Source organism: Stenotrophomonas sp. KH_029, assembly GCF_057839765.1.
The window spans coordinates 2,120,752-2,351,437 of the sequence record NZ_CM174498.1 but is presented as its reverse complement, the minus strand read 5'-3'; the positions used below and the strand labels follow the sequence as shown (position 1 = coordinate 2,351,437).

Annotated in this window: 177 protein-coding genes and 2 pseudogenes (2 of these 179 running past the window's edge); 100 read left to right on the top strand and 79 right to left on the bottom strand. The window is 67.7% G+C overall.

Annotation, left to right across the window (positions count from 1 at the left end; translation table 11 throughout):
• On the top strand, positions 1-361 hold the 3' portion of the coding sequence (locus AC3ITM_RS10600) for a helix-turn-helix domain-containing protein (RefSeq protein ID WP_228885544.1). It extends 41 nt beyond the left edge of the window; 361 of the gene's 402 nt are visible here — the last part of the coding sequence; its start codon lies beyond the left edge, outside the window; the stop codon is at positions 359-361.
• A gap of 18 nt (positions 362-379) precedes the next feature.
• On the opposite strand, the gene AC3ITM_RS10595 is transcribed toward AC3ITM_RS10600, so the two are convergent.
• Together AC3ITM_RS10595 and AC3ITM_RS10590 are read right to left on the bottom strand one after the other, a co-directional pair.
• On the bottom strand, positions 380-1,723 hold the full coding sequence (locus tag AC3ITM_RS10595; RefSeq protein ID WP_489264853.1) for an Nramp family divalent metal transporter: 1,344 nt from the start codon (positions 1,721-1,723) through the stop codon (positions 380-382).
• 86 nt (positions 1,724-1,809) lie between these two features.
• A complete protein-coding gene (locus AC3ITM_RS10590; protein ID WP_489264851.1) occupies positions 1,810-2,757 on the bottom strand; it encodes a LysR family transcriptional regulator in 948 nt (315 codons plus the stop codon).
• Between the two features lie 164 nt (positions 2,758-2,921).
• On the opposite strand from AC3ITM_RS10590, the gene AC3ITM_RS10585 reads away from it, so the two are divergent.
• On the top strand, positions 2,922-4,046 hold the full coding sequence (locus AC3ITM_RS10585) for an MFS transporter (protein ID WP_489270084.1): 1,125 nt from the start codon (positions 2,922-2,924) through the stop codon (positions 4,044-4,046).
• A gap of 23 nt (positions 4,047-4,069) precedes the next feature.
• Here the strand turns inward: AC3ITM_RS10585 and AC3ITM_RS10580 are convergent, their stop codons facing one another.
• Together AC3ITM_RS10580 and AC3ITM_RS10575 are read right to left on the bottom strand one after the other, a co-directional pair.
• Positions 4,070-4,732, bottom strand: coding sequence for a response regulator (locus AC3ITM_RS10580; RefSeq protein ID WP_489264849.1), 663 nt, complete (start codon positions 4,730-4,732; stop codon positions 4,070-4,072).
• Positions 4,729-7,743, bottom strand: coding sequence for a sensor histidine kinase (locus AC3ITM_RS10575; RefSeq protein WP_489264848.1), 3,015 nt, complete (start codon positions 7,741-7,743; stop codon positions 4,729-4,731). The genes AC3ITM_RS10580 and AC3ITM_RS10575 overlap by 4 nt, the downstream gene beginning before the upstream one ends.
• A 104-nt stretch (positions 7,744-7,847) precedes the next feature.
• Between AC3ITM_RS10575 and AC3ITM_RS10570 the strand changes: the two genes are divergently transcribed.
• The 7 genes from AC3ITM_RS10570 to AC3ITM_RS10540 all read left to right on the top strand — a co-directional run bounded on the left by AC3ITM_RS10570 (position 7,848) and on the right by AC3ITM_RS10540 (position 14,640).
• A complete protein-coding gene (locus AC3ITM_RS10570; protein ID WP_489264846.1) occupies positions 7,848-8,207 on the top strand; it encodes a hypothetical protein in 360 nt (119 codons plus the stop codon).
• Between the two features lie 78 nt (positions 8,208-8,285).
• Positions 8,286-8,672, top strand: coding sequence for a helix-turn-helix transcriptional regulator (locus AC3ITM_RS10565; RefSeq protein WP_228885553.1), 387 nt, complete (start codon positions 8,286-8,288; stop codon positions 8,670-8,672).
• A gap of 26 nt (positions 8,673-8,698) precedes the next feature.
• A complete protein-coding gene (locus tag AC3ITM_RS10560) occupies positions 8,699-9,355 on the top strand; it encodes a hydrolase (protein ID WP_228885555.1) in 657 nt (218 codons plus the stop codon).
• Positions 9,356-9,357: 2 nt separating this feature from the next.
• Positions 9,358-9,777 (top strand): DoxX family membrane protein, encoded by a 420-nt coding sequence (locus AC3ITM_RS10555; protein ID WP_228885556.1) that lies wholly within the window; start codon positions 9,358-9,360, stop codon positions 9,775-9,777.
• Between the two features lie 107 nt (positions 9,778-9,884).
• Complete coding sequence (locus tag AC3ITM_RS10550; protein WP_489270083.1) at positions 9,885-11,729, top strand: amidohydrolase; 1,845 nt, start codon at positions 9,885-9,887, stop codon at positions 11,727-11,729.
• Positions 11,708-13,012 carry an alginate export family protein gene (locus AC3ITM_RS10545; RefSeq protein ID WP_489264843.1) on the top strand — a complete coding sequence of 435 codons (1,305 nt, stop codon included), beginning with the start codon at positions 11,708-11,710 and terminating at the stop codon, positions 13,010-13,012. The genes AC3ITM_RS10550 and AC3ITM_RS10545 overlap by 22 nt, the downstream gene beginning before the upstream one ends.
• A complete protein-coding gene (locus tag AC3ITM_RS10540) occupies positions 13,006-14,640 on the top strand; it encodes an MFS transporter (protein WP_489264841.1) in 1,635 nt (544 codons plus the stop codon). Before AC3ITM_RS10545 ends, AC3ITM_RS10540 begins: the two co-directional genes overlap by 7 nt.
• Positions 14,641-14,694: 54 nt before the next feature.
• Here AC3ITM_RS10540 and AC3ITM_RS10535 read toward each other — a convergent pair whose 3' ends face one another.
• Positions 14,695-15,519 carry an alpha/beta fold hydrolase gene (locus AC3ITM_RS10535; RefSeq protein WP_228885562.1) on the bottom strand — a complete coding sequence of 275 codons (825 nt, stop codon included), beginning with the start codon at positions 15,517-15,519 and terminating at the stop codon, positions 14,695-14,697.
• Positions 15,520-15,696: 177 nt separating this feature from the next.
• Between AC3ITM_RS10535 and AC3ITM_RS10530 the strand changes: the two genes are divergently transcribed.
• From AC3ITM_RS10530 to cml, 6 genes are all read left to right on the top strand, one after another.
• Positions 15,697-16,470, top strand: coding sequence for a hypothetical protein (locus AC3ITM_RS10530; protein ID WP_489264839.1), 774 nt, complete (start codon positions 15,697-15,699; stop codon positions 16,468-16,470).
• A 57-nt stretch (positions 16,471-16,527) separates the two neighbouring features.
• The gene (locus tag AC3ITM_RS10525; RefSeq protein WP_489264837.1) at positions 16,528-17,505 is read left to right on the top strand and encodes a zinc-binding dehydrogenase; all 978 of its coding nucleotides are present in this window, start codon (positions 16,528-16,530) and stop codon (positions 17,503-17,505) included.
• A gap of 83 nt (positions 17,506-17,588) precedes the next feature.
• Positions 17,589-18,005 (top strand): (R)-mandelonitrile lyase, encoded by a 417-nt coding sequence (locus AC3ITM_RS10520; protein ID WP_489264835.1) that lies wholly within the window; start codon positions 17,589-17,591, stop codon positions 18,003-18,005.
• A 77-nt stretch (positions 18,006-18,082) separates the two neighbouring features.
• Entirely contained in the window at positions 18,083-18,748 is a 666-nt protein-coding gene (locus tag AC3ITM_RS10515) for a class I SAM-dependent methyltransferase (protein ID WP_489264834.1), read from the top strand.
• Between the two features lie 58 nt (positions 18,749-18,806).
• Positions 18,807-19,727: a M14 family metallopeptidase gene (locus tag AC3ITM_RS10510; protein ID WP_489264832.1), complete on the top strand. Its 921-nt coding sequence runs from the start codon at positions 18,807-18,809 to the stop codon at positions 19,725-19,727.
• Positions 19,728-19,911: 184 nt separating this feature from the next.
• Positions 19,912-21,126: a CmlA/FloR family chloramphenicol efflux MFS transporter gene (gene cml / locus AC3ITM_RS10505; protein ID WP_489264831.1), complete on the top strand. Its 1,215-nt coding sequence runs from the start codon at positions 19,912-19,914 to the stop codon at positions 21,124-21,126.
• A 53-nt stretch (positions 21,127-21,179) separates the two neighbouring features.
• Here the strand turns inward: cml and AC3ITM_RS10500 are convergent, their stop codons facing one another.
• The 4 genes from AC3ITM_RS10500 to AC3ITM_RS10485 form a co-directional block, all read right to left on the bottom strand.
• Entirely contained in the window at positions 21,180-22,004 is an 825-nt protein-coding gene (locus tag AC3ITM_RS10500; protein WP_489264829.1) for an isocitrate lyase/PEP mutase family protein, read from the bottom strand.
• 110 nt (positions 22,005-22,114) lie between these two features.
• Complete coding sequence (locus AC3ITM_RS10495; RefSeq protein ID WP_489264827.1) at positions 22,115-23,245, bottom strand: MFS transporter; 1,131 nt, start codon at positions 23,243-23,245, stop codon at positions 22,115-22,117.
• A 40-nt stretch (positions 23,246-23,285) separates the two neighbouring features.
• A complete protein-coding gene (locus tag AC3ITM_RS10490; RefSeq protein WP_489264826.1) occupies positions 23,286-24,062 on the bottom strand; it encodes a DeoR/GlpR family DNA-binding transcription regulator in 777 nt (258 codons plus the stop codon).
• Positions 24,063-24,204: 142 nt separating this feature from the next.
• Entirely contained in the window at positions 24,205-25,113 is a 909-nt protein-coding gene (locus AC3ITM_RS10485; protein ID WP_489264825.1) for a LysR family transcriptional regulator, read from the bottom strand.
• 99 nt (positions 25,114-25,212) lie between these two features.
• Between AC3ITM_RS10485 and AC3ITM_RS10480 the strand changes: the two genes are divergently transcribed.
• Together AC3ITM_RS10480 and AC3ITM_RS10475 are read left to right on the top strand one after the other, a co-directional pair.
• Positions 25,213-25,974: an SDR family NAD(P)-dependent oxidoreductase gene (locus AC3ITM_RS10480; protein WP_489264824.1), complete on the top strand. Its 762-nt coding sequence runs from the start codon at positions 25,213-25,215 to the stop codon at positions 25,972-25,974.
• 136 nt (positions 25,975-26,110) lie between these two features.
• On the top strand, positions 26,111-26,416 hold the full coding sequence (locus AC3ITM_RS10475; RefSeq protein ID WP_489270082.1) for a DUF3817 domain-containing protein: 306 nt from the start codon (positions 26,111-26,113) through the stop codon (positions 26,414-26,416).
• A gap of 213 nt (positions 26,417-26,629) precedes the next feature.
• Here the strand turns inward: AC3ITM_RS10475 and AC3ITM_RS10470 are convergent, their stop codons facing one another.
• The 5 genes from AC3ITM_RS10470 to atpC all read right to left on the bottom strand — a co-directional run bounded on the left by AC3ITM_RS10470 (position 26,630) and on the right by atpC (position 31,709).
• Positions 26,630-26,956 carry a thioredoxin family protein gene (locus AC3ITM_RS10470; RefSeq protein ID WP_489264823.1) on the bottom strand — a complete coding sequence of 109 codons (327 nt, stop codon included), beginning with the start codon at positions 26,954-26,956 and terminating at the stop codon, positions 26,630-26,632.
• On the bottom strand, positions 26,928-27,407 hold the full coding sequence (locus tag AC3ITM_RS10465) for a flavodoxin (RefSeq protein WP_489264821.1): 480 nt from the start codon (positions 27,405-27,407) through the stop codon (positions 26,928-26,930). The genes AC3ITM_RS10470 and AC3ITM_RS10465 overlap by 29 nt, the downstream gene beginning before the upstream one ends.
• Positions 27,408-27,411: 4 nt before the next feature.
• Positions 27,412-28,452, bottom strand: coding sequence for a ribonucleotide-diphosphate reductase subunit beta (locus tag AC3ITM_RS10460; protein ID WP_228885578.1), 1,041 nt, complete (start codon positions 28,450-28,452; stop codon positions 27,412-27,414).
• A gap of 87 nt (positions 28,453-28,539) precedes the next feature.
• Positions 28,540-30,960 (bottom strand): ribonucleoside-diphosphate reductase subunit alpha, encoded by a 2,421-nt coding sequence (locus AC3ITM_RS10455; RefSeq protein WP_489264820.1) that lies wholly within the window; start codon positions 30,958-30,960, stop codon positions 28,540-28,542.
• Between the two features lie 287 nt (positions 30,961-31,247).
• Positions 31,248-31,709: an ATP synthase F1 subunit epsilon gene (gene atpC / locus AC3ITM_RS10450; protein ID WP_489264819.1), complete on the bottom strand. Its 462-nt coding sequence runs from the start codon at positions 31,707-31,709 to the stop codon at positions 31,248-31,250.
• Between the two features lie 249 nt (positions 31,710-31,958).
• On the opposite strand from atpC, the gene AC3ITM_RS10445 reads away from it, so the two are divergent.
• Genes AC3ITM_RS10445 through AC3ITM_RS10415 form a run of 7 tightly spaced genes read left to right on the top strand, consistent with a single transcriptional unit; the run spans position 31,959 to position 41,568 of the window.
• On the top strand, positions 31,959-33,158 hold the full coding sequence (locus AC3ITM_RS10445; RefSeq protein ID WP_489270081.1) for an MFS transporter: 1,200 nt from the start codon (positions 31,959-31,961) through the stop codon (positions 33,156-33,158).
• Positions 33,155-34,333 carry an isochorismate synthase gene (locus AC3ITM_RS10440; protein WP_489264818.1) on the top strand — a complete coding sequence of 393 codons (1,179 nt, stop codon included), beginning with the start codon at positions 33,155-33,157 and terminating at the stop codon, positions 34,331-34,333. Before AC3ITM_RS10445 ends, AC3ITM_RS10440 begins: the two co-directional genes overlap by 4 nt.
• A 15-nt stretch (positions 34,334-34,348) precedes the next feature.
• Positions 34,349-35,998, top strand: coding sequence for a (2,3-dihydroxybenzoyl)adenylate synthase (locus tag AC3ITM_RS10435; RefSeq protein WP_489264817.1), 1,650 nt, complete (start codon positions 34,349-34,351; stop codon positions 35,996-35,998).
• Positions 35,998-36,633: an isochorismatase family protein gene (locus tag AC3ITM_RS10430; protein WP_489264816.1), complete on the top strand. Its 636-nt coding sequence runs from the start codon at positions 35,998-36,000 to the stop codon at positions 36,631-36,633. Before AC3ITM_RS10435 ends, AC3ITM_RS10430 begins: the two co-directional genes overlap by 1 nt.
• Positions 36,630-36,881, top strand: coding sequence for a phosphopantetheine-binding protein (locus tag AC3ITM_RS10425; protein ID WP_489264814.1), 252 nt, complete (start codon positions 36,630-36,632; stop codon positions 36,879-36,881). The genes AC3ITM_RS10430 and AC3ITM_RS10425 overlap by 4 nt, the downstream gene beginning before the upstream one ends.
• A gap of 11 nt (positions 36,882-36,892) precedes the next feature.
• Positions 36,893-40,795 carry an amino acid adenylation domain-containing protein gene (locus AC3ITM_RS10420; RefSeq protein WP_489270080.1) on the top strand — a complete coding sequence of 1,301 codons (3,903 nt, stop codon included), beginning with the start codon at positions 36,893-36,895 and terminating at the stop codon, positions 40,793-40,795.
• Complete coding sequence (locus AC3ITM_RS10415; protein WP_489264812.1) at positions 40,792-41,568, top strand: 2,3-dihydro-2,3-dihydroxybenzoate dehydrogenase; 777 nt, start codon at positions 40,792-40,794, stop codon at positions 41,566-41,568. The genes AC3ITM_RS10420 and AC3ITM_RS10415 overlap by 4 nt, the downstream gene beginning before the upstream one ends.
• A gap of 61 nt (positions 41,569-41,629) precedes the next feature.
• On the opposite strand, the gene AC3ITM_RS10410 is transcribed toward AC3ITM_RS10415, so the two are convergent.
• The 11 genes from AC3ITM_RS10410 to AC3ITM_RS10360 form a co-directional block, all read right to left on the bottom strand.
• Entirely contained in the window at positions 41,630-42,679 is a 1,050-nt protein-coding gene (locus tag AC3ITM_RS10410) for an alpha/beta hydrolase (protein WP_489264810.1), read from the bottom strand.
• Between the two features lie 135 nt (positions 42,680-42,814).
• Complete coding sequence (locus tag AC3ITM_RS10405; RefSeq protein ID WP_489264808.1) at positions 42,815-45,184, bottom strand: autotransporter family protein; 2,370 nt, start codon at positions 45,182-45,184, stop codon at positions 42,815-42,817.
• Positions 45,185-45,499: 315 nt separating this feature from the next.
• The gene (locus tag AC3ITM_RS10400; RefSeq protein ID WP_489264806.1) at positions 45,500-46,132 is read right to left on the bottom strand and encodes a response regulator transcription factor; all 633 of its coding nucleotides are present in this window, start codon (positions 46,130-46,132) and stop codon (positions 45,500-45,502) included.
• Entirely contained in the window at positions 46,125-47,183 is a 1,059-nt protein-coding gene (locus tag AC3ITM_RS10395; RefSeq protein ID WP_489264804.1) for a sensor histidine kinase, read from the bottom strand. The genes AC3ITM_RS10400 and AC3ITM_RS10395 overlap by 8 nt, the downstream gene beginning before the upstream one ends.
• A gap of 96 nt (positions 47,184-47,279) precedes the next feature.
• Positions 47,280-48,017 carry an MgtC/SapB family protein gene (locus tag AC3ITM_RS10390; RefSeq protein WP_489264802.1) on the bottom strand — a complete coding sequence of 246 codons (738 nt, stop codon included), beginning with the start codon at positions 48,015-48,017 and terminating at the stop codon, positions 47,280-47,282.
• A 28-nt stretch (positions 48,018-48,045) separates the two neighbouring features.
• The gene (gene mgtA, locus AC3ITM_RS10385) at positions 48,046-50,799 is read right to left on the bottom strand and encodes a magnesium-translocating P-type ATPase (RefSeq protein ID WP_489264800.1); all 2,754 of its coding nucleotides are present in this window, start codon (positions 50,797-50,799) and stop codon (positions 48,046-48,048) included.
• Positions 50,800-50,889: 90 nt separating this feature from the next.
• Positions 50,890-51,189 carry a hypothetical protein gene (locus AC3ITM_RS10380; RefSeq protein WP_489264798.1) on the bottom strand — a complete coding sequence of 100 codons (300 nt, stop codon included), beginning with the start codon at positions 51,187-51,189 and terminating at the stop codon, positions 50,890-50,892.
• Between the two features lie 724 nt (positions 51,190-51,913).
• A complete protein-coding gene (locus AC3ITM_RS10375) occupies positions 51,914-52,570 on the bottom strand; it encodes a DUF2894 domain-containing protein (RefSeq protein ID WP_489264796.1) in 657 nt (218 codons plus the stop codon).
• On the bottom strand, positions 52,560-53,207 hold the full coding sequence (locus tag AC3ITM_RS10370) for an OmpA family protein (protein WP_489264794.1): 648 nt from the start codon (positions 53,205-53,207) through the stop codon (positions 52,560-52,562). Before AC3ITM_RS10370 ends, AC3ITM_RS10375 begins: the two co-directional genes overlap by 11 nt.
• Complete coding sequence (locus AC3ITM_RS10365; protein ID WP_489264792.1) at positions 53,204-55,765, bottom strand: DUF802 domain-containing protein; 2,562 nt, start codon at positions 55,763-55,765, stop codon at positions 53,204-53,206. The genes AC3ITM_RS10370 and AC3ITM_RS10365 overlap by 4 nt, the downstream gene beginning before the upstream one ends.
• 10 nt (positions 55,766-55,775) lie before the next feature.
• Positions 55,776-56,471: a DUF3348 domain-containing protein gene (locus AC3ITM_RS10360; RefSeq protein WP_489264790.1), complete on the bottom strand. Its 696-nt coding sequence runs from the start codon at positions 56,469-56,471 to the stop codon at positions 55,776-55,778.
• Between the two features lie 173 nt (positions 56,472-56,644).
• Here AC3ITM_RS10360 and AC3ITM_RS10355 point away from each other — a divergent pair, with 173 nt between their 5' ends.
• The 3 genes from AC3ITM_RS10355 (at position 56,645) to AC3ITM_RS10345 (ending at position 58,118) form a co-directional block, all read left to right on the top strand.
• Positions 56,645-57,262 (top strand): hypothetical protein, encoded by a 618-nt coding sequence (locus AC3ITM_RS10355; protein ID WP_489264788.1) that lies wholly within the window; start codon positions 56,645-56,647, stop codon positions 57,260-57,262.
• Between the two features lie 94 nt (positions 57,263-57,356).
• Positions 57,357-57,770: a host attachment family protein gene (locus AC3ITM_RS10350; protein WP_489264787.1), complete on the top strand. Its 414-nt coding sequence runs from the start codon at positions 57,357-57,359 to the stop codon at positions 57,768-57,770.
• Positions 57,771-57,791: 21 nt separating this feature from the next.
• The gene (locus tag AC3ITM_RS10345; RefSeq protein WP_489264785.1) at positions 57,792-58,118 is read left to right on the top strand and encodes a thioredoxin family protein; all 327 of its coding nucleotides are present in this window, start codon (positions 57,792-57,794) and stop codon (positions 58,116-58,118) included.
• A gap of 139 nt (positions 58,119-58,257) precedes the next feature.
• On the opposite strand, the gene AC3ITM_RS10340 is transcribed toward AC3ITM_RS10345, so the two are convergent.
• Complete coding sequence (locus AC3ITM_RS10340; protein WP_489264783.1) at positions 58,258-58,923, bottom strand: hypothetical protein; 666 nt, start codon at positions 58,921-58,923, stop codon at positions 58,258-58,260.
• A gap of 4 nt (positions 58,924-58,927) precedes the next feature.
• Complete coding sequence (locus tag AC3ITM_RS10335) at positions 58,928-59,377, bottom strand: hypothetical protein (RefSeq protein ID WP_489264782.1); 450 nt, start codon at positions 59,375-59,377, stop codon at positions 58,928-58,930.
• 125 nt (positions 59,378-59,502) lie between these two features.
• On the opposite strand from AC3ITM_RS10335, the gene AC3ITM_RS10330 reads away from it, so the two are divergent.
• The 4 genes from AC3ITM_RS10330 (at position 59,503) to AC3ITM_RS10315 (ending at position 63,928) form a co-directional block, all read left to right on the top strand.
• On the top strand, positions 59,503-61,845 hold the full coding sequence (locus AC3ITM_RS10330) for a GH92 family glycosyl hydrolase (protein WP_489264780.1): 2,343 nt from the start codon (positions 59,503-59,505) through the stop codon (positions 61,843-61,845).
• A 115-nt stretch (positions 61,846-61,960) separates the two neighbouring features.
• Positions 61,961-62,302 carry a type II toxin-antitoxin system prevent-host-death family antitoxin gene (locus AC3ITM_RS10325; protein WP_489264778.1) on the top strand — a complete coding sequence of 114 codons (342 nt, stop codon included), beginning with the start codon at positions 61,961-61,963 and terminating at the stop codon, positions 62,300-62,302.
• Between the two features lie 3 nt (positions 62,303-62,305).
• Entirely contained in the window at positions 62,306-62,929 is a 624-nt protein-coding gene (locus AC3ITM_RS10320; protein WP_489264776.1) for an ATPase, read from the top strand.
• A gap of 195 nt (positions 62,930-63,124) precedes the next feature.
• Positions 63,125-63,928 (top strand): AraC family transcriptional regulator, encoded by an 804-nt coding sequence (locus AC3ITM_RS10315; RefSeq protein WP_489264774.1) that lies wholly within the window; start codon positions 63,125-63,127, stop codon positions 63,926-63,928.
• Here AC3ITM_RS10315 and AC3ITM_RS10310 read toward each other — a convergent pair.
• Both AC3ITM_RS10310 and AC3ITM_RS10305 read right to left on the bottom strand, forming a co-directional pair.
• On the bottom strand, positions 63,925-65,145 hold the full coding sequence (locus AC3ITM_RS10310) for an MFS transporter (RefSeq protein WP_489264772.1): 1,221 nt from the start codon (positions 65,143-65,145) through the stop codon (positions 63,925-63,927). The two genes, AC3ITM_RS10315 and AC3ITM_RS10310, sit on opposite strands and share 4 nt — an antisense overlap.
• Positions 65,146-65,786: 641 nt before the next feature.
• Entirely contained in the window at positions 65,787-66,455 is a 669-nt protein-coding gene (locus AC3ITM_RS10305) for a response regulator (RefSeq protein ID WP_489264770.1), read from the bottom strand.
• Positions 66,456-67,196: 741 nt separating this feature from the next.
• On the opposite strand from AC3ITM_RS10305, the gene AC3ITM_RS10300 reads away from it, so the two are divergent.
• The 7 genes from AC3ITM_RS10300 (at position 67,197) to AC3ITM_RS10270 (ending at position 72,915) form a co-directional block, all read left to right on the top strand.
• Positions 67,197-67,634 carry a pilin gene (locus AC3ITM_RS10300; protein ID WP_489264768.1) on the top strand — a complete coding sequence of 146 codons (438 nt, stop codon included), beginning with the start codon at positions 67,197-67,199 and terminating at the stop codon, positions 67,632-67,634.
• Positions 67,635-67,773: 139 nt separating this feature from the next.
• Entirely contained in the window at positions 67,774-68,457 is a 684-nt protein-coding gene (locus tag AC3ITM_RS10295) for a hypothetical protein (protein ID WP_489264766.1), read from the top strand.
• Between the two features lie 2 nt (positions 68,458-68,459).
• The gene (locus AC3ITM_RS10290) at positions 68,460-69,005 is read left to right on the top strand and encodes a GTP-binding protein (protein WP_489270079.1); all 546 of its coding nucleotides are present in this window, start codon (positions 68,460-68,462) and stop codon (positions 69,003-69,005) included.
• Positions 68,998-69,456: a roadblock/LC7 domain-containing protein gene (locus tag AC3ITM_RS10285; RefSeq protein ID WP_489264764.1), complete on the top strand. Its 459-nt coding sequence runs from the start codon at positions 68,998-69,000 to the stop codon at positions 69,454-69,456. Before AC3ITM_RS10290 ends, AC3ITM_RS10285 begins: the two co-directional genes overlap by 8 nt.
• A gap of 10 nt (positions 69,457-69,466) precedes the next feature.
• A complete protein-coding gene (locus AC3ITM_RS10280) occupies positions 69,467-69,829 on the top strand; it encodes a hypothetical protein (RefSeq protein ID WP_489264762.1) in 363 nt (120 codons plus the stop codon).
• A 123-nt stretch (positions 69,830-69,952) separates the two neighbouring features.
• Positions 69,953-70,414 carry a pilin gene (locus AC3ITM_RS10275; RefSeq protein ID WP_489264760.1) on the top strand — a complete coding sequence of 154 codons (462 nt, stop codon included), beginning with the start codon at positions 69,953-69,955 and terminating at the stop codon, positions 70,412-70,414.
• Positions 70,415-70,539: 125 nt separating this feature from the next.
• Positions 70,540-72,915 carry an autotransporter family protein gene (locus tag AC3ITM_RS10270; protein ID WP_489264758.1) on the top strand — a complete coding sequence of 792 codons (2,376 nt, stop codon included), beginning with the start codon at positions 70,540-70,542 and terminating at the stop codon, positions 72,913-72,915.
• A 63-nt stretch (positions 72,916-72,978) separates the two neighbouring features.
• Here AC3ITM_RS10270 and AC3ITM_RS10265 read toward each other — a convergent pair whose 3' ends face one another.
• The 3 genes from AC3ITM_RS10265 to AC3ITM_RS10255 form a co-directional block, all read right to left on the bottom strand.
• Positions 72,979-73,644, bottom strand: coding sequence for a response regulator (locus tag AC3ITM_RS10265; RefSeq protein WP_489264756.1), 666 nt, complete (start codon positions 73,642-73,644; stop codon positions 72,979-72,981).
• 491 nt (positions 73,645-74,135) lie between these two features.
• Positions 74,136-74,432: a hypothetical protein gene (locus AC3ITM_RS10260; protein WP_489264754.1), complete on the bottom strand. Its 297-nt coding sequence runs from the start codon at positions 74,430-74,432 to the stop codon at positions 74,136-74,138.
• Positions 74,433-74,485: 53 nt separating this feature from the next.
• Entirely contained in the window at positions 74,486-76,516 is a 2,031-nt protein-coding gene (locus tag AC3ITM_RS10255) for an acyltransferase family protein (protein WP_489264752.1), read from the bottom strand.
• Positions 76,517-76,999: 483 nt separating this feature from the next.
• Here AC3ITM_RS10255 and AC3ITM_RS10250 point away from each other — a divergent pair, with 483 nt between their 5' ends.
• Entirely contained in the window at positions 77,000-77,455 is a 456-nt protein-coding gene (locus AC3ITM_RS10250) for a hypothetical protein (RefSeq protein WP_489264750.1), read from the top strand.
• A gap of 33 nt (positions 77,456-77,488) precedes the next feature.
• Here AC3ITM_RS10250 and AC3ITM_RS10245 read toward each other — a convergent pair whose 3' ends face one another.
• The 4 genes from AC3ITM_RS10245 to AC3ITM_RS10230 form a co-directional block, all read right to left on the bottom strand.
• Positions 77,489-78,541: a fimbrial protein gene (locus AC3ITM_RS10245; RefSeq protein ID WP_489264748.1), complete on the bottom strand. Its 1,053-nt coding sequence runs from the start codon at positions 78,539-78,541 to the stop codon at positions 77,489-77,491.
• A 140-nt stretch (positions 78,542-78,681) separates the two neighbouring features.
• Positions 78,682-81,276, bottom strand: a complete 2,595-nt coding sequence (locus AC3ITM_RS10240; RefSeq protein WP_489264747.1) for a fimbria/pilus outer membrane usher protein — start codon at positions 81,274-81,276, stop codon at positions 78,682-78,684.
• A 92-nt stretch (positions 81,277-81,368) separates the two neighbouring features.
• Entirely contained in the window at positions 81,369-82,136 is a 768-nt protein-coding gene (locus AC3ITM_RS10235; protein ID WP_489264745.1) for a fimbrial biogenesis chaperone, read from the bottom strand.
• A 75-nt stretch (positions 82,137-82,211) separates the two neighbouring features.
• Complete coding sequence (locus tag AC3ITM_RS10230; RefSeq protein WP_489264744.1) at positions 82,212-82,745, bottom strand: fimbrial protein; 534 nt, start codon at positions 82,743-82,745, stop codon at positions 82,212-82,214.
• Between the two features lie 422 nt (positions 82,746-83,167).
• Between AC3ITM_RS10230 and AC3ITM_RS10225 the strand changes: the two genes are divergently transcribed.
• The 13 genes from AC3ITM_RS10225 to AC3ITM_RS10165 all read left to right on the top strand — a co-directional run bounded on the left by AC3ITM_RS10225 (position 83,168) and on the right by AC3ITM_RS10165 (position 109,452).
• The gene (locus AC3ITM_RS10225) at positions 83,168-86,752 is read left to right on the top strand and encodes an ATP-binding protein (protein ID WP_489264743.1); all 3,585 of its coding nucleotides are present in this window, start codon (positions 83,168-83,170) and stop codon (positions 86,750-86,752) included.
• A 393-nt stretch (positions 86,753-87,145) separates the two neighbouring features.
• Positions 87,146-88,027: an EAL domain-containing protein gene (locus AC3ITM_RS10220; protein WP_489264741.1), complete on the top strand. Its 882-nt coding sequence runs from the start codon at positions 87,146-87,148 to the stop codon at positions 88,025-88,027.
• 847 nt (positions 88,028-88,874) lie between these two features.
• Positions 88,875-89,384 carry a CS1 type fimbrial major subunit gene (locus AC3ITM_RS10215; RefSeq protein ID WP_489264739.1) on the top strand — a complete coding sequence of 170 codons (510 nt, stop codon included), beginning with the start codon at positions 88,875-88,877 and terminating at the stop codon, positions 89,382-89,384.
• Between the two features lie 90 nt (positions 89,385-89,474).
• Positions 89,475-92,186 carry a TcfC E-set like domain-containing protein gene (locus tag AC3ITM_RS10210; RefSeq protein ID WP_489264737.1) on the top strand — a complete coding sequence of 904 codons (2,712 nt, stop codon included), beginning with the start codon at positions 89,475-89,477 and terminating at the stop codon, positions 92,184-92,186.
• Positions 92,183-93,322 (top strand): CblD like pilus biogenesis initiator family protein, encoded by a 1,140-nt coding sequence (locus AC3ITM_RS10205; RefSeq protein ID WP_489264736.1) that lies wholly within the window; start codon positions 92,183-92,185, stop codon positions 93,320-93,322. The genes AC3ITM_RS10210 and AC3ITM_RS10205 overlap by 4 nt, the downstream gene beginning before the upstream one ends.
• Before the next feature lie 53 nt (positions 93,323-93,375).
• Positions 93,376-94,092 (top strand): pilus assembly protein, encoded by a 717-nt coding sequence (locus tag AC3ITM_RS10200; protein ID WP_489264734.1) that lies wholly within the window; start codon positions 93,376-93,378, stop codon positions 94,090-94,092.
• Positions 94,093-94,261: 169 nt separating this feature from the next.
• Complete coding sequence (locus AC3ITM_RS10195) at positions 94,262-99,190, top strand: ESPR-type extended signal peptide-containing protein (protein WP_489264732.1); 4,929 nt, start codon at positions 94,262-94,264, stop codon at positions 99,188-99,190.
• Between the two features lie 154 nt (positions 99,191-99,344).
• Entirely contained in the window at positions 99,345-100,013 is a 669-nt protein-coding gene (locus AC3ITM_RS10190) for a DUF4822 domain-containing protein (protein WP_489264730.1), read from the top strand.
• Between the two features lie 43 nt (positions 100,014-100,056).
• Positions 100,057-100,488 carry a hypothetical protein gene (locus AC3ITM_RS10185; RefSeq protein WP_489264728.1) on the top strand — a complete coding sequence of 144 codons (432 nt, stop codon included), beginning with the start codon at positions 100,057-100,059 and terminating at the stop codon, positions 100,486-100,488.
• A gap of 438 nt (positions 100,489-100,926) precedes the next feature.
• Positions 100,927-101,829, top strand: coding sequence for a helix-turn-helix domain-containing protein (locus AC3ITM_RS10180; protein WP_489264726.1), 903 nt, complete (start codon positions 100,927-100,929; stop codon positions 101,827-101,829).
• A gap of 49 nt (positions 101,830-101,878) precedes the next feature.
• The gene (locus AC3ITM_RS10175; protein WP_489264724.1) at positions 101,879-104,665 is read left to right on the top strand and encodes a TonB-dependent receptor plug domain-containing protein; all 2,787 of its coding nucleotides are present in this window, start codon (positions 101,879-101,881) and stop codon (positions 104,663-104,665) included.
• 396 nt (positions 104,666-105,061) lie between these two features.
• Positions 105,062-107,872 carry an autotransporter family protein gene (locus AC3ITM_RS10170; protein WP_489264722.1) on the top strand — a complete coding sequence of 937 codons (2,811 nt, stop codon included), beginning with the start codon at positions 105,062-105,064 and terminating at the stop codon, positions 107,870-107,872.
• A 272-nt stretch (positions 107,873-108,144) separates the two neighbouring features.
• Complete coding sequence (locus AC3ITM_RS10165) at positions 108,145-109,452, top strand: amidase (protein WP_489264720.1); 1,308 nt, start codon at positions 108,145-108,147, stop codon at positions 109,450-109,452.
• A gap of 28 nt (positions 109,453-109,480) precedes the next feature.
• On the opposite strand, the gene AC3ITM_RS10160 is transcribed toward AC3ITM_RS10165, so the two are convergent.
• Positions 109,481-110,665 (bottom strand): multidrug effflux MFS transporter, encoded by a 1,185-nt coding sequence (locus tag AC3ITM_RS10160; protein ID WP_489264718.1) that lies wholly within the window; start codon positions 110,663-110,665, stop codon positions 109,481-109,483.
• 95 nt (positions 110,666-110,760) lie between these two features.
• Here AC3ITM_RS10160 and AC3ITM_RS10155 point away from each other — a divergent pair, with 95 nt between their 5' ends.
• Positions 110,761-111,543: an AraC family transcriptional regulator gene (locus AC3ITM_RS10155; RefSeq protein WP_489264716.1), complete on the top strand. Its 783-nt coding sequence runs from the start codon at positions 110,761-110,763 to the stop codon at positions 111,541-111,543.
• Between the two features lie 181 nt (positions 111,544-111,724).
• Positions 111,725-113,839 (top strand): M48 family metallopeptidase, encoded by a 2,115-nt coding sequence (locus AC3ITM_RS10150; protein WP_489264714.1) that lies wholly within the window; start codon positions 111,725-111,727, stop codon positions 113,837-113,839.
• A gap of 66 nt (positions 113,840-113,905) precedes the next feature.
• On the opposite strand, the gene pip is transcribed toward AC3ITM_RS10150, so the two are convergent.
• Positions 113,906-114,859: a prolyl aminopeptidase gene (gene pip / locus AC3ITM_RS10145; RefSeq protein WP_489264713.1), complete on the bottom strand. Its 954-nt coding sequence runs from the start codon at positions 114,857-114,859 to the stop codon at positions 113,906-113,908.
• A gap of 147 nt (positions 114,860-115,006) precedes the next feature.
• Here pip and AC3ITM_RS10140 point away from each other — a divergent pair, with 147 nt between their 5' ends.
• Both AC3ITM_RS10140 and AC3ITM_RS10135 read left to right on the top strand, forming a co-directional pair.
• Positions 115,007-115,435 (top strand): GFA family protein, encoded by a 429-nt coding sequence (locus tag AC3ITM_RS10140; RefSeq protein WP_489264712.1) that lies wholly within the window; start codon positions 115,007-115,009, stop codon positions 115,433-115,435.
• A gap of 147 nt (positions 115,436-115,582) precedes the next feature.
• The gene (locus tag AC3ITM_RS10135) at positions 115,583-116,044 is read left to right on the top strand and encodes a pilin (RefSeq protein WP_489264710.1); all 462 of its coding nucleotides are present in this window, start codon (positions 115,583-115,585) and stop codon (positions 116,042-116,044) included.
• Positions 116,045-116,108: 64 nt separating this feature from the next.
• Here AC3ITM_RS10135 and AC3ITM_RS10130 read toward each other — a convergent pair whose 3' ends face one another.
• From AC3ITM_RS10130 to AC3ITM_RS10115, 4 genes are all read right to left on the bottom strand, one after another.
• A complete protein-coding gene (locus tag AC3ITM_RS10130) occupies positions 116,109-116,360 on the bottom strand; it encodes a hypothetical protein (protein WP_489264709.1) in 252 nt (83 codons plus the stop codon).
• On the bottom strand, positions 116,360-117,703 hold the full coding sequence (locus AC3ITM_RS10125) for a TFIIB-type zinc ribbon-containing protein (RefSeq protein WP_489264707.1): 1,344 nt from the start codon (positions 117,701-117,703) through the stop codon (positions 116,360-116,362). The genes AC3ITM_RS10130 and AC3ITM_RS10125 overlap by 1 nt, the downstream gene beginning before the upstream one ends.
• A gap of 20 nt (positions 117,704-117,723) precedes the next feature.
• On the bottom strand, positions 117,724-118,872 hold the full coding sequence (locus AC3ITM_RS10120) for an SPFH domain-containing protein (protein WP_489264705.1): 1,149 nt from the start codon (positions 118,870-118,872) through the stop codon (positions 117,724-117,726).
• Between the two features lie 147 nt (positions 118,873-119,019).
• Positions 119,020-120,018, bottom strand: coding sequence for a hypothetical protein (locus tag AC3ITM_RS10115; protein ID WP_489264703.1), 999 nt, complete (start codon positions 120,016-120,018; stop codon positions 119,020-119,022).
• 319 nt (positions 120,019-120,337) lie between these two features.
• Between AC3ITM_RS10115 and AC3ITM_RS10110 the strand changes: the two genes are divergently transcribed.
• The 4 genes from AC3ITM_RS10110 to AC3ITM_RS10095 are packed head-to-tail and all read left to right on the top strand — an operon-like array spanning position 120,338 to position 125,853.
• Positions 120,338-121,072, top strand: coding sequence for an ABC transporter ATP-binding protein (locus AC3ITM_RS10110; protein ID WP_489264702.1), 735 nt, complete (start codon positions 120,338-120,340; stop codon positions 121,070-121,072).
• Complete coding sequence (locus AC3ITM_RS10105; protein WP_489264700.1) at positions 121,069-122,508, top strand: ABC transporter permease; 1,440 nt, start codon at positions 121,069-121,071, stop codon at positions 122,506-122,508. Before AC3ITM_RS10110 ends, AC3ITM_RS10105 begins: the two co-directional genes overlap by 4 nt.
• Complete coding sequence (locus AC3ITM_RS10100; RefSeq protein ID WP_489264698.1) at positions 122,505-123,761, top strand: DUF3526 domain-containing protein; 1,257 nt, start codon at positions 122,505-122,507, stop codon at positions 123,759-123,761. Before AC3ITM_RS10105 ends, AC3ITM_RS10100 begins: the two co-directional genes overlap by 4 nt.
• Positions 123,762-123,807: 46 nt before the next feature.
• On the top strand, positions 123,808-125,853 hold the full coding sequence (locus AC3ITM_RS10095; protein ID WP_489264697.1) for a TonB-dependent receptor: 2,046 nt from the start codon (positions 123,808-123,810) through the stop codon (positions 125,851-125,853).
• Between the two features lie 13 nt (positions 125,854-125,866).
• Here the strand turns inward: AC3ITM_RS10095 and AC3ITM_RS10090 are convergent, their stop codons facing one another.
• Positions 125,867-130,750, bottom strand: a complete 4,884-nt coding sequence (locus AC3ITM_RS10090) for a glycoside hydrolase family 94 protein (RefSeq protein ID WP_489270078.1) — start codon at positions 130,748-130,750, stop codon at positions 125,867-125,869.
• Between the two features lie 425 nt (positions 130,751-131,175).
• A complete protein-coding gene (locus tag AC3ITM_RS10085; protein WP_489264696.1) occupies positions 131,176-134,481 on the bottom strand; it encodes a hypothetical protein in 3,306 nt (1,101 codons plus the stop codon).
• A gap of 512 nt (positions 134,482-134,993) precedes the next feature.
• Between AC3ITM_RS10085 and AC3ITM_RS10080 the strand changes: the two genes are divergently transcribed.
• From AC3ITM_RS10080 to AC3ITM_RS10055, 6 genes are all read left to right on the top strand, one after another.
• The gene (locus AC3ITM_RS10080) at positions 134,994-136,091 is read left to right on the top strand and encodes an alpha/beta fold hydrolase (protein WP_489264695.1); all 1,098 of its coding nucleotides are present in this window, start codon (positions 134,994-134,996) and stop codon (positions 136,089-136,091) included.
• A complete protein-coding gene (locus AC3ITM_RS10075; protein ID WP_489264693.1) occupies positions 136,088-137,710 on the top strand; it encodes an N-acyl-D-amino-acid deacylase family protein in 1,623 nt (540 codons plus the stop codon). The genes AC3ITM_RS10080 and AC3ITM_RS10075 overlap by 4 nt, the downstream gene beginning before the upstream one ends.
• A 37-nt stretch (positions 137,711-137,747) precedes the next feature.
• Positions 137,748-139,187 carry a serine hydrolase domain-containing protein gene (locus AC3ITM_RS10070; protein WP_489264692.1) on the top strand — a complete coding sequence of 480 codons (1,440 nt, stop codon included), beginning with the start codon at positions 137,748-137,750 and terminating at the stop codon, positions 139,185-139,187.
• A gap of 229 nt (positions 139,188-139,416) precedes the next feature.
• Positions 139,417-140,430 (top strand): dipeptide epimerase, encoded by a 1,014-nt coding sequence (locus AC3ITM_RS10065; RefSeq protein ID WP_489264691.1) that lies wholly within the window; start codon positions 139,417-139,419, stop codon positions 140,428-140,430.
• A gap of 199 nt (positions 140,431-140,629) precedes the next feature.
• Positions 140,630-142,888: a TonB-dependent receptor gene (locus AC3ITM_RS10060; protein ID WP_489264689.1), complete on the top strand. Its 2,259-nt coding sequence runs from the start codon at positions 140,630-140,632 to the stop codon at positions 142,886-142,888.
• Positions 142,889-143,032: 144 nt separating this feature from the next.
• On the top strand, positions 143,033-143,968 hold the full coding sequence (locus AC3ITM_RS10055; RefSeq protein WP_489264688.1) for a hypothetical protein: 936 nt from the start codon (positions 143,033-143,035) through the stop codon (positions 143,966-143,968).
• A gap of 191 nt (positions 143,969-144,159) precedes the next feature.
• Here AC3ITM_RS10055 and AC3ITM_RS10050 read toward each other — a convergent pair whose 3' ends face one another.
• Positions 144,160-145,053 (bottom strand): LysR family transcriptional regulator, encoded by an 894-nt coding sequence (locus AC3ITM_RS10050; protein ID WP_489264686.1) that lies wholly within the window; start codon positions 145,051-145,053, stop codon positions 144,160-144,162.
• A 108-nt stretch (positions 145,054-145,161) separates the two neighbouring features.
• Here AC3ITM_RS10050 and AC3ITM_RS10045 point away from each other — a divergent pair, with 108 nt between their 5' ends.
• The 4 genes from AC3ITM_RS10045 to AC3ITM_RS10030 are packed head-to-tail and all read left to right on the top strand — an operon-like array spanning position 145,162 to position 148,687.
• Positions 145,162-146,220 (top strand): alpha/beta hydrolase, encoded by a 1,059-nt coding sequence (locus tag AC3ITM_RS10045; protein WP_489264684.1) that lies wholly within the window; start codon positions 145,162-145,164, stop codon positions 146,218-146,220.
• Positions 146,217-147,428 carry an MFS transporter gene (locus AC3ITM_RS10040; protein WP_489264682.1) on the top strand — a complete coding sequence of 404 codons (1,212 nt, stop codon included), beginning with the start codon at positions 146,217-146,219 and terminating at the stop codon, positions 147,426-147,428. Before AC3ITM_RS10045 ends, AC3ITM_RS10040 begins: the two co-directional genes overlap by 4 nt.
• 8 nt (positions 147,429-147,436) lie before the next feature.
• Positions 147,437-148,261 carry a carboxymuconolactone decarboxylase family protein gene (locus AC3ITM_RS10035; protein WP_489264680.1) on the top strand — a complete coding sequence of 275 codons (825 nt, stop codon included), beginning with the start codon at positions 147,437-147,439 and terminating at the stop codon, positions 148,259-148,261.
• A 48-nt stretch (positions 148,262-148,309) separates the two neighbouring features.
• Positions 148,310-148,687, top strand: a complete 378-nt coding sequence (locus AC3ITM_RS10030; protein ID WP_489264678.1) for a putative quinol monooxygenase — start codon at positions 148,310-148,312, stop codon at positions 148,685-148,687.
• A gap of 59 nt (positions 148,688-148,746) precedes the next feature.
• On the opposite strand, the gene AC3ITM_RS10025 is transcribed toward AC3ITM_RS10030, so the two are convergent.
• Positions 148,747-149,094: a hypothetical protein gene (locus tag AC3ITM_RS10025; protein WP_489264676.1), complete on the bottom strand. Its 348-nt coding sequence runs from the start codon at positions 149,092-149,094 to the stop codon at positions 148,747-148,749.
• 145 nt (positions 149,095-149,239) lie between these two features.
• Between AC3ITM_RS10025 and AC3ITM_RS10020 the strand changes: the two genes are divergently transcribed.
• Positions 149,240-149,764, top strand: coding sequence for a GNAT family N-acetyltransferase (locus tag AC3ITM_RS10020; protein ID WP_489264675.1), 525 nt, complete (start codon positions 149,240-149,242; stop codon positions 149,762-149,764).
• A 24-nt stretch (positions 149,765-149,788) separates the two neighbouring features.
• Here AC3ITM_RS10020 and AC3ITM_RS10015 read toward each other — a convergent pair whose 3' ends face one another.
• A complete protein-coding gene (locus tag AC3ITM_RS10015; protein ID WP_489264673.1) occupies positions 149,789-150,877 on the bottom strand; it encodes a LacI family DNA-binding transcriptional regulator in 1,089 nt (362 codons plus the stop codon).
• A gap of 296 nt (positions 150,878-151,173) precedes the next feature.
• On the opposite strand from AC3ITM_RS10015, the gene AC3ITM_RS10010 reads away from it, so the two are divergent.
• The 7 genes from AC3ITM_RS10010 (at position 151,174) to AC3ITM_RS09980 (ending at position 163,220) form a co-directional block, all read left to right on the top strand.
• Positions 151,174-154,302: a TonB-dependent receptor gene (locus tag AC3ITM_RS10010; RefSeq protein WP_228885640.1), complete on the top strand. Its 3,129-nt coding sequence runs from the start codon at positions 151,174-151,176 to the stop codon at positions 154,300-154,302.
• A 68-nt stretch (positions 154,303-154,370) separates the two neighbouring features.
• Positions 154,371-155,129: a SapC family protein gene (locus AC3ITM_RS10005; protein ID WP_489264672.1), complete on the top strand. Its 759-nt coding sequence runs from the start codon at positions 154,371-154,373 to the stop codon at positions 155,127-155,129.
• A 21-nt stretch (positions 155,130-155,150) separates the two neighbouring features.
• The gene (locus AC3ITM_RS10000; RefSeq protein ID WP_489270077.1) at positions 155,151-156,152 is read left to right on the top strand and encodes a cupin-like domain-containing protein; all 1,002 of its coding nucleotides are present in this window, start codon (positions 155,151-155,153) and stop codon (positions 156,150-156,152) included.
• A 13-nt stretch (positions 156,153-156,165) separates the two neighbouring features.
• Entirely contained in the window at positions 156,166-157,695 is a 1,530-nt protein-coding gene (locus tag AC3ITM_RS09995) for a tryptophan halogenase family protein (RefSeq protein ID WP_489264670.1), read from the top strand.
• Positions 157,696-157,759: 64 nt separating this feature from the next.
• On the top strand, positions 157,760-159,253 hold the full coding sequence (gene xylB, locus AC3ITM_RS09990; protein ID WP_489264669.1) for a xylulokinase: 1,494 nt from the start codon (positions 157,760-157,762) through the stop codon (positions 159,251-159,253).
• Positions 159,254-159,297: 44 nt separating this feature from the next.
• Complete coding sequence (gene xylA, locus AC3ITM_RS09985; RefSeq protein WP_489264667.1) at positions 159,298-160,632, top strand: xylose isomerase; 1,335 nt, start codon at positions 159,298-159,300, stop codon at positions 160,630-160,632.
• Positions 160,633-160,655: 23 nt separating this feature from the next.
• Positions 160,656-163,220, top strand: a complete 2,565-nt coding sequence (locus AC3ITM_RS09980; RefSeq protein WP_489264665.1) for a glycoside hydrolase family 3 protein — start codon at positions 160,656-160,658, stop codon at positions 163,218-163,220.
• 14 nt (positions 163,221-163,234) lie between these two features.
• On the opposite strand, the gene AC3ITM_RS09975 is transcribed toward AC3ITM_RS09980, so the two are convergent.
• Positions 163,235-164,293: a LacI family DNA-binding transcriptional regulator gene (locus tag AC3ITM_RS09975; protein WP_489264663.1), complete on the bottom strand. Its 1,059-nt coding sequence runs from the start codon at positions 164,291-164,293 to the stop codon at positions 163,235-163,237.
• 144 nt (positions 164,294-164,437) lie between these two features.
• On the opposite strand from AC3ITM_RS09975, the gene AC3ITM_RS09970 reads away from it, so the two are divergent.
• The 8 genes and pseudogenes from AC3ITM_RS09970 to AC3ITM_RS09935 all read left to right on the top strand — a co-directional run bounded on the left by AC3ITM_RS09970 (position 164,438) and on the right by AC3ITM_RS09935 (position 177,513).
• A complete protein-coding gene (locus AC3ITM_RS09970) occupies positions 164,438-166,519 on the top strand; it encodes an alpha-glucuronidase family glycosyl hydrolase (protein ID WP_489264661.1) in 2,082 nt (693 codons plus the stop codon).
• Positions 166,516-168,522, top strand: coding sequence for a sialate O-acetylesterase (locus AC3ITM_RS09965; protein WP_489264659.1), 2,007 nt, complete (start codon positions 166,516-166,518; stop codon positions 168,520-168,522). The genes AC3ITM_RS09970 and AC3ITM_RS09965 overlap by 4 nt, the downstream gene beginning before the upstream one ends.
• Complete coding sequence (locus AC3ITM_RS09960; protein ID WP_489264657.1) at positions 168,522-170,213, top strand: glycoside hydrolase family 43 protein; 1,692 nt, start codon at positions 168,522-168,524, stop codon at positions 170,211-170,213. Before AC3ITM_RS09965 ends, AC3ITM_RS09960 begins: the two co-directional genes overlap by 1 nt.
• A 59-nt stretch (positions 170,214-170,272) precedes the next feature.
• Entirely contained in the window at positions 170,273-172,897 is a 2,625-nt protein-coding gene (locus tag AC3ITM_RS09955) for a glycoside hydrolase family 3 protein (RefSeq protein WP_489270076.1), read from the top strand.
• A 10-nt stretch (positions 172,898-172,907) separates the two neighbouring features.
• A pseudogene (locus AC3ITM_RS09950) lies at positions 172,908-174,371 on the top strand (MFS transporter); the annotation flags it as partial.
• The gene (locus AC3ITM_RS09945; RefSeq protein ID WP_489270075.1) at positions 174,354-175,370 is read left to right on the top strand and encodes a glycoside hydrolase family 43 protein; all 1,017 of its coding nucleotides are present in this window, start codon (positions 174,354-174,356) and stop codon (positions 175,368-175,370) included. The pseudogene AC3ITM_RS09950 and the gene AC3ITM_RS09945, both read left to right, overlap by 18 nt.
• Positions 175,360-176,208, top strand: a complete 849-nt coding sequence (locus tag AC3ITM_RS09940) for an aldose 1-epimerase (protein WP_489264655.1) — start codon at positions 175,360-175,362, stop codon at positions 176,206-176,208. The genes AC3ITM_RS09945 and AC3ITM_RS09940 overlap by 11 nt, the downstream gene beginning before the upstream one ends.
• A 117-nt stretch (positions 176,209-176,325) precedes the next feature.
• On the top strand, positions 176,326-177,513 hold the full coding sequence (locus AC3ITM_RS09935) for a serine hydrolase domain-containing protein (RefSeq protein WP_489264653.1): 1,188 nt from the start codon (positions 176,326-176,328) through the stop codon (positions 177,511-177,513).
• A 29-nt stretch (positions 177,514-177,542) separates the two neighbouring features.
• Here the strand turns inward: AC3ITM_RS09935 and AC3ITM_RS09930 are convergent, their stop codons facing one another.
• Both AC3ITM_RS09930 and AC3ITM_RS09925 read right to left on the bottom strand, forming a co-directional pair.
• The gene (locus tag AC3ITM_RS09930; RefSeq protein WP_489264651.1) at positions 177,543-179,201 is read right to left on the bottom strand and encodes a fatty acid--CoA ligase; all 1,659 of its coding nucleotides are present in this window, start codon (positions 179,199-179,201) and stop codon (positions 177,543-177,545) included.
• Between the two features lie 24 nt (positions 179,202-179,225).
• A complete protein-coding gene (locus AC3ITM_RS09925) occupies positions 179,226-181,079 on the bottom strand; it encodes a 3-hydroxybutyrate oligomer hydrolase family protein (RefSeq protein WP_489264650.1) in 1,854 nt (617 codons plus the stop codon).
• Positions 181,080-181,167: 88 nt separating this feature from the next.
• Between AC3ITM_RS09925 and AC3ITM_RS09920 the strand changes: the two genes are divergently transcribed.
• Complete coding sequence (locus AC3ITM_RS09920) at positions 181,168-181,842, top strand: response regulator transcription factor (protein ID WP_228886973.1); 675 nt, start codon at positions 181,168-181,170, stop codon at positions 181,840-181,842.
• Between the two features lie 44 nt (positions 181,843-181,886).
• Here AC3ITM_RS09920 and AC3ITM_RS09915 read toward each other — a convergent pair whose 3' ends face one another.
• The 4 genes from AC3ITM_RS09915 to AC3ITM_RS09900 all read right to left on the bottom strand — a co-directional run bounded on the left by AC3ITM_RS09915 (position 181,887) and on the right by AC3ITM_RS09900 (position 188,835).
• Positions 181,887-185,222 (bottom strand): hybrid sensor histidine kinase/response regulator, encoded by a 3,336-nt coding sequence (locus AC3ITM_RS09915; protein ID WP_489264647.1) that lies wholly within the window; start codon positions 185,220-185,222, stop codon positions 181,887-181,889.
• A 69-nt stretch (positions 185,223-185,291) separates the two neighbouring features.
• Positions 185,292-185,774 (bottom strand): MaoC family dehydratase, encoded by a 483-nt coding sequence (locus AC3ITM_RS09910; RefSeq protein WP_489264646.1) that lies wholly within the window; start codon positions 185,772-185,774, stop codon positions 185,292-185,294.
• Positions 185,771-186,649 (bottom strand): alpha/beta fold hydrolase, encoded by an 879-nt coding sequence (locus AC3ITM_RS09905; protein ID WP_489264645.1) that lies wholly within the window; start codon positions 186,647-186,649, stop codon positions 185,771-185,773. Before AC3ITM_RS09905 ends, AC3ITM_RS09910 begins: the two co-directional genes overlap by 4 nt.
• An 11-nt stretch (positions 186,650-186,660) precedes the next feature.
• A complete protein-coding gene (locus tag AC3ITM_RS09900; RefSeq protein WP_489264644.1) occupies positions 186,661-188,835 on the bottom strand; it encodes a TonB-dependent receptor in 2,175 nt (724 codons plus the stop codon).
• A gap of 180 nt (positions 188,836-189,015) precedes the next feature.
• Here AC3ITM_RS09900 and AC3ITM_RS09895 point away from each other — a divergent pair, with 180 nt between their 5' ends.
• Entirely contained in the window at positions 189,016-190,419 is a 1,404-nt protein-coding gene (locus tag AC3ITM_RS09895; protein WP_489270003.1) for a GntP family permease, read from the top strand.
• An 88-nt stretch (positions 190,420-190,507) separates the two neighbouring features.
• Complete coding sequence (locus AC3ITM_RS09890) at positions 190,508-191,509, top strand: extracellular catalytic domain type 1 short-chain-length polyhydroxyalkanoate depolymerase (RefSeq protein ID WP_489270002.1); 1,002 nt, start codon at positions 190,508-190,510, stop codon at positions 191,507-191,509.
• 367 nt (positions 191,510-191,876) lie between these two features.
• Here AC3ITM_RS09890 and AC3ITM_RS09885 read toward each other — a convergent pair whose 3' ends face one another.
• Both AC3ITM_RS09885 and AC3ITM_RS09880 read right to left on the bottom strand, forming a co-directional pair.
• Positions 191,877-193,055 (bottom strand): HNH endonuclease, encoded by a 1,179-nt coding sequence (locus AC3ITM_RS09885; protein WP_489270001.1) that lies wholly within the window; start codon positions 193,053-193,055, stop codon positions 191,877-191,879.
• Between the two features lie 325 nt (positions 193,056-193,380).
• Positions 193,381-197,187: a hypothetical protein gene (locus AC3ITM_RS09880; protein ID WP_489270000.1), complete on the bottom strand. Its 3,807-nt coding sequence runs from the start codon at positions 197,185-197,187 to the stop codon at positions 193,381-193,383.
• 267 nt (positions 197,188-197,454) lie between these two features.
• Between AC3ITM_RS09880 and AC3ITM_RS09875 the strand changes: the two genes are divergently transcribed.
• A complete protein-coding gene (locus AC3ITM_RS09875; RefSeq protein WP_489269999.1) occupies positions 197,455-197,718 on the top strand; it encodes a DUF3653 domain-containing protein in 264 nt (87 codons plus the stop codon).
• 37 nt (positions 197,719-197,755) lie between these two features.
• Here AC3ITM_RS09875 and AC3ITM_RS09870 read toward each other — a convergent pair whose 3' ends face one another.
• The 11 genes from AC3ITM_RS09870 to AC3ITM_RS09820 all read right to left on the bottom strand — a co-directional run bounded on the left by AC3ITM_RS09870 (position 197,756) and on the right by AC3ITM_RS09820 (position 204,332).
• The gene (locus tag AC3ITM_RS09870) at positions 197,756-198,163 is read right to left on the bottom strand and encodes a DUF4124 domain-containing protein (protein WP_489269998.1); all 408 of its coding nucleotides are present in this window, start codon (positions 198,161-198,163) and stop codon (positions 197,756-197,758) included.
• Positions 198,164-198,210: 47 nt separating this feature from the next.
• Complete coding sequence (locus tag AC3ITM_RS09865; protein ID WP_489269997.1) at positions 198,211-198,834, bottom strand: TraX family protein; 624 nt, start codon at positions 198,832-198,834, stop codon at positions 198,211-198,213.
• On the bottom strand, positions 198,834-200,033 hold the full coding sequence (locus tag AC3ITM_RS09860; protein WP_489269996.1) for a zonular occludens toxin domain-containing protein: 1,200 nt from the start codon (positions 200,031-200,033) through the stop codon (positions 198,834-198,836). The genes AC3ITM_RS09865 and AC3ITM_RS09860 overlap by 1 nt, the downstream gene beginning before the upstream one ends.
• Positions 200,030-200,347, bottom strand: a complete 318-nt coding sequence (locus AC3ITM_RS09855; protein WP_489269995.1) for a DUF2523 family protein — start codon at positions 200,345-200,347, stop codon at positions 200,030-200,032. The genes AC3ITM_RS09860 and AC3ITM_RS09855 overlap by 4 nt, the downstream gene beginning before the upstream one ends.
• Positions 200,344-201,471 carry a hypothetical protein gene (locus tag AC3ITM_RS09850; protein ID WP_489269994.1) on the bottom strand — a complete coding sequence of 376 codons (1,128 nt, stop codon included), beginning with the start codon at positions 201,469-201,471 and terminating at the stop codon, positions 200,344-200,346. Before AC3ITM_RS09850 ends, AC3ITM_RS09855 begins: the two co-directional genes overlap by 4 nt.
• A gap of 533 nt (positions 201,472-202,004) precedes the next feature.
• Positions 202,005-202,244 (bottom strand): hypothetical protein, encoded by a 240-nt coding sequence (locus AC3ITM_RS09845; RefSeq protein WP_489269993.1) that lies wholly within the window; start codon positions 202,242-202,244, stop codon positions 202,005-202,007.
• Positions 202,245-202,487: 243 nt separating this feature from the next.
• Positions 202,488-202,766 carry a single-stranded DNA-binding protein gene (locus tag AC3ITM_RS09840; protein WP_489269992.1) on the bottom strand — a complete coding sequence of 93 codons (279 nt, stop codon included), beginning with the start codon at positions 202,764-202,766 and terminating at the stop codon, positions 202,488-202,490.
• The gene (locus AC3ITM_RS09835; protein WP_489270074.1) at positions 202,763-203,695 is read right to left on the bottom strand and encodes a rolling circle replication-associated protein; all 933 of its coding nucleotides are present in this window, start codon (positions 203,693-203,695) and stop codon (positions 202,763-202,765) included. The genes AC3ITM_RS09840 and AC3ITM_RS09835 overlap by 4 nt, the downstream gene beginning before the upstream one ends.
• A gap of 118 nt (positions 203,696-203,813) precedes the next feature.
• Entirely contained in the window at positions 203,814-204,011 is a 198-nt protein-coding gene (locus AC3ITM_RS09830) for a hypothetical protein (protein ID WP_489269991.1), read from the bottom strand.
• Positions 204,004-204,174 carry a hypothetical protein gene (locus AC3ITM_RS09825; protein WP_489269990.1) on the bottom strand — a complete coding sequence of 57 codons (171 nt, stop codon included), beginning with the start codon at positions 204,172-204,174 and terminating at the stop codon, positions 204,004-204,006. Before AC3ITM_RS09825 ends, AC3ITM_RS09830 begins: the two co-directional genes overlap by 8 nt.
• A complete protein-coding gene (locus AC3ITM_RS09820) occupies positions 204,174-204,332 on the bottom strand; it encodes a hypothetical protein (RefSeq protein WP_489269989.1) in 159 nt (52 codons plus the stop codon). The genes AC3ITM_RS09825 and AC3ITM_RS09820 overlap by 1 nt, the downstream gene beginning before the upstream one ends.
• A gap of 137 nt (positions 204,333-204,469) precedes the next feature.
• Here AC3ITM_RS09820 and AC3ITM_RS09815 point away from each other — a divergent pair, with 137 nt between their 5' ends.
• Positions 204,470-204,826 carry a helix-turn-helix domain-containing protein gene (locus AC3ITM_RS09815; RefSeq protein WP_489269988.1) on the top strand — a complete coding sequence of 119 codons (357 nt, stop codon included), beginning with the start codon at positions 204,470-204,472 and terminating at the stop codon, positions 204,824-204,826.
• An 85-nt stretch (positions 204,827-204,911) separates the two neighbouring features.
• Here AC3ITM_RS09815 and AC3ITM_RS09810 read toward each other — a convergent pair whose 3' ends face one another.
• The 11 genes and pseudogenes from AC3ITM_RS09810 to AC3ITM_RS09760 all read right to left on the bottom strand — a co-directional run bounded on the left by AC3ITM_RS09810 (position 204,912) and on the right by AC3ITM_RS09760 (position 218,378).
• Positions 204,912-205,313: a hypothetical protein gene (locus AC3ITM_RS09810; RefSeq protein WP_489269987.1), complete on the bottom strand. Its 402-nt coding sequence runs from the start codon at positions 205,311-205,313 to the stop codon at positions 204,912-204,914.
• Positions 205,314-205,393: 80 nt separating this feature from the next.
• A complete protein-coding gene (locus AC3ITM_RS09805; protein WP_489269986.1) occupies positions 205,394-205,996 on the bottom strand; it encodes a hypothetical protein in 603 nt (200 codons plus the stop codon).
• A gap of 143 nt (positions 205,997-206,139) precedes the next feature.
• Positions 206,140-206,970, bottom strand: coding sequence for a DUF8832 domain-containing protein (locus AC3ITM_RS09800; RefSeq protein WP_489269985.1), 831 nt, complete (start codon positions 206,968-206,970; stop codon positions 206,140-206,142).
• Between the two features lie 45 nt (positions 206,971-207,015).
• On the bottom strand, positions 207,016-207,222 hold the full coding sequence (locus AC3ITM_RS09795) for a heavy-metal-associated domain-containing protein (RefSeq protein WP_228887011.1): 207 nt from the start codon (positions 207,220-207,222) through the stop codon (positions 207,016-207,018).
• Between the two features lie 199 nt (positions 207,223-207,421).
• Positions 207,422-207,922 carry a Cu(I)-responsive transcriptional regulator gene (cueR, locus tag AC3ITM_RS09790; protein ID WP_489269984.1) on the bottom strand — a complete coding sequence of 167 codons (501 nt, stop codon included), beginning with the start codon at positions 207,920-207,922 and terminating at the stop codon, positions 207,422-207,424.
• A gap of 122 nt (positions 207,923-208,044) precedes the next feature.
• Complete coding sequence (locus AC3ITM_RS09785) at positions 208,045-210,573, bottom strand: heavy metal translocating P-type ATPase (RefSeq protein WP_489269983.1); 2,529 nt, start codon at positions 210,571-210,573, stop codon at positions 208,045-208,047.
• 130 nt (positions 210,574-210,703) lie between these two features.
• Positions 210,704-211,114 (bottom strand): autotransporter outer membrane beta-barrel domain-containing protein, encoded by a 411-nt coding sequence (locus tag AC3ITM_RS09780; RefSeq protein WP_489269982.1) that lies wholly within the window; start codon positions 211,112-211,114, stop codon positions 210,704-210,706.
• Positions 211,115-211,282: 168 nt separating this feature from the next.
• A complete protein-coding gene (locus tag AC3ITM_RS09775) occupies positions 211,283-214,537 on the bottom strand; it encodes an ESPR-type extended signal peptide-containing protein (RefSeq protein WP_489269981.1) in 3,255 nt (1,084 codons plus the stop codon).
• Between the two features lie 220 nt (positions 214,538-214,757).
• Positions 214,758-217,922, bottom strand: a complete 3,165-nt coding sequence (locus AC3ITM_RS09770) for a YadA family autotransporter adhesin (protein ID WP_489270073.1) — start codon at positions 217,920-217,922, stop codon at positions 214,758-214,760.
• Positions 217,923-217,943: 21 nt separating this feature from the next.
• Positions 217,944-218,066: pseudogene (locus AC3ITM_RS09765) on the bottom strand (ESPR domain-containing protein); the annotation flags it as partial.
• 186 nt (positions 218,067-218,252) lie between these two features.
• Positions 218,253-218,378: a hypothetical protein gene (locus tag AC3ITM_RS09760; protein ID WP_489269980.1), complete on the bottom strand. Its 126-nt coding sequence runs from the start codon at positions 218,376-218,378 to the stop codon at positions 218,253-218,255.
• A gap of 328 nt (positions 218,379-218,706) precedes the next feature.
• Between AC3ITM_RS09760 and AC3ITM_RS09755 the strand changes: the two genes are divergently transcribed.
• The 4 genes from AC3ITM_RS09755 (at position 218,707) to AC3ITM_RS09740 (ending at position 226,496) form a co-directional block, all read left to right on the top strand.
• Positions 218,707-221,385, top strand: a complete 2,679-nt coding sequence (locus tag AC3ITM_RS09755) for an ATP-binding protein (RefSeq protein WP_489269979.1) — start codon at positions 218,707-218,709, stop codon at positions 221,383-221,385.
• 89 nt (positions 221,386-221,474) lie between these two features.
• Positions 221,475-224,807, top strand: a complete 3,333-nt coding sequence (locus AC3ITM_RS09750; RefSeq protein ID WP_489269978.1) for a hybrid sensor histidine kinase/response regulator — start codon at positions 221,475-221,477, stop codon at positions 224,805-224,807.
• A gap of 100 nt (positions 224,808-224,907) precedes the next feature.
• Positions 224,908-225,096, top strand: coding sequence for a hypothetical protein (locus tag AC3ITM_RS09745; protein ID WP_489269977.1), 189 nt, complete (start codon positions 224,908-224,910; stop codon positions 225,094-225,096).
• Positions 225,093-226,496: a DUF389 domain-containing protein gene (locus AC3ITM_RS09740; RefSeq protein WP_489269976.1), complete on the top strand. Its 1,404-nt coding sequence runs from the start codon at positions 225,093-225,095 to the stop codon at positions 226,494-226,496. Before AC3ITM_RS09745 ends, AC3ITM_RS09740 begins: the two co-directional genes overlap by 4 nt.
• A 5-nt stretch (positions 226,497-226,501) precedes the next feature.
• Here AC3ITM_RS09740 and AC3ITM_RS09735 read toward each other — a convergent pair whose 3' ends face one another.
• Positions 226,502-227,158 carry a response regulator gene (locus tag AC3ITM_RS09735; RefSeq protein WP_489269975.1) on the bottom strand — a complete coding sequence of 219 codons (657 nt, stop codon included), beginning with the start codon at positions 227,156-227,158 and terminating at the stop codon, positions 226,502-226,504.
• A 137-nt stretch (positions 227,159-227,295) separates the two neighbouring features.
• On the opposite strand from AC3ITM_RS09735, the gene AC3ITM_RS09730 reads away from it, so the two are divergent.
• The 5 genes from AC3ITM_RS09730 to AC3ITM_RS09710 all read left to right on the top strand — a co-directional run.
• Positions 227,296-227,979 carry a response regulator gene (locus AC3ITM_RS09730; protein WP_489269974.1) on the top strand — a complete coding sequence of 228 codons (684 nt, stop codon included), beginning with the start codon at positions 227,296-227,298 and terminating at the stop codon, positions 227,977-227,979.
• A gap of 130 nt (positions 227,980-228,109) precedes the next feature.
• Positions 228,110-228,301 carry a hypothetical protein gene (locus AC3ITM_RS09725; protein ID WP_489269973.1) on the top strand — a complete coding sequence of 64 codons (192 nt, stop codon included), beginning with the start codon at positions 228,110-228,112 and terminating at the stop codon, positions 228,299-228,301.
• Positions 228,302-228,468: 167 nt separating this feature from the next.
• A complete protein-coding gene (locus tag AC3ITM_RS09720; RefSeq protein WP_489269972.1) occupies positions 228,469-229,038 on the top strand; it encodes a fimbrial protein in 570 nt (189 codons plus the stop codon).
• A gap of 68 nt (positions 229,039-229,106) precedes the next feature.
• The gene (locus AC3ITM_RS09715) at positions 229,107-229,856 is read left to right on the top strand and encodes a fimbrial biogenesis chaperone (protein ID WP_489269971.1); all 750 of its coding nucleotides are present in this window, start codon (positions 229,107-229,109) and stop codon (positions 229,854-229,856) included.
• A 71-nt stretch (positions 229,857-229,927) separates the two neighbouring features.
• Positions 229,928-230,686, top strand: partial view of a fimbria/pilus outer membrane usher protein gene (locus AC3ITM_RS09710; protein WP_489269970.1) — the beginning only. Its footprint extends 1,917 nt past the window's final position; only the first 759 of its 2,676 coding nucleotides appear in the window; it begins with the start codon at positions 229,928-229,930; the stop codon falls past the right edge of the window.

Sequence of the window (230,686 nt, the reverse complement as noted above, 5' to 3'; positions counted from 1 at the left end):
GGTGGCCGCCTCGGCGTTGCGCTACTACGAACAGTTGGGCCTGATCGCGCCGATCGGCCGCCATGGCTTGCGCCGGGTGTTTGCCGACAGCGTGCTGGAACGGTTGGCGCTGATCGCGCTGGGGCGTGCGGCGGGGCTGTCGCTGCAGGAGGTCGGGGTGATGCTGGCCGGCGAGGGCGCCGCCGACCTGGACCGTGCGCGGCTGGCCGCGCAGGCCGATGCGCTGGACCGCAGCATCGCGCGGATGACCGCGATGCGCGACGGCCTGCGCCATGCGGCGGCATGCCGGGCGGCCAGCCACCTGCAGTGCAGCCGTTTCCGCGCGTTGATGCGGCTGGCCACGCGCGCCGGACCGGACTGACCTGCGGCGTGCGGCGGGTCAGCCGGCCAGGGTGTCCACCAGCAGCTTCACGTTGAGCACCACGATGATCGCGGCGATCAGCCAGGAGAGGGCGAGCAGCCAGCGCGGGGCGACCAGCGCCCCCATCCTGGCCTTGTCCGACACCAGGCGCACCAGCGGCACCACCGCGAACGGCAACTGCATCGACAGCAGTACCTGGCTCAACACCAGCAGCCGCGCAGTGCCCCGCTCGCCGTAGATCGCGGTGACCACCACCACCGGCACGATGGCGATGCCGCGGGTGATCAGCCGCCGCGCCCACGGCGCGATGCGCAGGCGCAGGAACCCTTCCATCACGATCTGCCCGGCCAGGGTAGCGGTGACCGTGGAGTTGACGCCCGAGGCGAGCAGGGCCACCGCGAACAGGGTGGAGGCCAGCCCCACGCCGAGCATCGGCGCCAGCAGTTCATGGGCCTGTTCGATCTCCTGCACGTCGGTGCGGCCGTGCGCATGGAATACCGCAGCGGCCAGGATCAGGATCGCCGCATTGATGAACAGCGCCAGCATCAGCGCGATGGTGCTGTCGGTCACCGCCCAGCGCAGCGCGCTGCGGCGGCCGGCGTCGGTGCGCGGGTAGGCACGGGTCTGCACGATCGACGAGTGCAGGTAGAGATTGTGCGGCATCACCGTGGCCCCGATGATGCCGATCGCCAGGTACAGCGCGTGCGGGTTGGTGACCACCTCGGCGCGCGGAATGAAGCCGCCCAGCACGGCCATCAGGGGCGGGGCGGCCAGCGCGATCTGGATCGCAAAGCAGGCCAGGATCAGCAACAGCAGCGCGATCACGAACGCTTCCAGTGCGCGGAAGCCGCGGTGCATCAGCAGCAGCACCAGCACCACGTCCACGGCGGTGATGATGGCACCGGCCAGCAGCGGAATGCCGAACAGCAGCTTGAGCGCGATGGCGGTACCGATCACCTCGGCCAGGTCGCAGGCGATGATGGCGATCTCGCACAGCAGCCACAGGCCGAGGTTGACCGGGCGGGAATAGTGATCGCGGCAGGCCTGGGCCAGATCGCGGCCGGTGGCGATGCCCAGCCGTGCCGACAGGCCCTGCAGCACGATCGCCATCAGGTTGGAGAGCAGGATCACCGACAACAGCAGGTAGCCGAACTGTGCGCCGCCGGCGATGTCGGTGGCCCAGTTGCCCGGGTCCATATAGCCGACCGAGACCAGGTAGCCCGGGCCGAGGAAGGCCAGCAGGCGGAACCACCAGTGCCCGCCCGCCGGGACGGCGACGCTGGCGTTCATCTCGCCCAGGCTGGGCGCGTGCGTGCCGGCCTGCGACCAGGCGGCGGGGCGGGAAGTGGGGTCCGGCGTCATGGCTGCAATATAGCAAAAGCTATATTAGTAAGGCTGTGCAATGTGCGCGCTCGCCGGCCCGCCCGCGCAAGGCCGGCGCCGGGTGGTCAGCGCGGTGGCCGCGGCGTCAAGCGCATGCCGTGGGTCTGCGGCAGGCTCAGCTTCATCGCCTCGATGAAGGCGCGCAGCCGCGGCGGCAGGTGCCGGGCGGGCGGGTAGACCAGGTGCACCGGCAGGGCCGGCGCTTCCCAGCCGGGCAACAGGCGCAGCAGGGTGCCGGCCTGCAGGGCCTCGTCGGCCAGCCAGGCCGACACCACCGCCGCGCCCAGCCCGGACAGGGCGGCCTGGCGCACCACGAACAGGTTGTCGGTCAGCAGCCGCGGCTGGATCGGCACCTGCAGGGCCGGGCCACCATCGCCGGGCAGCAGGGTGATGCGCTCGCGGTAGTAGGTGGTCAGGGCGATCCACGGCAGTTGCGGCAGCAGCGCCGGGTCGCGCACGTCGGTGCTGCCGACCAGGCCCGGGGCGGCGATGACGATGCGCGGCACTTCGGCCAGCGGCACCGCCACCAGGTTGGCGGTCTCGATCGCACCGACCCGGATCGCGCAGTCGATGCCGTCGGCGATGAAGTCCGGGGCGCGGTCCTCCAGCATCCACTCCAGCGAGACCTGCGGGTAGCGCGCCAGGAACGCCAGCATCGGCGCCAGCAGCTGGGCCTGGCCGAAGGCATGCGGCACTACCACCCGCAGCCGGCCGCGCGGGACATCCAGCTCGCCGCGCAGGTCGGCCTGGATCGCGTCCCAGTCCTGGACCAGCCCGCGGGCATGGGCGTAGCAGCGTTGGCCATCCTCGGTGAGGGTCATGCGGTGGGTGGACCGTTGCAGCAGGTGCAGGCCGAACAGTTTTTCCAGGGCCTGCAGGCGCCGGCTGACGGTGGGCTGGGTGGTGCCCAGCTGGGCCGCAGCGGCCGACAGGCTGCCGCTTTCGACGATGCGCACGAAGGTGCGCAGCAGGTCGATACGGTCGGCACCGACGGACATCTGGGGGTCGGTCATGCGTGTCTCGTATGAGCTATATGTGGGCCAGCCTACTACACGGCCGCTGCGGCAAGGAGGATGCTGGCGCCACTTTCCCCACTCTGGAATCCCCCATGTCTGCTGTGCATGTTCCGCTGCCGGCCTTGCCGGCGCCGCCGTTGTCGCGCGGCCTGATCGTGGCGATGGCCGCCGGCGCCGGCTTTTCGGTTGCCTCGCTGTATTACAGCCAACCGATGCTGGGGGTGATCGGCCCTGCGCTGGGCGCCGCCCCGGCGGCCACCGGGCTGGTGCCGACCCTGACCCAGCTGGGCTACGCACTGGGCATTGCCTTGCTGGCTCCGCTTGGCGACCGCCTGGACCGGCGGGCGCTGATCCTGGTCAAGGCGGTGATCCTGGCCGCCGCGCTGGGCCTGGCGGCGGTGGCCGGCAGCCTGCCGGGCCTGCTGCTGGCCAGCCTGCTGGTCGGGCTCACCGCCACCCTGGCCCAGGATGTGGTGCCGGCGGCGGCGGCGCTGGCGCGGCCGGACGAACGCGGTGCGGTGGTGGGCAAGGTGATGACCGGGCTGCTGCTGGGCATCCTGCTGTCGCGGGTGGCCAGTGGCGTGGTGGCCGAACTGCTGGGCTGGCGCGCGATGTTCGGTATTGCCGCCGGCTCGGTGCTGCTGATGGCGGTGGCGCTGGCGCGGGCCTTGCCGCGTTTCACCCCGACCACCACGCTGAGCTATCCGGCGCTGCTGGGCTCGCTGCTGTCGTTGTGGCGCCAGCAACCGGCGCTGCGCCGGGCGGTGCTGGCGCAGGGTCTGCTGGCGATCGGTTTCAGTGCGTTCTGGTCGACCCTGGCGCTGATGCTGCACAGCCGTTTCCAGCTGGGCAGCGCGGCGGCCGGGGCGTTCGGCATCGCCGGGGCGGCCGGTGCGCTGGCCGCGCCGCTGGCCGGGCGCTGGGCCGACCGGCTGGGCAGCCCGGCGGTGGCGCGGATCGCGATCACTGTGGCGCTGGCCGGGTTCGCGCTGCTGCTGCTGGACGGTGTGCTGCCGCCGGTGGCGGTGCTGCCGCTGCTGGCGGTCAGCGCGGTGGTGTTCGACTTCGGTTTCCAGTCGGCCCTGGTCGCGCACCAGACCCAGGTCTACGGGCTGGTGCCCGAGGCGCGCAGCCGGTTGAACGCGCTGCTGTTCACCGGCATGTTCCTGGGCATGGCCGCCGGCGGTGCGCTGGGCAGCCTGGCCTTGGCGCGTTGGGGCTGGAGCGGGGTGGCCGGCTTGGCCACGCTGTCGGCGCTGGCCAGCCTGGTAGTGCGGCGGCGCTGAACGGCGCCTCCGCCGCGGTTCGCTCAGGGCCCGGGGTCGGCCTGGCCATCGTCCAGGTTGATGATGCCGCGCTTGAGGGCCTGGGTGACCGCATGGGTGCGGTCGCGCGCGCCGAGTTTTTCCATGATGTTCTTCATGTGCGCCTTGACCGTCTGTTCGGAGATCCGCATCTGCTCGCCGATCGCCTTGTTCGAGCGTCCTGCGGCGACGTGGCCGAGCACTTCGGTTTCGCGCGGGGACAGGCTGTCTTCGATCACGTGGGCGGCGATGCTGGCCGCCAGCGTCGCGGGGATGCCGGCGCGGCGGCCGCCATGCACGGTGCGGATGGTGTCGATCAGTTCGTGCCGGAGCATGTCCTTGAGCAGGTAGCCGCTGGCGCCGGCCTGCAGCGCACGCACTGCGCGCACGTCGCCGCGATAGGTGGTGAGCACGATGATGCGCGCGCGCGGGTCGTGGCGGCGGATCCGGGTGATCGCCTCCACGCCGTCCACCCGTGGCAGCTGCAGGTCCATCAGCACCACATCCGGGCGCAGCGCCAGGTATTGGGCAACGGCCTGCTCGCCATCGGCCGCTTCGCCCACCAGGCGCATGTCGGCCTGCATGCCGAGCAGGGCGGCCAGGCCATCGCGCAGCAGCGGATGGTCATCGACCACGAGCACGCCGATCGGCGCGGAGGACACGGTCATGCGGATTCTCCAGGAAACCCCGGCCAACGCCAGCGGCGGGTGGAACGGCGGTAGATGCGGTGGCGTGGCAGGAACAGTTCCACTTCGGTGCCCAGGCCCGGGCGCGACCACAGGCGCAGGCGCGCGCCCAGCCGTTCGGCGCGTTCGCGCATGCCGACCAGGCCCCAGTGGCCGTCGGGCAGGACCGCCGGCAGGCCGTTGCCATCGTCGCGGATATGCAGGCGCAGGCCGCGCAGGCCGTAGCCGATCTCGATCTCGATCGCGCCGGCGGCGGCGTGCTGCAGGGCGTTCAACACCGCTTCGCGACCGATCAGGTAGACCTCTTCGGCCGCGTCGCGGCGCAGTGGCAAGGGCGCGCCTTCCACGTTCAGTCGCAGCGCCGGGCTGCTGGCATCGCTGGCGCGCTCACCGTAGACCTGCACCAGCGCCGCGCCCAGGTCCTGGTAGCCATCGCGGTCTTCGCGCAGTGCGCCGACCCGCTCGCGTGCTTCGGCCAGGGCATGCTCGGCCTGCTGCATGGCCGCCTCCAGCGCCGCGCGTACCGGTGGCGGGGTGTGGCTGGCCTGGCTGACCGCATGCAGCCGCAGAATCAGCCCCTGGGTGCCCTGCAGCAGGGTGTCGTGCAGCTCGCGTGCGATCCGCTCGCGCTCGGCATGGCGTTCCTGCAGTCGTGCCCGCACCAGTTGGGTCAGGCGGCGGCTGCGCAGGCGCATCGCCAGCAGGATCAGGCCCAGCAGCAGCAACACGCAGGCCGCGTTGAACCACAACGTCTGGTACCACATCGGGGCGATGCGGAAACTGCGCTGGGCCGCGCTGCTGCTCCAGGCCCCGTCCTGGTTGGCGGCCATCACCTCGAAGCGGTAGTTGCCCGGCCCCAGGTTGGTGTAGAACGCGCGGGTCAGGGTGCCGGCGTCCTGCCATCGCTCATCCAGGCCGGACAGCCGGTAACGGTAGCGGGTGCGCTCGGGCCGGGTCAGCGACACGGCCATGTAGTCGATCTGCAGCTGGGTGGTGCCCGCCGGCAGCAGCAGGCCATCGCGCAGCGGTTGCTGCTGCCGGCCATGGGCGATGTTGCCGATCCGTGGCAGCGGCGCGGCGGCACTGCGCTGCGCTGCCTGCGTGTCCAGCCAGGCCAGGCCCTGGTTGGTGGACAGCCACAGCAGGCCGTCGGCGGCCAGTACCGCGCTGGGCACCGGGGTGGTCTGCGCGGCGATGCCGGGCATGCCATCGGCGGTATCGAACAGCCGCAGCTGCACGGGCGTGGCCTGCCGCAGCGCCTGTTCCAGCCCGGCAGCGTCGATCCGGGCCAGGCCGCGGCTGCCGTTCAACCAGTAGCGGCCGGCGCGGTCGCGGACGATCCCGGTGATGCCTTCGAATACGCCGGGGGTATCGGACTGCAGCGCGTGGAAGCGGCCGTCGCTGCCCAGTACCGCCAGGCCGTTTTCGCCGCCCACCCAGAGCCGTGCGCCGATCATGGCCGTGGCCGTCACCGGGCCCACCGCCAACCCGTCGGCGCGCGTGTAGTGCCGCCATTGCTGCTGGCGGCGCAGCCGCACGCTGCCATCGGGATAACCCAGCAGCAGTTCGCCGGCCGGGCCGCCGGCCGCGGTGGTGCAGGCCTGGGCGGGCAGGGCCGGGTCGGTGCGCCAGCGGCCGTGCCGATAGTGCAGCACATCGGCATTGCCGAAGCAGAACCAGGCCTCATCGCGGCCCAGCGGCAGCACCGCACGCAGTTCGCGCGGCGCGGGCAGGCCGGGCGGATCCAGCGCGCGGCGCTGGCCGGCGTCGATCACCGCCAGGGCTTCCCAGTCGGCCAGCCACAGCGGCTGGCTGCTGGCCAATGCGGCCCCGTGCAGTGCCGTCGCGCCGGCCTGCAGCAGGTCGCGGCGCAGCGCCATCGGCTGCAGGTCCTGGCCGTAGGCGAACACCTGGCCGTCGGGTGCCTGGTACAGCGTGCGCAGCGGATCGGCCGGACCGGGCAGCGCCAGCGCGTGTACCGGGTGCTGGCGGAACCGGTTCAGGCCCAGGTTGGTGCCCACCCAGATGTTGCCTTCGCGGTCCTCGGCCACCGGCACCGCGGTGGTGGAGGCCAGGCCCTGGGCGGCATCGAAACGTTCGACCTGCGCCGGCACCCGGTCCAGGTCGACATGGAAGATGCCGCCGTTGCCGACCAGGCTGCCCCACAGGCGGCCATCGCGGGAGAACCGGATGCGTTTGGCCAGCAGGCCCGGCAGGCGCTGCGCCTCGCGTTGGGCGGCCGGCAGCAGGCCGTGCGCGTCGGCCACCGGCATGACCCCGCGCTGGCGGTCGGCCAGCCACAGCCGGCCGTCGGCGCGCAGCGCCAGCGACGAGAACGGCGCCACGGTGAGCGCCAGCGGTTCGAAGCCGGTGGCGCCGGCCGGCAGCCGCCACAGGCGCCCGGCCGCAATCACCCACAACGTGCCGGCCGCGTCGCGCAGCAGCCACTGTGCCGGCACATCGCCGATCCCCATCGCGGCGGTGGGCCGCTGCCAGCGCTGGCCGTCGAACCAGCGCAGCCCGCCGTCGGCCGCCGCCCACAGGCGGCCGCTGCCGTCGCGCTCGATCCGCGGCACCAGCCCGGGCGGCACGCCCTGGGCCTGCGCGTAGTGGGTAAGGCCATGGCGGTCGAGCCGGCTGATGCCGGCGTTGTAGTAGCCGATCCACAGCGTGCCGTCCGGGTCCAACGCCAGGGTGGTCATGTTGGAAGAGGGGAACGTGCTGCCGTTGGGCGGCTCGCGCCGCTCGAACTGGCGGCCGTCGAAACGGTACAAGCCGTTACCGGTGGCCAGCAGCAGGCTGCCGTCGGTGTTCTGGCCGATGTCCCAGACATCCCCCGGCGCACCCTGGCCGACCACCCAGGCGGTGTGTTCATAGGCCGACAGGTTCGCGCCCAGCGCCGGCCAGGCGGCCAGCAACAGCCACCACAACGCCCGGCCGGCCAGGTGGCGGCGCGTGCGTGCAGGGGCGGGGGCGGAACAGGCAGCGGGCATGGCGCATTGTCTCAGGGTTGGGGGCAGCGGCTGCCTACTCTTTCGGGGCAGGCGCCAGGCCCCGATAGTGCGGTAACCATGCGGGCCTGCCCTGGAACGCTGCGATGCAACGACTGTTTGTGATGTTTCCCGACCGCGCGCCCGGCATCGGCCTGGTGCTGCTGCGGCTGACCCTGTGCGCGGCGCTGCTGAGCCTGCTGCCGGCACCGGCAGGGTGGCTGCAACTGCTGCTGCCACTGGCGATCGGCCTGTTGCTGGTCGGGGTGTGGACGCCGCTGGCGGCGCTGCTGCTGGTGTTGCTGCTAGGCGTGCACGCCGCTTCGCACTGGGCCTGGCTGCCGTTGCCGCTGGCGTTGCTGCTGCTGGGGCCGGGCGCCTATTCGCTGGATGCGCATCGTTTCGGGCGGCGCGTGCTGCGCCGGCAACCCGGCGGCGGCCACGGCCGGCACCCCCCGAAAGAGTAGGCGCCGGCCCCGTCGATCGAGGGTAGGGCGCAACGCCCCCGGCGGCGACCATGGCACACCCGGTCGTGGAGCCCGTTGATGGCTGCTTGTTCTCCCCCGACGCCGGCCCTGCCTGCCGCATTGCCGCCGACCCAGGCGGCCGCGCTGCGCCGCGCCCTGGCCTATATCGAGGCCCACCTGCAACAGCCGGTGCTGGTGGAAGAGGTGGCCGCTGCGGCCTGTGTCAGCCGTTTCCACCTGGCACGGTTGTTCCGTGCCGGCACCGGGATGAGCCCGACCGCCTACCTGCGCCATCGCCGCATCGAGCGCGCCCAGCAGCTGCTGCATGCCGGCGGGCTGAAGGTCAGCCAGATCGCCAGCTGCCTGTGCTTCTTCGACCAGAGCCATTTCGTACGCAGCTTCCGCGCCGTCACCGGCTGCACGCCCCGTCATTTTGCCCGGCGCACGCTGCGCCCGGGCGCCTGATCCCCCCTGACCTCCAAGGAACACCCATGACCAAGGCCACCGCCGTTGCCGCCACCTCGCTGCTGTCGCCCACCGACCATGCCCTGGTGCTGATCGACTTCCAGTCGCAGATGGCATTTGCCACCCACACCATCGACATCTCCGCACTGCGCAACAACATGGCGCTGATCGCCAAGGGCGCGGCCGGCTTCAGCGTGCCGGTGGTGCTGACCACGGTGGCCGAAAAATCGTTCTCCGGCCCGATGTTCCCGGAACTGCCGGCGATCTTCCCCGGCCAGGCCGTATTCGACCGCACCTCGATGAACACCTGGGAAGACCAGCCGGTGATCGATGAGATCAACCGCATCGGCAAGCGCCGGCTGGTGCTGGCCGGCCTGTGGACCAGCGTCTGCATCGTCGGCCCGGCGCTGTCGGCGATCGAGCAGGGCTTTGAGGTGTACGTGGTCACCGATGCCTGCGGCGATGTCAGCCTGGAGGCGCACGAGCGCGCGGTGACGCGCATGGTGCAGGCCGGCGCGGTGCCGATCACTGCGGTGCAGTACCTGCTGGAACTGCAGCGCGACTGGGCCCGCAGCCAGACCTATGCGCTGACCACCGGCATCGCCGCCGAGCATGCCGGCGGCTACGGGATCGGCATCCAGTACGCCAAGGCCATGTTCGGCGCGCAGGAAGGCGGTCACTGAGCATGCCCGCCGCCACCGGCCTGGACCTGGCGTTGTTGCTGCTGCGCATGGTGGCCGGCGGTTTCCTGTTGCCGCACGCACTGGGCAAGCTGTTCGGCTGGTTCGGTGGGCCCGGCCTGGCCGGGTTCGCCGCCGAACTGCGCGGTTTTGGTCTACCGGCCGCGGCGCCGGCGCCATTGCTGCTGGCCGCGCTGCAGGTGCTGTCCGGGTTGGCGGTGCTGCTGGGCTGGCAGACCCGCGGCGCGGCGCTGGTTGCCGCGCTGTTCCTGCTGTCCACCGCGCTGCTGGCCTTGCCCAAGGGCTGGTTCTGGATGCGTGGCGGCGCCGAGTATTCCCTGTTCTGGGCGACGGCATTGCTGGCCATCGCCCTGGCCGGCCCCGGCGCGCTGGCGCTGCAGCCGGCCCTGGCCGGCGCGCCATGAGCGCGGCCTCCCACCATCCCGGCCGCCGCGAACTGCTGCGCGGCGCCGCTGCCGGCCTGGCGCTGGCCGCAGGCGGCCGCGCCTTTGCCCTTTCCCCGGAGAAACGCATGTCTACGCTGCTCATCCGCAATGCTCGCATCACCACCCTCGACCCGACCTGCCCACAGGCCGATGCACTGGCGGTGGTGGACGGGCGCATCGCCGCGGTCGGTACCGAAGCGCAGGTGCGCGCCGGCCTGGACGCGCCCACCGTGATCGACGCCGGTGGCCGCCGCGTGGTGCCCGGCCTCAACGACAGCCATACCCATCTGATCCGCGGCGGCCTGAACTACAACCTGGAACTGCGCTGGGACGGGCTGCGCTCGTTGTCCGATGCGATGGCCATGCTCAAGGCCCAGGTCGACAACACCCCGGCACCGCAGTGGGTACGCGTGGTCGGTGGCTTCACCGCCGAGCAGTTCGTGGAAAAGCGCCTGCCCACCCTGGACGAGCTCAACGCGCTGGCCCCGGACACACCGGTGTTCCTGCTGCACCTGTACGACCGCGCGCTGCTCAACCGCGCCGCGCTGCGCGCCTGCGGCTACGATCGCAATACGCCGGACCCGCCCGGCGGGCAGATCGCGCGCGACAGCAAGGGCAATCCCACCGGCCTGCTGCTGGCCAAGCCCAACGCGCTGATCCTATACGCCACCCTGGCCAAGGGGCCGCGCCTGCCGATCGAATACCAGTCCAACTCGACCCGGCATTTCATGCGCGAACTGAACCGGCTGGGCATCACCTCGGTGATCGACGCCGGCGGTGGTTTCCAGAACTATCCGGAGGACTACCAGGTGATCGAGCAGCTGCATCGCGACGGGCAGCTGACCGTACGCATCGCCTACAACCTGTTCACCCAGAACAAGGGCGGGGAAGTGGGCGATTTCCAGCATTGGAGCGAGATCGTCGCCCCGCGCCAAGGCGATGATCTGCTGCGCCACAACGGCGCCGGCGAAATGCTGGTGTTCTCGGCGGCCGATTTCGAGCTGTTCAACGAACCGCGCCCGGAACTGCCGCCGGGCATGGAGCCCGAGCTTGAGCAGGTAGTGCGGTTGCTGGTGGAGAAGCGTTGGCCGTTCCGCATCCACGCCACCTACGACGAAAGCATCGACCGCATCCTGGATGTGTACGAGCAGGTCAACCGCGAGATTCCCTTCGATGGCCTGCACTGGTTCATCGACCACGCCGAAACCATCACCGCGCGCAACATCGACCGCATCGGCGCGCTGGGCGGCGGGCTGGCGATCCAGCACCGCATGGCCTACCAGGGCGAGGCCTTCGTGGCGCGCTATGGCAGCCAGGCGGCGCGGCATACCCCGCCGGTGCGGCGCATGCTGCAGGCCGGTGTGCCGGTGGGCGCCGGTACCGATGCCACCCGGGTGGCCAGCTATAACCCCTGGGTGGCGTTGTCGTGGCTGGTCACCGGCCGCACCGTGGGCGGGCTGGCGCTGTATGGCGAAGAAAACCTGCTGGAGCGCGAAGAGGCGCTGCGCCTGTGGACCCAGGGCAGCGCCTGGTTCTCCGGCGACCAGGAGCGCAAGGGCAGCCTGGCGGTGGGACAGCTGGCCGACTTCTGCGTGCTGTCGTCGGACTTTTTCGCCGTCGACGATGCGGCCATCGCCGATATCACCAGCCTGCTGACCGTGGTCGGCGGCCGGGTGGTGTACGGGCAGGGCGACTTCGCGCCGCTGGCCCCGGCGCTGCCGCCGGCGATGCCGGACTGGTCGCCGGTCAACCGCTTCGGCGGCTACCACGTCGGCGTTGCCGCCACCGGGCTGAGCGCGCACGCGCACCTCCATGGCGCCGGCGATTGCCGCACCCACGGCGCGCACGGCCATGCCGCCGCCCATGCGGTGCCCACCGACGCACCGAACGCATTCTGGGGTGCGCTGGGATGTTCGTGCTTCGCGTTCTGAGCCTGGGGCTGGCCGGCCTGGCCACGGCATCGCCGGCGCTGGCCTGCGAGGCCGACGGCAGCGGTCATTGCCTGACCCTGGCCGATGGCACCGAGCTGCGCAGCGATGCCGCGCTGCGGCTGCGCAGCCTGTATTACGACCCGACCCGCTTTGGCGTACAGGAAGGGCAGCAGGACGGTTACGGCTTGCTGCGTGCACTGGCCTCGGTCAGCGCGCAGCGCGATGGCTGGCAAGGCGTGGCGCAACTGGGCGTGCACGCCGAGCAGGGCCGTCGCGGCGGCCCCGGCGGCACCGACCGCGGCGCGCTGGACCTGCAGCAGGGCTATGTGCGCTGGCAGGGCCGGCGGATCGGCTGGCAGGTGGGCCGGCAGGAGGCCGGCTACGGCAGCTCGCGGCTGCTGTCGGTGCGCGACGGCCCCAATATCCGCCTGGCCTTCGACGGCGTACGCGGGCGCTGGACCGCCCCGCGCTGGCAACTGGACCTGCTCGCGCTGCGGCCGGTGGACAACCGCCCCGGCGCGTTCGACGACCGCAGCGATCGCGGCCAGTACCTGCTCGGCGGCTATGCCACGCGCAAGGGCCGCCGCGCCGGCAATGGGCTGGACCTGTACCTGCTGGGCTATGGCCGCGACGATGCGCGCTTTGCCGGCACCGCTGGCGATGAACGCCGCACCACACTGGGCGCGCGCTGGTTCGCCCGACAAGCGCGCTGGGATGCCAACGTGGAACTGGTCGGGCAGCGCGGCATGCTGTCCAGCGCGTCGGGCGAACTGGCCATCCGCGCCTGGACCCTGGCCAGCGACAGCGGCGTGCGTTGGCCGCAACGGGCCTGGCAGCCGCGCCTGGGCGTGAAACTGGACATCGCCAGTGGCGACCGCGATCCGGCCGATGCCCGCCTGCAGACCTTCAATGCGCTGTACCCCAAGGCGGCCTACTTCAGCGAGGCCAGCCTGCTGGCACCGGCCAACCTGATGGATGTGCAGCCAACCCTCACCCTGACCCCGCATCCGGCGATCACCACCGAAATCGGCTGGCAGCTGGCCTGGAAGCACCGCCGCGCCGATGCGATCTACACCACGCCCGCGCCGCTGGCCGCGCTGCCGGGCAGTGCCGGCACGCCGCGCCGGATCGGTCAGCAGTTCAAGTGGGAAACCACCTGGCGGGCCAGCCCGCAGTGGCAATGGCAGGCGCAGCTGGCCTGGTTCCAGGCCGGCCCGGGCCTGCGTGCGGCCGGCGGCCGCGACACCTTGTTTGCATCGATGGTAGGAGCTTGGCAATGGTAAGCAACAACAACGGCGCCGCCCCCGGCGCATGGTCGCCGCTGAAGATCGGCCTGTTCCGCGCGATGTGGCTGGCCATCCTGGGCAGCAATGTCGGCACCTGGATCAATGACGTCGCCGCCGCCTGGGTGATGGCCGAGCGCACCGGTTCGGCGTTGATGGTGGCGTTGGTGCAGTCGGCCACCACCGTGCCGGTAGTGCTGCTGGCGCTGGTGGCCGGCACCCTGGCAGACATCGTCGACCGCCGCCGCTACCTGCTGTTCACCCAGGGCTGGATGCTGCTGGTGGCGGCCACGCTGGCCACGTTGACCGGACTGTCGATGCTGACCCCGGGGTTGCTGGTCGCCCTGACCTTCGCGATGGGCTGCGGCGCGGCGATGGCGATGCCGGCGCAGGCGGCGATCGTCTCCGAGCTGGTGCCGCGGCCGATGCTGGCCTCGGCGGTGGCGCTGAACTCGATCGGGATCAACATTGCCCGTTCGCTGGGGCCGGCCATCGGCGGCTTGATCGTGGCCCAGCTGGGGCCGGGCTGGGCCTTCGGGCTAAACGCAGTGAGTTTCGCCGCGATGCTGATCGTGCTGAGCCGCTGGCGGCCCGACCCGATGGCCTCGACCCTGCCGCCGGAAGGCTTCGGCGCCGGGCTGCGGGCCGGGCTGCGCTATGCGTTGCGGGCCGGGCGGCTGCAGGCGGTGCTGATCAAATCGGCCGGGTTCTTCTTCTTTGCCAGTGCAGCCACCGCGTTGCTGCCGCTGGTGGTACGCGCGGAGATGCACGGCGGCGCCGGCCTGTACGGCATCCTGCTGGGCTGCATCGGGGTAGGGGCGGTCACCGGCGCACTGGTGCTGCCCACGCTGCGTGCGCGCATGGACCGCGACCTGCTGGTGCTGCTGGCCACGCTGGCCTGCGCACTGAGCCTGTTCGGGCTGGCCTGGTTGCGGCACATGGCGCTGCTGCCGCTGGCGATGCTGGTCAATGGGTTCGCCTGGATCACGGTGCTGTCCTCGCTGCAGATCGCCGCGCAGACCGCGGTACCGGCCTGGGTGCGGGCGCGCGCGCTGTCGCTGTACATCATGGTGTTTTCGCTGGGCATGGCCGCCGGTGGATTGAGCTGGGGCAGCTTCGCCCAGCGCACTTCGATCCCGTTGGCGCTGACGGTGGCGTCGGTGGGCGCGGTGATCGCCGGGCTGCTGGTGTGGCGGGTACGCATTGCCGGCAGCGAGGAGCTTGACCTGCGCCCGGCCGGCTACTGGCCGGCGCCGGAACTGGCGGTGCCGGTGTCGCATGACCGCGGCCCGGTACTGGTGACGGTGGAGTACCGCATCGCCGAGGCCGACCGCGCCGCTTTCCATGCGTTGATGGGCGAACTGGGCCGCACCCGTCGTCGCGACGGTGCGGTGGTATGGGGCGTGGCCGAAGACGTGGCGACGCCGGGCATCCACCTGGAGTATTTCGTGACCAGTTCCTGGCTGGAGCATCTGCGCCAGCATGAGCGGGTGACTGCCGAAGATGGCGAGCACCAACGCAAGGTGCGCGCGCTGCACGACGGCGAGTACGCGCCCAAGGTGCGGCATTTCGTCGGCGGCGCGGGGGCATTGGCGGCATTGAAGCCGGGCCATGAGCATCTGGGGTGATGCCGCCGCAGCGCCGGGTACGGCCCGGCGCTGCGGCGACTGAACCGGCCGCGATCAGGCCTTGGCGAAGGCCAGCAGGTCCTGGTTGAACTGGTCGGCGTGGGTCACGGTCAGGCCGTGCGGCGCGCCGGGGTAGACCTTCAACGTGGCATTGGCCACGATCCTGGCCGACAGCCGGCCGGAGGCATCGATCGGCACTATCTGGTCGTCGTCGCCATGCACCACCAGGGTGGGCACGTCGATCTTCTCCAGGTCGGCGGTGTAATCCACTTCGGAGAACTCGGCGATGCAGTCGTACTGGCCCTTGTGGCCGCCCTGCATGCCCTGCAGCCAGAACGCGTCGCGCATGCCCTGGCTGACCTTGTGGCCGTCACGGTTGGCGCCGAAGAACGGGGTGGTCAGGTCCTGGTAGAACTGCGAGCGGTCGGCGGCCACGCCGGCGCGGATGCCGTCGAACACGCTCATCGGCAGGCCGCCGGGGTTGCTGGCGCTGACCACCATCTGCGGCGGCACCGCGCCCACCAGCACGGCCTTGGCCACGCGCTTGCTGCCATGCCGGCCGATGTAATGGGCGATCTCGCCGCCACCGGTGGAGTGGCCGACCAGGATGGCGTCCTTCAGGTCCAGCGCCTCGATCAGCGAGGCCAGGTCGTCGGCATAGGTATCCATGTCGTTGCCGTCCCAGGTCTGGGTGGAGCGGCCATGGCTGCGGCGGTCGTGGGCGATCACCCGGTAACCGTGCTGGCCCATGAACAGCATCTGCGGGTCCCAGGCATCGCCGCTGAGCGGCCAGCCATGGGCGAACACGACCGGCTGGCCGCGGCCCCAGTCCTTGTAGAAGATGGCGGTGCCATCCTTGACGGTGTGGAAGTTGCTCATCGATGAATCTCCAGTGGGGCGGGTTGGGGGGTGGCGGCCCGGCACGCGGCCGGGCGGCCCAGTACAGCGCGGCGGCGGCCGGCCGGATTGCACCGCTGTGCTGGATTGCCGGCGCCTGTGTCACCGCCTTAACCGCGAACCGCGTATCGTCGGCACTCTTTGGGTTGGAGTGGATGCATGCGTTGGATCGTGTTGTTGGCCGCATTGGCCATGCCGGTGGTGTCGTGGTTGTCGCAGTCCGGTATGTTCGGCCCGACCAACGGTGCCATTTCCGACCGCTATCCGACCCTGCTGGTCGCCGCCGGCTATGCCTTCGCCATCTGGGGGCTGATCTTCCTGTGGGACGTGCTGTTCGGGCTGTGGCAGCTGCGCCGGCGCAAGCCGGACCTGGTCGGCGTGCGTGGCTGGGTGGCGGCGGGCTTTGCGTTGACCGCGCTGTGGATGCCGGTGTTTTCCAACCAGTGGTTCGGGCTGGCGCTGGCGATCATCTGGGCCGCGCTGGGCTGCATGCTGGTGGCCGCCACCCGTGCCGCGCCACCGGAAGCCAGTGGCGGGCAGCGGGCGTGGGCGGCCTATCCGCTGGCCCTGCACGCCGGCTGGCTGTCGATGGCCGCCTTCCTCAACACCGCCCAGGTGATCGTGGCCTACCAGTGGCTGCCGGCCGCCGACATGTTCGGCTGGAGCGTGGCGCTGCTGGCGCTGGCAACGCTGCTGGCGTGGTCGATGAACCAGCGCCTGCGCGGGCATTGGGCCTACCCGGCGGCGGTGGTATGGGCACTGGTCGGCGTGTATGTGAAGCAGTCGGGCTGGCGCCTGCCCGGTGCCGACACGGTGTCGGTGCTGGCGCTGGCCGTGGCCGCGCTGCTGGTATTGCAGACCCTGCTGCTGCGCGCGCGGGCCTGGCGCCATCCCACCGTTGCGGTGGTGGCCGCGCACCGCCATCGGCGTTGATCGGTATCACCGGGCCAGGCCCGACATCCCCCATGACGTGGCAACAGGAGAAGACGCATGCGCGTAGCGATGCATGAGCGATTCGGTGACCCGGCCGTGGTGCTGCACGGCGGCCAACAGCCAACCCCCGCGCCCGGCCCCGGGCAGGTGCGGATCCGCACCGTGCTGGCGCCGATCCACAACCACGATCTGTGGACGGTGCGCGGCCAGTACGGCTACAAGCCGACCCTGCCGGCGATTGGCGGCAGCGAAGGCACCGGGGTGATCGACGCGCTGGGCGAGGGCGTGCAGGACCTGGCGCCGGGCCAGCGGGTCAGTGCCGCGTCGGTGCACGGCACCTGGGCGGAGTACTTCCTCGCGCCGGCGAAGATGGTCATTCCCATTCCCGATGCGATCGACGATGAAACCGCCGCGCAGCTGATCGCGATGCCGCTGAGCGCGTTGATGCTGCTGGAATTCCTGCAGGTGCAGGCGGGCCGGTGGATCGTGCAGAACGCGGCCAATGGCGCGGTCGGCAAGGCGCTGGCGATGCTGGCCGCCGCCCGCGGCGTGCACTGCGTGAACCTGGTACGGCGCGATGCCGGCGTGGCCGAGATGGCCGCGCTGGGGATCAAACACACGGTATCGACGGCGCAATCGGACTGGATGGCGCAGGTGCAGGCACAGGTGGGTAACGGGTCGATCGCCGCGGCGGTGGATTCGGTCGGCGGCCGCGCCAGCAGCGAGTTGATGACCCTGCTTGGCGACGGCGGCACGCTGGTGTCGTTCGGCTCGATGACCGGCGAGCCGATGCAGCTCAATTCCGGCGATGTGATCTTCAAGCAGGCCACGGTGAAGGGCTTCTGGGGCAGCAAGGTCAGCCAGGCGATGGCGGCCGGGGACAAGCGCCGGCTGGTGGGCGAGCTGCTGCAATTGGCCGCGCGCGGTGGCTTGAGCCTGCCGGTGGACGGCGTGTACGGCTTGGACCAGGTCGCCGAGGCGGCCGCGGCCAGCCTGGTACCCGGCCGCAACGGCAAGGTGCTGCTGCGCCCCTGACCGGGGATGCCGGCCGCTGGCCGGCTGTTCCGGATGTTGTCTGGAGCCGGCCAGCGGCCGGCACTACACCCACAAGGACATGCATGGACACCACTGCCCCGATCCGTATCAGCAAGGCCGGCAGCGTCGCGTCGGCCGCAGGCTCGAAGGACTACTTCACCGGCACGGTGCGTATCGATGCGCCGTTCCAGGCCGACGCACCGGCCCGGCTCGGCGGGGCGACGGTGACGTTCGAGCCCGGCGCCCGCACCGCCTGGCACACCCACCCGCTGGGCCAGACCCTGATCGTCACCGCCGGGGTCGGCCATGTGCAGGAGTGGGGCAAACCCGCGCAGGAGATCCGCCCGGGCGACATCGTGTGGATTCCACCCGATGTGAAGCACTGGCATGGCGCGCGCCCGGATGTGGCGATGACGCATATCGCCATCGCCGAGGCCGTGGATGGCTCGCCGGTGACCTGGCTGGAGCCGGTCAGCGAGGCCCAGTACAACGGGCAATAGCGCCGCCCTGGTGGGCGTGTTCCGCGCGTCCCGGTCTAATGTAATATATTTAGTTACATTTGATCGGAAGCCTGCCCATGGACGCCTACGCCGACCCGGACACCGTCGCACGCTATGCCGAAGGCCCGCCGCGACTGGTGCCCGGCTTCGCCGACCTGCTGCGCATGGCCGGCATGCTGCTGGGCGAACGGGTGGGCGAGGATGCCCGGCTGCTGGTGCTGGGCGCCGGCGGGGGACTGGAGATGCGCGCCTTCGCCCGGGCGCATCCGGGCTGGCGTTTCGACGGCGTGGACCCCTCGGCGCAGATGCTGGCGCTGGCGCGCCAGACGCTGGGCACCGACGCGGCGCGCGCGACCTTGCACCACGGCTATGTGGACGTCGCGCCCGACGGTCCGTTCGACGCGGCCGCGTGCCTGCTGACCCTGCATTTCGTCGCACCCGATCAGCGCGTGGATACCCTGCGTGCGCTGCACCGACGGCTGCGCCCGGGCGCACCGCTGGTGGTGGCGCACATGAGCATTGCCGCCGATCAGCGCGAGCGCTGGCTGGACCGCTACGCCGCGTTCGCAGTGTCGTCGGGGATCGCGCCTGCGGCGGCGGCCAAAGGGCGCGCGGCGGTGGCCACGCACCTGCACATCGCTTCGCCGGCGCAGGACGAAGCCTTCCTGCGCGAAGCAGGCTTCGCCACGGTGGAGCCGTTCTACCAGGGCCTGGCGTTCCGCGGCTGGGTGGCCGTGGCCTGAGTGGCGGGGGGGCGATGGTAAAGTGCAGGGCTACTGCACACCGGATCGACTGCACGCCATGAATGACGCCACCTTCTATCCCATCGGTACCGCCGGCCAGCCCTGGGGCACGGCAGAGAAGGCGCAATGGCGTGCCCGCCAGACCCCGAGCCGGCGTTACGCCGATGACGTGCTGCCGGCACTGGAACGCCTGCGCGCCGACTTCGACGTGGAGCAGTACGGCACGCTCGACTACGCGCCGGACCGCTATCCGCTGTTCGCGGTGCGCAGCCGCGACTGGAACCCGGCGTTGCCCAGCGTGCTGGTCACCGGTGGCGTGCATGGTTATGAAACCAGCGGCGTGCAGGGCGCGCTGCAGTTCCTGGCCACCCGTGCCAGGGACTACGCCGGCCGCGCCAACGTGCTGGTGGCGCCGTGCGTGAGCCCGTGGGGGTACGAGCGCGTCCAGCGCTGGAACGCCGATGCAATCGACCCGAACCGTTCGTTCGTGGCCGACAGCCCGGCCGCCGAGTCGGCCGCGCTGATGGCGCTGGTCGCGCCCCTGCGCGGCAGCATCGTGATGCACATCGACCTGCACGAAACCACCGACAGCGACGAAACCGAGTTCCGCCCGGCCTTGGCCGCGCGCGACGGCAAGCCGTTCCAGCCGGGGCTGATCCCCGATGGCTTCTACCTGGTCGACGACAGCGAGAACCCGCAGCCGGCGTTCCAGACCGCGGTCAACGCCGCAGTGGAGCGGGTGACCCACATCGCCCCGGCCGACGACAAGGGCGAGATCATCGGTTCGCCGGTGGTGGCCCCGGGCGTGATCGAGTACCCGCTGAAGAAGCTGGGCCTGTGCGCCAGCGTCAGCGGGGCGACCTACACCACCACCACCGAGGTGTACCCGGACAGCCCGCGTGCCACCCCGCAGCAGTGCAACGACGCCCAGGTGGCGGCGATCTGCGCGGCGATCGATTACGCGTTGGCGCAAGGCTGATCGGCTGGCTAGAATGGCTGGCAACGGCCGTTGTCGCGGCCTTGGACCATTCGAATGGGAAGCGCCAAAACCTCTGACGCGTAAGCCGCAACAACCTTGTCGTTGTTGCGGCGCCGTGCCAGGCTGCATCGCAGCCCTGTAACAGGCATGCGCCGCCAATCCTTGAATTGCGCGGAGTATTCCCATGCCTGACCGTTTTTCTGCCTGGCCGCATCCGCTGCCGGCGGCGCTGCTGCTGATGGCGCCCTTCGACATCCTCGCTTCGCTGGCGATGGACATCTACCTGCCTGTGGTGCCGGCGATGCCGGGCGTCCTGGGCACCTCTCCGACGGTCATCCAGCTCACGTTGAGCCTTTACATGCTGCTGCTGGGCGTGGGCCAATTGGGGTTCGGTCCGTTGGCCGACCGCTGCGGGCGACGACCGGTGCTGATCGGTGGCGCTGCCGTGTTCTGCCTGGCCTCGTTCGGGTTGGCCGCGGCCACGTCCGCGCCACTGTTTGTGATACTGCGTGTGCTGCAGGCGCTGGGTGCGTCGGCGGCACTGGTGGCCACCTTCGCCACGGTGCGCGATGTCTATGCCGACCGCGCCGAAGGCAGCACCATCTACGCGCTGTTCGGCGCCATCCTTGCCTTTGTTCCTGCGCTTGGGCCGATCCTCGGCGCGCTGCTGGCGGCCCGCTGGGGCTGGCGGGCGATTTTCATCGCCTTGGGCGGCATGGCCCTGCTGGCGCTGTGCAATGCGTGGCGCGGTTGGCATGAGACCCGGCCAGCGGCCGTCGCCGGCGCCACGCGACAGCACTTCGGCCCGATGCTGCGCAGCCTGCGGTTCTGGACCTACACGCTGGGTTTCAGTGCGGCGATGGGGACGTTTTTCGTGTTCTTCTCCACCGCGCCGCGGGTGTTGATCGTGCAGGGCGGGCTGGCCCCGTTGGGATTCAGCCTGGCGTTCGCCAGCGTCGCGGTGGTGATGGTGCTGACTACCGGCGTGGCCGGCCGTGCGGTGACGCGTTGGGGCCAGGGCGGATGCCTGGCGCGCGGCATGGCGATGCTGCTGGTCGGCGCGCTGCTGCTGGCGGTTGGCCAGTGCGCGGCTGGCGCATCGTGGACGGGGTTCATCCTGCCGATGTGGGTCGCTGCACTGGGCATCGTGCTGGCCGTGTCGGTCACGGCCAACGGCGCGATGCAGGACTTCGCCGACAGCGCCGGCAGGGCGGTGGCGCTGTATTTCTGCACGCAAAGCCTGCTGGTAGCAGTGATTGGCACGTTCGCGGTGGTGGCATTGGGCGGCGACAGTGCCTGGCCGCTGGTGGGGTATTCCGTGCTGATGGCGGTGGTGACACTGGCTGCGCTGGGCTTGCTGCGGCGACGCGAAGCGGCGCAACCGGCAGACGCTCCCTGAGCCGTGCGCTGGTCACCGGCGCGGTAGCGGTGCTGTCCAGCCATTGAAGGCGCTCAGCGGAACAGCTGGTTCAGCGCCGCCCCCGAGGCCGCATCGGCGAAGCCGTCGAAGCGGCCTTGGTCCCTGAGCCGTTGCGCGGCGCGCATCATGCCGCCCCAGGCGGTGCGCGCCATCGCCCCGCCGACGCTGACCCGGCGCACGCCCATCGCGGCGATATCGGCCAGGGTGAACGGCGACGCGCTGCCGACCAGCAGGTTGACCGGTTTGGGCGCCACTGCGGCGACCACCGTTTCGATCTGCTCGCGGCTGCTGATGCCCGGGGCGTACAGGCAGTCGGCGCCGGCGTCGGCATAGGCGCGCAAGCGGGTGATCGCATCGTCCAGATCGGGGCGGCCGACGAAGAAGTTCTCGGCGCGGCCGACCAGCAGCACGTCCTGGCCGGAGGCATCGATCGCGCGGCGGGCGGCGCGTACGCGTGCCACCGCCTCGTCGAGCGAACGCAGCGGGTGGTCGGGGTCGGCGCTGGCGTCTTCGATGGAGATGCCGGCCACGCCGGTAGCGATGGCGCGCGTGACGCTGCTGCCGACCTCATCGAGCGTGCCGAAGCCGTCGCCGAAATCGGCGTTCACCGGCAGCGGCGTCGCGGCGGCCAGCGCCTGCAGGTGGTCCAGCGTGGCAGCCAGCGACAACTGGCCGTCGGCCATGCCCTGGCTCCAGGCGACCCCGGAACTGGTGCTGGCCAGCGCCGCGAAGCCCAGGCTGTGCAGGTAGCGCGCGCTGCCCACATCCCACGGGTTGGGCAGGACGAAACAACCGGCGTCGTGCAGGGCACGGAAGGCGGCGCGGCGTGGGCGGGGATCGAAGCACGGTGCAGTCATGGCGCAGGCCCGGTGAGCGGTGAGCCGATGGTACCGCTGCAGGCGCAATACCCATGCTGCACGGCGCGGCCGGGGGACGCGCAGCACCGCGCGATCAGAACACGGCCGGCTTACGCACGTACCGCCCGCGCCGACAGTCCCAGCAGCACCAGCGCCACCGCCACTGCGGCGAAGGCCGCCACCAGGCTGCTGGCCTGGGCAACGAAGCCGATCAGTGCCGGCCCGGCCAGGATGCCGGCATAGCCCAGCGTGGTGATCGCCGGAATGGCCAGGCTTTCCGGCATGGCCTTCTGGTTGCCGGCCATCGAGAACAGCGCCGGCACGATGTTGGCGCAGCCCACGCCGACCAGCGCGTAGCCGGTCATGGCCAGCGCCAGGCCCGGGGCGAAGGTGGCCAGGGCGAAGCCAGCGGCGGCGACCAGCCCGCCCAGCAGGATGGCGCGGTGGCGGCCCAGCGCGGCCACCGCGCGGTCGCCGAACAGGCGGGCGACGGTCATCGCGATCGCAAAGGCCATGTAGCCCAGCCCGGCACGCGAGGACGGCACCTGCTGCACCTCGTGCAGGAATACCGCGCTCCAGTCCAGGATGGCGCCTTCGGCGAGGAAGGCGACGAAGCACAGCACGCCGATGCCCAGCACCGCCCCGTGCGGCACCGCGAACACTGGGGCGCCGGCCGGTGCCTTGTCGGTGCGCCAATGCGGCAGCGACACCGCCAGCAGCGCGGCCATCACCGCCGATACCAGCAGGCACACCAGCCACGGCGGCAGGTGCAGGGCCAGCAGCGCGGTCATCGCCGCCGCGCCGACCGCGCCGCCGATGCTGTAGAACGCATGGAAGCCGGACATCATCGGCCGCCCGCTGTCGCGTTCGACGATGACCGCCTGGATGTTCATCACGCAATCGCAGGCGCCCACGCCGGCGCCGAACACGAACAGGGCCAGGCCCAGCGTCCACGGCGTGGGCGCGACCGCCAGCAGCGGCAGGCTGGCCAGCACCATCAGCAGGGTGGCCACCATCACCGCGCGGCAGCCATGGCGGGCGGCGAACACGCCGGCCAGCGGCATGGCCAGCAGCGAGCCGGCGCCCAGGCACAGCAGCACCAGCCCCAGCGTGCCTTCGTCCAGGCCGGTGCGGGCCTTGGCGAACGGCACCAGCGGCGCCCACGCGGCGGTGGCGAAACCGGGCAGGAAGAACGCCGCGCGGGTGGCGCGCTGTTCGGTGCGGGGCGTGGGCAGGGGCATCGCGATTCCGGGCAACGGGGGGAGGGGAAGCGACACCGGATCAGTCGCGGGTGGCGCGCAGGATGGCCACGCCGCGGCGGGCGAAGGCCTCCACCTGCGCCGGCGGCGCATCGGCCTCCAGGACCAGCTGGTCGATCCGGTCCACGCCGCCGATGCGGTGCGCGGCTTGTGCCCCCAGCTTGTCGTTGGTGGCGACCACCACGCAGCGGCTGCTGGCCGCGAGCAGGGCACGCTTGAGCGCGGCCTCTTCGCCATCCACCGCCCAGATCCCGGCATCGGCATCGACCGCGCAGGTGCCGATGAAACACACGTCGGCGCGCAGCGCGCCGATCGCCTCCAGCGCCTGCGCACCCACCGTGGCGCCGACGCGCGCATCCATGCGGCCGCCGATCAGGGTGACCTCGATACCGCTGCGCGCCATCAATGCCAGGGCGATATCCGGGGCATTGGTGACCACGCCGATGCCCTGCCGTTCGGGCAGGCAGGCGGCAATGGCCGAATTGGTGGAACCGGCGTCCAGCAGCACCAGCTCGCCGGGCAGCACCTGGGCGGCGGCGACGCGGGCCAGCGCCAGCTTCTGGTCGCGCTGCAGTGCGTGGCGGCTGGCCAGCGGTGGAAAGTCCGGCGTGGCGCGCAGCGCGCCGCCATAGACCTTGCGGCACAGGCCCTGGCTGGCGAGGTCGCGCAGGTCGCGGCGGATCGAGTCTTCGGACACCCCCAGGTCCAGCGCCAACTGGGCCGATGCTACCCGCCCGTGGTCGCGCAGCAGGCGCAGGATGGTCTGTTGGCGTTGGCCGGGCAGGGCTTCAGGGGTCATGCGGGGCGTCTCCGGGCGGGGTGATCGGCATTGAAAACGTGCAGATTCGTGCAGCATATGGCGTTATTGCGAGCGTGAGTATGCCATAACGTGCATAAATGTGCACATTAGGTGGCGCATTCTTGCACGATTTCCTCAGGGATCACTGCTCCCGCTGCAGCTCCGGCTGGATCAGGGCGGTGACCCAGTCCATGAACGCGGCCACCCGGCGCGGCAGATGGCGGCGCTGCGCGTACAGCAGGGTCACCGGCATGGGTTCGGCCACGCACTGCGGCAGGATCTGGACCAGCTCGCCGGATGCCAGGGCATGGCGCGCGCCCAGCAGCGGCACCTGGATGATGCCCAGCCCGGCCAGCGCCGCCGCGCTGTAGCCCTCGCCACTGTTGACCGTGACCGCCCCGCGCATCGGCAGGCTGCGGTAGCGCTGGCCGTCGTGGTACTCAAAGCCCGGCGAGCGCTGGCCCAGCGTGCCCACGTAATGCACCAGCGCGTGGGACGCCAGGTCGGCCAGGTCCTGCGGCGTCCCCCGGGCGGCCAGGTAGGCCGGGCTGGCGCAGTTGACGATGTGCATCACCCCCAGCGGCCGCGCGACCAGGGTGTTGTCGTCCAGCGGGCCCACCCGCAGCACGCAGTCGAAGCCTTCGCGGACCAGGTCGACGCGGCGGTCGGTGCCGCTCAGTTCGATCTCCAGCCCGGGGTGCCCGTCCAGGAACGCGGGCAGGTGCGGGATCACCAGCTGCCGCGCCAGGCCGCTGGACATGTCCACGCGCAGGCGCCCCTTCAACTGGCTGGTGTCGCGGCGGAACATGCCCTGCAGCTCTTCCAGGTCATCCAGCAGGTCGCGCGCGCGCTGCTGGAACTGGGCACCGTCGGCGCTGAGCTGCACGCGGCGGGTGGTCCGGTGCAGCAGCTGCACGCCCACTTCGGCCTCCAGCCGCTGCACCGCCAGCGACACGCTGGCCTTGGGCAGCCCCAGGCTGTCGGCCGCCCCGGTGAACGAGCCCAGCTCGGCGACGCGCAGGAAGCTGCGCAGTTGATCGATGCGATCCATGGATTGTTCGCCAGGTATGAACAGTCAAATCAGAATCGCGCTGTTTATGTCTCGATGCAATGCCAATACGCTGCCTCCCTACCCACACAGGAGCGCGACATGAACACATCCACCCGAGTCGTTCTGATCACCGGCGGCAGTCGCGGCCTGGGCCGCAACGCTGCGCTGGCACTGGCCGCCGATGGCGCCGACATCGTGCTGACCTACCGCAGCCAGGCCGACGCCGCGCAGCAGGTGGTGGCACAGATCCAGGCGCTGGGCCGGCGGGCGGCCGCGCTGCCGCTGGACGTGGCCGACAGTGGCAGCTTCGCCGCGTTCGCCGCCCAGGTGCGGCAGACGCTGCAGGGCTGGGGTGCCACCGGGCTGCAGGGTCTGCTCAACAATGCCGGCGAAGGGCTGTACGCGCCGATCGCAGAGACCACGCCGGAGCAGTTCGACCATCTGGTCGCGGTGCACCTGAAGGGACCGTACTTCCTGACCCAGGCGCTGCTGCCGCTGATCGCCGATGGCGGCCGCATCCTCAACGTCTCCAGCGGTCTGGCACGCTTCTCGCTGCCGGGCAGTTCGGCCTACGCGATGATGAAGGGCGGCATCGAGGTGTTCACCCGGTACCTGGCCAAGGAACTGGGCGCACGCCGGATCAGTGCGAACACGCTGGCCCCGGGCGCGATCGAGACCGACTTCGGCGGTGGGCGCGTGCGCGATGACGCGCACACCAATGCGATGGTCGCCTCGATCACGGCGCTGGGCCGTGCCGGGCAGGCCGATGACATCGGGCCGGTCGCGGTGGCGTTGTTGTCGCCGCACACCGGCTGGATCAATGCGCAGCGCGTGGAAGCCTCGGGCGGCATGTTCGTCTGAGGACGGTGCAGGCAGGCGCGGGCCGTGATGGCGCGCGCCTGTTTTTGCATGCGAAAGCGTTGCATTCGCAAACAGCGGCTATCATGCAGTTCCTGTCCGTAGCCTGCCGAGCGTTGAGTTGAAAGCTGCCATTGCGATGAGCCCGATGGGCCGTGTGTTCGCCACCGTCGCCTTCATCGAGGCATTGACCTGGGCCGGGCTGTTGGTCGGCATGTATTTCAAGTACCACGCCGCCGAACCGACCGTGATTGGCGTGCGCGTGTTCGGGCCGCTGCACGGGTTCGCCTTCATGGCCTACGTGGTGGTGACCGTATTGGCCGCGCTGCGGCTGCGCTGGCCGTGGTGGGCGGCGGGAGTGGCGCTGATCGCCGCGGTACCGCCGCTGGTGACGCTGCCGTTGGAGTGGTGGTTCAAGCGTCGCGGCCTGTTGTCGGCCCGGTAGGGTCGAAGCTTGCTCGACTGCCGATGACGGTGCCGCGTTCGGTGGCGACATGACCGTTGAACGGGGCTGATTCTGCGGTTGCCGGGCATGACTTCGATACAGATCATGCGTGCAATGGGCGTGGCAGGGTTATCGGCAGTCGTTTGGGAACCGACCCTACCAGTGCGCCATGGTCCTGGACCGGGCAGGCATGGCATTGCCTGCTGCCAGGATTCACGCCTGCTGCGCCAGCATCGCGCCGATCTGCGCAGGCGACTGGAATCCCGCCACCCGCGCGACTTCCTGTCCGTCACGGACCAGCAACAGGGTGGGGGTCTGGCGCAGGCCCTGGCTGCGGAAGAACACTTCGCCGATGGTCTCCAGTTTCACCTTCAGCAATACCACGTCCTCGGTGGCGGGCGCGTCGGCCAGGCTGGCCAGCGACAGGTCCAGCATCCGGCAGCCGGGGCAATCGTCCTTGTGGAAATCCACCAGCACGGTGGCGTGGTCGCGCAGGGCGGCGTGGTAGGCCTCAGGCGTGGCGGCGTGCAGGGTCTGCATGATCAAGGGTCTCGATATGGACCAACACGGTGTCGGCCCAGGAATGGATGGCGAGGGTGTCGGCAGCGCCGTGCGGCATCTGCTCGATTTCCAGCACCGCGTGCGGGGAGCTGAAGTAGCGCGCCAGCCGATGCGCGGCGCCGCAGTAATACTCCAATCCCCATTGGGTCTCCCCGGTGCCGAACACCGCCACGCGCTGCGCAGGCGGCAAGCCGCCGTGGTCGCGCACGGCCGCGACGAAGCGCTTCATCTCGGCCGGGGTGCGTCCGGCATTGTCGGTCCAGCTGCCGAGCAGCAGCAGGTCGTGCGGCCGGGCCAGTGCGTGCGCGGCATCGCCATCGACATCGAACAGGTGCACCTGGTGCCCGTGCCATTGGCAGCGCGCGGCCAGTTGCCGGGCGACATCGCGCGTGTTGCCGCTCAGTGAGGCGTAGGCGACCAGGATCTGCATGGCCTTACAGGTCGTCGAAGCCATTGTCGGCGTTGGTCTTCTTGTAGCTGGCGTTGCGCATCTCGAAGAAGTCGGTCTTGGTTTCGGTGAAGTTGTCGGCGTAGGCCTTGATCCACGGCATCACGTTGACATGGGTGTCGCTGTACAGCTTCTCGATGCCGAGCATGCCGGCCATCTTGTTGGCGCGGTATTTCACATAGCGGATCATCTCGTCCACGTCGATGCCGTCGATGCCATCGAGCACTTCGCCGGTCCAGCGGGTTTCCAGCGCGATGGCGTGCTCGAAGGCATCGTGCACGTAGGCGGTGAGCGCATCGCCCTGCAGGGCCGGGTTCTCGCCGATGATGGCGCGGATCAGTTCGCTGATGAACTTGGTGTGGGCCAGCTCGTCGCGGTTGATGAAGCTGATGATCTTGCCGGTGCCGGTCATGCGGTTCTGGCGGACCAGATTGTAGAAGAACGCAAAGCCCGAATAGAAATTGATGCCTTCCAGGATCGAGGACTGGATCAACGCACGGATCAGCGTTTCGGCGGTCTTCTCGCGCAGGAAGTCGTCGTAGGACTGCATGATGGGCTGGTTGCGGGCCAGGATGGTGGGGTGGGTACGGGCGATTTCGAACACCCGGTTCTGGTCGGCCAGCCCGGCGATGGAGGCCAGCACGTAGCTGTAGCTTTCGTTGTGGATCACCTCCTGCTGGCCGATGATCGCCGCATTGGCGTGCGCGGCCGGGTCGGTGATGTACTCGGCCACGTTGTAGATGAAGCGGGTCTGCGGGGAATCCAGCGTGGCCAGCAGGCCAATGATGGAATCGTAGGCGTTCTTTTCGCGCGCGTTTAGTTCGCCGTAGCCGCGCGCATCGCCCTTCATGTCGACCTCGTCGGGAATCCAGAAGTTGGTCGACAGCTCCTTGTAGGCCCGATAGAAGGACGGGTAGGGGATGTCGTTCCAGTTCAGGATGCCGCTGGTGCGGCCGTTGATGATGCCGGTGGAGCGGTTGGGGTGGCGCGGTTCGAGGATCTTGATGCGTTCCAGGGGGATGGCCATGGGGATGTCCTTGCGAGATTGCATTCAGTGCGTGGTTGCCGGCCAGCGGCCGGCACTACCGGTCGATGGGTTGACGACCAACGGTCGTCAGCTACCGCACCATTCGCATTCGGCGATATCGATATCGTTGGAGCGCACGTAGTAGGTGGTCTTCAGCCCTTCGCGCCAGGCGCTCATGTGCAGCGCCAGCAGGGTGCTGGCGCGGATGGTGCTGGGCACGTAAAGGTTGAAGCTGATCGACTGGTCCACGTGGCGCTGGCGGCGCGCGTTCTGGCGGATGCTGGCGAACTGGTCCAGCCGGTAGGCGCCCTTTTCGTAATACGGATAGGTCTCCAGCGACAGCCCCGGCGCGGCCACCGGGCGGCGGAAGTCCTTCTTCTCTTCGTAGTAGAACGCGGCGTATACCGGGTCGATCGAGGCGCTGGAGCCGGCGATCTGCGCGGTGCTCATGTTCGGTGCCACCGCCAGCAGCCAGCCGTTGCGCAGCCCGTGCACGCCGACCTGTGCGGCCAGTTCCTGCCAGGCCGGGCTGGTGTAGCCGCGGGCGCGGAAGTACTCGCCGTTGTGCCAGTCGCTGCCGAGGAAGGCGCTGTATCGGCCCTTCTCTTCGGCCAGGCGCATGCTGGCCTGGATGGCCAGGTAGTTGATCCGCTCATACAGGGTGTCGGCGTAGTCCTCGGCCTGGGCCGAGTCCCAATGGATGTGCTGCTGGGCCAGCAGGTGGTGCCAGCCGAAGGTGCCCAGCCCGATCGCGCGGTACTTGCGGTTGGTGATGGTGGCCTGCGGGACGGGCAGCTGGTTGAGGTCGATGACGTTGTCGAGCATGCGCACCTGGATCGGCACCAGCCGCTCCAGCACGTCGCTGGAGAGCAGGTCCGGCGCGGCGGTGACGGCCCGGCCCAGGTTGATCGAGGACAGGTTGCACACCACGAAATCGCCGGCCTGGCGCGTGGTGACGATCTGGTCGCCGCTGATCATCTCCTGGATCAGGCGGGTGGGGCTCATGTTCTGCAGGATTTCGGTGCACAGGTTGCTGGAGTACACCGTGCCGGCATGCTTGTTGGGGTTCTTCCGGTTCACTTCGTCGCGGTAGAACATGAAGGGGTTGCCGGTCTCCAACTGGCTGACCATGATCCGCTTGAACAGATCGATGGCCTTGATCGTGCGCCGGCCGATGCGCTCGTCGGCCACCACCTCGGCATAGCGGTCGCGGAAGCTGCCCTGGCCGCGTTGCTCATCGTGGAAGTCCTGCAGGTACCAGCCCTTGATCCGCTTGACCTCGTGCGGATCGAACAGATACCAGTCGCCGCGCCGTTCCACCGTTTCCATGAACAGGTCGGGCAGGCATACCGAGGTGAACACATCATGCGCGCGCAGGCGCTGGTCGCCGTTGTTGAGGCGCAGGTCGAGGAAGGCTTCGATATCGCGGTGCCAGATATCCAGGTACACCGCGATGGCGCCCTTGCGCTGGCCGAGCTGGTCCACGCTGACCGCGGTGTTGTTGAGCTGCTTGATCCAGGGCACCACGCCACCGGAAGAATTGGCCACCCCGCGGATCGGTGCACCGGCCGAACGCACATAGCCCAGGTAGGCGCCCACGCCGCCGCCGTGCTTGGACACCCGCGCCACGTCGGTGTTGGAATCGTAGATGCCCTGCAGGCTGTCCTCGACGGTGTCGATGAAGCACGACGACAGTTGGCCGCCCAGCTTGCCGGCATTGGCCAGGGTCGGGGTGGCCACGGTCATGTACAGGTTGGACAGCGCCCAGTAGGCCTCGCGTACCAGCAGCATGCGCCGGCGCCGGCCATCGGCACCGCTGCGGTGCTCGTCCTGCATCAGGTACAGCGCGATGGTCAGCCAGCGTTCCTGCGGCAGTTCGAACACCGCGCGCGAAGCGTCGGTGGCCAGGTAGCGGGTGGCCAGCAGGTACAGCCCGTTGTAGGCGAACAGGGTGTCGCGCTCGGGCTCGATCATGCGCCCGGCTTCTTCCAGTTCTTCCTTGGAATAGGCCTTGAGGATGTCGATCGAGTACACGTTGCGGTCGGCCAGGCTTTCCTGCAGGCCCACGTAGGAGCCGTACTTGAGGGCGGCGTCGTAGAAGCGGTTCTTGCTGGCGCGCTTGTACAGCCGGCGCAGGTACAGCCGCGCGGCCAGGTGTTCCCAGTCCGGTGCGGTCAGGTCGATGCGCGCCTCGGCTTCGCGGATCAGCAGGTCCACCAGCTCATCGGCGCTGAGCTGCTGGCGGCGGCCGATCAAGGCCAGCACGCTGTGCAGGTAGTCGGCCAGGTCCAGCTGCGGGAACGGGGCATGCACCGCCTGCAGGCTGCGCTGCAGGCGCGCCGGGTCGAACGGCAGGCGCCGGTTGCCGCCTTCCTTGGTGATCCAGGGCGTGGTGTCGGCGTCGCTGCCGGCCGGTTCGGGGGGTGTGGTGGCGTCGGTGACGCGGCTGTCTTCGTTGATCATCGTCGGTCCATGCGGTGCGCAGGTGTCGCGCCGCGATGCAGGCATCGCGACGGCCGGGCGGGCGTCATGGGGCAGGGGGATCATCCCCGGCATTGGCCGGGTGAAGGCCGCGCGTCCAGACGCCGTTCGGGGGGTCATGCCCTGAGGCCGGGAGGGCCTGCAGGGGCGTGACGGGAAAACGGGCCTGGCGGAAGCGGGGAGCCGATGAACACAACATAGTGTGGGTCTGCCTCATCGTCAACATCATATGTTGTGTTGTCGGCGGGGCTGGCGTGACCAAACGCCGCAGTGCTGCGATCGCGCGCGAAGCGGTGGGGCAACGGCGTAGGGGGTTACCGGAACGGCAGCGCGCGCAGCTGCTGGCGCAGCAACAGCGCCAGCTCGGCGTGCACCTTGGCGTTGTCCGGGTCGGTCAGTTCGGTGGCCAACGGCGAATCGGCCGCATCGCGTGCGGCGCGCGCACGGGCAGCATCCAGGTCTTCGCTGCGCAGGGCCAGGTCGGCCAGCACGATCACCTTGCCCGGCTGCACCTCCACATGCCCACCGGAGACGTACACATGCAGCGGCGGGGCGGCATCGAGCGGAAATACCGAGACCATGCCTTCGCGCAACAGCGCCAGCAGCGGGGTGTGCCCGGCCAGCACGCCGAAGCGGCCCTCGCTGCCGGGCAGGCTGATCTCGCGTACCGGGCCGTTCCAGATCTCGCCGACCAGGCTGATGATCTGCGCCGACAGGCCTTGTGCGGCATCGGCGACGATGCCCGGGAGCACGTCAGGAGACGGCAGTGACGCCATTGCGCGGTGCCTGGATCGGGAATGGAAGCCAGCATAGTCGGGTCGATGTAGGGAGCCGTTGATCAACCTCCATCCACGCGCGGAAGGCCGGCCGACATGAACACGGCGGACAGGTCCGCTGATATCGCAAATGCGACCTGTTATCATTTGACTGGATAGCCACGGCGGCCACGCGTCGCCCCAGCCGATCGATTCGACGTACCTGCGCGCCTGCGCGGTGCGCTCTTCCCTGGATTGGCAGTGGTGGTTATGCGTGAGCGTTCGGTAGTACCCGGTTTGCCGGCCCTGGTCCTGGCAGCCCTGACCGGCACCATGGCGATGATGGCCTTCGTGGCGGTGATCGGGCCGGTGGTGCGTCTGCTCGGCCTGGCCGAATGGCATGCCGGCCTGTCGGTGACCGCCGCCGGCGTGCTGTGGATGCTGTCGGCGCGCCGCTGGGGCGCCCTGAGCGACCGGATCGGGCGCAAGCGCGTGCTGCTGATCGCGTTGGCCGCCTATGCAGTGATCTACGTGGCGCTGGCGGTGTTCGTCGACGTGGCGCTGCGCCGGCCCCCGGCGCTGTGGCTGTCGGTGCTGGTGCTGGTGGGAACGCGCGCGCTGGTCGGGTTGTTCTATGCGGCCGTGCCACCCACCGCCGCGGCGCTGGTCGCCGACGGCGCCGCACCGGGCCAGCGTGCCGCTGCGATGGCCAAGCTGGGCACCGCCAACGCGGTGGGCATGGTGATCGGCCCGGCCGCAGCCGGCTGGATCGCTTTCCATGCGCTGTCGCTGACCTTGTATGTGGCCGCGTTGCTGCCGCTGCTGGCCTTGCTGGTGATTGCCTGGCGCCTGCCGGCCAGCGCACCGGCGGCCATGGCCGCTTCCGGCCCGCGCCCGCGGCTGGGCTGGACCGACCCGCGCCTGCGCCTGCCGGTGCTGGCGGTGTTCGCCGCGATGATCTCGGTGACCATCGCCCAGGTCACCGTGGGCTTCTTTGCGATCGACCGGCTGCACCTGTCGCCGGCCGATGGCGCGCGTATGGCCGGGCTGGCGCTGACTGCGGTCGGGGTCGGGCTGATCCTGGCGCAGGTGTTGGTGATGAAACTGGACCGGGTGCCGCCGCGGCGCTGGATTGCGATCGGGGCGTTGCTGGCCGCGCTCGGTTTTGCGTCGGTGGCACTGGTGCAGGCGCCCTGGCAGCTGCTGCTCGCCTATGCGCTGGCCGCGTTCGGGATGGGCTTTGTGTTTCCCTCCTTCCAGGCGCTGGCCGCCGATGCGGTGCAGGCCCATGAGCAGGGCGCGGCGGCAGGCACGGTGGCGTCGGTACAGGGCCTGGGCATGGTGATCGGCCCCATGCTGGGCACGCTGTTGTACCAGTGGTGGCCGAGTGCGCCGTACCTGCTGGTGGGGATGGTGCTGCTGGCGCTGGCGGTGGCGGCACTGCGCCACCGCGCGCAGGGGGCCGCATGAACGACAGCGTACAGCGGCCGGCGCCGGCCGAAGAGGCGCTGTCGGGCAGCCAGGACGCCTCGCTGCCGGTGCAGTTCCTGCTGCGCGCGCCGCTGCGCGCCCTGCAGGCGCAGGGCTGCCGGGGACGCTTGCCACGCGCGGGACTGGCCAGCCTGACCACGCGGGTGGCGGCGTTCTTCGCCACGCCGCGCGCCGGCCTGCCGCTGCTGGTCGGCGCGGTGCCGTTCGATCCGCAGGCCGACGATGCGCTGTACCAGCCCGAGCAGGTAGTGCCCACGGCCACCGCCCGGGTGCCGGCGGTGCCGCGCTTTGCCGGCACGCTCCGCGCCGAGCCCGATGCGGCCGGCTACGCCGACGCGGTGACCCGCGCGCTGGTGGTGCTGCGCGATCCGGCCGCGCCACTGCAGAAAGTGGTGCTGGCGCGCAGCTTGCGCCTGCACAGCGCGCAGCCGATCGCCGCGCACGCCCTGGCGCAGCGGCTGGGCCACGACCCCAGCGTGGCTACCTATCTGGTACCACTGCCGGTGCCGGCCGCCGAACCGCCGGCGTGGCTGGTCGGCGCCACGCCCGAACTGCTGGTGTCGCGCCGCGGCGATCAGGTGCTGTCGCACCCGCTGGCCGGTTCGGCGCGCCGGCAGGCCGATCCGGTCGAGGATGCACGCACCGCGCAGGCGCTGCTGGCCTCGGCCAAGGACCAGGACGAACACCGCCACGTGGTCGAGGCGATCGTGGCCGGGCTGGCACCGTGGTGCGGGCACATCGAGGCCGCGCCGCGCCCGTCGCTGCACGCCACCGCCACCATGTGGCACCTGGGCACGCCGATCCGCGCCACGCTGGACGACCCGGCCACCAGCGTGGCCACCCTGCTGGCCGCGTTGCATCCCACCCCGGCGGTAGGCGGTACGCCGCGCCAGGCCGCGCTGGACACCATCGCCGCGCTCGAGCCGGCACCGCGTGGTTTCTATGCCGGCGCGGTCGGCTGGCTCGATGCCGACGGCGATGGCGACTGGTACGTGGCGATCCGCTGCGCCCGCGTGCAGGGCCGGCAGGTGCAGGTATATGCCGGTGCCGGCATCGTCGCCGGCTCCGAACCGTTGCTGGAGGTGGCCGAGACCGCGGCCAAGTTCGGTGCGCTGTTGAACGCGCTCGGCGTCGACGCCAGCACCCCCGTCTGAATCGTGGAGCCTGTGATGAACGAACCTTCCCGCACCCCGCCACCGCTGCGCCAGACCTGGCCGGCGGCATTGGCTGCGCGTTATCGTGCAGCCGGCTATTGGCGTGGCGAAACCTTCCCCGGCTTCCTGCGCGCGCGTGCGGCGCAGCATGCCGATGACATCGCCGTGGTCGGCGGGCAGGTGCGCCTGAGCTATGCCCAGCTATGGGCGCAGGCCGGGCGGATCGGCGCCGGCCTGCTTGCCGCTGGCTTGATGCCGGGGCAGACGGTGGTGGTGCAGCTGGGCAACGTGCCCGAATTCGTGACGGTGGTATGCGGGCTGTTCCGCGCCGGCCTGGTGCCGGTATTCGCCTTGCCGGCGCACCGCTTGACCGAGGTGGCGCACGTGGCGCGCACCGCGCATGCCAGCGCCTATATCGCCGCCGCCGGGCAGGATGGCTTCGACTACCGCGGCCTGGCGCGTGCGCTGCAGGCACAGCTGCCCGAGCTGGCCAGGGTGCTGATCGTCGGTGACGCGGCCGAGTTCCAGGCGGTGGCCGACCTGGACGGCGAGGTGGCCACGCTGCCGCCGGATCCGGACCCGCAGTCGGTGGCGTTCCTGCAGCTGTCCGGCGGCAGCACCGGCTTGCCCAAGCTGATTCCGCGTACCCACGACGACTACATCTATTCGTTCCGCGCCAGCAACGAGATCTGCGGGATCGGTCGCGACAGCGTGTACCTGGTGGCGCTACCGGCCGCGCACAATTTTCCGATGAGCTCGCCAGGCTTCTTCGGTGCGCTGTACGCCGGCGCGCGGGTGGTGCTCAGCCCCGGCCCCGGGCCGGACAGCGCCTTCCCGCTGATCGCGCGCGAGGCGGTCACCTGCGTGGGCCTGGTGCCGCCGTTGGCGCTGCTGTGGGCGCAGGCCGCGGCCACTACCACGCACGATCTGTCCAGCCTGCAGGTGGTGCAGGTGGGCGGCGCAAAGCTGGTGCCCGAAGCGGCGCGGCGGGTGATCGAGGGGCTGGGTTGCCAGCTGCAGCAGGTATTCGGCATGGCCGAAGGCCTGGTCAACTACACCCGCCTGCACGATCGGCCGGAGTTGGTGATCGGCACCCAGGGCCGCCCGATCTCGCCCGACGACGACGTGCTGGTGGTCGACGACCACGGGAACCCGGTCGCGCCGGGCAGCACCGGCCACCTGCTGACCCGCGGCCCGTACACCATCGGTGCGTACTACAACGACCCGGCCGCCAACGCGCGCGCCTTCACCGAAGACGGCTACTACCGCACCGGCGACATGGTGCAGCAGCTGCCTGGCGGCTACCTGGTGGTGCAGGGCCGTGCCGGCGACCATATCAACCGCGCCGGCGAGAAGATCTCCGCCGAGGAAATCGAAGACCATCTGCTGGCGCACCCGGGCGTGTTCGACGCGGCGGTGGTGTCCCTCCCGGATGCCTACCTCGGCGAGCGCAGCTGTGCCTTCATCATCGCCCAGGGCGAGCCGACCCAGGCCGCCAGCCTCAAGGCCTGGGTGCGCGGCCGCGGCCTGGCCGCGTTCAAAGTGCCGGACCAGATCGTGTTCGTCGACGCCTTCGGCACCACCGCGGTCGGCAAGATCAGCCGCCGCGAACTGCGTGCCCGGCTGCGCGAAGGTTTCATGCAACAGACAGGAGAAACGCGCTGATGGCGCTGCCCCAGATCCCACCCTATCCGCTGCCGACCCAGGCCGAACTGCCCACCGCGCGCGGCGCCTGGCAGCCGCACCCCGAACGCGTCGCGCTGCTGGTGCACGACATGCAGCGCTACTTCCTGGCCGCCTTTACGCCGGAGGCATCGCCGCTGGCCCCGGCCGTGGCCAACATCGCGCGCCTGCTCACGCATTGCCGTGCCCGTGGCATCCCGGTGTTCTACACCGCCCAGCGCGGCAACCAGGACCGGCGCGATCGTGGCCTGCAGGCCGATCTGTGGGGGCCGGGCATGTCCGCCACCGATGAACATGAAGCCATCCTCGCGGCGCTGGCCCCGGTGCAGGGCGATCATGTGCTGGTCAAGCACCGCTACAGCGCGTTCCAGCGCAGCAACCTGGAAACGCTGATGCGCGCCCGTGGCCGCGACCAGCTGCTGGTCACCGGCGTGTACGCGCATATCGGCTGCACCGCCACGGTGGCCGAGGGCTTCCAGCGCGACATCGAGAGCTTCATCGCCGCTGATGCGGTCGCCGATTTCTCGCGCGCCGACCACGACCTGGCCCTGCACTGGATCGCCCGTACCTGCGGCGTGCCGATGACCACCGATCATCTGCTGGAGGCGCTGGCATGAGCGCACTGACCTTGGAACATATGCGCGCCGATGTCGCCGGGATGCTCGGCGAAGCCCCCCAGGACATCGGCGACGATGACAACCTGATGGACCTGGGCCTGGATTCGATGCGCGTGCTCGGCCTGGTGCTGGCCTGGGGCAACACCGGTATCCCGCTGGAATTCAGCCATCTGGCCGAACACGCCACGCTGGGCGGCTGGTGGGCCGTGGTGCAGCGGCTGCAGGCCGAGGCGGCGGCCAGCGCATGAATGCCCGTGCGGTGCCAGGCGCGGCCGAGTCCATCGTCCGCGGGCTGAGCGAGGCCCAGGCGGGCCTGTGGTATGCCCAGCGGTTGGCGCCGGACAACCCCGCGTTCAACACCGCCCACGCCGTCTGGATCGAGGGTGCGCTGGATGTCGCTGCCTTCGCGCATGCCGCCGATCAGGCCGCGCAGGAAGCGGAGGCGCTGGCCCTGCGCATCGTCGAGGACGCGCAGGGCGTGCCCGGGCAATGGGTCGACCGGCAGCACACGCCGACGTTGCAGGTGCTGGATCTGTCCGATCTCCCGGACCCGGCGGCGGCCGCGCGTGAGGCCATGCAGCGCGACCGGCTCAGCCCGGTCGATCCCGCCCGCGATCGCCTCAGTCAACAGCGCCTGTTCCTGCTCGGTCCGGCGCGCAGCGTCTGGTACCTGCGCGTGCACCACCTGGCCACCGATGGCTACGGCATGGGGCTGCTTACCGAGCGCGTCTGCGCGCTGTATGCGGGTAGTCCGCAGCAGGCGGCGGTGGCACCGTTGCTGCCCGTGCTTGAGGAAGACACCCGGTACCGTGACAGCGAGCGCCGCACGCGTGATGCCGCTTACTGGCGCGATGCCATGGCCGACGCGCCGGCTGCTACCGGGCTGCAGGTGGGCGTGGCGCCCGCCGCGCCGGATGCGCTGCGCCACGTGCAGCCGACCGACCCGGCCCTGCGCGAGCGCCTGCACACCGCCGCCACCGCGATCGGCCAGCCCTGGCCGGACCTGCTGACCGCGCTCGGCGCGGAGTACTGCCGCCGGATCAGCGGCGCCGCCGAGGCGGTGATCGGCGTGCCCTACATGGGCCGCCTCGGCAGCGTCTCCGCCCGCGTCCCGGCGATGGTGATGAACGTCCTGCCACTGCGGGTGGCGGCCACGCAGGGCAGCGTGGATGACTATGTACGTGATATCGCGCTGCGCCTGGTGCGCGGCCGGCGCCACGGGCGCTACCGCGGCGAGCAGCTGCGGCGCGACCTCGGCCTGATCGGCGGCCAGCGCCGCCTGCATGGCCCGCTGGTCAATGTGCAGCCGTTCTATCGGCCGTTGCAGCTGGCCGGCGTGACTGTGACGCTCGAGGTCCTGTCCACCGGCCCGGTCGACGACGTGACGCTCGGCTTCCGTGGCGACGGCACGGCCGTGCTCGATCTGGAGATCGAGGCCAATCCCACCCTGTATACCCCCGAGCAGGTGCAGGCCCACGCCGCGCGCCTGCTGCATTTCGTGTCGGCTGCGCTGGAGGCGCAGGCCACCGGTGGCGGGATCGCCTCGGTACCGCTGTGCACGCCCGCCGAAGCGCAGCGCTATCTCTACGACATCAACGCCACGGCCCATCCGGTGCCCGAGGTCACCTTGGCCACGCTGATCGCCGCGCAGATGGCGGCGACGCCGACGGCCACCGCGGTGGTGTTCGGCGTGCAGCAGCTGACCTACGCCGAGCTGGAGCAGCGCAGCCATGCGCTGGCCCTGCAGCTGCAGGCGCAGGGCGTGGGCCGCGAGGCGAGGGTGGTGGTGGCGCTGCCACGCTCGCTGGAGCTGATCATCGCCCTGGTCGCGGTGCTGCGCGTCGGCGGCGCCTACCTGCCGGTGGACCTGGCCCATCCGGACGAGCGCCTGGCCCGGATCCTGCGCTCGGCGCAGCCGGTCTGCGTGCTGGCACTGGCGCAGGATCGCGCGCGGTTCCCGGGCATGCCCGTGCTGGACCCGGCGCAGTGGCAGCGTCACGACGACGGCACCCTGACCACCGTGCCGCAGCCGGACGATGCGGCCTACGTCATCTATACCTCCGGCTCCACCGGCGAGCCCAAGGGCGTGCTGATCGAGCACAGCGCCATCGTCAATCGGCTGGCGTGGATGCGCGAGCACTACGCCATCCAGCCGGACGACCGCATCCTGCAGAAGACCCCGGCCACTTTCGATGTCTCGGTGTGGGAGTTCTTCCTGCCGCTGATCAGCGGTGCCACCCTGGTGGTCGCCCCGCCCGAGGCGCATCGTGATCCGCTGGCGCTGGCCGCGTTGATCGGCGAGCACGCAATCACCACCCTGCATTTCGTGCCGTCGATGCTGGCCGCGTTCCTGGCGGCCCCGGCCGCGCGCGGGCTGCGGCTGCGCCGCGTGTTCACCAGTGGTGAGGCATTGGATGCCACGCTGCGCGACCGCTTCCATGCCACCGTGCAGGCCGAGCTGCACAATTTGTATGGCCCCACCGAAGCTGCCGTCGATGTCAGCTTCTGGCCGGCCGGCCAGGACGACGCCAGCGCGCCGGTGCCGATCGGCTACCCGGTATGGAACACCCGCCTGTACGTGCTCGACGACCGCATGCAGCCGCTGCCGCCCGGTGTCGCCGGCGATCTGTACCTGGGCGGGGTGCAACTGGCACGCGGCTACCTGGGCCGCGACGATCTCACCGCCGAGCGTTTCCTGGCCGATCCCTTCGTTGCCGGCGGCCGGCTGTATCGCACCGGCGACGTGGCGCGCTGGCGCGAGGATGGGGCGGTGGAATATCTCGGCCGCAACGATCACCAGATCAAGCTGCGCGGCCTGCGCATCGAGCTCGGCGAAATCGACGCCGCGCTGCGCTCGGCACCGGGCGTGACCCGTGCCGAGGTACTGCTGCGCGAAGACCGCCCCGGCGAGCCGCGGCTGGTGGCCTACTTCGACGCAGGCGGCCCGGACCTGGAGACGCTGCGGCGTCATCTGGCCGGCCGCCTGCCGGATTACATGGTGCCCGGCGCCTTCGTGGAACTGGAACAGTGGCCGGTCACCGCCAACGGCAAACTGGATCGCACTGCGTTGCCGGCACCGGCACCGGCGCAGGCGCCCAGTCCCGGCGTGGCACCGCGCAGCGCGACCGAGCAGGCGCTGGCCGCGCTGTTCGCGCAGACGCTGGCACTGGACACCGCAGTCAGCGTCGACGCCGATTTCTTCGCGCTGGGCGGCGACTCGCTCAGCGCCGTGCACCTGCTGCTGGCGATCCAGCAGCGGTGGCGTTGCGACCTGGGTCTTGGCGCGGTGTTCGCCGCACCGACAGTCGCCGCACTGGCTGCCCGCATCGACGCACCGCCGGCCGCCACCGATCACGGCCTGGCGCCGATGATCCGGCTGGCCAAGGGGGACGCGGCGCTCGCCCCGCTATATGTGATCCATCCCGCCGGCGGCATCGCCTGGAATTACCGCGACCTGGCCCGCGCCCTGTCGCCCGCGCGCGAGGTGCAGGGCCTGCAGTCGCCGGTGCTCGATCCCATCCGGCCGCTGCCCACCAGCATCGAAGCGCTGGCGGCCGACTACGCCGAGCGCATCCTGGCATTGGGCCGGCCCGGCCCGGTGCATCTGCTCGGCTGGTCGGTCGGCGGCATCCTCGCCCAGGCCATGGCGGTGCATTTGCGCGGGCGCGGCCATGAAGTCGGCGTGCTGGCGCTGCTCGATGCCTATCCCAGCGAGTGCTGGCGGGCCGAGCCCGAACCGAACCCGATCGCCGCGCTGCGCGCCCTGCTCGCCATCGCCGGGCACGACCCGGACGCCCATCCCGAACTGGACAGCCGCGCGCGCATCCTGGCCTTCCTGCGACGCGGCGACAGCGCACTGGGCAACCTGCCCGATGTGGTGCTCGATGGCGTGGTGCGTGCGGTCACCGGCACCAACCGGCTGATCCGCGCCCATCACCACACGCACTACGACGGCCCGCTGCTGCACGTGCGCGCAGGCCGCGACCACGCCGCCCGCCCGCAACTGCAGTCCGCCTTGTGGCAGGCCCATGCCGCACGCGTGGAGGCGATCGAACTTCCCTACCTGCACGCCGAACTCACCGGCCGCGACGCCGTGGCGCAGATCGCGCCCTGGCTCGACGCGCACCTTCTGCGGCACGACGTACACAGGACACCGGCATGAAACTCACTGGATTCGACGGCACCATCGCCCTGGTCACCGGCGCGGGCGGCGGCATTGGCGCGGCGCTGGTCGAGCAGCTGCACGCGAGCGGCTGCATCGTGGTCGCGACCGACGTGGTCGCGCCCGTGCCCGTGCCCGTGGCCGGGGCAGGGCGGTCGGCCGTCCACGCCAGAGCCCTGGACGTGACCGACCCGGCCGCGGTGGATGCACTGGTGGCCGAGGTGGAGACCCAGATCGGCCCGATCGGGTTTGGCATCAACGTCGCCGGCGTGCTGCAGACCGGCACTGTCGCCGATACCGACGACGCGCAATGGCGCCGGGTATTCGCGGTCAACGCCGACGGCGTCTTCCACGTCTCCCGCGCACTGGCGCGGGTGATGTCGCCGCGCCGCAAGGGCGCGATCGTGACGGTCAGCTCCAACGCCGCAGGCGTCCCGCGCCACGGCATGGCCGCCTACGCCGCCTCCAAGGCCGCCGCCACCATGTTCACCCGCTGCCTGGGGTTGGAACTGGCCCCGCACGGCATCCGCTGCAACATCGTCGCGCCCGGCTCCACGCTCACCCCCATGCAGACCGGCATGTGGGCCGACGGGCAGGGTGCCCAGCGCGTGATCCAGGGAAATCCTGAAACGTACAAGACCGGCATACCGTTGCAGAAACTGGCCAGCCCGGCGGACATCGCCAATGCCGTGATGTTCCTGCTCTCCGACCAGGCCGGGCATATCGCCATGAGCGATCTGTATGTGGATGGGGGGGCGACGTTGCGCGGCTGAGCCGCAGTAGTCGCACACCATGCCCGGCACGCGATGGCGATGCCGGGCACGCCGTCCTGCTTCAGCCTCCGCTTTCCATCATCCAACGCAGCGCCGCGGGCAGCGAGCGCTGCCAATCGTCGGGGAATTCATGTTCCCCGTCATGCACGCGGGACTGTACTTCGTTGCCACTGCTGAACAGGGTGCGGAACGCCTCGGCCCGCTGCAGGTTGCCGGGCCCTTCCTGTTCGCCATTGATCACCACCACGCGCTTGCCACGTGCCTTGCTCGTCGTCGGGTTGGGCTGCCTGCCGCCGGGCGACATCAGCAATGCGCCGGCATAGGCGTCCGGATGCTGCGCCAGCAATGCGCCGCCGTGCAGGGCGCCCTGTGAGAACCCCATCAGGTAGATACGCTTGCGGTCGATGCACTCCTTCTTTGCGAGCGCATCCAGCTGCTTCTGCACCGCGACGTGCGTATGTTCGAATCCGTTCGAGGACCAGCGGAAGCTGGTGTGGGAATCCAGCATCTCCGTGCCGTTGATCCCCAGCAGGATCGCGCCCGCATCGGCAAGCGGCTGAAACCCTTCGTGCATGAAGCCATTGATGCCATAACCATGCAGCCAGACCACTACAGGGCGGCACGCTGCCGGTGGGGCACCTACGCCAGGCAGCAGCACGCCACCGGTCGCGCCCACCAGATCGGGTGAGATCGCATCGTAGGTTCGCTGGGCATTGGCGAGTGCGGCCAGGTAGGTCGGCGTCTGCCGCAGGTCCTCGAAGTCCGGGTTCTCGGTCAGTTGGAGCGGGAACAGCACGCTCTTTTCGTCAGCGATCTCCAGGTAAACCAGTGCGGCGTCGTCGTCGCCACGGCGGGCCAGCAGGGAGGCCGCTTTGTACGAGGCCAGGGAATCCGGGCGCTCGCGTGACGCGGCGATATAGAGGGCCAGGGCTTGGAGGAGGTTGGTGTCCTCGAGTGTTTCGGCGCGCTCCATCAGTTCGGCAGGGCCTTCGGCCTGGATCAGTGCGTTGATCACGGGGCCCAGCGCATTGAATTCTGCGCGATCGGGGTTCGGGGTGTCGGCCGCGTGCAGCGGCAGGGCACAAAGGGCCAGGCTCAGCGTCAGGGCCAAGCGGGTCATGGTTCTCAAAGGATGTCCTGCAATGTCATGAAGTCGCGCGCGGCATGGCCGCGCGCATTGAGTAGGTGCTTCGTTTACGAGGTTCCGGTCGGCGACAAGGGGGAGTCGTCGCCGTGGTGCGCAATTTTACCAGCTCGCGCGCAACCCGATCTGCCCAGCCACATCGCGATACCCACCCTGGCCCTTCTGCACGCCCATATCGCCCCACGCGATCCAGCGCTGGCCAAGCTGCAGCGAAGCACCGGCTTTGGCCTCGTAACGATCCTTGGGCAGTCCGCCTGCCAGACGATCACCATCGAAGCGCAGGCTGTTGTCGTCCGCGCCATGAATCCAGTTCACCGCCACGAACGGCTGCACGCGGCTGCCGACGCTGCTGTTCGCGTGCCCGAACAGGCGCACACCCACCCGACTGGTCAGGCCGCCGGCATCGCTGCCGTCGATCACCGTACCGTTGGTTTCGGTGTGGTTGTCCGCACTGAAATCGGTATAGCTCAGCTGCAGCTGTGGCTCGAGGAACATCGCGGTGCTGGCGCTGTCCAACACCTTGAAGCTGTAACCCGCCTCGACCGAAGCCGTCTTGGCATCGCTGTCGTAACGCTCCTTGGCCAGCGCATCGCCCTGCACGGTGTTCTTGAACTGCGCGTACTGCGCCCACGCGTCCACATACAGGCCGGTGGTCTGCGCCGGATCCTGCAGCCAGCTGGCATACATGCCCACCGCCTGACCCTCGACCTTGCCCTTGGCCGAATAGCCGGTCTCGCGCGAGGTCACGGTGTTGTTGGCACGGCCGCCGCCCAGCATCACGCCGAACTGGCCGCGGCTGTCGGCGCCCCAGCTGAGCAGATTGGTGCCGACCTGCAGCACCGAGGTGTCGCCGTTGACGCTGAGCTGGTCGGCGATCACGCCGTAGTCGGCCTGGTTGCGGCTGACCCGGGCCCAGGCGCCGCGCTCGGACGACCCACGCGCGGTGCCACCGGTGCGGTCCTGCAGGCGCAGGCCGAACATCTGCGTGGCTGCGGCCTGGTTGGCCAGGTACGCACCGGGCTCCGGGCGCAGCACCGGCTCTGGCGGAACCACGATCGGCGTGCAACCCGGCAGGGTCGGGTCGGCCAGGCAAGGGTCCGGAGCGACCGGAAGCTCGGAACGCAGGTACCAGTTGCCATCGGCCGGGGCAGCAGCGGTGCCCCGATGCAGGAAGTACTCGTACTGCCCACCCACCGCACGGCCGGCGAGGGTGAACACGCCGTTGGAGGCGCCCGCCACCTGGATCAGCTGGATGCCGTTGACGGTCTGCGCGCCGGCGCCACCGACGTTGTTCACGGCCACGTTGGTCTGGCCGCTGGTGCTGCCGCCGATGATCAGTTTGTCGCTGGCCGAAGCGTCATCGCCCAGCACGGTGTTGAACAGCAACATGCCACCGGCGCCGACGTAGTCACCGCTCACGGTGAGTGTGTTGAACGCGGTGCCATCGCCCAGCGCGACGGTGCCGCCGTTGTTGAGGGTGAGCGTGCCCACGTCCGAGTCGCCGGTCAGCTGCCAGCGGCCGCCACCGGCCAGCGTGGCCGAGGTGACGTTGTTGAAGATGCCGGTGATGCTGGCGCCATTGCTTAGGTTGACGTTGGTGATGGACGCAGCGTCGTTGACGATGTTGCCGGTCAGCGTGCTGCTCTCCACGTTGAAGTTGGCGGTAGATCCGCCTTCCACTTCAAGAATATTGCCGTTGCCACCAACGAGGCGGGCACCATTTCGCGCAACAATCGTACTGTTCGTCATTTCGCCGTCAAAACGTACGGCGATGGCACTGCCGCTACCGCCTTCCACCAGCGCATTGTCGACGGTGAGGGTGCTGCCCGTCTGCGAGGGAACCCCTGCAGTAATCAAACTCATCACCACACCGTTGCGATCGCCACGGACTTCACTCTGGTCGGCGATGATGGCCGAACCAGCAAGCACGGCAATCCCAACGCCGCCTCCAGAAGCGCCCGTTGAGCCATCATCCGAGCCGGTCACCACGGTACGCACGAGGCCAACTGCACCACCACCGGCTATCGCTATGCCATAGCCCGGGCTGGTGACAGTACTGTCGGCAACGCTGACAGTGGTCGTCGGCTGCGACCCCCCTTGCTGCGCGCCAGTAATGATGCCCGCAAACGATGCGGAGACGATGGTGGAATTGCGGATGTCGCCAGTTGCATTGACGAAGTGAACACCTCCCGAGGCACCGTTGACCGCCGCGCCGTTCAGGATGACCGTTCCTTCCGTGGCGTCAATCCCAAGTGTTTGGCCTCCCGGGGTAACGTTGAGCGTGCCGTTGGGGCTGACGTTCCACACCTCGGCCGCGTCCCCGGCGTTCACAGTGACCGTTGTTCCCCCGGGCACGGTTCCTGCGATAGCGGGAGCAGCGCACAGTGCAAGACCAATGGCCACGCCCAAGCGGTTGAAGAGCAATCGACGGCGCGCGGCCGAAGAACACGATTCACTGAGACCGGTACGCATCGGGAAGACCTTTGTATTGAGGAGGGTTCGTATGTGCTGGCGCAATAACCTGCCCGCCATGCCAAGCGCCTGGGCGCCAGTGGACTCGCAAGATAGGGATGGCCTATCGCCACGGCTATGCAATTAATACGAATTGGGACGAACGCCCCAAAAACCCCCGCGAGTCCGTTAACAATCAGTTAGAAACGACAAAGGCGGTGAATCTTTCATCTTCCGGCCGTGAAACGAACGTGAACGAAACGAGGGGCGCTGCCCGCCGCTTCTTTCGCATCCGACGATGCGTCGGATCTACCGCGTCGCTACGCTGCGCGGGGCCTACGGCGCCAGCCGGTCGTACATGCGCACCAGGTCGACCAGGCTGCGGGCCTGCATCTTGCGCATCACCTGGGCGCGGCGCACCTTCACGGTGATCTCGCTGACGCCCAGGTCGGCGGCGATCTGCTTGTTGAGGCGGCCACGCACCACGCCGTCGACCACCTCGCGCTCGCCAGGGTTCAACAGCGCCCAGCGTTGCCGCAGTTCTTCCAGCGCATCGCCGTCGCGGCGGCGCTGGCGGTCGCGTTCGATGCCCAGGTGGATGGCGTCGAGCAGTTCCTGGTCGCGGAATGGCTTGGTCAGGAATTCGATCGCCCCGTCCTTCATCGCGCTCACCCCCATGGCGATGTCGCCATGGCCGGTGATGAACACCACCGGCAGGTGCAGGCCGTGGCTGGCCATCTGGCGGTGGAACTCCAGCCCGCTCTGGCCGGGCATGCGCACATCCAGCACCAGGCAGGCCGGCGCGTCATCGCGCGGGTGCTGCAGGAACGCGGCGGTGGAGGCGAACGCGCGCACCTGCAGGCCCATCGATGCCAGCAGGTCTTCCAGTGCAGCGCGCACCGAATGGTCATCGTCGACCACATACACCATCGGTGCCGGCTCGGCGGCGGGCGGGGCCGGCCTACGCATGGGCGCCGCCTGCGGCCACCGGCAGGGTGAACACGAAACAGGCGCCGCCACCGGCCGGGCGCTCGGCGCGGATCTGGCCGTCGTTGGCGTCGATGATGCTGCGGCTCAGGCTGAGCCCCAGGCCCAGGCCGAGCGCCTTGGTGGTCCAGAACGCGTCGAACACCCGCTCCGGCGCTTCCAGCGGCAGGCCCACGCCGCGGTCGCGCACCCGCAACGACACCTGGTCGCGGCCTTCGCCGGCGGTGACCAGCGACAGCCGGCGCTGTGCGGCCGGCACCTCGGCCATCGCATCGACCGCATTGAGGATCAGGTTGCCGATCACCTGTTGCACCTGCACGCGGTCGGCGAACACCGGCGGCAGGTCGTCGGCCAGCACGGTGGCCACCACCACGCCATGCTGGTCCAGCTCGCTGCGCGACAGCGCCAGCATCTCTTCCACGGCCAGGTTGAGGTCGAAGCCCTGGCGCTGCGGCGCCGCGCCGCGGGTCAGCCCGCGGATGCGCGCGATCACGTCGCTGGCGCGGTGCGCATCGGCCAGGATCCGGGCCAGGGTCTGCCGCGCCTTGTCCACGTTCGGCGGCTGCTGCGCCAGCCAGCGTTGGCTGGCCTCGGCACTGCTGGCGATCGCCGCCAGCGGTTGGTTGACCTCATGGGCGATCGAGGTGGTCAGCTCGCCCACCGTGGAAGCGCGCGCCACCCGCAGCAGGCGCGCCTGGGCTTCGTGCACGGCGGCCTTGGCCGCTTCCATCTTCAGCGTCAGATAGGTGGTGATGCCGATCACCAGCATGCCGATCGCCGAATTGACCAGGCCGATGCGGTAGGTGCCAAAGCGGGTCAGGAAGAAGCTCAGCCCGGTCAGGACGATGCAGACCGCCGCCAACCCGATCAGGCCGCGCCGCGGCAGCAGCCGCGAGGCGGCCAGGATTACCGCGGCATAGAAGCAGGCCGCGGCCACCGCGTAATCGGTGACGGTGTCGGCGGCGAAGATCGCGGCCATCACCGCGCCCAGGGCGAGCAGGGCGAGCGGGCGGCGCGAGGGCAGTGCGGGCATCGGGACGGTTCTCCCTGTCACGTAACGGGCGCCCGGCAGGCGCGTGCGGGGATGGGCGCGGGCGAGCATAGCACCGCGCCGGTAGTGGCCCGGTGCTCAGTCTTCCAGGGTGGCATTCCAGAACCCCTGCAGCACGCCGGGCGTGCCCGACAACGTGGCCAGCACCGCGTCCAGCTCATCGGCATCCACCGATGTCGCGTACAGCACCGCCTCGATCTCGACGTCGCGTTCGCCGAACGGCCGCGGGTCCACCGCGCGCACCGGGTACTGCGCCTGTTCCAGCAGCACCAGCAGGCGGTCCAGCACCTGCGCCTGCTGCTCGCGCTGGCAGACCACGGTGACCGCATAGGTGGCCTCGCTGAAGGCTTCCTGCAGCGGCTGGCGCTGGATGCGGTTGACCACCGGCCGCAGCAGGGTGTTGGCGGCCAGCACGAACAGCGCGGCCAGCAGCGCCTCGGGCAGCAGCTTGATGCCGGCGCAGGCGCCCACCGCCGCCGATCCCCACAGGGTGGCAGCGGTATTGAGCCCGGACACCTGCGCACCGTCCTTCATGATCACCCCGGCGCCGAGAAAGCCGACCCCGGAGATCACATAGGCCACCACGTGCAGCGGCGAGGGCGGGCCGCCGTACAGATCGTGGAAGCGCACCGCCAGGTCGACGAACACCGCCGCGCCCACCGCCACCAGCGTATTGGTGCGCAGCCCGGCGGTGCGCTGGCGCAGCTGCCGTTCCAGCCCGATCGCCGAACCGAGCACGAACGCGGTGGTCAGGCTGATCAGCGTGCTGACCGTGGCGCCGGCGTTGAACGCGGGCAGATGGGGATTGAGGTCCATGTGGACTCCTGGGCAACGGGGCGGGCGCTTACTGCCAGCCGAAACGACGGATATAGAGCTTCTTCAGCAGCGTGGTGAGCACCGCATAGCCGAACAGGATGGCCACCAGGAACGGCCAGTAGCCGGGCGGCAGCGCCTGCAGCTTGAAGTAGCCGGCCAGCGGGCTCATCGGCAGCAGTACGCCGATGGCCATGATCAGCCCGGTCATCAGCAGCAGCGGCGGTGCGGCCAGGCTCTGCAGGAATGGCACCTTGGGGGTGCGGATCATGTGCACGATCAGGGTCTGGGTGAGCAGCCCCACCACGAACCAGCCCGACTGGAACAGGCCCTGGTCGGCCGGGGTGCGCGCGTCGAACACGTACCACATCAGCGCAAAGCAGCTCAGGTCGAAGATCGAACTGATCGGGCCGAAGAACAGCATGAACCTGCCGATGTCGGCCGGGTTCCACTGCAGCGGCTTGCGCACCAGTTCCTCATCGACGTTGTCGAAGGGGATGGCGATCTGCGAGATGTCGTACAGCAGGTTCTGCACCAGCAGCTGCAGCGGCAGCATCGGCAGGAACGGCAGGAACGCCGAGGCCACCAGCACCGAGAACACGTTGCCGAAGTTGGAACTGGCGGTCATGCGGATGTACTTGAGCATGTTGTTGAAGGTGCGCCGGCCCTGTACTACGCCTTCTTCGAGCACCATCAGGTTCTTTTCCAGCAGGATGATGTCGGCCGCTTCCTTGGCGATGTCCACCGCGCTGTCCACGCTGATGCCGATGTCGGCCGCGCGCAGCGCCGGGGCGTCGTTGATGCCGTCGCCGAGGAAGCCGACCACCTTGCCCTGCGCGCGCAGGGCGCGCACCAGCCGTTCCTTGTGCAGCGGCGTGAGCCGGGCGAACACGCGGTGGCGGGCCAGTGCCCGGGCGATGGCGGCATCGTCCATGCGCTCGATCTGCGGCCCGGTCAGGATCGTATCGGCCTGCAGCCCGACCTGGGCGCAGACCCGGGCGGTGACCAGCTCGTTGTCGCCGGTGAACACCTTCACTTCCACGCCGTGGGCGGCCAGTGCCTGCAGCGCCTGCGCGGCCGATTCCTTGGGCGGGTCGAGGAAGGCCACGTAGCCGACCAGGGTCAGCCCGTGCTCATCGGCCTGCGAATACACCGCCTGGCTGGCCGCGGTTTCCTTCATTGCCACGGCCACCACGCGCAGGCCTTCCTCGTTCAGTTCTTCGGTGGTCTGCCGTACCCGTGCCAGGCGCTGGGCATCCAGCGGCATGTCGCGGCCGTTCTCGCGCACGGTGCTGCACACCGCCAGCATCTCCTCCACCGCGCCCTTGCAGATCAGCTCGTGGTGGTCCTCGCATTCGGACACCACCACCGACATCCGCCGGCGCTGGAAATCGAACGGCACCTCGTCGACCCTGCGGTAATCCTGGGCCAGCCGCAGCTCGCTCTGCAGCTCCACGTGCTCCAGCACCGCGCGGTCGAGCAGGTTGGTCAGCCCGGTCTGGAAATGGCTGTTGAGGTAGGCGAACTTGAGCACGTCCTGCGAATCGTGGCCGAACACGTCGGTATGCCGTTCCAGCGCGATCCGGTCCTGGGTCAGGGTGCCGGTCTTGTCGGTGCACAGCACGTCCATCGCCCCGAAGTTCTGGATCGCATCCAGGCGCTTGACGATCACCTTGCGCCGCGACAGCTGCACCGCGCCCTTGGCCAGGGTGGAGGTGACGATCATCGGCAGCATTTCCGGGGTCAGCCCCACCGCCACCGACAAGGCGAACAGGAACGCCTCGCTCCAGTTGCCCTTGGTCAGCCCGTTGATCAGCAGCACGAACGGCACCATCACCAGCGCAAAGCGGATCAGCAGCCAGCTCACGCTGTTGACCCCGGCCTGGAAGGCGGTGGGGGTGGCCTCGGTGGCGCTGCTGCGCTGGGCGATGGTGCCGAAGTAGGTGCGGTTGCCGGTGGCCAGCACCAGCGCGGTGGCGGTGCCGGAGACCACATTGGTGCCCATGAACAGCAGGTTGGGCTGTTCCAGCAGCGCCGCCTGGGTGGCATCGCCATCGGCGAACTTCTCCACCGGCAGCGATTCGCCGGTCATCGCCGCCTGGGCCACGAACAGGTCCTTGGCGGTGAGCACGCGGCAGTCGGCCGGAATCATGTCGCCGGCCGACAGCACGATATGGTCGCCCGGCACCAGCTCGCGGATCGACAGTTCCTGCTGCCGTGCCGGTTGCCGGCTGTGCAGGTGCGCACCGAAGTACTGGTCGGCCAGTTCGGCCGCCTCGGTACCGCTGGCCCGGCGCAGCACCCGGGCGGTGTTGCCGACCAGCGCCTTGAGCCGTTCGGCGGCGCGGTTGGAACGGCCTTCCTGGATGAAGCGGATCAGGGTGGACAGCAGCACCATGGTGCCGATCACCACGGTCGCCTTGGCATCCTCGGTCAGCCAGGACACCACCGCCAGCACGGTCAGCAGCAGGTTGAACGGGTTGCGGTAGCACTGCCACAGATGGCGCCACCACGGCAGCGGCTTTTCGTGATCGACCTCGTTGGGGCCGAGCCGGGCCAGCCGTTCGGCCGCCTCGTGTTCACCGAGGCCGTCGGCGTGCGAGGTCAGCGTGGCCAGTGCCTGCTCGAGCGGGGCCTGGGCCAGGCCGACCAGGGCGGTGCTGAAGGCCGGCGGCGCGGCGGCCGCGCGGCCGACACCGGCCTCGGGCATGGCGCGGCGGCCGAACAGGTTGCCGGCACGGCGGCTGCGCAGGAAGGTGTCGAACCAGGCGTGGAGCAGGTTCATCGGGAACTCCTCATAGGGCGGATCCGGGCGGCGGCGGGCCGCCGGATCGGGCAGGGGAAGGCAGGTGCGGTCGCCGCGGCGCGGGCGTGCTCAGGCGTGCTGCAGGCGCGGCGGTACATGGGTCCAGACCTGTGCATGCAGGCGCTGGCTGCCGCCGATGCACAGCGGGCGCATCGCCGCGCGGGTGGCCGCGGGCAGGTGGCGCAGTACGTTGATGCGCTCGCTGATCGGCAGCAGCGACAGCGCATCGGCGATGACCCGCGCCGAGCCCAGGGCCAGGGCGCGGGCGAACAGGGGCGCGCCATGCTGCAACAGCAGGCTGCGCAGCGCGCCGGCGCGGCGTTCGACGATCAGCCGGCGCTGGGTGATGTAAAGGATTTTGTAGTGCATGGGGAAGCCTCCGGGCAGACAGCGCCGGCCGGCTTCATACGCTCAGGTGAGCGCAAGCCGCCGGCCGGACGCCGGGGAGTGATGGCAATGGGGGTGGATCAGGGGCGCGCAGCGCCCGGCAGGATCGGGATCCATGGGGTAGTCCGGTGGAAGGGGGAGGGGGGTGCGGTGCGCGTATCTGCACTGAGCCGATGCGCGTATTGTCCGCATCGGTGCTGCGGAAACCTAGGTGCCCGTGGGTTGGTTGGGATATACCTTGGTATAAGCGGGCCGCGGTTGCTTCGGCATTCGCTTTATTTGTAGTGCCGGCCGCTGGCCGGATGCTGTTGCTGTTGCTTTTCCGCTTCGCGGATGAGCTCAACGTCAAGAGCTTTCGTGCCCCTTCGGGGCGCGAGTTACCTTTCTTTGCTCGTGCAAAGAAACGTAACCCAAAGAAAGCACGCCCCGTCCGCGATCCGTCAGGCTACGCCTGCCGGTGCCCTGCGCTTCTCGCGTCGGCAAGGGACGGTGCGGAACTCGCTGCGCTCGCGCCCCCAGACCAGCGGGCGCCGGTTGTTCCAACGCGTCGCCACGCGCCCATGTGCTGCCGCACAGCCCTCAGCACGCTTCACGCTTGGCCCGCACCTCTTCGCCCGCGCCTCGGTAACAATGAATTCCCGTAATGAAGAACGCGTCGCCACGCGCCGGTTCCCGGACGAATGGGATTGCAATGCAGAGTCAGGCTTTACGTCTTGCTGGTGCTGGTGCTTGTGCGGGCGCGTCTGGGTTTGTTGTTGCGGGTGCGCGCTGCTTCCTTGCTGCCTGTCGCCGTGGTCGGCTGCAGGTGCTCCAGCCAGGCCAGGTTGTCCAGGTACATCAGGAAGTGCTGCAGATAGCCGGGAGCCAGTTCGCTCATCAGGGTCAGCGAGCGGTGCACCAGCACGGCCGAGTTCAGTGGGCCGCCATCGCCCGGGCCCTGCGCCAGCGACAGCCGTTGCTGGCTTTCGTTGCGCACCCGGGTCCACAGGTCGCGGAATTCGCTGACCGCCGGCAAGGCCGGGAAGGCCGCTGTTTCATCGTGGGCGATGGGGGCGGTTTGAATCGGCGCGGCACGCTCGCGTTGCGTCAGGGTGGCCAGCAGGCTGGCCAGCGGCGTGGCGTTGGGTGCGGCTGCCGCGGCGGGCGCGGCTGTCGTTGCGTCGGCCAGGCGCGCGGCATAGGCCTCGCGCAGGGCCGACAGGCGCGCCTCGAGGATTCCGCGCACCGCACCGGTGTGCGCTTCGGCCCGGGCCTGCAGGGCTTCCAGCAAGGCAAAGCCGAGTGGGTCGTGGCGGTCGTGCTGTTGCGCGCGCCACAGGTCCAGCTGCGCCCGCAACGGCAGCGTGCGCGATTTACCGTGCATCGGCCGCGGCGCTGACTTTGGGGCGGGGAATGGGCGCCATCTCTACCCGCCGGTTGCGGGCGCGGCCGGCTTCCTCGGCGTTGGAATCCACCGGCTGCTCGGCGCCGAACGCGGCGGCGAACACCGCCGAGGCCGGCACGCCTTCGGCGACCAGCGCGCGGGTGACGGTCAATGCGCGTTCGGCCGACAGCGCCCAGTTGTCGGCGAACTGGCGGTTGCCTTCGCGTACCTGGCGGTCATCGGTGAAGCCGCTGACCATCAGGATTTCCTCGCGCGAGGACAGGTACTGGGTCAGCGGCCCGGCCAGGCTGTTGAGCAGCTCGCGGCCTTCGGGCTGCAGCTGGTCCGAGTTCAATGCAAACAGCACGCTGCCGCGGATGCCGATGCGGCCATCCACCAGCGTCACCCGCCCGGCTGCCAGCGGTACCGCCAGCGCCTGCTCCAGAGTCTGGCGGCGCCTGGCCTCGGCCTGGCGTTGCTGCACTTCATGGTCGAGCCGGGTGGACAGTTCCAGCTGCAGGGCGACCACCCCGACCAGGATCAGCACGAAGGCGCCGAGCAGCACCGACATCAGGTCGCCGAAGGCGGCCCAGATCGGCGCGCCCGATTCGGTCTCCAGCTCGATCTCCTCGCTCATACCGCTGCCGCCCCGGCCTTGCCGGCGCCACGGCGCGCGCTCAGCTGCTGCAGTTCCTCGATGATCTGCTGCTGCGACAGCACGCTCAGGTCGATCACCTCACGCGCCTGGGCCACGTAATAGGCCAGCTGCTCGTCGCTGCGTAGCAGCGAGGCATCCAGTGCGCCGCCGATCTGCTCCAGGCGTTCGCCCAGCCCGGCACTGGCGCTGCCGAACACCTGCATCGCACCGCCGAAGGCATCGGCCAGGCTGGCCACTTCCACCGCGCTGCCGGTGAGCTGGGCGGCTACCTCGCCGAGCTTGCCGGTCTCGCCGGCCAGGTGGTCGGTGAAGCGCGCGCCCACCCGCTCGAGCAGGTCGGCCGAGGTGGTGACCAGCGCATCGACTGCGCTGCGCTGTTCGGTGGAGGCGTGGTTGACCGCGTCCAGCAGGGTTTCCAGGGTGGCCAGCAGGCGGCTGCGTTCGTCCAGCATCGCGGTGTCGCGCACCATGCTGTCCGACAGCTTCTGGCGCAGCTCGGCCACCACCTCGGCCGCGGCCCTGGGCGCTTCGGAGGCCACCTGCACCAGCCGCGAAATCTCGGCGATGGTGTCGCTGGCATGGGCCTGGGTGTGTTCGGTGATCTGCCGGGCGGTGCTTGCCAGCGCGTCGCAGATGTCTTGCTGGCGGCGCGCGACCTGCTCGCCGGTCTGTGCCCACTGCTGGCCCAGATCGGCCGACAGCGTGCTGAAAGTATCGCTCCATGCGCTCAGGCGCTGGCCATCGCGCGCTTCCAGCGCGTCCTGCAGGGCCGCGTGCGACTGCTGCATCGCCTGCACCAGGGTGCCGGCATGGCTGTGGAAGCTGCCGGCGGCGGCCGACAGCGCCTGCTGGTTGCGTTCGGCATGGGCGTGGTTGGCTGCTTCCTGGCGTTCCAGCGCCTCGCGCCAGGCCGTGGCATGGCTGTCGGTGCTGGCCTCCAGCCGGCCCGACAGCACCTCCACCAGGGCGGTGGCGTGCTGGTCGTGGCGCTGCACAAACTGCTGCAGCGCACTGTCCAGCGCGCCGAGCAGGGCCGCGCTGGTCTGCTGCTGGGCCAGCTGGGCGCTGTTCCAGCGTTCGGCGCTGGCCTCCAGGCGCGTGCCCAGTACCTCGACCAGGCTGCCGGCCTGCTGCTGGTGCTGCGCGCTGAACTGCGCCAGCGTGCCCTGCAGTTCGCTGACCAGCGCCTGGTTGGTCTGTTGCTGCGCGGCCTGCGCGTTGTTCCAGCTGTCGGCGCTGGCGCCCAGCCGCTGCGATACCGCGTCCAGCAGGCCCAGCGCGTGCTGGTCGTGCTGGGCGGTGAACTGCGCCAGGGTGTCGCGCAGGTCGCCGGTGAGGGCCTGGTGGGTGTGCTGCTGGGCCTGCTGGGCTTCGCTCCAACGGTCGGCATTGGCGTCCAGCCGCGACGACAGCGCCTCCAGCAGACTCAGCGCACGTTGATCGTGCTGTTCGGCCAGCCGGTCCAGTGCGCCGCGCAGGGCCTCGGTCATGGCGGTGTGGCTGTGCTGCTGCGCGGCCAGTGCGGCGGTCCAGTGTTCGGCAGCGCTGCTGCGGCTGCTCTGGAAGCCGCTCTCCAGGCTGTCCAGCTGGCGCTGTACCGCTTCGCCCACGCTGCGCTGCAGGGTGCCGGTTTCAGCGGCGATGGCACGCAGGGTCTGCTGCATGATCGGCTGCAACGCCGCGCCGACGGCCTGCGCGCTGGCCGCCACGCTGGCACTGAGCGCCTGTTCGATCGCCGTGGCCAGCCGCGCATGCTCGGCGTCGGCCTTGGCGTGGAAGCTCTCCTGGCGTGCCAGCAACTGCGCATTGGCCTCCTGGCTGCGCTGTTCGATCGCGGCGGTCATCGCCTGCAGTTGCTCGACCAGGGCCGGCATCAACCCGGTCTGGGCCTGGGCCAGGCGCAGGGCTTCGCTGCGCTGCCAGGCCTGGGAATGATGGTGCAGCGGGCCGGCCAGCTGGGTATCCAGCTGCTGCACCACCTGCAGCCGTTCGCGCCGGCACAGCGCCGACAGCAGGCCGAGCATGGCCGAGGTGGCCACGCCGGCGATCGAGGTGCCGAACGCCACCGCCAACCCTTCCACCGGCGCGCCCAGCGAGCCGCGGATGGCCTGCAGGTCGGTGGCGCTTTCCAGCGCCAGCCCGGTGCCGCGCAGGGTGGCCATCATGCCCAGCAGCGTGCCGAGCATGCCCAGCAGTACCAGCAGCCCGACCAGATACGGGGTAAGCGCCGGTGCCGGCAGCGCGATGCGCTCGCCCTGCACGCGCAGCCGCACCGCGTTGCGCAGCCCGGCAGGTACGCGTTGCAGCCAGGGGCCCGGGTCGTCCTGCGCGGCGGCCATGTCGGCCAGCGCCAGGCCCAGCCCGGCCGTAGCCTGGCGATAACGGAACAACTCCACGCCACCGGCGGTGTAGCAGGCGGCGATCACCAGCGCCACCGCCAGGCCCACCGGATTGGTACCTACGTAGCCAGCGCCGATCCAGCACGCGGCGCACAGGCCTGCAAGGAAAACCGCGAAATACACACTAGTTCTGAACATGAGGTCCCAGTTATCGGGGGCGAAGCACTGCAAGCAGGCCTTCGATGGGGTGAAAACGAACATCCAGCTCGGCCAGCAGCACCTGCTGCATGTCGTGCTGGAAACGCAGCCGCCAGGCATCGCTGGCGGGGGCGGCCGGCGCCGGTTCGCCGTCGACGGCGGCCGGCAATGCCGCCGCGTGCAGGCGGGCGAAATGCTGGCCCAGCAGGGCCGGCACGCTGGCCAGCAGGGCCTGCTCGCGCGGGCTCAGGGTCTGCTCCATCACCGCGTCCACTTCGGCCAGCCGCGCCAGTTCCGGTGCGGCATGGCCGAGCATGTCGCGCAGCCGCCCACGCAGCCGGCCGGTGGCGGCCAGCATCGACCGTTGCAGGGTCAGCACCCGCTGCCGCAGCGGCGCGAAATCATCCGACGCGGTGGAAGCACTCAGCGGCGGCAATGGCTGGGCGATGGCGTCGACCAGGGCCGCGCGCACCCGCGCGACCTCGGCGGCGTCGGCTGTCTCGAACGGCGCCGCCTCGGCCACCGGGGGCGGCAGCCGGCCGTCCAGTGCCCGCGACAGCGCCACCGCCCGGTTCCAGTCCACCCATTGGCTCAGGCGATCGGACAAGTCCGGGCTGGAAGGCGGCACCTTGCCATCGGCAAACCCCGCCAACAGGCGGATGAAGGCCGGGGCGGGCAGGGGCGGGCGGTAGGACGTTTTCGCCATTGTTCCGGTTAAAACGCTGAATTTTACACCGGAATGACAGTCTGGCTGTCTGAACAAGCTTCCGAGCGGCCACGGCGACGGAGTGAAATCAAGCCATTGCGACGCACCGCACGGACGGCCCGGGGAGGGCGCATGGGACAATCCGGGCAGATGACCGCAGGGAGCGTGGCGCCATGATTGCAGGGAAAGCGAAGATGATCGTCGTCGGCGGGCTGCTGCTGGCCGCGCTGGGCACTGCCGGTGCCGAGCCTGCACCCGCCGCGCTGACGCTGGACCGGGCCAAGGCGGCGGTGGCTGCCAGCCTGGACCTGATTCCAGCCGACGACATCCAGTACGACTACCGCCCGCTGGTGGTCCGGCTGGCCGATATCGACGGTCGCGGCACCCGCGGCGTTGTCTACGTCTACACCGCCACCTTCAGTGGTGGCAGTTTCGAGCAGGCCAACGAGGTGGTGGTGATGAGCGCACTGGCACCCGGGGATGCCCGCGGCCAGGCGGCCTATCCGGGCACCTCGCGCCATGACGATGCGAACTATGCGGTGATCCGGCAGGTGGGTTACGCCGGTGATGCGGCCGAGCATATCCCGGGGCAGTTCAAGCGCCTTGAGGTCGTCGGCGGGAAGATCCAGGTCACCTTCGACAGCCAGCCCGGTTCGCCGCTGTGCCGTGCAGAAGATCGTGCGAGATCCGGCCACGAACCGTGCCCGGCACCGGGCCGGCATACCTGGACATGGCGTTGGAGCCCGGGAACGCTGACCCGCACCGACCCGCCGGGACCGGGCGCGCACTAACCTGCTGCACACAGGCGTATGCACCACGCTTACATCGCATTGCCTACGGTGGACACGGGTGCAGTACCGGCCCGTTCCCCCAAAGGAGTCCACCATGCAACAGCAGATCCCCGAAGGTACCCTGGTCATCGTGGCAGACGGCGGCTCGGCCCGCGTGTTCACCAACGTCGGCACGGGGCGCACGCTGCAGCTCAAGCAGCATGAGGAACTGCAGGTGCAGGACATCAGTGCGCAGGGCGTATCCGGGCAGGGGCCGTCCGGAGCGATGCCCAAGGACATGAGCGTGGCCCAGCTCAACGAAGCCACCTTCGCCAAGCAGCTGGCCGGGCAGTTGAACGAAGATGCGCTCAACAACCGCTACACCCACCTGGTGCTGATTGCCGACCCGCAGACGTTGGGCCGCATCCGCCCGCAGCTGCACAAGGAAGTACAGTCGCGGCTGATCCGCGAGCTGGCCAAGGACTTCACCAATGCGCCGCTGGAAGATGTGCAGCGCGCGTTGGAGTAACCCCCACCGGAGCAGCGCGCCATGGCCTATACGCCCGACTATGTAGACACCCCGCCCAGCCGTGCCGACCTGGACGCCGGCAGCGGCTGGCAGCTGCTGGAGTTCGGCGCGCCCTGGTGCCCGCACTGCAGCGCCGCGCAGCCGACGCTGCAGGCGCTGCTGTTGCAGCACGACATGCCGCACCTCAAGGTCGAAGACGGCAAGGGCCGGCTCCTGGGGCGCGCGTATCAAGTGAAGTTGTGGCCCACCGTGATCCTGCTGCACAACGGTGAAGAGCAGGGGCGCGTGGTGCGGCCGTTGGATCGCCATGATCTGGACAGTCTTGCAAGGCTGCTGGGGCCGCCATGACGCATTTGAGGGCGCGTACTGCTCCTGTCAGCGCTTGGCTGCACGGGATACTTTCGGAGCGGTGAGGGCGATATCAAACCCGGCAACGGCGGCGCCGCTGCCGCTAGACGCTGGATCCGGCGTTGCCTGATGCCTGGAGTCAAGGCATCAGGTGGGCGACCGTCTTGAGCGCGAATGCCCAGATTCCAGCGTGCTTGGCTGTCACGGTAGCGGCGTCTACACCAATGAAATGGATGTTGTAGGCGTTCAGTAGCTGGGCGGTATTTGCGCTGGTGGCGGTATGGGGGGATACCACCGCCCAGGGCCGCCAGCGTGCTGGTGGCGTGCCGTAGTACCAGGGGCGCGGCGGCGGCGCGTCCACGTTGATGCCAAGCAGGATCCGCACCACGTTGTCATCGATCTGACGCTTGTGCTGCTTGCATTCCAACCCGGCAACAAAGTCCTGGTGCCCGACCTGGCCACCTGGCGTCTGGACGCCCCGCACAATGCATACGTCCACTTCATGATGCGCGCCACTGAGGCCATGAATCGGCAGCGCGTTGTGGATTTCGTATGTGTGCCCAAGGCGCTTGAAGACAATCCAGGAGGAGGCCGCAGCCTTGAGCGTTTTGTGTTGATTGTTGCGGATGAAGAAGGTCGTGCCTGCCGGGTTCGATTCGACGCAGGCGTTCGCTAGATGACCGGCCAGTACCAGTTGCGCCCATGCTTCCAGTTGCGGGCCGATGGGCAACGTGGAGGAGGGCATGACCACGGCAAGGTTGTTGGCGGCATCGGTCAGTGCCTGGGATGGCAGTTGATTGGTCATCGCGTCAGCCCCCCATCCCTGGCCTGCGTGGTTCCAGGTCCGGGTCAGGATCGGCGTCGGGGTCGGGGGCCAACTGCTGGATGAAGTTGCGGATTTCCTGGCGCAGCACGGCGCTGGCACCGTCCCGCTCGACCAGCGCGATGGTTTTCCCGTCGTCGGAAGCAATGTGGATGGCGTCGAACGCCGCGCCATTGGACACTTGCGCGAGCGCACCGTGCAGCGCCTGTGGCAAGCGGCCCATCAACTGCATAGCGTTGTCCACCTCTTCCTCGATGGCGTCCAGCATGGCCTGCGTCCTGGCAGTTGGAGGCCGCTGATCCACATCCGGCCAAAGCTCAGCATCCCAGCGGGCCTCCACGTCACGGGCCGCTTCCAGTGCATGATCGGCCAGCCAGGATTGCGGCAATGCAGCAAGGACGGCGACGATGTTCATGACTTCGACGGGCAGTGACATGCAGCAATCCTTTGCTTTCAGGGTGTGTCCGGACTATAGCGCGGCGCCCCTGACCAACAGCACCCCTGCACCAGCCTCCCCGATGCTAGGATCGGCTCAACATTGAATCGATCCAAATTGGACCTATGCCGATGCTCGAGAAGAAGCGATGGGCCGCGCTGGCGGCAGGAACCCTGTTGATGGCGGGAGCGGCAATGGCTGCACCGTCCGCGCTGGGGGAGCGCGCGTTCGGGTCGGTGGACCCGTTCATTGGCACCGCCGGGGAGGGGCATACCTATCCCGGCGCGACGGTGCCGTTCGGCATGGTCCAGCTCAGCCCGGATACCCGCATCCAGCCGCGCGAAAAGGCCTATGGCTGGGCTGCCGGCTACCGGCACGACGACCGCAGCATCGTCGGCTTCTCGCATACCCACTTCTCCGGCAGCGGCCATTCGGACCTGGGCGATGTGCTGCTGATGCCGGTCGCCCCCGGTGCCGGCCTGGAGCGCGGCGACCCGGACAAGCCCGGTAGCGGCTATACCTCGCGCTTCGGCCACGACGACGAACGCGCCGAGCCCGGTTACTACGCCGTCACCCTGGACGATCCCAAGGTGCGCGCCGAGCTCACCGCCAGCACCCGCGTCGGCGTGCATCGCTATACCTTCCCGGCCAACCAGCCGGCACGGGTGCTGCTGGACCTGCGCACCAGCCTGTACGACTACCCGGGCAAGATCTCGTGGTCGCGCTTGCGGGTGCGCGACGATGGCACCGTCACCGGCTTCCGCGAAACCCGCGGCTGGGCACCGGGCCGCCAGCTGTATTTCGCGATGCGCTTCTCGCGCCCGCTGACCGCGCACGAACTGCACAACACCGAAAAGGACATCGCCTACAAGGGCTTCGCACCGCCGGCAGCGAATGCACCGGGCGAGCGCGCGCAGATCGAGGGCCGCCAGCTGGTGGGCACGTTCGATTTCGGCACGCTGAAAGCGCCGCTGGTGGTGAGCGTGGCGATTTCCTCGGTGAGCGAGGCGGGTGCAATCGCGAACCTGGCTGCCGAAGTGCCCGATCTGGATTTCGACCGGGTCCGCGCCGAAGCCAAAAAACAGTGGATCGAGGCGCTGTCGGTGCTGGATATCCAGGCGCCCGCGCATGCCCGGCGCAGCGCCTATACCGCGCTCTACCACAGCCTGCTGGGCCCCACGCTGTTCATGGATGCCGACGGCCAGTACCGCGGTTCGGACAATGCCGTACACCGTGCCGAAGGCTTCAACCATTACTCCACTTTCTCGCTGTGGGATACCTACCGCGCCCTGCACCCGCTGCTGACCCTGGTCCAGCCGGAAAAACGCAACAGCGATTTCATCAACTCGCTGCTGGCCCACCAGCAGCACAGCGCCTACGGCATGCTGCCGGTGTGGTCGTTCCACGGCCAGGAAACCTGGTGCATGATCGGCTACCACGCCGTGCCGGTGATCGCCGATGCCTACCTCAAGGGCATCGGCGGCTTCGATGCCGACAAGGCGCTGCAGGCGATGGTCGCCACCGCCAACTATGGTCCCTACGATGGCATCGCCCAGTACCGCGAGCTGGGCTGGGTGCCGATCGACGAGGAAGGCGAAGCTGCCAGCAAGACCCTGGAATACGCCTTCGACGACTGGACCATCGCGCGCATGGCCGAAGCGATGGGCCGCAAGGACGTGCAGGCCACCTTCGACAAGCGCGCCGGCAACTGGCGCCATGCCTTCGACGCCGATAGCGGTTTCATGCGCGCGCGCAAGCGCGACGGCAGCTTCCGCACGCCGTTCGATCCCAGCGCCAGCGGCTACGGCAGCGACTACACCGAAGGCAACGCCTGGCAGTACTCCTGGTATGTGCCGCAGGACGTGGCCGGCCTGGCCAAGGTGCACGGTGGCAGCGACAAACTGCTGGCGCGGCTGGACCAGGTGTTCGACGCCAAGGTCGACCCAGCGGTGTTCGAGCACATGGAAGACATCACCGGCCTGATCGGCTGGTATGCGCACGGCAACGAGCCCAGCCACCACGTGGCCTATCTGTACGCCCATGCCGGGCAGCCGTGGCGCACCCAGGCGCGCCTGAAGCAGATCATGGACACCCAGTATGCCGACCGCCCCGACGGCCTGGCCGGCAATGACGACCTGGGCCAGATGTCGGCCTGGTATGTATTCACCGCGCTGGGCTTCTACCCGGTCGCGCCGGGCAGCGGCGAATACATCATCGGCCGCCCGTTCCTGCCGAAGGCCTCGCTGCACCTGCCCAACGGCAACACCTTCACCATCACCACCGACGGGCTGGAGCAGGGCCACGGCTATATCGGCGCGGTCACCCTCAACGGCAAGCCGCTGCAGCGCGCCTTCCTGCGCCACGCCGAGATCCTGGCCGGCGGGGAACTGCACTTCACCCTGCAGGCCGCGCCGAACCAGGCCTGGCCAGGGCAGGGTGCGCAGGCGCCGTATTCGATGTCGCGCTGAGCCTGGCGTCCGGTGCCGCCGGGTGGGGTCGACACCGGATGCCAGGCCATAATGCGATTTATTCCCCATTTGGCCAAAAGGCGTATAGTGGCCCCATTCCTCCGTGGAGCCTGCCATGACCCTGCCACTGGACCTGCCCGGCCTGGAGAAGGCCTCCGCCTCCTCGGTGAAGACCCGCGGCTGGCCGAGCCTGATGCGTACCGTCCGTGAGAAGCAGGCGCTGGTCATCACCAACCACAACCACCCCGAAGCGGTGATCGTGGACATCAAGGCCTACCAGGAATTGCTGGCCAAGGCTGCCGGTACCGACAGCGGTACGCGCGCCGGTGACCTGGAGCGCCTGCGCGCCCGGTTCGACACCCAGCTGGCCAGCCTGGACCGCGATGGTGGGCTGGGCAAGGTACTGGGCCAGCCGATCCGCCGCGGCCGCAAGGTCACCCTCGGCAAGCCGCTCTGACCGATGGGGCGGATTCTGGTGCTGGCCGGCGTCAACGGCGCCGGCAAAAGTTCGCTGTTGGGCACATGGCTGGAACAGGAGGGGCTGTCCTGGTTCAACCCGGACAGCTTCACCCGTGCCCTGGTCGATGCCGGTTGGGCGCTCGGCGAGGCCAATGCGGCGGCCTGGAACGAAGGCGCGCGACGCCTGCGCCAGGCGATCGCCGATGGCAGCGACTTCGCCTTCGAAACCACCCTGGGCGGCAACACCATCCCGCAGTTGTTGCGCCAGGCCTGCCAGAGCCATGAGGTGGCGATCTGGTTCTGCGGCCTGGACAGCGTGGAACTGCATATCGCCCGCGTCGCGGCGCGCGTGGCCGGCGGCGGCCACGACATTCCGCACGACAAGATCCGTGCCCGCTTTGATACCGCGCGCGAAAACCTGATCGATCTGCTGCCACACCTGGCCGAACTGCATGTCTACGACAACAGCGCGCCGGCCGATGCCCAGGGCAGGGTGGAACCGCTGCCGCTGCTGCAGGTCGATCGCAGCGGACTGCACTACCCGGTCTCGGTGGCCGAACTGCTGCACACCCCCGACTGGGCCAAGCCGATCGTGATGCGCGCGATGGAGCTGCACGGCGGGTAGGTCCGAGCCACGCTCGGACAACGCGATCGCAGGTAGGTCCGAACCATGTTCGGACAGCGCAATGCCCGAACATGGCGCATCCGACCACGGGTCGGATCCACCGTCAGACGGGCAGTGCGGCGCGACGCCAGCCCGACGGACGCCAAACCCCTGCATGCTAGAGTCGGAGTAAACGCCGGTACGACGGATGCAGTCATGAAACACAGTGCAGCAGGCACCGCACCGCCCACAGGCGAAGGCCGGCGCCTGCCGATCGGGCCGGACAGCCCGGTGCTGTGCCGGGCGCGCGAGTATCCGGCCGGCACCGTGATCGGCCTGCACCATCATCCCGACCGCCATCAGCTGGTCTACGCCGAAACCGGCGTGCTGGTGGTGCAGGCCGGGGTAGGGCGCTGGGTGGTGCCCAGCACGCGCGCGATCTGGATGCCGGCCGGGACCGGGCACAAGGTCAGCTGCATCGGCGCGGTGAGCATGCGCAGCCTGTATATCCTGCCGCAGGCCATCGCCCAGCCGCCGGCGGCGGCATCGACGGTATCGGTCACGCCGTTGCTGGCGGCGCTGATCCACGCCGCGGCGCAGATCGCCCAGCCCTACCGCGCCGACACCCGCGACGGCCGGCTGATGCAGCTGATCCTGGATGAACTGCAGACCCTGCCGGTATTGCCGTTGCACCTGCCGCAACCCACCGACCCGCGGCTGCAGGCGATCGGCCACCAGTTCGAGACTGCCCCGGACGATGCCTCCACCCTGCAGGACTGGGCGCTGCGGCTGGGCGTGGACGTCAAGACCATCCAGCGGCTGTGCACGCGCGAGCTGGGCATGACCTTCGGGCAATGGCGGCAGCAGGCGCGGCTGCTGCGCGCGCTGGAGCGCCTGGCGCACGGCGAGAAGGTCATCGATGTGGCGCTGTCGCTGGGCTATGTCAGCCCCAGCGCGTTCACCGCGATGTTCAAGAAGCGGTTCGGACAACTGCCCAGCCGGTTCTTCCAGCAGCCCTAGTGCGGCTTGGTCCTGGGCAGGAAGGCGGTCGCCAGTCCCAGCAACGGCAGGTAGGAGGTGAAGTGGTAGACCCAGACGATGCCGTGTGCGTCGGCCAGTTTGCCCAGGCCGGCCGCGGCGATGCCGCCGATGCCGAACATCAGCCCGAACATCAGGCCCGACACCATGCCGACCCGGCCGGGCACCGCTTCCTGCGCGTACACCACCAGCGCGGCGAAGGCCGAGGACATCACCAGCCCGATCAGCACCGCCAGGATCGCGGTGCCGGCCAGGTTGGCATAGGGCAGGGCGAGTGCGAACGGGGCCACGCCCAGGAACGAAATCCAGATCACCGCCTTGCGCCCGATACGGTCGCCGACCGGGCCGCCGATGAAGGTGCCCAGCGCGACCGAGGCCAGGAAGATGAAGAGGAACAGCTGGCTGTGCTGCACGCTGAGATGGAAGCGTTCGATCAGGTAGAAGGTGAAGTAATTGGTGAACGAGGCGATGTAGACGAACTTGGCGAACATCAGCACGCAGATCACCGCGACCGCCCGCACCACCTGGCCGCGGTCCAGGCCGGTGGCGCGGTTGCGCGACAGGCTGCCCATCGCGGCCTGGCCGTGGCGCACGCTCCAGCGGGTCAGGCGCAGCAGTACGCCGATGGCCAGCGCCGCACCGAGCATGAACCAGGCGATGGCGCGCTGCCCATGCGGAATCACCACTGCGGCCGCCAGCAACGGGCCGATCGCCGAGCCGGTATTGCCGCCCACCTGGAAGGTGGACTGGGCGGTGCCGAAGCGCCCGCCCGAGGCCATCCGCGCCACCCGCGAGGCTTCGGGATGGAAGGTGGCCGAGCCGATGCCGATTACCGCAGCGGCCACCAGCAGCATTTCGTAACGGGTGGCCAGCGCCATCATGGCAATGCCGACCAGGGTGGCGGCCATGCCCGACGGCAGCAGGTAGGGCAGCGGGCGCTTGTCGGTATACATGCCCACCCAGGGCTGCAGCAGCGAGGCGGTGATCTGGTAGACCAGCCCGATCATGCCGATCTGGCCGAAGCTCAACGCGAATTCGCTCTTGAACATCGGGTACACCGCCGGCAGCACGGCCTGGATCATGTCGTTGAGCAGGTGCGCGAATGCTGCGGCACCGACGATGCGCAGCGCGAAGCCCTGCGGGGGCGCGGTGACGGAAACGGGGGGAAGGGCGGGAGTGGCAGGGGTGTCTGTGGGCATCGGTAGCAACGACTCGCAAGGCAATCCGGATCGCAGTGCGCCAGCCTGCCATGACGGAACGCAGGCCGCCGGGGTCCGGGTGGGCGAAGCGGCAAGCCTAGAGCGTGCCGGGATAGCCGTCTCGCGCGATATGGGCGGCGGCCGTCGCAATTTGGACATTGCGGTGCCCGGCGAAGCGCGTCCGACCATGGGTCGGACCTACCGGCGGTAGGCAGCTGTTGCCGTTGCTGTTGCCGTTGCTGTTGCCGTGCCGTTGCTGTTGCTGTTGCTCATGATCTTGATCTTGACCTACCTCCCCCTTGGAGCGAGCCGAGCATCGCAGTGGCATCGGGGGCGAAGAGGCGCGGTCGAAGCATGAAGCATGCTACGAGGTGATGCGGTGGGACATGGGCGCGTGGCGACGCGCTCTAACAACCGGCGCCCGCTGGTCTAGAGGCGCGAGCGTAGCGAGTTCCGCACCGTCCCTTGCCGACGCGAGAAGCGCAGGGCACCGGCAGGCGTAGCCTGACGGATCGTGGACGGGGCGTGCTTTCTTTGGGTTACGTTTCTTTGCACGAGCAAAGAAAGGTGACTCGCGCCCCGGAGGGGCACGAAAGCTGTTGACGTTGACGTCATCCGCGAAGCGGAAAAACACCCACAACCTACGCCGCCGACAACAACGACGGACGCGCCACCGGCGTAAGGCCCTGCTCATAGGCATAGGCGAACAACTCCGCTTCGGTGCGGATGCCCAGCTTGTCCATCGCCATGATCCGCTGCCGGCTGATGGTGCTCACCGTGCGCCCCAGCTGCGCGGCGATTTCGCTGATGGTGGGCCCGGACACATACAAGCGCAGCACTTCCAGCTCCTTGCGCGAGAGCACGCTGCGCGATGCTTCGGGGTCCAGCGCATCAACTTCCATGGCGTGACGCAGGCTCTCGCTCAGATAAGTGCTGCCCGCCCGTACCTCGCACAGTGCCTGCGCTATCTGGTCCATCGGCCCGCTCTTGTCGATGATCGCCCGCACCCCCGCCTGCAGCGCGACGCGCAGCGAGGGCACGTTGTTGAACATGGTCAACAGCGCGATCGGCAGCGCCGGGTAGCGGCGCCGGATGGTGGCCAGCATCGCGTGGCCATCGGCCACGCTGCCCACCGGCATCGCAAAGTCGGTCAGCAGCATATCGGCAGGGTGCTGCGCCAGCAGGGCCATCAGCTCCTCCGGCGAGCTGGCCTCGGCGACGATGCGGTAGCGGCCCTGCGCTTCGAGAATGGCGCGGACGCCCAGGCGCACCGCGGGATGGTCGTCGGCAATGATGATGCGGGTGATCATGGGGATGTCCTCGATAGTGGCGGTGCGGCGTGGTTTCGGAGGCGCAGGCGGTGGGTTGCCTGCCTGGGTGTCCGTACCGATACGTCTATATGTAACCGGTTGCACAAAGTGTGATCGGGGCCCGGATGCTTTCCAATACAACTAATACGAATGTCGTATTGCATCCCTGAACGCGGCAGCTTTCTTAAGCTGAATGCGACACTTCGGGGCATCCGACTCCACCGGGGGGGCGCCAATACGATGCGCAGAAGCCCGCCCCCCCAAAGCCTCCAGCCGGTTTCTGCCCGCCGCCGGCAGGCGCGCACCGGCACCTCGACCGGAAGCACGGATGCCAGCCCTGCCATGCAATGACGGCGGCCTGACTGGCCCGATGAACCGGTGAAGGCGCTGCAGCCGCGCTTGCCGGTATCGCAGCGGCGGCCAGGTTCCAGTGGCTGGCGCTGGGTCGACCGGCACGGTGCCGCCCTGGGTCAGGGCGCGGCAGAACCGGCGATCCGCGTCATGGCAACGCGCTGCACGCATCGAGAGTGCGCCGATGCGTCATGCCGCTTCGGAAACAGCCCTGCAAGTAATCGCAAAACTCCGGGTAGCGGGTTGTTTTTACTAATTTTGGGATGGTGTGAAGAGGATGGCCGGTGGTCTCCTTGTCGGCAGGCGCAGGAGCACGGCGTTTGGTGCCCGGCCCACTCTCATTGCAGTACCGCCTTACCCCATTCCATCAATTACTTCTCAAGGATTCCCATGAACGTCCGTAACACGCCGCGCCTTTCGCCGGCCAACCGCCAGGGCGGCTTCACCCTCATCGAACTGATGATCGTGGTGGCCATCATCGCCATCCTGGCCGCCATCGCGCTGCCGCAGTACCAGAACTACACCGCCAAGGCGCAGACCTCGGCCGCACTGGCCGAAATCACCCCGGGCAAGATCGGCGTGGAAACCATGTACGCCGAAGGCGAAACCACCGACGATCCGGTCGTGCTGGGCCTGCAGAAGATCACCCCGCGTTGCAAAGACGTCGATGTGGTCATGGCAGAAACCGGCGTAGCCACGCTGACCTGCGAGCTGGTGCCCAGCAGCAAGGTGGAAGGCACCCTGGCCCTGGCCCGCGATGCCGACGGCGCGTGGACCTGCAATGCCAGCATGACCGAAAAGAGCCTGCTGCCGCCGATCTGCCGATGAACCCTCGGGGGTACCCAGGTTTCGGTCGCCGGCACGCCTTGTGCGTGCCGGCGGCTCGGGGCCTGCGTGGCCGGCACTTGCCGGCTGCCACCCCCTCATTCGCCACCGTGACGTGGCGCCCCGACCTGACCCGACGATCATGACCCGCTTCCGCCGCCTTCCCTACAACCAGTCCGAGCCTGCCGCGCCTGCGCCGGCACCGACCGGCTTTGTGGAACAGCTGCACCACCGCCTGAGCGTGGGTGCGCTGCTGCACGAACGCCTGTTGTACGCAGCAGTCAGCGTGCGTGGGGAGACGCTGTGCTGGCTGGACATGCAGAACAACCGCGTGCTGGTGGCCGAACCGGCGGCGGAAATGACCATTCGTTTCCAGGTCGCGCTCACCGACCATCGCTCGCAGCTGGAACTGTCGCCGCTGGCCGCCGACGCCTTCGAGCGGCAGGCCCAGTACACCCGCAGCGTGCCGTTGCGGCCGATGCTGTGGCAGGTCGGGTTGACCGCGTGTGCGGCCAATGCGCCACTGCGCCCGCTGGGCATGGAAAGCAGCCTGCAGTTGCGGCGCTGGCCGGACTTCCGGGTATTGGCGCATCGCCACGATGACTTCCGTATCTGCGCGTTGCTGATCAAGCGGGCAATGGATGCCGATGCCTGCAGTGCGGCATTGGCGTTGCCGCGCGGGCACGTGCAGGCCTTTTTCAACGCCGCCTATCTCAGCGGCTATGCCTATCTGGTCCAGGATGCCCCCCAGCGCGTGTTGCGCACCGGTCGCAGCCGTGGGCTGGTCCAACTGTGGCGGGACGTTCGCGCCCGCTGGAGCGCTTGATGATGCGTGAGTACAAGATTGTCGTGCTGGGGCCGATGGGCGCAGGCAAGTCCACCCTGGTGCAGGCCCTGGCCGGGGGCCGCGCGGTCAGCACCGAGGTCTGCAATACCGACCCGGACGCGGACAAACCGCTGACCACCGTTGCCATGGATTACGGCGACATCGACCTGCCCGGTGGCAGCCGTCTGCGCCTGTATGGCACGCCGGGCCAGGTGCGCTTTGCGTTCCTGTGGCCGATCCTGCTGGAAGGGGCGAGCGGGGCGATCCTGCTGGTCAATGCCAGTGCCGGCGAGCCGGCCGCGCAGGTCGCCGCGCACCTGGATGCGCTGCAGGAACACAACGCGCAGCTGCCGGTGGTGATCGGCCTGACCCGGCTGGATTCGGCCACCGCCGAGCAGGCCGCGGCCTGCGAAGCCTGGCTGCATTCGTATCCGCAGCCGTTGCCGGCCTTGCCGCTGGATCCGCGCGATCCGCAACAGGTGTTGACCGTGATGGATGTACTGATGAGCCAGATCGAGTGCCTGGCCCTGGTGGAAGACGATGCATAGCGCCGAGGTGATTCCCCTGCGTTGCCCGGCCAACCCGCGGCTGGACCCGCATCTGTCGCGGCTGGTCGCGGCGGTCGACGGCCTGTCCGGGGTGGTGGTGGCCAGCCTGGATGGCTTCGCGCTGGCCCAGGTCGGCCGCGCCGATGGCGCCGCCGAACGCCTGGCGGCGATGACCAGTTCGATGCTGGGGCTGGCCAATGCGCTGGGCCGTGAACTGGAGATCGGCGTATTGGACACGCTGATGCTCGATGCCCAGGACGGCAAGGTGCTGATGCTGACCATTCCCTCGCAACCGACCCGGTTGCTGATGGCCGCCTGCACCCAGGACTGCGTGATGGGCCAGATTCTCTGGCATGCAAAACAATGCGTACGTGCCATCGCCGAGACGATGGAAACCAACCTGCCGCCGGCCGTGGTGCCGGTGGCGATGACCACAACTCCCTATTCCTGAAGAAAATCCAATGAACAATACGATCGAAAAATCCCTTGCCGCGCTGATGCAGATCAACGGCGCCCAGGCCGTGGCCCTGGTGGACTATGAAAGCGGCATGCTGCTCGGCGAAGCCGGCGCCGGCGTGGACATGGAACTGGCTGCGGCCGGCAACACTGAAGTGCTGCGCGCCAAGATGAAGACCGCCGAGGCGCTGAACCTCAACGACAACATCGAAGACGTGCTGATCACCCTGGGCCGCGCTTACCACGTGCTGCGCCCGGTGGCGGCCAAGAAGGGCCTGTTCTTCTACGTAGTGCTGGACCGCCAGAAGGCCAACCTGGCCCTGGCCCGGCGCATGGTGCTGGACGTCGAGGGTGCGCTCTCGCTGTAACCGGCAGCGCGCAGGCGCGCTGCCACACCTTGGGGATGGGGGTGCCGTGTTCGCCGGGGAAGGGCGGGCACGGCGTTTTGCTGCGCGCGGTACGCGCCCGCCACCTGACAGGAATCACTGGACATGAAATACCGAACTTGCACCCGGCCGGCGCCGGGTGCCGCGCAGGCGCGCGGCTTTACCCTGATGGAGCTGATCATCACCCTGGGCATCCTGGCAGTGCTGATGGCCATCGCCATTCCGCTGTACCAGAACTACGCGACCCGTGCGCGGATCACCGCGATGCTGTCCGAGCTGTCCGGCGGCAAGACGGGCGCCGAGCTATTGGTGATGGAAGGCTTCCATGGCCCCACCATCACCGACCCTGCTGCGGTCGGGCTCACCGGCCCCAGCAACCTGTGCCCAACCTTGAGGGTGACCGTTACTGCATCGTCGCGCCGAGCTACGCTGTTTTGTGGCGGCGGCTTCTTCGAGCATGTCGAGCTTATTTATACGGTCCAGAACGGCTGGAAATGCGAGACGCTGGCCTATAAGGATCGCCCGCGCAATGGGTGGGCACCTGAAGGATGTACCTCGGTCTTCTAGGTTTGCATATAGGCGATACTTCACCTCACCCTCACAGCGGCGCTTGGGATGATGCGCAAACTGGGGAGAGAAGGTACGGCAATGCAGACGCTCAACGCGGGCATGGTGGATATTGCGGGGGGTCGATGAGCACTCTCGTCGCTGCGGCAGCATCCCTGCTGGTGACCCCGGCGTGCCGGCGGCCAGGCCGAGTGTTGCTGTGCTGCGCCGTGGCGGCGGTGTTGGTTCCCGCCCCGGCCATTGCGCGTACTCTCAATGGCGGCACGCATACGGTGCTTGCCGGGGATGTCGAAGAGCCCTGGATCGTCCGCAACGGTGCCTTGCTGACCCTGGGCGCCGGGGGCCGCGCCTCCACCATCGATGTGGCCGATTCGGCGCTGAGCATGCTGTCGGGTTCGATCGCCAGTGGGTTGGTGCATATGGGCAACTTCTCCCCGCTGGATGCGCAAGGTGCGGTCCTGGCCGGCGGGTTGTCGCTGCGTGTGTCCAGTGCAAGCCTGCGCGATTCCACGGTGGACAGTGGCGGCGGCGCCAATGGCGTCGTCATCAACTCCCTGGGTTCGACCTCCGAAGTGCGCCTGTATAACAGCCAGGTCCACGGCCATGACGGCGCCGGCGTAGATGGCATCGGCGTCCTGTCGAACGGCAAAGGGTTGATCGAAGCCAATGCCGGTAGCGTGGTCCTGGGCGATACCAACGGGGTGCGTATCCAGGGCGCCACCGCAGGCAGCCGTACCGACCTGTTGGTTGATGCGGCCCGCGTGGAAGGTCGCAGTGCGTCGGCCGTCCGAGTGGGCGGTGGCAGCACGGCCGTGGACGCCTACATAACGGTGCGCAACGGCGGCCAGCTGTCCGGCGGCAACGGGGTGCTGCTCGACGTGGCCGGCGCCAACCCCAGCCAGGCCACGCTGACCCTTTCCAATACCGTGCTCAGCGGCGAACTGCGTACCGATGCCGGCCACCAGTTGCACCTGCTGCTCGACGATGACGCCGGCTACAGCGGGCGGGTATCGGGGCTGAGTTCGGCCACACTGTCCAGCGGCGGTACCTGGACGCTGATCGAAGACAGCCAGGCCGGCGCGCTTACCCTCAACGCCGGTGGCGTCATGGCGCTGGGCGACGGTACGGCATTCCATACGTTGACCGTCAGCGGCGACCATGTGGGCGCAGGCGGCACGCTGCTGTTGCATACCGTGCTGGGCGATGACGCCTCGGCCACCGACCGGCTGGTGGTGCAGGGCGATACCCACGGCCAGACCAGGGTGGCGGTACAGAACGTCGGCGGCGGTGGCGCCGATACCGTCGATGGCATCCGCCTGATCCAGGTGGACGGCGCCTCCGGCGGCCGGTTCGACCTGGCCGGGCGCGCGGTGGCCGGGGCGCACGAGTATTTTCTGGTCCAGGGCGGTGCGGTGACCCGCAGCGATGGCGACTGGTACCTGCGCTCGGAGATTCCCACCCCCCCAGACCCCTGTGTGGCCGATCCCACCGCCCCCGGCTGCGTGATCACCCTGCCCGAGCAGTGCGAACTGGACCCGGCCTTGCCGCAATGCCAGCCGCCGCTGCCGGTGCTGCGCCCGGAAGTGGGCGCCTACCTGGCCAACCAGGCCGCTGCCGTGCAGATGTTCGATCTGCGCCTGCAGGACCGCACCGGCGGTATCGCCCGCGGCCTGTCCGAGCGCGGCGCATGGGCGCGGGTGGGCCGCAGCCAGGCCAGGTACGGCGTGGTCGGCAACCAACTGCAGGTCAACGGCGATACCGACGTGTTGCAGGTCGGCACCGATCTGCTCGCCTGGGGCGCCGACAGCCGCGGCCGGTTCGGGGTCATGCTGGGCGGTGGCCGTGCCCGCACCACGGTGACTTCGCGATTGACCGGCTACACCGCCAGCGGCCGGGTCGACGGGCAAGCCGCCGGTCTCTATGCCAGCTGGCTGCAGGATCCGGCCCGGACCATCGGCCTGTATGTGGACGGCTGGGTGCAGCACGCCACCTTCAAGAACACCGTGCAGGGCGACGCGCTGGCCAGAGAGCGGTATGACAGCCGTGCCACCACGGCGTCGCTCGAGGCCGGTTACAGCATCCCGCTGCTCGACAGTGCCGGTACCGCGATGTTCCTCGAACCGCAGCTGCAGCTGACCCATGCCGACGGCAATGCCGGCCGCCATGTCGAGGCCAACGGCACGCTCATCGATGGCGGCCGGACGGGCGGGCTGACCAGCCGGGTCGGCGTGCGCCTGTTTGGCCATGCCAACACCGGCATCGGCAACCGCGTGCAGCCGTTCGTGGCGGTGCACTGGCTGCACGGCAGGGATGACAACAGCCTGCGTTTCAATAGCGAACGCCTGCAGGGCGGGCTGCCCAGGGACCGCTACGAAGCCGGTGCCGGTGCGCAGCTGCAACTGGGCCGGCGCTGGACCGGCTGGGGCACGTTGGCCCTGCAGCGCGGCAACAGCGGGTATCGCCAGACAGCGGCACAACTGGGGCTGCGCGCGGCCTGGTGAGCCTGCAAGACAACAGGGCTGGCCGCGAAGGGAGCAACCCGGTGGTTTCATACTGGCCCGGCGCTACGACGCCACGGCCACAACCGCGTCATCCAGCAACCCCTGCTCACGCGCGGCGCCGTACAGCTCGCAGGTGGACTTGGCCGCCAGCTTGCGCATGGCGGTGCGTTTGAGGCGGGAGACGGTGACCACGGTGATGCCCATCCGTTCGCCGATCACCTGTGGGGTCTGGCCACTGCACAGCAGGTGCACCACCTGCCGCTCGCGCAGGCTCAACGGCCAGCGCCGGGCACTGCCTTGCGGGAGGTGGCCCAGCGCCATCAGGTCCTGGCGGAAACGTTCACTGACGTACTGGCGGCCGGCCAGCGCGGTGGCGATGCCGGCCAGGATCGCGCCGGCGCTGGCGCCCTTGTCGATCACCGCGCGCGCACCGGCAGCGAGCAGGGCGCCGACGATGCTGGTGTTGGGCGTGGCGGTCAGCACCATCACCGTCAGCGCAGGGTAGTGGCGCACCAGCTGCTGCACGAACTGCAGCCCGTCAGGCTGGGACGAACCGGGCATGGCCAGGTCGGTCAGCACCGCGTCGCAGGGGGTATGCCGCAGTAGCTCCAGTGCCTGTTCGGGCAGGGCCACATCGCCCACCACCTGTACGCCGGGTTGGTGTTGCATCACGCAGCGCAGGCCGGAACGCACCAGCGGGTGGTCGTCGATGATCAACAGTCGAGCCATGCAAGCTTCCTTGTCGTTGCGGGGCACGATACCCAGGGGCCATGCCGCCGGATGCGGGAGGCGGCGCTGCTGGGCCGTGATGACCATCAACGCCGTCATTCCGCCGCACAGGAGCGGGCGGGATGACGGTGCGGAACATACCCATGCATCAACCCTGATGGTGCCGTTTGTTGATTGATCTTTATGCTTGAAGAGGCGCAATCAATATTTATTTTCTATCAATAGCGCGGCGCGGCGCACCCGCCGGCCGCAGCGAAAGCCCGGTGGCAGCACTGCTTTCGCTACGCGGTTAACACAACGCGGGCGTCCATGGACCTTGCGCGGGGCAGGGCGCGCAACCGCCGTTTTCCTGGCCTATTGCAGGCAAACCCGTCAGCCGGGTAGCCGATGCATGTACGCCAACGAGGCAATGGCGACAGCGGCGCGCGCGCCGGATCACGGTTCCAGCAGTTTAGTAAAACTCCTACACCGTGCGGCCCCACCGGCGCCGCTCAGGCCCTGTCCAGCCGCAGCACTTGATAGATGGCAATGTTGCGCCCGGCCAACGCCCGGACCACTTCCGGGATCAACTGCATGGGCAGATCCACTTCGTAGCCGTGCGGTTTGACCCGCAAATCTGCCGGCTGGAAATGAAAGGCCGGATGGCCCTGGCTGCGTTCGAGCAGAAAATCGCACAGGGCGGTGCGGGCGACCTGCTGCCATTCGCCAACCTCGAAATACACCCGGTACAGAACATCACTGTAGTCGGCGGGTGTGCCATGCCCTGGATCCATGTGCGGGATATCCACGCTGTCCTCCCTGTTCAAGCCTTGCGTTATACGGCCGCCACCGAAAGCGGGGTTCACGGGTTGCCAATCGCTGCATGCGGCGCGCCATCGCTGCCAGCGGGCACGCCCCACACGCGCAGCAGCACCTGGATGAAGTCGTCTGCCAGCACGCGGTTACCGTGGCCGCTGAGGTGGTCGGCATCAAAGTACAGCGGCAGCCCCTCGGCGTCGAATGCCGAGCAGGTCGGGCCAGGGCACAGCAGCGGGAACGGATCCCACACGGTCAACTGCGGGTAGTGCTCCTGCAGCTGCGCCAGCTGCCGCAGCTGGTCGGCGCGCAGCGCCAGCAGCTGCGTGCGTGACACCTCCAGGCCGGGTGCGCAGATCGGGTTGATCCGGTTGAACCAGTCCGAGCAGCGGTTGGCCGAGGCCTTGAACAAGGGCTTGGGCGCATCGATCACCACCTGCAGCCCGGCGGCCTGCAGGCGCCGCAGCACGGCATGGGCAGAGTGCATCGCCGCGTCGTGATGGCCCTGGTCCAGTTCGGCGAATACCGCCGCCCAGGTCCCGGTGGGGTCGCTGGCCCAGTCGCGGCCGGCCAGTTCAGGCATGCGCAGGGAGGCCAGCAACACGATGTCGCCCGGTTTGGCCGCCGCTTCGATCGCCTGCAGCGCCGCCTCGCGGCTGTCGGCACACTCGGGCGGGTCGGCACCGATCAGCCGCACCACGCCGCAGCCGCCGCGCTCGTGTTCGATCACTTCCACGCCCAGCTGCACCTGCACCTGCCTGAGCAGGGTGCGATAGGCGGCGGTGTGCGAATCGCCCAGCGCGAACAACTGGCGGCCCTGCAGTTGCGGCGCATTGATCGGCTGCACCGACGCCGGTGGCGCGTGCCGGTAGGCCATCCAGGTGTAGGTATCGGCGGTGCGGCTGAGCGAGAGCCGGTCGGGGTTCTCGCTGACCCAGCGGGCGCCGGGCATCGCCACCGCCAGGGCGGCCACGGCGGCCGTGGCGGTCACCCAGGTGCGCCGCTGCAATACGCTGCGGCCGGCGCGGATCGGCGTCTCGATGCAATGGTACGACGCGGCGGCCAGGCCCAGTACCAGCAGCGGGTAGGCCAGCTGCACGGCCAGCAGCTCGAAGCCGACCGTCCAGCGGATGAACACCGCCACCGGCCAATGCCACAGATACAGCGAATACGACAACCGGCCCAGGTAGCCGGCCACGCGGCCCTGCAGCAGACGGTGCAGCAGCGGCGGCGCGCCGGTGCCGGGCACCACCAGCGCGGTGATCAGCAGCAGCGTCCCGGCCACGGTGGCCAGTGCCCAGGGCATCGGGAAGTGGGCAGCGTCGGCGCGCAGGAAACCGGCCAGCAGCAGGCCCAGCCCGGCCAGCATCAGCACGGTCAGCGTGCCGCTGGTACGCGCCTGCAGCGGCCGGCGCCGCAACAGCTGGTACAGCAGCGCACCGGCGGCCAGTTCCCAGAAACGGGACGGCAGCAGGTAGAACGCGGCCAGTGGATCGCGCCCGCTCTGCACCGCGCTGACCGCCAGCGAGGCCAGCGCCAGTACCGGCAGCACTGCCCACAGTGCCGGTACGCGCTGCCGGTGGCGCAGCCACAGGTACCAGATGCCCGGGAACAGCAGGTAGAACTGTTCCTCCACGCCGAGCGACCAGGTATGCAGGTAGGGGTTGAGGTCGACACTGGGCGAGAAATAGGTGTCGGTATTGAACGCCAGCACGAAATTGCTCAGGCCCAGGAACGCGGCCATGCCGGTGCGGTTGTTCTGCTCGCTGAGCCACACCTGCGGCAGCAGCATTGCCGACAGCATGAAGCTGACCGCCAGCACCACCAGCAGGGCCGGCAGCAGGCGCAGCAGCCGGCGCCGGTAGAAGGTGAGCAGGTAGTCGGAAAAACCAGTGGTGTTGCGTTCGGACAACGACTGGCTGATCACAAAGCCGGAGATCACGAAGAACATGTCCACGCCGGTGAAGCCACCCGGCAGCCACGGCAGGTAGTCGGCGTGGTAGACCAGCACCGCCAGCACCGCGATCGCGCGCAGGCCGTCGATGCCGGGGAGATAGCCGGAAGCAGGTTTGAGCATGCGCGAATCCTCTGACAGGGGCAGGTGCAGTGCCGCCCGCATTTCGTTGCGGGCGTGTCAGCCGCCCTGCGCTCAAGCGGCGGGCCGTGCTGCAGCACCAAAGCGGCCCAGCCTAGTGCGCGTTCGCTGTGACGGGAACCATGCCGAAAGTCTGCGTTGGGCGCGGATAAAGCCGGCGCGTGCGCGGCTTCGCGCCGAATGCGTCATGCAACGTCGGTCGCACCGAGCGCGCGCATCGCGCCTGCGGACGGACATGCCCGGGAGGACGGGCATTGGCGCGGTAGACGATGGCACGGCGGGCATTGCCGCGCAGCACCAATCGGTGGCACTGCGTCATTTCCCGCAGCACCTCACTGGAGCAAATCGATTCAATAATTCAATCAAGGTTTCGTGATAATCGCATCCGCCCGGCTCCTGTACCCGGCGCAGCATGGAAGCTCCCCCAATCGGAGAACCGTTGTGCGCCCGAGTTGCTGGATGTCCATGCTGGTCGTTGCCGCCATGTCGCTGCCGGTACATGGCGAACCTCTGATCCTGCGTAATCGGTACTGGACGGTGGAAGTGGACCCCTCCACGCTACGGCTGGCGGCAACCCCGGTGGACGGCCCGCGCATCGTGGCGCCGGCCGATGGCCATGCCCACCGCGTGTCAGGCCTGCACTATGTCCACGATGGCGTTGGCTGGCGGTGGGACGAGGGGGCCTGGCAGTTCCAGGTGCGCCTGCAGGAGCATGAGGTGTTGCTGTGGATACGCCAGGGCCAGGACGGTGAGCCGATGTTGCGTCGCCTGACCATGCATGGCGACGTGCCGGGGCAGCAGCCGGCATCGCCTGCGCCATTGCATCTGGGCCAGCCCGACCAGATCGAGCTGGTTGCGCTGCATCCGCTGATGCAGGGGCGCATCGCGCCATCGGCCTCGGCGACATCGCCGAAGGACTGATACCTGCGGGCAGGTACCCGTCAACGGACCGACTCAGCGATAGGTCACGGTGAAGCTGGCATAGGCATTTGCCGTGCCCGGCGTAGGCGCATGCCCATCTCCGGTCTGGATGTAGCGTGCCTTCAACGGCACAAGCGTGGTGCCATCGGTGATGCGGTTCAACCGCACCGGCATGCCCAGCGTCATCGGCGTGCTGCCGTCGGCCTGCAGCACCTGCACGGCCACACCGGTGGCGTCCTCGTCGGGGTTTGCACTGGGACTCAGGCCAAGGATGCCACGGTCGGCGTCGACCACGCTGGAGCCGCGGATCGCATCAAGCTGGATATTGGCAAAGTTGCCCTCAAAGAAATTCCCCGGGACTGACGGATAGGTACCCGCAGTGCAGGAGTTCAGTATGATGCTGAAATCAATCGCGGGGGCGCCGCTGCCGGGGCCCTGAAAAGCACGTTGCGGCACATCACCCATCGCCACCGGGATATTGTTGCCCGGAGCGGAGGGGAGCATGCATCCAGTGACCTGTACCGTACCTAGTACACGAAGTGAAAAAACAGGGTATCCATCGTCGGACACCATATGACCAACCATGGTATCCACGGCCTGCGGTCCCTGCGCTATGTCACCTATCTTGATTACGTTGACCCGGACGCCGCTGAGGGAGTTGTTGAGTACGGGGATGTCCCTGAACGCGATTGCCCGGGCCGGCCACCAAGGGCCGTCGTCGTAGGCGAAATTGTTGCCGTCCGCAAATACGCCGCCGAGCCATACGGCAACGCCGACGCCCGGCACATTTGTCTTGATGATTCGTCCAGGCGGAACACTCAGGCCGCCACCCAACGGAATGTCATCGACGATGGGCTCCAGGACCCTGAAGTCGGCGAGCGAGCCGTTGGAGCAACTGTAAGATGCTGATGGAGAGAAGAACGTTGTTCGGGCCAGGTTGATAGTGCCAATGATGGAGCCTGTCGGCGCGTCGCGCGGTACCGATAGGGTATTGAGGTTGTAAGTCGTTACCCGGCCGCCTGTGTTGTCGGTAAATCTGCATGCAGACCAGGCTGAAGAACTGACCATGAGCAGAATGCCGGCCATGCACAGGCGTATCAAATGATGTCGTGCACGCTGGGGTGGCGGGCTGGATGCGGCAAGTTGAGGCGTCAGTTGCGTTGCCATGGAACAAGAAGACCCATGCTGGCCAGGTGCGACGCGGGATGAGTGGCGGGCAGATGGATTCAAAGCGACTCTCCAAGGAGTGAGGTACGTGATTGCGTGAGGCGGTTGCCGAAATCGCAGGTCGCCGTCATCAGCCGGAATCCTTCTGCGTAGTCACTACTGTCCAGGCTGACCGGCAGGCGGCATTGCTGGTCGGCGCTGTTGCCCCACTGCACATTGAACACACCGCTTTCCTGCAGGGCCAACAGAATCTGCCCGGCCTGGCCGACCACGCCGGCCTGGCTGCCGTCGGCATCGGCCACGCGTGCGCCGAACGGCGGGAACTGGCCATTGGGCAGGCGCACGTTGACCAAGGCCTTGACCGAGCGCTGCACCTGGAAGCCGACCTTGACCACCGCACCGCGGCGCGGCACCACGCTTTCAATGCCGTGCTCGACGTCGATGTCGCTGGGCAGCGCGCTGGTGTCCAGCATCAGCCGGTTGCTGCGGTAGGGCAGCAGATACGGTGCCACCACGAAGCCGCCGCGGTTGGTGCGTGCATTGGGCGCACTGTTCAGGCCCACGCCGTGCACGCCGGGCACTTCGACCAGGCCGATGGTGTCGCCCAGCGCATGGCCGAAGGTGATGCCGCCGGCATGGGCCAGCAGCGAACCGCTGGCGCTGACGGCGGTGCTGGTGTGGCCGCCGCTGACATCCACGCTGGCGCCCAGTTGTGCCCAAGGCGCCCGGTAGCCCAGGCTGCCCGAGGCGCCGGTCCGGCCGCGGTCGCTGCGGTTGACCGCTGCGCCATAGTCCCACTGGCGCGCGTCGCCGGCGCGGCCCGTCATCGCCATGCGATGGCCGAGATCACCATTGTGGGCACGGTTGCCGGTATAGGTGACCGATCGGCCGGCACGGCCCAGCGGCATCGATACGGTCAGGGTGCCACTGTTGTCGCTGCGCCCGTCGCTGCTCAGCGTACGGCTCAGGTACAGCCCATAGGAAATGCCGCGGTGCTGGGTGCTGACACCCATCTGCGCCTCGCGCTGGGTGCGGCTGTCGCCCCAAAAGGTGCGCTGGTTGAGGTTCATGTAGACCGAGCCGTACTGGCCCAGGCGCTGGGCGACGCTGGCGGTCACCTGACTGCGCTTGGTGCCGAAAAAATCGTCGTTCAGCGGGTCTTGCTGGCGGACGGCTTCGCCGAAATCACGGAACGCGCGGGTGGAGTAGCGATACCCCGCAAAGCGCAGGTTGGTGCCACTGGCAAAGCCCTTGCCGTATTGCAGGCGGTAGCTCTGGCCCTGGTCCTGTCCACCATCGGGACGGTCGGTGATGGCGTGGGTGGCATCCAGCGACAATGCGCCCAGCCGCCCCAGGCTCTTGCCCACGCCGACCGTGCCGGCGCGGTAAAAGCCGCTGCCGAGCACGCCGCCGTACAGGGTAGTGTCGTGGGCCATGCCGCGCGCCAGCGATACCTGGCCAAAGCGCGGGCGCTGCAGCGCATGACCACTGTCGCCGCTGTCGGCCGGGTTGTATTCGCCCACGCTTGCGCTGTAGCGCCAGATGTCCTGGCGCAGCATGTTGGCCACGCTGGCGAACGGCTGGGTGAAGCGGCGTTCGCGGCCGTCGGCTTCGGTGATGATCACCTCCAACTCGCCGCGGCCGCCGCCGGCGTTGAGGTCGTTGATCTCGAACGGGCCGGGTGCCACATAGCTGCTGTACAGCGAGTAGCCGTTCTGGCGGATCTCCACCCGCGCGCGCGATTCGGCGATGCCGCGCACGATCGGCGCATAGCCCTGCATCGAGTCGGGCAGCATGCCGGTGTCGCTGGCGATCTGCACCCCGCGCAACGGTACGCTGTCGAACACGTCGCCGGGGGTGAAAGTTTCGCCCACGGTCAGGCGGCCGCGGGTACCGGGCAGGTCGCGTTGCAGGTAGGTATAGGAACGTTGCCAACGGCGGCGGTTGACCTGGCCGGGCAGCGGATTGCCGGCTTCATCCTGCAGGCGCTGGCCGCGGGTATAGCTGTAGGAGCCGGCGCTGCGCAGCTGCCAGGCACCCAGGTTGAACCCGCCGGACAAATGCATATCGGCCTGCTGGCCGTTGCGTTCACTGTGCGCGGCGGCGAACTGGTAATTGAGCATCGCCGCGTTGACGCCATCCTCCCAGCGGCGCGGATCGACATAACCGTTGACATTGCGCCGCATGGCAATCTGCGGCACGCTCAGGTCCACGCTCATTGCCGCCGCATCGAAGTCCAGGTGCGCGCCGTCGATTAGCGCGGTCAGGTCGATGCAGTCGGCCAAGGGAGTTTCGTCGCTGCCATAGGCGTCAAGCTTCACGCCGACCTCGGTCAGCAGTGCCGCCGACAGGCACGGCTGCAGCCGGCCGGGGCCGACTTCATCGATGCGCAGTTCGCGGCGGTCGATGTATTCGTGGTTGACCCGCAGCGCGACCAGGTAGGTGCCCGGGGTTACCGCGGCGCCGCGGGCGATCGCCTGCAGGTCCAGCGTCGGCGCATCGCCGCTGCCGACCGGGCGCAGAAACGCCGCATCGAACTCGGCCAGGTCGTCCATGGTGTTGGCCTGGACCGCGCCGGCCGCACCGGCGATGGCCAGTGCCAGCAGGGTCGGGCGAAGGCCTCGTGGCGGTCGGTGGGAGGGCAGTACGGACATCGTCGGAATCCAGGGTGCAGGCGACTACCGGCGCGGAAGCGCCAGGGCGGCGAAAGACGGCGGTGAAAGTGCGGTGCTCTGCGGCAGCGCGGTCAGCGCGCCGGCGCCGCGCCCAGCAGCGTGGCCGGCTGGGCGGTGACGGTGGCCGGCGCGCTGTAGCCGCCGTAATCGTTGATCACCGAATAGGTAACCTTCAGCGGCGGCGCGCCGGACAGCGGCTCCAGGACATAGCGTTGCTGCGACAGCGGCGCGGCCATGGCCGCATCGTTGAGGCGCACACTGCGCCCACCGGCATCGACTTCAATCGCATTGAAGGTGACGTGGTACGGGGTGGGGTTGTCCACTTGCAGCACCGTGCGGCCGTTGTCCTGCAGCACGCTCCAGGCCAGTGCCCTAGGCGCGTCTAGCGGATTGCCCTTCAGGCCCGGCGGGCGGTAGAACAGCTTGATCCGCGTACGCAGCGCGATCTTCAAGGTGTTTTCGTCGCCGGCTTCGTTGGACGGTATTTCCTGGGTGTTGAGGTAGAACACCGACTCGCGGTCCTGCGGCAACTCGCCGGGGATGCGGGTCACGCGCAGCAGCTGTTCCTTCTTGGCGGCCAGGCGGTGCAGCGGCGGCGAGGCGATGAACGGCACGGTGATGCTGTCATCGTCGGCGGCGGTATTGACCCATACCTGCACCGCATACGGGCGGTCGGCGGTATTGGTCAATGAGATCACCGCATTGGGTTTGTTGCCGTCATAGATCAGGCGGGTGCCGCCCAGCATCAGACCGGCCTGACTGGGCAGTGCGAAAGTCATCAGGCCAAGTGCCGCGCACAGGGCAGCGCCGAGCGCGGAACAGGAAGCGGTCAGGGACATGGCAGGCAGGCTCCGGAAGCGGGGGGCGGGAATGCAGTGCGATGGAGGGCGACGGGGCGCCCTCCATCGAAGCCGTCAGAGGTAGTTGACGGTGAACGCGGCGCGCGCATCGGCGCTGCCTTCCACGGCGGCACCGGTGGCGATGTAGTTGACGGTGAAGCGCATCGGGTTGGCCGGGTTGTATTCCACCGACGCATCGCCCAGCGGCAGCGGGTTGCCCGAGGCATCGCGGATCTGCACCGCCACGTTCTCGGCCACGCCGGTGCCGCCGGCGCCGACCAGGTTCAACCATTCGCCGCCCGGGCCGGCCGAGCCGCTCAGCGACACGAAGCTGACCGTGGCGCGGGTGCCGGGGGTGCAACCGCCGCCCGGGGTAACGGTCAGACTGAAGGTGCCGGCACCGGCCACGTCGTTGGCGGCGGCCAGCGCGGACTTGGACACGGTGCCCAGCGGCACCTTGCCGGCAGCACCGCCCGGGTTGGTGATGGTGATCGGGCAGCTGTTGGCGGTGATGGTGCCGTTGAATTCAATTTCACCGTCGGCGGCGAAGGCGGCCGGGGTGGCGACCAGGGCAAGGGCCAGGGCGGTGGTGCGCAGAAGGGTCTTCATGGGTTCTCTCTTTATCGATGGATGGGGCGCGGTTCTACCGCCACCGGGTTGGAAAGTGGGTGCAGCGGCGGAATGAGGAGCGACGACCGCGGCCGTTGCCGTCCCTGTGCAGGACGAGGGGAGAATAGGCAGGCCGGGAGGGCACGGATATGCAACTATTACGAAAACGCTAGGGCGTCCCGGCTGGATTCATCACATGTTCACGCACGCTGCACAAGTCCAATGTGCAGCATGCGAGGCGGTGCCGGGGGCGGCCCTGTGCGGCCGCGCGAAGTGGTTGAATGGAGCAGACAATGCAGGCGGGGCCGCGCCGTAGGAAGGCTACCGCAGCGTCCGCAGCACCGGCGGCCTGCCCAGCGCGCCGCAGCGACAGGTTATTTCCGGGGGAAAACGACACCATGTTCGGCACTTGGCTTACACGCTTGCTGTTGCTCGGAATGCTGTTGCCGTGGGTGGCTGCTGCCACCCCGTCCGCCGCACCGCCACTGTCTGCATCGCCGGCGCCGGCTGAACCGCTGGTGCTGGGCGAACAGCAACGCGCCTGGCTGCAGGCGCACCCGCGCATCGTGCTGGGCATCGCCGGGCTGGACTGGGCACCATTCGAGTACATGCAGGACGGGCAGTTGCAGGGCATGGGCATCGAGTACCTGCGTACCCTGGCGCCGAAGCTGGGGGTACAGATCACCGTCAAGGTCTACCCCGACCTGGACGCGTTGATCCAGGCCACCTGTGCCGGTGAGGTCGACCTGATCATGAATGTCGCGCTGACCGCCGCGCGCACCCGCTGCATGGTGTTCACCGATGCCTATGCCGAAATCCCGGTGGCCCTGGTCGGGCGCAAGCATGACCAGCGCGTGGTGCAGGACCCGGACCTGAAGCACCTGCAGCTGGTCACCGAACGCGACTTCCCGACCACGGCGATGGCGCGCCTGCGCTATCCCGAGGCCGAACAGGTGCTGGCGCCCACCACCGAAGAAGCCCTGCGCATGGTGGCCGACGGCCGGGCCGATGCCTACCTGGGCAATCCTTACGTCGCCGTGGCCTTCATCAAGACGCACCGCGAGTACGCGCTGAGCCTGGTGCGGCAAAGCGATGTGCCACTGGACGGCCTGCATTTCGCCGTGCCCAATGCCAAGCAGCCGCTGGCCGAGGCGCTGGACCAGGCCATGGCGCAGACCAGCCGCGCACAACAGCAGGCGCTGCGTACGCGCTGGCTGCCGCCGCTGGAGTGGGGGCGGCAGGGCCGCCCGCTATTGAGCGCGCGCGAAGTGGCCACGCTTGCCCAACCGGTGCGCATGGGCTTTGCGCCCAATGCCGCGCCGATCTCGTTCCTGGATGCGGCCGGCTCGCCCAGCGGCCTAGCGGAGGATTACCTGGAACCGTTCCGCGCCCTGGGCGCTACCTTGAACATGGTGCCGGTGCGCGACTGGCGCGAGATCCGCGACAAGATGCGCGACGGCCAGCTCGACGCGGTGATGGGCATCCCCGACGACACTGCCGCGCCCGGCAAGGGCTGGGTGTTCAGCCGCCCGTTCCTGACCGTGGCCAATGTGATCGTGACCAGTCGCGACGGCGAGACCGTGCTGGACATGCGCGACCTCAATACCCTGCGGGTGGTGTTGAGCGACCGCGAGCGCCTGCAGCCGCGGTTGCTGGCCCAGGCCCCACGGGCGCGCGTGCTGGAGGCGCGCAGCGCCGAACAGGCGATGGAAATGGTGCGGGCCGGCACCGCCGACGCGTACATCGGCAACCTGGGCATCGTCGACCGGTTGCTGCGCGAGCGTCACAGCGGCGACCTGCAGATCTCCGCGCCCACCGGTATCGAAGACCGCCTGTCTCTGGGCGTGCGCGACAAGTATGCACCGCTGGTCAGCAGCTTCGACCGCATGCTGATGGACATGTCCCCGCGCGAGCGCGAGGCGATCCGCAGCGCCTGGCTGGCGGTGGAGTACCGCAGCGGGCTGGACTGGCGGCGGATGCTGCGCTGGCTGGCACCGCTGCTGATGGTGCTGGCCACCGCGGTGGTGGTGCACGGGGTGGGGCATTGGCGGCTGCGCCGCGAAGTGCGCGAACGCCGCCGCGTGGAGCAGCGCCTGGAGGAGGTCACCGACAACCTGCCGGCGGTGGTCTACCAGTTCCAGCAGGACCGGCAAGGTGGGCTGTCGTTCCCGTTCATCGTCGGCGACATGATGGCCTTGTTCGGCATCGACGCCGGGCAGGCCATGCGCGACGAGCGCGACCTGTTCGCGCGCTTCCATCCCGACGACCAGCCGGTGCTGCAGCAGATGCTCGCCGAGGCGGCGCGCGACTTCCTTCCCATCGACACCCAGTTCCGCGCGCAGGGCGCCGATGGCTGGCGCTGGGTTCGCTCGCGCGGCACGCCCTACCATGCCGACGACGGCAGCATCCGCTGGAGCGGCTACTGGATCGACATCACCCAGGCGCATGCGCAGTCGTTGGCACTGGCCGAAGCCAAGGCCACTGCCGAGCGCGCTACCGCCGCCAAGGCCGAATTCCTGGCCACCATGAGCCACGAAATCCGCACCCCGATGAGCGGGGTGCTGGGCATGCTGGAGGTGCTCGAGGGCGCCGGCCTGACCCCGCCGCAACGGCAGGTACTGGGCGTGATCGACGAATCGGCGCGCATGCTGCGGCAGATCCTGGATGACATCCTGGATTTTTCCAAGATCGAGGCCGGTGGCCTGCAGCTGGCACCGTCGCCCACCGACATCCGCGCCACCGTGGCCAACGTGCATGCGCTGCTGGCGCCGCAGGCCCAGGCCAAGGGGCTGGCCTTCGATTGCCAGATCGACGCCGAGGTTGCCGGCCACCTGCTGGTGGACGGGTTGCGCCTGCGCCAGGTGCTGTTCAACCTGCTCAGCAACGCGATCAAGTTCACCGCGCAGGGCGGCATCCAGGTCAGCGTCAACCTGCTTGGGCATTACCATGGCCGCCAGCAGCTGCGCATTACCATCGCCGATACCGGTATCGGCATCTCCGCCGAGGCCCAGCAGCGGTTGTTCCGCCCGTTCACCCAGGCCGAGGCCAGCATCAGCCAGCACTATGGCGGCACCGGCCTGGGCCTGACCATCTGCCAGCGGTTGGTGGAGGCCATGCACGGCAGCGTGCAGTTGAACAGTGCGCTGGGCAGCGGCACCAAGGTGCATGTGCAGCTGGAACTGGCGGTGGTGGACCCGGTCGCGGTCGACGCCGCCGCCGGCCAGGGCGCGGCCGCCGCGCAGTTCGTGCCGGGCCAGCGGGTGCTGGTGCTCGAAGACCATCCCACCAACCAGGCCCTGATGCGCTGGCGGATGCAGCAGCTGGGGCTGGATGCGGTGATCGTTGCCGATGGCGCGGCCGGTCTGGCCGTGCTGGAGACGCAGGCCGTCGAGGTGGTGGTCACCGATTGCCGGATGCCAGGCATGGATGGCTATGCCTTTACCGAAACCCTGCGCGGGCGGGAGCAGGCGCACGGCAGTGCGCGGTTGCCGGTGATCGCCCTGACCGCCAGTGCCAGCCCGGAGGAGGAACAGCGCTGCTACCGCGCCGGCATGGACCAGGTGCTGACCAAGCCGGTCACGCTGGAACAGCTGCGGGCGGCCCTGCAACGCTGGCTGGTGCTGGCCAGCGCCGCCGGCAAGGGGGGCGGCGATGCCGCAGCGCCCGGCGTCGATCCGGACTGGGCCAGCGACCTGCCCGCGGCTGCAACCCTGCAGGCCCGCTTCGGCTCCGCCCCGGTGGCCGCACAGATCGCCGCCACCCTGCATGAGGCGCTGGGCACCGACCTGGACAACCTGCAGGCCGCCCTGGCCGCCGATGATGCGGACAAGGCCCACGATGCCCTGCACCGGATGGCCGGGGGCACCGGCGCGGCCGGCACCGTGGACATCGCCCGCCACCTGCGCGACCTGAGCACTGCCGTGGCGGCCGACGGCGTGGCCCGGCAGCGCAGTGCCCTGGAGCAGGTGCAGCGGGTGATGGTGCTGTATCGGGACACGTTGAGGTAGCGCCCGGCGTTGCCCGGTTGCCCTCATGCCGCGGGCACTGGCGCGCCGATGACGACAGCCTGCCGGCGCATACCGGACTGCAACTAGTTTGAAAGTTTGCAGCAGGCTTTCCGCAATAACGCGCCACTCCCGCCACGCCGCAGCGCGCACAGTGAACCTGATCACGTTGCACCGCCGGTCGATTCACAATTCGTTCGCAAACCCGGCAACGATCCCGCGCCCGGCCGCCTCAGCTTGAGATTTATTGCATGGATGTTCGTTACCGCGGCCGGCATGCTGGGCATCCTCTTTATCCCGTCGGACAGGCTCCGTCATGCCGATGCCGCCGCACCCCATTCAGTCCCTGCCGCGCCTGCCCGCGGCCAGCATCGCCGAGCGTGCCCCGGTGTGTCCATGAACATCTGCCTCCATTGCGGCCGTTGCGAAGTCTGCGCGCGCCATCAAACCGAACGTCCCGATCCGGGCCCGGCGCTGGCGCTGGACGCGCAGCACCTGCATGCCGCTGTCGGCCGACGCGAGCTGGGGCTGCTGTACCAGCCCACGCTGGACCTGGCCAGCGGCCGCATCGACAACGTCGAGGCCCTGTTGCGCTGGCAGCACCCCGAGCACGGCGCGCTGCTGCCGGCGAGCTTCCTGCCGTTGGCCGAGCGCAGCGGGGCGATCGTGCAGATCGGGGCGTGGGTGCTGGACACGGCATTGCGCCAATTGCGTTGCTGGACCCAGGCCGGGTTGGACGTGGCCAGCGTTTCGGTGAATGTCTCGGCGGTGCAGCTGCGTTCGCCCCTGTTCCTGCCGCAGCTGGAGCACGCCCTGGCGCGCCACCGGATTGCACCGGAGCAACTGGTGCTGGATGTGCGTGCATCCACGCTGCAATGCGAGTGCGCGCCGATCGGCACGTTGCTGGCCGCGCTGGCCAGGCTGGGCGTGGGGATGTCGCTGGATGACTTCGGCGTGGGCCGCTCCAGCCTGTCGCGGCTGCAACAGCTGCCGGTGCGCGAGATCAAGATCGACGCCAGCCTGGTGCGCGATATCGAACGCTCGGCCAAGGCGCGCAAGATGACCGCCGCGCTGGTCGCGCTGGGCAAGGCGCTGGGCCTGCGGGTGGTAGGCGAGGGCGTGGAGACGATCGGCCAGCAGGCATTGTTGGCTGAGATGGACTGCGATGCCATCCAGGGCTTCCGCATCGGCCATGCCTGCAGCCCGGCGCTGATCGCCCCGCTGATCGCACACTACGCCAACCGCCAGTCGCGGGTGGAAGACATTTTCGGGTTGTAGCTGGTGCTGCTTTGGAGAGTCAACTGCGAACTACAGCCTCAGATCAAAGGCCTTGATCTACGTACGCGCTGATTGGGTTGGCGCGGGTGGGTTGGCGGGACACGCCGTGAACCCATCCATGGGGGCTTGGCGAAAACATCCATGTTTTCGACAGTCCCGCCAACCCACCCACGCCAACCCTCCACACATGGCTGGTGCGCATGGAAAAGCGTAGGTCCGAGCCACGCTCGGACAATGCGATGTCGGAACGAAGCGTGTCCGACCACGGGTCGGACCTACCTGCGATAGCGTGCCAGGAACTGGGGCAGTAGAGCCGACCGCGTATTGGACGCCGTTGCTGTTGCTGTTGCTGTTGCTCGTGATCTTGATCTTGACCTTGATCTACCTCCCCCTTGGAGCGAGCCGAGCATCGCAGCGGCAGCGGGGGCGAAGAGGCGCGGGTGTCTGAGCGCAGCGAGTTCCGCGCCGTCCCCCGATGACGCGAGAAGCGCAGGGAACCGGCGGGCAAAGCCCGCCGGCGAGCGGACGGGGGCGTGTTCTTTGGTTACTTTCTTGCACGAGCAAGAAAGTGACTCGCGCCCCGCAGGGGCACGAAACGCTTTGGACCTTGATTCAATCCGCGAAGCGAAAAAACAACGGCATCCAGCCAGCGGCCTACACCACCCAGCGGCGTGGTGAACAACGCCGCCCGGCAACGCAACTAATCCGAGTGGATTTTCGCTCCATTCCTATATCGACGATTGCATGCAGTGACTAACCTTTCACTGCGGCGTCACATCGCGTCGTTGCTCGAATCCGTTGCTCCTGTTCTGGAGCGCGATACCCATCCCATAAAGGAAATCACCCCATGAACAACATGGCAAAACTGTGCCTGGCTGTCGCCCTGTGCGCCGCATCCGCATCCGCCTCTGCAACTGAAGCACACGTCATCGTCTGGGCCGAAGTCGATCCGACCCTGTCGCTGCTCAAGGCCGACGGCACCGCGCTGGATGACGCCGTGGAGCTGGTCCACCGTGCAGGCAGTGGCCTGACGCCGTGGAACGAGCGGGTGCGCATCTTCTCCAATGACACCGACAAGGACATCGAAGTCCGCCTGGCCCGTGCGGTCGAACTGCTGCCGACGTTCGCCGGCCCGGGCGCCACTGCGGTGCCGATGTCGGTCACGCTCAACAGCCGTCCGCTGACCACCACGGTGGCCAATTTCGCCGCGGCCGATCTGTTCGACGGCGCCATTCCGGGTGCTTCGATCGAGATGCCGCTGGTCGTCGGCCAGACCACGCCGGGCCCGATCCTCATCGCCGGTCGGTATGAAGGCCTGGTCAGCATCGTGCTGAACCAGAAGACCACCGGGCCGTAATCGTCCCTGCATGCCGCCGCCACAGCCGTACGTGGCGGCGGCACTGCGTTCTGCTTCCGATCGTGCCGCCCGCTCTGGATCACCCTACACATGCTTCGTGTTCCCGCTACCCGACTGGCATTGGCGATCTCGCTGTGCATCGCCGCCCCCGTGCTGGACGCCCGCCCGGTCCCCGCCGGCTTCGAGGACGTCGTGGCCGGCCAGCATGAACAGCTGGAAGTGCGGCTGCTGGGCCATTCCGGCGGTATGACCACCGCGCTGGTCACCCCCGACAGCGTCTTGTTTGAACAACCCGAGCAGGTACTGGCAGCACTGCCGCTCAGCAATGAGGCACGCCAGGCCCTGCTGCCGGCACTGCGCGCGCCGCTGCCACGCAACACCCATCTGGCCTGCCGGCATGGCGCGCCCACCACCGGTTGCGGCTACTTGCCGGCACCGGAGCAGCCGGATCAGGTCCGATTGATCTATGACGAAGGCGAGGGCGCCGTGCACCTGTTCGTGGCCCCGCAATGGTTGCCCACCGAGCGCGACGGCAGCACCCCGTACCACCAGATCAGCGACAACGCGCAGAACGCGTTGATCCACCAGCATTCGATGAACATCAGCGGCGGCGATGACTACCAGAACATCACCGTGAACGGCAACGGCATGCTGGGCGTGATGCGCCAGGGCCACGTGGCGGTCGATTGGACCTTCGTGCGCCAGGACAGCCGCAACCGCAGCGCCGACCAGCGGCTGAGCTTCAACGACCTCTACTACCGCCATGACCTGGGCCAGCGCCATTACCTGCAGGCCGGGCGCATGGACCGGCGCAACCTGGCCAGCGCCCAGGGCGGCAACTTCGGCTTCGGCATGCTGCCGTTGGACCGTTTCGAAGGCGCCCGCATCGGCACCACCCAGGCCTACCTGGACCATCAGCAGATGGGGCAGGGCAGCCCATTGACCGTGTTGCTCAGCCGCAACGCGCGGGTGGATGCGCTGGACGGCGACCGCCTGCTGCAGAGCTACTACCTGGATGCCGGCATCAACGAGCTGGACACCACCCGCTTTCCCGGTGGCAGCTACCTGGTCACCTTGCGCATCTATGAAGATGGCGTCCTGGCGCGCAGCGAAGACGCCCCGTTCAACAAGAACGGCCAGCCCTGGGGCGATGGCAGCGTGCAGTGGTTTGCGCAGGGCGGGCGCCGCGCCGCGCGCAGTTTCGACCGCGACGGCAACGAAAGCCTGTTCCAGGCCGGCCTGCGCATTCCGCTGCATGACCAGGTGGCGATGACCGTGGGCGTGGCCACCGTCGATGCGGTGCGCTACGCCGAAGGCCGCGTGGATGCGCGCCATGCCAAGGGGCCCAACGAGATCAATGCCAGCCTCGGCTGGCTGCGCGGTTCCGACGGCAGCCACGGCGTGCAGCAGCAGGTCAGCTACCGCCGCTATCTGTCCTGGAACTTCTACAACCAACGCATGCGCGGCAGCGCCTGCCGGGCGGAGTATCGCGATATCGTCGACAGCCTGGGCTGCCAGGATTCGCTCAGCGCCTCGGTGGCGATGCCGCTGGCCGGCGGCAACCTCTACCTGGGCTATACCCGCCGCGTCGGCTTCAGTTGGCAGCGCGATCCCAATCTGCCGCCGGGCCCGGACCTGCCGTGGTTGCCGGCCCCCGGCCAGCCACTGCCGTCCAACCTGCAGTCGCAGGTGTCGCGCACCCTGCAGGCCAGCTTCAACCGCACCACCCATTGGCGCGGCTTGAGCATTTCCACGCGCGCCGGCCTGTACCGGCAGCAGCGCAGCGAGATGGGCAACGACAACGGTATCTATCTGAACCTGGCCATTTCGCGCCTGACCCGCGGCAGCGGCCGCAGCCGCCAGGACCGGCTGTCACTGGACCTGCAGCGCGGCGACCTGCGTGGCACCGACCTTAGCTGGCGGGCGGGCCAGATCCGCCGCTGGGACAGTGGCAGTGGCTACAAGGAACTGGGCGCGGAGATCAACGGGCGCGACAGCGAGCGCCACGGCGCGATGGTCAGCGGCCGTCTGCAGAACGACCTGGGCGCCAGCGCGGCCACCGTATCGGGCTATCGAACGGACGGGCGCTCGGAGATGTCCTACAGCGCCACCTATACCTCGGGGCTGGCGGTCTCGCGCGCCGGCTGGTTCGTGGGCAGCGGCTTCAGTGGCGGTGCCGGCGTTGCCGTGCAGGTCGACGATGCCCAGGACCTGGCCCTGCTGGGGCCGGCGGCGGAAGTGAATGTCAGTGGCTCGCGCCGCCAGGTGCTGCACTTCGGCCAGCGCCGGTTGTTGCCGATGGCCTCCTACACCGCCGGCCGCGCCGAGGTGCAGGACGTCAGCGCGCACGACAGCGCCGCCTCGGTGCGCGTGTCCGGCATGGGCGCCGGCCAGCGCCTGTTCCTGCCGCCGGGCAAGCTGCTGCACGTGCCGGTGGCGCTGGATGTCACCTATACCTTCGTCGGCACCGCGCGTGGCATGGACGGGCAGTCGCTCGACGGCGCGCGCGTGCTCAACGCCCCGGTGCCTGCCTTGAGTCGTGGTGGCGGCTTCGTCGCCGACTTCCCGCAACGCGAACCGGTGCTGTACCTGCTGCAGGGCGACCGCCTGCTGCAATGCCCGCTGACCGTGCGCGAACGCCGCAGCGTGCTGCTGCTGGTCGGCCAGGTGCAGTGCGAGCCGCTGGCGCTGGAACAGCTACCGGCCCCCATCCACCAGCAGGCCCGCGTGCAGCGGCTGCTGCGCGACCATGCCCTGACCAACGGCACCGCCTCGGCGGCCGCCGTGGAGACCCGCAAATGAGCCGCTCTACTCTTCGTCGCGCCTGGCTGTGGCCGGCCCTGCTGCTGGCCGGTGCCGTAGATGCGCAACAGCCGCCGGAGACCCATCCGGCCAGTGACCACCGCAGCATCGTGCTGACTTATGACCGTGGCACGTTGCCGGGGGACCAGGTGCTGTGGCCGGAACGTACGGTGCTCGGATACAGCACGGATCTGGACCTCAAATACGGGTTGATGCATCTGACCTGTGGGTCCTATAGTGATTCTGCGCGTGGGCGTTGCCCGGTAGCGGATACCGGCGAAACAGGCTCTGCCCGAAGCCAAATTCCATTGCGTTTCACTGAGCGGCGCAGTGGCCTGCGTACTGAAGTTGAGTTGACAGGTTGGCTCGAGCGCGCGGAAGCGGGCAGATCCTGCAACAGCGACTATTGGCAGAAGGCCTATCGGCCTCTTTGGACCAGCGTGCGAATCGCTTGTGCCGATGAAGCCAGTGGTACGGGCGTGGCGTTGTCACTACCGCAACGCGAACTTGAAAAGCTCGTCGCCGGCCACTGGGACGCCACGCTGCAACTGTTCCTGCGCGCCGATCCCGCCGGCCCGGTGCTGGCCACCTATACCTTCACCTTCGACCTGACCATCACCGACCACGATGCGATGGCGATCTACTTTCCCGAGTTCGACCAGGTGGCCCCCATGGTCGGCCTGAACATCGAGTACGACCCGCTCGGCCAGCCGCCCACCATCGGCGGCCGCGCCACGCTGGACATGTGCCTGTACGACGGCCTGGGCTCGCAGAGCGAGTACTTCGAGGTCACCCTGCGCGACGATCGCCGCAGCGCGCCAGGCCGGCCCGATGGCATGTACTCGGTCTGGCACCACACCGGTGGCAGCGAAGACCGGCATCGACTGGACTACCAGGTGGTGATGGACCACAACGGCACGCTGTTGCCGTTGCACAACGACCGCATCGAGATCCTGCGTGGCATCGATACCGCCCGCCTGCGGCTGGTGCTGTTGCCCGGCATGACCCAGCCGGTGTACTGCGTGCCCACGCCCTTGTCGCTGGTCACCCCGCGGGTGCCGGCGTCGACCAAGTCGGAGGGCTACTACCAGGGCCAGCTGCAGGTCGAGTTCACCCTGCCCACGGCGGGGCCATGACCATGGCCGACGCCCGCTCCAACGTCTTCCTCTCCGTTATCGAGAACCCCGTGATGAAACGTTTTGCCTGCCGTTGCGCCGCCCTGGCGGCGATGGCCCTGCTGATGGCCGCCCCCGTCGCCCACGCCAACCTCACCGTGCACCCGATGCGGGTGGCGGTGGAACACCAGCGCGGCGCGCAGGTGCGGGTCTACTCGCAGTCGGCGCAGACCCAGTACGTGCAGGCCTCGGTCAAGCGCATCGTCGACCCGGCCAGTGGGCAGGAACAGGAAGTGGATATCGAACCCGGCCAGCTCGATGCGATCGCCGTTACCCCGGGCAAGTTCGCCCTGGCTGGCGGCGGCAACCGCCTGGTGCGGGTAATTCCGTTGGCCACGGTGACCGAAGAAACCGCGTACCGGGTCTATTTTGAAGGCGTGCGCGCCGACGGCGATGAAAGCAGCACCCCCATCGACGAGGGCGCCGCCGCGCAGGTCGGGGTCAGCCTGGTCTGGGGAGCGCTGGTGCATGTGCTGCCGGCCGACCCGTTGGCCGACATGCGCCTGGACGGCGCGGTATTGCACAACACCGGCAACGTGCGGCTGGGTGTGACCACCGTGGAGCATTGCATCGCCAAGCGCCGCTGCGAAACCCACGAGATCGAACACAGCATCTACCCCGGCCAGCAGTGGCCGCTGCCGTTCACCGCCACCAGCGGCGACCGCGTACGGGTGCATTACCGCCTCAGCCACGCCGGCTACCGCGCGCACCAGCGCGAATTGACGCCCTGACCGCCTAACCGCGTGCCACCCGAATGCGTGATCTGACTGCACCCACCTGTGCGGCGCTGATCCCGCATGCCTGCACCTCCCGGGTAGTGCCGGCCGCTGGCCGGCTCTTCCGTGTCCCGCAGCACGCGCGCACCCGCTGTCCCCTTTACCCACCCCAAGGAGTCACCCCGTGAATCACGTCTATCGTCTGATCTGGAACACCAGCCTGGGCTGCTGGATGGTTGCCAGCGAACATACCCGCAGCCGCGGCAAGCGCAGTTCGGCTGCACGTGGCCTGGTCGCCGCCGCAGTGCTGGTGCTGTCGCTGCCGGTGGCGGCGGCCGATGCGCTGGGTGCACCGGCGGAGGGTGCCGTCGAGGCGCTGGACGAGAGCGATGGCCGGTCGCACAGCACCGCCCCGCTGACCGTCCGCAGGGAACAGATTGCGCTGTTCGGCAATGCGCTGCCGCGCAGTGGCGCAACCAATGCCGCGCCACTTGCATTCAACCGCAGCCTGCAGGCGACGGTGAACGACACCTACTTCGCCAACCCCACCCTGAACGGTGAAAACGCACTGGTGCTGGGCTCGCGCGCCAGCGTGACCGGCGCCCGCAGCACCGGCATCGGCAACGAAGTGGTACTCAATGGCGGCGGCCACACGGCGCTGGGTTCCAAGGCAACCGCCACCGGCGGCCGGGACGCCGTGGCCATCGGTATCAACGCCACCACCAATGGCACCGGCCATGTAGCCATTGGCGAGGCTGCCAGGGCCGATACCAATGGCGCCGGCGTCCATGCCGTCGCGATCGGCGCCAAGGCACGCGCCGGCAGCCAGGGCTGGACCGGTGCGACCGCCGTGGGCGGGGAGTCGGTTGCCACCCACAATGGCGTTGCCCTGGGCTACAAGGCCAGCGCACAGTACGCTGGCGCCATGGCGTTGGGCTTCAATAGCACTGCCAGCAATTCCTATGCCAATGCCATTGGCTACGAGGCACAGGCCGCTGGGGGCAGCTCGGTAGCGATCGGCACGCTGGCCAAATCCGCAGGCAGTGCGTCACTTGCCTTTGGCGATCGCGCCCAAACCAGTGCTACCGCCAACGATTCCATCGCCATCGGCAATGGTGCACAAGCTACCTATGCCCAGGCCATCGCCATTGGCCGGCTGGCCAAAGCTTACGGTACCGGTGCTGTCGTGCTAGGCAATGAAGCGCACGCTCTGGGCTACAGCAATGCCATCGGCCACCAGGCCAATGCCAACAATTCCTGGGCCAACGCCATCGGCTTCCAGGCAAAGGCGATTGCCGCCGGCTCCACCGCAATCGGCTATCAGGCGGAAGCCAACAGCGCCGCCACCATCGCGATGGGCTGGCAGACCAAGGCGAACGGCAGCCATTCGGTTGCCATTGGCGCCCTGGCCGATGTCAACGCCACGGCAACCGATGCGGTCGCCCTGGGACGTGAAGCCAAGGTGGGTGCCAATGCAGTGCAGGCGCTTGCCGTCGGCAAGGCGGCGCAGGCCAATGGCGAAGCCTCCATCGCACTGGGCCGTCTTGCAACCGCAAATCATGCCAGCGCCATTGCGCTGGGTACGCAGGCCGAAGCCACGGGTAGCCAATCACTGGCCATCGGCCTGCGTGCCAAGGCCAATGGCCAGACCGCCATGGTGCTGGGCATGGATGCCCAGGCACTGGGAAACTACACCACCGCGCTGGGCCACCAGGCCAAGGCGGGCAGCGCCTGGACCAATGCCATCGGCTACCAGTCGGAGGCGATGGGCTCAAGCTCGGTGGCACTGGGCACCTTGTCCAGGTCGGCGGCCAGTGGTTCGGTCGCGCTGGGCGACCGCGCCAGGGTCGATGCCACTGCGGCCAGTTCGCTGGCGCTGGGCCACTATGCAACCGTCGATGCAGGCGCTACCAACGCGGTGGCGCTGGGTTCCAATTCGGTGGCAACGGCGGCCAATACGGTCTCGGTCGGCTCGGCCAACCTGAAGCGCAAGATCGTCAATGTGGCCGATGGCGCGCTGTCAGCGGCCAGTACTGATGCAGTGACTGGCAAGCAGTTGTTTGCCACCAACCAGAACGTGACCACGGCCACCAATACCGCCAACAGCGCCAAGACCACCGCCGATGCGGCCAAAGTCGATGCGACCGCGGCACTGACCAAGGCCAATCTGGTCTCTGGCCTGATTGGTCAGGTCTCGGCGGCCGGCAATGTGCGCGTGGGTGCCGAGAACACCGGCACCGTGCTGGACGTGCGCAACAAGGCCAATGCCAACCGCGCCATCACTGGTGTGGCCGACGGCGCGTTGTCGGCCGCCAGCACCGACGCGGTGAGCGGCAAGCAGTTGTTCGCCACCAACCAGAACGTCACCACAGCCACCAACACCGCGAACACCGCCAAGACCACCGCCGATGCCGCCAAGGTCGATGCGACCGCGGCGCTGACCAAGGCCAACCTGGTCTCTGGCCTGATTGGTCAGGTCTCGGCTGCCGGCAATGTGCGTGTGGGTGCGGAGAACACCGGCACCGTGCTGGATGTGCGTAACAAGGCCAACGCCAACCGCGCCATCACTGGTGTGGCCGACGGCGCGTTGTCGGCCGCCAGCACCGAGGCGGTGAGCGGCAAGCAGTTGTTTGCCACCAACCAGAACGTGACCACGGCCACGAACACCGCCAACACCGCCAAGACCACCGCTGATGCGGCCAAGGTCGATGCGACCGCGGCGCTGACCAAGGCCAATCTGGTCTCTGGTCTGATCGGCCAAGTCTCAGCGGCAGGCGATGTGCGTGTCGGCGCAGAGAACACCGGCACCGTGTTGGACGTGCGCAACAAGGCCAACGCCGGTCGCATCGTCCGGGGGCTGGCCGACGGCGTACTGTCGGCCATCAGTACCGACGCGGTGAACGGCAAGCAGCTGTTTGCCACCAACCAGAACGTCACCACCGCCACCAATACTGCCAATACCGCCAAGACCACCGCTGATGCGGCCAAGGTCGATGCGACCGCGGCGCTGACCAAGGCCAACCTGGTCTCTGGTCTGATCGGCCAAGTCTCAGCGGCAGGCGATGTGCGTGTCGGCGCAGAGAACACCGGCACCGTGTTGGACGTGCGCAACAAGGCCAACGCCGGTCGCATCGTCCGGGGGCTGGCCGACGGCGTACTGTCGGCCACCAGTACCGACGCGGTGAACGGCAAGCAGCTGTTTGCCACCAACCAGAACGTCACCACCGCCACCAATACTGCCAATACCGCCAAGACCACCGCTGATGCGGCCAAGGTGGATGCGACCGCGGCGCTGGACAAGGCCACCGTGGTATCTGGCCTGATCGGGCAGGTCTCGGCAGCTGGCAACGTGCGCGTGGGTGCCGAGAATACCGGCACCGTGCTGGATGTACGCAACAAGGCCAATGCCAACCGCGCCATCACCGGTGTAGCCGATGGCGTGCTGTCGGCGGCTAGCAGCGAGGCAGTGACCGGCAAGCAGCTATTTGCCACCAATCAACTGGTCAACGCCAATGGTGTGGCCATCGCCGACAACCGCCGCGATATCGGCGTGAACCGGGATGACCTGGATACCCTGCGCGACGAGTTCGACAACTACACGCCGGACCTGAGCGGGGTGGTGCAGTACAACGCCGACCGGACCCTGGTCGATCTGGGTGGGGCAGGGGTCACTGGCTTGGCCGATGGCGAGGTCAGCGCCACCAGCAACCACGCCGTCAACGGCAGCCAGCTGTTCGGCACCAATGAGCGGGTGGAGTATCTGGAGCAGCAGCAGCGTTATGTGATGGTGGGGGGGGACGAGTTCAGTGGACCGGCAATGGCTGGTCCACTGGCGGTCGCGATTGGCAGCGATGCCAAGGCACCCGTGGACGGCGCAACCGCCATCGGTAGCTTCGCCAGCGCCCAGGCAGTCAATTCGGTTGCCTTGGGCCGAGGGGCGCTGGTCCGTGCTGCTGCTGAAGCAGGCTTTGCGCTGGGTACCAACACGGAGGTAGCTGCAGCGGGTGGACTGGCTGTCGGCGCCCTCAGCAGCGTAGGGACGGGCGCAAATAGAGCTGTGGCCTTGGGTAACGAATCCGTGGCCAACGAGAGCGACACCATTTCAGTCGGCAACGACAATCTGAAGCGACGCATTGTGAATGTCGGTCGCGGTACCGCGGAAGGTGACGTCACTACGGTTGCACAGCTCTCTGAAACCCTGACCGCCCTGGGCGGTGGAGCCGGGCTCGATGCCACAGGTCATGTAATCGCGCCGAACTACGTGTTGTCCGGTGGCGAGTTCAACAACGTCGGCGACGCATTGACTTCGTTGGATACCACGCTGGTCAGTCACAAAAGTGAACTGGATACGCTGGACAACCGCTTCCAGCGCCTGTTCCAGGAATCGCCGTCGGCCAGCGCCGATGCTCCCGGCCGCCTGACCCTGGGCGGTGCGCAGGGCATGGTGCTGGGCAATGTGGCCAACGGCTTGATCGGGCAGGGCAGCCGCGATGCGGTCAACGGCGGCCAGTTGTGGCAGGTCAAGCAGGACCTGCAGGGCCAGATCGATGCGCTGGACCCGAATGGGCAGGGGGGCACCCCGCTGGCGATGAACGCACGCAGTGCGGCCGTTGCCAGCGACACGGCGACCCCGCCTGCAGCGGACGCCGGCACCCCGCCGGCCGCGCCCGATGCAGTGGTCACCGCCGAGGGCGACAGCGCGGTGGCGGTGGGCAGCGAAGGCAAGGAACGCACGGTCAAGCACGTGGCCGAAGGCCGCGCCGACACCGATGCAGCCAACGTGCGCCAGGTCAATGAGGCCATGGAACGCGCCAACGAGTACACCGACGCGGCGGTAGCCGGGGTCAACCAGCGGCTGGATCACATGGACAAGCGGATCAACCGCATGGCCGCGATCAGCAGCGCGCAGAGTGCGATGGCGATGAACACCGCCGGCCTGGCCACCACCAACCGGCTGGGTGCCGGTGTCGGTTACGCCGAAGGCGAATCGGCGTTGTCGGTGGGCTACCAGCGCGTGTTGAACGAGCGTGGTTCGGCTACCTTCAGCCTCAATGGGGCATTCACCAACAGCGGTGAGCGCAGCGTCGGCGTGGGCATGGGTATCGGCTGGTAACAGCGGTAACCGCGTAGGCCAATCCGCCCTGGTCCACTACATGTGGGCCAGGGCGGACTGCGTTTGGGGCCGCGGCGGTTGCGGTGGGCGGTGCGTACCGACCCATGCGTATCGACCAACGGTCGATACCTACCGTGCGGACAGGGTGGAATGGATGAACGCCAGCCAATCCAAGCCCTGCATGAAGCACCCGGTGAGGTTGTCGTCATTGCCCGTTGTCTTCACCGAGGGGCCGTGCAAGCATCCAGCTACCGTCTACGCGCCGCTGCACGAGGGCACGCGCCTCATGCATGAGCGGCCAAGGCATCACCAGGAGAATCGCGTGCGCACTCTCAAGAAGGCCGTTCCCGGCCTGCTGCTTGCCGGCCTGTTGCTTCCATTCGGAAGTGGTGCTGCATCGGCTGAAAAACCGTCCGATGCCTATGCCCTGGCCGCATCGCCGCAATGGTTGACCACCCGGGTGTATGTCGAAGGCGAGCCGCACATTGATGTGAAAACACGCTACCCCGGCGTTGTCGGCATTTCGATGTGGGACCCGGACCGCAACCGTTACGAATTCTTCTATGCCGATACCGGGCTGTCCAAGCATCCACAGGGCGGTGGGGGCTATTTCGTAGTAACCGGCGACCGTAAAACCCACATCCTGGTGCCGGACCTGGGGCCGGCAAGGACCGTGGTCAGAAGGCTGGAGGTACTGAACAGCAACGAGTTCACCTATTCCCGCGAAGTGCCCCGCGACATGATCGAGGGCAATCCTGTAGTGCGCATCCATGTGGTGCATGCGCCCTACCGCGGTCCCTTCAAGACCGCCATGTCGCATTGATCGCAGCGGTACCCACCCTTCCATTCCACACAAGGTATTTCCCATGTCCATGAAGAAGATGCTGCTTCCGCTGTCGATGTTCGCCGCCCTGGCCGCTGCATCGGCGCCACTGCAGGCGATGGCACGTTCCTCCGTCCCGGCCACGACCACCGCTGCAGCGACGGACGACACGGTGATGTTGACCGTGCATTTCAGGCACGATCAATCCCGCACCCTGGGTGAACTGCGCGAGCAGCTGGACCGGCAGGGCTTCTACAAGGCCTTCCCGCCCAAGGGCGTGGACGTGGTGAGCTGGAACGTGGCCATGGGCATCGGCCAGGTGGTGGTGCTGCGCCTGCCGGCCTCGCGCCTGGCCGAAGTGAACCTGGCGGTGGAGAACACCGCCTGGGGCGTGTACACCACCCAGTTCTTTCCCACCTACGACCTGATGGACATCGCCCAGCAGCGTGTGCGCGAAGCCCGGGCTACGCCGTAGCGGCCGACCAACTGCCGGTCCTACCCCTCCGTACCGGCCCACCCATCACAGGTAGGTCCGACCCGTGGTCGGACGCGCTTCGTTCCGGCACCGCGCTGTCCGAGCATGGCTCGGACCTCCGCTTCTCCCGCACGCCCCCATACCTGCATCGCTGTGCGGTGCGGGTTGTCCCTGTCCGTCTGTTTGCCCGTTTGTGGTGTGACGGACGCATTCCACGCTCAAAACGCATCGAAAAGGATGAACGGTTCCGCACACGCAACATGCCATCTACGTCGATGTGCATTCAGCGTCATGTGCAGACGCATCCGGCACCTCTTTACGCCGCGTTGACGATGTCACTTGACCCACCTTGCGACGCATCCGCACTGTCGGCCAGCCATGTACCCCGGCATCGGGAATGGCGCCCCTGTTTCTGTTCGACCAAGGCGATGGAGTTCTATGCATTCTGTTCAATGGGTTGATCGTGGTCATCATCTGACCGTCCCGCCGCAGGGCGAAGCCACCAGTTGTATCGGCATCTCACGGATGTCATCGGTGCAGTTGCCCGCGGGCGCATCCACGCTATGGATGCAGTTGCGCGGCAGCAGCGGCGTGCGCGCGCGCGAAGGCCAGTTCCGCTTGAAACGCGGCGATTGGCTGGTGCTGGAGCGCGAATCGCGGCCGAGCCTGCAGGCCGACCGGCTGGGCATCTGCGTGGGCCTGTGCCTGAGCGCCGATCCGCTCGGGGCACTGGGCGAGGGGGCGGTGCCGCTGTATCCCGGGCGGGGACGGATGAGCACCAGCGACCTGCAGATTGCGGTGCGGCTGTGGCGGCGGATCGGCCAGGCCGCCGACGGCAGCCTGGGTACCCGCGGCGACCTGCGCCCATTGCTGTTGCACATGGCCGACCTGCAGCGCGGCATCGCCGCGCAGGTACAGCACTGCCCGGGCCGTTCGCTGGGCCGCAAGCGGCATGTGCTGGCACGCCTGCAGCGTGCCCGCCTGTTCCTGGAAGGGCACACCGACCGGGTGGTGCGCATCGGCGAGCTGGCTGACCTGGCCAACCTCTCCTACTGGTATTTCTCCAAGGCATTCCAGGGCGTGTACGGCGAGTCGCCGCAGGCCTACGGGGCACGCCTGCGGCTGGAGCTGGCTGCGCGCCTGCTGCGCGACAGCGACATGATCGTCGGTGAGATCGCCGCGGCCAGCGGTTTCGAGCACGCCGGCAGCTTTGCACGCGCATTCCGCGCGCACTTCGGTGCCTGCGCCACCACATACCGCGACCGTGCCTGTGTCGCTACAGCCAATTCGGCACATATCGCGCGCGCATCACGCGCAGCGCATCTGCGCAGCAGGTCGTAAGTTCAGGTCTGCGCTTTTTCGCGCATTTTTAACAAATGGAGAGAGTTGTATGCCTGATCAGAATTTGCCGCGGGTACTGCCGGCGCACCTGCTGCCGCTGGCCATTGCCGCCGTCCTTGCGCCGCTGACCGCCTCGGCACAAGAAGCCACCACCCTTGACCGGATCGAAGTGACCGGTTCGCGCATCCGCGCCGCCGATGCCGAAACCCGCCAGCCGATCCTCACCATCACCCGCGACGATATCGCCAGGCAGGGCTACACAAGCGTCGCCGACATCCTGCAGAGCATGACCTCGGCCGGTTCGCCGGCTATCTCGCGCGCTCAGGCACTGGCCTCGGGCGAATCGGTCGGTGGCTACTACATCGATATCCGCAACCTCGGCGCGGCACGCACCCTGGTGCTGCTCAACGGCCGTCGCTTGGGCGCTACCACCAGCGGCCTGCAGGATCTTGGCCAGATCCCGCTTGCTGTGATCCAGCGTATTGAAGTGCTGAAAGATGGTGCTTCGTCGATCTACGGCTCTGACGCGATCGCTGCCGTGGTCAATATCATCACCGATACCAAATTCGAAGGCGCCGAGTTCAACGCACAGGTCGGCCAGTTCAGCCAGGGCGATGGTCGCACCCAGGAATTCTCGCTGAAGATCGGCACCCAGGGCGAACGCAGTGGCATCATTTTGGCGGCCGAATACAGCAAGGAAGAGCCGGTATGGGCCAAGGACCGCTGGTTCAGCCGCGACGGCAATGCTGGTCCAGACTACCCTGGTTCAGGCTCCAGCCCGATCAGCGACAAAGGCGCGCATTGCAAGCCTTGTGCCGGCCCGGGCGTCAGGCCGGAGGACGTGCGTTGGTGGACGCTGCGCGATGGTGGTGACCCGCGCAATCCCAACGATTTCCGCCCGTTCACCGCCGGTGACAATGTCAATGCCAACGAGCAGATGATGCTGCAGACCGGGATTGAGCGCCGCTCGCTGTTTGCCAGTGCCTACCACGACATCAACGACAATCTACGCCTGCAGGGCGAGGCGCTGTACAACCAGCGTATTACCGACCAGCAGATTGCCGGCTATCCACTGCAGTACAAGCTGCCGGCCAACAGCCCGTTCAATCCATATGACGTAGACACCAATATTCGTCGCCGCCTATGGGAGATGCCGCGCACCACCCGCAGCGAGCTGCAGACCTATCGTTTGAGCGGTGGGCTGGTCGGCACCTTCGAACTCGGCGGGCGCGCCTTTGACTGGGATGTGGGGGCACTGGTCAATCGCAACCGTCTGACCAAGACCGCCCGCGGCGATGCGAGCCGCTTCGCGCTGGACCGCTCGCTCAAGCCCGAATGCGGCACAGCGGCCGATCCCAACTGCAAACCGTGGAACCCGCTGCTGCCTTATGGTGTGGATGGCCCCGGTTCGCTGTCCGATCCGGAACTGCAGAAGTTCCTGTTCCCGACCTTCGTCGATACCGGCGAAACCACCACCACCACCTACAGCGCCAACCTCGCCGGTTCGCTGTTCGATATGCCTGCCGGCGAGTTCGGCTTTGCGGTGGGCTACGAGCACCGCCGCGAGCAGGGACGCTTCGTTCCCGATGCGTTCTCCCAGTCCGGGCAGAGCACCGGCCTGGAATCGGTCACCACCGAAGGGGCGTACTCGCTGGACGAGGTCTATACCGAACTGAGTATCCCGATCCTCAAGGATCTGCCGTTTGCCCGCGAACTGACCCTGAATACCTCCGGCCGCTTCTCCAAGTACAGCAATTTCGGCAATACCCTGAACAGCAAGTTCGGCCTGACCTGGCGCCCGCTGGATGAATTGCTGGTGCGCGGCACGGTGGCCACCGGCTTCCGCGCCCCCACCATCAGCGACCTGTACGGCGGTGCGTCCTCCAGCTTCGAGTCCTATACCGACCCCTGCGGCACCGGGCACACCAACAGCGTCAACGGCAATGCGGCATGCAACGCTGCCGGGGTGCCGCTGGGCTATGTACAGCTGGGTCAGGGCCTGGTGCCTTGCACCGGTTACCCATGCCAGACCCCGGAACAGTTCTTCAACCAGTCCAACCCGGATCTGAAGCCGGAACGATCCACCAGCACCACCATCGGAATGGTCTGGAGCCCGCGCTGGGTTGAGGGCCTGGATGTGTCGCTGGATTGGTACAGCTACACGATCAAGGACATGATCATCCAGGACAGCGTGGACCGCATCCTGCGCGATTGCTACGTGCTGGGTGACGCCTCACGCTGCGCAGGGATCGTGCGCGAAGCGGACGGCCATATCTCACGCATCAACTATGGCGTGGCCAACCTGGGTTTGGTCAAGACCCAGGGCTATGACCTGGGCCTGCGCTACCGCCTGCCGGAGATGGCGGTCGGCCAGTTCAAGCTGGATTGGCAGAGCAGCTATACCAGCAAGTTCGACGAAGAGGGCGTCAACAACGCCGGCGAGAAGATCATGATTGGCGTGGTCGGGGACCCGGGTTACTTCCGTCTTCGCTCCAATATCGGCCTGGACTGGGAGAAGGGCAGCTGGGGTGCCAACTATGGGCTGCGCTACTACTCCGGCATTCGCGAAGCCTGCGTGCCGAACCGCCCATGCACTGATCCGGACCGCATAGCCAACGGAGAGGGGGCGGCGGTGCGCAAGGTGGGCAGCAACACCTTCCACGACCTGCAGGTACGCTGGACCGCACCGTGGGACGCCACCATCGCGGTGGGTGCCAAGAACCTGTTCAACCACCAGGGCCCCATCCTGTTCTCGCAGCCCAGCAGTGCCTTCCCGTATTACGGCGGTTTCGATATCGGCCGTTCGATCTACATGAAGTACCAGCAGCGCTTCTGATCGGGGCGTTGATCGACCGCAGCAACAGGGGCCGGCGCAAGCCGGCCCTTTCGTTGCTGGGAATCGACCCCCGCAAGGGTAGGTTGACCCACGGTCGGATACCGGCGACACCAATCTCTCGCCCCACGGCGGCAAATCCGCTGGTGCCGGAAAATAAACAATTCGTTAACTCCGTCGACAAAACGTGACGGTCAGCACCTTATTGCAACAAATTGCATATCGACCGCGTCATCCGGCCGACATCATGGCGCCCTGATTCGACCCCTCGGATCGACCCCGGCCCGGCCTGCGCGCACGCGCAAATCGGCACTCCCTCCGCCCTGCGGGCGGCCTATCGATGCACCCGACCCTGCGCCCACGGCGTGGGCTGGGCAGCGCATACCCTGAGGATTGTTCATGTCGTTGATTCACCCCACCCACCGCGACCCGCGTACCGCACGCCGAAATGCACTGGCCGCCACCGTCGCCCTGGTCCTGACCGCGGTCGGTCAGCTTGGCCACGCCGCCACCCTCAACCCGGGCCAGACCGGCACCGTCAATCAGCATGGCACCATCGAGGACTGGTACCTGACCGGCGCCGAGTTGAACATCAACGCGGCCGGCGAAGTGCGCAATATCGATGCCGGCGCCAACTCCACGGTCAATGCCAACGGCGGCATCCTTCGCCAAGCCTACCTCCATGGCGGTTCCACGCTGCAGTCGGTGGACAGCCACTTCCAGGCGATGTCGATCTGGGGTGGGTCGCAGGCGCAGCTCAACGGCGGCTCAATCGGTCGTGGTGGCCTGCAGGTGTATGACGGCAGTACGGCCGATGTGCGAAATATGAACATCAACGCCACCGGCACCAATGCCGGTATCGATGTCTCCAATACCGATTCGCAGCTCACCCTGCGCGACAGCACCGTTACCAGTGCCACCTATGCGCTGCGCGTGGGCGCCGGCGGCACCGCCGACCTGGATGGCGTCACCCTGCTGGCCAGTGCACCCGGCGGTGCCTATACCCTGGGTGCCGACGTACTGCTCGGCCATGCAGAGGTGCGCAACAGCGATATCCGGGCCAGCCGTGACGGTATGCAGGTCGAGAGCGGCTCGGCCGATATCAGCGCCACCCGCATTGAAGGCACCACCGGGCAGGGCATGTTCATCGATCGCGCTATTCTGTCCAGCACCGCCACCTTTGATCCCGCTGCGGTCACCCTGCGCGACAGCCGGGTGACCGGCAGCTGGGCCGGCGTACGCGTGCGCCGCGACAGCACCGTGACCCTTTCCAATACCGAAGTCATTGCGACTGACAAGGATGTGAGCGGCTTCAGCACCGGCCTGTGGCTGGAAGGCGCCAACGCGCATGTCAGCAACGGCAGCCGTATCAGCGGTCTGGAAAATGGTGTCGCGATCAATGCGACCTCCGGCTATACCGGCGCGGTGCAGTTCCTGGATTCTTCGCTGGTGCTGGATGGTTCGCACGTCAGCTCCCGCGATGGCAGCGCGATCCTGGTCAATGCGTTCTCGGTCGCTACCCCGCAGAACGTCGACATCACCCTGGCCAACGGCAGCACCGCCACCGGCGGTAACGGCGTGGCAGTGGAAGTGCACGATGCCTCCCTGGTCAATCTGAACGTGGACCGCTCGGACCTGGTCGGCGACATCGTGGTGCACGGTGACCGCGCCACTGCCGACGTGAGCCTGCAGCAGGCCTCGCTGCTGGGCCGCATGGTCAACACCGATGCGGTGACCCTGGACAACCGCAGCACCTGGCAGCTGACCGGCGATTCCAGCGTGACCACGCTGAACCTGGGCGCGGACAGCCGCATCCTGCTGGGCGATGGCAGCCGCTTCAACACCCTCACCGTCAATGGCGACTACACCGGTGCCGGTGGCACGATGCTGTTCAATACCGTGCTCGGCGACGACACCTCGGCCAGCGACCGCCTGGTCATCCACGGCGACAGCCACGGCCAGACCCATGTGCTGGTCAACAATATCGGCGGCGCCGGCGCGCAGACCGTGGACGGCATCCAGCTGGTCCAGGTCGATGGCGCCTCCAACGGCCGCTTCGATCTGGCCGGCCGCGCGGTGGGCGGGCAGTACGAGTATTTCCTGTTCCAGGGCGGCAAGACCGATCCGGCAGACGGCGACTGGTACCTGCGTTCGGAGCTGGCCACCGCCCCCAACCCCTGCGACGCCGATCCGAGCCTGCCCGGTTGCGGCGGCACCATCGAACTGCCCGACCAGTGCGTGATCGACCCCGACCTGCCGCAGTGCAAGCCGGTTGTGCCGGTGCTGCGCCCGGAGCCGGGCGCCTACCTGGCCAACCAGTCGGCTGCAGTTGGCATGTTCCAGCACGGCCTGCACGACCGCGTCGGCGCGCCCGGCTTCAACGGCGAGCACAACGGCGCCTGGGCGCGTGTCTCGCGCAGCCAGGCCGACTACGCCGCCGTGGGCGAGCAGCTGGAGATCAGCAGCGACACCAATGCGCTACAGGTCGGTACCGACCTGTTCGGCTGGGGCGCGGAAAGCCGCGGCAAGCTCGGCGTGATGCTGGGCACCGGCTCGGCCAATAGCCAGGCCACCTCCACGCTCACCGGCTACAGCGCCAAGGGCAAGGTCCGTGGCCAGGCGATCGGCCTGTACGGCACCTGGTTGCAGAACCCGGATGCGGCTACCGGTGCGTACGTCGATGGTTGGCTGCAGTACGGCCGCTACCAGAACAGCGTCGAAGGGCAGGGCCTGCAGAAAGAGCGTTACGACGCACGTACCGCGACCATCTCGGCAGAAACCGGCTACGCCTTCGCGCTGGGCGCAAGCGACCGCTCGGCCTGGTTCATCCAGCCGCAGCTGCAGCTGAGCTACAGCGACTACCGCAGCGACCGACTGGTCGAGCGGAATGGCACCGTGGTTGAGTCTGACGACGTGGGAGGTCTGTCGTCGCGTCTGGGCGTGCGCATCTACGGGCAAACCACCGCCGCCGGCAACAAGGTGCAGCCGTTCGTAGCGATGAACTGGCTGCGCGATGGCGGCGACAACGCGATGCGCTTCGACGGCGCGCGCGTGCAGGCCGACACCCCGGCCAGCCGCGTCGAACTGAAGGGCGGCGCACAGGTGCAGCTGGGCAAGCGCTGGACCGGCTGGGGCGACCTGGGCGTGCAGCGTGGGCAAGACGGCTACCGCAATGTCAGCGGGCAAATCGGCGTGCGTTACAGCTGGTAAGTGCTGCGGGTAGTTGATGACTGGACAAGGGCGCCTGCGGGCGCCCTTGTCGTTGGTGCAGTCGGCAGCTGCGCCATGTCGGCCACGCTACCGGGCGGGCGATGGCGACAATACTGTCATCGTGGCAGCGACCCGGGCCAGCCCCAGGCACCGCCCGGCATTCATGCATTCCGTAGCAACGCCTGGCGTGGCGTGCGCCGGGCAAGGGGGCACGCATGCTACCTTCGCCGCCAACCGCGTTCCCGAACGCCGTCGCCCCAGGAGCCGCCTGCATGCCCGCATTGATGGATTGGACCCGGCACTCGGCCGTGCAACTGGCGGCCATGATCCAGCAGCGCACGCTGACCTCCACTGCGCTGGTGTCGGCCTGCCTGGCGCGCATCGAGGCGGTCAATCCCGCCCTGAACGCGCTGGTCCAGGTCTGTGCCGAGGAGGCGCTGGTAGCGGCGCGGCAGGCCGATCTGCGGATCGCACGTGGCGAGTGCTGCGGGCCGCTGCATGGCGTGCCGTTCACGGTCAAGGACGTCATCGACACGGTCGGTGTGGTGTCGGCGGCAGGGTTGGTGGAGCGGGCAGGGCATATCCCCACACAGGATGCGGTGGTGGTGGCAAGGATGAAGCAGGCCGGTGCGATCCTGCTGGGCAGGAGCAACTGCCCGGCCGGCGGGGGTGGGGGCGTGACCGACAACGCACTGTATGGCGCCACCCTCAATCCGCACGATCGCGGCTGCGGGCCGGGGGGAAGCAGTGGCGGCGAGGCGGCGGCGATCGCCGCAGGGTTCTCGCCCATCGGGCTGGGCAGCGATTCGGGCGGCAGCCTGCGGGTTCCCGCGCATTTCTGCGGCATCTGCACGCTCAAGCCCACCAGCGGGCGCGTGCCCAGCAGCGGGGTGTTCGACCATCCCGGCGGCCTCAGCGACCCGCGCAGCCAGGTGGGCCCGATGGCGCGGCATGTCGAGGATCTTGCGGTGGTGCACCGGGTGATCGCCGGCCCCGACCAGCGCGATGCGGCGGTCATTCCGATGCCGTCGCCGGCGTTCGACGACGTTGCGGTGCGTGGCCTGAAACTGGCCTGGTACGACCAGGGCGATATCGTGGCGGTGGATGCGGACACCCGCGCCGCGCTGCAGGCCGCCACCAGGATCCTGGCTGCGGCCGGCGTGCAGCTGCAGGCGGCGTTCCCGGCGGCACTGGCGCAGTCGCGCGTGCTTACCGAGCGCTATTGGACCCTGGCACAGGGCAGCGGTGCCGACGCGGTGCAGCTGTTCGCCGATTGGGACCACTACCGCACCGCCATGCTGGCGTTCTTCGGCGACTACGACGCCATCCTGTGCCCGGTCGACGCCGGCCCGGCGCCACGTCGGGGCGAACACCGTGCCGATCTGTTTGGCCACACCCTGCCTTACAGCCTGACCGGCTGGCCGTGCGTGGTGATCCGCGCCGGCAGCAGTGCCGACGGCCTGCCCATCGGCGTGCAGATCGTGGCGCGCCCATGGCAGGAGCATGTGGCGCTGGCACTAGCCAGGGCCATCGAGGTGGCATTGCCATTCTCCAGCTGGCCCAAGGGCTGGGCGCAGTGATCCAGCGCGCCGCCAACCCTGCCCAGGGCTATGCTCTGGACCGCAGCAACAACGTCGGCAGCAGCAACAGGGTCACCACCAGCATCGCCAGCGGCTGGTACAGCAGATCGGCACGATGCAGCAGCCCGACCACGCCCAGCCCGGCAGCCAGCATCAGGTAGTAGCCCAGGCCGAACCATGCCGCCGCCGTGCCGCGCACCTTGGCATGGGCATCCAGCGCGGTTGCCAGCAGGTTGGGGATGGCGCAGCCATAGGCCAGCATCAGCAGCAGCTGGCACAGCATCAGCCCGGCCAGGGCCACGCGGGGATTGCCGTTGGCGACAGCCAGCCAGCCCACCTGCAGCCCTGCGGCCAGCACGCTGCACACCACTGCGGCGTGCACCAGTTGGGCAGGGCGGTACCTGCGCAGCAGCCGCCGGTTGAGCCAGGCGCCGGCGATGCTGCCCAGCGCGATGCCGATACCGGTCAGGCCGAAGACCCAGGTAGGCCAGCCCAGCTGCTGCAGGGTGAACGGGGCCAGCGTGTAGTAGCCGAACAGCAGCAGGTTGAAGCCGGCTACCTGGCATGCCGCTACCCAGACCCGGTGGTCGGCCGCCACCTGTCGCGCCACCTGCCATAGCGGCGCCTGTCGGGTGGTGTCCGGCCGCGTTTCGGGCAGCCAGCGCCAGGTGGCCGCGGTCAGGCCGATGCCGATCACGGCCAACAGGCAGAACGCGCCGATGTGACCGAAGCGCAGCGCCAGCAACGCACCCAGTGGCGGCCCCAACGCCGGCGACAGCGACAAGGTCGCGCCAATGACGGAGAACACCGCGGCCAAGCGCGCGCCATCGAAGCGGTCGCGCAGCATGGTCTGTACCACCACCGAGCCGGCACTGGCACCGAAAGCCAATAGCACGCGCGCGGCCAGCAGCACGTCAAACGCCGGTGCCAGCAGTGCCGCCATCGCGCCGATGGCATAGCAGGCCAGCCCGGCCAGCATCGCCGGCCGTCGGCCCAGGCGGTCGGCAACGCGCCCCCACACCACCACGCCTACGGCAAAGGCGAGGAAATAGAGGCTCATGGTGCGTTGCGCGGTGGCGGCATCAACCCCGAATGCGCTGGCGATATGCGGCAATACCGGCGCATAGAGCGTTTCGCTCAGCTGCGGGAAGGCGATCAGCAGCACCAGCAACAGCAGCGGTGGCGTGGCCAGGCGGGTGGAAGGCGGGTTCATCGAGGTCGCCATCAGGAGGGTGCCCAGCGTGGCGCTGGCGCGCCGGTGACCGTTATCGATAGAGTGACCAAAACCATTGAATGGAGTCATCGGCGATGCCACGCTTTGATCCCCGTCACACCCCCGATCCGGACAGCCTGTCCGCGCCGGTGGTGGGCTTTGTCATCGATGCACCGGCGCCGCATGATTCGGGCGTGCACCAGCACCGGCGTGCGCAGCTGCTGTACGCGGTCAGCGGGGTGTTGCAGATCAGCATCGGCCACACCCAGTACCTGCTGCCGCCGACCCTGGCCGCCTGGATACCGCCCGGCCTGCCGCACCGCGCGCAGGCCGGCAAGCCGTTCGCCTACCGCAGCCTGTACTTCGATGCGCGCCGCGCGCGGGGCCTGCCGGCTACCCCGCGTATCGTCGCGGTGTCCCCGCTGCTGCGTGAACTGATTGTCTGCATTGCCGACTGGCCACTGGAAGACAGGCTGTCGGGCGCGCAGGCACGCGTGCTGCGGGTACTGGTGGATACCTTGCTGCTGGCGCCGGAGCAACCGTTGCAACTGACCATGCCGCAGGACCCGCGGCTGCAGCGCATCGCCGGCTGCCTGCTGGCCGATCCACGCCTGAGCCGTGACCTGGCTGCGCTGACCGCCCGCTTCGGGCTGGGCCTGCGCAGCGCCAGCCGCCTGTTCCAGGCGCAGACCGGCATGGCGCTGGGCGCCTGGTGCCAGCAGCTGCGGCTGCTGGCCGGCAGCCGCATGCTGGCCGAAGGGATGCCGGTCGGCCGTGTGTCCGACGCGCTGGGCTATGCGCAGGAGAGCGCGTTCATCGCCATGTTCAAGCGCTGCACCGGCCGTCCACCCGGGCAGATGCGTTCGCGCGCCTGGTGATGTCGGCGCAGTACCTGCGTTTTCGTACGGATATCATGGCATCGGCCCACGCCGCTGGCTTACAGTAGCGCCGCCATGCAGGGCAACCTGCCGTGCAACCCTCCATTGCGCCATCCCATGCCACCGACGCGTCGGCACACGCCGCCGGGGTGGGGCGGCGCCCGACTTGCCTGGAACGCCATTGAAGATACTCAAGTTGATTGGCCTGCTGGTGGTGCTGCCGTTGTTGCTGGCCGCACTGGGCGGATGGGAACTGCACCGGGCCGGCAGCACGCTGGCGCAGTTGCAGAACTTCCAGGCCGATCAGGCCATGGGCCTGCTGCAGGAACGCGGCCAGGACTGGCGCGCCGCGGCGTTGCGGCGTGAGCTGCCCGCCGCCCTGCGCATCAACAACGTGCAGCATGCCCTGGCCTGGACGGTCGTCGGCGTGGCGCTGCTGGCCGCGCTGATCGGCGCGGCGGCGTTGGCGGCGATGCAGTGGGCGGGCATGCGCGCGATGCAGTCGCGCGAAGCCCTGCTGCGGACGTTCTCGCGCGGCAGCCGCGGGTTGCCGTTCGTGCTGGTCGGGCATGCGCTGGCGATGATGGCCGTGTTCGTGGCGGTGCTGGGCTATGAAGGCCTGGCGGTCTGGCATGCCGGGCGGATGTCCAACGGCGAGGTCAAGCTGATGCTGGCGCTGATCGTGGTGGCTGGGTACTGCCTGTACGCGATGATCCGCCTGCTGGCACGGCTGGGCGCCATGCTGGCGCTGTTCCAGCCCAGCCCGGTGGTGCTGCTGGGCCAGGCGCTGAGCGCCGCGCAGGCGCCGGCGCTGTGGCAGATGGTGAACGGGCTGGCCCAGCGCCTGGGCGCGCTGCCGCCGGACCATATCGTGGCCAGCCTGACCGCCGGCTTCTATGTCACCTCCAGCGAGGTCGCCCTGCAGCCGGAAGGGCGCGTGCTGCAGGGGCGCACCCTGCATGTGCCGTTGCTGTACCTGGGGCTGTTGAGCCGCGATGAGATCGCCGCGGTGGTGGGCCACGAGCTGGCCCATTTCGTCGGCCAGGACACCGAGTACAGCGTGCGCTTCCTGCCCATCTACGATGGTGCCAGCCGCAGCCTGGGCGAGCTGGCGCAGGCGATGCAGGACAGCGACAGCACCCAACAGTGGCTGATGCAGCCGTCGCTGCTGCTGGGCAGCCATTTCATCGAACGCTTCGACCACGCGGTGAACCACTGGAGCCGCGAGCGCGAACTGCTGGCCGATGCCGCCGGCGCCGGCCTGGCCGGCAACGCCGCGGCGGCCTCGGCGCTGGTACGCATTTCGGCGATCGACCCGCACCTGGACGCGGCGCTGGCCCGGCAGTTCAACGGCGATGCGCCGTCGTTGGCCGGCGACGACCTGCCCGGGTGGCTGTTGGACCAGCTGCAGCAGTGCACGTTGAGCATGCCCGAGGAGGCGATGGCGCTGCAGCTTCCGCACCCCACCGATACCCACCCGTCCACCGGCGAGCGCCTGCGTGCGTTGCAGGTTGCCCCGGCGCAGGCGGTGGCCAACGGCACCCGCCCGGTGCTGGCCGCCGCCAGCAGCGCCATGCTCGATACCTGGCTGACCGAACCGGCGCCGTTGCGCGCGCAACTGGGCGGCCAGCTACTGGACTACGCCGCCGCCGAGCATGCCGCCTACACCCAGGCGCTGCAGACCCAGGCCGCTGCGGTCAGCGGGGAGCGGGTGCTGCATGAGGGCGCGCGCCTGCGCGGTGGCCTGCTGATGGCGGTGGCCGCAGGGTTGCTGGCGGCGGCGCTGTGGACCGGCGGGGTGCTGTGGTTCGGGCCTGGCGCGGCGCAGCGCAATGCCGCCGTACTGCTCGGCGTGGGTGGGCTGATGGTTGCGGCGGCCGCGCTGATCGGATGGTTCGCGCTGGGCTTCCTGCTGCGCGCGCGCCGCCCGGCCCTGCGGCTGACCCTGGATGCGTTCGAGTTCGCCAACCTGCAGGCGCCGTTGCCGATCGCGCATATCGCCGACGTCGGTGTGCAGGTGGGCCGTGGGGTCACGGTAATGCTGGCGCTGACCGATCAGGCGCCGTTGCCCTTGCTGCGCGGTGCCGGCCTGGGCGTGCCGGCGGCGAAATTGAATGTACGCCGGCGCCTGCTGACCCTGCAGACGGTGCAGTTGTGCGAGGACAACAAGACGGTGCGGCCACCGGACCTGCTGGCGCTGCTGATCGACTATGTGCAGGCCGCGCGGGCCCGTGCGTTGCTGGCGCAGGGCCGTGCCCATGCGCCGGTGGTGGAGGTGGCGTCGGTCAGCGACTGAACCGAAGCGACACTACCGGCGTGCGCCCGTTGGGCATCGGCACGCTGCGTTTGGCAGCGGTTGCGGTCACGCCCCGCCACGATCGGCAAACGCATCGGTGGCGCGCACCAGTGCATCGGCGGTGGCCGGCTCGGTGGCGCTGTGGCCGGCCACCACCATCTCCAGCCGTGCCTCCGGCCAGGCGCAGGCCAGGTCCCAGGCGCTGCGCGGCGGGCAGATGATGTCGTAGCGGCCCTGCACGATCACCGCCGGCAGGTGGCGGATGCGGTCGATGTCGCGCAGCAGTTGGCCGTGTTCGAGGAAGGCGTGGTGGCGGAAGTAGTGCGCCTCGATCCGTGCCTTGGCCAGGGTGTCGAGCGGGTCGGCGCTGGAGACCGCATCCACGTCGTGCACCAGCGTGGCCGCGTGGTCTTCCCAACCCAGCCACGCCTGTGCGGCGGCGATGCGGGCGGCCTGGTCCGGCCCATCCAGGCGCCGCCAGTACGCCTCGATCAGGCTGCCATGCTCGTCGGCCGGGATATGCGCGGCGTAGCGCGTCCAGCGTTCCGGGAACAACCAGCGTGCGCCGCCGTCGGCCTCGTTGAACCAGCGGTTTTCTTCAGCCCGACCCAGGTAGACCCCGCGCAGGATCAGCCCGGTGGCGCGCTCGGGATGGGCCTGCGCGTAGGCCAGCGCCAGGGTCGAGCCCCAGGAGCCGCCGAACACCAGCCAGCGGTCGATGCCCAGGCTGACGCGCACGGTCTCGATGTCGCCGACCAGGTGCGCGGTGGTGTTGTCGCGCAGCTCGCCGAACGGGGTGGAGCGGCCGCTGCCACGCTGGTCGATCAGCACGATGCGGTAACGCGCCGGGTCGAAGAAGCGGCGGTGGGTGGGCGAGGCGCCGGCGCCGGGGCCGCCGTGCAGGAACACCACCGGGATGCCGTCCGGCCGCCCGCATTCCTCCACGTGCAACGTGTGCAGTGCATCGGCGGCCACCATGTGCTGGCGGTACGGGGCGATGGGGGGATACAGGGTGCGCATCGCGTGATTCTCGGCTGACGTATCGGCCAAGCATAGCCATCGTCGCCATGGCCGTCATGTACGGCCTTGCATGCGCCTGCGTACATTCGACACGTGGCGTGCCGCATCAGTAGACTGCGCAGCTTCTGTTGCCGTGGCTGGAATCGCATGTCCGTTGAAGCCCACTGCCTGTGTGGTGCGGTCCGCGTTGAACTGCAGGGCCGCCCGGCCGCCCGTGCGTACTGTCATTGCGCCACCTGCCGCGATTTCTACGGCACCTCGCTGCTGTCTGCCACTGCCTGGGATGCCGATGCGGTGCGCCTCACGGCAGGGGAGGGCGCGGTGTTCCAGCATCCGCACAAGCAGCTGTCCAAGACCTTCTGCACCGTCTGCGGGGAGGTGGTGTTCGGCACCAACCGGCTGGGCATGCGGGTGGTACCCAGCGCCATGCTTGCCCGTGCCGGCGGCGGGCAGCTGGATCCGGCGCTGACGCCGCAGATGCATCTGTTCTACCGGGACCGCGTCCTGGATGCCGTTGACGACCTGCCCAAGTACCTGGATGGCTGGGACGGGCCGCTGTACGTCGCCACTACCTGACATCCATCGGGGCAGGGCTGCAACAACTCGCAAAAACGCCTGAAATCGCACGTTTTACCAGTTCTTGCATGGTGCCCGGCGCGGCGCGGTGGTTTCCTGTCGCCCCGAAGCCAACCGCGCTTCGGTGCCGATCAGGAACGAGTGAACATGAACAGACCAACCATGCCCCGCGCGTGGCGCCAGCCTGCGCGCGCCCGCGGCTTCACCTTGGTGGAGCTGATGATCGTGGTGGCGATCATCGCCATCCTGGCTGCCATTGCGCTGCCGAAATACCAGGACTACGTAGCCCGCGCTCGTCTTACCGCGATGGTCGCTGAAATAACCGGCGGCAAGGTGGGCGTGGAGTCGTTGCTGATTGAAGGACCGCTGCCCTCGTCGATCACCCCGGCAGACATCGGCCTTCACCACCCAACCGAGCTGTGCCCGTTCATGGACATCGTGGTGTGGCCGGAGAATCCGGTGGCGAAATTGAGTTGCAGTTCGCGGCACGGCGAGGCCCAGCTGTGGTACTCGACCACGGAGGGCTGGTCATGCAATGCTTTCACTACGCTACAGGACTGGGCTCCGGCGAACTGCAAGCCCTACGGCATCGATCGCCCTGATCCGTAAGTGCAGCGACCGACGACGCAGGCCGCTGTTGAAGCGGCCTGCGTTGCCATCAGCCGCGTTGATCTCAACTGCTGTCGCGCGACACCCTGGCGCGGTACGCATAGACGTTGTCGCCGCCAATGCGCTTGGCCTGGGTGCCGCTGATGGTGTCCACCTTGCGGTCCGAGCCGGTTACCGGCTGGGCCTGCACCTCGGTTTCGTGTTCGAAGGCGTGCGACTTGTCGGTGTTGCGGTAGTAACGGTATAGCGCCCAGTACAGGGCGGTTGCGCCGGCCGGGCCGGCGGCCAGCAACCAGAGTCCACTTTCATCGCTCATCACATGGCTACCAGGAAGAGAAGCACCAGGGCTTCGATGACGGTGCCGGTGGTCAGCGCGGCCAGCAGCAGTTTCCACTGCTGTACCGGCACGCTGCCCATGGTTTCGCCGGTGCGGCCATTGACCGCGATGTAGTGCAGCATGCCGCCGTTGCGGCCGGGCTGGTGGTAGGAATACAGCCAGACCGGCAGGTACATCGACACCCAACGGGTGCCATGTACCTCCAGCCGTTCGCGTTCCCAGCGCACGCCGCGGTCGTAGCGGCGGACCGAGCCTTCCACCTGGGCACGGGCGATGGACAGCAGCTGGTCTTCCAGCCGTGGCTGCAGCTGTTCTACGTCCACGTTGCGCTTCTCGGTGCTGAAGCCGTTGAGGAAGGAGGCATTCCACTTCAGCGCGTTCTTGGTATCGAACGGCAGGATGGTGTTGATGATGTTGTTGGTGTTGGCGCGGGTGTCCAGGTTGCCGCGCTCGGAGGAGGACTCCAGCGGCAGGTCGTCCACGGTGAAGTCCACCTGGCGCTCGACCTGGTAGATGTCCGCGTCGTAATAGGTTTCCTTCTTGTCGCCGGTGCCGCGGGTGTACTCGCGGGTCTCGATCTCGCCCTTGCCGGACACGCTGGCGCTGACGTTGCCGTCGACGATCATGTAGGGCAGGTACACGCCGATGACGTTTTCCGGGCTGAACTCCTGTTTGAACGCCTTCAACGCAAACAGCCGGCGCTTGTCGACGAACTGGCGGATGCGGGCGACCGCATCGTTCTTGCCGATATGGAACGGCAGCACCGCGTCGGGCACCGCGCCGTTGGCCACCTGTTCGTTGACCCCGAACACATGGCGGCACCAGTGGCAGCGCGCGGTCATGCTGCTCTCGGTGTTGATGGTCACCTCGGCGCCGCAGCCGGTGCACTTGAAACTCATCAGGCTGGCGGTGTCGGCCTGGATGTCGCGCGCGCCGGAGGCGATGACGGTGCCACGCAGCTGGTCGATGCCTTCGCCCAGCCCGAACGCTTCTTCGACCCGGTCGCCGTGCCATTCGTTGCGGCAGTACTGGCAGACCAGCACATCGCTGCCCAGCTTGAGCCGGATATCGGTGGCGCCGCACTTGGGGCAGCGGTTGAGGCCGTCGCGCAGTTCGGCCGCGCCGGTGTCGATGGCCACCGGGTCCGGTGCCAGCACTTCGTCACGGATCGCCTCGGGCAGGGTGGCCGGGTCGAGCGGAAAGCTGCCCGGCACCGGCGGTACATCGCGCGGCGAACCGGGGCCGGTCAGTGGCGTGGCCGGCAACGGCGGTGGCGCCGCCCCGGGGGGCAGCGGCGGCGGGGTGGTTCCTGGATTGGACATATGCGTGCGCTTCCTGCGTCTTACAGGCCCAGTGCCTTGGCCTTGAGGGCATCGTAGTCGTCCTGGGTGATCAGGCCCAGGTCGAGCATTTCCTTGGCCTTCTTCAGCTTGGCCACCGGATCGTCGGCGGCCGGCGTGGCCGGCGCCACCGGCTGCTGCAGGTTGCCGGCGCCGAACATGCCCGAGGCCATGCCGACCCCGACCAGGCCGGCCGCGCCGCCGTTCTCGCCGGCCGACTGGATGCCCTGGGCCACGCTGGCCTGCAGGTTGGAATTGCCGCGTGCGCCGGACAGCGCATCGGCGCGCTGCACGGTCTTGAGCAGTTCGCGGGTGTTGGCGTCGTACTCGATCGACACGATCGCGGTCTTGACGATGGCCAGGCCGCGGTCGGACTTCCACTGGTAGCCCTGTTCAACCGCTGCCGACAGGCTCTGCGCAAAGCCCAGCGAATCCTGCTGCAGCTTGGTGATGCGGTTGCCCTTGCCCGGGTCGTTGGTATACAGGCTGAAGGCCGGCGCCAGCGAACCGACCACTTCATTGAACAGCTGGCTGGCCGCGGCGTTGTCCAGGTCGGTGAAGTCGAACACCTGGCCCGGCTGCAGGTAGCTGGCCGGCACGAAATTCTTCACGAACAGGATCGGGTCGACGATCTTCAGCGTGTACGAGCCGCGCGTGACCGCGCCGACCTGGGTGCCCAGGAAGCCGTCGTCCCAGTAGATTTCCGACTGGGTGCCGAAGCGGTTGTCGGGCAGTTCCTTCAACGAGACGAAGAAGGCCGCCTGCTGGCCGCCCGGCTGGCCGCCGAACTTGAAGCGTTCCCAGCTCTGCTTGATCAGCGGGGTGACCAGGCCGTCGCCGGCGAAGATCGACTGCGAGTTCAGGTCGTCCGAGCGCCACTCGTAGCCGCCGGGTTCGGCGACGAAACCGGTGATCGCCCCGTCCTGGAACAGCAGCAGGCCGTAGCCTTCGGGCACCACGATTTTGGAGCCGTTGCTGATGATGTTCGACGAGCCGGCGGTATTGGAACCACGCCCGGCATTGGTGCCGCGCGGCACCGCCGCAAACAGCGCCGCGGTGGACGGCAGCCCGGCCGGCACGGTGTAGAAGTCCTTCCACTGGTCAGCCAACACGCCGCCGACTGCACCCTTCACCGCCTGTACCAGACCCATGGCCAACTCCCTGTGATTACCGGACGGGCGGGGCGCCCGTCGTGACTGGCCGACTATATCAGCAGGCGTCGCGACCGGAAGGGCCACGCCATGCCCGGTGGACTGCCGGCCTTGTGCTGCCGGTCAGGTTCGCCGTGCATGGCCGGCTCAGCCGTCGCGCCCGCGCTGGGTGCAGTCCTCGGCGAACCGCGCTTCGGACATGGTGGGGATCGGCAAGGGGAAGTCCGCAAACAGCATTGCGTACCACGTATCCAGCTGCGGCTTGTCGCCGGCCTGGCAGGCATAACGCACGGCTGCCGCGAGGTTCCAGGGCGTGGGGTGGCGCTTCAGGATGTCCTGCCAGCCACGACGCATCAGCGGCCACTCGGCCTGCGACGCCTGGAACAGCTCGTTGCCCTGGTAGCCGGAAGTGGCTGCCCAGTACAACCGTGCATACCGCGATGGCCGATAGGCTTTGGGCGTGCGCTCGAGCGCGTGCCGCGCGAAGGCTTCCATTTTCTCCCCATCGCCGCCCCAGCTGGGGGTGTAGTAGTGCATGGCGATGAAGGGGATCCGGTCATAGCCGGGATGGGCGCGCAGGCCTTCATCGGCGATGGCCATGAAGTCGGCCGCATCGGCCTCCTGTCGCAGCCCGATCAACACTGCCATTTCATACCAGAACGGATCGCGCCGGGCGGTTGCCTTGTGTGCGTGCAAATAGGTGGCCGCCTCGGCGGTGTAGTGCCGGAACGGCGCCCAGTTCTCCGCTGGCACCTTGCTGGCTACATCGCCGCCACGGTAGCTCCAGCCACGGTTGAGCGGAACGCGCGCCATCATCAACTGGGCGGTAGGGGAGCGCGGCGCCTGCGCGACCCAGCGCCCAGCCCATGCAGTCCATTGTTCCCAGTGCTGCGGGGGCTGCGGCTCGGTGCCGATCCGGCGCGACATGCACATGTAGAAATGGCCCAGCAGGGACTCGCCGCTGCCGGTGAGCTCACCCTTGCGGAAGCGTTTGGCTATGGCGTCCAGTGCCGGGTAATCGTCGGCAGCCATCAGCGGCTCGACCTGCTCGCAAAGCGTGGCGGCCTCGGGATCTTCGTCTGCGTGGGCCGCTGCAGCGAACAGGCAGCAGCCGAGCAATACGGCGATGAAATGCATCCTGCACATCGTGTTCTTCCTTGTTGGATTGGTGTTTTGGCGCTGCCGGTGGCATTGCCGCCGCGAGGTCGATATTGCACAACTTGGCGGCGGGCAGTCCGGACATACTACCGAACCGGGCTGGCGGCGGACGCCAACGCCTGCTGCCGGGCGCATGACGTGTGATGGGGCGGCGTGTCGAGGAGGTCGGTGACTGACGTGTTCGGCATCGCCCGCAGCGGGGCGGTGGCCAGACTCTGCAGTTGGTCACGGCTCACCATGCTGGATTGGCGTCGTTGAAATGGAATGTAATAACATCACATGTTAGGCTGTAGTCCCCGATGTCACCGTGTCCGCCTACGTGCCTTCCCCTGCTCCTGTCGTGCAAATCCAGCGCCTGTCGGTCAGCTTCCCGGGCAAGACCGTACTTTCCGACCTTGACCTGACCCTCGAGCAGGGCAGCATCTACGCGCTGCTCGGCGGCAACGGCGCGGGCAAGTCGACCCTGCTGTCGGTGCTGCTGGGTTTCCTCCAGCCCAGTGCCGGCAGCGTGCGCGTGGCCGGCGTCACGCCGTGGTCGGATCCCGGGCGCGCCCGCGCGCAGCTGGCCTACCTGCCGGAAAACGTGGCGCTCTACGAACACCTCAGCGCCGTGGAGAACGTGGACTACCTGCTCGGCCTGAGCGGGCGCCGGCAGACGAATGCGGCCATCGCGGCGGCACTGGGCGATGCCGGGCTGCAGGAGTCGGCCTGGCATCAGCGCCTGGCCGGTTTTTCCAAGGGCATGCGGCAGAAGGTGGCCATTGCGATCGCCTTGATGCGGCAGGTGCCGTTGCTGCTGCTCGATGAACCCACCTCGGGCCTGGACCCGGGCGCCAGCGCCGATTTCCATGCCTTGCTGGCGCCGGTCCGGGCACGCGGCACCGCCGTGCTGATGGTGACCCACGACCTGCTCGGCGCGGTCGACATCGCCGACCGGATCGGGGTGCTGGAGCAGGGCCGCATCGTGCATGAGAGCGACCGCAACGGAATCGACCTGGCGACCCTGCATGCCCATTTCATCGGGCGGGACCGCCGCGCATGAGTGCCGTGCTTTCGGTGATGGGCAATGAACTGCGTGCGCTGCTGCGGCACCGCACGGCGCTGGCCGGGATCGTGCTGATGGCGCTGCTGACCCTCACCGCGACCGTGGTCTCGCTGCACCACATGGGCGCGGCCGCGCAGCAGCGCGCGCAGCACCAGGCCCAGGCCCAGGCCGCCTTCCAGGCGCAGCCGGACCGGCATCCGCACCGGGTGGTCCACTACGGCCACTTCGTCTACCGGCTGCCGGCCGCGCTGGCCGCGTTCGATCCGGGCGTGGATCCGTTCACCGGCAGCAGCATGTTCCTGGAAGGCCACCGGCAGAACACGGCCAACTTCGGCGATGTGATGCAGAGTTCGATCCTGGTCCGCTTCGGCCAGCTCACCCCGGCCTTCGTCCTGCAGGTGCTGGCGCCGCTGGTGCTGGTGTTCCTGGGGCATGGCCTGCTGGCCCAGGAGCGCGAGCGTGGCACACTGCGCCAGCTGCTGTTGCAGGGCGCCAGCGGCGGCGCCATCGTGGCCGGCAAGCTGGCCGCGCTGTGGGTGATCGCCGGCATTTTCCTGCTGCCGGCGGTGGTCGGGCTGGCCTGGCTGGCCGCGATCACTCCGGGCGCGATGCCGGTTGCCGCGGCGGTGATGGCAGGCTATGCGCTGTACTTGGCGGTGTGGTGCACGCTGATCGCCGGCGTGTCGGCGCTGTTGCCGCGGCGACGCGATGCGTTGTTGGCGTTGATCGGCGGCTGGGCGCTGATGGCCCTGCTGGTGCCGCGGGTGGCCCCGGACCTGGCCTATGCGGCCTTCCCGCTACCGGACCGCCTGCACACTGAAGTGGGCATCGCCCGCGATCTGCGCGCCCTGGGCGACAGCCATGATCCGGCCGACCCGTACTTCGCCAGCTTCCGCCAGCGCGTGCTGGACCAGTACGGGGTCACCCGGGTGGAGGACCTGCCGGTCAACTACAAGGGGCTGCTGGCGCTGGAAGGCGAGCGCCTGACCTCGACCCTGTTCAATCGCTACGCCGCGCGCAGCGCGGACATCCAGTACCGGCAGAACGCGCTGGTGGCCGGATTTGCGCTGCTCAGTCCGGTGGTGGCCATCCGCCAGCTGTCGATGGCCGCGGCGGCCACCGACCTGCAGGCGCACCTCCGCTTCCTGGACCAGGCCGAACAGCACCGCTACCGCATCGTGCAGCAGCTCAACCAGATGCAGGCCGACGGCGTGAGCTATGCCGACGACACCGCCAAGGACGCCGGCGCCGACCAGCGCAAGCGCGTGGACCGGGCGCAGTGGCAGCAGATTCCCGCGTTTGCGTATACGCCACGGCCCAGCGCGGCGGTGCTGCAGGCGCTGCTGCCGGCACTGGCGATCCTGCTGGGCTGGCTGCTGGCCGCCGGGCTGGGGCTGGGCTGGGCCACGCGCCGGCTGGGGGTGTCGCGATGAACCGCTGGTCGTACGAACTGCGCCTGCTGCTGCGTTCCCGAGCCGCCGTCGCCGGTCTGGTACTGCTGGCGCTGCTGGCCATCGCCAGCCTGGTGTCGGGGCTGCAGCGCATCGACAGCCAGCGCCAGGCCATCGCCGCCATCGCCGCGGTACAGGCCGAGGACATGGCCGCGGTGACCGCCGCCCATGGCGATGCCACCGATGCCGGGGGGGCGGCCTACTACAGCTTCCATCCCACCTGGAATCCGCCGTCGCCGTTGGCCTTCGCCGCGGTGGGCATGCGCGATGTGGCGCCCTTCATGCTGCGCGTGCGCGCCCTCGGGCTGGAGGCGCAGATCCACGACGGCGACAGCTTCAATCCCGAGCTGGCCCTGGCCGGGCGCTTCGACTTCGCGTTCCTGTTGACCTTCCTGTTGCCGTTGTTCGTGATCGCGCTGCTGCATGACCTGCGCTCGGCGGAAACCGAGTCCGGCCGCGAGCGCATGCTGCGCAGCCTGCCGCTGCATGTAGGACGGCTGTACCTGCGCCGGGTGGCGGTGCGCGCGGCGGCGCTGTGGCTGTGCGTGGGCGTACCGTTCACGGCGGTGGCGCTGCTGCAGGGCGTGCCGTTGCTGCCGCTGGCTGGCGTGCTGGCGCTCGCCGCGGCCTACCTGCTGTTCTGGGTGGCGTTGTGCCTGCTGGTGGCCTGGCGCGGCTGGAACTCCGGGGTCAACGCGGCCACGCTGGCCTCGCTGTGGGTGGTGATCGCGCTGGTCGCCCCGGCTCTGGCCAACGTCGCTATCGAACGCGCCATCCCGGTGGAGCAGGGCGCGGCGATCGCCCGCGCCCAGCGCGAGGCGGTAAACCATGCCTGGGATATCCCGCGCGAGGACACGATGCGGCGCTTCTACGCCCGCTATCCGCAATGGCGCGATTCAGCGCCGCTGGGCGACGGGTTCCACTACAAGTGGTACCTGGCCTTCCACCAGAACGGCGACGACGCCGTGGCGCTGCTGGCCGCGGCCTACCGCCACGGTATCCAGCGCCGCAGCGCGGCGGCGGCGACCGTGGGCCGGGTATTGCCGCCGGTGGGCCTGCAGGTCGCGCTGACGCGCCTGGCCGGTACCGACATGCAGGCCCACCTGGACTACCAGCAGCGGATCGGCCGCTACCACGCCCGACTGCGCCACTACTACTACGGCTATCTGTTCACCGACCGGCCGTTCCACCAGCGCGACTACGGCACCGCGCCGGCGTTCGATCCGGACCGCTGACCGCCCTCCCGGTCGCTCCTCCTTCCGCACCTACTGAATGCCCTCCATGAAAAGCCATGCCCTGGCCGCGGCCATCGCCGCCACCCTGCTTGCCCCCGATACGCATGCCCAGTCGTCCGACTCCGCCCTGACCCTGGGCAAGGTCGATGTGCACCAGCACGGCGAGGGCCAGCTCACCGCGCACCAGGTGCTTACCTCGGTGGACGTGCTCGGCGCCGACCAGATCGAGGGCAGCAATGTGTCGCATAGCTGGGAACTGCTGGGCAGGATGCCCGGCATCCAGCTTACCGAGACCCGCCAGGGCGCCGAGTCGGGCAAGCTCAGTTTCCGCGGCTTCAACGGCGAGGGCTACCTCAATGCGATCAAGACGTTGATCGACGGCATTCCCAGCAACGTCAACAGCGGCAACCAGCGTTTCATCGACATGCTGTTTCCGCTGGAGATCAGCTACATCGAAGTGGTCCGGGGCACCAACGACCCGCGCTACGGCCTGCACAACATCGGCGGCAACGTCAATTTCGGCACGCGCCAGGGCGGCAACTACACCGACGGCCGGCTGTCCTACGGCAGCTACAACAGCCGCGATGCGCAGCTGGCGGTGGGCCGCGAGCGCGACGGGTTCGCGCAGAACTACTTCATCGGCAGCCAGGCCTCCGATGGCTACCGCGACCACGACCGCTCGCGCAAGTATGCGCTGGGCGGCAAGTGGTTCTACGGCAGCCTGGAGCAGGGCATGCGGATCGGCCTGACCGCGCGCGCCTACCATCATGAGGCCGATGAACCCGGCTTCATGACCGCCAGCGAACTGCGCGCCGACCGCCGCGGCAGCCAAGCGCGCAACGCCAACGATGGCGATGACCGCGACATGCGCCAGCTCGGCGCGCACCTGGACCTGCGGCTGGCCGACACCGTGCTGCTGGGCACCCGGCTGTACTACAACCGCTACCAGGACCAGCGCCAGGTCACCTTCAGCGACCTGCCCGGCGGCAACGCGCCGCGGCAGCGCCGGGTGTGGGATGAAACCCAGGCCGGCATGCTCGCCACGTTGACCTGGCAGGCCAGCGACAGCCTCACCGTGGAAGGCGGGGTCAACTACGAACAGCAGGACAACGGCTATGTCCGCGAGCGTTTCAGCTACGCCATCCCCACCGATTTCAGTGCCGCCCCGGCACGCGTGCAGAACAACGACCGGCACAGCGTCGACAACTGGGGCGCCTACGTGCAGGCCATCTACCAGCCGGTCGCGGCGCTGAAGATCGTGCCGGCCTACCGCGTGGACCGCTTCGACGGCACCACCCGCCTGCCTGGCGGCATCACCGGGCCGCTGCAGGACTACGGCAGCATCGGCCAGCCCAAGCTCAGCGTGGTGTATGCGCTGGGCGCGCAGACCAATGTGTATGCCAACTGGGGCCGCACCTTCCAGGTACTGACCGGCTCCACCGCGCCGGCCTACCTCACTCCCGGCCAGGCACCGATGCCGCCGTCGACCAACACCGGCATGGAAGTGGGTCTGAAGTTCAGCCCGCTGCCCGGCAGCCAGGCGCGCCTGGCGGTGTGGCAGCAGGACGCGGAGAACGAGGTGTCCAACATGCCGGCCACCGGCACCACGGTGACCCTGGGCAAGACCCGCCGCCGCGGCGTGGATGCGCAGTTCAACGCGCAGCTGGGCGACAAGTGGACGCTATGGGCCTCCCACGCCTACCAGGAAGCGAAGATCGCGCGCGATGGCCGCGACGGCGCGCTGTCGCTGCAGGGCCGCGAGGTGGCCGCCGTGCCGCGCCATATCAGCACCCTGGGCGTGGATTACCAGGCCACGCCGTCGCTGCAGCTGGGCCTGCAGGGCAGGGCGCAGGGCGACTATTACCTGGAGGAACGCAACGTGGCCGGCAAGTACGGCGGTTTCGCCGTGCTCGACCTGAGCGCCCGCTACCAGATCACCCCGGCCTGGAGCGTGGACCTGCAGGTCAAGAACGCCACCGGCCGCCAGTACGCCTACGCGTGGTACGACAGCTTCTTCTGGGAACAGGCGCAGCCGATGTTCTCGCCGGCCGCCGGCCGTGCGGTCTTCGTTGGCCTGAACATGAAACTGTGATGCGGCCGGCGCCTCATGCCGGCGGCGGGCTGGGCCAGGCCAGGTGAACCTGGTGCACGCCGCCGTCGTCGACCAGCGGCACGTGCAGCTCCGCCCGGGTGGCGCCATCGAGCGTCAGCCTGGCAGGGCCCGTACCGACCTGTTCCACCTGGATGATGTACAGGCTTGAGCCGAACCGGTAGCGCAGCGTGTACTGCGGCCACTGCGGCGGCAGGCAGGGCACGAATACCAGCCGGTCGCCATGGCGCTGCAGGCCAAGCAGCGATTCGGTCAGCAGCCGGTACATCCAGCCGGCCGAGCCGGTATACCAGGTCCAGCCGCCGCGCCCGACATGCGGCGCCACGGCGTAGACATCGGCGGCCAGCACATAGGGCTCCACCTTGTAGACCGCCACCGCGGCGGCATCGCCTGCGTGATGGATGGGGTTGATCATGCGTGCCAGCTCCCAGGCCGTTGCCGCATCGCCCTGCTGGGCGAACGCCATCGCCGCCCAGACTGCGGCATGGGTGTACTGCCCGCCGTTCTCGCGCACGCCGGGCACGTAGCCGCGGATGTAGCCGGGGTCGTGCGGTGTCCTGTCGAAGGGCGGATCGAGCAGCTTCACGATGCCTGCCTGGCGGTTCACCAGGTGCGTGGACAGCGATGCCATCGCGGTGGCGGCACGCGCGGGGTCGGCGGCGCCGGACAACAGGGACCAGCTCTGCGAGATCGAATCGATCCTGCATTCATCGCTGTGGGTCGATCCCAACGGGGTGCCATCGTCGAACCAGGCGCGGCGATACCATTGCCCATCCCAGGCGTGCGCTTCCAGGTTGGCGCGCAGGCGCTGCGCCTGTTCGCTGCAGTAGCCGGCAAATTCGGGGTCGCCGTGCGCGCGTGCAACTGCCACGAAACGCTGCAGGGCATCGAACAGGAAGAAGCCCAGCCACACGCTTTCACCGCGCCCGTCGCGCCCGACCAGGTTCATCCCGTCGTTCCAGTCGCCGGCGCCGATCAGCGGCAATCCACGCGCACCGAGCAGGGTGCACCCCCGCCGCAACGCAAGCACGCAGTGCTGGTACAGCGATTGCTGGTCGTGGGAGACCACGGGAAGATCGTAGTAGGACTCTTCGCCGGGGTTCAGTGCGCGCCCTTCGATGAAGCGCACCTGCTCATCCAGTACGCCGGTATCGCCGGTGACCTGCACGTAGCGGCAGGTGGCCAATGGCAACCAGAGGAAGTCGTCCGAACAACGCGTGCGCACGCCACGTCCCTGCGGCGGGTGCCACCAATGCAGCACGTCGCCTTCGGGGAACTGCTGGGCCGCGCACCGCAGCAGGTGCGCGCGGCCCAGGGCGGGGGCGGCATGGACGGTGGCCATGGTGTCCTGCAGCTGGTCGCGGAAGCCGAACGCGCCGCCGGACTGGTAGTAGCCGCTGCGGGCCATGTAACGGCAGGCTAGGGTCTGGTACATCAGCCAGCCGTTGACCAGCACATCGACGCTGGGGTCCGGGGTCTGTACCTGGACCACGTCCAGCAGCCCGTGCCAGTGGGCGGCAAGCTCCATCAGCGCATCGCGGGCGCATTGCCCGCCCTGTACGCTGCGGGCCAGCTGCAGGGCCTGCTCGGCGTCCTTGCCCATGCCCAGCCGGAACACCACTTCCTGCGCCTGTCCATCGGCCAGCAACAGCGGGGCCTGGATGGCCGCGCACGGGTCCAGGCCCACGCCGAGCTGGCCGGACAGATGCTGGCGGTGCAGTGCCGCCGGATCGGCCATGCTGCCGTTGCGGCCGAGGAATTCGCTGCGGCTGGCGGTGTAGCTGCAGCCATTGGCATCGGTATCGAAGAACGCGACGCGGCCCTGGAACTCGGTGTTGTAGGGGTTGCGGGCGGTGAGTACGCCGCTGGCGGCGTCGCGCTCGCAGACGATGTGCATCTGCGAGGTGGCGTGGATGCCACCCAGCACCCACTCCACATAGCCGGTCGCCGACAGCCGACGGGGCCGGCCGGACAGGTTGCGCAGCTTCAGTACCGAGTATTTGACTGCGTCGGTGACGGCGACATACACCCACAGTTCCGAGGCGATGCCGTCTTCCTCATGCTCGTACACGCTGTAGCCGAATCCGTGACGGATGCGGTAGGCGCCGCGCCCCCGGCAGGGCAGTGGGGTGGGCGACCATACGTGCCCGCTGTCTTCATCGCGCAGGTAGAACGCTTCGCCCCCGCTGTCGCTGACCGGGTCGTTGTGCCACGGCGTCAGCCGGAACTCGTGCGCGTTCTCGAACCACGTGTAGCCGACCATGCTTTCGCTTACCACGCTGCCCATCAGTGCATTGGCCAGCACGTTGGACCACGGCGCCGGCGTCGGCCGGCCTTCGTGCAGGGTGATCACGTACTCGCGGCCGTCGGCGGTGAAGCCGCCCGTGCCGTTGTCGTGGAGCAGTGCGCTGTCGGTTTCCAGCGCAGGGCCGGGCAGCGGCACGGCCTGGGCATCGCGCGCCTGCGCTGGTGCATCCAGCGCCGGCAAGGGGGCGTGGCGGTCGCGGTCTGCTGCGTCGGCCTCCACCAGCAGGGCCGGTGGGGTGCGCACCGGCGGTTCGTGGCGGCCGACCTGGGTGGCCAGCGTGCCCTGCTGGTCGTTGATGATCACCCGCGCCACCGACTGCAGCAGGATGCGGTCCTCCTGCGGCATCTGGTAGCCGGGTCGCACGAAGATGCCGCCGGGCCGATCCAGTACGTTGGCTTCCGGATCGGCCGAGATCATTCCCAGGATCCGATCGTGCAGCTGCTGGCGGTAGCCCGGCTGGCTTTCGTTCCAGATCACCAGGTCCGCGCGCAGGCCCTTGAGGCGCCAGTAGGCATGCGCCTGCACCATCTGCCGGACCAGTTCGATGTTGTCGGTATCGGCGATCTGCAGCAGCACGATCGGCAGGTCGCCGGAGATGCCGTGGCCCCACAGCCCGGACTGGCCGCGCTGGTTCTGCAGCAGCACCTGCGGGTCGGCGCGCAGCAGCGGATGGGTGTAGACGATCAGCCCGGCCAGCCGCTCGTAGAGCTGCGCATCGGTCTGCGAGGCATCGATCTGGCGGCGCACCACCTGGCTGTGCGTCCAGGCCAGGTCGAAGACCCGGTCGGCCAGCCGGCGGTCGCGGTACTTGTCCACCAGCGCCACGCAGGCCTGGCGGTCCGCGCCGACGCCCTGCACCATGTCGATCAACGCGGTCTGTCCCGGCGCCAGCTCGATACGGCACCGGATCGCCACCACCGGGTCCAGTACCGAGCCCTCGCTGTCGGACAGCGCCTGGTCCACGCTCAACGCATGCGGCGCGCGCGGCGTGCCGCCGCGGCCCAGGAAGCGCGCCCGGTCGGTTTCATAGGAGATCGCACTGATCTCGGCATCGTGCACCGCCACCAGATGGAACATCCACGGCGGTACTTCATCGTGCGAGCGCGGCCGGCGCGTGCACAGCAGCGCCTGCTTGTCGCGCACGATCTCGGACTGGACGAACAGATTGCTGAACGCAGGGTGCAGTTCGTCGGCGATCGCCGGCGCCAGCACCACTTCGGCATAGGTGGTGATCTCGATCATGCGGGTACGGCGGCTGCGGTTGCACAGGCGCAGTCGACGCAGTTCGATGTCGTCCTCGGCGGAGATGGCCACTTCCAGGTGCGTTTCGTAGCCATTCCTGCGGCCGCGGAACTCGGCCTTTGCGTCGGAGAATATGGCCTCGTACTGCTCCACCGGCACGCCGGTGGGCTGCAGCGCGGTCGACCAGAACTCGCCGCTGGCCACATCGCGCAGGTAGCAGAAGGTGCCCCAGTGATCGCGGGTGCCATCCTCGCGCCAGCGCGTGATCGAGATATCGCGATGCCGGCTGTAGCCGCCACCGGCGCTGGTCAGCAGGCTGTGATAGCGCCCGTTGGACAGCAGCTGTACCGCCGGCCGGGAGCTGCCCGGGTTCTGGAAGATGCGCAGCTGGGTTTCGGTATCGACCGTGGTGGCGTGTTCCTCGAGCGCCACGGCCTTGTGCGGATGGAAGATGCCAGCGCGCGGAATGCGCTCCTGCAACAGCAGCAAGGTGGCCTGGAACTCCACATCGGCCACGAAGCGGCGCTGCATCGGCTGCTCGTGGAGCAGATGCACCAGCGACAACAGGCCCATGCCCTGGTGGTGCGCCATGAACGAGCGCACCACCGCATAGGACTGCCCGTGCGGCACCCGCCCAGGGGTGTAGTCGATCGCCTCGTAGAAGCCGAAATCGCCCTGGAATCCCAGCGCGTCCAGCTGCTGCAGGTTGAGGCAGGCCTCTTCCGGCGCCACCATCAGCGCCATCATGCTGGCGTAGGGCGCGATCACCAGGTCCTGGCCGAGCCCGCGCTGCAGGCCAAGTCCCGGCACGCCGAACGCACGGTACTGGTAGTTCAGGCGTGCATCGACGGTGTTGTAGCCGGACTCGGAAATGCCCCACGGCACCTTGTGGTCGGCGCCATAGGCGATCTGCGCCTGCACGGCATGCCGGGCGGTCTCGTCCAGCAGCGTATCGGGATAGCTGGGCATCACCAGCTGCGGCATCAGGTACTCGAACATCGAGCCGCTCCAGGACAACAGCGTCGCGTTGCCGTTGACTTCGGTCAGCGGACGTCCCAGCGCGAACCAGTTTTCCTGCGGCAACTGCCCCTGGGAGATGCCGACGAAGCTGCTCAGGCGCGCTTCGGAGGCCAGCAGGTCGTACAGGCCCTCATCCAGGCGGTGCTCGTCCACGTTGTAGCCGATCGCCAGCAGGTGGCGCGCACGGTCGTAGAGGAATCCGTGCTCGATCAGCGAGAACTGGCCGGCGATATGCGCCAGCCGCTCGAGTTCGAGAATGCGCTCGCGCGCCCGCGCCCTGACCGGCGCGCTGGCGGCCTGGGCGGCCATCTGGCGCAGGGTGGGGATGGGGGCTTCGCGCGCGCCATCGCCGTTGCTGTCATGCGGCGATGCTGCCGTGGCAAAGAAGGCCAGCTCGGCCAGCGCCGACCGGCAGGTATCGGCCAGGGTGGACGGCCAATGCGGTGCCGCTTCGGTAGCGTCCACGGCCGCGGGCCAGGCCGCCACCAGGGCATCGGCATGCAGCGCCAATGCGGCCAGCGTGCGTTCGGCCTGGAGCAGCGTTGCAGGGGGATCGGCCAGGGCCTGTGCGAGCGTGGCGCGGACATCGCCCATTGCCGTGGACACCGACGGGTCCACGCGCCCGGCGGCCTGGCGCGCTTCTTCCAGCACGCCCAGGGTATCGGCCAGCCCGGTGAAGGTGCTGGGGCCCAGCACCGGGGCGTCGGCCAGCGCCAACAGCCCCTGGCGCAACGTCAACAGGTGGCCGACCAGGTTGCCGCTGTCGACCGTGGAGATATAGGCCGGGGGCAGCGGGCGCAGGGTTTGGGTGTCGTACCAGTTGTAGAAGTGGCCGCGGTGGCGCGGCAGGCCCTGGAGCGTATCGAATACCCGCCGGGTGCGCTCGATGACGCCACCGACCTGCAGATAGCCGAAATCCCAGGCCGACAGGTTGGCCAGCAGCGACAGGCCGATATTGGTCGGCGAGGTGCGCCGGGCCACGACCACGGCCGGATGCACCCGCGCTCGGCGCGGACATAGGTCTCGAAGAATGACCAGGTGCGTCGGGCCAGCCTGCCCAGGAAGGCCCGTTGCGCGTTGGACAGGTCGGCGGCACGGCGGGCCGGCGGGCGCCCCAGCCATGCCATGAGCACCGGCGAGCCCAGCCACAGCAGCACGAAGGGCGCCGCTACCCACAGCGAGGCCGGTTGCCGGGACGCCAGCAACACGGCCACCGCAACGGCGAACAGGGCCGTTGGCCACATGCTGCGGAACTCGGCCGCCACGCCCTGGCCGAGCACCCGCTCCACCTCGCTGGACGGGTTCCACTGCAGCAGGAATCGGCGCGTCACCCACTGCCGCCACAGCGTGCGCACGATCGCCGACAGGCTGAAGAAGGCTTCATAGGGCAGGCACGCCAGGTTGATCGCCGCGCGCAGCAACTGCTGCAACACCGACCGGCCGAGCTGCAGCAGGTAGGCCTTGGGCGGCATGTCGACCGGCATCGAAGACAGATCGCGCAGCGCAGGGATCAGCACCGGCAGCAGCCACAGGCTCATCAGCCAGGCCGACCACGCCAGCGGGTCGGGCGAATACAGCCAGCCCAGCACCAGCAGGGTGGTGGTCGTGGCCGGCACCAGGCTGCGCCGCAGGTTGTCCAGCAGCTTTCCGCGCGACAGCCATGACAGCGGGTTGCGCTCGTAGCGCCCGTCCTGGCGCGGCACCCACGGCAACAACCACGGCAGCAGTTGCCAGTCGCCGCGTATCCAGCGGTGGCGTCGCTTGACGTCCACGGCATAGCGGCTGGGGTAGTCCTCGAACAGGCGCACGTCGCTGATCAGCCCGGCCCGCGCGTAGCAGCCTTCGAGCAGATCGTGGCTGAGGATGCGGTTGTCCGGGAAGCGCCCGGCCAATGCGCGTTCAAAGGCGTCCACGTCATAGATGCCCTTGCCGACGAAGGAGCCCTCGCCGAACAGGTCCTGGTACACGTCCGACACGGTACGCGTATAGGGGTCGATGCCGGCCTCGCTGCCGAACATGCGCGCGTAGCGCGAACTGCGCCGGCCACCCAGGCGGGTACCCACGCTGGGTTGCAGGATGCCGTAGCCGCGAACCACGCGGCCCTGCGCGGCATCGAAGTGCGCTGCGTTGAGCGGGTGGGCCAGGGTGCCGATCAGTTCACGGGCGGCATCGCGGGGCAGCTGGGTATCGGTGTCCAGGGTGATCACGTAACGCACCTGCGCCAGCGCCTCGATCCTACCGGTGGTCTGCTGGAAATCGCTGCTGATCCCATCGCGCAGCAGCCGGTTCAGCGCCGCCAGCTTGCCACGCTTGCGCTCGTGCCCGATCCAGCGCCGTTCGCCGGCGTTCCACTGGCGTGGCCGGTGCAGCAGGAAGAACAGGTCATCGCCGCCACCTTCGGCGGTGCGCGCCAGTCCATAGCGGTGATTGAGCTGTTCGATCCCGTGTACCGCGCGCTCGAGCAGCGCCGCGTCGGTGGGCAAGGTGGCTTGGTCGGCATCGAGGAAGTCGGTCAACAGCGCAAAGTGCAGGTGCGGGTCGCGATTGGCCAGGAAGCGCACTTCCAGCCCTTCGACCAGGTTGTCCACATCGGGCAGGCTGCCCAGCATGCAGGGCACCACCACCAGGGTGCGCGCGGCCGGCGGGATCCCCTTGGAGAAATCCATCCGCGGCCGGCGCTGCGGCGATACCAGCACGGTGGCGGCCCAGTTGACCAGCGCGATCCCCATTTCGCTGAACGAGACCACCGCCAACAGCACCACTACGGCCAGCAGCACGCCCTGCAATGACGGCGCCGCGGCGACCAGGCCCCAGCTGAACACGGCGACGATCGCGGCGATCGGCAGCAGGTAGGCAGGCAGCGGGATACGCTGGCGCGACAGCCGGACCGGCCTGGCTGCAGGGGCGGCCGCGCGCAACGCGGCCTGCAACTGCACCACGCCGTCGTCCACCAGGTAGAACCCCACGTGGGCCTGGAATGCCGCCGGGTCGACAGCGGCCGCCGCCTGCGCCAGGCCCAGCGCCGTGGCGGCGACGGTCTCCTCGCCGATGCCGGCCTGTCGCGCGATCTTCTCCACCACGTGCCGATAGCTGTCGCGCGTGCTGAAATCCATCAACGGATAGGTCCAACACGGGTCCTGGCGCAGGCGATGTTCGACCACGCTCATGCTCTCGACGAATTCCCGCCAGTCCATGGTGGCCAGGAAGCGCAGACTGCCGATGCTGTTGCTGATCGAGACCTGGTCTGCCGCCTGCTGCTGGCTTTCCTGCTGCACCAGTTCCTCGACGCGGTGGCCTTCGGCCGCGGCCCACTGCTCCAGCCAGGTGATCGGCATCGAGAAGGCACCACCGCGGCCCTGCAGCCCCCGGGCCAGTTCGGAAACGAAGGCTCCCGACAGCGGTGGCCCCGAGCGGGCCAGGTCGGCGACCAGCAGCACGACATCCTTGGGACTGTCGGCGGCGGCGCGGTTGAGCTGGCCCGCCCACCGGCCCGCCAGCCGGCGGTCGGCGCCATCGTGCATCAGCCGCACCGCCATGCGCCGCAGGTTGTCGATCAGCGCCAGCCGCAGCATGATCGGAATCGCCCACAACTCGCCCAGTTTCAGCGGCGTGATGGCCTGGTAGGCGGCGATGAAGCGGCTGATGGTTTCCCCATCGACGCGGCCGTCGCCGTGCGCGATGGCCTCCAGGGAAAGATCGTAGACCCGGGGCAGCCCGGCGGAGCGGCCCTGCGCCAGGGACGGAAGCTGGCGGCTATAGCCTTCCGGCAGATGCCGCCGCGCGGTATGGATCTGCTCTTCGACAAGATAGTAGTTGTCCAGCAGCCATTCGCCTGCGGGGGTGATGCGCATTTCATCGCGCACCATGGCGGTGAGCTGGCCGAACACATCATCCAGCAGGCCTTCGTTTTCCGCCAGCCGGCCGAGCAGGCGTTCCTGGCCCGGCCGCAGGTGCACGGCGTGTTCGCCGGCCAGCGCACGGCCATGCATTTCCATCTGCTCGACATTGAACAGTGCCGCGCGCAGCGGTGCTTCGACCAAGACCGACGGCTTGATGGCCGTGTTCCAACGCGATGAACGTCGGCGCTGGCGTAGCCAGTGCCTGACAACCCTCAGGACCTGAAGCATGGACAATCCTGTTGGGTGCGATGACGAGCGCGCAAGAGCAATGCTTATACCACCCGGGTCGGACCTGGGATGTGAGCAGGGGGATCGCTCGACCACGACACAGCCTTCCAGGGCATCGGCGATTGCCGGATGACGATCGGCATTGACGAAGGTCTGCCCGCACTCCGGAATCCGCCGCCGACAGCCCGCAGGATTGAGCGCGGACCTCATGGCGGGACCGGCGGGGTGCCGCGCTGCATCTTGACAATTCTCTTATTGGGACGTTTATATCCTATCTGGGATATTTGCCACGGAAGCAGGACCGGACGAGCGGTCCCGAGGGGCGTGCCCCTGGCGCAACGCAATGCAGCACCTTCAGGTAGCCAAATCACGCACGCCAACCACCGGCGCCGTCCGGCTTCAGTACGCCATTCAGGGAACATGACATGACAGCAGTGACAGGTTGGCGGCGATTGGGCCGATGGGTGAAGCGCATCCTGCTGGGGCTGCTGGCCCTGTTGCTGCTGCTCACCCTGGTCGGGGCGGTGTACGAGGCGCTGGGCCGCCGCAACGCCGAGAGGGACTTTCCGCTGCGCGGCGAGATCGTCGATATCGGCGGGCGCCGGATGCACATCGATTGCCGCGGCAGCGGCTCGCCGACGGTGATCCTCGAATCGGGGCTGGGCACCGGCGGCACGCTGGACTGGGCCCTGGTCCACGACCGGATCGCCGCCTTCACCCGCACCTGCGCCTACGACCGCGCCGGCATCCTGCACAGTGACCCCAAGGATTCGCCGCAGCGCGCCGCCGCGGTGGCCGAGGACCTGCATGCGCTGCTGAAGGCCGCCGACATCAGCGGCCCGCTGGTGCTGGTCGGCCATTCCATCGGCGGGCCCTACATCCGTACCTATACCGGCCGCTATGGCGAGCAGGTTGCCGGGCTGGTGATGGTGGACGCCTCGCACCCCGACCAGATCGCCCGGCTTGGCAAGGTGGTGAGCATCGATGTGCATCCGCGCAAGGTGTCGCTGTTGATGAACACCATGACGGTGCTGTCGCGCACCGGCATCGTGCGCTTCCTGTTCTCGCGCGCCGACCATGGCAAGCGCCCCAGGGACGATGCCGCCCAGATCGCCGCCTATGCCAGCACGTCGGTCAAAGGGGCCAAATCCGAAGTCGATGGCTTCGACGGTACCATGGATGACGCCCGCGCGGTACGCAGCTTTGGCGACCGCCCGCTGATCGTGCTGACCGCCTTGATTCCGTTCACCGCCGAAGAGCTGAAGAAAATGGGCATGACCGCTGCCGAAGGCGCGCGGTTCAAGCAGGAATGGCGTGCCCTGAGCGCCGATCAGGCCGCCATGTCCAGCCGCGGGCGGCAGCAGATCGTCGGCGATTCCAGTCACTACATCCAGATCGAGAAGCCCGATCGGGTAGTGGTCGCGGTACGTGAGGTGGTCGACGAGGTGCGCGCGGACGCAGCCAAGGCACCGCCGGCTGTCGGCGCGACCGGCGCCAGCGCCGAAGCGGAGACGCAGCCATGATGGCGCGCGGCATCCTGTGGACGGCCGTGTCGATGCTGCTGGCCGCCACGGCGGCTGCGGCCGACCATGACCTGGTGATCCGTGGCGGCCGCGTGCTCGATGGCGCCGGCAACCCGTGGGTGCGGGCCGATGTGGCGGTCAAGGACGGGCGGGTGGTGCAGGTGGGGCAGGTTCCCGGCAAGGGCATCCGCGAGATCGACGCGCGCGGGCGCTATGTGGCGCCGGGCTTCATCGACATGATGGACCAGTCCGGCGCGGCCCTGCTCAAGGATGGCGCGGCGGAAAACAAACTGCGCATGGGCGTGACCACCCTGATCGGCGGCGAGGGTGGGCCGCCGGTGCCTGCCGCCGGGATGCCGGGTTATTTCAGCACGCTGGAAACCCAGGGTATTTCGGTCAATTTCGGCACCTACTATTCCTCCACCCAAGCCCGGGTGCACGTGATGGGCGACGCTGCCGGCGCGCCCACCGCCAGGCAGCTGGAGGCGATGGGCCAGCAGGTCAAGCTGGCGATGGAGGCCGGCGCGTTCGGCATCTCCAGCGCGTTGATCTATGCGCCCAGCAGCTTCCAGAGCACCGCCGACCTGGTTTCGCTGGCCAAGGTGGCCGCCCAATGCGACGGTTTCTACGCAACGCATATGCGCGACGAAAGCGAGGGTGTGGTCCAGGCGATCGAGGAAGCCATCGAGATCGGCGAGAAGGGTGGGGTCAAGGTCGAAATCTTCCACCTCAAGGCCGCCTTCGCGCCGCAATGGGGCAAGCTGATGCCGCAGGCGCTGGCCACGATCAACGCGGCGCGGGCGCGCGGTGTCGATGTGGCCGCCGACCTGTATCCGTATACCGCCGGCGGCACCGGGCTGGAAATCATCGCGCCGAGCTGGGTGTGGGCCGATGGCGTGGAAAAAGGCATCGAGCGCGTGCGCGACCCCAAGGTGCGCGAGCGCATGAAGCAGGAGGTCGCCGCCGGCTCGATGCCGGGCTGGTCGAACCTGGTGCATGCCTCCGGTGGGTTTGAAAACGTGCGCCTGGCCAACGGTTTCAGCGACAAGTACCGGCGCTTCCACGGCAGGACCCTGGCCGAGATCGGCGCCGAACTGAACCTGCATCCGGCCGATGCGGCCTGGGACATCGCGCTGGAAGGGCTGCCCAACCGCGCCGTCGCGCTGTATTTCATGATGAGCGAGCCCGATGTCGAACTGGCGCTGCGCCAGCCGTGGGTCAGCATCGGCAGCGATGCGGCCGCGGCGGTCAATTTCGGCCAGCCCGGCGCCATCGGCCTGCCGCACCCGCGTGCCTATGGCACCTTCCCGCGCATCATCGCCGAGTACGTCAAGCGGCGCCCGGTGCTGACCCTGGAGGAGGCGGTGCGCAAGATGACCAGCTGGCCGGCGCAGCGGATGGGGCTGGAGGATCGTGGCTTGATCCGCCCGGGGATGCGCGCGGACATCGTGCTGTTCGACCTGGATACGCTCGACGATGTCGCCAGCTGGGACGCACCGACCGCAGCGCCGACCGGCATCGAGATGGTGATCGTCAACGGCGTGGTCGCCCTCGATGGCGGCACGCCTACCGGCGCCAGGGCCGGTGCGGTGCTGCGCCACCCCTGCCGCCAGCGCTGATCCATTCCATCGCTGCATCGACCAAAGGTAGTTCACCATGATCCGACACCCTTACCGATCCGGCCTCGTGGCCCTGGCGCTTGCCGCGGCAGGCCAGGCAGCGGCGGCCGCACCGCCGATCACCAGCAACGACGACCTGGGCACGGCAGTGGCCGCGCAGATCGCCTGCGCCGGCATCTTCGTGGCCGGGCGCGCCGAGGCCGACGTGCTGCGCGACGACATCCATGCGCTGGCACCTTTCACGAAAACGGTGGCGCTGTCGGTGGACCGCAAGGCGCACACCGTGACCGCGTCGGCGCCGGGCACGGCCACCCGTACCGCACTGCATCGCCCGGCGGTGGGCTGCACGCTGACCACCGGCGACGTACCGCTGAAGGCGCTCAACGCCCAGGCGGCCCGGCTCAAGCCGCTGCCGTCGCGGCCGGCCAGGCCCTGGCCGCAGGGGGATGCGCCGGTGGCCAGGCTGCAGGCCGCCGCCGAAGCCAGGCTCGACCGCGCCGCGCTGGATGCGGCGGTGCGTGCCGCCTTCGACGAGCAGAACACCGGCGGCTATCCCGATACCCGGGCGATCGTGGTGGTGCAGGGCGGGGCGATCGTTGCAGAGCACTATGCGCCGGGCTTTACCCAGGACACCCGGATGCTCGGCTGGTCGGCAACCAAGAGCCTCATGGGCACGCTGGTCGGCCTGCTGGTCGATGACGGCGTGCTGGCGCTGGACGCCCCCGCGCCGGTGCCCGAGTGGCAGGGCGCGGGCGACCCGCGCGCGGCGATCACGCTGCGCCAACTGCTGACGATGTCCAGCGGGCTGGCCTTCGTGGAAAGCTACAAGCCGGGCAACGACTCGATCAAGATGCTGTTCGAGGCCGGCGACATGGGCGCGCTGGCCGCCGCCCGGCCGCTTGAGCACGCGCCGGGCACGCACTGGAGCTATTCGTCGGGCACCACCAACATCCTGTCGCGGATCGTGTTCCAGGCCACCGGCGGTACGCTGGAAGGCATGACCCGGTTCGCGCAGAAGCGGCTGTTCGAACCGGCCGGCATGCGCAGCGCGCTGATCGAGCCGGACGAGTCCGGCGTGCTGGTCGGCAGTTCCTACGGCTATGCCACGGCCCGCGACTGGGCGCGCTACGGGCTGTTGCATCTCAACCACGGTCAGGCCGGCGGCAAGCGCCTGCTGTCGCCGCAATGGCTGGATTTCGCGCGGACCCCGACCCCGGCATCGGAACGGCCCTCCTACGGCGCGCAGCTGTGGTTGAACCGGCCCGCGGCCGCCGAAGCGGGGCGCAAGGTGCTGCAGGATGTGGCGCCCGATGCCTATATGGCGATGGGCCACAACCACCAGATCGTGGCGGTCATCCCCTCGCAGGACGCGGTGATCGTGCGCCTGGGCTGGACCCCGGAAGGACAGAAGTTCGACTGGAACAGGCATCTGTCGCAGATCGCCGCCGCGCTGGCGCCGGCGGCACCGGCGAACTGACCGGCGCCGCCACGCGGGCAGGGCGCGGACCCCGCGCTCTGCCCGCTGCACACACCAGCATCGCCTGCGCAGAGACGCCCCGCCACATTGACATTTTTCCACTTGGGATTCTATTGTCTCAATACGAGAATTGCTCGGTATGAGGCAGGGAAACCCCGATGTACTCGATCACGCTATTGACGGCGTCGCCCCGGACGTTTGACCCTGCCGCCATTCCGGGGAAGGCCTGATGGGCCGCCTGAAACTGGGCATCACGGCGGAAGCGCTGCGCCTTGCCGCCCCGTTCCGCATCGCCAGCCACGTGTTCGACAGCCGCAGTGCCTGCCTGGTCACCCTGGATGACGGCACCCATATCGGCCGCGGCGAGGCCACCGGCGTCTATTACCTGGGCGAGGACATCGACAGCCTGTGCGCCACGCTGGAGGCGGCGCGCGAAGCGATCGAGGCGCATCCGTCGCGCGAGGAACTGCGTGCCATCCTGCCGGCCGGCGGCGCACGCAATGCGGTCGATGCCGCGTTGTGGGAGCTGGAGTCCAGGCGTACCGGCAAGCCGGTCTGGGCGCTGGCCGGGTTGCCGCCACCGCGGCCGCTGCCGACCACCTTCACCGTCGGCGCCGACGAGCCGGCGACGATGGCCGCCGCCGCCGTGGCCTATCGCCAGGCGCGTTCGATCAAGGTCAAGCTGACCGGCGATCTGGACCTGGATATCGCCCGCGTCGCGGCGATCCGCGCGGCGCGCCCGGAGGTGTGGCTGGGCGTGGATGCCAACCAGGGCTACCGGATCGGCGATCTTGACCGCCTGGTGGTGGCCATGCTCGCCGCCGATGTGGCGCTGATTGAACAGCCGCTGGCACGCGGGCGCGAGGCCGATCTGGACGGCTTCGTCTCGCCCATTGCGCTGGCCGCCGACGAAAGTGCGCTCAGCCTGGCCGATGTCGACGGCCTGCGGGGCCGCTTCAATGTGTTCAACATCAAGCTCGACAAATGCGGCGGCCTGACCGAAGCGCTGCTGATCGCCGCTGCGGCCCGCGACGCCGGGCTGGGGGTCATGGTCGGCTGCATGGTCTGCAGCAGCCTGGGTGCGGCGCCGGGCTTCGTGGTCGGGCAGTTGTGCGACCTGGTCGACCTGGACGGGCCGACCTTCCTCAAGCAGGACCGCACGCCAGGGGTGGTCTACCGCGACGGCACGATCTGGTGCGACGAGGCGGTCTGGGGGGGGCGGGCGCTGAGCGGCCCGGCCTGAATGCGCCCATGCTGCGCTGCATGGTTGACTGTTCTCTGAACAGGACTATTGTGTCCTACATGGGCTTGTGTCATGCCAATGCAAGCATCATCGTGTACATCGCTGCCGCGCCACTCCCGGGAAGGGTGGCTTCCCTCTCCCCGCCGCATTCCGCGCCCATCTCCGTGGGCTTCCACCTACGCTACCGAGGCGTCATCACATGAGTCACTGTTCGCTCCGAATCAACGCGTTGTCGCTGGCCTGCGCTGCAGGCATCCTGGCCCTGGGCTGCAGCGCAACAGTACTGGCGCAGGATGCGGCCGACAACACCAATCGTGACGACGTGCATACCCTGGGCACGGTGACCGCAACGGCGCAGAAGCGCGTGGAAGTGGTGACCGATATCCCGATGTCGATCAGCGTCATCAGCGAAGAGCAGCTCGACCGCCTGCAGGTCAACAACGTCAACGACCTGGCCGGCCTGGTTCCCGGCCTGCAGGTGTCCAGCCTGGGCGCTCCGGGCCGCTCGACGATCTCCATCCGCGGCATCACCCCGATGGGCAACACCGCCTCGACCTCGGTCTATGTCGACGACGTGCCGCTGACCGCCAACGGTTCGCTGTCCGGCGCCACCTCGGGTATGTTCGACCTGCTGCCCTACGATGTGCAGAACGTGGAAGTGCTGCGTGGCCCGCAGGGCACGCTGTACGGCGCCAGCGCGCTGGGCGGGGTGGTCAAGTACGTGACCAAGCGGCCGGACCTGGAATATTTCGAGGGCCGCGCCGGCGCCACGATGCGGGTAGTTGACGGTGGCGGCGGAGTGGGCCATTCCGAACGCGCGGCGATCAGCGTGCCGCTGGTCAAGGGCCAGCTGGCCCTGCGCGCCAGCTATGCCGAACAGACCAGCCCGGGCTGGATCGACAACAGCGTGCTCAACCGCCGCGATACCAACGACGTGCGCCAGAATGCCGGCCGCCTCTCGCTGCTGTGGAAGGCATCGGAAACGGTGGACGTCCTGTTGACGGCGATGCGCCAGGAAAACAAGGGCGACAACTTCGCCACGGTCGCGCTGGACCCGGTCACCTTCAAGCCCAAGCTGCCCGGCCATGCCAACCAGTACCTGTTCCTGCAACCGAGCACGATCAAGTACGACGTCTATGGCCTGAGCGTGGACTGGGACCTGGGCTGGGCCGATTTCACTTCCTCCAGCAGCTGGATGAAGTCCAACTCCTGGCGCCTGCAGGACCAGTCGGTGGAGTACATCCCGCTGCTGGGGCAGCGGCCGGGCGTGGGCCCGGTGATGGCCTACGCGGCGCTGGACACCGACATCGAACTCAAGAAATGGACCCAGGAACTGCGCCTGACCTCCAAGGGCGACAGCCGTCTGCAGTGGCAGCTCGGTGCGTTCTATACCGATGAAGACGCGGCCTACACCGAAGATGGCAGCGCGCTGAGCCCGGCGTTCAACCCGGTGCTGGCCCTGTTCACCGCCTCGGTGTTGACCAGCTATCGCGAGAAGGCGCTGTTCGGCAACACCACCTGGAAATTCACCGATCGTTTCGACCTGGCCCTGGGCGTGCGTCATGCGCGCAACGACCAGGTGTTCCGCCAGACCCTGGGTGGCCCGCTGGGCGGGGATGGGGTGCAGCGGGTGACCGACTCCTCCGAAAGCGTGACCACCTGGAGCGCCAGCCCGCGGCTGTTCCTGGGCCAGGACAAGAACACCATGGCTTATCTGCGCGTAGCCACCGGTTATCGCGCCGGCAGCCCCAACCCCATCCTGCCGGCCGCCCCCGAGGTGCCGTCGCAGGTCAAGTCGGACACCTTGACCAACTATGAAATCGGCCTGAAAAGCTACTTCTGGGATCGTCGTGCACAGGTGGAAGTGGCGGCGTTCCGCATCGACTGGGAAGACATCCGCCTGAACCTGCTCACCCCGCAGGCCATTTCCTATGGCGTCAACGGCGGCAGTGCGCGCAGCCAGGGCGTGGAATTCACCGGTGCGCTGATGCCGCTGGACGGCTTGCGCCTGAGCACCAGCCTGGCCTACACCGATGCCAAGCTGACCGCGCCGATTCCGCCGGCCCGCCCCGGCGGCGCCAACCAGGCCGAGTCCGGCGCGCAGTTGCCGCAGGTTCCCGAATGGACCGGCAGCCTGCAGGCCGACTATCAATTCCCGACCCGCGGCGAGTGGGGCTGGAGTGTCGGCGGTGCGCTGCGCTACTACGGTGAGCGCCAGGCATCGGTGGCCACGGCGCAGTCCATCGAACTGCCCAGCTATACCTCGGTCGACCTGACCGCCGAAGTCAGCAGCCAGAACACCACCATCCGCTTCTTCGTCACCAACCTCACCAACAAGGACGTCTACGTGGCTGCCGGCAGGACCATTCCCGGTGCCGGCGCGGCCAGCTACCGGCGCTGGAATGCGGTGATGATGCAGCCGCGGACGGTGGGTGTGTCGGTCGATTACAGTTTCTGACCGAACGGGGCAGGCCAGCGCGGCATCCTCCGGTGCCGCGCTGGTTGACAACACGGCGCCAATGCTTGCGATGCAGGCCGATAAGCGTCGCCGGAGCAGATATGCTTGCATGTGTCCGCCCCCACACCCGCAGGCCGCAGCGCGATGACCATCAGTCTGGATCCCGTCCTGCGTTCCGGCGCGCTGATGGTCTGTGCCGCGCTGCTTGCCGGTGGATGTGCCCGGACCAACCGGGAAACCGTGTTTTCCTCAGACACGCTGAAGGTCGTGGCCGTGACGGAAAGCAGGCTGGACATCAACGTCAGCAGGTACCAGCACTACACGACGTACGTGCTGTACGTGGATGGCAGCAGGCTGTCAGATGAAGGATTCTCGGCGCTCCTGCAGGATCCCGACGCGACGGGCGATCAGTTTGTGCATGCCGATGCCGTGGTGCTGGACGAAGACGCGGTTCTGATCGCCTCGCACAACCGTGACGGCTCACGCTGCTGGACGACGCGGCTTGCTGCACGCAGTGGCACGCCGACGCTGGAAACGATCACGAAAGGGACGGCCGACTGCAGTATCCACCCGGCGCCTCCAGGCTGGCGGGCGCTTTACGAAGACCCCGGCGATCTGATCCTGGTCCGTGAACACCCCTTCCAGGCGTATCCCATTGCAGGGTACTGGTACGTCCTGTGGATCGATGGAGGCATTGCCGCCCTGTACCGGAAAGACCGGGGCCATGAGCGACTCGTCGTCAGGCTGGCACGGATTTCTTCCGATACCACGCTTGCCGAGCAGACACTGCCGATGCAGACCTATGCGGAACCAGACCTGCTGCATGCCTCGCCCGAGGTACGACGGCAATGGTTGTTCGACAACTTTACGGTCTCCACGGGCGCCTCCCCCTCGATCGCGCTGCGTTCCAACCATCGGCTCGACACCATCACGCCCGAAGTCTGGGCGGAGTATCAGGAGATCGACCGACAGAACAAGGAGCTCGATGCCCGGGCACGTGCCGCCGGGAACGCCTGGATCGAGGCCCAGCATCGGGAACTGATGGAAGCGGACGTGGTGGAGCGGGACGTCAAGGAGTAGGTCCATTGCTGAACGGCAGGTCGCTGCTTGCCCTGAAGCTTCTGGCGCTTTCAGCGATGTTGATGGGATGCTATTCGCTGGTGTTTGCAACTGGCATTGATCAAGCTCGGCCCTGGTTGAACCTGGCGCTGAGCCTCTTCACCGTCCTGCTGCTGGCCATGCACCTCGGGGGACTCTGGTGGGCATGCATGCTATGCATCCCGCTTCAGCCACGCGACCAGCGCCGAAAATGCTGGCGAGGGCTGCCGACGGTTCGGATAGTAGAGGTGATAGCCGGGGAAGGGCACACACCACTTGTCCAGCACTGCAACCAGCCGCCCCTCGGCAATGTGATCGGCCACCATCGGCTCGGGCGCATACGCCAAGCCCAGCCCGTCGAGGGCGGCATTGATGACGTGGATCATGCTGTTGAACACCAGCGGCCCGTCGCCGCGCACGGTGAATTCCTTGCCTTTCTCCTCGAACTCCCACGCATAGATGGCACCGTTCGGACGATGCCGGATGTGCACGCAGCGGTGCCGTGTGATGTCGGCGGGTTTCCTGGGTCTGGGGTGCGTGGCGAAATAATCGGGAGACCCCACGACGACCAGCCGCCAATCCGGGCCCACCCTGACCGCGATCATGTCCTTGCTCAGCGCCTCACCCAGCCGGATGCCGGCGTCGAAGCGCTGTTCCACCACATTGGTGAAGCCGTAGTCGACATAGAACTCGAGCGTGATGTCCGGATACTCGGCGAGGAACCCGGCCAGGCGGGGACGGATGATGGTCTCCATCGAGTCGTCCGTGCAGGAAATCCGCAGCGTTCCGGCCGGGCGGTCGCGCAGGTCCCCCAGCGCCTCGACGCTTGCGCCGATGGCCTCGAAGTGCGGGGCGATGGAGCGCATCAGGCGCTCGCCCGCCTCGGTCGGGGAGACGTTGCGGGTGGTCCGGGCCAGCAGCCGGATGCCCAGGCGCTCTTCCAGCAGCCGGATGGAATGGCTCAGCGCAGACGGTGTGACGCCCAGGCGGGCCGCCGCCTTGGTGAAGCTCTGCTCCTGTGCCACCACCAGGAAGGCTTGCAGGTCGTTGGTCTTCACGGCGCTCATGGGCCAATTGTGAGCTCAACTCAGTAATGCATCAACTTTCAGCCGGCTTATCGCAGTAACGACCCGGGCCTATCGTGGCGTCCTCACTCTCACAGAGGCGGTCCGCGCATGAAACCCACCACGCTGCTGCTGGCACTGCTCGCCAGCCACCTCGTTCCGCATTCCGCGTGGGCTGCTGACCCGCCGACGGCAACCAGGACCGCCGGGGCGGAAAATTTCTACAAGAGCGACCGGGTGACGGGCGAGCGCGTCCGGTTCAAGAATCAGTACCAGATGGAGGTCGTGGGCACGCTGTACCGGCCCGAGGGTCTGGGACGCGATGGCCGCGCGCCGGCCGTGGTGGTCGGTCATCCGATGGGCGCGCTGAAGGAACAGAGCGCGCAGCTGTACGCACAGAAGCTGGCCGAACAGGGCTTCGTGACGCTCGCGATCGACCTGTCCTTCTGGGGTGAAAGCGCGGGCACGCCGCGTCACCTGGTATCGCCGGAAATCTATTCGGACGACATCAGTGCGGCCGTGGACTTCCTGAGCACGCAGTCGTTCGTGGACCCGGAGCGGGTGGGCGGCCTGGGCATCTGTGGCAGCGGCAGCTTCGTGATCAGCGCAGCGAAGATCGACCCGCGGATCAAGGCCATCGCGACGGTCAGCATGTATGACATGGGCGCCGCCGTGCGCCAGGGGCTGAACAATGCGCAATCGCTGGAGCAGCGGAACGCGATGATCCAGGCGGCCGCGCAGCAGCGTCTGGTGGAGTTCAAGGGCGGGCAGCGCGTCTATGTGCCCGGGACCGTGAACACGCTCGAGGCCGATACATCGGACGTGCAGCGCGAATTCTTCGACTTCTACCGCACGCCGCGCGGCGCTTACGCGGCCGCCGGCGAGCGCCCTGAACTGACCACCCAGCCGCTGTTCAGCAGCCTGGTCAAGTTCATCAACTTCCATCCATTCAACGACATCGAGACCCTTTCGCCGCGGCCGATGCTCTTCATCTCCGGCGACACCGCACACTCCCGTGAGTTCAGCGAAGACGCGTACCGGCGGGCCGGCCAACCGAAGGAGCTCTATTGGGTGAAGGGTGCCGGGCACGTGGACCTGTATGACCGCACCGACCTGATTCCGTTCGCCAAGCTGACGACGTTCTTCCAGCAGAGCCTGGCCGGAAAATGAGTCGTACCGACACCCCTCCGGACAGGGGCAACTGGGGCGGCGTACTCGCCATGACGCTGTGCGTCTTCGCGTTGATCGCATCCGAATTCATGCCGGTGAGCCTGCTCACGCCCTTGGCCGCGGACCTTGGCGTGACCGAGGGCCTTGCCGGATACGGGATTGCCATTTCGGGCGCCTTCGCGGTGCTGACCAGCCTGTCGATCTCCCGGCTGGCCGGGACCATCGACCGCAGAACCCTGCTTCTGGCGCTGACCGCGTTGATGGCGGTGTCCGGTCTGATCGTGGCGCTGTCCCCCAGCTATCCGGTCTACATGATCGGCCGTGCGCTGATCGGCGTGGTGATCGGCGGGTTCTGGTCACTGTCCGCGGCCACCGCCATGCGGCTGGTGCCCGCAGCGCAGGTGCCCCGCGCATTGGCGATCTTCAACGGCGGCAACGCGCTGGCAACGGTGATCGCCGCGCCGCTGGGGAGCTATCTGGGCGGTGTGATCGGGTGGCGCGGGGCGTTCCTGTGCCTTCTGCCGGTGGCGGCCGTCGCGCTGGCATGGCAGTGGGCCTGCCTGCCGTCCATGGCAGCGGAGGGCAGGCAGCCGCAAGGCGGCGTGCTCGTGCTGCTCCGGCGGCGGGTGGTGGCGCTGGGCATGACCGCGTGCGGCGCCTTCTTCATGGGACAGTTTGCCTTGTTCACCTACGTGCGACCGTTCCTGGAACGGGTCACCAACGCGGGTGATTCCACTGTTCCGCTGGTGCTGCTGGCCATCGGTGTAAGCGGGCTGGTGGGCACGCTTGCCATCGGGGCGTTCCTCAGGCGCGGGCTTTACCGCACGCTGGTGACTGTTCCTGCCTTGATGGCGGTGATTGCCGCGGCACTGGTTCCGCTGGGTCCGCAGCTTTGGCCGACGGCCGCACTGCTTTCGGCATGGGGCCTGCTGGCCACCGCGGCACCGGTGGGGTGGTGGAGCTGGCTGGCACGCACCTTCAGCAACGACGACGCTGAAGCGGGCGGGGGGCTGATGGTCGCGGTGGTGCAGTGCTCGATCGCGCTGGGCTCCACCCTCGGCGGCCTGCTGCTGGACAGCGTCGGCTTCGCCGGCACATTCCTGGCCAGTGCCGGCGTGCTGTTGGTTGCGGCGCTGCTGGCCTATGTCACGGCCGCGGACGCTGGGTCCGCCGCCCCGTCGGCGATGGCTGCGGAGGCCCGAAGCTGATGAGGCGCATGACGTCGATCACTGGGCAGCTGCTGAGCGTTTGCCTCGCATTCGGTGCGCTGCCGGCATGGTCGGCCGAGCAGAATCATCACGTCGTGGCGCTCACGAAGGTAGCGTCCAACCCGGAGGTCCGCTCCGGCATGCCTACGAAGGAGAAACCGATGAACATCAATACCACTGACGTGCCGGCCACCGCACTGGATGCCAGGCAGCAGGCCATCATTCCGATCAGCGCCGCCGGGGCAGCCGGTGACATGGCTCGCCTTGGCGAGGCATTGAATCACGGCCTGGACGCGGGGCTGAGCGTGGCCGAGGCGCGCGAGATCCTTGTACAGGTGTACGCCTATGCCGGCTTTCCCCGAAGCCTCAATGCACTTGGCGAGATGATGAGGGTGCTGGACGCGCGCAGGCAGCGCGGCATCCACGATGAGGCCGGTCGTGAACCGGTGAAGCCGATACCCAAGGGTGATGCGTTGCTGGCGGCAGGGACGGCCAATCAAACCATGCTGGCAGGTGCGCCGGTCGCCGGACCCTTGTTCGAGTTCGCGCCACAGGCCAACGAGTATCTACGGGCCCACCTGTTCGGGGACATCTTCGAACGTGACAACCTGGATTGGCAGAGCCGCGAGCTGGCGACCGTCAGCATGCTGGCTGCGATGTCCGGGGTGGAGCCCCAGTTGCAGTCTCACGTGGGGATAAGCATGAATATCGGCGTGAGCATCGAGCAGCTGCGTGAGCTGGCCGACGTTCTTGGTGCGCGTTTCGACCCGCAAGCGGCAACGCGTGCGCGCGATGCCATTCAGCGTCGGCTGGACTCCCTGCGCACCGAGTGACGCGGAGAGAGGTTTTCATCAAGTGACGCGCATGCGTCGGAGAGAGCAATGAACAAGGCAATGTGGGGCATCTCAATCTGTCTGATCGCGCTTTCCTTTGGCGCCCGCGCAGAGGAGGCACAGATGACGAGACTGTCGAAAATCACCGTGGACGCTGCCCATCTCCCCGCCTATCGGGAGGCGCTGGCTGAAGAGGTTCGCGCTTCAATGGCGCTTGAGCCTGGCGTTCTGTCGCTGTATGCGGTCTTTGACAAGGAGGATCCGACACGACTGACCATCCTGGAGATTTACGCCAGCCGCCAGGCCTACGAAGCACATGTAAAGAGCCCGCACTTCCTCGCGTACAAGAACGGAACACTGCACATGGTCACGTCGCTGGAGCTGGTGGACGTCGACCCGCTGCTACCGGAGTTGAAGATCAAGTGAGCCGACGGGCAGCGGCCCGCTACTTTTCCGCCGATCGCACGCACAATTGAGCAACCGCATCAAGGCCCTTGCTGATCGGCATCAGGAGCGCTGGCCGTCTCGCCGTCCAGCGTCAGCGGCCTCGCCATGTCCTTGATCCATCCCCACAGAACAAAGAAGACGGCGTAGGCGTTGAGGGCGCTGAGCAACATCGGCCAAATCGCTTCCTTCATCAGCTCCCCTGGGTCGCATTGGAGCGGGCCGCTGTTGCCCTTGCCCATCCGCACGCAGCCGTGTTCGGGATAGGCCATCGCATAGGCGCCCCAGGCGAAGAACGCGGCGAGCAGTGCGAACAACAGCATCACGCCGACGTCGGCATCACGATTGCCCAACCGCTCCCAGCGTTGCGCCAGCCGCAGCTTCAACATCCTTCAACATCCCTGTCCATACAGTCGCCCATGATAACAGTGCACGATATCGCGCAGACATCGCGTCGGTAGACTTGGTGTCTGCCACAGATGGCGGCAAACTACTGCTGGACGTGGCGTAGCGCCACCGGCAGGAGTGACATGCGTGACTGATCCAGGAAAGGAAGCGCTGACCATCCGTCGCGCCAGCGTGACCGATACGCCCGCTGTGCTGCGGTTGTTCGACGAAGTGATTGCGTGGTTCGTGGCCATCGGCAACCCGCAGCAGTGGGGCAGCGAAGCATGGTCGTCCATTCCGCGCCGCATCACCCAGGTGACCGACGCCTGCACGCTGCCCGGCGCCTGGGTGGCTGAAACAGGGCAGGGTGAGGTACGCGCATTCCTGGCGCTGGGCGAGGCCATGCCTTACGTGCCCGCGGCGACCGGGCCGGAGCTCTACGTGCGGGTGCTGGTTGCTTCGCGGGATCCGCGCGTGCGCGGTATCGGCCGCCGGCTGATGGCGTTCGCCGACGAGCAGGCACGTGCCGCGGGTGTCGCCTACCTGCGCGTGGATTGCTATGGCGGAGGCAGTGGCGACCTGGTACGTTTCTACGAATCGTGCGGTTACGAAAGGCTGTCGACCTTCAACATAGACGGTTGGCCGGGCCAGGTCCTGGGCCGTCGCCTGTAAGGTCGCCGCCTCCGCGCCAGGCGGCTAGAGGTCCGGCAAAGGCCGCGATACGGACGCCCGCGTGACCAGCTGGTGCGGAAGCACATGGTTGACGATGCCGCGCGCCGAAGCAGCGGGGCGTCGAATTTCGCGCAACAGGATGTCGATGGCGGTGTCCGCCATGTCCGCCACCGGTTGATGGATGGTGGTCAGTTCCGGCCACACCATGGTGGAGGCGGAGGTGTCATCGAAACCCACCACCGACAGGTCGCCCGGCACCTCCAGGCCGCGACGGTGCGCCACGGAAACCACGGCCGACGCCATGTCATCGTTGCTGGCGAAGATCGCGCTGGGCGGCTGCGGCAGGGTCAACAACCGCTCGGCTGCTTCCAGGCCGGAGCGGTAGGTGAAGCAACCGGGCTGGACGAGTGCAGCGTCGTAGTCGATGCCAACGTCAGCCAGCGCATCCCGGTAGCCCTGCCAGCGGTGCGCGCTGGCGGTCTGGTTCGGATCGCCGGTGATGTAGCCGATGCGGGTATGTCCCTGGCTGATCAGGTGCGACACCATGTCTTGGCTTGCCTGGCGGTCATCGATGCGCACGCAGGAAATCCTGTCGCTGAAATGGCTGGACGCGATGGAGACCACGGGAGTGCCGGCGTCGACGAATACGTCGACGATGTCCTTCGATTCGCACAGCGGCGGTGGAAGGATCACGCCGGCCACGGTGCCGGCGAGTTGCCGTGCCGCCTCGCGACGCGCCTGGGCGCCCAGTTCATCCCAGGTGGCAATCACCAGCTGCGCCGCTGACCGGGTAGAGCCGCGCAGCGCGCCGACCAGCAGTTCGCGCAGGTAGCTGGAGCTGGGATTGGTGTAGATCAGCGCGATACAGGTGTGCTGCGCCGCGGCCAGCGCGCTGGCGGCAAGGTTCGGCCGGTAGTCCAATGCGAGCACGCTGCGCATGACACGCTCGCGGTTGGCTTCGCGCACGCCGGCATGGCCGTTGATGACGCGCGATACGGTCATGGCCGATACGCCTGCATGCGCGGCGACCTCATCGATGGTGATGGCGCTGGCCTTGCGACGGAGCGCTTTAGGGCTGTTTTTCAACGAATGGGTTCCTTTGCTGCGCTGCATGATGACAAGCGCAATCGCGGATGAGTAGTCTGCGCCCGTGACGTGATGGTAGCGCTACCACTGTGCCGGGGTAAGGCCAGCGGGTACCCCCCCTTTACCACGCGGCTGTTCTGGCAAGCCTGTAAGCGAGTTTGAGTCGCAGTGAGTGCAAAGCGCACTGCGATGTTCGGTGTGGAAGACGGGCATCGCCCGTACGTGCCCCCAGGAGGGGCGGTACATCCATTCGATCGTATGTCAGAGGGGAGAGTCATGAGCGCTTCTATGTTCCGTCGTACCGCTGGCCGGAGGGCTCGTTCATGAGCCGGACGCTGGCGAAGTTCACCTCCAGGGCCATGTTTACGTTTGTCGGCGGCGTCCTGGTCATCAATCCCGCATTCGCACAGGACGCGCCAACGCCGGCACCGGCCGCCCAGCAGGGCCAGCCCAGTCCGACCCAGCTGGATACCGTGCAGGTCACCGGCATCCGCAACAGCCTCAGCCAGGCGATGGACATCAAGCGCGACTCGGCCGGCGTGGTGGATGCGATCAGTGCCGAGGACATCGGCAAGTTCCCCGACACCAACCTGGCCGAATCGCTGCAGCGCATCACCGGCATCTCCATCGAACGCCGTGATGGTGAAGGCGCACAGGTAACCGCGCGCGGCTTTGGCCCGCAGTTCAACATGGTGACCCTCAACGGGCGCCAGATGCCGGGCGCCGATGCGTTCGGCGCTTCGGGGCAGGTCGCCATCGGCGGTGTCGACGGCGGTACCCGTGCCTTCAACTTCGCCCAGCTGGCCGCCGAAGCCATCAATGGCATCGAGGTCTACAAGACCAGCCAGGCCAATGTGCCCAGTGGTGGCATCGGCGCCACCATCAACATCCTGACGGCGCGGCCGTTCGACCACGAGGGCCTGGTCGCCAGTGCCGGTGCCAAGGCCGTCTCCGACCAGAGCCAGCCGTTCGGTGATGACATCACACCGGAACTGTCCGGCATCTTCAGTTACAGCAACCCGGAAAAGACCTTCGGCGTTGGCGTGAGCGCGAGCTACCAGAAGCGCAAGGGTGGCTCGGTGCAGGCCACCAACAACTACTGGAACATCCAGCCGTGGACCGGCACGATGCCCGGCAACCCGACCGTGGTCAATGCACCGGCGGTCGGTGCGCTGTACGCACGACCCAACGACCTGCGCTATGCGTTCTCCGAGTTCGAGCGTGAGCGCATCAACGGCCAGGCCGTGTTGCAGTTCGCACCCACCGATGCCGTGACGTTGACCCTGGATTACACCTACTCAACCAACGAGATCACCGAGAATCGTGGCGAACAGGGCATGTGGCTGCAGAACAGCAACTACACCGATGTGACGTTCGACACCAGCGGCGCGGTTGCTACCCCGACCTACATTCGCGAGATCGCGGGCACCAAGGATTTCGGGCTTGAGCAGCAGCGCAGCATGCAGAAGTACAAGCTGGGATCGCTCGGCTTCAATGCAGCGTGGAACGTCACCGACCGCTTCAAGCTGACCTTCGACGCGCACAACTCGAAGAACGAAAGCCGGCCGAACGATCCGCTCACCGGGGGCGGCTCCATCTTCAGCAGCATCGCCGGCACCAACAACTGCACCACCGGACCGCATTGCGGTGGGTCGTGGGTGCAGGAAATGAACTTCAACAACGGCCTGCCGGTGGGCACCCAGGTCTGGTACCCGAGCACGGCCGATGCCCTCGCCAAGACCAACGGCGTGGTCAACCCCGGCTTCGCGCCGGGCGAGATCGGCTCGCAGGTGCTGCGTATCAATTCGCAGACCCAGATCAGCGAGATCAAGCAGGGTCGCGTCGACGGCGAGTGGAGCTTTGACAAGGGACGCTTCCAGTTTGGCGTGGACTCCAGCAAGCAGACCACCCACCGCATCCAGGCAGCGGAGAACTACAACACCCTGGGCGACTGGGGCGTGGCCAATGTCGACGGGGATGTTGCCAACGGGCTGATGGACCTGCTGCAGCCGGTCAACATCGTCGGGTTGTTCAACGACTTCAATGCCAACAGCTTCACCGCCTGGCGCGGCGATGCTGGCCGCCTCGCGCAGTGGGCGGCGGACAACTATGGCGCCAGCCTCGGCGTGAGCCCGCAGCGCGCCGCCGACAACCTGGTGGAGGAGAAGACCAAGTCGGCCTATTTCCAGATCGAGCTGGACGGCGAGCTGGGCGGCCGGCGCACCAATACCCGCCTGGGCGTGCGCTATGAAACCACCGATGTGGTGTCGACCTCGGTCATCGCCATCCCCGAGGCCATCGAATGGCAGTCCAACAACGACTTCCGCGTGGTGTTGTCCGACGAGCAACAGCCGTTCACCGAGAAGAACAGCTACAGCTACATCCTGCCCAACCTCGACTTCAGCATCGACCTCATGGACGACCTGAAGGGGCGCATCTCGTTCGGCAAGAGCATCGCGCGTGCGCCGATCGGCAACCTCTATGCAGGCCCGACCGCACAGCAACCGTTCGGCTCGGTGCTGATCGACCCGTCTTCGCGGGCCAGCGGCACGGCACAGAACCCGCAGCTGAAGCCGCTGGAGTCGGACAACCTCGACCTGGCACTGGAGTGGTACTTCGCTGACGCCAGCTACGTGTCGGTCACGTACTGGAACAAGCAGGTCGCCAACTTCATCGGCAACACCATCGTCCAGGAGAATCTGTACGGCCTGCGGGATCCCACTTCCGGTCCGGATGCACAGTCGGCCATGGCCTTCCTCACCAGCGGCGCCTGCGTTACCCAGGTCGGTGCGGCCAATGCGGCGGCCTGCAACGCCAATGACACCGCGTTGTTCACCGCGCTGGCGCTGCTGCGCAACAATCCCGCCGGGCTGGGTGCCTACAACGGTACCGACGCGCAGGTCCTGGCCACCGAAGCGGCCTACGATCTGTATGGCACGGCGGCCGACCCGCTGTACCAGTTCAACGTCAACCGCCCCATCAACCAGAACGAGTCCAAGCTGCATGGCTGGGAACTGGGGGGGCAGTACTTCTTCGGCGACACCGGGTTCGGCGTGCTGGCCAACTACACCATCGTCAACGGCGACGTGGGCTACAACGACGCGGGTGATCCCAACATCGACCAGTTCTCGCTCACCGGCCTCAGCGACACCGCCAATGCCATGCTGATGTACGAAAAGTACGGCTGGTCGGTACGCCTGGCGTGGAACTGGCGTGATGAATACCTGATCCTGGCCAACCAGGGTGCCAGCCGCAATCCCTACTATGTGGAAGAATACGACCAGTGGGATCTCAGCGTGAACTACACCCTGGATGATCACTGGTCGTTTGGGCTGGAGGCGATCAATCTGACCGGTGAGGACGTCCGCTGGCGCTCGCGCACCTCGCAGATGATCGTGAAGCTGGCCGACCAGAGTCCGCGTTACATGCTTGGCGTTCGTTACAGGTTCTGACGTGTGGGGGTGCCGCTGCCCTGGCAGCGGCACCCGTTCAAGGGTCCTGATGGGGTTGGAAGAACACCATGCCGCGTTACGAAATGCTCAACAACATCGCCCACCGCGACCTGCGCGTGGCCACCGGCTTCGGGCCCGAATTTGGCGACGCGGTCGGCATGGTGCCGGCCTATCCGAGCGAGTTCGCCGAACTGCAGCGGGAATATCCGATCTTCCTGCGCAAGGCCCCCGACACCGGCGGCTGGCAATCGGTGGCCCTGCTGGGGTTCGAGCAGCACGAGAACCTGTTCCTGCAGGACGGCCGCTGGAATGCCTCCTATCTGCCCGGGGCGGCGGCCAAGGGGCCGTTCCTGATCGGCTTCCAGGAGAACCGGATCGATGGCAGCCTCATCCAGGAAGCGGTGCTGCACGTTGATCTTGACCATCCGCGCGTGAATGCGATGCAGGGCGAGCCAGTGTTCCTGCCGCAGGGGGGCAATACGCCCTATCTGGACCACATCGCAGGCGTGCTGCGTGGCATTCACGATGGCCACGCCTTCGGCGCGGAGATGTTTGCCGCGCTCGATGCCAAAGAACTCATTCAACCGATCACGCTCGACGTGCAGATTGCCCAGGAGCATCGGGTGGGTGTCAACGGCCTGCACGCCATCGACCGTGACCGCCTTGCCCAGCTGGACGGTCCCGCGCTGGCCGAACTCAACCGCGCCGGCTACCTGGAAGGCGCCTATCTGATGCTGGCGTCGCTGCACAACATGCGCCGCCTGATCGCCGAAAAACAGCGACGCCTGCGCACGCAGGATGCCGCCAGCGCAGCGGGCAGGAACTGACGGGTGCTGGACGGCATTGCCATGCAGGCACTGGAAGGCCTGGACCCCGCGGCACTACCGCTGGGGGCGCTGGCGGCGGCCGGGGAACCGGTGGTGCTGCGTGGCATCGCCCGCGACTGGTCGCTGGTACAGGCCGGGTTGCGCGGCACGCAGGAAGCCCTGGCCTACCTGCGCAGCTTCGATGCAGGCGTGCCTGTCCCGTACTCCTTCGGCGGCCCCGAGATTGAAGGGCGTCCGTTCTACAACGCGGATTTCACCCGGTTGAACTTCGAGGTCCGGCGCGGATTGCTGGCGGAGGTGCTGGACGCGATCTCCGAGCATCTCGATTCGCCGAGCCCGCCCACCTACTATGTCGCTTCGTTGCTGATCGAGCATGCGCTGCCCGGGTTCGCGCAGCACAACGACGCCGGGCTGGCGGGGCAGGGCATCGATGCTTCGGCCAGCATCTGGATCGGCAACCGCGTGACCGCTTCCTGCCATTTCGATACCCCGGACAACCTGGCGTGCTGCGCGGTGGGCCGGCGCCGGTTCACGCTTTTCCCGCCCGAGCAGATCGACAATCTGTATCCGGGGCCGCTGGAACCCACCCCGGGCGGGCAGGTGGTAAGTGTGGTGGACTTCGACCGCCCGGACTTCGCGCGCCACCCACGCTTCGGTGATGCATTGGCAAGCGCGCAGACCGCCGTGCTGGAGCCCGGTGATGCCATCTTCATCCCGAGCCTGTGGTGGCACCACGTGCGCAGCCTCGAGCCTTTCAATGTGCTGGTGAACTACTGGTGGCGCAGTTCCCCGGCCTTCCTCTCCTCACCGCTGCCGGCACTCCATCACGCGATGTGGGCCGTGCGCGACCTGCCGGCACGCGAGAAGCAGGCCTGGGCAAAGATCTTCGAGTACTACGTATTCGGTCCGGGCGAGCGGGCAGGACAGCACCTGCCCGACGCCGCCCGGGGCGACCTGGCACCGTTCGACGAGACGCAGGCGCGCCGCATGCGCGCCCAGTTGCAGGCTCGACTCAACCGCTGATGGGAGCACCGCATTGAACGTGGCGAACACAACCGAAGGGCGTATCCGCAAGGTCGTCATCGCCGGTGGCGGCACCGCAGGCTGGCTGGCCGGCTGTGCGCTGGCGCACCAGTTCCGCGACCAGCTGGACATCACCCTGGTGGAGTCCGAGCAGATTGGTACGGTGGGCGTTGGCGAGTCGACCGTGCCGCCCATCCGCACGTTCCACCATTTTCTGCAGATCGATGAGCAGGAGTTCCTGCGCGCCGTCGCGGGCACGTTCAAGCTCTCGATCTCGTTCGAGAACTGGCGCCGCCCAGGGGAGCGCTTCATCCATCCGTTCGGCACGATCGGGCAGGGCACCTGGGCCACGCCGTTCCACCATTTCTGGCTGGACAGCCTGCGCCGCGGCATGCCGTCGGAGCTGGGCGATTTCTGCCTGGAAAGCGCGGCCTCGCGGGAAGACCGGTTCTCGCTGCAGACCCAACCCCAGGTCAACTACGCCTATCACTTCGACGCCGGGCTTTACGCGAAATTCCTGCGGCGCAAGGCCGAAGGCCACGGACTGCGACGGGTGGAAGGCAAGATCGGCGAGGTCCGGCAACATCCGCATGACGGCTCCGTTGCATCCCTGGTGCTGGAAGACGGCCAGGTCATCGAAGGCGACCTGTTCATCGACTGCACCGGGTTCCGCGGCCTGTTGACCGAGCAGACCCTGCATACCGGCTATGAGGACTGGAACGAATGGTTGCCGAGCGACCGCGCCGTTGCCGTGCAGACCGAGTCGGTCGCGCCGCCGGTGCCGTACACGCGCGCCATCGCGCACGAGGCCGGCTGGCGCTGGCATATCGCGCTGCAGCACCGGGTCGGCTGCGGGCTGGTGTTCTCCAGCCGCCACCTGTCCGATGACGAGGCGCAGGCCAAGCTGCTGCGCGACGTCGACGGCCGGCCCCTGCGCGATCCATGGCTGGTGCCGTTCCGCAGCGGGCGCCGGTTGAAGGCCTGGAACAAGAACGTGGTGGCGCTGGGGCTTGCCAGTGGCTTCATCGAGCCGCTGGAATCGACCAGCATCCACCTGACCATCAGTGCGGTGGTACGCCTGATCCAGCTGTTCCCGTCCGACGGCATCACGCCCGCGCTGGTGGCGCTGTACAACGATGTCAGCCGCCAGGAGATGGAGCACGTGCGCGACTTCATCATCCTGCACTACCACGCCAACCAGCGCGACGAGCCGATGTGGAAGGCCTGCCGCGAGATGGAACTGCCCGAATCGCTCGCTGTCCGGCTGCGCGCCTGGCGCGAACGTGCGCATGCCTGGCAGGACCCCGGCGAGCTGTTCCGGGTCGACTCCTGGACCAGCGTGCTGATGGGCCAGGGCATCCAGCCGGGGCCGCCGCACCCGCTTGCGCGCGCGATCGGTGATGCGGACCTGCGCACGCTGTTGGACCGTATCCGGCAGCCGGTGCAGCAAGCGGTGGCCACGATGCCGTCGCAGGCCGGCTTCATCGAGCGCTACTGCAAGGCGGCGCCGGAAGTATGGCAACCGGGCATGGCCCTGGCGTAGCAGCAATGCGCGCTGTTGTACAAAATTGGTAGCGCTACCTTTAGACAAGCACGGAGTGGACGGAATGGATCTGGTTGCCGGAATCGATGCGGGTACCCAAAGCCTGAAGGTGGTGGTCTACGACCCTGCCGGGCGCCACCTGGTGGCCAGCACCAGCGCGCCACTGGAGCTGGCCAGCGCCGCCGATGGCAGCCGGGAACAGCGGCCGGCCGACTGGGTCGCCGCGCTGCATGCCTGCTTTGGTGCGATCGATTCCACGCTGCGCGCGCGCATTGGCGCGCTGGCCGTGTCGGGCCAGCAGCACGGTTTCGTCCCGGTCGATGCGGCAGGGGAGGTCCTGGCACCGGCCAAGCTGTGGTGCGATACCAGCACCTCGGCCGAATGCATGCAGATCATGGACGCGGCAGGCGGCGCGGCACGCACCATCGCCCTGGCCGGCAACCCTGTCCTCACCGGCTACACCGCCTCCAAGCTGCCGTGGACGAAGACGCATCGGCCCCAGGCCTACGCGCGGCTTGCCACCATCCTGTTGCCGCACGACTACCTCAATTTCGTGTTGACCGGCCAGCGTTTCTGCGAATACGGGGATGCGTCGGGCACCGGCTGGCTGGACGTACGCACCCGCACCTGGTCGACCGAGCTGCTGCGCGCGACCGACCCCGAACGCGACCTGGCAGATTGCCTGCCGCGCATCGCCGCGCCCGAGGAGGTATTCGACATCGACCCGGCCACCGCGGTGGCATTGGGGCTGCCCGCGACGGTGAAGGTGGCCGTCGGCGGCGGCGACAACATGATGGCGGCCATCGGTACCGGCTGCGTCGTCTCCGGACGCCTGGCGATGAGCCTGGGTACCTCGGGCACGCTGTTTGCCTATGCCGACACGCCCGTGGTCGACCCGGACGGGGCGTGGGCCGCGTTCTGCTCGTCCACCGGCGGCTGGCTGCCGCTGATCTGCACGATGAACTGCACCGTGGTGACCGAGCAGGTCGCCGATGCTTTCGGCTTCAGCACGCGCGATGGCGACACCCACCTCCAGGCCACCCCGCCCGGTGCCGACGGGCTGGTGATGCTGCCGTTCCTCAATGGCGAGCGCACGCCGGACCTGCCATTGGGCAAGGGCGTGCTGGCGGGCCTGGACACCACCAACATGACCCCGGCCCATCTCTACCGCGCGGCCATGGAAGGGGCCACGTACAGCCTGAAGTATGGCTATGACGCCTTCGTACGCGCGGGCATGCGGTTCGACCGCATCGTGCTGACCGGCGGCGGCAGCAACAGCGCGCAGTGGCGGCAGCTGGTGGCCGATGTCTTCGGCCTGCCGGTGGACGTGCCGACCCAGCCCGAAGGCGCGGCGTTCGGCGCGGCATTGCAGGCGCTGTGGGCCCTGGGTCACGCGCGCGGTGATGCCGCCTCCATCGCCGACATCACCGACCGCCACGTTGCGCTCGACCCGCTGCGCTCCGCACGCCCGGATCCGGTGCATACGCAAGCCTATGCCACGGCCTATGCACGTTTCCTGCGACACCTCGACGCCGTCACGCCGCTGTACCGCGGCTGATCTCTCTCTACGCGACACCTCGCACAACCACAGGAAGACGCACCATGAGCACGCAGCCCTTCATCGGCGCCAAGGAATACTTCCCCGGCATCGGCCGCATCCCCTTCGAAGGCCGAGGCTCGGACAATCCGCTCGCCTTCAAGGTCTACGACGCCAACAAGGTCATCGGTGGCAGGACCATGCAGGAGCACCTGCGCTTCGCGGTCTGCTACTGGCACACCTTCTGCAACGCCGGGCATGATCCGTTTGGTCCGGGCACCCGCCATTTCCCCTGGGAGACCGGTTCGCCGATGGCGACCGCCGAGGCCAAGGTGGACGCCGCGTTCGAGTTCTTCACCAAGCTGGGCGTGCCGTACTGGTGCTTCCACGATATCGACCTGGCGCCGGACGCCGAGGATGTCGGCCAGTACGAGAAGAACCTCAAGCACATGGTCGGCCTGGCCAAGGCGCGCCAGGACGCGACCGGGATGAAACTGCTGTGGGGCACGGCCAACCTGTTCTCGCACCCGCGCTACATGAATGGTGCGTCCACCAATCCGGATTTTGCGGTGGTGGCGCGTGCCGCCGTGCAGGTGAAGGCGGCGCTGGAGGCAACCGTTGAACTGGGCGGCGAGCACTACGTGTTCTGGGGTGGCCGCGAAGGCTATGCCGCGCTGGCCAACACCCAGATGAAGCGCGAGGTCGACCACTTCGCGCGGTTCCTCACCATGGCGCGCGACTATGGCCGCAGCATCGGCCTGAAGGGCAACTTCCTGATCGAGCCCAAGCCGATGGAACCGATGAAGCACCAGTACGACTTCGACAGCGCCACCGTGGTGGGCTTCCTGAAGGAGCATGGACTGGACAAGGACTTCAAGCTCAACATCGAGGCCAACCACGCCACGCTGTCCGGCCACACCTTCGAGCACGACCTGCAGGTGGCCTCCGACCACGGCCTGTTGGGCAGCATCGACGCCAACCGCGGCAACGCCCAGAACGGCTGGGATACCGACCAGTTCCCCACCGACCTGTACGACACCGTGGGCGCGATGTTGGTGGTGCTGCGCCAGGGTGGGCTGGAAGGCGGCTTGAACTTCGACGCCAAGGTGCGCCGTGAATCGACCGACCTGGAGGATCTGTTCATTGCCCACGTCGGTGGCATGGATGCGTTCGCCCGCGGGCTGGAAGTGGCCCATGCGCTGCTGCACGACTCGCCGCTGGAGCAATGGCGGAAGGAACGTTACGCCAGCTTCGACAGTGGTGCCGGCCAGGCGTTCGCGCGCGGCGCGCTCAGTCTCGCCGAGCTGGCCGCACTGGGTGCCAAGGGCGGCGAGCCCCGGCAGATCAGCGGCAAGCAGGAGCGCTACGAGAACCTGATCAACCAGTACCTGCTGCGCTGAGCCCAACGCCAAGGATGAACACCATGACCCACCATGACCCCACGCGCCGCACCGGTTTGCTACTGGCCGCGCTGTTGCTTGCGCTTGCCGCCTGCAAGGGCGGTGACCAGCCGGCAGCGCCCGCCCCGGCGCAGCCCCAGGCCGATGCCAATCCCTGGCCCGCGGTGACCTGGCCGCTGCCCGAAGACGCCGCCCTGGAAAAGCGCATCACCGACCTGATCGCCACCATGACGGTGGAGGAAAAGGTCGGCCAGCTGGTGCAGGGGGATATCGCCAGCATCACGCCTGACGACGTGCGCCGCTACCGGTTGGGCTCCATCCTGGCCGGGGGCAACTCCGACCCCGGCGGCCGTTATGACGCCTCGCCGGCCCAGTGGCTGGCGCTGGCCGATGCGTTCTACGCGGCGTCGATGGACACGTCGCAGGGCGGCAAGGCGATTCCGGTGCTGTTCGGCATCGATGCCGTGCACGGGCAGAGCAACATCATCGGCGCCACCCTGTTCCCGCACAACATCGGCCTGGGCGCGACCCGCAACCCGGAACTGCTGCGCCGGATCGGTGAGATCACCGCGCTGGAGACCCGTGCGACCGGGATGGAGTGGGCGTTCGCACCGACCGTGGCGGTGCCGCAGGACGACCGCTGGGGGCGCACCTATGAGGGCTATTCCGAATCGCCGGAGGTGGTGGCCAGCTATGCCGGTGCGGTGGTCGAGGGCCTGCAGGGCAAGGTGGGCTCGCCCACGTTCCTTGACGGTCGCCATGTGATCGCCTCGGTGAAGCACTTCCTCGGCGACGGCGGTACCACCGATGGCAAGGACCAGGGCGATACCCGGATCAGCGAAGCCGAGCTGGTGCGCATCCACGCCGCCGGGTATCCGCCGGCGATCGTCGCCGGCGCACAGACGGTCATGGCGTCCTTCAACAGCGTCAACGGCGAAAAAATGCACGGCCACAAACCGTACCTGACCGATGCGTTGAAGGGGCGCATGCACTTCGGCGGTTTCGTGGTGGGCGACTGGAACGGCCACGGGCAGGTCAAGGGCTGCACCACCACCGATTGCCCGGCCACCATCAACGCGGGCCTGGACATGGCCATGGCCTCGGACAGCTGGAAGGGCTTCTACGAGACCACGCTGGCCGCGGCCAAGGCCGGCACCATCAGCCAGGAACGGCTGGATGAGGCCGTGCGCCGGATCCTGCGGGTCAAGCTGCGGCTGGGCCTGTTCGAGGCGGGCAAGCCGTCCTCGCGCACGGTCGGTGGGCAGTTCGCGCTTGTCGGCGCGCCCGAGCACCGCCAGGTGGCACGGCAGGCGGTGCGCGAGTCGCTGGTGCTGCTGAAGAACCAGGGCGGCGTGCTGCCGTTGTCGCCGAAGCAGCGCATCCTGGTCGCCGGTGACGGCGCCAATGACGTCGGCAAGCAGGCCGGCGGCTGGACGTTGAACTGGCAGGGTACCGGCACCACCCGCAAGGATTTCCCCAATGCGGACACCATCTACGAAGGTATTGCGCAGCAGGCCAAGGCCGCCGGCGGCCAGGCGGAGCTGGCGGTGGATGGAAAGTATGCGACCAAGCCGGAGGTGGCCGTGGTGGTGTTCGGGGAGAACCCCTATGCCGAGTTCCAGGGCGATCTGCCGACGCTGGCGTACAAGCCGGGAGACGATTCGGATCTTGCCCTGATCAAACGGCTGAAGGCTGACGGCATTCCGGTGGTCGCGGTGTTCCTCAGCGGGCGCCCGCTGTGGGTGAACCGCGAGATCAATGCCGCCGATGCCTTCGTGGCGGCGTGGCTGCCCGGTTCGGAAGGTGCCGGCGTTGCCGATGTGCTGCTGCGCAGGCCCGATGGCAGCGTGCAGCACGACTTCAAGGGCAAGCTGAGCTTCAGCTGGCCGCGCACGGCCACGCAGTACGCCAACAACGTGGGGCAGAAGGACTACGACCCGCAGTTCGCGTTCGGCTACGGCCTGACCTACGCCGGCAACGGCGATCTGGCGGCGCTGCCGGAAGTCTCCGGCGTGACCGGCAACGAAGGGGCGGCCGGGGTGTTCTTCGCGCGCGGCGATGCCGGTTCCGGCATGGCCCTGCGCCTGGAGCGCAGCACGGGGCAGGGCATGACCGTCACCAAGGTGCCCGATGCCCTCGATGGCGACCTGCTGAAGGTCACCGGCGTGGATCACCTGGCGCAGGAAGACGGTCGCCGCCTGGCGTGGTCGGGCAAGGGCGAGGCGATTGCCGCGCTGCAGTCGCACACGGCGCTGGACCTGCAGCGCGAGAGCAACGGCGACCTGATGCTGTTGACCACGCTGCGGGTCGAGTCCGCACCCAAGGGCGAGGCGTGGTTGTCGGTGGGCTGCGGCACGGGCTGCTCGGCACGCGTTGCGCTCGGACCGACGCTGGCTAAGCTGCCCGTGGGCCAATGGACGCGCGTGGGCGTGCCGTTGAAGTGCCTGGCAGCGGCGGGGGCGGATGTCGGCAAACTGGATCGCCCCTGGTCGATCGGGACGGCGGGCGTGATGACGCTCTCGGTGTCACGCGTCGCGCTGGGGGCGCTGAACGAGGCGGAGATCAGCGTCGGGTGCCCGGGCGCGTGAAGCGGCGTCCGGCGCTATCGGGGCCCGGGTGGGCGCGCGACCGAATCGCGCACCACCAGCCGGTGCGGCACCACGTGATCGGTCAACACGCGGGCGCCGTCGCTGCGACGGCGGATGGTGCGCAGCAGGATATCGATGGCGGCATCGGCCATCGAGGCGATGGGCTGATGGATGGTGGTGAGCTCGGGCCAGACCGTCGTTGCAGCCGAGCTGTCATCGAAACCCACCACCGACAGGTCGCGGGGTACCTCGAGGCCGCGTCGGTGGGCGACGGAAATTGCCGCTGCGCCCATATCGTCGTTGCTGGCGAAGATCGCAGTGGGCGGCCGGCGGTGGCACAGCAGCTTTTCGGCGGCGGCAAGCCCGGAGCGGTAGGTGTAGTCGCCCGGTTGGACCAGGGCCGGTTCGACCTCCAGCCCGGCCGCATGCAGCGCGGTGACAAAGCCATCGTAGCGCCGCGCGCTCGCGCTGAGGTCGTCGCGCCCGCGGATGAAGCCGATGCGGCGGTGACCGTGCTGGATCAGGTGTTCGGCCAGTTCCTTGCCGGCGTGGAAGTCGTCGATGCGAACGCAGGAAATAGCGTTGCCGAGGTGGCCCGGCGCGATCGCCACCACGGGGATGCCGGCCCTGACCAGCTCGGTCACGGCCGGCTGCGATTCGCACAGCGGCGGTGGCAGGATGACGCCGTCCACCCGGCCGGCCAGGGCGCGCGCGGCCTTGTGCTCGGCGGCGGGATCAAGATCGTCCCAGTAGTCGACGACCAGCTGGATGGCAGCGTTGGATGCCACGCGCAGCAGGCCGACCAGCAGTTCGCGCAGGTAGGCACCGCTGGGATTGGTGTAGATCAGCGCAATGCGCGTGTGCTGTGCGGCAGCCAGCGAACTGGCGGCCAGGTTGGGCGTATAGCCCAGTTCGCGCACCGCGCGCATCACGCGTTCGCGGGTGACATCGCGCACCTTGCCCTGGTTGATCGCCCGCGACACGGTCATCGGCGACACCCCGGCCAGGGCGGCCACCTCGTCGATCGTCACGCCACTGGTTTTGCGGCGGACCGATTTCTTGGGCTTGTCCAATACGCGCTCCCGTTCTTCTTTGTGATGCTGTCGCATCCAAAGCACGTCCCGAGCTTACAAGGTTTGCTGCCCACGCTACGGTTCCACCTGGGTGTCAAGCGGTGTCATTGGATACTGGGTGCTGCGCTGGCCCTGCTGGCCAGCATGGGCGATGTGCGCGCAGAGGATGGTTACGCCCTCTGGATGCGCTACCTGCCGCTGGAACCAGCGCTCGCCGCCGACTACCGCACGCGCCTGGGGGAGGTGCTGGCACCTGATCGGACGCCCACGCAGCGTGTGGCGCGCGAGGAGCTGGAACGTGGTCTCAGCGGCCTGCTGGGCAGCGCTCCCCGGGGGCATGCTGCCGCGGCCACGGGCCCTGCACTGGTGCTGGGCACGCCGCAGTCGTCGCCGTTGATCGCGCCGTTCGGCGAGGAGATTGCCTCGCTGGGCGAGGAAGGCTACCTGATGAAAAGGACCCGTGTTGGCGGGCGCGATGTACTGGTAGTGGCCGCACGCCGCGATATCGGCGTGCTGTACGGCGTGTTCCATCTGCTGCGGCTGCTGCAGACCGGCGCGTCACTGGATACCCTCGATCTGCGCGAATCGCCGCGCCTGCCGCTGCGCGTGCTCAATCACTGGGACAACCTGGACGGCCATGTCGAACGCGGCTATGCCGGCCGCTCCCTGTGGGATTGGCAGACGCTGCCGGAGTGGCGGGACCCACGCTATACCGACTACGCGCGCGCGAACGCCTCGCTGGGCATCAACGGCACCGTGCTCAACAACGTGAACGCCAGCGCGCAGAGCCTTGCGCCGGACTATCTCGACAAAGCCGCGACGCTGGCGGACATGTTCCGGCCGTATGGCATCCGCGTGTACCTGAGCGCGCGTTTCAGCGCACCGATCGAGTTGGGCGGGCTGAAAACGGCCGATCCGCTCGACCCGGCGGTGCAACGCTGGTGGCGCGACAAGGCCGATGAGATCTACGCACGCATTCCGGATTTCGGCGGCTTGCTGGTGAAGGCCAACTCGGAAGGGCAGCCCGGCCCGCAGGACTACGGCCGTTCGCATGCCGACGGCGCCAACCTGCTGGCCGATGCGCTGGCCCCGCACGGCGGCGTGGTGATGTGGCGCGCTTTCGTGTACGCGCACGACGTTCCTGCGGACCGCGCCACCCAGGCGTACAGCGAATTTGCCGGCCTGGACGGCGCCTTCCGCGCGAACGTGATCCTGCAGGTGAAGAACGGGCCCCTCGACTTCCAGCCGCGCGAGCCGTTCCATCCGCTGTTCGGGGCCATGCCGCGCACGCCGCTGATGATGGAGGTCCAGATCACCAAGGAGTATCTCGGCTTCGCCACGCACCTGGTGTACCTGGGGCCATTGTACGAGGAGGTACTGCGGTCCGACACCCACGCACGCGGCGAGGGCTCCACCGTGGCGCAGGCCCTGGCCGGCATGGCCGGCGTCGCCAACATCGGCACCGATCGCACCTGGAGCGGGTCGCACTTCGATCAGGCCAACTGGTACGCCTTCGGCCGCCTGGCGTGGAATCCACGGCAATCGGCGCGCGCCATCGCGGCGGACTGGGCGGCGATGACCTTCTCGCCGGATCCGGACGTGGTGCAGCCCATCGTCGCGATGATGATGGCCTCGCGCGAAGCTGCGGTGAACTACATGACCCCGCTGGGCCTGCATCACCTGATGGCGCGCGGACACCATTACGGACCCGGTCCGTGGGTGGACGGCGGCCCGCGCGCCGACTGGACCTCGGTGTACTACCACCGCGCCGACCGCAACGGCATCGGTTTCGACCGCACCGCGCGGGGCAGCAACGCCGTGGCCCAGTACGCCCCCGCAGTGGCCGGCCGGTATGGCGTCCTGGCGCAGGTTCCCGAGCCGCTGCTGCTGTGGTTCCACCACGTGCGGTGGGACCACCGCATGGCCTCCGGGCAGACGTTGTGGGACGCACTGGTCGGGCGCTATTCGCAGGGCGTGCGCCAGGTAGAGGCCATGCAGGCCAGCTGGGCGGGCCTGCGCGGCAGGGTGGATGCGCAACGGCATGAGCAGGTCGCCGCCTTCCTGCGCATCCAGCGGCGCGAAGCGCAGTGGTGGCGCGATGCCAGCGTGGCCTACTTCCAGTCGGTGAGCGGCAGGCCGCTGCCGGCCGGCGAAGCCGCGCCGCCGCATCCGCTGGCCTGGTACCAGGCCCTGCAGTTCCCGTCCGCGCCGGGAGATGGCCGATGAGCCGGATGTCGTGGATGGGCTGGATAGTGGCGATCGCCCTGGGTGGCTGCGCCATGCCGTCCATGGCGCAGGAATCGGCAGCGACGCTGTTGCATCCGCTGTTCCAGGATCACGCCGTGCTGCAGCGCGACCAGCCGGTTCCGGTATGGGGCCACGCCGCGCCGGGCGCCACGGTGTCGGTGGCAGTGGCAGGGCAGGCCGTCGCCACGCGCGCGGACGCCGGCGGCCGCTGGCAGGTAACGCTGCAGCCCATCGCCGCGGGCGGTCCCTACGCGATGTCGGTCCGGGCCGGGCAGGCTACCGAGATCGTGCACGACGTGCAGATCGGCGATGTCTGGTTGTGTTCCGGGCAGTCGAACATGGAACTGCCGGTGTGGCGCGCGCTCGACGCAGCCAGCGAGATCGCCGCCGCCACGCAACCGGAGATCCGCCTGTTCACCGTACCCAAGGCAGCGGCCGTGGTGCCACACGACGATTTTGCGGCGCCGGTTGCATGGCAGCCCGCGACGCCGGACACGGTGCGCGACTTTTCCGCTGTCTGTTTCTACTTCGCGCGTGAGCTGCACAAGACCGTCGACGTGCCGATGGGGCTGATCCAGGCGGCGTGGGGCGGCTCCCGGATCGAGGCTTGGACCAGCGCCGACGCCCTGCGCCTGCAGGACGGCATGGCCCCGGCGCTGGACGTGCTTGCGCTGTATGCCGGCGACCCTGCTGCAGCGCACGCACGCTGGGGCCGACAGTGGCAGCAGTGGTGGGCAAGGCGCGAGGGCGCCGCCGCCGATACGCCGTGGCAACCAGGCGCAGACAGCAGGGGATGGCGGCAGGCACCGGCCATGCTCGGGGCTTGGGAGCGCTGGGGCGTGCCGGCACTTTCGAACTACAACGGCATGCTCTGGTACCGCACCCGGGTGACCCTGACCCCCACCCAGGCGGGGCAGGGGGCACGACTGGAGCTGGGTCCGGTCGATGAAACGGACATGACCTGGGTGAACGGCGTGGCCGTGGGCAGCCAGTACGCGCCCGGCCAGGCACGGTCGTATCCGCTGCCAGCCGGTCTGTTGAACGCCGGCGCCAACACGGTGGTGATCAATGTGCTGGACACTTACGGCGACGGTGGCCTGGCCGGCCCTTCCAGCGCCCACGCCGTCCGCCTGGACGATGGCACGCGGATCGTCCTGGACGCACCCTGGCAGTACCGGGCAGCGCCCGGTTTACAGGCGCCGCCGCTGGCGCCATGGCAGGCTGCCACGGGCTTGTCGACGCTGTACAACGCGATGATCGCGCCGCTGGGCCACTATGGCCTGCGCGGAACGCTGTGGTACCAGGGCGAATCCAACACCGGCAATGGCGCGGCTTACGCGACACGGCTGCGCGGCCTGCGCGAGGACTGGCGCGGGCGGTTCGGCGCACGGATGCCGTTGCTGGTGGTGCAGTTGGCCGGCTATGGCCAGCCGCCCGTGGCGCCGGTGGAAAGCGGCTGGGCGCAGGTCCGCGAGGCGCAGCGGCAGGTAGCGGCGGAGGACTCGAACACCGGGCTGGCCCTGGCCATCGACATCGGCGATGCCTACGACATCCATCCGCCCAACAAACAGGAACTGGGTCGGCGCCTGGCCCGGGTGGCGCGCCATGTGGTCTACGGCGACCGCGCGCTCGCACCGTCCGGCCCGGCCGCACGCAAGGCATCGCGCACGCCAGCCGGGGTGAGGATCGCGTTCGACGACATCGCCGGCACCCTGGTCGCCACCGGTGCGGACGGCCCCATCGGCTTCGAACTCTGTGATGCCGATGCGCGGCACTGCAACTATGCCGACGCGGCACTGGATGGGCACGAGGTTGTGCTGTCCTGCCTGGATTGCGCGGAGCCGGCCGGCGGCCCGCACCGTAGCGCAGGCTTGCGCGTGCGCTACTGCTGGGCAGACGGCCCGGTCTGCACGCTGCGCGACAGCAGCGGCGCGCCGGCAGGACCGTTCGAACTTTCCCTCAATGCTGCCGAGGTTCCCTGATGCGCCTGCTGATTGCCACGGTGGTCCTGCTGTTGTCCGCTGCGGCGTCGCCGCTGGGAGCCGCGCCGGCGCCGCCGATCTACTTCGACTGGTTCGAATATGCCGGTCGCGATACGGCCTTTGAAGCGCCGCTGCCGGTTGGGCACTACCGCAACCCGATCCTGGCCGGCTTCCACGCGGACCCGAGCATCGTCGGCGCGAACGGCCGTTTCTATCTGGTCAATTCCAGCTTCACCTACTTCCCGGGCATCCCGGTGTTCGAGAGCGTGGACCTGGTGCACTGGAAGCAGATCGGCAACGTCATCGACCGCCCGACGCAGCTGGATTTCGATGGCCTGGGCGTGTCCCGCGGCATCTTCGCACCGGCCATCTCCTACCACGACGGCATGTTCTACGTGGTCACCACGGCGGTCGACAGCGGCGGCAACTTCATCGCCACCGCGCGCGATCCTGCCGGTCCCTGGTCGGACCCGCACTGGCTGCCGGACATCGACGGCATCGACCCGTCGCTGTTCTTCGACGGCGATGGCCGCGTCTACCTGCTGAACAACGATGTGCCACCCGGTCGGCCACGCTACGAGGGCCACCGCGCCATCTGGATGCAGCAGATCGATCTGGCCGCGTTCAAGCCGGTAGGGCCGCGCAAGGTACTGATCGACGGCGGGGTGGAGCCGGCCAAGAACCCGATCTGGATCGAAGGGCCGCACCTCTACAAGCGCGATGGCTGGTACTACCTTTCCGACGCCGAGGGCGGCACCGGGCCGCAACATTCCCAGGTGGTGCTGCGCAGCCGCGATGTCTGGGGGCCCTATATTCCGTATGCAGGCAATCCGATCCTCACCCAGCGCGACCTGGCCGACGACCGGCCGCTGCCGATCACCAATGCCGGGCATGCGGACCTGGTGGAGGGGCCGGACGGATCGTGGTGGGCGGTGTTCCTTGCCAGCCGCAACTACCACACACGCCACTACAACACCGGGCGGGAGACGTATCTGCTGCCCGTGCAATGGCGCGACGGCTGGCCGGTGATCCTGCCGGCCGGCCAGGCCATCCCGTATGCGGTCAAAGCGCCCTCGTGGATGCAGGGCGAAGCAACGCAGGCCCCTTCCACCGGCAATTTCATCGCGCGCGACGACTTCGAGGCACCCACGCTCGGCAGTGGATGGCTGCGCGTGCGCGTCCCCAAGCGGCCCTGGGCGGACCTGCGCGAGCGCCCGGGCGCCCTGGCCGTGCACCCGCTGCCGGAAAACCTGGACACGCGGCTCAACCCGGCGTTCCTGGGGCGTCGCCAGCAGCACCTGCGCTTCGAGGCCAGCACCGAAATGACCCGCCCGGCGGCGGGCGTGGCCGCAGGCCTGGCCGCCTTCCAGAGCGAGGCGTACTGGTACTTCCTTGGCGTCCGCAGCCTGGGAGGGGACCGTATGGCGGTCTTCCTCGAAGCGCGCGACGGCGGCGGCATGAGCAGGATACTGGCCACCCGGGAAGTGGACGTACCCGCGTCGCTGCGCCTGAAGATCGCCGGTGACCAGGGCCGCTATGCGTTCGCGTTCGACACCGGCGATGGGCATGGCTGGCGGACCCTCGCCGGCGAGGTGGACGGAACGGTGTTGAGTACCGATCGTGCAGGCGGCTTTGTGGGCGCCCTGCTGGGACCATTCGCACGCGATGAGCGTGCCTTGAGGAGCAAATGATGACGCGCACGCCCCGGCTCTACATCCCGATGGTCCGCACGCTGGCATTGTGTGCCGCCATGTCATTGGCCGCCGTCGGTTCCGCCGCAGCGCCCCGGCCCTGGCTGGACACCTCGGCCAGCTTCGAGACCCGGGCGGCGGCGCTGGTGGCGCAGATGACCCTGGAGGAGAAGGCCGCCCAGATGCAGAATGCCGCACCGGCCATCGAGCGCCTGGGCGTGCCGGCCTACGACTGGTGGAACGAAGGCCTGCACGGCGTGGCACGGGCAGGGCAGGCCACCGTGTTTCCGCAGGCCATCGGCCTGGCCGCCACCTTCGATGTGCCCTTGATGGAGCAGGTGGCGACCACCATCAGCGACGAGGCACGCGCCAAGCACCACCAGTTCGTCCGCGAGGGGTCGCATGGTCGTTACCAGGGGCTGACGTTCTGGTCGCCCAACATCAACATCTTCCGCGACCCGCGCTGGGGCCGGGGCCAGGAAACCTACGGTGAAGACCCCTATCTCACCGCGCGCATGGGCGTTGCCTTCGTGCACGGTCTGCAGGGTGACGACCCGGTGTACCGCAAGCTGGACGCCACCGCCAAGCACCTGGCCGTGCACAGCGGGCCCGAGGCCGACCGCCACCACTTCGACGCCCGCCCCAGCAGGCGCGACCTGTACGACACCTACCTGCCGGCGTTCGAGGCGCTGGTGAAGGAAGGGCAGGTGGATGCGGTGATGGGCGCCTACAACCGGGTGTACGGCGAGTCCGCCAGCGCCAGCCGGTTCCTGCTGCGCGACGTGCTGCGCCGCGACTGGGGCTTCAAGGGCTACGTGGTGTCCGACTGCTGGGCCATCGTCGATATCTGGAAGCATCACAAAATCGTGCCCAGCCGCGAGGCCGCCGCCGCGCTGGCGGTCAGCAACGGTACCGAACTGGAGTGCGGCCAGGAATACGCCACGCTGCCGGCGGCGGTGCGCCAAGGGCTGATCAGCGAAGCGGAGATCGACGATGCGGTGACGCGCCTGTTTACCGCACGGATGCGGCTGGGCATGTTCGATCCACCCGAGCGCGTGCGCTGGGCGCAGATCCCCGCGCCGGTGAACCAGGCCCCGGCGCACGATGCGTTGGCCCTGAAGGCCGCCCAGGAATCGCTGGTGCTGCTGAAGAACGATGGCGTGCTGCCGCTGTCGCGCAACCTCAAGCGCATTGCCGTGGTCGGCCCCACCGCCGATGACAGCATGGCACTGCTCGGCAACTACTTCGGCACCCCGGCGGCGCCGGTGACCCTCCTGCAGGGCATACGCGACGCGGCCAAGGGCGTGGAGGTGCGCTACGCACGCGGCGTGGACCTGGTCGAAGGGCGCGACGATCCTGGTGCGACGCCCTTGATCGAGGCGGCCTACCTGCGGCCCACGGCCGATTCCCCCGAGCGCGGTCTGCGCGGTGAGTACTTCCGTACGGCCGATCTTTCCGGCATGCCGACCCTGGTCCGCACCGATGCCCAGATCGGGTTCCGCTGGGACCGGGGGTCACCCACCGACAACCTGCTGGCCCGCGGCGAAGCGGCGCCGGGGCAGGGCATTCCCAGCGATGGCTTCAGCATCCGCTGGCAGGGCCAGCTGCTGCCACCGGTCTCGGGCCGCTACCGGATCGAGGCGGCCGCCGACGACGGCTTCCGCCTCTACGTGGACGGCAAGCGCGTGCTCGATCACTGGGCCAACAGCGATCGCCTGCGCGCAGACGGCGTGGAGCTGGACCTGCAGGCAGGCCGTGCCTATGACCTGAGGCTGGAGTACTTCGATGCCGAGCGCGACGCCGGCGTGCGGCTGGGCTGGCGCATGCCCGGTGCGAAGCCGCCGTTCGAAGAGGCACTGGATGCCGCCCGCAACGCCGATGTGGTGGTGTTCGTCGGCGGCCTGACCGGCGACGTCGAAGGCGAAGAGATGACGGTCAACTATCCGGGCTTCGCCGGCGGCGACCGTACCGACCTGCGCCTGCCCGCGCCCCAGCGTGCCCTGCTGGAAGCGCTGCACGCCACCGGCAAGCCGGTGGTGATGGTGCTGACCGGCGGCTCGGCGCTGGCGGTGGAATGGGCCCAGGCCAACCTGTCGGCCATCCTGATGAGCTGGTATCCCGGGCAGCGCGGCGGCACCGCGGTGGGCCAGGCGCTGTTTGGCGACATCAACCCGGGCGGCCGGCTGCCGGTGACGTTCTACACCGCCGACCAGGCGATGCCGGCGTTCGACGACTACACGATGGAGGGCCGCACCTACCGCTACTTCCGCGGCACGCCGCTGTATCCGTTCGGACACGGGCTGTCCTACACCCGGTTCGACTACGGCAAGCTCAGGTTCGACGCGCCGCGCATCGCCCACGACGGGACCCTCAAGGTGCAGGTGGAGGTGGCCAACATGGGCACGCGCGCCGGCGATGAAGTGGTGCAGCTGTATGTGCGACGGCTGCAGGCCCAGCCCGGCGATGCGCTGCAGGCGCTGCGCGGCTTCCAGCGCGTCCACCTGGCCCCGGGCGAGCGGCGCCCGCTGGTATTCGACCTGGACGCGCAGCAGGCGCTGCGCCAGTACGATCAAGCGCGCGGAAGCTATGTCGTGCCGCCGGGGGCCTACGAGGTGCGGATAGGCGGCTCAAGCGCCGATGCCCGCGTACAGGGCCGCTTCACCGTGGAGGCAGATCGTGACTGAGCCGCGCCACATGGAAAGCACCGGACACACGTTGTCGGTGCGCGAGAAGCTGGGCTACAGCCTGGGCGACCTCGCGGCCAACCTGATCTTCCAGACGCTGATCACCTACCTGGCGTTCTTCTACACCGATGTGTACCGGCTGCCACCGGCCACCGCGGCGATGATCATTTTCGTGATCGGCCTGCTGGGTGCCTTCGTGTTCACCCCACTGATCGGCATTGCCGCCGACCGCACGGCCACCCGCTGGGGAAAGTTCCGGCCCTGGATCCTGTGGACGGCGGTCCCGTTCGGCGTGCTGGCGCTGCTTGCCTTCAGCACGCCGGACCTCGGCGCGCGCGGCAAGGTCATCTACGCCCTGGCCACCTATGGCCTGCTGATGCTGGTGTATGCGGCCAACAACCTGCCGTACTCCGCGCTCAGCGGGGTGCTGACCGGCAACATGGCCCAGCGCAACAGCCTGTCGGCCTACCGCTTCGTGGCCGTGATGATCGCCCAGTTCATCATCCAGGTACTGCTGCTGCCGCTGGTGCTGATCCTGGGCGACGGCGATCGCGTACTGGGCTTCGAGCGCGTGATGACGGCGTTCGCGGTGGTGGGCACGGTGTTCTTCCTGGTCACCTTCGCCACCACGCGCGAGCGCATCGTGCCGGCCAGGGAACAGACCGGTGGCGTGCTGCAGGATCTGTCCGACCTGCTGCACAACCGGCCGTGGCAGGTGATGCTGGCCCTGACGGTGCTGGTCTTCATCAACCTGGCGCTGAAGGGCGGCACCTACATCTACTACTTCCAGTACTACATGAGCGAGGCCGCCCTGGCGGGCTTCCTCGATAACTCCGGCTTCAACCGCTTCATCGGTGGATTGAACACGGCACTCAACGGCTGGGGCCTGTCCGGATTCACCTGGTCGCAGGACCCGGCGACGTCGGCGTTCAGTCTGTTCAACGCCTGCGGCATCCTCTGCATGATCCTGGGCATCGGCGTCTCCCGCCGCCTGGCCGACCGCTTCGGCAAGCGCGATGTCTTCGGCGGCGCCTTGCTGGTGTCCACCGTGTTCCTGCTGGTGTTCTACTTCCTTCCGCCCACGGCGGTCGCGGTGGGCTTTGGTGCCTTCATGCTGCACGGGTTCTGCTACGGCATCACCATCCCGTTGCTGTGGGCGATGATCGCCGACGTCGCCGACTACTCCGAATGGAAGAACCATCGCCGCGCCACCGCGATCATCTTCTCGGCGATGCTGTGCGGGCTGAAGATCGGGCTCAGCATCGGCGGTGCGCTGGTAGCCGGCATTCTGGCCCACCACGGCTACCAGGCGGGTGCGGAACAGCAGCCCGGGGCCGTGGTCGACGGCATCCGCCTGACGGTGAGCGTCTACTGCTCCATTCCGTTCCTGGTCGCCGTTGTGCTGCTGTTCCTCTACAGGATCGACAAGCGCATGGAGACGCGCATCGAACACGAGCTGCACCTGCGTCGCCAGGGAAACAGCCTTGACCATCTCGCGGCACACGCCATCTCCCAACCGCTGGTCACCCACATCTACACGGCCGATCCGTCGGCCCACGTCTTCGAAGGGCACCTGTACATCTATCCCTCGCACGACATCGACAGCGGCGCGCCGTTCGACGACGAGGGCGGTCACTTCGGCATGGAGGACTACCACGTGTTGCGCATGGACACGCCCCAGGGCGAGGCCATCGACTGCGGCGTGGCCCTGCATGTGCGCGACGTGCCCTGGGCCGCGCAGCAGATGTGGGCGCCGGACGCGGCCAGCCGCGACGGCCGCTATTACCTGTACTTCCCGGCCAAGGACGGGCAGGGCAGGTTCCGCATCGGCGTGGCGGTGGCCGATCGTCCCGAGGGCCCGTTCACGCCCGAAGCCGAGCCGATGGAGGGAACCTATTCGATCGACCCGGCCGTGTACGAGGACGACGACGGCACGCATTACCTCTACTTCGGCGGCATCTGGGGCGGCCAGCTGCAGCACTACCGTGACAACCATTACGACCCAGCGCACCAGGAGCCGGCCGGAGACGCGCCGGCACTGGGCCCGCGTGTCGCCCGGCTGGACGCGGGCATGACCCGGCTGGCCGAGCCCACGCGGGAAATCATCATCCTGGACGAGCACGGCCAGCCACTGCGCGCCGATGACCATGAGCGCCGCTTCTTCGAGGGGCCGTGGCTGCACAAGTACCAGGGCCGGTATTACCTGTCGTATTCCACCGGCGATACGCACCTGCTGTGCTACGCCATCGGCGACAGCCCCTATGGGCCGTTCACCTATGCCGGGGTGATCCTCAAGCCCGTGGTGGGCTGGACCACGCATCATTCCATCTGCGCATTCGAGGGGCGGTGGTACCTGTTCTACCATGACGCCCTGCTGTCCGGCGGCGTTACCCACCTGCGTTCGGTCAAGTGCACGCCGCTGCACATGGAAGCGGACGGCAGCATCCGGACCATCGATCCCTATGGCAGCTGAAAACACATTGCCCATGGACGATGCGCAGGCATCGCTGCCGGGTGGCCGCCTGCACTGGTTGCGGGCAGGCAGGCTGGAGGTCGCGCTCGCACCTGAAGCCGGTGGACGCATTGCCCGGATCCGCCATGATGGCGTGGAGTGGCTGGTCGGCGAACACGAGGGTGGGCCGGCAACCATCGCCTGGGGGTGCTACCCGATGGTGCCCTGGGCCGGGCGCATCCGGCATGGCTGCTTCAGCTTCGATGGCAGGGCCTTTGCGCTGCCGACGAACTTCAATGGGCATGCCATTCACGGCGTGGGCCTGTCACGGCCCTGGCAGGTCGACAACATCGGCAAGGACACCGCCACGCTATCGCTGTCGCTTCCCGAGGACCGCTACTGGCCCTTCGGTGGGCTTGCGACCCAGGCCATCCACGTACGTCCCAACGGCCTGGACCTGCACTTGGCGGTGCAGGCCGGCCAGCAGGCAATGCCGGCCGTGCTCGGCTGGCATCCCTGGTTCCGCAAGCCCGATCGCCTGCTGTTCGCCCCCGCTGCCATGTACCCACGGGACGGGGAGGGCATCGCCACCTTGCCCTGTGTGGACCCGGCATCCGGTCCCTGGGACGACTGCTTCATCAACCAGGCCGAGGTAACGCTGGTCTCTGCCGGCCAGCGGCTGCGGATGCGGGCCGACACTGATCACTGGGTGGTCTACGACGGCGCCCCGCACGCTACCTGCGTGGAACCACAAACCGGCCCACCCGATGCTTTCACCCTGGCGCCGAACCGGCTGGAGCCGGGCCAGCGGCTGGCGTTGGCGTTCGAGTTGAGATGGGAGCGAGACGCCCCGGGGTAGCGCCGGATGCAGGCTGCGCAACCGCCCTCGCACAGGCGCAACCTCGGGCTCGGGTTATCGGTTGTCGGCTATCGGTTATCCTGCGCGTTCTTCCATGTTCCTTCCAAGTGCGGACGCATGCGCGCGATGTCGATGGGTGTTCGAAACAGGCAGTGGTTCAACTACGTCGTATTGTCCGCCGCACTCATCGCCGCAGGCTGCACGGGGAAGACCGTTCCCAGCAAGGACCTGGGCGCGGAGATCGATGAGGTTGCCGCAACGCTGATAGCGCAGCCCTTGCTGCACTCAACCTCGGTCGGGGTCGTATATCGGGGCAAGGAGTTCATCCGCCACCGTGGCGACATGGAAACGGGCAAACCTGCCCCTCCCACCGATGCGACCCTCTACGAAATCGGTTCGTTGAGCAAGACCCTGGCCGGAACCCTGATGGCCAATGCCGTCCTGGAGCGCAGGCTGGGCCTGGACGACGATGTTCGGATGTATCTGCACGGGGCCTATCCCAACCTGCAGTACAAGGGCGAGCCCATCCGCGTCCGACACCTGCTGTCGCATACCAGCGGCCTGCCGAACATGTTGCCGGAGCGCGCCAATACGGTACTTGCCGACTTCACCGATCAGCGCACGCCCGGCGAACTCAATGCCGTGTACGCGCATTACGGCCAGGCCGATTTCTTCAGGGACCTGCACACCGTCGAGATTCAGCGGGCGCCCGGAAAGGACTATGCCTATTCGAGTGCCGGGACGGAACTGACGGCGCATATCCTGGAAGTGGTTTACAAGAGCGACTACGAGTCGTCGTTGCGCCGATTCCTGCGCGATGCCGCAGGCATGAGCGCCGTAAGAATCAGGCTGGACGATACCGAGGCGGCCCGGCTTGCGCCCGGCTATCACAGCGACAACCCGGTACCTACCACGCCGATGCCGCAGTTGCCCTGGGGCGCATCCGGAAACGTGAAGGCGACCGTCCCGGAAATGCTGAAGTACCTGAAGTTCCAGCTGGCCGGTGGGCCGGTCGTGACCGAGTCGCACCGTGCCCTGGTCGAATTCGACCCGGAGTTCAGTATCGGCTACTTCTGGAACATCGTGGGCGGCGACCGCTTGAAGGGCGTCTACTACGCCCATCACGGTGGCGTACCCCGCTCGCAGTGCTACATCTACATCGTGCCGAAATACGATCTTGGCATATTCGTCATCACCAACCAGAGCGGCGACCACACCGCGCGCGCCATGGAGACGGCGATCAATACGCTGGTGGAAAGGATCGCCGCGCGTGAAAACAGCGCTGCTGGCGGCCTGTCCCGGTAGCGCTGGAACCCGGGTCGTACAGCCGAGCGTCAACGGGCGTCCGCTGAACCCGGGTCATGCAGGCTGCGCAGCTGCTTCTTGTTGATCTTGCCCACGCTGGTGCGTGCGATCGACTCCACGAAGCTGACCCGGTCCGGGACCGCGTAGCGGGAGATATCGCCGGTGCGGCTGCGCGCTGCGACCAGTTCAATGATCTCAGCCTCGCTCACCTCGCTGCCGGCCTGCCTGACCACCAGGGGCAGGGGACGCTCGCCCCATTTCGCATCGGTGATGCCGATCACGGCGACCTCGCTGACCGCCGGGTGCAGGGCGATGATGTCTTCCAGCGCGAGCGAGGAGATCCACTCGCCGCCGGTCTTGATCACATCCTTGATGCGGTCGGTCACGCGCAGGTAGCCGCCGGTATCGATGTTGCCGATGTCCCCGGTATGCAGGTAGCCGCCGGCCCACAAGGCCGCCGACGCGCCCGGGTCGTGCAGATAGCCCTGGGTGAGCCAGGGCGCGCGCACGACCACTTCGCCGGTGGCGATGCCGTCGTGGGCAACGTCGTGCATGTTTTCATCGACGATACGCAGGTCTACCAGCGGCACCGGGATGCCGGCCTTGGTACGCAGCGACAGCGCCTCGTCCGAATCGGCCAGGGCGCTGGCATCGATCTGGGCGAGGGTGAGCAAGGGGCAGGTCTCGGACATGCCGTAGCCGCCGAAGATGTCGATCCCGCAGGCCAGTGCCTGTTGCGCCAGCGCCCGCGGCAGCGCCGCGCCGCCGATGATCACTTTCCAGCCACGCAGATCGCTGTCGGCAGCGGCCGGATGGTCGAGCAGCATCCGCAGGATGGTCGGCACGCAGTGCGAGAAGGTCACCTTCTCGCGGGCGATCAAGGCCAGCAGCTGCCCCGGCAGATAGCGGCCGGGATAGACCTGTTTGACCCCCATCAGCGTGGCCACGTACGGCAGGCCCCAGGCGTGCACATGGAACATCGGGGTGATCGGCATGTAGACATCGTCGCGGTGCAGGCGCCCCTGGCCGGGCGCACTGCCCAGGGCGGCCATCGCGGTCAGCGAGTGCAGTACCAGTTGCCGGTGGCTGAAGTAGACGCCTTTGGGCAGGCCGGTGGTTCCGGTGGTATAGAACATCGTGGCGCGGGTGTTCTCGTCGAAGTCCGGAAAGCTGCCGATGGGCGTGGCCTCGCTCAGCCCGGCTTCGTATTCGGTGACGAAACCGGTCGGCAGCGGCCCCTCGGCATCGTCCAGCAAGATCCGCGTGCGCAGATCCGGCAGCTGCCCGTCGATGCCGTCCAGCATCGGCAGGAACTCGCGGTTGGCCAGCAGCACCCGCGCGCCGCTGTGATTGAGCGTATAGGCGATCTGCTCGGGGGCAAGGCGGATGTTCACCATCATCAGCACCGCCCCGAGCATCGGCACCGCGAAATAGCTTTCCAGATAGCGGTTGCTGTCCCAGTCCATCACCGCCACGGTATCGCCGTGCTTTACCCCCAGTGAGGTCAGCAAGCCGGCCAGCTGGCCGATGCGCGCCTGCAGGGTGCGGTAGTCGAAGCGGACCTTGTCGCCGTAGACGATTTCCTGCGCCGGGCGCACCGCCAATGGCGTGAGCAGCAGCTGCTTGATCAGCAGCGGATAGGCATGGGGTTCGGGAGCGGTCGGATTTGCGGCGGTGGTGAGTGACATTGGGGTGTCCTGGTGGGCAGCGCGTCAGCGCCCGGGAGTGGCCGGGATGCCGGGGATGGACAGCTGCCCGCGCAGCAACGGCGCTTCCGCGCGTGGAGTGGGCTGGACCAGTGCGTCCTGCGGCAGCGCGTGCGCCGGGTCTTCCAGGTGGGCCCACACCTGGTCCATCGCCGCGAACATATAGGGCAGCAGCGGTACATAGCGCTTCCGGTAGTCCGGGAAGGCCAGCAGCGAGTCGAAGTGCTGTGCGTGGTCCACCCGCCAATAGGCGATCTGCGCCCCGGCCTTGCGTGCGAGCGGCACGTAGCGATCGCTGGTCATGCCAATGGGCACCAGCCCGTCGTGGAGGCCGTGGATCACCACGATCGGCAGGCCGCGGCGCGGGGCCCTGGCAGCCGCCTCGGCGATGCCGGTGCGTACCCGCCGGGCATCGGCGCTGTCGCCCGTGCCGAGCGCGCGCAGGCAGTTCAGGCCGTGCAGCGGATCCTCTGCGGAGCGTGCCGCGTTGCCATCCACCAGCACCACGCCACTGCCCGGCGGGATGCCGCTGCCCTCGCTCCACCAGGTTGAACGAAGCCCGGCGGGCGCCGGACCGGGCCGGCCGTCGGTGCCAGTAGCCGAGAAGCCATATGCGCAAGGATGTTCGCCAGCGCCGTAGCGCCCGTAGGCCGAGGCATAGGTTGCCGCGATGGCGCGCCATAGATCCAGCCCGGTCGAGAACGCGCCGGCGCGAAGTGCGTCCTCGCCCAGGCCGGCGTCGGCAAGCTGCTGCCGCGCAGACCGTGCCTGTGCCGCGGTGTCATCGCCCTGCACCTGCCCGGCGGATTTCAGCGTGGCGCAACGCTGGGCCGATGCCGGCGCCAGCCGTGCCTGCAGGGGGGGCTGTGGCAGATCATCCAGGGCCAGCAATGCGCAGGGCATCAGCAGCGCGGCCTGGGTGACGAAATCGTACAGCGGCGGCGCACCGGCAACCGAGACGTTGGGTTCGCCGGCCACCATCGCATCGAACCAGTCGCCATCAATCTCCGCGGCACGCAGCACGGCGCCGCCGCCGTTGGACACCCCCACGCCCAGCGTGCGTGTATTGGCCGCGGTGAACGGTGCCGACCGGGGGTAGGCGCGGTCCAGTGCCTGCAGGCCGAACTGCAGTGCCTGCAGCAGGTGCCGGCCCCAATCCGCTTCCGGATTGTCGCCCGAATGGGCGTGTTTGAAGGCGATGCCGTGCGGGGTTGTCGCTTCCCCGGGAACGAAGGCCAACGCCCCCTGGGTGGCTGGCGTGCCGTCGGCCTGGAAACCGGCCCTGGCGTCCAGGTCGTAATAGTCGCTGCCGGCCCCCTTGTCGGTATAGGCGACGGCGCAGCCGTGGGCCAGGCCCCAGCTGCCGGCAACCGGAATGGCGCCATAGATGCCGCGCGAGCCGGAGGAGGCCGCGGCCACCAGGCAGGCGTGCGCGGGATCGAAGCTGTCGGGCACCTGCACCAGGACGCGATGGGGTTGGCGGGCGCCGGGGACGCGCGCATAGGCGGAGAACTCGCGACCAGGCGCCGCCTGCAGGTTGCCGTAGACATCGCCGAAGCCGCCGCCGGGAGTCAGGTCGGCGATGCCGCGCCAGCTGCTCCAGATCGCGCGGCGCCGGGCCTCGTCGGCCGTAGGCTGGGCCGGGCGGGCGAACGCCGGTGCGCTGGTCGAACGCAGGGCTTCGATGCCCAGGCCCGCCGTCAGCAGTTCATCGCTGCCGCGATGCTGGGTTTCCCGCCATTGCTCAAACACGGGAACTTCATCGGTGTGGCCGGGCGTGGCGGCAGTGGCGATGGCGGTGCCGCCGGACAACAGCGGCAGCATGGCCCAAAGCAGGGCAGCGGGGCGGGGGATGTTCATCGCGCCACACTAGCAAGCCGGGCGCGGCGCGCCAGCGTACCTAGGTACCCGTGCCGCACTGCAGGCGATTTGCTACTCTCGGCCGGACATGCCGAGCCTGCTTATCGCCGATGACCACCCCTTGTTCCGTGCGGCGCTGCATCGCGCCGCCGAAGAGGCGGTGGCCGATCTGCAGATCAGTGAGGCCGACTCGCTGCACGGCGTGCTGGAAACCATCGAGAACCAGCAGATCGACCTGATGCTGCTGGACCTGCATATGCCGGGCAATCACGGCCTTGCCGGGCTGGCGACCATCCGTGCATTGCAGCCGGGGTTGGCCATCATCATCGTCTCGGCCAACGAAGAGCCGCACGTGATCCGCCGTGCCATCGACCTGGGCGCGGCCGGCTATCTGCCCAAGAGTTCGGGGCTGACCGACCTGCAGTCGGCGCTGCAGAGCGTGCTCGATGGCGAACGCTGGATCCCGGCGCTGCTGCGCGAGCCGGTGGCGCGGGCGGCGCCGTTCGGCAAGGACGCCGACCTTGCCGCGCGCCTGGCCAGCCTGTCCACGCACCAGTACAGAGTGCTGAGCCTGGTGGCCGAAGGCCTGCTCAACAAGCAGATCGCCGACCGCCTGGGCGTGCAGTTGCGCACGGTCAAGGCGCACATGACCCGCATCATGGAGCGGCTGGGCGTACGCAACCGTGCGCAGGCCATCCGCGTGCTGCACGAAATGGGCTTGACCGATCCTTCCCGGCAGATCGATGAGGCGCGCGACGCCTGACCCGCGGCGAAGATGCTGAGCGGTGCGATGCCGGTCGCGCGCGCTCAGCTCGTTGCCGTGCCGGGGTTTGCCAGCAGGTGGTTGATCGCCCAGCGCAGCGCCAGCGGCTTGAACGGTTTGTTCAGCAGCGATAAGCCCACCCCGCGTACCGCCTCGCGCGTGTCGCTGCCGGTATCGGCGCTGAGGATCACCGTGGGCCGCTGCCCATGGGCGGCGACAAGGCGCGTCCAGAGCTTGACGCCGGTATCGCCATCATCGAGGTGGTAGTCGAACAGCCACAGCACCGCCTCCCGTGCCGACGCGCCCACCGCGCCGGCGTCGCGCACCGCGATGACATCGCAACCCCAGGACAGCAGCATCTGCCGCAATGCGTCCAGCGCGTCCGGGTCGTTGTCCACCACCAGCACGCGGATGCCCTTGATGGTGCTGTTGCCGCCGGCGGTGGGTTCAGTGCGCGGGGCCGTGGACGGGGCTGCGCGCGCCACGCCGATGGAGAAGGCCGAACCACGGCCGGGCACGCTGTGCAGGTCCAGCGGTGCATGCAGCAGGCCGGCAATCCGGTGCGCGATGGCCAGGCCGAGGCCCAGGCCCTGGCCATTGCTGCGGTCGCCGCGGTGGAATTCCTCGAACACCACCGCCTGCTGCTCCGCCGCGATGCCCGGGCCGCTGTCATGCACGCCGATGCGCAGCGTGTGGCCATGGCGGCGCACACCCAGCAGCACGCCGCCACGGCGGGTGTAGCCGATGGCATTGGCCAGGAAATTCTGCAGCACCCGGCGCAGCAGCAGCGGGTCGCTGTGTACCCAGGCGCGGGTACGCACATGGCGGAACTGCAGGCCACGCGCCGCTGCCAGCACGGCGAACTCCTGCGCCAGCGGATCAAGCACGGTCGACAGCGCGAACGGGCGCGGATCGGCCACCAGTCCGCCGGCTTCCAGCCGCGAAATATCCAGCAGGCCCGACAGCAGGTCGTCGGTGGAATCCAGGGCGCCGCGGATCTGGCGCAGGAAGCTGTCCAGGAACTCCGATTCGATGTGCTGGGACATCGCGTCGGTCAGCAACTGCGCCGCATGCAAGGGCTGGATCAGGTCGTGGCCGACCGCGGTGAGGAAACGTGTTTTGGCCACGTTGGCCCGTTCGGCCTCGTGCACCGCCTGCTCCAGCCTGGCGGTGCGGTCCTGCACGCGGCGCTCCAGGGTTTCGTTGCTGCGCTTGAGCGCGTCTTCGGCGCGGCGGAAGGCGGTGACATCGGTGAAGGTGGCCACGTAACCGCCACCGGGCATCGGGTTGCCGCGGATTTCGACGATGGTGCTGTCGGGGAATATCCGCTCGGACAGATGCGGGGTGCCACGGCGCATGTGCGCCACGCGGCGCAGCAATGCCTTGTCGGGGGTGTCGCCGGGGATATCGCCGATCTTCAGTTGGCCCAACGCCCACGCGGTAAGGTTGACCACCGGCTGCCCCACCTGCAGCAGCTCCGGCGGGAACTTGAACAGCGCGGCATAGCGGCTGTTCCAGGCCACCAGCTGCAACTGGGCATCGACCACGCTGATGCCCTGGCTCATGTTCTCCAGCGCGGCTTCCAGCAGGCGCTGGTTGAAGCGCAGCACCTGGGTGGCTTCGCCGACGGCACGGGTAACCGCCTCCAATGGCGCGGCGCCGCCATCGCGTGCGGCCTCCACCAGCAACCGTGCCATGCCCGCGCCAACCACGGCGGTCAGTTCACGTTCGATGGCGGTGACCCGGTCGTCATCCAGCATCTGCCCGGCGTGCCCGTCCATCAACTGCCGTGCCCGTTCCTGGCCGAGGAAGCGACCGGCCGTCTTGCGCATCGAGGCTGCCGCCACCGCGTCCCTCCGCCGTGGCAACGAGGGGCGCACCGCACGCGACACCAGCACCACGGTCACCAGGTTGGCCGCCAGGCTGGCGCCCATGCTGAAGGCGATATGGCCCGGCTGCACGCGCAGCGAGAACATCGCCAGCCAGTGCAGCCCGTCGGGGCCGGCCGAAGGCGGCCGGTCCGGGACCACCATCGGCAGCAGCACCAGCCACAGCCAGACCAGCGAGCCCAGCGCGATGCCGGCGATGATGGCCGGGGAGGGCGTGCGCGGGCGGTACACCGCCAACAGTACCGCCGGCGCCAGCTGCGACAGCGCGGTGAACGACATCAGGCCGAAATCGCTGAGCGCCTCGGTGCCGCTCATCGCGCGGCTGTACAGCCACGACATCAGGAATACCGCCAGGATGCCGGCGCGACGGAAGGCCAGCACGCGCGGGCGCAGGTCGGCGGGGGTAACCCCACCCTCCACGCCGCCCAGCAGGCGTGAGCCCACGCCGTGGTTGCCCAGCATGATCGACAGGGTCAACCCGGACAGGATCATCATGCCGGTGGCAGCGCTCAGGCTGCCCAGGTAGGCAAGCAACGCCAGCAGGTGGTGGCCGCGCGCCTGCGGCAGGGCCAGCACGTACAGGTCCGGCGACACCGCAGCCGGCAACTGTGCGGCACCGGACAGCGCCATCGGCACCGATGGCAGGCCGATCAACAACAGGTAGAGCGGGAACAGCCAGCGCGCCGTCTTCAGGTCCGAGGGCTGGCGCAGTTCAACCACGCCCACATGGAACTGATGGGGCAGGGTGAACGCCGCCATCGCACCGAGCGCGACCATGGTGAGGAAATCCGGGATGACCGCCGGCGGTGGCAGATGCACCATCTTTTCCAGCAGGGGCGTGCCGGCCTGGTGTACCGATACCCCGGCGTACACGCCGATGGCCAGCAGCGCCACCAGCTTCAACATCGACTCCAGGCCCAGCGCGACCACGATGCCGCGGTTGTGCTCGGTGGCCGACGCCTTGCGCGCACCGAACAGCATGGTGAACGCCGCCATCGTCAGCGCGAACCAGAACGACATGTCCAGCTGCCACGCGCTGCTGGCGACTGCATCGCCGAGCAGGGCGCGCAGGCCCTGGCTGACGGCTTTGAGCTGCAGCGCGATGTAGGGAATGATACCGAACAGGGCGACCAGGGTGATGGTGACCCCAAGCCCCTGGTCGGCACGCAGCCGCGCGACCACCAGGTCGGCGATGGTGGCGCTGTTGTGCTGCTTGGCCAGCCGCCCGAGCCGCGCCAGGAACGGCAGGCCGAAGGAGAAGATCAGCGCCATGCCGATCAGGGTCGGCGGGATCGGGAAGCCCCATTGCACGCCCTGCGAGGCGGCGCCGTAATAGGTCCATGCCGTGCAGTGCACGCCCAGCGACAGCGCGTAGATGGCCGGCCAGACCCGGGCAAGCCGGTGCCCCTGGCGCTCCCCCCACAGGGCCACGCCGAACAGCAGCGCGGTCCATGCCAGGCAGGCGAACAGGACGATGGAGGGGGTCAACATCGCTCCAGTGTAGAGAGAACCGCGGCCGGCCGGCAGCAGGCCGGCCATGCGCGGTGGGGCAGGGCGGGGCTAGGCGGTCACGATCAGCGACAGTTGTTCGGCCACCAGTGCCACCTCGCCAGCGGGGACCACTTCCACCGCCTTGTGCTGGGTCAGCAACCATTGCCCGGGATGGCGTGCCTCCAGCGACACCAGCCGCGAGCGCACCCGCACCTGCGAACCGCTGGGCACCGGCGCCAGAAAGCGCACCTTGTTCAAGCCATAGTTCAATACGTGGGCGATGCCAGGGAAGCCGGCCAGGGCAGCCACATCGTCTTCGACGGTGAGCGAGAGCAGCAGGAAACCGTGGGCGATGGTCTGCCCGCCCGGCAATCCGGCCTTTGCCCGGGCCGGGTCGACGTGGATCCAGTTGTGGTCGCCGGTGGCGGTGGCGAAGGCGTCGATGCGCGATTGCGCCAGCCGCGTGTTGCCGCTCAGCCGCTCGTTCGCCGCCCATTGCTGTAGGGCCTGCAGGGCGGCGGGCAGTTCAGTGGCCGTGACGGCGGCGCTCATCGCACGCGCTCCAGCAAGGCCAGGATGGCCTCACGCGCCTCGGGTTCGGACAGGGTGGGCGCATGCCCGACATCGGGCACTTCGACCAGGCGGGCGCTGGCCGAGGTCGCCGCCATCTGCCGCGCGACATCGGCCGGCAATATGTCCGACAACGCCCCGCGAACCACCAGCACCGGCACGCGCGCGGTCAACGCACGCACCGCGCGCCACAGCACCGGGCGCAGCAGCCACAACACCCACGGCCGGGTGGTGCGGATGATCGCCGGGTCGTAGTCCAGTTCCAGCAGCCCATCCTCGCGCCGGCGGAAGCTGCGCGAGGCCATCGCCCGCCAGTCATCGCCGGTGAAGCGCGGGAACGCCGCCTTGCCGATGGATTCCACATAGGCCGTGGCCTGGGCCAGATCCATCGGCGGCACCGGCTTTCCGGCATATTTGCCGATCCGCGCCAGGGCCTGGCGCGGCACCTTGGGGCCGGCATCATTGAGCACCGCGGCGGCAACCCGTTCCGGCGCGCGCGAGGCCAGGGTGATGGTGACCAGCACGCCCAGCGAGGTGCCGATGAACACGGCCTTGTCGATGTTCTGCGACTGCAGCAGCGCCACCATGTCGTCGGCATACGCGCGCGGGTTGTAAGCGGAAGGGTCCGGCGAACGTGCTGAACCTGCACGCCCACGCAGGTCGACGGCAAGCACGCGCCAACCGACGGCGGTCAGCGACTGGGCAAGGGCATCGAAGTCGGCGGCATTGCGGGTCAAGCCCGGAATGCAGACCACCGTGCCGCGGGCCGATTGGCCCGCCGCCGGTGCATGGTCGCGCGCATGCAGGCGCAGGCCATCGCTGCTGTTCCAGTACAGGTCATGGTAAGACGGCGTCATGCAGGTGCTTCCTAGAAATCGTAACGGACGCTGAGGCTATATTGGCGTGGCGGGCCATAGAAACCAATCAGCGTGCCGACCGCCGGAATGTTGTAGCCGGTGGTGCGGTACTCCTTGTCGGCCAGGTTGGTGCCCTGCAGCGAGAAGGTCCAGGCGTCGTCGAGCTTCCAGATCACACCGGCATTGACCAGCCCATAGCCCTCCTGGCGAATGACCGGGCTCAGGTCGGTGGTCGGCCACACCTCGCCCTGGTAGCTGTAGCTCACCCGTGCCGAGAGGTTGCCGGCATTGCCCAGCGCGGTGCGGTACTCCACGTTCAGGGCACCGGAGAAATCCGGCGCATTGGTGAACTTCATGCGGTCGGCCACGTTGATGCCGCGGTCCATGTACTCGTCGTACTTGGTGTCCAGCCAGGCCAGGTTGCCGGAGATCAGCCAGTGCTGGGTGGGCAGGTACTGGTACTCGATCTCCAGGCCGTTGACCGTGCCTGAGCCGGCATTGGTGAAGTCGCCGAAGAAGGCATCATCGACGCCATCGCCATTGCTATCGATGCCGGTGAACACCGACAGCTGGATGTCCTTGTACTTGTTGTGGAACGCCGACAGGTTCAGGAACAGGCGCTGGTCGAGGAAGGCCATCTTGCTGCCGATCTCGAAGCTGTCGACGGTCTCGTCATCGAACGGCTCGGCCGAGCGCGGCACCGCCACGGCATTGGCGCGGATGTTGTACCCGCCGGACTTGAAGCCTCGCGTTGCCAGCCCGTAAACCATGATGTCCGGGGTGATCTGGTAGTCCAGCGACACCTTGGGCGAGACGTTCTTGAAGTTGGTTTTCTTGTCGAAGTTCGCGGTCACCGCGACCGGCCGGCTGAAGGTCGCATCGGAATACAGACGGTTGAGCACGATCGCGCGCTTGTCCTCGTCGGTGTAGCGGGCACCCACATCCAGCTTGAGCTTGCTGGTCAGGTCGAAGGTCCAATCGGCATACAGCGCGATGCTGTCGGTCAGCACCTTGCCCTGGTTGTCGGCGAACTGGGCGCTGAAGTAGTTGTTCTGGATCTGCCCGCCGGCTTCACCGCTGAACTGATAGAGACCCACCACGCCGCGCACGCGGCCGCCGGCATCGTAGTTGACCTGCACCTCGTTGCTGACCTGGCTGTCGCTGTAGGTACCGCCCACGTCGGCCAGCTTGACCGGGGTGGTGTCGAAGTCGATGTTGGCCTCACTGTCCGATTCGCGCTTGGCCACCACGTACTTCACCGCCACGTCCTCGCTGGGCCGCCAGTTCACCGTGGCCGAGGCCCCCTTGGTCTCCACGCTGTTGAGGTTGCGCATGCCCGAGCGGATGTCGTAGCGGCTATCCATCGGCGGGTAGGCCCGCAGGAATGGATTGGGTGCCAGCATCTTGGAGCCACGCATGCCGGATTGGTCGTCCATCCAGTCCAGGGCGAACTGCACGTCGAAATCGTCGCCCGCATAGGCGCCCAGGTTCAATCGCGCCGCATTGATCTGCTTGTCGCTGATCGGCTGGCCGTTGAAGGTGTTCTCGCCGAAGCCATCGCGGTTCATGCTGGCCACCGCCACGCGCGCGCGTAGGCCGCTGTCGGGCCCGCCCAGCGGGCCGCCGATGGCCGCCTTGGCGTCGAGTTGGCTGTAGTTGCCCACGGTGATCTGGGCGAAGCCTTCGGTCTGGGTGGGCAGGCCGCGCGAGATGTACTTGATCGCGCCGCCAATGGTGTTCTTGCCATACAGCGTGCCCTGCGGGCCACGCAGCACCTCGATGCGCGATACGTCGAAGACATCCAGCAGCGCACCCTGCGGGCGCGCGATATAGACATCGTCCAGGTAGATGCCCACGCCCGGGTCCGCCCCCCAGGTCGGATCGGACTGGCCAATGCCGCGGATATAGGCGGTCACCGTGCTGCTGGCACCGCGCGCGGCGTAGATGGTCAGGTTGGGCACCTGTCCGTCGAGGTCGCTGATGTCCTGCACGTTCATCTTGTCCAGGGCTTCGGAGGTGAAGGCGGTGACCGCAATCGGTACCTCCTGCAGGGTTTCCTCGCGCTTGCGCGCGGTGACCGTGATGCTGTCCAGATTGGTGGCCGAAGCGGTCCTGCCTGCCGTCGGCGCGGCCTGTGGCGCCTGCTGCGCCAGTGCCGGCGCGGAGGCCAGCAGCGCGCCGATCATAAGACTCAGACAATTCCGTTTCATTCGGTCCTCCCCCAAGGCAATACGTTGCAGATGGCCCAATGCCACCCATGGAGCGCAGGCTACCGGTGCCGTGGCGCACCGGCGAGTGGACCTAGGTCCAGTCGGCAGCGCCGACCAGATCCGGATACTGGGCGCGTCCCTACCTGGAAGCGCCCCATGTCGTTACTGATCGTCCTAGCCGCATTGGGCTTCCTGATATTTGTGGCCTACCGCGGTTACAGCGTGATCCTGTTCGCGCCCATCGCCGCCCTCGGCGCGGTGCTGCTGACCGATCCCTCGCTGGTGGCGCCGATGTTCACCGGCTTGTTCATGGACAAGATGGTCGGCTTCCTGAAGCTCTATTTCCCGGTGTTCCTGCTGGGCGCGGTGTTCGGCAAGCTGATCGAACTGTCCGGCTTTTCCCGGTCCATCGTCGGCGCGGCGATCGCGCTGTTCGGCCCGCAGCGGGCGATGCTGTCGATCGTGCTGGTATCGGGCCTGCTCACCTATGGCGGGGTGTCGCTGTTCGTGGTGGTGTTCGCGGTGTATCCGTTCGCGGCCGAGATGTTCCGCCAGAGCAATATCCCCAAGCGGCTGATCCCGGCCACGCTGGGGGTGGGCGGTTTCAGCTTCACCATGGATGCGCTGCCGGGTACCCCGCAGATACAGAACATCATCCCGACCACGTTCTTCGGCACCGACACCTGGGCAGCGCCGGTGCTGGGCACGCTTGGCAGCCTCTTCGTGCTGGCGATGGGCATGGCCTACCTGGAGTGGCGCCGTCGCGCCGCGGCGCGCAATGGCGAGGGCTACGGCGACCCGGCCACCCTGGTCAATGAGCCGGCACCGTTCGCCGGCACCCATCTGGCGCATGCAGGCATCGCCATGTTGCCGCTGCTGCTGGTGTTCGTCTCCAACAAGCTGTTCACCCTGGGCATGCCGCACTGGTATGGCAGCGAGCACAGCTTCGTGCCATCGATCCTGGGCAGTGCCGCGCCCGTGGTGCAGGACGTGGCCAAGATCGGGGCGATCTGGGCCGTGGTGGGGGCGCTGCTGGTCGGCATCCTGTCGGTGCTGGCGCTGGCCTGGCGGCCGGTAGTCACGCAGTTTGCCGACGGCACCCGGACCGCGATCAGCGGTGCGGTGCTGGCCGCCATGAACACCGCGTCCGAGTACGGCTTCGGTGCGGTGATCGCCGCCTTGCCGGGTTTCATGATGGTGGCCAACGCACTGGGCGCGATCAAGGATCCGCTGCTGCATGAAGCGGTCACGGTGACCGGCCTGGCCGGCGTCACCGGCTCGGCGTCCGGCGGCATGAGCATCGCCCTGGCGGCGATGTCGGAAACCTTCATCGCCAATGCGCAGGCTGCCGGCATCCCGATGGAGGTACTGCACCGCGTCGCCGCGATGGCCTCCGGCGGCATGGACAGCCTGCCGCACAACGGTGCGGTCATCACCCTGCTGATGGTGACCGGGCTGACCCATCGCCAGGCCTACAAAGACCTCTTTGCCGTGACCCTCATCAAGACCCTCGCGGTGTTCGTGGTGATCGGCATCTATTACGCCACCGGCTGGGTGTGACAGCGGCGTCGCAGCAACCCTCGGGAAGGCGGGTCCACGAGGATTTCCGGTACCACTTCATCCACGACTCACGCATGAGGATCTGGCTATGAAATTTGGAATCGATTCGATCAAGACCGCACTACTGGTGCTGTGCACCTGGCTGGCGACGGCGGGCAGCGCCGTTGCGGCAAGCCCCGGGCATTGGGATGTGGGCCTGTACGGCAATATTTTCGGTGCCCGCGAGTACCAGGTGTGGGTGCCGGCCGATTACCAGGAAACCCAGCCGCTGCCCGTGCTGCTGGTGCTGCACGGCTGCGTCACCGGGCCGAATCTGATGGGCGAGGCCTCCGGCTTCAACGAAGTTGCCGATACCGAAGGCTTCATCGTGGTGTACCCCCGCCAGAACCTCACCGCCAACCCGGCGCGCTGCTGGAACTGGCAGCTGCCGATCAACCAGGCGCGCGGCAGCGGCGAGGCCTCGATCCTGGCCGGGATCGTGGACGAGGTGAAGGCGGACTACAACGTCGACCCGCGCCGGGTCTACGTCACCGGCATTTCCGCCGGCGGGGCGATGACCTCGATCATGCTGGCCTGCTATTCGGACGTGTTCGCCGCCGGCGCGGTGCATTCCGGCGGCATGTACAAGGGCGCCACCACGGTATCCGGCAGCGCCTACGCGCTGTTGGCCGGCAGCATCTACTCGCCGGACAGCAACGGGCGGCTGGCCTGGCAGTGCTCGGGCTCGCCGTCGCCGCGCCCGATCCCGTTGCTGGTGTTCCATGGCACCGTCGATACCACGGTCAACCCGGTGAACGGACAGCAGGCCGTGCGCCAGTTCCTGCAGACCAACGACCTGGCCGATGACGGCCAGGACAACGACTCGGTGAAGTACCAGCCAACCAGCACCATCGCCGGACAGGTGCCGGGCGGGCATGCCTATACGGTCTACAACTACACCTACGGCGGCAAGACCCTGGCCCAGCACTACGTCGTGCAGGGGATGGGGCATGCGTGGAGCGGGAGCCAGTCCGGGTTGCCGTTTACCGACCCCAAGGGGCCGGATGCGACCTTGATTACCTGGTTGTTCCTGAAGGATCACCTGCGCTGAGCACAGGGATCGCCAGAGCGGTCAATGGGCGGGGCAGGGACGTGAGGGGAGGGGAGTGATCGCCAGTGCGGGAGCTGACTGCTCCCGCACGGGTGTTTGGCCTTTTGGGGATATCCAGGGGTCTAGGGTTTCACTGCGATGGGGAGCGACTTGGCTCTCGCCCAGACCATTTTCTGCCGGGGTGGCAGTGACAACGTCGCGATTAGGGATGTTTCTCGGAGATAGAGCAGAGAACTCGGTACACGGCATACGAGGAGCAAGCCCGTGTCATCCCATCAGCCGGCGATTCAGCGTTCGATACTAAACACAGCCTGATGAGAACCCAGCAGCCTCAGAGCGATCCATAAGACGGCGCGGCGATCGAGATCTATGTGCTACTGGCTGGCAGCAATTGCGCCCAGAACGCTTCCGCATCACGTCGGCGCAGATCGATGACATCTAATCCAGAGTGAGAGGAGTGGCCGAGCCTGTGACCGGTCATCTCGGCACCGGTCACTTCAAAAGCCAGCTCCAAGTAGGGCACCAAGATCAGTGCATATGGTTCGTTCAAATCGATGCCATTCGAGGTCAGTGTGGTTGGTGCCAGCGCAACAGTGAATGTGAGCGCTGGATCTAGAGTTAGTGTCAGAGACCAGTGGTCACCTGCGCGTTGAATCCAGAGAACGACAGTGCCTGGGTAGTGGGTGAGATTCGCAATTGAGGGGTCCGCCGCAAATGTCGCGGCGCCCCTCACATGAGGCTTCTGCTTATAGCCTTTTTGCGGCCAAAGACCCCGACGAAGTTCCTCTGTGTTGGGTTCTTGCAGAAACGCCTCGCCGAATATCCCGTAACCGATGCCCAAGGCGAGCTTACAGATGAATCTGTGATCGAATTGCATGGCCATGCCCGCGCGAGCGTGCATCGTTCCTGAGTTGAGTTGGGCACGGATGGCTTCCAGCGCTATGGTTCCAATCGGGCCGGGAAGATCAAAACCAGGCAGAGTGTCCACTAACTCAACCCCGTTCGCATCCACGATCTTTGCGCCCAATATCTTGCGAACGCGCTTCTTCGCGAACATTCGATGAAGACTGGCCAAGCCTAGCTGAAGCCCAACCTCGTCGGCCCGAGTTGGGAAAAAGTAGGCCACGGAGGATTTTCGCTTAGCGTCGATGGGGTTTCCGCCAGCGTATACATCCATGCGATCATCATGTGGCCGCACCCAGATGAGCGTCTCACCAAATGGTCCGATCCAATGCTCGGCGACATGTCCTTCTGGCATAGTAAGGCCTGAAATACGTGCATGCCCGATATAGGAGAAAGGCAATCCCGGATCGTTCTCCGACATACATAGGACCCGAGCCGCGCTAGCTAGTGCATTGGTCGTAGCCCAAGCCTTGGCGTAAGCGGCATCCACAAACAAACCTAGGATGTTGTTGCAACGTGTGCACACGTTGGTCAAATGAAAGCGCTTCGGTGCAGCATCTCCTCCGAGAAACTGGGGAACAGCATGTTCCAAGCTAGAGTCACCTTGTGACTTGGTCTCCGCGCAATACAGACAATCAAACATGCTTAGCCTCATCGCCAAATTGGCTCTTCGTGTCTGGAGGGATAGGGAAGGGCTGCTTGCCAGGCATCTCAGCTACCTGAAGGCCGGCAACCCATGCCTGTAGGGTAAACGTTACGGCTCGCAGTTGAGGCACAAGGATCTTTTGACGTAGCTTGATCCACTTTCCATCTGACCTGGACTTGGCGGGGCAGCGGGCAGCGGGCAGGAAGATTCATCGGGGCAGGGAGAAGCACGCGCCCGCAAGCTTGAGCGCTCTGCTGACTACGGTCCGGTACGTGAACGCGTCTTCGCCCAGTCGCCAAACCAGGAATTATAGTGGTAGCAACTATTCAAAGGCCTCATCACGGCCTCGCCTAGAATCGGCGAACAACCGTTCCCATGCATCGATATGGGACTTAATCCGTCCAATTGTGCTCTCTTGAACCTTATGCTCGGGCGTTCCAGGCTGCGTAGAAAACGATGTGATAACGGAAATTAGTTTCCGCAGGATGGTAAGTTGGCGCTCTGAACTGCCGGATGCCAAACCGCGCTCCGCAAGCTTAGCCATGAACGCGCCCTTATCCGGTGCAAGCTCGTAAAGACGTTGCGTAACTATCGGACCACCACCTTCTTCTCCATCCAACTGACAGATCCGTGCAGCCAGCAAAAATCTATGGCGCGGATCCTTGGCACACCATTGAACAAGCGCGTCATCGGAGATCGGAGAAACCATCCTCCCGCGCGTATTTACTAAATCCTCTTCCATGACTAAGTCCCCCATAACTTGATGCCGTTGAGGATCGTCCAGATCGAGCAGGTAGTTCAGGGCGTCATGGGGGTATCGACGCAGGATTGGGGACAGGAAGTTGCCCGTGGTGCTGGGCAAGTAACGAGGGTGAAGGGTGCGAGCCGTGACTGCTTGCGACAGTACTGCTCGCACGTCATTAAATGTCTTGGAGTGCTTCGCAGCGAACTTAATCAACTCCTCAATCTCGTAGTCGAGGCGCTCGCCAGCATGATCCAGACTCGGCCAATCTGCGCGCGCCAGGAAATCCTGGCAGTAGTGACCAAGCGCTTCTTGCTCGAGCGAGCTTCGTTCTTCAGCGCTGTAGATGATCATGTGCAGCACGTCCAATGCCACATGCACACCTTCAGCCCCCTTCGAGGCGAGGTCACTCAGAATCAACCGGATCTCGGGAACTGAAACAGGTTTCAGCGCGCCACCGTGACCAAGCTGCTGGTAACGCCATAACGGAGAACGTCCAGCGGCTAGGGCTTGCCTAATACGTTGTACGCCTTTGCTGTTCATTGGAGTGGCAAGCTGAAGAGTAGGCAGCCATGAGCTAAGCGCATCATCATTCACTGCCTCATCCAGCAGGGAGCTGGTCATTGCAGCGTCTTGCTCGTTCCATGCAGCTATTAGCCCAAAGATAAAGGTCGGAGCGAGGCGTCTAGTTCCACCGCTAGCGATAACAGCCGCTCTAATTTCGCTTATGAGGAAGGATGGGTCTGGCGTTGCCATCGCGACCCCTCGTCCAATAGACATGGTGTAGGGTTTGGCATCGCCATCAAGTAGGGTCGGAAGCATGTTCCTAAGCAGCGATTCATCTGCCGCCAATTCTTGACCTAGACGCTCGCCATTTGCGGCAGCCCGGGCTTCAGCACCAAGAAAATCTTCGTCATCTTCCTCGTCCTCAATGGCGTCGCGCATTGACGTGGCGGCATGAACTTTAGCGCGCAGATCTTTCGGGGCTATGAGCCGTTTAAATGCCATGGCTCTTTCCCGAGTTTCGATACTAAGGTCTTTGTGTTTAAGAAGATCGTTCAGGCTCTTGATGCTAGGCAGCCAGTCATCGCATGCAATCAAACGGGGGGCGATCTTTGCGATTCGCCCAGAAAGCACTTCATCGTGGGCGAAGCCGAATATGGCCTTTCCCAAAATTGATCGAACTTGACTTCCGAACTCATCAATGCGGAATGCATAGTCCTCAGCGATCTCGAGGAAAAGCAGATACCACCCCCGATGTTCCTCTGCGTTTTTTGGCCACCACCCGTTAGAACGCGTACGGGCTCCAGAGTGAAAAGGCGAGGCAGGACGAAAGTGGCGCACCTTGAGGGACTCGCCGAGCAGCACGATCCCGACCTTCACCTCTGCGGAATTGCTAGATGCAAGCAGGCGTTTTACATGGGGGGCACGCTGCGCGCCTTGCGCAAGGGTGCCTGAGTAGTAGGGCTGAAAAAGGGGGGGCAAATGGTCCAACTTCGGCTGCCCAGCCTGTCGATCTTTGAACTGAAGTGGCTTGAGGGCAAGTAAGACATGAACACACTGGTCAAAAAGCTTGGGATCATAGGCAATGGACTGCACTAGGTGGGCTAGCTTGTCCACTTCATATTCATGGTGATTGCCAGAATCCTGCGTGGCTGCAAACCGCTCGATAGCAGCAAGCGCTAGCGCTGGCACAACAGCGGCTAGGCGCAGGAATATGGAGAAGTCATTGCCTTGAAATCGAACGATGTCAGATAATCTCTCCCCAGGCGACAGCAAACTGGATACCAGAGCCACGGCAATCGGAGAGGCGTGGAGAAAACTCAGGCGATGTGCAAATGACGTCCGAACCCGCTCTGGGGCCAAAACAAACAACCGTTCCTGCAAATCTGCTTGCGGGTACTCCTCCAAGGCAAGTGCCGCCAAGCGGTTGGAGACTGCGTGCGGGAGCAGGGCACGCCATCTACCGCGCTCCTGAAGTAGACCCCGTCGACGAAGGTCGATCATGTTGCGCCGGAAGTCGGCAGGCGTAGTGTCGGCGAAGCCGGCAAGGATTGCGATTTCGGAGGTGGGAGATAGATCCTCGCCATCAAATGAATAGATCAGGCTTGCGGCTTTGGCACAGCGTAGTAGCTCATCGCCAGCGCCTTGAGACTGCTCGAACAAGCGCCGGAATAGAGCGGTATCTTTTAGCGAAGACAGGTCATCGGTGTGCTTGGAGGTGGAGGCCAGCGCGAAGGCAAGACGAGAATTGCCATCGCTGGCTGCGATGACGGTGTGGACATCATTAAGTGAAAGGTGCCGATAGCGAACTCGCAAGAGCTTTGACATCGTTTCGTCAGAAGCCCCTTCCAACCTGTAGAAAGTTGTCTCGTCAGGTAAATCGTCCTGAATGTCGTACTCGATCGTCAGAAGGCCTAGCGTGCAGGCGCTTTTAGCCTTGCGCTCAACTAGCGCGGCATGCGACTTCTGGCTGCAATTGTCGACTATCAGGATTGTCGGTGTGCTGGAGCCACCCAGGGCATCGATCATGATCTCGGGCGATGGATCGGGGCTGTTCGAGATGTCGGTGTAGATCGCCCAATCTTGGGATAGAGCAGGGGTCTGGGTTTCAATGCGAGGATCAAACAAGGCCTGCGCCAGACGCGTCTTACCAACGCCTGACAGCCCGACAAGTCGCACTGTCCCACCGGTCGCTAAGTCACGCCGTATCGCTTCAATGGCCTGAAGCTCGGCCATCCCTTCACTAGAGCCGGGGGCAAAGACACGAGGCTCGGTCCCGACCACGAACTCGGCGTTCTGGTCCGTTTCCTTATAGGCCCACGGACCGTAGCCAGACCAGCCCTGAATTGGCTTTCCGACACTGCTGCGCACCCAAACCGCGAGCGATGGAAATGCTTCGACCCAATCAGCGATCTGTCGCGCGCCGAGAAAGTCCACCGTGAGCATGCCAGTCAATCCATGGGCCTCGAGCACCTGCTCCATAGCTGCGACCCGCTTGCGCCGATTAGGGTCCGCAGGATCGTCGCGGGTGGACGCAATGACGTACGCGCCGCCCTCAGCGGCCAATGAAACGATCGAGGGCCGAATGACCCCGTCGGGTACCATCTCAGCGGTGACCTTCGCGGGCCCAAAGGGCTCGGCTTTGACCTGAACGATGGCAACGCTTTGCCCCAAGCCTCCACCCACGCCGCTTGCAGGTTGGCAGTCGACCCGGACATCGACCCCGCCATCGCTGGCGCGCTGGTTTCCACCCCAGAACACCGTAGCGGGATCCAAACCCGCGCGCTGGATTTGGGAGCGGCACAGGCGAGCCAAGAGTTCCCTGGCTTGACTGTCGTCCAAGGCTTGGATGTGGCTCGTTTGGATATGAAAGAGGGGGTGCATGTGACGATTGTCTCAGGGCACGTGAGTCGCCGGCCAGTCCTACAAAGGCAGAGCTCAGATCGAGTGATGGGGGGCGACTGGCTGAGGCACTTGTATGTAGTTATAGCCGCGAGGAACCGCAAAGATGTTGAATATTTGATTTCGCATAATGTATATTATGTTAAATCGTTGGGCGGCCCGGCTGGGGTACTACGGCGGCCTGCTCAAGCTGCTGCTGGCATCGCTCTTGCCTCAGCTTGGGGCCAAGGACAAATCGAGCATTGACGCATGCACCAGTACCTGACCGGCCCCTTTGCGGGCTGGAGCGTTCGCGGCAACTACCTTGTGAGCCCCGATGGCGACCGGATGACCCCGGAGCGGCTGGCCGGCTTGGCGTGGCGGGATCAGATGGAACTGAGGTTGGCCGGTTATGCCTCCCGGCGCAAGGCCGAGGCCGGCACGCGAAAAGCTGGTCAGCGCCAGATGGTCAAGGTCGTTGTCGTGGACCTGGGCGACTTCCGGGAGCGCCATTTCGGTCAGTCCGCTGGATGAAGGCGCATCCGTAGGGGCTATGCCCCTACACCCCCGGCTACTTGCAGGCGCTGTAGACCATATCGTCCATCTGGCGGCTAAGCTCAAAGGTCCGGTGCAACCCGGCAGCCTTGTACGCCGCAGCGCGCCGTGCCTTTGCTGCCTGACACCTGTTCGGGTCTTGGTGCAGCGTAATCGCCGCGCCTTGAACACCAGCGTTCCGAGGCTGCTGGTAGGACTGAGCGTAGTTGCGCTGCTCAAGTTCACGCCGCGCTTGGTCTATGCGCGCCTGTCGGTAAGGGTTAGGCCGATCAGGGGCTGCATCCCACGACTTGACCGATTCGCCCTTTTCGCAAGGGGCCGACTGATAGATGGCCCTGCCGCCGTCAATGCACTTGTGCACCTGCTGTGCAGATGCCGATCCAGCGCATAGCAGCGCCAGCAAAATAGTAGCTCTCACGTCCATGTAGCCCCCTTAGCTGGGGGGAGCATACCAAGCCGTGCCGCAATCAGTCACGTAACGGCAATGGCAAGCAGGCCGAGGACCGCAAGGTGGCCCACGTAGTAGCCATAGAACGCCCAGCGGGTGCGCGGAACAATCCACCGAATGCCGGCGGCGGCACCGACCACGGGGATCGCCGCCAAAGCCCACAGGTTGCCGTTGAACAGGCAAATCGCGGCGAAGGCTGGGGCGAGCAGCCATAGCCGGCGATGGTGGAACGCCAGCCAGCTGAAAAGCACGAACCCTACCCCGTACCACTGGTAGTCCACGAACAGGGGCAGAAAGCCGGCCGAGACTGCCAGCGCGAACCATTGCCTGGAGGAAAGCGCGTAAACGACAGCAGCTGCCAGCGCGAAGGTGAGCAGGATGTTCAAGGGTAGCCAATAGCCGAACGCCAGCGCATGCACAGGCTGGGCGATGATTCCCCATAGCAGCAAACGGCGAATCGACTTGACGATATCCGCAGAGGGCTGGGCGAGGTTGTATGCCATGACTATCGCGAAGATCGGAAAGGCGATGCGCCCGGCCTCACTGAGTCCAGGCACGTAGCCGCCGTAGAGGATCTTTGCCACGTGGTCCAGCGTCATCAGGAAGACCGCAAGCCACTTCAACGATTCGCGAGCGCCACCTGTCATCACATTTCCCTTGTGGTGGGCGGCAAGACGGTGGACGTAGCGTAAGGCTCCGACTCCGGGAACGTGCCAAGCGCCCTAACCTGCTTGCTGATCACCGAACCATTTGACTCTTCGCGGATGCGCCGCGATTCCTGCTGATAGTGCGCAGACTGTTGCATATCGCTCATGCGGCGGGCTTCCCGCTGATTGGTGTCGAGAAACGGCTCGTACTGCCCCTTACGGGCGATAAGGGTGCAGCGGGCGAACTCCATTTCATAGGCCGTACCTTGTTCGGTGATGCACGTGCAGCTTGCCTGCTGGTGATCACCCTGCGCGTCCCTGCCCTCGCCCGCATGCATGCAGTACAGGCGCGGCGGCTGATTGGTCGGCACAGAAAGCGAATCGTATGCGGGTGCGGTCCATGGCTGACCGGCCACGCGCGGCTGAATCCAGCCGATGTAATCGCTGGACCGCGTAGGTGCAGAGGGTTCCGCTGGCGGCGCGGCTGCGACCGTCGCTCCCGCTCCGTTCTCCGCCGCTTGCTGCGCTGTGGTCTGCGGAACGTCTTTGTCCAGCGTTCCCGATAGCTGGCTATGAACGCGCCCAACCATCTTCCACGAACCGACGATGATGGCGATCAGCAGCAGTGCGGCCACCGGGTAGTACCACGGAATGGCCCGCTCGCTGGTGTCCATGACGGTGGACTCATAAAGGCCCATGGGGCGCTTAGGCAGCTTGACCCGCTTAAGGATCAGTGGGTGGCCCTTCTCTGGGTTCTTTTCGTATCGATCAAACGTGCGTAGGTGCGCATACGGAAGGCCGAAACGACGCCTCACATGCACGTGCCTTTCGATCAGATCCTGCACGAAATCATCGCACTGGCGATCAGGTGACTGGCTCACAAAAATGAAGTCCAGGCCACGATGGCGATGCTTTGCCAGCTGCTCCACATGGCCGGGAACCTGCGAGCCGGGCCTGCGCTTAGGCAGCATGCCATGCTCGTAGGCTTCATCTACAACGCAAACGGCACCGTCAGGAAGGAAGTTAGGCCAGTCGATGAATTGCTCCGGTGTCATGGGCAACATTCGCGCGTCATCGTGCTTGAAGCCCCGAACATTGCACACGTACACCAGCCTTCCTTCATCGCGGAAGTCAATAGCGTGATCGATCGCATGAAGCGTCTTCCCGTGCCCCGGCTGGCCCGTGTACCAGTAGATCATTGCTTGGTCACCCCAAGATCCTGCGCCGCGGAAGTCGGCATCGGAATGATCTTGAACATGTACCGCACCGAGAGCGCAGACAAAATCATGGTGATGAATTTGTCGAAACCTACAGCACCGATGAAGTTGGAAGCCCAGTCCGGCAGGCTGCTGAAATACTCCAGAACAAAGGATTTCAGGATGGGCAGCAGTTGACTGACTGATACCAGGGTAATGCCGGCGGTGCTAAGTGCCTTGGTTACGATGCGCCCGATTCCGGCGAACATCACCGTCCACAGCAGGTTCACCGCGCGAGAAATCCAGTCCCAAATCATGATCCGTCTCCGAAGACGATGCGCATTGAAATAAAGGCACCCATGAGAAGCGTCACGGCGTGCAATGCCGCGATCAAGGTGCACCAGCCGCTAAAGCCATCCATTGAAAATTGCCCGAACCGGCCGAAGTCCAGCGTTCCAAGCTGGGGGCAAGATCCGCTGCTGAATCCGGAGGAGTCGATCACGTCTGAATCGAATTCCCACGTCCACTTGCCCGGGCCATCCTTGTCCTCAGCGCCGTCATGAGGGTCGCCGTTATTGCCCTGGCCTGATCCGGGCTTTGCCCAATTGGGGCCATTGCACATTTCCGCGCGACGTGCGCGGAGCTGATGTGCTTCGGGGCTGTCGCCTTCCACGCTGAACGGCCCTTCGCAGTTGTTTATATCGCCAACAACCTTGCCGCCACCGTTCTTTTCAACGGCGCAGCGGGTGGCCCACGTCTGCACCGCAACCATCGCCAAGGCTGCATCACCGGTCACAACTGGTGGGGTCTGACAATCGCCACCGCCGCTAGCGCCTGTCCCACCCTCCCCTTCACCGCCGTCGCTGCCGCCGCCCTCAGCGCCACCATTGCTACCACCTGCACCCGGGCCTGAGCCGTCGCCCGGAACCGGCTGATTGCCGTTAGGCGTTCCGGTGTTGTTGTACGTGTTGTTGTTGGTGATGTTGTTGGTGGCATTGTTCGTAATGCTGCTACCACCGCCGCCGGAGGACTGCCAGTTTTCGCCGGGTCGATTGGACGGCGGATTGGGCGCCGTATTGGGCGCTCCGATGCCAATGCCTTCGGTGCGTGAATTGTTCGTCGCGGTGTGGCCGGTCGTATTCCCTGTGTCACTGGCACAGGTCCGGAAGCCGGACGCGGTACTCACACAGGTCTTATCCTTCGACTTGCAGACGGTATGACCCGAACTGGTCTGGTGGCAGAACTCATCTTTCTTAGGTGGCTGCGCTGGCAGGTCACTGTCGCATACGTCTCCAGTCGCCTTCCAAGTGCCACTACGAATGCTGATCGCGTTAGGACTGCCAGACTCGCGCAATGAAAAATTCGTGCTTGGATCGAGGTTTGGGGCCATCTTGCAGCCCTTGTTGCATACCCCGCCGCTGTAGAGCGTGCCGTTGATCATCCCGGCTTCACCGTCAAGCCGAGCGGTACAGAGCCCCTCATAGTAGAAGCTCTGTGTGCCAAGGCTGTTGCCAGTGCAAGTTCCGCCGCCAGCGAAGGCCACGTAAGCGCCCGGAGTCGAACGAACGCAAGGCGTCGGCCAAGTAGGATTGTTCTTTACGGTCAATCGAGCATATGCATTTGCCTCCGCGTATGCCTCGCCTTGATCGCATACGCGGGGGCTGCTGGACGTGCAGCGATAGGTCTGCGCGGCCGCCGACTCGGCAAACAGCAGGCCGGCCAAAGCCAGCGAGAGAAGGATCAGGAGTCGAAGGCAAGCCATAGCGCCCCCAGCACTGCAACGATAACGAAATAGCCCATGACGGTCCCCACAAAGGAAGTAGGGGCGAATTCGCCCCTACTTGGTCTTCTTGATCATTCCCCACAGAGTCATAAGACCCCTGATCGCTGCGAGGATCGAGAGGATTCCGCCGATCACTTGACCGGCGGTCACCAGCGCCTGGAGGATCACGACCGGCATGATCCGGCCCCTACTTACTTGGCGCGCTTGATCATCGACCACAGCAGGAACAGGCCCAGCACGCCGGCCAGCAGCACCAGAATGCCGTTGACCGAAGTCTTGCCGCTGGTGATTTCCGAGGTGATGGCCTCAGCCGGGCCGCCGCTCGCCATGGCGAACGGGGTGGCGACCATGGCGGTCAAGCCGGTCGAAACCTTGCCGGCGGCCGAACGGGAGAAGGCGACGATCTTGCGGGACAGGTTGTTGGTCTTCATTGTTGGAACTCCATTGGTTAGTTAGAACCGCTCACGGGACACACGGGCGAACTGTCTGTAAACGACGCCCGCTGCCCAGCAGCTCGCAATTGCAAAGGCGACCTGCGTACCCTCAGCCAGCGTGAGCGGTGGAAGTACTGGCTGGGGTTTCTCGATCCACACCGGAACCGTGCAAGTGCCGTCCGCCGCGATGTTTGCGGCAGTGCAGGACTGGACGTACACGGCTTCCGGTGTGGGCATGGGTTAGGCCTTGCCCGGCGTCGGCGACGGGGTGAGCAGGCGGATGCGGCGGCCGAATTCGAGCCCGCCGAATTTGTTGTTCTGGAGCGACGTCGGGCACAGGTCATACGTGCCGATCTTGTACGGCTGCTGATCTTCATCAAGACCAATGGTGAACGGCAGCGGGAAGTCGTTATCGCGGACCACGGCAGCTTTCTGCTCACGGAACACGGTGGCGGCTTTGCCGTCGCGGGCGGGGAACGAACGGACGGCGATGGTTTCGCTGATTACCTGAACTTTCATAGTGGGATTACCTTCCAAGCGATGGTCCGGCCGAATGCAAAGGTCACTCGCCATGGGGACGGCCAGAACTCCCCTGTGAGCTTGTCGAAATAGCCGCCCTGGCATTTGCGGATGTCGGCTTCACCGCCGAGCGCTTCACGTGCCGATACAGGGGCTTTCCACCACCGCAGTTCGCGGCGGGATTCTTCATTGAGGCCGCCGCAACCATGCGTGCGGAACCCCTTTGGGAAGGCAGCGGCCATCAGACTGCTGAACTTCGATGCGTACTTGGCGAGATACCCGACCGCGTTGCGCGCCTCTTCAAACTTGCTCATGCCATGCGGCCACCATGACCGGTGATCGACGCGACCAAACCACATGCCCTGCGGAACCCAAACTAGGAGGTGGTAGTGGGGTCTTCCGCGCTGGGTGAGTTCGCCCACCCATAGATAACGGAACACCTGACCCGCGAGCCGTCGGAGCCGAGCGACAGTTCGATTGAAGTGGCCGCGCATCCGCTTAAGTAGCTCGCTAACGTCACGAGGGCCGCTACGGCTTCCGTCTCGGTAGGTGAGCGTGAGCATGTACCACTTGCCCCGCCTGGAACCTTTCTTCGCTTCTTGGTCATGGAGTCGTGCACTCGTAATGACGGACTTACGCAGCCGTTGCGCCCGCGCCAACAGCGGGTCGATTTCGATTGAGAGACGACCGGTCTTCGACGCGGTGTCACTTGTTTTGTAATGGACAAGCCCAAGGGCCAGCGCTTCGCGCTGGCCCTCAGCAGTCAGCGCGAGCGGTGCAGCTTTCAGGTATTCGGACAGGGGAGCGCCGGAAGCGCGCTTGTTGCGCGCCAGTGACTCGGAGGCAAGCTCTGTGCGGCGTTCAGCGGCCTGCATCATGCCTACCGCGTCATCGAACGCGACAAGCTCTGCGCGCTTCGCAGGCGGCATTGCGTCGAGGCTGATGCGGGCATTCCTGCCCGTGCACCCTGCGCACAGGCCGCCGGGGAAGAAGTAGGACGTGGGGTCACCGCAGAAAGCGCAGGTGGTGCGCGGGGAGCGTGAGCCGTCAGCGGCCATAGCGCACCTCGTAAATGCGGCAGACGCGGTCGTTTCCGCCGATGCAGACTTGCTCAAGCTGGACCTTCTCTAGGTACAGCTTGTTGAACTCATCAGCGGGAATGCCGACTAAGAAGAAGCCGGCGGTGAGGCCGCACACGAAGCCAATCAACGCAGCGAAAGAGGCCGTCTCCCAGAACTTAGCCACGGGACACCTCGGCGCGTGCCTGGGCGACGAAGGCTGCGTCACGAATCCGCTGGTTCGCCACGTAGTCGCGGCGGGCAATGAGCCATGAGCCGATGCGCACAACACCGAACGAGATGGACAGGCAGGCTCCCATCAGGCTGACGATCATGATCAGGCCGGTCATCACGAAACCCGCCCGATCTGGTAGATCGTCACCGGCCTGCCGGACGCGATTTGGTACTGCTGGCGAGCGGCGCGAACGGCCATTGCGGCCTCGCGTGTGGGATAGACCCCGATGACGATGCGGCGCCTGCGCACGCGGTGGAAGAGCTCGTATGCCATGTTGCCCCCTACCCTGCCCCCAGCCCCTAGAAGCCCCGCCAGCGGCCTAGGGGAGCCGGTGGCGGGTGAATTCCAAGACCCTTGGAATCCGGACGTGATTCAATACCCTTGTAATCCCAATGTCAAGGGTCTTGGAAATGACGTCTATCGATGCACTGCTCGATGCCGCGAAGGCAGCGACGGGGGCTGGCAATGATTCGGAGCTTGCTGCGCGGCTAGGGGTACGCCCGAGCTCGGTCAGCAACTACCGGAAAGGGGTGTCCCTGCCCAACGCAGTGGTGTGCGCCACGCTGGCCGGTTTGACCGGTGAGCCACTGGTCAAGGTCATCGGGATCGTCGGCGAAGCGAGAGCGATTAGCCGCGAAGAAAAGGCCGTCTGGCGAAAGCTGGCCGCCATGGCGATGGTGCTGGCGATCGCAGTCGGATTCGGCGGAACGCCTACTGCTGCAACGGCTTCGCCGGGTTACGAGAAATCCGCAATGTATATTATGTAAAGAACGGGGTGTGACAGGCTCAGACGTTACGCCGGCCTGTTGAAGCCGGTCCCGGCATCGGTCTTGTCTCTGCGCCTTTACCTGGTCAGCACCTCGCCCTGGAGCTCACTCCTCCCGGCACCTTTGCCAGCCGCCCGATGACGAACTGACCTGTGCCCAGCCATTCGGGAGCTTGCGCATCGCCTGGCCACCGATGCACGCAAGGCCGGATCACATCCGTTGATGGTCCGGGCCGTCCAGCGCGCCGCGCTTCGTTCTGCAGCGTGTCCGCCTCAACGCCTTCGCAGAAACCTTTCATGCCCGGATGCGGGTGTGCCCGATAGGCCTCGCAATTGAACGGCGTTGTGCCCTTGGCCATTGAGTTGTAGTGCGGCTTCTTGGCTGCCGGAAGCGGCTTTGGCTTCGGGCCTGTCGCTGCGCTCATCTGCGCCGTGGCCGGAAATGAAACTGCCAGTAGTGCCCATATGACGCCGGTTCGGATATCCATGTCCACCTCCTTGTGATGGGCCGAAACATAGCAGAGCCCCCGTGACGCGTCACGTTATTCATGGGGCAGCTGTGGACTGCTCACGCCACCTGGTTCACCGTTTCAAGAAAATCGTCGCCGAGGCGGGACGCCGCCGACCAGGCGTCGGTCCGCCATAGCGCCGCCCATGCTGCACCGATCAGCATCAGCCCGCACAACGACGCGGCGACGGTAGTGGTTATCGTGACATCCGAAGATGCCGCTGCAACCAGGAACAGGATCATCAACCCGCAGAAGGCCGATGCAGAATAGGCTGCCCAGAACGCCAGGTTCCATCGCGCGCGCTTGGCGGTAGTCCCGGCCTTGGCTTTCCAACGAAGTTGCCTGGACTCCGGGTGCCACTCGACCAGGCTCCATATGTCGGCCAGGTCCCCCAGGGTCCGGCAGACCTCGATGCCCGGTCGGCCGCAGACCCTTCTGACCAGATCTGCCGAGAGATAGGCACCGAACAGCTGGCGCGTCAGCATTTCCACGCTCAACGCGTCGAGCTCGTGCGGATTCTTCCAGTACTGGAGGGTTTCCTTGCGCCGGACGAAATGGAGATCCCTCCTTCCAATCAGCCACCGGAAAACGCCCAGCGACATCACGGCCAGTGCCACCAGGATTTTGAGTTGGCCTCCGACCAAGCCAAGCAACTGCTCCATGCCCTACCCCATCGCGGCTTCTGCCGCATCCATCGTGGATGCCACTTCCCTATAGCTCCGAGGATAGCCGGTGCAGCCGGCAAATGCGCATGCCGTGGTCGGGGTTTGCCCCAGCCACGGCATACAGCCGCGAAATGGCGGACTTACGAACCCTTGGCCACGTCGACGACGAATGGCACGGTCCGGATCTCACCACCGGCCATGAACTGGATCCAGAGTGCGTACTGGCCTGCATGGGGAGGCTTGGCGTGCAGCATCATCCGTGCCGGCACCGGCGCGGCCGGGTCATGCGCTGCGCCATGCGCACCGTGCGCGCCGTGTGCAGTTTTGGTGGCATCGGCCGACATCGCATGCGCGTGGACGTAGGCGAGATCGTCGGTGCCGACGAACACCGCGTGGGCCGGTACGCCCAGGTAAAGGCCCAGGTCCTGCGCCGGCTTGCCGTCCTTCAGGACCGTCAGGTTCAGCATGCTTTCCTTGCCGGCCTGCAGGCCGGCCTGGTCCAGCTGGATGGTATAGGGACCATCGCTGCCCTGCCGGGAAGACGGCGCGGGCGGCACCGCTGCACCGGGCGGTGACGCCACGGAGACGTCAAAGCGAACCACCTGCTGGCCCAGTCCGGTGGGGACCGCGTCAGCGAACACATGGTAGACGCCGGGCTTGGGGAAGTTCATTGCCACCCGGAAGCGGCCATCCGGCCCGGCCTTGCCGGGATGTTCGTGCAGGAAGCTGGAGAAGTCGCTGTCGGTTGCCAGGACGTGGAGCTGCTGGGTCAGTTCCTCGTCGAAATGCACGATGCGCTTGCCGGTGGTCTTGTCGGCGAAGGTGATCAGCAGTTCGCGGGAAAGCGGGCCGGTGGTTTCCATGGAAAGTTCGGCGGTGACCTTTTCGGTCGTCCCCGACAGCGCGAAGGCGCCTCGGGTTACCGCATCGGAAGCCAGTGCGGGCATTGCCGCCGTGCCGATCGCGGCCACGCCGAAGCTGAGCAGTTGTTTGATGAACATGGGTGTGTCTCCTGGTTACCTGCCCGGCTGCGGCTGGTGCGGGTACCCGGCTTCTGCCAGCACCGCGATGAAGGCCGCTTCGTCCAGCGCGGTTTCCACGCGCACCTGTCGCGCGGGTGTGTCGGTTTCGATCTGGGCCAGCGGATCGACGCTCAGCAGCGCGTCTCTCACCGGCCTGGCGCAGGAACCGCACGTCATGTTGGGAATGTGGAACTGAAGCATGTTGATCTCCTGGTTGAGTGGTACGCCACTCACTCTCGGCGTTGACAGCGTGGCAATGTCAACTCGCAATCCAGGAGATCCGCCGCTGGCTTGGCCTGCGTTCATCGTGTGGAAAACGCGGCTGCCAGACGACGCGCACGCGCAAGCCCCACAACCGCCGCAGCGGCATGGGGCAACGCGTTGCGGCATGCCGCATCTTTCAGGAGGTGCTTGAGCTGGCCTTGCGCGCACGCGAGGAGGCCGGCGTATCCATGCCGAAGCGCGGGGTCTTGCGGGCCAATGCCGGGCGGTCGGCGCGTGGCCGGGAACCGGCCTGCTCGGCCAGTTCTTCGATGATGGGGCAGTCCGGGCGATTGTTGCCGTGGCAGTTGTTGGCAAGCTCGCGCAGCGTATTGGCCATGGCCTGCAGTTCGCCGATCTTGGCCTCCAGCTCGGCCACATGCGAAAGCGCCACCTTCTTGACGTCGGCACTGGTGCGCTCGCCGTCGCGCCACAGCATGAGCAGTTCGGAGATCTGCTCGACGGTGAAGCCCAGGTCGCGCGAACGGCGTATGAAGCGCAGGCTGTTGGCCTCCTGCGTGGTGTAGTTGCGATAGCCCGCCTCGGACCGGGTGGCCGGAGGAATCAGGCCGATGCTCTCGTAGTACCGGATCATCTTGGCCGACACTCCCGAGAACTTGGCTGCTTGCCCGATGTTCACGATATTCCCCTTGGGATCTGCCCGATCAGTATAGAAGTACGCCGTCAACCGGCGGTCAGTGCCGCCTCGGGCGTGAAGAAGACGTCCGGTGTGTCGACGTGTCCGGCCATGGCCAGCCTCCTTCAGGCGGGTCCGGGGGTGGCGTCGATCTTCATGGGCGCGCGGAAACGCTTGAGCCGCAGCGCATTGACCAGCACGAAGATGCTCGACAGCGCCATCGCCGCCGCCGCGAAGATCGGCGACATCAAGGTGCCGTTCAACGGATACAGCGCGCCGGCCGCGACCGGGATCAGTACCGCGTTGTAGGCGAACGCCCAGAACAGGTTCTGCTTGATGTTGGCGATGGTGGCCTGGCTCAGTGCGATGGCGTTGATCACCCCGCGCAGGTCGCCGGCCATCAGCACCACGTCGGCCGCTTCGATCGCCACGTCGGTGCCGGTGCCGATGGCCAGGCCGACGTCGGCCTCGGCCAGCGCCGGCGCATCGTTGATGCCGTCGCCGACGAAGGCCACCCGCGCGCCGTTGACGCGGAACTTCTTGAGCGCGGCGACCTTGCCATCGGGCAGCACTTCGGCCGCCACTTCATCGATACCCAGCTGGCGCGCGATCGCCGCGGCCGTGGCGGCGTTGTCGCCGGTGATCATCGCCACCTTCAGTCCCAGCGCGTGCAGCGCCCTGATCGCCTCCGGGGTGGTTTCGCGGATCGGGTCGGCCACCGCGATCACCGCGGCCAGGCGGCCGTCGATGGCCGCATACAGCGGGCTCTTGCCCTCCTCGCCCAGCCGCTGGGCGGCTGCCAGGAAGGCGCTGACATCCAGGCCCAGGCGGGTCATGAAGCGGTCCGCGCCCACCGCCACCGTGTGCCCACCAACGGTGGCGGTCACGCCGAAGCCCGGCGTGGCGTCGAAGCCGTCGACCGCCGCCAGGGCGAGCCCGCGCTGGCTGGCGGCGGCTACGATGGCTTCGGCGATCGGGTGCTCGGAGCGGGTCTCCACGGCCGCGACCAGCGCAAGCACCTGGTCGTGGGTAAAGCCGTCGGCCGGCACCAGGTCGGTCAGCTCGGGGCGGCCCTTGGTCAGCGTGCCGGTCTTGTCCAGCGCCACCACGCTCACATCGCGCAGCGCCTGCAGCGCCTCACCCTTGCGGAACAGCACGCCCAGTTCGGCGGCGCGGCCGGTACCGACCATGATCGAGGTCGGCGTGGCCAGCCCCATCGCGCACGGGCAGGCGATGATCAGCACCGCCACCGCGTTGACCAGCGCGAAGGTCAGCGCCGGCGACGGGCCGAACACCAGCCAGACCAGGAAGGTCAGCGCCGCGGCGGCCATTACCGCCGGAACGAACCACAGGGTCACCTTGTCCACCAGCGCCTGGATCGGCAGCTTGGAACCCTGCGCCTCTTCGACCAGGCGGATGATCTGCGCCAGCACCGTGTTGGCGCCCACCCGGGTGACCCGGAAACTGAAGGCACCGGTCTTGTTGAGGGTGCCGCCGACCACCTCGTCGCCCACGTTCTTGGACACCGGCACCGGTTCGCCGGTGATCATGCTTTCATCCACGTACGAGGCGCCCTGGACGACTTGGCCGTCCACCGGCACCTTTTCGCCCGGGCGTACCAGCACCACGTCCCCGGCCGCCACCTGTTCCAGCGGGATCTCCACGGTGGCGCCGTCGCGCTCCACCCGCGCGGTCTTGGCCTGCAGCCCCACCAGCCGCTTGATCGCCTGCGAGGTGCGGCCCTTGGCGCGCGCTTCCAGGGTGCGTCCCAGCAGGATCAGGGTAACGATCACCACCGCCGCTTCGAAGTAGACGTTCGCCGTGCCTGGCGGAAGCACGCCCGGCACAAAGGTGGCCACCACTGAATAGCCATAAGCGGCCGCCGTACCCACCGACACCAGCGAGTTCATGTCCGGGCCACCGCGCAGCAATGCCGGCACGCCCTTGCGGAAGAAGCGCAGGCCCGGCCCGAACAGGACCAGGGTGGCCAGCGCGAACTGCAGGTACCAGCTGGTCTGCCGGCCCAGCGTATGCATGACCCAGTGGTGCATGGCCGGCACCAGGTGCGAGCCCATTTCCAGGATGAACACCGGCAGGGTCAGCACTGCGGCGATCAGCAGCGAACGGCGCAGTTCACGCCCTTCGGCCTCACGCCGCTCTGCATCCTGGTCACCCGCCGCACCGGCCGCTGCCGCCACCGGATGGGCGCTGTAACCGGCCTTGTCGATAGCTTCTACCAGGTCGGCAATGCCGACCACGCCGGCCAGGTGGCGCACCTGCACGTGCTCGGTCGCCAGGTTCACATTGGCATGGATGACGCCGGGAACCTGCCGCAAGGCCTTTTCCACCCGGCCCACGCAGGACGCGCAGGTCATGCCCTGGATCACCAGCGCGCTGGTTTCCTCGTGGACCGCATAGCCGGCCCCTTCGATCGCATCGACCACGGCCTGCGGATCGGCCGCGCCGATGAAGGTGACCTCGGCACGCTCGGTGGCAAGGTTGACCATGGCGGTGTTCACGCCGGGAACCGCGTTGAGGGCACGCTCGACGCGACCCACGCAGGAAGCGCACGTCATTCCCTTGACCGGAAGGCTGAGCCGCCCATGCGGCGGCTTGGTCGATCTGGGGTCTTGCTGGACAACGGCGGAAGCCATCGGGCTACCCCTTGAAAGTCTACGTTGGAACCAGCTTAGGGATTCCCACGGTGGGAAGGTCAAGGGCCCGGGACGAACTCGGTGAGTCGCCCGGGTGCCCCCCCCCCGCCCTGCCCGCGCTGAGAACTGCCTACCAGTTCGCCCGCAGGCCGGCCTGCCCGGACACTTCCCGGTAGCCACCGTCTCCCCGCTGGCCGCCCAGATCCGCCCAGGCCGACCAGCGCGGCCCCAGGGTCAGCTCGGCGCCGGCCCTGACTTCATAGCGGTTTGTGGGCAGTCCGCCCGCCAGCGGCTGGTCGGCGAAGCGCAGCCGGTTGTCGGTGGTCTCGTGCATCCAGTCGAGCGTCACGAATGGCTGCACGCGGTTGCCGCTGCCGGTGCTGCCGTGGCCGAAGACGCGCACGCCGATCCTGGTAGCCAGGCCGCCCGCATCGCCGCCGTCGATGACGGTGCCGTTGGCTTCGGTCAGGATGCTCCTCCAGCCCAGCTGCAGTGATGCACGGTCCTGTGGGGCGCCTACAGCCGGATCGTCATTCTCCACCGCAGCCTCCGGGCGCATTCCGGCGCGCCGCTGCAGGGTTGCAATCGCCCAGCCTGCCGATCCCCGCCGGTCGCATCGGGGCGTCGCCACTGCCGCGGCACGCCAACCATGGGCCGGCGCGCCGGCTGTCGCCGTACACAGGCAGCTGCCGCCTGCGCATGGCGTTGCTCAGTCAAACGCAATGCCGAAGCCGATATTGAACAGCGCCTGGTCGCCGCGTGCCGCCGACACGCCGGCATTCACGTTGTAGCGGCCGCCGCGGCTCCAGCGCGACAGACCCACGCCGAATGCGGACTCGCCACGGTAGCGGGCGACACCTGCATTCAGCGTGACCTTTCCGGGCAGATTGGGGGTGACCTGCACCAGCGCGGCCGACGCGGCGATGCCACGGTTGATCTGGCGATGCATGTGGCCGATGTCTTCATTCATGCTGCTCCACAGTGCATCAACGCGTTGGTCGGTGTAGCTGTTTGCTGATGCCATCTGCTCGCGCAGCTGGTCCACGTTGATGGCGTCGGTTTCATATACCGCCGCAGCGACGTTGCCCACCTGGCGTTCGGCACCCACCGTACCCACTGACACGCTGTCGGCACGATCGGCCACCGCACCGGCACCCAACGCCACGGCATTGTCCGCGCTGGCAACCGCCCCGGCGCCAGCCGCGACCGCACCTTCGCCGCTGGCCGCTGCCGGTGCACCATTGGCGACCAGTTCCGTGCTGCCAGTGGCGCCGTAGTAGGGCAACCCGCTGCCGCCGCCGCCCTGCCCACCCAGTGCGTCGACACGACCATCCAGCGCCTCGATGCGCTCCACCAGCCCATCACGCATCGCGGCGAACTGGCCACCGTTGACGGCCTGGCGGCTGCCCAGGTCGATGAGCCCGTCGGCCACGTTGCCCAGCACCGTGCCCGCGGAACCACCGAACATCACTTGATCGCGCCCGCTACCAGCGGAATAGCCCACCGCGTCGCGCATCTGGCCATCATCCCCGACCAAGCCCGCCGCCTTCAACTGGCGCAGGTTGATCGCATCGGTGTCCTCGCTGGCGTCGGCAACGTTGACCAGCTGGCGTTCGTTTCCTGCCACGCCGATGGCGACGGTGTTGGACCGAGTAGCCGCAGAGCCGGCACCCAGGGCGACGCTGCCCTCCGCGCTGGAATGGGCGGCGTGGCCGATCGCGGTGGCCGCAGTGCCATTCGCGCTGGTGACTGCGCCGAGGGCCAGCGCGCCGCTGCCGTTGGCATTTGCATCGTCGCTGCCGTCGGCTGCACCGTCCACCTTCATGTAACGGCTGTCCTGCGGCTGTGCGGCGGCCAGCACCTGCTGCATTTGCCCGACATTGACCGCATCCGTGATGGCCTGGCCACTGGAGATACCCTTGAGCTGGCGCGCGCCGGCCGTGCCAGTGAAATCCACACGACTGCCGCCCTGTGCGGCGCCTACGCTGACCGTGGCATTCACGGTGGCCTGCTGCACCAGCCCGGCCTGGCCACTGCCCCACTCCACCAGTTGGCGGTGCACGTCAAGGATATCGCCGGCATTGACCGTGGTTCGGGCATCCAGCGCCAGCAGGCCGCCGTCCACTGCCGAGAGCGCGGCACCGACATCGGTATAGCTGCCTTGCTGCAGGTCGTAGCGCGGCCCGGTGACTGCGCCGGTGACTGCGTCGAACGTGGCGCCACCGCCCAGCGCGGCGATTGCCGCCCGCAGCTGGCTGGCATTGACCACATCGGCGCCTTGGGTACCGTTGGCGACATTGATCAGCTGCCGGCCCAGGCCTGCGGCGCTGTTGCCGATCGACAGCACGTTGTCACGGTCGGCGACCGCACCGGCGCCCAGTGCAATCGCATTGATGCCGCCGGCGCTGGCCCCGGCACCGATGGCGATGCCGCCTTCGGTTGCGGCATTGGCGCCGTTGCCGACGGCCAACGCATTGCGCGCAGTCGCCGCCGCAGCACTGCCCATCGCCACGCTGTGGGTGCCACTGGCCTGCGCGGCATCACTGCCGTCCCCCTCGGCCTGGAAATAGCGCTGCACCGGCAGCGCGGTGCCCTTCAGGTCATCCAGCCCGGCGCGCTGTGCGGCAACGCGGCCGTCCAGGTCCAGCAGGGCACTGCCGATGCTGCCATGATCTGTACCCGCCACCGTATAGACCGGCGGGTTCCACTGCCCGTCCGCGCCCATATGCGCGCCGCCACCCAGGCCAGCGGCGGCGGTTTGCGCCGTCTCGTGCAGCTGCGCCAGGGTTACCGCGTCGTCGCTGTCTACGCCTGCGGCCATACCGCGCAGCGTGCGCGCCCCCTGGGTGCCCACCAGCTGGACCGCGGCACCGTCGTGCAACGCGCCCATGGTGAGGGCACTGCCCGGCGACACCTGGCCGACCAGGCCGATGCTGCCCTCATGCAGGCGTTCGATGACCCGGTTGACAGTCAGATCCAACGTGGACAGCCCACCGTCGAGCGCAGCGATAGCGCCACCCACGGTCGATTGGACGCCGCCGTTGGCCAGGTCATAACGCGGTGCGGTTACTCCCCCCAGTGCGTCTACGCCTGCGCCTCCCCCCAGAGCGGCGGCGGCGGCACGCAACTGCTGCACGGTCGTGGCATCGTTGATGGCAGTGCCGTCGGCCAGGTTTTCGATCTGTCGGCGGCGGGTGGTGGAGCCCACCGCGAAGGTGGCAGTGCCACGGGTCTGTGCCCCCTGGCCAATGGCAACGCTGTTTGCATGCGTGGCGCGTGCACCGGCACCGATCGCCGAGGCGTACTGCCCGGTGGCCGAAGCGGCATTGCCCAGCGCGATGCCGCGCTCGCCAGTGGCGGTCGCGGCGGCGCCGAGGGCGGTCACCACCGTGCCCTGGCCATTGGCCTGGAAACCCACGGCAGTGGCATTCCAGGTCGCCCGTGACGAAGCGCCCACGGCGGTGGCGCCACTGGTGCCGCTGCCGTTGTCGCTGTTGGCGCTGGCGCCGTAGCCCACCGCAACCGCATTGCTGCCGGCGGCGATGGTGTTGCTGCCCAGCGCCAGCGCGGCCATGTTGGCACCGTTGGTAGCGGGACGCGCGATGGCATTGCTGCCGATGGCGATCATATTGACGCCTGTGGTGCTGGCGGCGGTGGCGTTGGCACCGGCGTTGACCACCAGCAATGCATCATCGACGTCGGCCTGCACCGCTGCGCCGGTGATGCCCGCCTGGTCGGTATGTGCAAGGTCGCATGGCGGAGTGGTAGCGTCCTGGTCCTGCGCTGCGCACAGTAGCTCGCTGATATCGCTGGCCAGTACGCTCGGGCTGGCCAGGGCCATGCCCAGGGCAACCAGCGCCGCACCGGCACCCGCACGGGCGCGACGGCGACCGCGGGCCAGCTCCGATGCCACCACCCATTTGCCGGTGGCGGCATTCCAGACGATTCGGTAGATGCAGTTCATGGTTTTCTCCGTTGGCGCACGCGCCGGTGGGGTGGATGGGCCGCGACGTGCCGGCATGGGATGAATGCTAGGCAGCCGCACGCGACCAGCGAATCGGACCGGGCCTAAACCGGTCGCGACATCACCCTTGGAATGCTTTTTAATTCAGTGGGTTGCCAAATTTTCACGGCAACATTGGGACCGGTCCTATGCGGGCGCGGCGAACCGCGCCCGCTCAGGGTCAGTCGCCCAGGACCACGCCGACGCCCATGCGCAGGATCGGCTTGTCGCCCCGTGCCATGGACGCGCCACCATTGATGTTCAACCGGCCGTTGTCGGACCAGCGCGACACGCCCACGCCCATCGCGGTTTCGCTGCGGTAATTGGCAAGGTTGGCATTGATCGTGGTCTTGCCCGGCAGGTACGGCGTCATCGGGGCCAGGGCGGCCGCAGCGGCGATGCCGCGGTTGGCCTGGCGGTTGACGTGGCCCAGGCGTCGTTCCAACCCGCTCCATGCATCCTGTACCCGGTCATCGGCATAGCCCTTGGCATCGGCGACCCCCTGCTGCAGCTGCCCCAGGTTGACCGCATCGGTCCCACGTTCGCCGGCTGCGACGTTGGTCAGCTGGCGTTCGGCGCCTTCACGGCCGATCGAGACCGTGTCCTGGCGGTCGGCAATGGAGCCGGCACCCAATGCGACACTGTTGTCGGCGATGGCCTCGGCACCGGCACCTGCCGCTACCGTACCCTGCCCGATCGCCTGCGCCGGCTGCTCGCCGTCCGCATCGCCCGGCTGCGGGTTGGCCTCATAGTAGGGCGGGTTGCCGCCGGGCGCGCCACCGCCGCTTTCCAATGCGCCGACGCGGTCATCGAGGTCGCCGATGCGGCCCTGCAACTGGTCGCGCAGCGCGGCGACCTGGCCGCCATTGACCGCTTCACGGCTACCTGTGGCGATGCGGCCGTCGGCCACGTTGGCCAGCACGGTGCCGTTGGCGCCACTGAAGGTGACCGTGCCGCGATCGCTGCCGGCATCGTAGATGACCGCATCCATCAGTTCGCCATCGTCGCCGACCAGGCCTGCCGAACGCAGCTGGCGCAGGTTCACCGCGTCCGTGTCCTCGGTGCCATCGGCCACGTGGGCAAGTTGGCGCTCGCTGCCGGCCGCACCGATCGACACCGTGTTGGCGCGGTCGGCCACGGCACCGGCACCCAACGCGACACTGTTGTCGGCCAGGGCCTGGGCGCCATTGCCCAGCGCGACGCTGCTGGCGCCGCCGGCCTGCGCCGATGCGCCGACGGCGACGGCGAGGTGACCGTCGGCGCGGGCGTCGTCGCTGCCATCATTGGCGCCGTCGGCACGCAGGTAGCGGTTGCTGCCCGCGCGCAGGTCGTCGACCGCGCTGGTCAGCTGCCCCACGTTGACAGCGTCGCTGTCTTCGGTGCCTGCAGCCACCCCGGTGAGCTGACGCTCGCCTGCGGTGCCGCGGAAATCGACCGTGCTGCCGCCGGTGGCGGCAGCCACGGTGATGTCGGCACCCGCACCGGCCTGGCGCACCAGGCCGGCATCGCCGTTGCCGAGCTCGACCAGTTGTTCGCGCAGGGTGGTGATGTCGCCCTCGTTGCGCGTCACTCGCGTGTCGAGGGTGGTCAACGTGCCATCCAGCGCGTCCAGCGCCGCACCGACGTTGTCATGCTCGCTACCCTGCACCTGGTAGCGCGGACCGGTCACCATGCCGCTGGCGGCATCATGGGCGGCACCGCCACCGAGACCGGCGACAACAGGCTGGAGCTGCTGCACATTGACCGCGTCGGTGGCCTCGGTACCGTTGGCCACGTTGATGACCTGGCGGGTGCCATTGCCGCCCATGCCCCAACCCACCGACAGCACATTGTCACGATCGGCCACGGCATCGTTGCCCAGCGCGATGGAGTTGGTGCCAGTCGCGCGTGCGTTGGCGCCGATGGCGACAGCACCATCACCGCGCTCGGCATTGGCGCCCCAGCCGATCGCCACGCCCTGTGCCGCCGTGGCCGTGGCGCTGCTGCCCACCGCGACGGCGCGGTTGCCGCTGGCCTGGGCGTCATCGCCGGCCGCCTGGCCGTCGGCCTTGAAGTAGCGATCCGCGTCGTCCAGCGCGTCGCGCAGGTCGGCCAGGTCACTGCCGTTGTCGGCCACGCGTCCATCCAGGTTGGTCAATGCGTCGCCGGCGTTGTTGTAGCGATTGCCGTCGATATCGTAAGCGGGTGCGGTGATGCGACCGTCGGCCGCCACCGCTGCTCCACCGCCCAGGGCATCGGCAACCGATTGCGCGGTGTCCTTGAGCTGGGCCAGGTTCACCGCTTCGTCGGCGGCGGTGGCCGCAGCGACCCCGGCCAGGCGACGCGCACCGGCGGTACCGGTGAAATCGATCGCCTGGCCGTCGGTAGCCGCACCCACGGTCAGGTCGGCCCCTGCCTGGGCCTGCTGGACCAGGCCGATACGGCCGTTGTCGATATCGGTGCTGAGCTGGTTGACGGTGGTGGTGGTTGCGGTCAAGCCGGTGTCGATGCCAACCAGGGCACCCTCCACGGTGGTGTGCGTGCTGCCATCTGCCAGCGTATAGGTCGGTGCGGTGATGCTGCCGTTGGCGGCCACATCGGCCCCGCCGCCAAGGGCCTGCACGGCACCACGCAGCTGCTGCACGATGGCCGCGTCGTTACCCTGGGTGCCGGCGGCCACGTTGATCACCTGACGGCGCAATGTCGTGCTGCCCACCGATACGGTGTCCTCGCGGTTGGCCACAGAGGAGCGACCGATGGCCACGGCGCCATTGGCCGTTGCCTGGCTTGAGCCACCCAACGCGATACCGCCATTGGCGGACACCGATGCGTTGTCGCCCATCGCCACGGCCTGCTCGGCGCTGCCACGCGCGCCCCGGCCCACGGCGACACCGCCAGAGCCGCTGGCTGCGGCGTTGAAGCCGACCGCCACGCCATTCCAGCCAGCGGCATTGGCGCCTGCACCCACCGCCACCGAACCAGCCGCACCCTGCGCGTTCTGGCTGTTGGCCGCGGCGCCGTAACCGATCGCCACCGCGTTGTTGCCCTGCGTGGTGGCATTGGTACCTACCGCGATGGCGTTGCTCATGTTGCCGTCGGCATCGCCGATGGCCTGCGCATTGCTGCCGATCGCGATCGAGCCCTGGCCGGCGGCGCTGGCCGCCGTGCCCGTGCCGTTGACCTTGACGTACTGGTCATCGACGGTGGCCTGCACGCCAATGCTGCGCGGCGCCTGCGCGGTCGCGGCGGCAATGCCGTCGACATCGTCAGGCGCGGTGCAGTCACCGTGCGAATCGACGATGCCGGCGCTACCGTCGCTGCGCTCGCAGGTGTCCACAGGGGCCGTGTCGCCAGCCCAAACGGGCATGCACACCGCCAACAACCCGGCGACGGCAAGCCCGCGGACCAAACCGGTGCCCGAGGCGCGCTTGCGACGACCGGAAGCCAATTCCGAAGCGACGACCCATTTGCCGAGAGCTGCGTTCCAGACGATGCGATAAATGCAGTTCATGATTTTCTCCGTAGGCGTAGGCGCCTGGTTGAGCGAACAAGTCGGAAGCCGGCCGCAGCCGTTTCTACGGAGGAAATGCTAGGCGTCCAGGACCTGCCGTCGAATCGGACCAGGCCCAATTCGGCTCTGGGCCCGCACTGAATCGGCCACGAAAATCAACGCCATAGGCCACTCCATCGGCCGTTATCAGACCGGTCCGAGGTAGACACTCCCCCCACGATCGCCGCTACCGGCAGTGGCGGGGCCAAACCCGCGCACGCCACCGCGGCCGGCCAGGCCGCCTGCGTCGCCATCGTCGATGACGATCTTCATTCAGTCGTTCCCTGCGGAGCTCCGCAGCGGGCGGGTGCGCAGCTCCACTGCGGCTGTTTTACCCGTGGAATGGCACGCTCGGCTGCGCCTGCGCCGTGGCTTTTTCAGCCGGGTCCTATGGGACGCATACGGCCAGCTCGCCATTCTCCACCGCAACCTCCGGGCGCATTCGGACGCGCCGTTGCGGGAGGGCAACCGCCACCATGACCAACCCCGTCGGTCGCCTCCAGGGGTTGCCCATGCCGCCGCGCACGCGCCCATCGATGGACCGGCGCGCTCCTTGTCGCCGCACGCAGGCGCCCTGCCCTGCACATTATTGGAAGCCCCCATGTTTGAAGCACTACGACGCCGTTTCGGCGCGCCGGTCGCCGCAGGCGATGGCGTCCATCGGGACGTGGTGGCATTGCACCGCCACCATCGACGCCTGCTGTTCGCCGGCGGCAGTCTGCTCACCCTGGTCATCGTGCTGGGCATGCTGGCGGCCGTCGCCGTGCACGTGGATGGCTACCATGCCGAGCGCAAGGCCGCGTTCCGGCGCGCCGCCGCGGCATTGAATACGGCCTTGGCGCAACGCGATGTCGACCTGGTGCGCCTGCAGAACATGGCCGAGTATGCCTGGCGGCATCCGCCGGAGGCCTGGACCAGCGGTTTCGACAGTGCCGACCCGGTGGCCGCGTTCCTGCAGCACGACCAGCGCGACCTGGCCAACGCCGGCGCCGACAGCGTGCCGCAGATGGTACTGGGCCAGGGCACGTCGAACTGGACCCAGGCGCGCCTGCGGCACTATCTACGCTTCGCCACCGCGCTGTCGATCATCCTCAGCGTGTCCAGTACCGATCCGCAGCAGGCCGCCGCACAGCCGGCGTTCTTCCATGACGCCAGCGGTCGGTTGCTGGTACTCAACCAGGGCCTGACCGAAACCCAACTGGACCGATCCCTGCAGGTGGACAACCGCAGCGCCCTGTTCAAGCAGTTGCTGGCCTACGGACGGCTGGCGCCACCGACCCATTCGGGCCACACCATCGCCGGCCTGCACCCGACCCGCCAGGACGCGCGGGTGCGGCGCGGGGTCGCCCTGCATCCGGTCACCGGCCAACCCAGCCTGGTCTCTGCGCTGTCGGTGCTGGATGGCGACAGGGCGATAGGCACCTTCGTCGCCTTCGAGCCGCTGGCCCGGTTCGCCGACCTGCTCAAGCGCAGCGGCGATGACCATCTGATGGTGCTGGCGCCCAACGGCCGGGTGCTGCTGGGCGCCGGCCATGGCCCACGCCCGGTGCCGCTGGCGGCACTGCACGCCAGCGGCCTGTGGACGCCCGAGCGCGCCGCACTGACCCGGCACAGCCAGCACGGGCGCTACTACATCGCCGACCTGGTGCACGACACCGACTGGTCGCTGGTGGATGTGTACCGGTGGCAGGACATCGTGCGCGATGGTGGCCCGACACTGGCCGCCACCGTGCTGCTGGGCATGGGCCTGGTGGCCGGTGTGTGGGTGCTGCTGCTGCGCCTGGACCGCCGCGTGCTGGCCCCGCTGATGGCGCGCGCGGTGCATGTCTACCAGAGCGAGGACGTCAACCGCGCCCTGATCGGAATGTCGCCGGTCGGTCTGTGCCTGATCGATATCGAACGCAACCGCCCGGTGCTGCAGAACGAGCTGGTCGGCAACTATGCGGCCGGCGCCGATTCGGTGGGCGAATCGCTGTACCAGAACCTGGTCAACGGCTTCGCCTCCGCGCGCGCTGCCGGCGTGGGGCGCGAGTACCAGATGGCGGTGCCCGACCCGCGCGGCGGCACCGCCCGGCAACTACTGGTGGGCGCTGCACGCGCCACCTACCAGGATCGTCCGGTGCTGCTGTGCGCGCTGCGCGATCTGACCGAACGGATCCAGCTGGAAGAGCGCCAGGATCGCGCCCGCATCGAAGCCGAGACCGCCAGCCAGGCCAAGACCATGTTCGTGGCCACCATCAGCCACGAGCTGCGTACGCCGTTGCACGGCATTCTTGGCCACCTGGAGCTGCTGGCACGTTCGTCGCTGGACGACGCCCAGCAGGAGCGGCTGTCGCGGGTGACCCAATCGGCCGACGCCCTGCTGGCCACCATCAGCGACGTGCTGGAACTGTCCAGCATCGAGTCGGGCGAGCTGGGGATAGACGATGCACCGTTCGAGCCGGCACAGCTGCTGGAACGGGTGGCGATGCTGTATGCGCCGCTTGCCCTGGAGCGCAGCGTGGACCTGGACGTGGCGCTGGCCGAATGCACCGGCATGCCCTACCGCGGCGCCCAGGCAAGGATCGAACAGGTGGTGCGCAACCTGGTCAGCAACGCGGTCAAGTTCACCTTGTCCGGGCGCATCGTGCTGCGCGCCGGCATGCGCGAGCATGAGGGGCGCACCCTTCTGTGCCTGGAAGTGGCCGACTCCGGGATCGGATTGAGCGCGGCGCAATGCGTGCGCCTGTTCGAACCCTATGTGCAGGCCGATGCCTCGATCCGCTCCCGCTTTGGCGGCAGTGGCCTTGGCTTGTGGTTGTGCCACCAACTGGTGGAACGGATGGGCGGCAGCATCGCCGTGGACAGCACGCCCGGGGTGGGCAGCGTATTTCGCGTGGAGGTGCCGGTACAACGGCTGGCGGCGCCAGCGGCGGCGTATCCGCTGCAGGGCATGCGGCTGGGCCTGGTCTCGCGCTCGGCCAACTGGCGTGCCGAACTGGTACGCCGGCTGGAGGGCTGGGGCGCACAGGTGACGGTGTGCGCGGATCTGGACGAAGCGCCCACCGACGCGGTGGCGCCCGATGCGGTGCTGGTGTTCGAGCGCTCGGCCAATGCGCTGGACCTGCCGTTGGCATCGCGTTCGCAGGCCCCGCTGGTGCGGGTACGCACCGATGGGCCGTTGAGCGCACAACGACAGACCACCGACTGGTGTGTTTCCTGCTACGCCAGCGATGCCCTGCTGCAACTGCTGTGCAGCCTGCCCAGGACGGCGGCGATCGACAGCTACGTGCTGCCATGACGCCCTCGCCGGCGCCGCGGCGGATGGCAACTTTGCGCCGGTTGGCGCACCATCGGCCGATGAGCGCGCCCTCCCGCCCGGTTGAACGATTGTCCCTGCTCCGCCGCCACCAGCGCCGATTGCTGTTTGGCGGCGGCCTGCTGGTGACCGTGCTGATCCTGTCTACCGCCGCGATCAGCGTCCTGCTGGGCATCCGCGAATTCCACAGCGGACAGCGCCAGCAGTATCTGCATGCGCGCGAGGCGCTGGACCTGCATCTGAGCCAGCGCGACCGTGCCTATGCCAGTGCGATCAACGCCAACGACGCGTTATGGGGCTCCCAGCGGGGGGGGCTGGAACGCAACGGCGAGCCGCTGCGCCAGGCCTTCGCCGCCGCCGGCGAGCAGCTGGTGGTGCGCGCCCCGGGCAAGACCGCCGTGCCATGGCTGGTGCTGGGCCGCGATACCGGGCAGATGCCGGCCGCGGAACTGGCTGCCTACATGGGCCTGGTCCAGGAGTACTCCTCCTACGCAGCGGTGAGCATCACCGCGCTGCAGGCCGGGCCCACGTTCTGGATGTACGTCTACGATCCCTCGCGGCGGCTGCTGGCGGTCACCGGGGTACGCGACGAAGTCGAACTGCTGCAGGCGCTCAAGGTGGGCACCCGCGCGCAGGCCTTCGAGCGCCTGACCGCCAATGAAGAACGGCTGGCCGGTGTCCATCCGGCTGCCGGGCCGCTGCAGAGCGCCTACGGACAGGGCCGGATGGTGTCCTTCATGGGGCAGAACCCGATGACCCAGCGCCCCGCGCTGGTCGGCATGCTGACCCTGGCCGCGCACGATGAGGTCTACTTCCGGCATGTGAACTTCGAACGCCTGGACCAGGTCCAGGCGCGGCTGGCCGCAGCCAGCCCAGGCGCTTTCCTGGTGGTCACCAATGGCGGCCAACGGGTACTGGCCAGCGGCGCGGTACCCGCCGACGCCGAGGCGGCCCTGCGCGGGCTGACGCTGCCGCTGCCGCAGGACGCGCCGCTGGCCCTGCATCAGCAAGGTCTGTTCATGATCGCCGGCCCGATCCGCGGCGTGGACTGGACGCTGGTGCACTTCTACCGCTGGTCGGGCCTGCTGGCCGACCAGCGCGACGATCTGTTGCTGCGTGCCGGCGCGACGTTGCTGATCCTGGGCATCCTGTGGGGGTTGTTGCTGCTGCTGGATCGCCGCGTGTTCGCGCCCGCGCTTGCCGATGCCTCGCGGGTGTATGAGAGCGAGGCGTTGAGCCGCACCATCATCGAGGCCACGCCGGTGGGCCTGTGCCTGCTCGATCCGAGCGACGGCACGCCGCTGGCAGAGAACGAGGTGGCCCACGCCATCGCCGCCCATGCACCGGCGCTGCGCCCGCTGTATGCCGGACTGGCCGCCCACGTGCATCGCCAGGCCGACGCGGCGCCACAGGAATTCCACTGGACCCTGGACAGCGACGATGGCAGTGCCCGCCAGCTGCAGGTGGTGATGGCCGCTGCTTCCTACCAGGACCAGCCGGTCTGGGTGTGCGCGCTGCGCGATGTCACCGCGCAGATGGAACTGCAGGAAAAGCTGGATGCCGCCCGCGAGGATGCCGAACGGGCGCGCCTGGCCGCCGAATCGGCCAGCCGTGCCAAGAGCGCCTTCGTTGCCACCATGAGCCACGAAATCCGCACGCCGCTCAATGGCGTGCTCGGCCACCTGGAGTTGCTGTCGCGTTCGCGCCTGGAGGCGGCCCAGCACGAACACCTGGACCGCATCCGGCTGTCGGCCGATGCACTGATGGCTACCATCAGCGACGTGCTGGACTTCTCCAAGATCGAAGTCGGGCAACTGGATATCGACCCGGTGCCGTTCGGCCTGCGCGCATTGATCGAGCAGTCCGCCCTGCTGTACGCCCCGGCAGCGCAGCAGAAGGGGCTGAAGCTGTTCCATGCGGTCGATCCGGGCCTGGCCGCCAGCTACGTGGCCGATGCGCACCGGATCGGCCAGATCCTCAACAACCTGCTGAGCAACGCCATCAAGTTCACCGATGACGGCCGGGTGCTGCTGCGGGTATTGCCGGCACCGGACAGTACCGACGCTGCGCCGATGTTGCGCTTCCAGGTGGTGGACAGCGGCATCGGCATGACCGCCGCGCAGATGGAACACCTGTTCCAGCCGTTCTCGCAGGCCGACGCCAGCATCTCGCGGCGTTACGGCGGCACCGGCCTGGGCCTGGCGCTGTGCCAGCAGTTGGCCCAGCTGCTCGGCGGAGGCCTGCAGGCCGACAGTACGCCCGGGGTGGGCAGCCTGTTCACCCTGGATGTGCCGGCCGCGCCGGCCGCCGATGCAGCGACTGCGGCGACACCGCTGCAGGGCGTGTCGATCACCCTGTTGTCGGCTGCCGCGGAATGGCGCGCCGAATTCGACACCCTGTTCGGTGGGCTGGGTGCGGCACTGGCCGTGCTGGATCGCCCGCGCAGCATGGACGGCCACGATGCGGTGCTGGTGATCGTCGGCGAACGGCGCGCGTGGAGCGAAGAAGAAGAGCAACGGTTGGTGGAAGCACATACGCGGGTGGTGCGCGCCCACAGCGCCGGGCCGTTGGTGGCGCGCCAGGTGGACGGGCAGCTGCAGGTGTCCTGCTATTCCAGCAGTGCCCTGGTCGATGCGATCCTGGTCCAGGTACCGTCCCCATCGTCGTCATCGGCGCCGCCGCTGGCGACGATGGGCCAGCGCGGGCGCGTGCTGCTGGTGGAAGACAACCCGGTCAACCGCGAACTGATCCAGCAGCAGCTGGAGGAACTCGGTTTCCTGGTCGATACCGCCGACAACGGCCAGCTCGGCCTGCAACGCTGGCAACCGGGGTACTACGCTGCGGTACTGACCGATATCAACATGCCGGTGATGAACGGCTATGAGCTGGCCCAGGCATTGCGAGGGCGCGGCGAACAGCGGGCGATCCTGGCCATCACCGCCACCGCGCTGTCCAGCGAACGCGAGCGATGCCGCGCCGCCGGCATCACCGACCTGCTGCTCAAGCCGATGAGCCTGGCCGCACTGGACCGCATGCTGACCCGCCACCTCGGCCACGCCCCGGCTGCCGCGCCCGCCGCCGAACCCATCGAACCGGCCGTATCGCCGGTGCCTGCCCGACAGTTCCCGCCCCGCGTGCTGCGCCTGTTCGTGGACAGCGGGCGGGATGACCTGGGCCAACTGCAACAGGCATTGGACGCCGGCGATACGCAACGTGCGATCGATCGCCTGCATGCGTTCAAGGGCGCGCTGCAGATGCTGGGCGAGCAGGCGCTGGCACAACGCTGCGGGGCGTTCGAGCAGGACCTGGCCGATACCGCGGTGCAGACGCTGCAGGCGCCGCTGCAGGCCTTGGCCGATGACCTGGCCGGGGTGCTGGATGCGTATGCGGCGCGGCTGGACTGAACGCAGCCGGACGGGGCCAAATAGGCCAGGTCCGATGGGGTGATGCAGCGGCTTGGCCGATGATGCGGCGCACGGTCGATGTCGTCCGCAGGAGCGCCCCATGCCTGATACCTCCCAACACTTTCTGATCCGCACCGGTTACGGCTGCTGGAATGTCATGCGCGGTCGCCAGTTGCTGGCAGGCCGCCGCGATCTGTTCGATGCGCTGACCCTGCTGTGGTACTTCATGCGCCTGCACCGGTGCCCGGCCGCCGCGCTGCCGCACGCGCGCCCGGGGGCCGGTCGATGAGCGCCCTGCCCTCCTCCCGCGCCACGCTGCTGGCATCGGCCCACGGCCTGTGGCGCCGATGGCGCGCGCGCCTGCTGGCCCCGGTCGATCACGATGCGGTGATCGCCAACGTCAGCGATGGCGGCGGCCTGAGCCCGCGCTATGCGTTCATGGCGGTGATGTCCTGCGGCATCGCCATCCTCGGCCTGTTGCAGTCATCGGCGGCGGTGGTGATCGGTGCGATGCTGATCTCGCCCCTGATGGGCCCGATCGTGCAGCTGGGCTTTTCGCTGTGCGTGGTCGACTTCCGGATGATGGGCCGGGCGCTGCTGGCCTTGCTGGCCGGAGTGGTGCTGGCGCTGGGCACGGCCATGTGCATCGTCTGGCTGTCGCCGCTGCGTGAAGCCACCAGCGAGATCCTGGCGCGCACCCAGCCCACCCTATTCGACCTGCTGGTGGCGCTGCTGTCCGGCCTGGCCGGCGGCTATGCGGTGATCACCCGCAAGGGCGAGGCAATCGTCGGGGTGGCCATCGCCACCGCCCTGATGCCGCCGCTGGCAGTGGTCGCCTTCGGGCTGGCCACCGGCGACCTGGGCATCGCCGGCGGCGCGTTCTTCCTGTTCATGACCAACCTGCTGGCGATCGCCCTGAGCGTGACGCTCATCGCCAAGTGGTACGGCTTCGGCATGGAAAATTCGCCGCGCCACACCGCGTGGCAGGCGGGGGTGATCGCCTCGACCTTCGTCCTGTTGGCACTGCCGCTGGGGCTGGCGCTGCGCGATATCGGCGAGCAGACCTGGACGGCCAACCAGGCCCGCGCGGTGGTCACGAAATACCTGCACGCGCGCAACGCCTCGATCGAGCAGATCAGCGTGGTGCGCACCGGCCAGGGCTACGCGGTGGACCTGGTGGCGATGGTGCCGGCGTACATCAGCACTGCACAGAACGACCTGGCCGCGCGCCTGGCGATGCGGTTGCCGGCCCCGCCGACGGTGCGCGTGCGGCAGACCCTGGAAGCCAATGACAACGGCCGCCGCGACCGCGCCGACCTGGATGGGTTGCGACTGAGCGTCAATGCGCTGTCGGCGCAGACCCGGCAGTTGCGCAGCGAGCTGGACAGCCTGGCCGTTGAGCGCGTGCATGCCCTGCTGGGCGATATCCCCGCCGAGGTGATGCTCGATGGTATGCAAAAACGCATCGTGGTAACCCTGCCACCGCAGCTGCCCGGCAGCACGCCGCCGGAAGAACCGGTGGACAACCAGGCGCAGCCGGCCGGCGATGCGGTCGCCGCGTTGCGCGATCGGCTCAACGCCGGCATTCCCGGCTGGAAGGTGGAGGTGGTCGGCCTGCCCGACCCACTGCCGGCGGTCGCGCCGTCGGAGCCGGCCGCCGCAGCGGCCTTGGGCACCGCCTCGCCCTGAGCGGCCTAGGCGGGGCCGTCGCGGGCCACAAGGCCCAGTTCGGCGGCGTACTTGAACAGGTCCGCGTCGCGTTCGATGCCCAGCTTGGCCATGCCGCTGACCTTCTGCGTGCTCACCGTCTGCTTGCGCAACTGCAGCCGCTCGGCGATGGCGGTGATCGACAGGCCATCCACGTACAGTTGCAGCACTTCCTGTTCGCGCGGGGACAGCCGCAACGTGCGCCGCTGGCCGGGCACCGCCGGCGACAGCGCGGCGATGGTGGGCGACAGATAGCGGCGGTGCGCGTGCGCGGCGGTGACCGCATGGGCCACGTGCGCCACATCGTCGGCCTTGCTGACCAGGCCGGCCACGCCACGGGCCAGGATGGCCTGGATCATCACCGGCTGGTCGATGCCGGTCATCACCACCACCAGCAGCTCCGGGTAGCGCGCATGCAGCACATCCAGCAATTGCAGCCCGTCGCCATGGGCGCCCCCGGGCATCGCAAAGTCGGTGATCAGCACCTCGCAGGGCTGCGCATCGAGCAGCGCCACCAGTTCGGTGGAATCGGCGACCGCGCCGATCACCTGGAACATCGGGTAACCGTCCAGGCTGCTCTCGATGCCCAGCCGCACCATGGGGTGGTCATCTGCCACAGCAACCCTGAAAGGGGCGGTATTCATGCGATTCTCCGGGCAGGAACGGGCAGTGCCGTACACCCGGCAACCGGCTCGGGCCAGCGTATCATAGCCGTGCATGCGGATCGTTCGCGGTGGTCGGCCCCGGCCTTCCCCTACTCCCCGTCCAAGGAACCATCGCCTTGAATATTCGCGTCGTGATCGCCGATGACCACCCGGTACTGCTGGCCGGCATGGAGCACATGCTGGGCCCGGTGGCCGATATCCAGATCGTCGGGCTGGCTGCCGACTCCACCGGCATGGTCGAGCTGCTGGGCCAGCAGCCGGTGGACGTGGTGGTGGCCGATTTCTCGATGCCGCAGGGCCGTTATGGCGATGGCATCGCCTTGCTGCGCTTTTTGGCGCGGCGCTTTCCGCAGGTAAGCCGGCTGGTGCTGACCGGGGTGGAAAACCCCTGGGTGCTGCGCAGCATTCTGGAGGTGGGCGTGCAGGTGGTGGTGAGCAAGTCCGACCCGCACCTGCACCTGGAGCACGCCATCCGCTGTGCGATGGGTGGGCAGGCGTTCCTGTCGCCCGCCATCGAACAGCTGCTAGCCCGGCATCCTGTCGATGCGCTGGCACCGACGCAGGGGCAACTGAGCAAGCGCGAGAGCGAAGTGTTGCGGATGTTCGCCGAAGGCTTGTCGGTGGCCGAGATCGGCGAGCGGATCGGACGCAGCCGCAAGACCATCAGCACGCAGAAGATGGCGGCCATGCGCAAGCTGGGCCTGGCCCGCGATGGCGACATCTTCCGCTATGCGATCAGCAGCGGCCTGGTACAGGCTTCGCAGGTCTCGCGCCACAACGCCGGCGACGACGACAGCTGACCGGCCATCACAGTTTCAGCAAGCCCGTGCAAAAACCGGGCCCTGTCCGATGGTCAGCGCTGCGCGGGTACCTAGTCTGGTCGGGAGCGTTCCGTATCCAGCGGAATGGGTATCTGCAAGGTGTCGCACCGTGAAATCATCGGACCACGAACGCATCCAGCTGCTGCTGGCGTTCATCCTGCTGGACAAGCACCAGCAGGATGCCTTCCTCGAAGCCGTCAATGCCTACTTGTTCGCCTCCCCGCGCCAGCGCGACCGCCTGCGCCGCGCGTGGCTGATGCATGGCGGGGAGGCCGATGCACCGCGCATGAAGGCCCGGTAGGTGCGGGCACGTATCGGTGGTCGCTAAATCCGCCCAGTCCGATAGGTCGGCCGCCGACCGCTGCCTACGATTCACTGCGCCGGGCAACCTCCGGCCAGGCCGCATACAGTCCCATCTCGACGTGGATTGCCGGCGGACTCCCTACTCCTGAAGAAGAAGTGATCGCAATGAACCACATCAAGCTCGCCTCCGCCCTGGCCGTCGTGCTGGGCATGTCCGTCGCCAGCATCGCCAGCGCTGCCGACTCCGGCGGCACCATTCGTTTCACCGGCGCGGTGACCGACGAAACCTGCACCATCAGCGGCGGCGCCGGCACCGATGGCGGCACTGGCAACTTCGTCGTTGCGCTGGACCCGGTCCGCGCCTCGCAGCTTCCCGCCGCCGCCGCCGTGGCCGGCAAGAAGCCGTTCCAGGTCATCATCGGTGGCCCGGGCCAGGGCTCCTGCGTCAATGGCAAGGTCGCCCGTCTGTCCTTCCTGACCTCCAGCCCGCGCGTTGATCCTGCCACCGGCGCATTGACCAACGCCCTGGTCGGCGAAGCCACCAACACCCAGGTGCAGGTGCTCGACGACGCCGGCACCCCGATCGACCTGGCCGACCCGGCCAATGGCGTGAACAGCCCGGCGATCGCCGGCAACACCGCCACCATCGATCTGCAGAGCCAGTACCTGGCCACCGGCGCGGCAACCCCGGGCCTGGTCGATACCAGCGTGGTCTACGCCGTTTCCTACAACTGACCTCCCCCGGGGTCTGTTGGCGCCGGTCGGTCCCCCCGACCGACCGGCGCACTTTACCGGAGCAACCCATGAACCAGATGATCCGCTGCGGCCTGGCCGCCGTGTTGTCGCTTGCATGCCTGCTCGCCGCCCCCGCCCGGGCCAGCGTCGTGATCGGTGGCACCCGCGTGGTGTACCCGGCGCAGGACCAGGAAGTCACCCTCAAGCTCAACAATGAGAGCAAGACGCCCGCGCTGCTCCAGGTGTGGGTGGACGATGGCGATGAGCGTTCCTCGCCCGATACCGCCAAGGCCCCGTTCACCGTGGCCCCACCGATGTTCCGCATGGATGGCCAGACCAGCCAGGCCGTGCGCCTGATGTATACCGGCGAGGCCCTGCCTGCCGACAAGGAATCCCTGTTCTGGGTCAACGTGCTGGAAGTGCCGCCCAAGGCGGACAACAGCGGCGAACGCAACGTACTGCAGTTCGCGTTCCGTACCCGGATCAAACTGCTGTTCCGGCCGGCCGGCCTGCGTGGCGATGTTGCCACCGCGGTCGATGGCCTGTCCTGGTCGCTGGTGGATGCGCCGGACCGCAAGGGTTTGGCCCTGCAGGTGCGCAACCCCAGCGCCTACCACGTCAATTTCGCCCAGGTCAGCCTGAAGACCGCCAGCGGCAGCGTTGGTGACCAGGGCGGCGGTATGGTCGCGCCCGGCGCCACGACGCTGTTCGTGTTGAAGGATGTCGCCCAGCGCCCGGCTGGCGCGCTCGCCGCCGAGTTTGCCGTGATCAACGATTTCGGCGCCATCGGCCTGAAGGAACGTGCGCTGACGCCCTGAGCGTCACGCCGCCACGCCCCGCCCCGATGCGACTGCCCATCCTCCCCCCTGCCTGCCTGCCACGTGCGGCGATGCTGCCGATGCTGATCGCCCTGGCGCTGTCGGCCCGTGCCGGTGCATCGGCGCTGCCTGCCGCCGCCGGCACCGCCGGCGCCAGTGGCAATGTCAGCTTCGATGCGGACTTCTTTCCGCGCGACAGCGCCGCGGCGGTGGACCTGGCCCGGTTCGGGCGCAGCGGCTATGTGCCACCGGGCACCTACCGCGGCGATGTGGTACTCAACCAGCAGTGGCGCGCACGCACCGACATCGTCTATGTCGACGATCCGGCGCGGGACGACTCGGTGCCCTGCTTCAGTCCGGATGCGCTGCGCGGCTACGGCGTGGACCTGGGGCAGTTGCACGCCGATCCGGCCAACGCGCCACGCAAGCCGGTGCCGGACGGCGCATTCTGCGGATCCCTGGGCGACTACATCCCCGGAGCGACGGCCGTCTTCGATGTGCCCAACCAGGTGTTGCGCCTGTCGGTGCCGCAGATCTACACCATGCGCCAGGCCCGCGGCCAGGTCGATCCGTCGCAGTGGGATGCCGGCGTGCCGGCGGCCGTGCTGGGCTATTCCAGCAACATCTACCGCAGCGGCGGCGTCGGCGGTGGCCGGCTCAGCGGCTACCTGGGCCTGAACGCCTCGCTGCACCTGGGCGGCTGGCAGGCCCGCCACCAGGGCGCGCTGGCCTGGAGCAACACTGGTCAGAGCGGTTACCGCAGCGCGTCCAACTACCTGCAGCGCGACATCCCCCGCTGGCAGGCGCAGTTGACCCTGGGCGATACCTAT

What these genes read in the sequence shown, in the direction of transcription:
- AC3ITM_RS10595 (WP_489264853.1), bottom strand. Translation starts at nt 1,723, where the DNA reads ATGACGCCGGACCCCACTTCCCGCCCCGCCGCCTGGTCGCAGGCCGGC.
- AC3ITM_RS10590 (WP_489264851.1), bottom strand. Translation starts at nt 2,757, where the DNA reads ATGACCGACCCCCAGATGTCCGTCGGTGCCGACCGTATCGACCTGCTG.
- AC3ITM_RS10585 (WP_489270084.1), top strand. Translation starts at nt 2,922, where the DNA reads ATGGCCGCCGGCGCCGGCTTTTCGGTTGCCTCGCTGTATTACAGCCAA.
- AC3ITM_RS10580 (WP_489264849.1), bottom strand. Translation starts at nt 4,732, where the DNA reads ATGACCGTGTCCTCCGCGCCGATCGGCGTGCTCGTGGTCGATGACCAT.
- AC3ITM_RS10575 (WP_489264848.1), bottom strand. Translation starts at nt 7,743, where the DNA reads ATGCCCGCTGCCTGTTCCGCCCCCGCCCCTGCACGCACGCGCCGCCAC.
- AC3ITM_RS10570 (WP_489264846.1), top strand. Translation starts at nt 7,848, where the DNA reads ATGCAACGACTGTTTGTGATGTTTCCCGACCGCGCGCCCGGCATCGGC.
- AC3ITM_RS10565 (WP_228885553.1), top strand. Translation starts at nt 8,286, where the DNA reads ATGGCTGCTTGTTCTCCCCCGACGCCGGCCCTGCCTGCCGCATTGCCG.
- AC3ITM_RS10560 (WP_228885555.1), top strand. Translation starts at nt 8,699, where the DNA reads ATGACCAAGGCCACCGCCGTTGCCGCCACCTCGCTGCTGTCGCCCACC.
- AC3ITM_RS10555 (WP_228885556.1), top strand. Translation starts at nt 9,358, where the DNA reads ATGCCCGCCGCCACCGGCCTGGACCTGGCGTTGTTGCTGCTGCGCATG.
- AC3ITM_RS10550 (WP_489270083.1), top strand. Translation starts at nt 9,885, where the DNA reads ATGTCTACGCTGCTCATCCGCAATGCTCGCATCACCACCCTCGACCCG.
- AC3ITM_RS10545 (WP_489264843.1), top strand. Translation starts at nt 11,708, where the DNA reads ATGTTCGTGCTTCGCGTTCTGAGCCTGGGGCTGGCCGGCCTGGCCACG.
- AC3ITM_RS10540 (WP_489264841.1), top strand. Translation starts at nt 13,006, where the DNA reads ATGGTAAGCAACAACAACGGCGCCGCCCCCGGCGCATGGTCGCCGCTG.
- AC3ITM_RS10535 (WP_228885562.1), bottom strand. Translation starts at nt 15,519, where the DNA reads ATGAGCAACTTCCACACCGTCAAGGATGGCACCGCCATCTTCTACAAG.
- AC3ITM_RS10530 (WP_489264839.1), top strand. Translation starts at nt 15,697, where the DNA reads ATGCGTTGGATCGTGTTGTTGGCCGCATTGGCCATGCCGGTGGTGTCG.
- AC3ITM_RS10525 (WP_489264837.1), top strand. Translation starts at nt 16,528, where the DNA reads ATGCGCGTAGCGATGCATGAGCGATTCGGTGACCCGGCCGTGGTGCTG.
- AC3ITM_RS10520 (WP_489264835.1), top strand. Translation starts at nt 17,589, where the DNA reads ATGGACACCACTGCCCCGATCCGTATCAGCAAGGCCGGCAGCGTCGCG.
- AC3ITM_RS10515 (WP_489264834.1), top strand. Translation starts at nt 18,083, where the DNA reads ATGGACGCCTACGCCGACCCGGACACCGTCGCACGCTATGCCGAAGGC.
- AC3ITM_RS10510 (WP_489264832.1), top strand. Translation starts at nt 18,807, where the DNA reads ATGAATGACGCCACCTTCTATCCCATCGGTACCGCCGGCCAGCCCTGG.
- cml (WP_489264831.1), top strand. Translation starts at nt 19,912, where the DNA reads ATGCCTGACCGTTTTTCTGCCTGGCCGCATCCGCTGCCGGCGGCGCTG.
- AC3ITM_RS10500 (WP_489264829.1), bottom strand. Translation starts at nt 22,004, where the DNA reads ATGACTGCACCGTGCTTCGATCCCCGCCCACGCCGCGCCGCCTTCCGT.
- AC3ITM_RS10495 (WP_489264827.1), bottom strand. Translation starts at nt 23,245, where the DNA reads ATGCCCCTGCCCACGCCCCGCACCGAACAGCGCGCCACCCGCGCGGCG.
- AC3ITM_RS10490 (WP_489264826.1), bottom strand. Translation starts at nt 24,062, where the DNA reads ATGACCCCTGAAGCCCTGCCCGGCCAACGCCAACAGACCATCCTGCGC.
- AC3ITM_RS10485 (WP_489264825.1), bottom strand. Translation starts at nt 25,113, where the DNA reads ATGGATCGCATCGATCAACTGCGCAGCTTCCTGCGCGTCGCCGAGCTG.
- AC3ITM_RS10480 (WP_489264824.1), top strand. Translation starts at nt 25,213, where the DNA reads ATGAACACATCCACCCGAGTCGTTCTGATCACCGGCGGCAGTCGCGGC.
- AC3ITM_RS10475 (WP_489270082.1), top strand. Translation starts at nt 26,111, where the DNA reads ATGAGCCCGATGGGCCGTGTGTTCGCCACCGTCGCCTTCATCGAGGCA.
- AC3ITM_RS10470 (WP_489264823.1), bottom strand. Translation starts at nt 26,956, where the DNA reads ATGCAGACCCTGCACGCCGCCACGCCTGAGGCCTACCACGCCGCCCTG.
- AC3ITM_RS10465 (WP_489264821.1), bottom strand. Translation starts at nt 27,407, where the DNA reads ATGCAGATCCTGGTCGCCTACGCCTCACTGAGCGGCAACACGCGCGAT.
- AC3ITM_RS10460 (WP_228885578.1), bottom strand. Translation starts at nt 28,452, where the DNA reads ATGGCCATCCCCCTGGAACGCATCAAGATCCTCGAACCGCGCCACCCC.
- AC3ITM_RS10455 (WP_489264820.1), bottom strand. Translation starts at nt 30,960, where the DNA reads ATGCCTGCATCGCGGCGCGACACCTGCGCACCGCATGGACCGACGATG.
- atpC (WP_489264819.1), bottom strand. Translation starts at nt 31,709, where the DNA reads ATGGCGTCACTGCCGTCTCCTGACGTGCTCCCGGGCATCGTCGCCGAT.
- AC3ITM_RS10445 (WP_489270081.1), top strand. Translation starts at nt 31,959, where the DNA reads ATGCGTGAGCGTTCGGTAGTACCCGGTTTGCCGGCCCTGGTCCTGGCA.
- AC3ITM_RS10440 (WP_489264818.1), top strand. Translation starts at nt 33,155, where the DNA reads ATGAACGACAGCGTACAGCGGCCGGCGCCGGCCGAAGAGGCGCTGTCG.
- AC3ITM_RS10435 (WP_489264817.1), top strand. Translation starts at nt 34,349, where the DNA reads ATGAACGAACCTTCCCGCACCCCGCCACCGCTGCGCCAGACCTGGCCG.
- AC3ITM_RS10430 (WP_489264816.1), top strand. Translation starts at nt 35,998, where the DNA reads ATGGCGCTGCCCCAGATCCCACCCTATCCGCTGCCGACCCAGGCCGAA.
- AC3ITM_RS10425 (WP_489264814.1), top strand. Translation starts at nt 36,630, where the DNA reads ATGAGCGCACTGACCTTGGAACATATGCGCGCCGATGTCGCCGGGATG.
- AC3ITM_RS10415 (WP_489264812.1), top strand. Translation starts at nt 40,792, where the DNA reads ATGAAACTCACTGGATTCGACGGCACCATCGCCCTGGTCACCGGCGCG.
- AC3ITM_RS10405 (WP_489264808.1), bottom strand. Translation starts at nt 45,184, where the DNA reads ATGCGTACCGGTCTCAGTGAATCGTGTTCTTCGGCCGCGCGCCGTCGA.
- AC3ITM_RS10400 (WP_489264806.1), bottom strand. Translation starts at nt 46,132, where the DNA reads ATGCGTAGGCCGGCCCCGCCCGCCGCCGAGCCGGCACCGATGGTGTAT.
- AC3ITM_RS10395 (WP_489264804.1), bottom strand. Translation starts at nt 47,183, where the DNA reads ATGCCCGCACTGCCCTCGCGCCGCCCGCTCGCCCTGCTCGCCCTGGGC.
- AC3ITM_RS10390 (WP_489264802.1), bottom strand. Translation starts at nt 48,017, where the DNA reads ATGGACCTCAATCCCCATCTGCCCGCGTTCAACGCCGGCGCCACGGTC.
- mgtA (WP_489264800.1), bottom strand. Translation starts at nt 50,799, where the DNA reads ATGAACCTGCTCCACGCCTGGTTCGACACCTTCCTGCGCAGCCGCCGT.
- AC3ITM_RS10380 (WP_489264798.1), bottom strand. Translation starts at nt 51,189, where the DNA reads ATGCACTACAAAATCCTTTACATCACCCAGCGCCGGCTGATCGTCGAA.
- AC3ITM_RS10375 (WP_489264796.1), bottom strand. Translation starts at nt 52,570, where the DNA reads ATGCACGGTAAATCGCGCACGCTGCCGTTGCGGGCGCAGCTGGACCTG.
- AC3ITM_RS10370 (WP_489264794.1), bottom strand. Translation starts at nt 53,207, where the DNA reads ATGAGCGAGGAGATCGAGCTGGAGACCGAATCGGGCGCGCCGATCTGG.
- AC3ITM_RS10365 (WP_489264792.1), bottom strand. Translation starts at nt 55,765, where the DNA reads ATGTTCAGAACTAGTGTGTATTTCGCGGTTTTCCTTGCAGGCCTGTGC.
- AC3ITM_RS10360 (WP_489264790.1), bottom strand. Translation starts at nt 56,471, where the DNA reads ATGGCGAAAACGTCCTACCGCCCGCCCCTGCCCGCCCCGGCCTTCATC.
- AC3ITM_RS10355 (WP_489264788.1), top strand. Translation starts at nt 56,645, where the DNA reads ATGATTGCAGGGAAAGCGAAGATGATCGTCGTCGGCGGGCTGCTGCTG.
- AC3ITM_RS10350 (WP_489264787.1), top strand. Translation starts at nt 57,357, where the DNA reads ATGCAACAGCAGATCCCCGAAGGTACCCTGGTCATCGTGGCAGACGGC.
- AC3ITM_RS10345 (WP_489264785.1), top strand. Translation starts at nt 57,792, where the DNA reads ATGGCCTATACGCCCGACTATGTAGACACCCCGCCCAGCCGTGCCGAC.
- AC3ITM_RS10340 (WP_489264783.1), bottom strand. Translation starts at nt 58,923, where the DNA reads ATGACCAATCAACTGCCATCCCAGGCACTGACCGATGCCGCCAACAAC.
- AC3ITM_RS10335 (WP_489264782.1), bottom strand. Translation starts at nt 59,377, where the DNA reads ATGTCACTGCCCGTCGAAGTCATGAACATCGTCGCCGTCCTTGCTGCA.
- AC3ITM_RS10330 (WP_489264780.1), top strand. Translation starts at nt 59,503, where the DNA reads ATGCCGATGCTCGAGAAGAAGCGATGGGCCGCGCTGGCGGCAGGAACC.
- AC3ITM_RS10325 (WP_489264778.1), top strand. Translation starts at nt 61,961, where the DNA reads ATGACCCTGCCACTGGACCTGCCCGGCCTGGAGAAGGCCTCCGCCTCC.
- AC3ITM_RS10320 (WP_489264776.1), top strand. Translation starts at nt 62,306, where the DNA reads ATGGGGCGGATTCTGGTGCTGGCCGGCGTCAACGGCGCCGGCAAAAGT.
- AC3ITM_RS10315 (WP_489264774.1), top strand. Translation starts at nt 63,125, where the DNA reads ATGAAACACAGTGCAGCAGGCACCGCACCGCCCACAGGCGAAGGCCGG.
- AC3ITM_RS10310 (WP_489264772.1), bottom strand. Translation starts at nt 65,145, where the DNA reads ATGCCCACAGACACCCCTGCCACTCCCGCCCTTCCCCCCGTTTCCGTC.
- AC3ITM_RS10305 (WP_489264770.1), bottom strand. Translation starts at nt 66,455, where the DNA reads ATGATCACCCGCATCATCATTGCCGACGACCATCCCGCGGTGCGCCTG.
- AC3ITM_RS10300 (WP_489264768.1), top strand. Translation starts at nt 67,197, where the DNA reads ATGAACGTCCGTAACACGCCGCGCCTTTCGCCGGCCAACCGCCAGGGC.
- AC3ITM_RS10295 (WP_489264766.1), top strand. Translation starts at nt 67,774, where the DNA reads ATGACCCGCTTCCGCCGCCTTCCCTACAACCAGTCCGAGCCTGCCGCG.
- AC3ITM_RS10290 (WP_489270079.1), top strand. Translation starts at nt 68,460, where the DNA reads ATGCGTGAGTACAAGATTGTCGTGCTGGGGCCGATGGGCGCAGGCAAG.
- AC3ITM_RS10285 (WP_489264764.1), top strand. Translation starts at nt 68,998, where the DNA reads ATGCATAGCGCCGAGGTGATTCCCCTGCGTTGCCCGGCCAACCCGCGG.
- AC3ITM_RS10280 (WP_489264762.1), top strand. Translation starts at nt 69,467, where the DNA reads ATGAACAATACGATCGAAAAATCCCTTGCCGCGCTGATGCAGATCAAC.
- AC3ITM_RS10275 (WP_489264760.1), top strand. Translation starts at nt 69,953, where the DNA reads ATGAAATACCGAACTTGCACCCGGCCGGCGCCGGGTGCCGCGCAGGCG.
- AC3ITM_RS10270 (WP_489264758.1), top strand. Translation starts at nt 70,540, where the DNA reads ATGAGCACTCTCGTCGCTGCGGCAGCATCCCTGCTGGTGACCCCGGCG.
- AC3ITM_RS10265 (WP_489264756.1), bottom strand. Translation starts at nt 73,644, where the DNA reads ATGGCTCGACTGTTGATCATCGACGACCACCCGCTGGTGCGTTCCGGC.
- AC3ITM_RS10255 (WP_489264752.1), bottom strand. Translation starts at nt 76,516, where the DNA reads ATGCTCAAACCTGCTTCCGGCTATCTCCCCGGCATCGACGGCCTGCGC.
- AC3ITM_RS10250 (WP_489264750.1), top strand. Translation starts at nt 77,000, where the DNA reads ATGCTGGTCGTTGCCGCCATGTCGCTGCCGGTACATGGCGAACCTCTG.
- AC3ITM_RS10245 (WP_489264748.1), bottom strand. Translation starts at nt 78,541, where the DNA reads ATGGCCGGCATTCTGCTCATGGTCAGTTCTTCAGCCTGGTCTGCATGC.
- AC3ITM_RS10240 (WP_489264747.1), bottom strand. Translation starts at nt 81,276, where the DNA reads ATGTCCGTACTGCCCTCCCACCGACCGCCACGAGGCCTTCGCCCGACC.
- AC3ITM_RS10235 (WP_489264745.1), bottom strand. Translation starts at nt 82,136, where the DNA reads ATGTCCCTGACCGCTTCCTGTTCCGCGCTCGGCGCTGCCCTGTGCGCG.
- AC3ITM_RS10230 (WP_489264744.1), bottom strand. Translation starts at nt 82,745, where the DNA reads ATGAAGACCCTTCTGCGCACCACCGCCCTGGCCCTTGCCCTGGTCGCC.
- AC3ITM_RS10220 (WP_489264741.1), top strand. Translation starts at nt 87,146, where the DNA reads ATGAACATCTGCCTCCATTGCGGCCGTTGCGAAGTCTGCGCGCGCCAT.
- AC3ITM_RS10215 (WP_489264739.1), top strand. Translation starts at nt 88,875, where the DNA reads ATGAACAACATGGCAAAACTGTGCCTGGCTGTCGCCCTGTGCGCCGCA.
- AC3ITM_RS10210 (WP_489264737.1), top strand. Translation starts at nt 89,475, where the DNA reads ATGCTTCGTGTTCCCGCTACCCGACTGGCATTGGCGATCTCGCTGTGC.
- AC3ITM_RS10205 (WP_489264736.1), top strand. Translation starts at nt 92,183, where the DNA reads ATGAGCCGCTCTACTCTTCGTCGCGCCTGGCTGTGGCCGGCCCTGCTG.
- AC3ITM_RS10200 (WP_489264734.1), top strand. Translation starts at nt 93,376, where the DNA reads ATGAAACGTTTTGCCTGCCGTTGCGCCGCCCTGGCGGCGATGGCCCTG.
- AC3ITM_RS10190 (WP_489264730.1), top strand. Translation starts at nt 99,345, where the DNA reads ATGAACGCCAGCCAATCCAAGCCCTGCATGAAGCACCCGGTGAGGTTG.
- AC3ITM_RS10185 (WP_489264728.1), top strand. Translation starts at nt 100,057, where the DNA reads ATGTCCATGAAGAAGATGCTGCTTCCGCTGTCGATGTTCGCCGCCCTG.
- AC3ITM_RS10180 (WP_489264726.1), top strand. Translation starts at nt 100,927, where the DNA reads ATGCATTCTGTTCAATGGGTTGATCGTGGTCATCATCTGACCGTCCCG.
- AC3ITM_RS10175 (WP_489264724.1), top strand. Translation starts at nt 101,879, where the DNA reads ATGCCTGATCAGAATTTGCCGCGGGTACTGCCGGCGCACCTGCTGCCG.
- AC3ITM_RS10170 (WP_489264722.1), top strand. Translation starts at nt 105,062, where the DNA reads ATGTCGTTGATTCACCCCACCCACCGCGACCCGCGTACCGCACGCCGA.
- AC3ITM_RS10165 (WP_489264720.1), top strand. Translation starts at nt 108,145, where the DNA reads ATGCCCGCATTGATGGATTGGACCCGGCACTCGGCCGTGCAACTGGCG.
- AC3ITM_RS10160 (WP_489264718.1), bottom strand. Translation starts at nt 110,665, where the DNA reads ATGAACCCGCCTTCCACCCGCCTGGCCACGCCACCGCTGCTGTTGCTG.
- AC3ITM_RS10155 (WP_489264716.1), top strand. Translation starts at nt 110,761, where the DNA reads ATGCCACGCTTTGATCCCCGTCACACCCCCGATCCGGACAGCCTGTCC.
- pip (WP_489264713.1), bottom strand. Translation starts at nt 114,859, where the DNA reads ATGCGCACCCTGTATCCCCCCATCGCCCCGTACCGCCAGCACATGGTG.
- AC3ITM_RS10140 (WP_489264712.1), top strand. Translation starts at nt 115,007, where the DNA reads ATGTCCGTTGAAGCCCACTGCCTGTGTGGTGCGGTCCGCGTTGAACTG.
- AC3ITM_RS10135 (WP_489264710.1), top strand. Translation starts at nt 115,583, where the DNA reads ATGAACAGACCAACCATGCCCCGCGCGTGGCGCCAGCCTGCGCGCGCC.
- AC3ITM_RS10130 (WP_489264709.1), bottom strand. Translation starts at nt 116,360, where the DNA reads ATGAGCGATGAAAGTGGACTCTGGTTGCTGGCCGCCGGCCCGGCCGGC.
- AC3ITM_RS10125 (WP_489264707.1), bottom strand. Translation starts at nt 117,703, where the DNA reads ATGTCCAATCCAGGAACCACCCCGCCGCCGCTGCCCCCCGGGGCGGCG.
- AC3ITM_RS10120 (WP_489264705.1), bottom strand. Translation starts at nt 118,872, where the DNA reads ATGGGTCTGGTACAGGCGGTGAAGGGTGCAGTCGGCGGCGTGTTGGCT.
- AC3ITM_RS10115 (WP_489264703.1), bottom strand. Translation starts at nt 120,018, where the DNA reads ATGTGCAGGATGCATTTCATCGCCGTATTGCTCGGCTGCTGCCTGTTC.
- AC3ITM_RS10105 (WP_489264700.1), top strand. Translation starts at nt 121,069, where the DNA reads ATGAGTGCCGTGCTTTCGGTGATGGGCAATGAACTGCGTGCGCTGCTG.
- AC3ITM_RS10100 (WP_489264698.1), top strand. Translation starts at nt 122,505, where the DNA reads ATGAACCGCTGGTCGTACGAACTGCGCCTGCTGCTGCGTTCCCGAGCC.
- AC3ITM_RS10095 (WP_489264697.1), top strand. Translation starts at nt 123,808, where the DNA reads ATGAAAAGCCATGCCCTGGCCGCGGCCATCGCCGCCACCCTGCTTGCC.
- AC3ITM_RS10090 (WP_489270078.1), bottom strand. Translation starts at nt 130,750, where the DNA reads ATGGCCGCCCAGGCCGCCAGCGCGCCGGTCAGGGCGCGGGCGCGCGAG.
- AC3ITM_RS10080 (WP_489264695.1), top strand. Translation starts at nt 134,994, where the DNA reads ATGACAGCAGTGACAGGTTGGCGGCGATTGGGCCGATGGGTGAAGCGC.
- AC3ITM_RS10075 (WP_489264693.1), top strand. Translation starts at nt 136,088, where the DNA reads ATGATGGCGCGCGGCATCCTGTGGACGGCCGTGTCGATGCTGCTGGCC.
- AC3ITM_RS10070 (WP_489264692.1), top strand. Translation starts at nt 137,748, where the DNA reads ATGATCCGACACCCTTACCGATCCGGCCTCGTGGCCCTGGCGCTTGCC.
- AC3ITM_RS10065 (WP_489264691.1), top strand. Translation starts at nt 139,417, where the DNA reads ATGGGCCGCCTGAAACTGGGCATCACGGCGGAAGCGCTGCGCCTTGCC.
- AC3ITM_RS10060 (WP_489264689.1), top strand. Translation starts at nt 140,630, where the DNA reads ATGAGTCACTGTTCGCTCCGAATCAACGCGTTGTCGCTGGCCTGCGCT.
- AC3ITM_RS10055 (WP_489264688.1), top strand. Translation starts at nt 143,033, where the DNA reads ATGACCATCAGTCTGGATCCCGTCCTGCGTTCCGGCGCGCTGATGGTC.
- AC3ITM_RS10050 (WP_489264686.1), bottom strand. Translation starts at nt 145,053, where the DNA reads ATGAGCGCCGTGAAGACCAACGACCTGCAAGCCTTCCTGGTGGTGGCA.
- AC3ITM_RS10045 (WP_489264684.1), top strand. Translation starts at nt 145,162, where the DNA reads ATGAAACCCACCACGCTGCTGCTGGCACTGCTCGCCAGCCACCTCGTT.
- AC3ITM_RS10040 (WP_489264682.1), top strand. Translation starts at nt 146,217, where the DNA reads ATGAGTCGTACCGACACCCCTCCGGACAGGGGCAACTGGGGCGGCGTA.
- AC3ITM_RS10035 (WP_489264680.1), top strand. Translation starts at nt 147,437, where the DNA reads ATGACGTCGATCACTGGGCAGCTGCTGAGCGTTTGCCTCGCATTCGGT.
- AC3ITM_RS10030 (WP_489264678.1), top strand. Translation starts at nt 148,310, where the DNA reads ATGAACAAGGCAATGTGGGGCATCTCAATCTGTCTGATCGCGCTTTCC.
- AC3ITM_RS10025 (WP_489264676.1), bottom strand. Translation starts at nt 149,094, where the DNA reads ATGTTGAAGCTGCGGCTGGCGCAACGCTGGGAGCGGTTGGGCAATCGT.
- AC3ITM_RS10015 (WP_489264673.1), bottom strand. Translation starts at nt 150,877, where the DNA reads ATGCAGCGCAGCAAAGGAACCCATTCGTTGAAAAACAGCCCTAAAGCG.
- AC3ITM_RS10010 (WP_228885640.1), top strand. Translation starts at nt 151,174, where the DNA reads ATGAGCCGGACGCTGGCGAAGTTCACCTCCAGGGCCATGTTTACGTTT.
- AC3ITM_RS10005 (WP_489264672.1), top strand. Translation starts at nt 154,371, where the DNA reads ATGCCGCGTTACGAAATGCTCAACAACATCGCCCACCGCGACCTGCGC.
- AC3ITM_RS10000 (WP_489270077.1), top strand. Translation starts at nt 155,151, where the DNA reads ATGCAGGCACTGGAAGGCCTGGACCCCGCGGCACTACCGCTGGGGGCG.
- xylB (WP_489264669.1), top strand. Translation starts at nt 157,760, where the DNA reads ATGGATCTGGTTGCCGGAATCGATGCGGGTACCCAAAGCCTGAAGGTG.
- xylA (WP_489264667.1), top strand. Translation starts at nt 159,298, where the DNA reads ATGAGCACGCAGCCCTTCATCGGCGCCAAGGAATACTTCCCCGGCATC.
- AC3ITM_RS09980 (WP_489264665.1), top strand. Translation starts at nt 160,656, where the DNA reads ATGACCCACCATGACCCCACGCGCCGCACCGGTTTGCTACTGGCCGCG.
- AC3ITM_RS09970 (WP_489264661.1), top strand. Translation starts at nt 164,438, where the DNA reads ATGGGCGATGTGCGCGCAGAGGATGGTTACGCCCTCTGGATGCGCTAC.
- AC3ITM_RS09965 (WP_489264659.1), top strand. Translation starts at nt 166,516, where the DNA reads ATGAGCCGGATGTCGTGGATGGGCTGGATAGTGGCGATCGCCCTGGGT.
- AC3ITM_RS09960 (WP_489264657.1), top strand. Translation starts at nt 168,522, where the DNA reads ATGCGCCTGCTGATTGCCACGGTGGTCCTGCTGTTGTCCGCTGCGGCG.
- AC3ITM_RS09955 (WP_489270076.1), top strand. Translation starts at nt 170,273, where the DNA reads ATGTCATTGGCCGCCGTCGGTTCCGCCGCAGCGCCCCGGCCCTGGCTG.
- AC3ITM_RS09940 (WP_489264655.1), top strand. Translation starts at nt 175,360, where the DNA reads ATGGCAGCTGAAAACACATTGCCCATGGACGATGCGCAGGCATCGCTG.
- AC3ITM_RS09935 (WP_489264653.1), top strand. Translation starts at nt 176,326, where the DNA reads ATGCGCGCGATGTCGATGGGTGTTCGAAACAGGCAGTGGTTCAACTAC.
- AC3ITM_RS09930 (WP_489264651.1), bottom strand. Translation starts at nt 179,201, where the DNA reads ATGTCACTCACCACCGCCGCAAATCCGACCGCTCCCGAACCCCATGCC.
- AC3ITM_RS09925 (WP_489264650.1), bottom strand. Translation starts at nt 181,079, where the DNA reads ATGAACATCCCCCGCCCCGCTGCCCTGCTTTGGGCCATGCTGCCGCTG.
- AC3ITM_RS09920 (WP_228886973.1), top strand. Translation starts at nt 181,168, where the DNA reads ATGCCGAGCCTGCTTATCGCCGATGACCACCCCTTGTTCCGTGCGGCG.
- AC3ITM_RS09915 (WP_489264647.1), bottom strand. Translation starts at nt 185,222, where the DNA reads ATGTTGACCCCCTCCATCGTCCTGTTCGCCTGCCTGGCATGGACCGCG.
- AC3ITM_RS09910 (WP_489264646.1), bottom strand. Translation starts at nt 185,774, where the DNA reads ATGAGCGCCGCCGTCACGGCCACTGAACTGCCCGCCGCCCTGCAGGCC.
- AC3ITM_RS09905 (WP_489264645.1), bottom strand. Translation starts at nt 186,649, where the DNA reads ATGACGCCGTCTTACCATGACCTGTACTGGAACAGCAGCGATGGCCTG.
- AC3ITM_RS09900 (WP_489264644.1), bottom strand. Translation starts at nt 188,835, where the DNA reads ATGATCGGCGCGCTGCTGGCCTCCGCGCCGGCACTGGCGCAGCAGGCG.
- AC3ITM_RS09895 (WP_489270003.1), top strand. Translation starts at nt 189,016, where the DNA reads ATGTCGTTACTGATCGTCCTAGCCGCATTGGGCTTCCTGATATTTGTG.
- AC3ITM_RS09890 (WP_489270002.1), top strand. Translation starts at nt 190,508, where the DNA reads ATGAAATTTGGAATCGATTCGATCAAGACCGCACTACTGGTGCTGTGC.
- AC3ITM_RS09885 (WP_489270001.1), bottom strand. Translation starts at nt 193,055, where the DNA reads ATGTTTGATTGTCTGTATTGCGCGGAGACCAAGTCACAAGGTGACTCT.
- AC3ITM_RS09880 (WP_489270000.1), bottom strand. Translation starts at nt 197,187, where the DNA reads ATGCACCCCCTCTTTCATATCCAAACGAGCCACATCCAAGCCTTGGAC.
- AC3ITM_RS09875 (WP_489269999.1), top strand. Translation starts at nt 197,455, where the DNA reads ATGCACCAGTACCTGACCGGCCCCTTTGCGGGCTGGAGCGTTCGCGGC.
- AC3ITM_RS09870 (WP_489269998.1), bottom strand. Translation starts at nt 198,163, where the DNA reads ATGGACGTGAGAGCTACTATTTTGCTGGCGCTGCTATGCGCTGGATCG.
- AC3ITM_RS09865 (WP_489269997.1), bottom strand. Translation starts at nt 198,834, where the DNA reads ATGACAGGTGGCGCTCGCGAATCGTTGAAGTGGCTTGCGGTCTTCCTG.
- AC3ITM_RS09860 (WP_489269996.1), bottom strand. Translation starts at nt 200,033, where the DNA reads ATGATCTACTGGTACACGGGCCAGCCGGGGCACGGGAAGACGCTTCAT.
- AC3ITM_RS09855 (WP_489269995.1), bottom strand. Translation starts at nt 200,347, where the DNA reads ATGATTTGGGACTGGATTTCTCGCGCGGTGAACCTGCTGTGGACGGTG.
- AC3ITM_RS09850 (WP_489269994.1), bottom strand. Translation starts at nt 201,471, where the DNA reads ATGATCAACGGCACGCTCTACAGCGGCGGGGTATGCAACAAGGGCTGC.
- AC3ITM_RS09845 (WP_489269993.1), bottom strand. Translation starts at nt 202,244, where the DNA reads ATGAAGACCAACAACCTGTCCCGCAAGATCGTCGCCTTCTCCCGTTCG.
- AC3ITM_RS09840 (WP_489269992.1), bottom strand. Translation starts at nt 202,766, where the DNA reads ATGAAAGTTCAGGTAATCAGCGAAACCATCGCCGTCCGTTCGTTCCCC.
- AC3ITM_RS09835 (WP_489270074.1), bottom strand. Translation starts at nt 203,695, where the DNA reads ATGCCGCCTGCGAAGCGCGCAGAGCTTGTCGCGTTCGATGACGCGGTA.
- AC3ITM_RS09825 (WP_489269990.1), bottom strand. Translation starts at nt 204,174, where the DNA reads ATGACCGGCCTGATCATGATCGTCAGCCTGATGGGAGCCTGCCTGTCC.
- AC3ITM_RS09820 (WP_489269989.1), bottom strand. Translation starts at nt 204,332, where the DNA reads ATGGCATACGAGCTCTTCCACCGCGTGCGCAGGCGCCGCATCGTCATC.
- AC3ITM_RS09815 (WP_489269988.1), top strand. Translation starts at nt 204,470, where the DNA reads ATGACGTCTATCGATGCACTGCTCGATGCCGCGAAGGCAGCGACGGGG.
- AC3ITM_RS09810 (WP_489269987.1), bottom strand. Translation starts at nt 205,313, where the DNA reads ATGGATATCCGAACCGGCGTCATATGGGCACTACTGGCAGTTTCATTT.
- AC3ITM_RS09805 (WP_489269986.1), bottom strand. Translation starts at nt 205,996, where the DNA reads ATGGAGCAGTTGCTTGGCTTGGTCGGAGGCCAACTCAAAATCCTGGTG.
- AC3ITM_RS09795 (WP_228887011.1), bottom strand. Translation starts at nt 207,222, where the DNA reads ATGCTTCAGTTCCACATTCCCAACATGACGTGCGGTTCCTGCGCCAGG.
- AC3ITM_RS09785 (WP_489269983.1), bottom strand. Translation starts at nt 210,573, where the DNA reads ATGGCTTCCGCCGTTGTCCAGCAAGACCCCAGATCGACCAAGCCGCCG.
- AC3ITM_RS09775 (WP_489269981.1), bottom strand. Translation starts at nt 214,537, where the DNA reads ATGAACTGCATCTACCGAATCGTCTGGAATGCCGCCACCGGCAAATGG.
- AC3ITM_RS09770 (WP_489270073.1), bottom strand. Translation starts at nt 217,922, where the DNA reads ATGCCCGTTTGGGCTGGCGACACGGCCCCTGTGGACACCTGCGAGCGC.
- AC3ITM_RS09760 (WP_489269980.1), bottom strand. Translation starts at nt 218,378, where the DNA reads ATGAAGATCGTCATCGACGATGGCGACGCAGGCGGCCTGGCCGGCCGC.
- AC3ITM_RS09755 (WP_489269979.1), top strand. Translation starts at nt 218,707, where the DNA reads ATGTTTGAAGCACTACGACGCCGTTTCGGCGCGCCGGTCGCCGCAGGC.
- AC3ITM_RS09745 (WP_489269977.1), top strand. Translation starts at nt 224,908, where the DNA reads ATGCCTGATACCTCCCAACACTTTCTGATCCGCACCGGTTACGGCTGC.
- AC3ITM_RS09740 (WP_489269976.1), top strand. Translation starts at nt 225,093, where the DNA reads ATGAGCGCCCTGCCCTCCTCCCGCGCCACGCTGCTGGCATCGGCCCAC.
- AC3ITM_RS09735 (WP_489269975.1), bottom strand. Translation starts at nt 227,158, where the DNA reads ATGAATACCGCCCCTTTCAGGGTTGCTGTGGCAGATGACCACCCCATG.
- AC3ITM_RS09720 (WP_489269972.1), top strand. Translation starts at nt 228,469, where the DNA reads ATGAACCACATCAAGCTCGCCTCCGCCCTGGCCGTCGTGCTGGGCATG.
- AC3ITM_RS09715 (WP_489269971.1), top strand. Translation starts at nt 229,107, where the DNA reads ATGAACCAGATGATCCGCTGCGGCCTGGCCGCCGTGTTGTCGCTTGCA.